Origin of the sequence: Litoreibacter albidus (assembly GCF_900107015.1) — a bacterium.
Lineage (GTDB): Bacteria > Pseudomonadota > Alphaproteobacteria > Rhodobacterales > Rhodobacteraceae > Litoreibacter > Litoreibacter albidus.
Genome location: NZ_FNOI01000001.1, coordinates 398815 through 629500, shown reverse-complemented (window position 1 = coordinate 629500; position 230686 = coordinate 398815). Strand labels below are relative to the sequence as shown.

Sequence of the window (230686 nt, the reverse complement as noted above, 5' to 3'; positions counted from 1 at the left end):
GCGAGACGGGAACGATGGACGTAATCATTCTGCAACTACTGAACGGTTTGGACAAAGGCTCCGCGTATGCGTTGATTGCCTTGGGTCTGACCTTGATTTTCGGCACGCTCGGCGTGGTGAACTTTGCCCACGGGGCCTTGTTCATGCTGGGCGCCTTTTGCGCGGTCACACTACAGCGCATCTTGTCGTTGTCCTTCGAGACGATTGACCCAACCAAGACGGACTTCCTTGGCAACCCCGCCAAGGTCAAGACGCCCTACCTCGAAAGCTGGTTCGGCCCTGAGATGGGCAGCTCCATCATCGACTGGTCCGTGCCGTTGGCCATCCTGTTTGCCATCCCGATCATGATCGGCGTCGGCTACATCATGGAGCGCGGGTTGATCAAACACTTCTACAAGCGTCCCCACGCGGACCAGATCCTTGTCACCTTTGGCCTTGCCATCGTGATCCAAGAGGTCATCAAGCAATTCTACGGCGCGAACCCGATCCCGACACCGGCCCCTGACATGTTCAAAGGCTCCTTCGACTTCGGTGTACTTCTGGGCTTTGACCCGAACGCGGTGATCTACCCGTACTGGCGCCTTGTATACTTCTCTTTCGCCGCCGTCATTATCGCTGCCGTCTTCGCCTTCTTGCAGTTCACCACCTTCGGGATGGTCGTGCGCGCCGGCATGGCGGACCGCGAAACGGTGGGGCTGCTGGGCATCAACATCGACAAGCGCTTTACTATCATGTTCGGCATCGCCGCCGCCGTGGCCGGTATTGCGGGGGTCATGTACGCGCCAATCAACTCGCCCAATTACCACATGGGGATGGACTTCCTTGTCCTTAGCTTTGTTGTGGTGGTTGTCGGCGGCATGGGCTCCCTGCCCGGTGCGGTGCTTGCGGGCTTCTTGCTGGGCATCCTCGAGAGCTTCTCCTCGATGAACCAGATCAAGCAAATCCTGCCGGGCATCGACCAAATTATCATCTATCTTGTTGCAATCATCATTCTACTCGTGCGTCCGCGCGGCCTTATGGGTCGCAAGGGTGTGATGGAGGACTAAGAAAATGCTAGGTCTCGAAAAGAAAGACACCTCCCTGCTCATCATCGTTGCGATCTTGACGATGTGCGCTCCCTTCATCCTGAACCCCTTCCCCACGGGCTCGGCCATGGCGCAGTTCAACGCGGGCTATCCCGACTTGATGCAACGCTTCGTGATCTTCGGCATCTTTGCCATCGGGTTCAACATTCTGTTCGGCCTCACCGGCTACCTCAGCTTTGGCCACGCGGCCTTCCTCGGAGTAGGATCATACTCCGCCGTCTGGATGTTTAAGCTCTTGGGCTACAACATTCTGCCAGGCATCGTGCTGTCGGTGATCACCTCGGGCGTCTTCGCGCTGCTTATCGGCTACATCTCGTTGCGCCGCTCCGGCATCTACTTCTCCATCCTGACGCTGGCCTTCGCCCAGATGTCCTTTGCGCTAGCCTATTCGGTGCTAACGCCGCTGACCAATGGTGAAACCGGCTTGCAGGTCTATAACTCCGACCCGCAGTATTTCCACTCCGACGCGTTGCCAAACATCCCGCATCTGTTCGGGCAGGAAATGCAGTCCACCTTCAAGCTGGAGTTGGGCGCGTGGAGCTTTGACTTCAACACCGGCTACTACATTTGCGCGTTGATCATGCTGGTGATGTTTTACCTTGCCATCCGCATCTTCCGCTCCCCGTTCGGGCTGATGCTGAAGGCGATCAAAACCAACCAGACGCGCTTGAACTACACCGGCTTGAACCCACGCCCCTACACGCTGGCGGCGTTCGTCATCTCCGGCATGTATGCTGGTCTGGCGGGCGGCCTCATGGCGTCTATGGACCCGCTGGCTGGCGCGGAGCGCATGCAGTGGACGGCCTCCGGTGAGGTTGTTTTGATGACCATCCTTGGTGGTGCAGGCACGCTCATCGGCCCCGTCTTGGGCGCGGGCTTCATCAAGTACTTCGAGAATATCTTCTCCAAGATCAACGACACCGTGCTGCACCAGTGGTTCGCCTTCCTGCCTGACGGGATGGAGGATTTCCTGATCGTGATAATCCACCCCTTCGTGGGCAAGGGCTGGCACCTGACACTGGGTCTGCTGTTCATGGCCATCGTTATCTTCCTGCCCGGTGGGCTTGTCGAAGGTGGGCAGAAGATCGCGCAGAAGTTCCGTGGCTCGAAGGCCAAGGACGACACCACTGCAACCGACTCAACCCCTGCTGAATAAGGAGCAAATGACATGGGCATCCTAGAGATCAAAAATGTCGGCAAACGCTTCGGCGGGTTGCAGGCACTGGGCGACGTAAACCTAAGCGTCGCAGAAAACACCGTTCACGCGATTATCGGCCCCAACGGGGCTGGTAAGTCCACCCTGCTGAACTGCCTCGTGGGCAAGCTGATCCCCGACACGGGCTCGGTCACGTTCCAAGGCCAATCCTTGCTGGGGCGCTCCCCGCATGAAATCAACCAGATGGGGGTTTCAAGGGTGTTCCAGACGCCGGAGATCTTCGCTGATCTGACCGTGTTCGAGAACGTGATGATCCCCTGCTTCGCGCACCGCGACGGCTCGTTTAAGCTGAACGGCATCTCGGCCATTCGCGGGCAAAACGATATCAAAGAGATGGCGGAAGCCATTTTGATGGACGTCAACATGATCGACAAACGCGACATGACCGCGTCAAGCATGTCGCGCGGGGATAAGCGGCGTTTGGAAATGGCGATGTGTCTGGTCCAGGAACCAAAGCTTCTGCTGCTGGATGAGCCGACCGCTGGCATGGCGCGCGCGGACACCAACAACACCATCGACCTGCTGAAAGAGATCAAGGAAAAGCGCGACATCACCATGGCGATTATCGAGCACGACATGCACGTTGTGTTTTCCATGGCGGAGCGGATCACCGTTCTGGCGCAAGGCACCCCGCTGGTCGAAGACACCCCCGAAAACATCAAAGGCCATCCCAAGGTGCGCGAAGCGTATCTGGGTGAGGCACAGGTTTAGGAGCCGGAAAAATGAATGTGAAACCCGACTTCAACAAGAACGCCAACAACGCGGCGACCGCCCCCGCCTTCCTGTCCGTCTGGGACATTGAGGCGTACTACGGCGAAAGCTACATCGTTCAAGGCGTCAGCTTTAACGTGCATGAGGGCGAAATTCTGGCCCTGCTTGGCCGCAACGGCGCGGGCAAAACTTCTACACTGCGCACGATTGCCCGCATGGGCGATCCGCAGCTCAAGCACGGCGAGATTTGGCTCGACCACCAGCCGTTGCACAACATGGCCGCCTATCAAGCCTCCGCCGCTGGTATCGCGCTGGTGCCGGAAGACCGCTGCATCATTCCCGGCCTGACGGTCGAGGAGAACCTGCAACTGGCCCAAATAGCGCCGCCGATCGGCTGGTCGATTGAGCGTGTCTACGAACTGTTCCCCCGCTTGGGCGAGCGCCGCAAGCAAGAAGGCGTGACCCTATCTGGCGGAGAGCAGCAAATGCTCGCCATCGCACGGGCCCTGTGTCGCGACATCAAAGTGCTGTTACTGGACGAGCCTTACGAGGGTTTGGCGCCGGTGATCGTGCAAGAGATCGCCAAAACGCTACAGATTATCCGCGACCAAGGCATCACAACCATCATCGTGGAGCAGAACGCCGTGGCCGCGCTGAAGCTCGCCGACCGTGCGGTGATCTTGGACACAGGCTCCGTGGTGTTCGATGGCTCCGCGGTGGAAGTGCTAGAGAATGATGCTTTGCGGGCCGAATATCTGGCGATCTAACGTCGTCTAAATACCAACAATTAAAGGCGCAGTTTTCACGAACTGCGCCTTTTGCGCTTTGCCGCGTTAAGGTTCCGTTCAGAGTTGTCGCACATCCTCGGGATTGGGTGGGCTATTCGAAGACGGAAGGCATTGCGATGTCCCTACTTTCTCAACATTTGTCCGGCCTGTCGCCAATTCCGGCGCGGCCAATTTCGCCGCTCGCGGCGATCAAAACCGGTACAGCGATCAGCCCGCTTCTGAGTGCGCAAGCGCGCCAATCCCAGATCAAGCCAGTGGCGCCCGTTGCCGCATCAACGGTAGCCGCCTTCGCGGCAGATCAGCCTCAGCACTCCGCGTTGCGCGACCGTGGGCAGCATGAATTACAGGCCCTGTTGCGCAACATGCAGGGCATCGACCACCCCACCCCGAAGGGGGAGCGCGTCGATCTTCTGGTGCCGCGCCCGACCGACCTTCCACCGCCGTAAATTCGGCCGCCATAATTCACGGCTTTTCACCAAATCAGCCTTGGCCTATAAGCGTTGCAAATATAGCAAAGCCGCATTACCAGACTGCACCTGGCAAGTAAGAACGGCACACGGGTCGAGGACTAGACAAATGGCAAAGAATTCCCATGACGGCGACGTCGCGTTTGTAAAGGCGCTGGCGGAAGTTTTGAAAAGCAACGACCTCACAGAGCTTGAGGTTATGCGCGAATACGGACAGGACGACAGCCTGAATGTGCGCGTCAGCAAGCAAGTTAACGTTGTACAGCAAGCAGTTGCAGCGCCGGTCGCCGCAGCGGCTCCGGCAGCGGCGGCACCTTCGGCAGCAGCGCCCGCCGCAGCCGCAGGCAACGATGACCCGTCACAACATCCCGGCGCGGTGACCTCCCCGATGGTTGGCACCTGCTATCTGCAGGCCGAACCGGGCACCCCGCCCTTCGCCGCAGTCGGCGACAAGGTCACAGAAGGCCAAACGCTTTTGATCATCGAAGCGATGAAAACCATGAACCACATCCCTGCCCCCAAATCCGGCACCGTCAAGCGCGTGTTGGTCGAGGACGGCACGCCTGTGGAATTCGGCGCGCCGCTGATGATCGTGGAGTAACGCTCCATGTTTAAGAAAATCCTCATCGCCAACCGCGGCGAAATCGCCCTGCGCGTCATCCGCGCCGCGCGCGAAATGGGCATCCAGTCGGTTGCTGTGCACTCCACAGCAGACAGCGACGCCATGCATGTGCGTATGGCCGACGAAGCCATCTGCATCGGGCCACCGTCCAGCACGGAAAGCTACCTGTCGATCCCTGCGATCATTTCCGCCTGTGAAATCACCGGTGCGGAAGCGATCCACCCGGGCTACGGCTTCCTGTCGGAAAACGCGGGCTTCGTGCAAATCATCGAAGACCATGGCTTGAAATTCATCGGCCCGACCGCAGACCACATCCGCGTTATGGGCGACAAAATCACCGCCATCGAGACCATGAAGAAGCTGGGCGTGCCCTGCGTTCCTGGCTCCGGCGGCGGCGTTCACTCCCTCGAAGACGCCTACCGCATTGGCGATGAAATCGGCTATCCTGTCATCATCAAGGCGACGGCTGGCGGCGGCGGCAAAGGCATGAAAGTTGCGCAATCGCGCGACGAGATGAAAAGCGCCTTCCAAACTGCGCGCTCCGAGGGCAAAGCCAACTTTGGCAATGACGAAGTCTACATCGAGAAATATCTGACGACCCCGCGCCACATCGAGATTCAGGTGTTCGGTGACGGTAAAGGTCGCGCCGTCCACTTGGGGGAGCGCGACTGCTCCTTGCAGCGCCGCCACCAAAAGGTGTTCGAAGAAGCCCCCGGCCCCGCAATCGACGCGGAAACCCGTGCGCGGATCGGTAAAATTTGTGCCGACGCAGTCGCCGACATCGACTACGCGGGCGCAGGCACCATTGAGTTTCTGTATGAAAACGGCGAGTTCTATTTCATTGAGATGAACACCCGCCTGCAAGTGGAGCATCCGGTCACGGAAGCCGTCTTCGGCGTCGACCTGGTGCGCGAACAGATCAATGTCGCGGCCGGTCTACCGATGTCCTTCCAGCAGGAAGACCTTGTGGTCAACGGCCACGCGATCGAGGTGCGCATCAACGCAGAGAAGCTGCCAAACTTCAGCCCCTGCCCCGGAAAAATCACGCAATATCATGCCCCTGGCGGCCTTGGTGTGCGGATGGATTCGGCGCTGTATGACGGCTACTCAATCCCACCGTACTATGACAGCTTGATCGGGAAACTCATCGTTCACGCGCCAGATCGTCCTGCGGCCTTGGCGCGATTGCACCGCGCTTTGGGCGAATTGATCGTGGATGGCATCGACACCACGACCCCATTGTTCCACGCATTGTTGGCCGAAGAAGCCGTGCAAACCGGCGACTACAACATTCACTGGCTGGAGCATTGGCTCGAGGAAAACACCTAAGGTTGCGCGCATAGCGCAGCCCTGCTTTCCTGCCGCCATGGCCAAAGATGAACCCACACTAGAGTTAACGCCGGAATTGATCCTTAGCGCATATGCGCAAGGGATTTTTCCGATGGCGGAAAGTCGGGATGATGACGGGTTGTTCTGGCTGGACCCTGAGATGCGTGGCGTTATCCCGCTTGACGGGTTTCACATCTCGCGCTCATTACGCAAGGACATCCTGCGGGAGCGGTACCAGATCAAAGTCGACACCGACTTTGCGGGCGTCATCGCAGGCTGCGCCGATCGGGACGAGACATGGATCAACGGTCCGATTTTTAACATCTACATGGACCTTTTCAACGCAGGCTACGCCCATTCGGTTGAAGTCTGGGATGGCTCCGAACTTGTTGGCGGCGCTTACGGTGTGACGTTGATGGGTGCCTTCTTTGGCGAATCCATGTTTTCGCGCCGCCCGAACGCATCCAAAATCGCACTGGCATATCTTGTGTCGCGGTTGAATGAAGGGGGCTTCAAGCTTTTGGACACGCAGTTCATCACCCCGCATCTGGCGTCACTTGGCGGGATCGAAATTCCGCGTGCTAGTTACCGCCGAGTCCTTCAGGACGCATTAACGGTAGAGGCGAACTTTCTCCGGCAACCACTGACGGTGTCCGGTCGTCAAGTTTGCACCTGATCGCCCAGACATCGTAACGCGGGTGATCCATCGCGTGCAGCGCGGGGCTAGAGGCAACCATCCATCCCTCAAACGCTGATTTTCCGGTCTTGCTGTCGGTGATCTCAAGGTTCACGAAGGCGTCGCCACTCGGGTTGCCCTTAGGGTAACGGCAATCCTTCATGGTGATGGTTAACGCGCCGAAGTCGGTGCTTTCGCCAGTCGTCAAGATGATATCTTCACTGGCACCCGCAAGCTTATCAAGCCCACGCATAACGGCCTGCGCCGCACTCGACGCGGAGGCGCGTGTGCGGCTTTCCGCAGTCGGCGCATTGCCCAGACTGATAACGGTGTTGTCCCCCTCAATCACCGTTTGTGCGTTGGCGGAGTGCGCCAGCAGCATAAAGACCGTGACCAGCCGCTTCATTCGTCGCCGTCCCCAGCCACGAATTTCATCAACAACGTGATCAGCGAGACCGAGCTTTGAGTGTCTTCGATTTCCCCACCCGGTTCCAAATTGAACGGGGATCCACCGGGGATGACCTCCACAAAGTTACCGCCCAAAAGTCCCTCGGAGCTGATGGAAATTGCGCTGTCGTCGGGCACTTCGATGCCCTGCTTCATGGTAAACGTCGCGTCGGCGCGGAAGGTTTGCGGGTTCAGGTCCAGCGATGTCACCGTGCCCACTTTGACGCCTGCCATGCGCACATCGGTGCCAACTTTCACGCCCTCTGCAGAGCGAAAACTCGCCGCCAACGGATATGCGTCACCGCCCGTCGCGAAGGATGTCGCCCCCGTGGCGAAAACCAGAAAGCCGATTGCGACGGCCAGCACCCCAGTGCCGACGATTACTTCAGTTGTGTTCTCAGACATATGCGCCCCCGCAAGCTGTGGCCCTACTCGGGCGACCACGCCTCATAGTCTTGGCGCGCTTTGGGCTCTGCCCGACGCATAGAGCCTTTCGGTGCATAGGCCAAAGCCGTTCCCGTCAGGTTCGCGTGATGCGGTTTTTCCCAAGCCTTACGGGCAAGCGGCGCCTTTGTCGGCGGCTCATTCCATGTATGGTGCAGCCAGCCATGCCAGTCGGGGCTCACACGGGAGGCTTCTGCCTCACCGTTGAAAATCACCCAACGACGTTTGCCACCAGCTGTTTGGAAAAAGGTATTTCCGGCCTCGTCTTCGCCAACTTTTTCACCCTTGCGCCACGTAAACAACTGCGTGTTCAGCGTTTGCCCGTTCCACCAAGTGACGGCCCGTAGAAGAGTGTTGAGAATGCCCATGTTGGCCTCCGAGATTGATCTAGCGATATATGGACCATCGCATCGCCACAGTCCAGTGCGCAGGGCGTTGCTAGGGACGTGGTTTATATGCCGTTACTTCTATTTCGATGCGGTACTTTGGATCGATCAAGCCGCATTCGATCATGGTCGCTGCGGGCGGTGCCTCACCGAAAGTGTCTCGCAATATCGGCCAGCACGCTTCGAACTCGGCGGCAGCTGGCAACATGTAAGTAACCCGCACAACGTCAGAAAATTCGGCACCTGCTTCATTTAACGCAGCTTTAATGATCTCAAGGGCAGAGACGCATTGCGCCGCCGCCCCTTCGGGTGGCTCCGCGGTGTCGGGAAGCGGCGCTGCGACGGTTCCAGCGACATGGATCCAATCGCCTGCCACAACTGCGCGACAGTAGCCAATCTTGGCCTCAAACGCGCCACCCGACTTAATCCGGCGAAGGGACATTAGCCGGCTTCTGCCTCGGCTTTTTCTTTCGCCTCGCCGTAGATGATCAGTGGCTTTGCGGTGCGGCCGACCGCATCCTCATTCACCACAACTTCATCTACGTTTTCCAGCGCCGGTAGCTCAAACATCGTGTCGAGCAAGATGTCTTCCAAGATGGAGCGCAAACCGCGCGCGCCAGTCTTACGCTCAATGGCACGTTTGGCGATTGCCAAGAGCGCATCTTCGGTGAAGGTCAGCTTGGCGTCTTCCAGCTCAAACAAGCGTTGGTACTGCTTGATCAGCGCATTTTTCGGCTCGCTCAGGATTGTGACCAGCGCGTCTTCGTCCAGATCTTCCAAAGTCGCGATGACCGGCAAACGGCCCACGAATTCAGGGATGAGGCCGAATTTCAACAGGTCTTCCGGCTCCAGATCTTTAAACAGCTCCCCGACGCCTTTGTCGTTTTCTTCACGCACTTCCGCGCCGAAGCCCATTGCAGAGCCCTTACCGCGCTGCGCGATGATTTTGTCCAGCCCCGCGAACGCCCCGCCACAGACAAACAGAATGTTTGTTGTGTCGACCTGCAGGAATTCCTGCTGCGGATGCTTACGGCCACCTTGCGGCGGCACGGAGGCCACGGTGCCTTCCATGATTTTCAGCAAGGCCTGTTGCACGCCCTCGCCGGATACATCACGGGTGATGGACGGATTGTCGGATTTGCGGGTGATTTTATCAACTTCGTCGATGTAGACGATGCCGCGCTGCGCGCGCTCCACGTTGTATTCGGATGCCTGCAACAGCTTCAGGATGATGTTCTCAACGTCTTCGCCAACGTAGCCTGCTTCTGTCAGGGTCGTCGCATCAGCCATGGTGAACGGCACATCCAAGATGCGCGCCAGAGTTTGCGCCAGCAGCGTTTTACCGCAACCGGTCGGACCAATCAGCATGATGTTGGATTTCGCCAGCTCAATATCGCCGGATTTACCCATGTGGTTCAAACGTTTGTAGTGGTTGTGAACCGCGACGGACAGCACGCGTTTTGCGTGCGCTTGGCCGATCACGTAATCATCCAGAACACCGCAGATTTCTTGCGGGGTTGGGACGCCATCTGCGGCCTTGAGGCCGGCAGTTTTGGTTTCCTCGCGAATGATGTCCATGCACAACTCAACGCATTCATCGCAGATGAACACTGTCGGGCCTGCAATCAGCTTGCGGACTTCATGTTGGGACTTGCCGCAGAACGAGCAATAGAGGGTGTTTTTGCCATCACCAGAACTGTTTGCCATTGCACCACCTATCTTAATTTTCGCCCGCTGCTTATGCCGCGTGGCAATTCGTTTGCGCCTGTCGCCTCAAGTTAGGGCAGCATCAAGGGAGGCACAACGTCAAAAACGTGAAAACTGCGCCCTGCCCCGCTCAAAGAAACAAGGCGCAGTTTCGGATTATTTGTCCTCGTCGCCTTTGACGCGATTCTCGACGATTTCGTCGATGTGACCCCAGTCTTTGGCCTCTTCAGGGGACATGAAGTTGTCACGATCCAGCGCCTTTTCAACGGCTTTCTTGGTCTGGCCGGTGTGCTTCACGTAGATGTCATAAAGACGATCTTTGAGCTTTTGGGTCTCGGCCGCATGAATCATGATGTCAGACGCTTGGCCTTGGTACCCGCCGGAGGGCTGGTGAACCATGATCCGCGAATTCGGGAGGGAGAAACGCATCCCCTTTTCCCCGCCAGCCAACAGCACGGAGCCCATGGACGCCGCTTGACCGATGCACAGCGTGGAAACCTTCGGCTTGATGTACTGCATGGTGTCGTAAATCGACAGGCCAGAGGTCACCACGCCACCAGGCGAATTGATGTAAATGCTGATTTCCTTGGAGGGGTTTTCCGCCTCAAGGTGCAACAGCTGCGCCACGACAAGGTGGGACATTCCGTCGTGGATCGGGCCGTTGATGAAAATGATCCGCTCCTTCAGCAGGCGCGAGAAAATATCATAGGCGCGTTCGCCACGGCTCGTTTGTTCGACCACCATCGGGACGAGATTCATATAGGTTTCGACTGGATCGTACATGCCTGCCTGCCTTCTGCTTTTAAGCGCTTCATAATCGGTAAATATGAATGCGAGGTTAGTTGCGGAGAAAAACGGGTGCAAGCGCATCTCGCCTTGATCCCTTGTCCCGCTAACTTGGGGTGTCGATCTGATACTTCAAGTCGCGCGGCTGCGCCATTCGCTATTACGCACGGGCACCGTATTGACTTAGCCGCGTGCACGCAGCTTCTTAGATGAAACGCCGTTTGCTGCTTGCCCTTGAAGCACCTAAATCCGCGCAAAAATACATTAAAAAAGAAACACAACTAGCTCATTCAAAACATAATTTAGAGAAACATGATGACAAAAATGACCGGCATGCGCGCCGAGGCCACCGCCCTCTTTCAAGCTGCAATCGAGGCGGCCGACCCTGCGCGTGCGGTGACGCGCGCGCTCAAACAGGGACCGCTCCGCGCCGAGGGCACACTTTTTCTTATCGCTGTGGGCAAGGCCGCCGTCCCTATGATGCGTGCGGCCTTGGCACAAGTGGACGCGGAAACGCAGGTGGAGGCGCTGGTCGTCACCAATCCAGAGAACGCAGCACCTGTCGAGGGTGCGCGCGTTTTACAGTCCAGCCACCCCGTCCCTGATGAGGCTGGGGAACGCGCCGCCTTGGCGTTGGAGGCGATGCTGTCGGGCACAACACAACGAGATCGCGTGATCGCGTTAATCTCCGGCGGTGGCTCCGCCTTGTTGCCCGCCCCTGCGAGGGGGATCACCCTCGCTGAAAAAGCGCGGGTTAACAGTGTGTTGCTAGGCTCCGGCCTCGACATCAACGACATGAACCACATCCGCCAACAGATATCGCGCCTGAAAGGTGGCGGCTTGCTGGCGACGGCGGCTCCCGCCCCCGTCACTGCCTATATCCTGTCCGACGTGGTCGGCGACGATCTGCGTGCCATCGCTTCCGGCCCGACCGTCGCGCCAATCGGCACCCGTGCCAGTGCCAAGGCGTTGCTGGAGCGCGCCAATATCTGGGACGACATGCCCGCTAGCGTGCAAGCACATCTGGAACACGACGCCCCCGAAACTCCACGCCCGCCAGCGGAGAACCACTTGGTCGCGTCCAACCGCCAAAGCCTAGACGCCATGCGCGCCGCCTGCCCTGAGGCGCAAATCATCAACGACAGGCTGGAAGGCAATGTGGCCGACGTCGCACCAAATCTGGCCGAGATCTTTCGCGCACTTCCAGAAGATGCGCCCGCCGTTCTGTTATTTGGTGGCGAAACCACCGTGACGCTGACAGGAGACGGGAAAGGCGGCCGCAACCAAGATCTTGCCCTGCGCATCAGTCAGGAAAAGATCGCAGGCGAATGGGTATTTTTATCTGGCGGCACGGACGGCCGCGATGGCCCCACCGACGCGGCAGGTGGCCTTGTGGACACGAACAGCGCGGCCCGCATGACGGCGGCGGGAATCGACGCTAAGGCCCGATTGGACAACAACGACGCCTACGCGGCGCTAGAGGCCTCCGGTGATCTTTTGATGACGGGGGGCACCGGCACCAATGTGGCCGATGTCCAGATATTTATCAGGCGTTAACGGCTGGCCTTACGGCTCGCGGAAAGCCTCACGGGATTTATAGAGCGGCTTGGTCAGATACTGCAAAATCGTTTTCTCGCCAGTGTGCAGTTCTACTTGCGCCAACATGCCCGGTCTAATTTCTACCGACTTCTGACGCGGCGACAAATTTGCCATATCGACCGACAACAGCACCTTGTAATGCGGGTCACCGTCCGCCACACGCTCGTCCTTGAACGTGTCGGCAGAGATCACCTGCACCTTACCCGCCAACGTGCCGTAGATCGTGTAGTCATAGGCCGACAGCTTCACGGTGGCGTCCTGCCCCGCCCGTAGGCTGGCGATGTCTTTCGGTTTCACCTTTGCCTCCACGAACAATTCTTCGCCCATGGGAATGATCTGAAATATCTCCTCCCCCGGACGGACGACCCCGCCGATGGTGGAGATTGCCACGTTGTTCACGATGCCCTTCATCGGGGAGCGGATTACGGTGCGTGCCAGCTGGTCTTGGCTCAGCTTCATGTTTTGGCGCAAGGTTGCCAATTCCTTGAGAGTATCGGAGTAAGCCGACGCACGTTCCAACTCTGCCTTCGAGACGATCTCTTTGTATTTCACTTCGGCGTCGGTGTTGGCCTTGCGGGCGCGTGTCGCCTCGACGAGTGACACGATCTTTTGTTGCAGCAAATCTTCCATCAACGCGGCCTCGCGGCGCGTTTCTTTCAAAATCGCACGGGCGCCGTCGGTGCGCCCTTCGAAGTCGGTTTGGCGGGCGTTCAACAACGCACGCTCAGATGCCACAATCTCTGGCTGGCGGGCTTCCAACGCGCTGTCCACGAAGAAATCGAACTGCCCCGCAAGCTCCGCCTCCAGCCGCATGCGGCGGATTTCCAATGCGTCGATCTGGTCTTGGAGATCATCTACAGAGGTTTTGAAATTGGTCACCGACAGGCGCGCCAGTACGTCGCCGGGGTTCACGGTATCGCCCTCGGCCACCAAAAGCTCCGACAGGATGCCGCCCTCAAAGTTCTGGATAATCTGCGGGCGCGAGGAGGACACGAACTCCCCCTCCGAGCGCACGATCTCATCAACCCACGCGAAGGAGGCCCAAACGATAAACGCCAAAACCGTTAACCCGATAATCCGGATAACCCAAGACGGGCCGCGCAGATCATCGTCAAATGCTGCATCAATCGTGGCCATTACTTGCCCCCTTTCGGCGGGTTAATCTGAACGCCGCCTTGCGCGCTTGCTTTGGTCTTCTTCAGGTGATCCAGAACCTGCTCACGCGGGCCATCCACGGACAGCTTACCGCCCTTCAGGATCATCACGCGTTCAGTCAGCGCAAGGATAGGCATGCGGTGCGTTGCGATCACGGCAGTACGCCCTTTCAACCAACCTTGCAGGTGGCCTACCAGCGCAGTTTCCAGCGATTGATCCAGCGATGCAGTAGGCTCGTCCAACAGTACAACCGACGGGTCTTGCAGCCACAACCGCGCCCAGCCGATGGACTGGCGCTGACCGATAGAAAGCCCCGCGCCGCCATCGTGAATTGGCAAATCCAGCCCTTTGGCGTGTTCGCGCACATAGCGACCCAAACCCGCAAAATCGAGTGCTGCAAGAAGCCGTGCATCATCGCGTTCCAGACCGGAGAGGTTCAAGTTTTCGCGCAGCGAGCCCGCGAACAAGCGCACCTCTTGGCTCAGGTATCCAACACCGCGGCGCAGGTCTTTGGGGTGAATTTGCCCCATGTCGATGCCGTCGATCAGCACACGGCCTTTGTCGGGCGCGTATAGGCCCGACAACAGCTTGATCAGCGTTGATTTGCCAGAGCCGTTCGCCCCCAGAATTGCCACATGCTGCCCCGCTGGAATGGCGAAGCCGCCAAGGTCCAGCACAGGTGCCGCGTCTTCGTCGTAGCGGTGAATAACATCGCGCAACTCGAACCGTCCGGTGATGCGTTCGCGGCGCAAGTAGCTGCGTTCAGGGTCATAATCCTGCGGGCTTTCAACAACTGCATCAAGGCCCACCAGTGCGGTTTTCACATTCGACCACCGCGCCATAGTGCCCGCCAGTTGGGTCAGCGGCGCAAGGGTGCGTGACGTCAGAATGCCCACCGCGATGATGGAGCCCACGGTGAATTCCCCCGCAAAAACAAGGAACGTCCCCAGTACGACCGCGCCCACATAGGTGGCCTGCTGCACACCCTGCGACCAGAACGTCAGAGCGGAGGCCAAGCGGCGTTGCTCCGATGATTTCAACGCGGACAATGCGTTGAGCTCGCTCCACAAACGCGCAAACCGCTCCTCGCCGCGATGCGATTTGACGGTGTCGGCCTCGTAGATGGCCTCATGCAGCAAGCGGTTCGCTTTGACCGATGCGCCTTGAGTTTCTTCCGTCAGTTTCATCATGCGCTTTTGCAAGAAGAACCCCGGCAACAGCATCAAGATGCCGCCCAAAACCAAGACCCACACCAGATTGCCCGCGATGGAGCCAACAAGCAGCAAAAACAAGAAGATAAACGGCACATCTGTTAGGGAGCCTATGGTGGAGGCGGTGAAAAACTCGCGGATTGAAGAGAATTCGCGCATGGCAGAAAACGTACCGGAAGGCGTCGCACCGGGGGTGCCCGCGCGCATGCCCAACAGGCGGCTCATCAGGGTTTGTTGCACGGCCAGTTCGATCTTGCGGCCCGCGCCGTCCATCATCCGCGCGCGCGCGATCTTCAAGAAGGCCTCCAACGTCAATGCGCCCATGGCGCCGATGGCCAGCACCCAAAGCGTGGCGTGCGACTGATGCGGGATCACGCGGTCATAGACCTGCAAGGAAAACAGTGCCACGGCCACGGCCAAGATGTTGGCCACGAAGGAGCCTGCGGTGATCTCAACCAAGTGGCGTTTGTACTTTGGAAATTCACCCCAGAACCAATGGGTCGGCTTGGCGGCAAGGCGGTGCTTTTCCTCCACCTGACGCATGGAGCTTTCCGCCTTCAGCACCTTTCCGGAAAACACTTTCGCGAATTCGGGCAGCGGCACTTCGGTACGCCGGTCACCTATGGTATCGTCAAAGATCGTCAGCGTCTGCTCGTGCTGCTCCAGCACCAGAACCAGCTGTCCGGTCTTCATCTCAACCAGCGCGGGCCACAGATCGGCCCGCAGTTGCACTGTGCGAACGGAGCACACTAGGCCCAGCGTCTTCATAGCGCGGGCCAGCAACTCCGGCGAGATACCACCTTGATCAAGCGGCATTTCAACCGCCGCGTCCAACACGTCGGACGGTTGCAAATCGACGCCCAGAAGCCCCGCGTAGACCGACACCAACTCGGCGCGGTTGCGCAATTTCTTGGAGAAACGGCCCGCCTTTTCCGGCGCTTGCGGCATGGGCACGCGCAGCCCCGGGTCATTGGCGACAGCGGTTGGCGTCTCGACAGGTTTCAGCTTTGCGGTGTTCGATGCTTGGGCCGCCTTGGCCCGCGCCATGTCAAAGGCGATGACAGGCGTGCTCATATATCCTCACCATCAACCAAGGCGCCCATCAGATGCGCAATCTGCAATTCCACCAATGCGATTTGATAGGTCAGGCCGATTTGGTCCCGTTCCGTCGCGACCTTGGTTTCATAGACGCGCACGACGTCCATAACCGGCCGTTGCCCCGCCTGATACTGGCGGTCGAACAGCGACAGGTTGTCATTTGCGGAGGCCAAAAGCCCCTGCCCCTGCTTTTGCTGGCGCTTCAGCGAAATCAGGTTCTGCTCCAAACGGCGCATCTTGCGCGATTGGTCTTCAGAGGCCTGCGCCACACGGCGGCCGGCCGCTTCCTTGGTGGCCTCGATTGCTTTCAAGCTGGCTTTGGTACCAAAGCCGAAACCATTCGCGGCCCCTACGTTGATCGACGCGCCGGAGCTACCTTTGCTCACGGTCCCTTGCGCAGAAACACCAGGCAGGAAGCCTGCGCGGTTGATCGTGGCTTCTGCTATATCGCGGTCGCGTTCGGCTTCCGCCTTCAGCACTGACAACGGCTTAACCGCCTTGGGGTTGGCGACAGAGGCCAGCCCACGCACATCGCCAAGCGGTTTCAGCGACATGGCGTTCAGTTCGGCAATCGCGGTGCGTGCTGTTTCCAAATCGGAATTGCGTTGGTTCTCAGCTTCGGCCAGCTTTTGGTTCACCACCTGTAAGTCCGCTGGGTTCGAGACACCGCCCCGCACGCGTTGATCCATGATCCACGCAAATTCGCCCAAACGGCTGGCCGCGCGGCTTCCCGCCTCGGCTTGGGCACGCCCGCGCTCTGCGGTGATGTATAGTTCCAATGCGGAGTAGACGCGGTCGTTGGTATCTTCTGCCAGCGCCACAGCCGCGACTTCAACGTCTGACTTGGCGAAGCTGCGTTCAGCTTTCTTGCGGCCGTTGTCGAACAACACCTGATCAATCACCAAGGAGGCGACGACTTCCCCCAGCGACGACAGCGTCAGCGCAGGGCCAATCGTCGGCAGCCAGTTCTTTGACGCGGCCTCAGCGCGTAGCTTGGCAGAGCGCAGCTCCGCCTCCGCCGCGCGGGAGTTGGCAGCCAAAACAGCGCCCGCCACAGTACCATAAGGCGACCGCGCGTCCAGCACAGCCTCGCGGCGCAGCAGGCTATCGATCAGGGCCGACCCTTCCTTACCGCCAGTTCCTCCAGCCAGTGCAGCTTGGGGTTGCACTGTTGCGCCCGACAGGTTCTCGCCGATCGCAATGCTGGAGGTGTTTCGTGTTACCGCCTCGTCCTTCGGCGCGCGTTTGAGGAAGCCGAATATCGGCGTCGTCTTTTGGTCGTCATCGGCGCGCTCGGTCTGAAAGCGTTCGGCGAAGCGACCCGTTGTCTTGAATTTTCCACCGAGCACGGGCCGTTCGCCGGAGAAAACCCCGCGTGTTGCCTCGTTGCCCATGCAGCCCATCAGTGAAGCTGCGGTAGTGCCTGCCAGCACCATGCGCAAAATTGCGCGGTTACGTGTACCCTGTCCCATGCGGAGCCCCTTCTTGTTTAGTCGAGAGGTTGGAAAGGGCGCATCCTTTGCGGCTGCGCCCCCGCCCGCTTTTAGTAGTTTACTATAATTTGGTTTTCGATAAGCAAGCTGCCGTCGTCGCCCAATGTGTAGACATCGTAATGGCGACCATCGACTTCTTCCGTCAGTGTCGTCTTTTTGGCCCCTGCGATATTCACGGTGTCGGTGTTGTCACCGTGGATCAGAAGCGCGTTGGTGTCATCAGACAGCCCCAGAAGGTCTGCCTCAGAGAGTGTGAGTTCACTTTCAGCCACAATCGACAGGTCAATCGCGCTGACGTTGAAGCTTTGCAGCCCGTTCAGCGACACGTTCACCGTGCCAACCGCATTGTCGTCCAACACCAGCAGCGTCGCGCTTTCGTTGCCAACGCTGTCTTCCGCGTTCACCACAAGGTTCGAGCCGTCTGGGATGCGGTTATTGAAGGAGAACTGAAGCTCGTCGCCGCGCACCACATTGGTGTCGTAGTTTACGTTGCCGACAACACCGGTCTCGCTCACTTGGCTGATTGCCACGATATCGTCCGTCAGTTCTGTGCCAATGCCAGACACGCCTGGATCGCCGCGGAAGTATTCGGTGTAGGAAATCACAACCGGTGCGTCTGGCACTTCTGTGTCCACTGTAACGGGGGTCGAGACGCTGTCGGGGTTGCCGTTGCGGTCGATTGTCGTGACTTTGACCTCGGAGGTGTATTCGCCCTGCGGGATCTCGTTCGGGCCGAAGGTCACAGACCAGCTGCCGTTTGGCTGGATTGTCGCCGCGCGCGCCGGAAGGTTGTGGAACGTCACCATGACGCCCTGCGCACCCGCCTCGGTTGTGCCCGTCAGCGTGAAGCCGGTTGCCGCCTCGCTCGCGTCCACAACGCCGTCGCCTGTGACTTGGTTCACACCAAGGTTGCGCACGATGGTGTCGACCTCAACCGTGCCGTTGGCCACAGCCGTGTTTCCAGCCGCATCCGTGAAGGTTGCGCGAACTGGCACAGTTGTCTCCACGCCTGCTGGCACGTCATTTGGCCCGAAAGCCGCCTGCCAGTTGCCGTTGCTGTCCGTCACGACAGTGCGTGTCGCGCCGCCGAAATCCACCTCAACGCGGGAGTTGGCTTCTGCCGTGCCCGAGATTTGCACCCCGTCGCTGGCTTCCGCGATGTTGATGATGTTGTCGCCCTCAACGTTGACGGTGTTCACGGAAACATCTGCCACAGTATCGACCGCAAAGGTCGAAGTTGTGGAAGCCGTGTTCCCTGCCCCGTCCGTCGCCACTGCGGAGACATTCACGTTATACTCACCGCCCGGCAACGTGTTGGCCGAGAAGTTCGCCGTCCATGTGCCGTTGAAGTTCGCAATGATCGTCTGGCTCCCCAAGGCAACGCCCGCTTCGGTGGTCATGGAGACCACAACGGATGCGCCCGGCTGGGCCGTACCAGTCAGCGCGGTGCCGCTGGCGCTTTCGGCCAAGTTCATGACGTTGTCGGCGCCTGTGTTGTTGCCGGTGATTGCAACATTCGTCAGCGTGTCGATTTGCATCGTGCTGGTTGCTGTATCGGTGTTGCCAGCCTGATCGCGAATGGAAACGGACACATCAACCGCGCGCTCTCCGCTAGGAATTTGCGCAGGTTGGAACGTGACGTTCCACGTGCCGTCCGCGCCGACCACGCCTGTTGCAGTGCCACCGCCCGCAACCGCGACCGTGACGTTGCCGCCCGCCTCGCCTGTGCCGGACATAGTGACGCCATCCGCATGCTCAACCGCGTTGATAACACCTGTGCCCGCCGCGTCGCCATCGATGGTCGTGATCTCCACATGGGTGATCGTGTCCACGGGGATCGTTGCCGATGTTGTCTCGGAGTTGCCGGATGCATCTGTAGCCACGGCCGTAACCGTCACGTCGTACTCACCTGATGGCAGCGTGTTCGAGGGGTATTGAACCGTCCATGTGCCGCCGGATGTCGCTGTTACGGTCTGCGCGCCCAAGGTCTGACCCGTTGGGCCAGCAAGGGTGACCACAACTGTGGAGCCGGCTTGCGCTGTGCCGCTCAACTCTGCGACCGTTGCGGCCTCCGCGTTGTTGTAAACACCGTCGGCGCCTGCGTTGTTACCCGTGATTGCCACGTTGGTAACGGTATCCACTGGGAAGGTAGAGCTGGACGTCGCCGTGTTGCCCGCAGCGTCCGTCGCCACAGCCGTTACGGTCGCATTATACTCACCACCGGGCAGCGTGCCGCCCGCGAATTCAGCGGACCATTCACCTGAGGAAGTCGCCGTAACCGTTTGAGCTCCCAACGTTTGACCGTTCTCACCCGTCAGCGTTACTACAACACTGGAGCCGGGTTGCGCGGTGCCGTTCATCACGGTTGCATTGCCCACTTCCGCACCGTTGTAGATGCCGTCTGCGCCGGAATTGTTGCCCGTGATCGCGACCTCGGTGAAGGTATCAACGACCATCTGCGCAGTTGCGGTTGCCTGATTGCCGTAGGCGTCCGTGCTGGTGACAGTAACTGTTGTCGAGTATTCGCCAGTGGAGACCTGATCCGCCGTGAAGTCAGCCGACCAGTTGCCGTCCGCATCCACAACCGCGTTCGCGGTCGCGCCGTTCTCGGCAATAGTGATGACCACATTGGCCCCAACTTCACCCGTGCCGGTCAGTGTCACGCCATCCGCATGTTCAACCGCGTTGATTACGTCGCCGGAGCCCGTGGCCGCACCGTCAATGGCCACAACGCCAACTGTTGTCACGGTATCAACCCGCACCACATCGGTGATTGTGGTCGCATTGCCAGCCGCGTCTGTCGCGGTGATGGTGACATCCACGTCGTACTCGCCTTCGGGAACTTGTGTGGGGTCAAAGACCACCTGCCAAGTGCCATCTTCGCCCACGACGGTCTCTTGCGTCTCGCCGTTGATATCCACAACGATTGCAACACCAGCCTCGCCAGACCCGCCCACCTCGACGCCGTCCGCATGATCTTCAGCGTCGAACACGTGATCGACCGAGACGACACCGCTATCCAAGGAAACTTCCGGTGCTTCCGTGTCAGCAGCACCGCCACCCCCACCGCCAGCACCACCAATTACCGCAGCGCCACCTACAACAGCGGCAGCCGCGCCAAGACCCGTCGCACCGGCACCACCAAGACCCGCAAGGATCGGGGCCGCCAGCATGGTTGCGGTTTCTTCTTCCGCCGCGCCAGCCGCGATGACCGCGTCGACCTCTGACCCGCCAACATAATAGAGCGCATCGTCAGGGCTCCACTTGCCGAAAATCTGTGCCTCGGCGTACTCAGCATCAACCAAGCCTTCTTGCGCGCCAGCCAAATCGACCTCAGTCAGAATGCCGTCTGCGCTGATGTACAAATCAGCGTCTGCGCCGAAATACCCTTCAAGGCGGATTTTGCGACCATCAGCCAAAGTGACGATCACGGTATCGCCGGACCGCTCATAGCCAGCCACCTGATACCTACGCAGGTTCAGGGAAACATCGTCGCCGCTATTAATGAAAATTGTGTCGGCACTTTCGGATTGCGCCAGCATTCCACGCCTAATATTACCCGCACGATCGCGAACAACGAATTCAATCGCTTCCATCTTTACTACTCCGCCTCTACATTTCGGACGCTTTTGCGCCTCGATTATTATCTAAAACTTAAACCAGAAATGTTCGTTTTGTCCAAGGGGAAAAGCCGACATATTCGACCATTTTCCATATGTTGTGGTTTTCCCTCACCTTACGGCAAGTGGTTCGATGCGCTTTTCCGCAACGCCCGTAAGTTGCTGCTTGCCTGCCCGCGCCATTTGCTACGAAGCTGGGCAAGATCACTTTCATAGGGGCATTCATGATGCAAGCGCTCGTCTATAACGCCGCAAAATCGATGGAGTTCCGCGACATCCCCCGCCCTGCGCCAAGGAATGGCGATGCCCTGATCGAAGTGAAGTCCGTGGGCATTTGCGGATCCGACATGCACGCCTATCTGGGCCACGACGACAGACGCCCCGCCCCGCTGGTTCTGGGTCACGAGGCTGCAGGGGTGGTTGCGTCCGGTACGCATGAGGGTCGCCGCGTCACGGTGAACCCGCTGGTGACATGCGGCAGATGCGCCGCGTGCAGCAGTGGCCGCACCAACCTGTGCCCGACGCGGCAGATCATCTCCATGCCGCCGCGCGCTGGCGCGTTTGCGCAGTGGTTGACGATGCCCGAGAGCAATTTAATCGCGCTCCCAGATACCCTGAGCTTCGATCAAGGCGCACTGGCGGAGCCGCTGGCCGTGTGCTGGCACGCCGTCCGGCTGTGCGCGGCGCACCCCTTTGCGGAGCTGACCGCGCCAACGGTCGTCATCGGCGGCGGCGCAATCGGCTTTGGTTGCGTATTGGCGTTGCGGGCTTTTGGTGCGACGGATGTAACACTGATTGAGGCCAACCCCTTGCGCGCAGCGCACCTGCGCACGCTGGGAGACACACCGGTGCGCGCACCAAGCGAAATTGCGGACGGCCAAGCCGCGCTGGTCGTGGACTGTGTGGGGTACAAAAGCACGCGCGAAGCCGCCTCCAAGCTGGTCGCGCCAGGCGGCACAATCTGCCACGTGGGGCTTGGTGACAGCGATGGCGGACTTGATGTTCGCCGCGCAACCCTACAGGAAATAACGTTTTTCGGCACTTACGCCTATACAGCGCAAGACTTCCGCGACACCGTGAAAGAAATGGCGGACGGACGGTTGGGTACCCTCGACTGGACGGAAGCCCGCCCGCTATCTGAGGGACCAAAAGCCTTCGCGGATATTCTTGGCGGGGCCGTCATGTCGCCCAAGGTGATTTTACATCCCTAAACGAACAATGCATCGCGCAATTTTACGGCCGCTGATTGTAGCGCGGGCAGCATTTCGCGCGCCTGCGCAATGCTCATACGTTGCGCGGGACCATGCACCGCCAAAGAAGAAACATAGCGTCCTTTAAGGTCACAAACCGGCACCGCGATGGCAACCATACCGTCAAGAAACTCTTCGTTGTCCTCTGCAAACCCTTGTTTTGAAATCGTTTTCAACTCTTCCATCAGCGCATCCGGCGTCGTGATGGTTGCGCGGGTGTGGCGCGACATTTCAATCGAACTCACAAACGCACGTCGCGCTTTGGGGGCGAGTGACGCCATGAACACCTTGCCCGACGCGGTGCAGTGAAACGGGACATTCGTGCCAATCGGCAGCTGGATGCGAAACGACCAGCTTGTATCGACACGGTCCAAGTACCGCATGCCCGCTTCCTCCGGCACGACGTAGTTCACGGTTTCCTCCACCGCGCTGGCCACCTGCGACAGCACTTGGTGGCGCGCGATGTTGGCCCACCCCGCATGTAACAAGCCCGAGGCCAACAACCGCGTGCGGCGTGCCGCGCGAAATCCTTTGCCGTCGTCATCGCGCATCAAGAAGCCTTCCGCCTCAAGTGTAGTACACAGCCGGTGCACCGTTTGCTTGGGCAGCCCCACGCTCGCGTTCAACTCGGTTGGGGTCATGGCCTTGTCGCTATGCCCCAAGGCTTCGAGCAGCAAAAGCGTGCGCAGGTTGGTCGGAATACGCGCGTCGTCGGCGCCGGTTTGGGAAGAGGTGTCAGACATATCAGCTCCGCAAAATATGGGGCCACCCGAAAAAACTTGCCTAGATTTCGAATCGCTGTAGGCTCACCATAACAAAAACGAGACCTAAAGTCTCAATTTTTGATGAAAGACAGAATTTTGGAATTTGACTACGTCATTGTGGGTGCAGGCTCTGCCGGATGCGCCATTGCGAACCGCCTCTCGGCCAGCGGCAAATACACCGTGGCCCTGCTTGAGGCCGGTGGCCGCGACAGCAATCCGTGGATCCACATCCCCGTCGGGTATTTCAAAACGATGGATAACCCCAAGACGGACTGGCGCTACAAAGCCGACAGTGATCCGGGGCTAAACGGCCGCTCCATCCCGTGGCCGCGCGGACGGGTGTTGGGCGGCTCCTCCTCAATCAACGGGCTTTTGTATGTGCGGGGACAGGCCCAAGACTACGACCAGTGGGCACAGCAGGGAAACCAAGGTTGGGACTGGGATCAGGTTCTGCCCTACTTCAAGAAAGCCGAAACGTGGTTGGGCGACGACGCAGGGGAAGAGCGTGGCACCGAGGGCCCGCTGAAAGTGTCCCCCACACGGCTAAAGCGCGATGTCGTCGACAAGTGGATCGACGCTGCGGAGGCCGCTGGTTACAAGAAGAACCCAGACTACAACGACGGCGATCAGGAAGGCGTGGGTTACTTTCAACTCACCATGGCCAACGGCCGCAGGTGCTCATCTGCCGTCGCCTACCTGAAGCCCGCCCGCGGACGCCACAACCTGTCCATTATCACTCATGCCCAAGCCAAACGCCTGATCCTCAACGGCAAGCAAGCCGTGGGCGTGGTGGCTGATATCAAAGGCGCGCACACAGAAATCGCCGCGAGGCGCGAGGTTATCCTCTCCGCTGGGGCGATTGGGTCGCCACAAATCCTGATGTTATCGGGCATCGGCGACGCGGACGGGATCAAGACACATGGCATCACGATGGCGCATGAGCTCAAAGGCGTGGGCCGGAACTTGCAAGACCACCTGCAAGCCCGCCCTGTGTTCAAAACCGACCTCTCGACCATCAACGTTGAGGTGTCGAATTTCTTCAAGCAAGGCATGATCGCGCTTGAATACGCACTGAAGCGCAGCGGCCCGATGGCCATGGCCGCCAGCCTCGGGACTGGCTTCCTCAAGACCGAGCCACATATGGATGTCCCCGACATCCAGTTCCATATCCAGCCGTTTTCCGCCACGCATCCTGCGGACGGCCCGCATAAGTTTTCCGCCTTCACCGCGTCGGTGCTGCAACTGCGCCCCGAAAGCACGGGGCATCTGGCGCTCAAATCCGCCAACTGGTGGGATCATCCTGCAATCCACCCGAATTATCTGGCGACCCAAACCGATCAGCGCACCATCGTCAGGGGCATTCAGGTGGCGCGGCGCATCGCCGAATTCAGCCCTTTGAAGGAACATATCCTAGAGGAATTCGCTCCTGGACGGGACGTGGCCTACGACGATTATGACGGCACACTGGAGTGGGCCAGAAACACCGCTGTCACGATTTACCATCCAACCGGAACCTGCAAGATGGGGCAAGACGACATGTCCGTCGTCGACGCGCGCCTGCGGGTGCGTGGAATTACCGGTCTGCGGGTCGCGGACTGCTCCATTATGCCGACCATCGTGAGCGGCAACACCAACGCGCCGGCAATCATGATCGGCGAGAAAGTTTCTGATATGATACTCGAGGACGCCATAGCATGATTGATACCCTTCTGGATTTTGGCAAAATCGTCATCGCCGACCTAATTTTGTCTGGCGACAACGCTTTGATCATCGGCATGGCAGCCGCCGGACTTGCCCCTGATTTGCGTAAAAAGGCCATTCTGTACGGCATGGTGATTGCCGCCTTCTTGCGGATTGCCTTTGCCGTGGTCGCGACCAAGCTGCTGGGCATCCCTGGAATTCTGTTTGTGGGCTCGCTTTTGCTATTCTGGGTGTGCTGGCGACTTTACACCGAAATCCGCGACAACGTGGATGAACAGGCCGAACACGCGCTCGAACTCGCCGAGGACGAGACCCAAGGCTACACTGGCCCGCCGCGGCGCACACTTGCCGCCGCCTTGCTGTCGATCACCATCGCCGATGTGTCGATGTCGCTTGATAACGTGCTGGCCGTTGCCGCGATCGCGGATGGCGACACCAATATGCTTATCTTCGGGTTGGCACTTGCCATCATTTTGATGGCCTTCGCCGCGACAATGATCATGAAACTGCTGACGCGTTATCCTTGGATTAGTTGGTTGGGTCTAATTGTGTTGCTCTATGTTGCCGGAGAGATGCTCTACCGCGGTGTTTTTGACGCCTCTACAGGCATTGGCCCCATGATGGGCTGGTTTGAGGGGTACCAGATGGGCAAGGGGCATTAAGCGCCCTTCGCGCTTTCAACCACCGCATCTTGGAGGAGATATGCGGTAACATGTTGAAGAAAATGCGGTTCGGGACGCCTTCCCCGAACCGCCACGACGTTACCGAAGGCTGAACCCTAAGGGAGGACCCTATGTTGAACTTGAAATCCATCACGGCAGGCGCGCTTGGCTTGTCGATGCTAACCTCGGCGGCTTTCGCCGAAACGGTCATTCGCGTGCAGTCCGTTATTCCATCATCCGCTGACGAAATCGTCATGCTGGCCGACTTCGCCAAAGACGTGCTCGAACTGACCGAAGGCGAAGTGAAAATCGAAATTTTGCCCGCCGGTGCCGTGGTCGGCGTGCAAGAAACGCTTGATGCTGTTGACGCCGGCCTGATCGAGGGCGGTTTCGCTTGGACGCACTATTGGTCCGGCAAACACCCTGCCGCTATGCTCTTCGGCTCCCCTGTTGCCGGCGCGGGCGTCGGCATGGACAACCTTGCCTTCGTATCATGGTTCCTGAACGCGGGCGGCAAGGAGCTCTATGACCAGCTCTGGGACGAGATGGGCGTGAACGTCAAAGGCTTCATGTTGCAGCCAAACGGCCCAGAGGCCTTGGGATGGTTCAAAGAGCCGATTGAAACGATGGCCGACTTCCGCAAGTACCGCTTCCGCACACCTCCGGGCATTCCTGGCCAGACCTATAAGGACATCGGTGTGGCATCCGTGGCCATGGGCGGCGGGGACATCCTGCCTGCCCTGGAAAAGGGCACAATCGACGCGGCCGAATGGTGCTGCCCGAAGCCTGACTCCGTCTTCGGTTTCCAGAAGGTGTTGAAGCACTACTACCTGCAGGGTTTGCACCAAGTCGTTGTGAACGCTGACATTTACTTCAACAAAGATGTCTTCAACTCACTGACACCAATGCAGCAAAAAGCCATCGAAGTGTCCGCCAACGCGTCTTTGATGAAGTCGCTGGCCTACCGTATCAACGAGAACGGCATCGCGCTGGACAAGTTGATCAACGAGGACGGCGTGCAACTGCATGACACCCCTGCCGATTACTTCTCGGAGTACATGGCGGCGGCGGCCAAGGCCTTGGAAACCAACGCCGCAGAGAACGAGTTCTTTGCCGAAGTGTGGCAGTCCCAAAAAGACTTCGCACGGACCGCGATCCCGTTCTGGGCAGGCGCACAGACGTCCAACGCCAACCTTGGCCGCGCCTACGCGGCGCAGCTGGCTGCGGAATAAACTGTCACTGCATATGTGACGCCCCCTGCCCGCACCTCCCTGTGCGGGCAGGATGAATTACCCACTCCAACGCACTGAAGCTAGGGCACTTTAAGTGCTACCTAGGGGGGATCTCTCATGATCAACGAAGATCAAGACAAGATCGATTTCTCGGAATACGAGAACATCGGCGACGAGCTTCTTGCGGACGCAGGTGGTGCCGTTGGCAAACAGCTGCCAGACGACATGCATCCGTTCGCACGCAAGGCTATTTATGCAATCGACAACTTCTCGAATTGGCAGGGCCGGATCGCCTGCGTTCTGGTGGTCCCGATCATCTTTGGGATGTTCTACGAGGTTGTGGCACGCAGCTTCTTCACCGCGCCCACCCTGTGGGCCTACGACCTGTCACGCATTCTATACGGCGTGTCCTTCATGCTGGGCGCGGCCTATGCGCTGATGCGCGGGCTGCATATCCGTGCGGACTTTCTCTACCGTGGCTTTACCGAGCGCACCCAAGGACGCGTCGATTTAGTACTTTATATCGTGCTGTTTATGCCTTCGATGCTGTTCTTCCTCAAAGCCGGTTACGACTTCTCGCTGAAGTCCTTCTTGCAAGGAGAGCGGGCTGGCGACAGCACATGGGCCCCTATCGTGTGGCCCGTCAAAATCGCGCTTACAACGGGGGTGCTGTTTTTGTGCATCCAAGGCATCTCTGAAATACTCAAATCGTGGTACGCCGCGACACGTGGAAAGTGGCCCGTCTGATGGAATTCTCAAATGAAATAATCGGGTTGCTCATGATCGGCGCGATGCTCTTCGCGATCTTCATCGGCTTCCCCATCTCGTTCACGCTGATCTTCCTTGGCGTCGTCTTTGGCGCATGGGGCATCGGGGTAAAACTGACCATCTTCCTGATGACCTTACAGTTCTACAACTCCATGATGGAGCAGACCCTAGCCGCTGTCCCGTTATTCGTCTTCATGGGCTTCATGATGGAGCAAGCCGGCCTGATGGAGCGATTATTCGCGGCCATCCAGATGCTGTTGGCCCGTATGAAAGGGTCACTTTACGTGGCGGTTCTATTTGTGTCGGTGGTCTTTGGCGCGGCAACAGGCATTGTCGGCGCGTCGGTCACCATCCTTGGCATCATGGCTGCAAAAACCATGAACCGCTCCGGCTATGACGTGCGCCTTGCGGCTGGCACAATCACGGCTGGTGGGACGTTGGGCATCCTGATCCCGCCGTCAATCATGCTGGTGGTCATGGGGCCGGTTCTGGAAATCCCAGTGACCGACCTGTTTGCGGCGGCAATCATGCCCGGCATCATGATGGCCGCTTTGTACCTCATCTACGCGGTGGGCCGGTGCTGGATTAACCCACGACTTGGCCCGCCCCTGCCCGAAGACATGATCGAGCCGGACAAAGGTAAGGTTCTGAAAGAGCTGATGTTGGGTTTCGTTCCGCCCACCATCCTCATCGCTTTTGCCTTGGGCTCGATCCTGTTCGGCTTCGCGACCCCGACAGAGGGCGCGGGCATGGGGGCCTTCGGCTCCATCTTGTTGGCCATCGGTTACCGAAAGTTCACGGCCAAAGGCTTCTACGACGCATTGATTAAAACTTTAGAAATATCGGTGCTTATTCTGTTCCTCGTGGCAGCGTCCAACTTCTTTGGCGCGGTGTTTTCGCGGCTGGGCACGCCCACCATGATCACAGAGCTGTTGCTGAACTTGGATGTGTCCTCCTCCATTGTGGTGATCTTGATCCTCGCCTTGGTCTTCGTGCTGGGCTGGCCGCTGGAGTGGGTGCCGATCGTGTTGATCATTCTGCCGATCCTCGCACCTGTCCTGATCGAGTTGGAAGTCGACATGCTGTGGTTCGCCATTCTGGTCGCGGTCTGCCTACAGACAGCATGGCTCAGTCCGCCGGTGGCACTGTCTGCGTACTTCCTCAAAGGCGTGGTGCCGGAGTGGGATTTGAAAGACATCTACCTCGGCATGATGCAATTCATGATGATCCAGATCATCGGCCTTGGCTTGGTCTTCGCCTTCCCCGCGATTGCAACTTGGCTGCCAGTCTACATGTACAGCAACTAGGCCGCAGCACGCATACACCCAAAGAGGGCGCGCCACGTCTTGGTGCGCCCTTTTGTAGTCTCACGCCTTGGCAGTCACCGCGTTGACCAGCGCTTCACTTCTCGCCCCGTTCTTGCAGTAGGCCAGAACCGGCGGCGGCAAAGACTTCAAAAGCTCCGCCATATGCGCCGTGTCCTTCGCAGTTGGCCCGTCGGCTGAAACCGGCAGATAAGCTGTTTTTAAACCAGCATAGGCGCAGGTCTGCGCGATCTCGCTATACAAGCTTTGGTCAATGGCCTCCCCGTCGGGGCGGTTACATACAATGGATTTGAACCCCAACGTGTGCAGCAGCGCGATGTCTTTGACCGAGGGCTGCGCGCACACGCTAATTTCCGGCGTAAATTTCTTGGTTTCGATCATCTGGTCATCCTCCACAAAATACGAAGCGCACTATCACAGCGCGAAAGAGCTGGCCCAAGCATAGCGCCATCGGCGATGCCGGACTTTAATCTAGGTCAAACGTCGCTCTGCTTACGAAAACACGCCAACTCACCCAACCGCGCATCATACCGCCGACTGGGCGGGCCAGATTTGCGCTGCCTCAATACAGGGCGGCCGCGATGTGATAGACTCAGCGTCAAACAGAAACGAGGTATAAGACATGGAAAACTCAACGATCTTGACTGTTATCGGCGCATCTTGTGCCAACAAAACCTTGCAACCAATCGCAGACGTTGCCCGCGCCAAGAACCTGCACCTGGCCTATCTGGCCGTCGGCGCAATTCCGCGCCTGCCAAGCTACGGCGTCGGGATGCTGCCCTATAGCACGCCCGTGGTGCCCGATACATGGCAGGTTGCCGTGACCCAGACCAACAGCGATTTGAAAGCAAAGATTGACCAGATAGAGGACATGCTGTCCGACGAAGGCCTGTCGGGGGACGTTACCTCCGCCTATGCGGAGCCTGCGGGCTTATCCGATCTGGTCGCATGGCGCGCACGTGTTTGCGATTTATCGTTTATCTGCAACAGCCTGCGCGACGACCCTCAAACCTTCAAGAACGTGCTTCAAGGCCTGTTGTTCAACGCTGGCGCCCCCGTTGTTATCAATGATGATGCTGGCCAGAAATCGCTGACTGCACAAAACGTGCTGATCGCGTGGAACACCAGCCTGCCCGCCTCGCGCGCGGTAAGGCAGGCTTTGCCGATCCTGAAAGCCGCAAAATCCGTCACCATCGCATGCTTTGATCCCGACATGAGCGAGATGGCGGACGGCGAGAACCCAGGCTCAGACATCGGGAAGTGGCTAACACACCACGGGTGCAGCGTCACGGTGGAGCAGCACCCAAGTGGCGGCAAAGACGTGGCCACCTGCATTCTTGAACGGGTTGCGGAAGTGGGCGCGGACCTGCTGGTCGCGGGTGCTTACGGCCATTCACGCCTGCGCGAAAGCCTGTTTGGTGGCACCACTGCGAGCCTCGCAGAACAGCGCGACACGCCGGTCTTTATGGCGCACTAACGCCAAATCCGCCGCGCGACCAATTGGCCGCGCGGCGGGCTACTATGGGGCAGTTTATGCCAGATCGAAACGGTCTGCGTTCATCACCTTGGTCCATGCGGCGACAAAGTCGTCCACGAACTTCTGGCCATTGTCATCCTGCGCGTAGACTTCCGCGTAAGACCGCAAGATGGAGTTGGAACCGAACACCAGATCAACCCGTGTCGCTGTCCACTTGGCCTCGCCCGTTTTACGGTCGCGGATTTCGTAGACATCACCCTCTGTCGGTTTCCACGTGTTGTTGATGTCGGTCAGGTTCACGAAGAAGTCCGTTGTCAGCGCCCCGACGCGGTCGGTAAAGACCCCGTGCTGCGTGCCACCGTGGTTGGTGCCGATCACGCGCATGCCGCCGATCAGTACCGTCATCTCATGCGCCGTGAGGCCCATCAGTTGCGTGCGGTCGAGCATCAGCTCCTCCGCGTTTACGGCGAAGTCTTTCTTCAACCAGTTGCGGTACGCATCATGGATTGGCTCCAGCGGCTCGAAGGATGGGCCGTCGGTCATCTCTTCGGTCGCATCGCCGCGACCTGCGGCGAACGGCACCGTGACGTCGTAGCCTGCGGCCTTCGCCGCCTGCTCTACCCCGTGGTTACCCGCCAGCACGATAACGTCAGCAATGCTGGCGCCCGTTTCAGCGGCGATGCCTTCCAGCACGCCCAACACTTTCGCCAGACGGGCAGGCTCGTTGCCGTCCCAATGCTTTTGCGGTGCCAAACGGATACGTGCACCGTTCACCCCGCCGCGCATGTCAGAGCCACGGTAGGTGCGCGCGCTATCCCATGCGGTGGAGACCAACTCGCTGGTTGTCAAACCGCTGGCCGCGATCTTCGCCTTAACGGCGACAACGTCGTAATCCGTGTTGCCAGCCGGAATTGGGTCCTGCCAGATCAGATCCTCTTGCGGTGCTTCCGGTCCGATGTAGCGAGCCTTCGGCCCCATGTCGCGGTGCGTCAGCTTGAACCACGCACGGGCGAACACTTCAGAGAAATAGTCGGGGTTCTTGTAGAACTTCTCGGCAATCTCGCGGTAGATCGGGTCCATCTTCATGGCCATATCAGCGTCGGTCATGATCGGGTTGCGGCGGATCGAAGGGTCGGCGGAATCGACAGGTTTGTCTTCTTCCTTGATGTTGACCGGCTCCCACTGCCACGCGCCTGCGGGGCTTTTGGTCAACTCCCAGTCATAGGTGAACAACAGGTAGAAGTAGCCATTGTCCCACTTTGTCGGGTTCGTCGTCCACGCGCCCTCAAGGCCGCTTGATACCGTGTCCCCGCCGTTGCCGGTGCCATTCGGGTTGATCCAGCCAAGGCCCTGCTCCTCAAAGCCCAGCCCCTCGGGGGAGTCGGTCAATGCGCCCGCATCCCCATTACCGTGGCATTTGCCGACTGTGTGGCCGCCTGCCGCCAGCGCCACGGTTTCTTCGTCGTTCATCGCCATTCGAGCGAAGGTTTCACGAACGTGCAACGCGGTTTTCAACGGGTCAGGGTTGCCGTTCACGCCTTCAGGGTTCACGTAGATGAGCCCCATTTGCACGGCAGCCAGCGGGTTTTCCATGGTCGACGGATCGTCGACATCGTCATAGCGCTCATCGCTTGGGGCAAGCCACTCGTTCTCTGCGCCCCAGTAGATGTCTTTCTCCGGTGCCCAGATGTCGGTGCGACCGTAGGCGAAGCCGTAGGTTTTCAGCCCCATATCTTCATAAGCCACTGTGCCCGCCAGAACCAGAAGGTCGGCCCAGCTCAGCTTGTTGCCGTATTTCTTCTTGATCGGCCACAGCAAGCGACGCGCCTTATCAAGGTTCACGTTATCCGGCCAAGAGTTCAGCGGCGCAAAGCGCTGGTTCCCCGTTGCGCCGCCACCGCGACCGTCTTCCAGACGGTAGGTGCCAGCCGCGTGCCACGACATACGGATCATCAAGCCACCGTAATGGCCCCAGTCCGCAGGCCACCAATCCTGGCTATCGGTCATGAACGCGCGCAGGTCTTTTTTCAGCGCGGCGTGGTCAAGGGTTTTGACCTCTTCGCGGTAATCGAAATCCGCGCCCATCGGGTTCGTTTTCGTGTCGTGCTGGTGCAAAATGTCGAGGTTGAGCGTCTTCGGCCACCAATCCGTCACCGAGGTGTCTGTGGCCGTGTGAGACCCGTGCATCACCGGGCATTTACCCGCACCGCTTGCATTGTTCGCGTTCATAACTTTCTCCGCTTGCTCTATGTGTCCGATGTGTCGCCTCAGGCCCCGCCAGGTGGCTAAGAATCCCAAAGATGCACATATATTCCGAGACCGTTATAGGCAGCGGTTTCGATAGTTAAAATTTGTATTTTCTAATAGTATCTATAATCTGACCCTATGAGTCAGATCACCCTAAAACACCTGCGATATTTCGAGGCGCTCGCGCATCACCAGCACTTTGGCAGGGCCGCAGATGTATGCTTTATCTCGCAGCCCGCACTCTCCGTTCAGATGAAAGAGCTGGAGCGTCTTCTTGGCGCACCGTTGATTGAACGCAGCGCCCGCCAGATCCGCCTGACGCGGTTGGGCGAAGAATTCGCCGCCCGCGCCCGTGAGGTGCTGCGCTCCGTTGATGAATTGGGCGATCTTGCGCGCGCCTCCCGCGATGATCTGTCCGGCCCCTTCCGCATCGGGATCATACCTACGATTGCGCCCTACCTTCTGCCCGCCTTCGTAAAACGGCTGGCCCAACACCACCCCGATCTGGACCCGCACCCGCGCGAAGCTGTCACACAGCGACTGATCCACGATCTGCTGGATGGCCGCCTAGACGCGGCGATTGTTGCCCTGCCCGTGTCAGAACCATCGCTGACAGAGGTGGCCTTATTTGACGAGGATTTCGTGCTGGTGCGCCCGCTTGCTGACGCGGATAAGCCCGTGCCCAGTTCCGACATGCTTCGGGAAATGCGGCTGCTGCTGCTCGAGGAAGGGCACTGCTTTCGCGATCAGGCGATATCTTATTGCAACCTGTCCCCCTCTCGGCCCCGCGATTTGATGGAGGCAAGTTCCCTCTCCACGTTGGTCCAGATGGTTGGCGCAGGGATCGGCGTGACCCTGATCCCTGACATGGCCGTCGGCATTGAGACGCGCTCCGCCGCCGTGTCGGTGTCCCACCTGCCCGCCCCCCAGCCGTCGCGCACAATCGGCATGGTATGGCGCAACACGAACCCTTTGGCGCAGCACCTGACTGGCATCGCCCAACTGTTCAGAGAGGTCGGCACAGCAGCCCGCTAAGCAGCGTCGCGGCGCCTACTGCAATGCCCAGCGGCCCCAGCGTTATCTGCTGCGGGACAAATTGCCCCGCCCCCTATTATTAACACCGTATACCACGGCATACTGTAGACGGCACCTCTCGCATCCGGTAAGACACGGCCAACTCAACTCAAGAGGTTCCCCTATGTCTGATATCATCTACACCAAAGTCGACGAAGCACCCGAGCTGGCCTCCGCGTCCTTCCTGCCTATCATACAGAAGTTTGCCGCCGCCGCTGGCGTGTCCGTGGGGACGAAAGACATCAGCCTTGCAGGCCGCATCCTCGCGACATTCGCGGAGCATCTGAACGAGGACCAGCGCCAGTCCGACGATCTGGCAGAACTGGGCCGTTTGGTGAAAACACCGGACGCCAATGTGATCAAGCTGCCAAACATCTCTGCGTCGGTTCCGCAGTTGGTCGCTGCCGTCAAAGAACTGCAGTCCCAAGGCTACGCGTTGCCCGACTACCCAGAAGCCCCCTCCACTGACGCGGAAAAAGCGATCCGCGCCAAATACGACGGCATCAAAGGCTCCGCCGTGAACCCTGTCCTGCGCGAAGGCAACTCCGACCGCCGCGCCGCCAAAGCCGTCAAAAGCTTTGCGCAAAACAACCCGCACCGCATGGGCGATTGGGCTGCTGACAGCAAAACCCGCGTGGCCTCCATGTCGGGTGGTGATTTCTTCTCGAACGAGGTGTCCGCAACACTGGCCAAAGAAGCTACCGCGAAAATCGTGCTGGAAACCGCCTCTGGCGAAACCGTTTTGAAAGACGGCGTGAGCTATCCCGCAGGCACCGTGGTCGACGCCACCTTCATGAGCGCCGCCGCGCTGGACGCCTTCTTGGCCGATGAGATAGAAAAAACCAAAGCCGACGGCACGTTGTTCTCGCTGCACATGAAGGCCACGATGATGAAGGTCTCCGACCCGATCATCTTTGGTCACGCGGTCAAAATGTTCCTCGCGCCCGTCTTTGAGAAGCACGGCGCGGCCATGGCCGATCTGGGCGTGAACCCGAATTCCGGCCTTGGCGATCTGCTGTCGCGCGTTGAAGGCAACGCCGACATTATGGCCGACATTGACGCCTGCATCGCCGCGCGCCCGCCCATGTATATGGTCGACTCCGACAAAGGCATCACCAACCTGCACGTCCCGTCTGACGTGATCATCGACGCCTCCATGCCCGCGCTGATCCGCGCAGGCGGTAAAGGTTGGGGGCCTGACGGCAAAGAAGCCGACGCCAACTGCGTGATCCCCGACAACTCCTACGCCCCCGTCTATGACGAGAGCATCAAGTTCTTCAAAGAGAACGGCAAGCTGAACCCAGCCACCGCAGGCACCGTGCAAAACGTGGGCCTGATGGCGCAAAAGGCCGAAGAATACGGCTCCCACCCGACCACCTTCGAGATTGCCGAAGCTGGTACCGTGAAGATGATCCTTGAGGACGGCACCGTCCTGCACAGCCATAAGGTAGAGGCTGGCGACATCTGGCGCTCCGCCGCTGCGCGCAAGGCGCCGATTGAAGACTGGGTGAACCTTGCCATCGATCGCCAGAAAGCCGAAGGCTGCCGCGCCATTTTCTGGCTGGATGCGTCACGCGCCCATGATGCGGAGCTGATCGCCTATGTGAAACCGATCCTTGAAGCCAAAGGCGTGGCCGATAAGTTCGAGATCATGGCCCCACGCGAAGCCACCCGCGCCTCGCTGGAGACAATCACCAAGGGCGAAAACACCATCGCCATCACCGGCAACGTGCTGCGCGACTACCTGACCGACCTGTTCCCTATCTTGGAACTGGCAACCTCGGCCAAGATGTTGTCCATCGTGAAGCTGATGAACGGCGGCGGCCTGTTCGAAACTGGCGCCGGCGGCTCTGCACCCAAGCACGTCCAACAGCTGATGGAAGAAAACCACCTGCGTTGGGACAGCTTGGGCGAGTTCTGCGCACTTGGTGAAAGCCTGACGTTCCTTGCCGACGCCAAAGGCAACGCCAAAGCCCGCGTGTTGGGTGAAGCGGTGGACGCTGCGACGCAGGGCATCTTGGACAACGACCACTCCCCATCGCGCAAAGTCGGCGAGCCTGATAATCGCGACAGCCACTACTGGTTCGCGCGCTACTGGGCAGAAGCCTTGGCCGCCCAAACCAGTGACGCGGAACTGGCGGCGCATTTCGCTCCAATCGCCACAGCGCTGGCCGAAAACGAGGCGAAGATCACCGCCGAGCTTGCAGCGGCCCAAGGCAAAGCCGTCGATCTGGGGGGGTACTTCCACGGGGACGCGGCCAAAACCGCTGCCGTTATGCGCCCGTCCGAGACGCTGAACGCGATCATCGGCTAGATCGCCTGAGCCAAGTAAAAAGAAAGGCTGCGCCTCTAAACCGAGGCGCGGCCTTTTTCATTTGCAATACGTAGGACGCGTGAAGGTGGCTACCCTGCGGTCCAGCCGCCGTCGATCAGCATCGACGTGCCCGTGACCATTGCGGATGCGTCGGACGCCAGATAGGCGACGGCCCCCATGATGTCCTCTACCTCTCCGACGCGGCCGAGTTTGATTTTATCCGCGATCCACGCGGCGCGTTCCGGATCGTCAAATGTCCCAGCCGTCAAAGGTGTGCGGATGAATGTCGGGCAGATTGTGTTGATGCGGATGTTCTCGCGCCCCCACTCGATGGCCATGGACTTTACCATGCCTTCCAGCCCGTGTTTGGCCGCGCAGTACACCGCACGGTCAACGCCGCCCACGTGACCCATCTGGCTGGAGATATGAATGATGGAGCCGCCCTTGCCCCGCATTCCCTTGGCTGCGCCCACGGATAGAAAATAGGCCGCACGCAGGTTCAGACCCATCGCCGCGTCAAAATCTTCCGGCGTGGTCTCGAACGCAGGTCCGTGGCGCGCAAGCCCCGCCGAGTTCACCACCACGTCAAAGGGGGCTTGCCCGCCCAGCATGGTTGCCAAGGCGTCCAAGTCACCCATGTCCAAGGCCACGGCCTCTGCCGACCAGCCTTCCCGCGCCACCGCGTCCACCGTGGCTTGCAGCTTTTCCACGCCGCGCGCGGCGCAGACCACATGCGCCCCCGCCTCCGCCAAGGCAACTGCACAGCCCTGCCCGATGCCGGAGGACGCGCCTGTTACAAGCGCGCGTTTGCCGTCAAGACGTTGGGAGGGGGATTTCGGCAGGGTCATGGCAACTCCTTCATAGGAAGCGCGACGCCCTCAAAGACGTCGCGCCTTGGACGGTTTATTCGGCAGCGATGCGGTGGACAGGCGCGCCTTCGCCGTAGGGGACATTCGTGCCGCCGTAGCGGCGCACGCGCACGTTGCATTGCTCCGCGTGGCCCACGAAGCCTTCGAGCATGCACAAGCGCGAGCCGTATTCGCCGATCATCGCCGCAGCCTCGTCCGTCATGACCTTCTGGTAGGAATGGGTCTTCAGGTATTTGCCGACCCATAGCCCGCCCGTGTAGCGCCCCGCCTTCTTGGTCGGCAGTGTGTGGTTCGTTCCGATCACCTTGTCGCCGTTCGCAACGTTGGTGCGCGGGCCAAGGAACAAGGCCCCGTAGCAGGTCATGTTTTCCAAGAACCAGTCGTCGCGGTCGGTCATCACTTGCACGTGCTCGGACGCGTAATCGTCGGCCACGGCAAGCATCTCGTCGTAGGTGTCGCACACGATCACCTCGCCGTAGGTGTCCCAAGATACGCGCGCTGTTGGTTCCGTGGGCAAGATGCCCAGCAAGCGGTCGACCTCGGCCAATGTGTCTTCGGCCAGCGTCAACGAGTTGGTGAGCAACACGCAAGGGCTGTTGTAGCCATGCTCCGCCTGCCCCAGCAAATCTGTTGCGCATAGTTCGGCGTCGGCCGCAGTGTCGTCTGCAATCACCATGGTCTCTGTCGGCCCCGCGAAAAGGTCGATGCCCACGCGACCAAACAACTGGCGCTTGGCTTCTGCGACAAAGGCGTTGCCCGGACCAACCAGCAGGTGAACGGGATCAATGGTCTGCGTTCCGATCGCCATTGCGCCAATCGCCTGAATGCCGCCCATGACATAGATTTCATGGGCGCCGCCCAGATGCATCGCCGCAATCACCGCAGGGTTTGGCGCACCGTTGAACGGCGGCGTGCAGGCGATAATGCGCGGCACACCCGCGACGGAGGCCGTCGCGACCGACATATGCGCGGATGCCACCATCGGGAACTTGCCACCCGGCACGTAGCAGCCGACAGATTGCACGGGGATGTTCTTGTGGCCAAGGATCACGCCCGGAAGGGTTTCGACCTCGATATCCAGCATGGAGTCCCGTTGCGCCTGCGCGAACTTGCGCACTTGTTCTTGTGCGAATTTGATGTCGTGCATTTCTTGCGGGGTAACTTGGGCCATCAAGGCCTCGATCTCGCTCTCGGACAGGCGAAAGGACACGGGCGAATAGCCGTCAAATTTTTCGGACAACTCGCGCACAGCGTCGTCACCACGTGCTTCGATATCCTTCAAAGTGGCCTCTACCACGGCACGGGTCTGGGCATCGTCGTCCGCGCGGTCCGCTTCGGGTTTGCCCCGCTTGAGGTAAGTAATGGTCATTTCAATGTCTCCTTCGCGCTGCGAACTGCGTTAAATTTTTGGGAAAGGCTAAGCCCGCCTGAGGTCATCAGGCTGTGCTCCGAGCCGACAACAAAGAGCGAGCCACCCACCGCCTGTAGCGGCCCAAGCTCCTCCGTCGGGGGGCAGTACAGACCGGTTGCGGTGTCAGTGTTGCCAAGAATTTCGGTGGTCATATCGGCGACTTCAGGGGCGAAGAAATCGCTGTAGCCATGCGACACGGCCAAATCAGCCCGCCCGATGAACAGCGCATCCACGCCGTCAACTGCCGCGATTTCCGCGTGATTGATCACACCGTCGGGATCTTCGATTTGACAGATGAGTGAGACCTCATCGCGGGCACGGGCGAGATGTTCCGCCAGAGGTCGCCGTGCATATTCAGCAGCGCGGGAGGTGCCCGCAAAACCGCGCCCCCCCGGCCCGTAGGTCACGGACTGCGCCAAGGCTTGCGCCTGCGCGGCCGTCTCAACGTGGGGCACCATGATGCCCGCGGCGCCTGCATCCAAGATGTTCAGCACCCAGTCAGGGCTGGAGGTTGGCACCCGCACAATAATCGGACAGCCCTCCGCACGCGCGGCGATCAACATCATGTCGATGGTGGTCCGGTCGAACGGCGCGTGCTCCGCGTCGATCACTAGAAAGTCGAACCCTGCATGGGCCATGATCTCGATAATGATCGGATGCGGGGTTTTGATAAATGTCCCCAGCAACGGCTCTTTGGCGACGAGCTTGGCTTTGAAGTCGGAATTTACAGTCATTCTATGCCTCCTGTTGTGGTGTAGCGATGAACGCTGCGTCGGCGCTGCGTTTGGACAAGACCCAGAACACGGCAACAAGGCAGGCGCCGGTGATGGTCGCGGGCCAATGTGGGAAGAGCAGCAGCACTGCGGGCACGGCCCAGAGTAACGATGTGAACCGCCCGAAGATCGGCTGACCCGCGAAGAAGGCTGCGACGCTCAGGGTGAAACCAACGCCCGCCAGCACGGCCATGGCGATGGACGCGCCGCCGCCTTGCAGCAACAGGCCCGGATAGATCAGCATCAGCATGGGGATCGCGTAAGCCGTCACCCCAAGGCGCAGCGACTGGCTGGCAACGCCCGTCCAGCTTGTTTTTGCTACCGTCGCGGCGACAAACACCGCCACGCAAACCGGTGGCGTGATCACGGAAAGCACCGCGTAATAAAGAACGAAGAGGTGGACAGTGATCGGCTCCAACCCTTGCTGGATCAGCACGGGCGCGAATACCGCCGCGACCAAGACATAGGCCGCAGATGTGGGCAGCCCCATCCCCGCGATCAGACAGACCACCGCCATGATCAGCGCGATAGCGATCAGGTTGCCCTCGGCCAGCGCCAAGATGGAGGATGTGACAGCGACGCCGACACCGGTAAGGTTGACGATGGCCACAAAGACCTGCGCCGCGACCAGCAAGATACCCACGATCACCACGCCTCTGCCGCCGTCTTCGAGCGCACGCAGCAGGGTCAGAACCACTTCGCGGATTGTCCCACCGGAAACGAGCGTGGCGACAGTGTAGGCCCCGATGATCCCGACCATGCCGTAGCACGCGGTCAGCTGGATGGAGTTGCCGTTAAAGATACCAAACGCCAGCCCCGCAACGCCCGCGATGATCGGGCTCATACGGCGCCAGTTCAGCGCCTCACGCCAGTCTGGCAACTCGCTTTGGTCAACCGCGCCAAGGCCAGTTCGCTTGGCGATAAGGTGGACGGTGGTGAACACGCCAAGGTAGAACAAGAACGCGGGCAGTATGGCGACGGCTGCGATGGTCCAGTAGTTCACCCCCACAAGTTCGGCCATCACAAAGGCTGCTGTCCCCATGATGGGCGGGGCCAATTGACCACCAGTCGAGGCAACGGCCTCAACCGCCCCCGCGAAAGGGGCTGGGTAGCGGAGGCTTTTCATCAGCGGGATAGTGAAGTTGCCGGTGGTCGCGATGTTGGCCACCGAGGAGCCGGAGATCGAGCCGAACAGCCCCGACGCGATGGTCGCGATCTTGGCCGCGCCGCCGGGGCTTTTGCCCCCTGCCCGCGCGCTTAGGTCAAAGAAGGTTTGCCCCGCACCCGTGTGCAGCAGCAACGCGCCGAACAAGATAAAGGCCGCCAAGGTCGTCGACGCAATGGACACAAGCATGCCCCACAACCCACGATCCGACAGGAAGATCACCTCCGCCAAGTAGCCTGCGTCGAAGCCACGGTGGCCGAACGATCCGGGGATTTTGTCACCAAGGAAGGCGTAGACGACGACGCCGCCAACGATCAGCGGAAACACGAGAGAGGCGCTGCGGCGGGCCATTTCCAGAATGATCAACAGCGTGCCGAAGCCCAAGATGATGTCGATCTGCTCGGCGAAAGGGAGATCGTTCATGATGCGCTCGAAGTTCATCACGATGTAGCCTGCGGCGACGATCACAAAGCCCGATATCGCGATATCGATCACCGCGCCAAGGGGCCGCCATACGCGGCCTTTGCCAAGCGGGAACAGCAGCACGCTGAGGGGGACAATCATGGCCACAAATACCGCGCGTTGGATCAGTGTCTCGAAGGAGCCGAAGAACGACGTGTAGAACACGAACAATCCGATACCGACCGCAAGCGCCGCGGCAATCCAGTCTAGCCGCGACGATGGCGCGACAACATCTTCCGAAATATGTGACACGTTTACGGTCCTCCCCGAACGGTAGTGCCCGACACCGCGCCAAGCGCGGCATCGGGCAATTGGCTTATTTTAGAGCGTCTGGAACTGTGAGGCCGATTTCCTCAAAGTAACGGATCGCACCCGGATGCAGCTTGGAGGTTGCGTATTGCAGCGTCAGCTCCGCCAGATTTTGGCCCTTCACGGTGGGGAAAGCTGTTGCTTGCTCTACGTCATCTTCCATCACGGCCTTCACGATATCGTAGGCCACATCGTCAGACAGGTCAGGGCGTGCGGAGACGCCGATCATGAAGCCCCACGCTGTGTAGGGTCCGGAGTTCTCCATCTCACCGCCGGGCATTTCGACGACGGATAGCTCTGGCAATTCAGCTTTGATGGTGCTGACTTGATCGTCTGTCAGACCCAGGACTTGCACGGGTGTGAAGGTCGCGATGTCGGTGGTAAGCGCGTCGAATTTGGTACCAACCGCAGATTTGATAAAACCGACGGAGCGGTTGTCTTTAATCGCCGCGGCGAGTTCCCCGTTTGAGCCACGCACCCAGTCCGGCTCCACCCCGAGGGTCGCCATTACGTCAAGCGATGTTGCCTCGGTGGAGCTACCACGTTGCCCCGGACCGAAGCGAACGCCAGCCAGATCTTCGAGCGACGTGATGCCGGAATCCTGACGCACGACCACGTTTTGCGGGGCGAGCGAGTATGCCCACAGCAATTTGGAATCGATCTGGTTGCCTTCAAACGTCTTGATGCCGCTGTTTGCGTGGTACAAGGCGCTGGTGGTGATCAGGCCGATATCCAGCTGACCACGGGCCATGCGCTTCAGGTTGTCGACGGTTGCGCCGGTTTCAACAACGGACGCCTGATAGTCGGGGTAGGCTTGGTTCACGATTTTGGTGATTGCCGCGAAATACGCGTAGTGGGCGCTCTGGGCGTTGGTCGCGCCAAAGGCGAGACGCTCTTGGGCCGCAGCCGCAAATGGCATAACTGCAGTCGCCATGAGCAACGTCGCGGGCTTCAGTAGGTTTGTAAATTTCATGATGCACTCCTCCTTGCATTGATATGGAGGACCGCATGAGTCTCGCGAAACCGTCCACGGCGACAGGAGGTATCAACAGCGCAACAAACTGCAAGATGAATTATTTTTGCATGAAATATTTCACACACGTTTTATCCGCTTGCCCGCTCCACGAGGCCGCAGCGCACCATGCGCAACGCGCCCTCGGTTTCCGGCTCTTGCCACACCTCTTCGATCAAGCCGATGGTGTCAGACACCATCTGCCCGACGCGCTGGCGAAACGTTGTCAGCTGGTACGCCGTCCATGCGGCCATTGGCACATCGTCAAAGCCAAGGATCGCGATATCTTTACCGACGGACATCCCCACGCGACGTGCTGCATCAATCGCAGCTATCGCCATGATATCGTTCGCACAAAATAAGCCATCCGGCAGGTTCCGCCCTTCCAGAAGTGAACTCACGGCCGAGAATGCGACGTTGTAATCGTATTCCCCCGCCCCCTCAAACATCACGCCAGCGCCTTGGCGCTCCAACTCGTCCAGAAAGCCGCGACGACGCTCCAGATGCGTGGAGGTATCGCGCGTTCCGCCAAGAAAACCAATTGCCGCACAATCACGCGACAGCAAGCGACGCGCCGCCAGAAGCCCCCCGTTGTAGTTGTCAGCGCAGACCGCATTGGTGGCCGCGTCCGCTTGGACACGGTTAAACAAAACGACCGGCATACCGCGATTACGGCACTGGTTCGCCAGTTCGGACGACAGATTTGCCGATGCTATGATTGCCGCATCAGAACCGCTGCGCAAAACCTGCGACATGGTGCTGTCGACGGTTTCTCCTTGCGGGACGATATGCACCAGCATGTTGTGATTGCGCGCGCTCAATTCCTTTGCGAACAGCTCCAACGCGTTGGGGTAGAACGGGTTTATGATCCCCCCAACGACGATTGAAATTGTGCGTCTCCCCTGCGTCCGCTGGGGACGTTTCGCTGGCGGCGCATAGCCTAAATCCCGCGCAGCGGCGAGTATCTTGGCACGCAAAGCGGGGTTGATCGTGGCCTGTGCTCTGAACGCGCGCGACACCGCTGCGGTCGAGGTTTCACATCTTTCGGCGACATCTTTGGCTGTAATTTTCATGACGTTCCTGAAATTTTCAGATAAGATTTAGGTCATTGCACGCAACATGACAATAAAATCCTTTCACCAAGCCACCTCGTGATCGTGACGCGCACCCGTGCTACACTCCACCCGCATCGTACCACGCGAGGTTTGATTTGGCCGAAAATACCCCACCTAAAACGCCCACCTACGCGTCCCCGGCCTGCATGGCGCCAGAGGTAGATCAAACGCAAGCCCGCGACGTCGCGGTCTGGCGCAAAGCGAAACGTACCGAGTTAAGGGACGCCAGAAAGACATTGAGCGCCAGCACACACGCCGACCTGTCAGCCCAGATCGCGGCACGGCTGGAGGACATCTTGCATCGCCATTACCACGGCGCAAAAGGGCAGATTTTCTCAATGTACTGGCCCATAAAGGGCGAGCCTGACCTGCGCACCCTGATGGGGAAGTTGCATAAATTTGGGGTCCGAATTGCGCTGCCATCGGTCGAGACCAAAGCCGCCCCGCTGGTTTTCCGCCTGTGGACACCGGACGCCGAAATGACCCGTGGAGACTGGAACATTCCGGTCCTGACCAAAGACGCCGCGCGTGTGACGCCAGACATTACGCTTGCCCCGCTTGTTGGCTGGGATCCTGCTGGCTACCGGTTGGGATATGGTGGCGGCTACTTTGACCGAACGCTGGCGGCGCTGCCCTCGCCCCCGCTCAAGATCGGCGTGGGGTATGACGCGGCCCGCCTGCCCACGATCTACCCGCAAGAACATGATATTGCGATGGATGTCATCGTCACAGAAACTGGCGCTCACGCCGTCTGAGGAAGGCTTCAGGTCGCGGAGTTCTTCGCAGGAACATGGTCCGACAACCGGCGCCCCACCTGCACTAAAGCACTGCCCCTATCTGCCACGGCACGAACTCTACGCCGCCAAACCCTTGGGCTTCACTTTTGCTCGGCTGACCGCTGGCCATCGCGATGAGGGTTTCAAATATCTCCGCCCCCTTCTCTGCCAACGACACACCATCGACGATATCGCCGCAATTGACGTCGACATCGTCGCCCATCCTGTCGAACAGATCAGAGTTAGAGGACAGCTTCATGCAAGGTGACGGCTTGTAGCCCGACACAGACCCCCGCCCCGTTGTGAACGCAATCAACGTGGCCCCCGACGCGACCTGCCCCGTGACGGAGCAAGGATCGTATCCGGGACTGTCCATGAACACCAAGCCCTTTGATGTCAGCGGCGCGCCGTATTCGAAGACGCCCGACAGCGGTGCTTGCCCGCTTTTGGAGACCGCGCCCAACGATTTCTCCAAGATGGTCGTTAACCCGCCGCGCTTGTTTCCCGGGCTTGGGTTGTTGTCCATTTTAGAGCCATGCAGCGCGCAATAGTTCTCCCACCACGACAGCTTGTCGACCAGCGCCTGCCCTATTTCGGGCGTGCGCGCGCGACGTGTCAGGAGGTGTTCGGCACCGTATATTTCTGAGGTTTCAGACAGGATCGACGTTGCCCCGTGCTGCACCAGCATGTCTGACGCCACACCGAGTGCGGGATTGGCCGTGAAGCCCGAATAGCCGTCAGACCCGCCGCACTGCATGCCCAAGGTCAGCTCCGAAATCGGGGCTGGCTTGCGGGTGGCTTGATTGGCAAACTCCGCAAGCGAAGCCACATGTTCCAGACCTTGATCAATTGTCCGTTTGGTGCCGCCGGTTTGCTGAATTGTCATGTACCGCAAGGCGCCATCGGACGTGATTTTGCGCCCCTTTACCAAATCGGCAAGCTGCAACACCTCACAGCCCAGACCGACCATTAAGATACCGCCAAAGTTCGGATGCGCCGCATATCCCCCCAGTGTACGCAGCAAGATATCATATCCGTCCCCGCGATTGGACATGCCACATCCGCTGGAGTGAACGATCGGCACGATGCCATCGACGTTGGGAAAAGCGTCTAGCAGCCCCGTTTTCTCGGCCTCCTCAGCGATAAATCGCGCCACAGAACCGGAGCAATTTACCGTTGTCAGAACCCCGATGTAATTGCGCGTCCCGACCTTGCCGTGCTCGCGGTGATAGCCGTCAAAAGTACGGGGGTCGGTTACAGGCGGCAAAGCGTCAACCGCGGTGGCGAAGGCATAATCAACATCATGGGCGCTCATGTCCATGTTGTGATCATGAACGTGGTTGCCCCTTGCGATATCGCGGGTCGCTTGGCCGATCACCTGCCCATAGCGCAACACAGGGGCACCCTGAGGAATATCGGCCAAGGCAACCTTGTGCGATCTAGGGACGTCACCGCGTGCTATCCCGTCACCGGCAGATAGTTTCGTTAACGCGATGGCAACGTTGTCAGCAGGATGCAGAGTAAGTGTCTTAGCAGACATATTTATTCCCCGAGTTGGATAATCACTTTGATCAGATCAGCGCGATCCTTTGCCAAGTCGCCAAAGGTCTTCACCAGCGTATCCATGGAAATCACGCTGGAACACAGCGCATCAGCATCAATGAGACCATCTCGAAACGCCGACATGACCCAATCAAAATCCGCTTTGAGCGCGTTGCGACTTCCGATCAGGCGCATCTCGCGTTTGTGAAATTCGGGGTCGCTGAAGCTGAGCGTATCTTTGACGACGCTCACCAACGTATAGGTGCCCCCATGGGCCACTGCGGCAAAGCCCGCCTCGATTGCGCCGCCGTGACCGGTTGCGTCATAGACCACATCAAAGCCGTCGCCTTTTGTCGATCCGATAGCGTCATCAATACTAACAAACCCTTGGTCAAACCCGAACCTGTCCGCCGCCATGTTCAAACGCGCAGGGCTGAGATCAAGCAAAGCGACTTCGGCACCTTTCAGGCGCGCGAATAGCGCGGTCCCAATCCCGATAGGCCCCACGCCGGTGACAAGAACGGTATCGCCCTGCCCGACTTCGGAGCGTTGCACCGCGTGGGCTCCAATCGCTAGGAACTCGACCATTGCAGCCTGAAGCGGCGTCAAACCGTCGGCAGGGTACAGATTGCCAGCGGGCACAATCAGCTGCGCCGTGAGACCACCATCGCGGTGCACACCCAGCACTTCAATATTGGAGCAGCAGTTAGGCTTACCGCGGTCACAGGCGCGACATGTGCCGCACGACAGATACGGGTTCACAACCACCAAATCGCCGACCGACCAACCGTTTCCCTGCTTCGCCACACGCCCGCTCAACTCGTGCCCAATGACACGCGGGTAGTTCAAGAACGGGTGTTTGCCCTCTAGGATGTGATAGTCCGTGCCACAAAGCCCCACGGCGCAAATGTCGATCAAAACCCAGCCGTCGGGGATGTCTTGAGGAATGGGACGCGGCTCAAGCGCGAAGTGCCCCGGTTCAACAACCACACCGCTCTGCATCATGGGCGCACTCATGAGGTTTCCCCCCGTGGCGTCCAGTCATCCGGCAAGGTGCCTTTGATGATCAAACTAAGGATGTCATCCTTGTTGACGTCTTCGATCTTGAAAGTACCTACATTGCGCCCCTTGTTCATGACCATCACGCGGTCGCAGAGGTCGAAAACATCATGCATGTCGTGGCTGATCAGGAAGATACCAATACCGTCTTTCTTCAGCCGCAACGTCAGATCTGCGACCATTGCGGTCTCTGACGGGCCAAGCGCGGCGGTGGGCTCGTCCATGATCAAGACCTTGGCCTGAAAATAGATTGCACGGGCGATCGCAATCACTTGGCGCTGCCCGCCAGACAGACGCGACACGGGGTCTTTGAGGTTTTTGAAATTCGGATTCAGCTGAACGAGCGCTGCTTTCGCCTCAGCATGCATGCGGGTTTCATCAAGGTTGCCGAACCTCGTCTTCAGTTCGCGCCCCAAGAACAGGTTGGCAGCGGCGTCCAGATGGTCGGCGAGCGCAAGCGTTTGGTAAATGGTCTCAATCCCAAACGTCTTGGCATCTTGAGGTGTCTTCAGATCGGCCTTCTCGCCATTGACCAAAATCTCACCACTGCTCAGCGACATCGCGCCAGACAGCATCCGCATCAGACAGGATTTGCCCGCGCCATTGTGGCCCAAGACGCCGACAACTTCACCGGGGTACAGGTCAACTGAGACGTCATCTACGGCGACAACACCGCCAAAATTTTTGTGGATGTCGCACATCTGAACCAGAGGCGCATGTGTGGGGGCGGTATCAAACATCTAGGGGCCTTCGTTTGGAAACTGTTGGAGGGCCAGCGCGCATACGCTGGCCCAAATCTTGCTTAGTACAAGACGTTTTGCGCGACAGGCGTATCGATGTTCTCTTTGGTCACCATGACCACACCGGTGTCGATGAAATCCGTCACAGAATTACCCGCAAGGATGTCTGCAATTGCGTTCACGCCAAGCTCACCCATCTGGAATGAGCCTTGAACAGCCGTGGCCAACAACACGCCGCTTTTGACCATGTCTTGCAGATCAACGTTGCCGTCAAAACCGATCGCGGTCAGCTGACCGGCTTTGCCAGCTTGCTCAATCGCGCGGCCCATGCCGATTGCGGTTGGCTCGTTCGCGCCGAAAATACCAATCAGGTCGCCGTTTGCCGCCAGAATGTCGGTGGTCTGGTTCAAGGCTGTTGCCATTTGCGACTGAGAGTAGAACGGACCGACGACTTCGATGTCGGAGTTCTCGCTGAGGTATTCGACAAAGCACCCGACGCGGCCAACTTCAGAGCCAACACCCGCGACGTAGGACATCACGGCCACTTTGCCGGTGGAGCCCGCGTCCTCGATCATCATAGCAGCAGCTTGCTGGCCTGCCGCACAGTTGTCGGTCGACAGGAACGTCTGGTAGTACTGGTCGTTCCCTTCAGCCAACGCGCTGTCGATGATCGCGACAGGAATGCCGGACTCGTAAGCGCGCTTCACGACGGGCGCGAGGGACTCTGGGTCTGACGGGGCCAGAACGATGCCAGCGACGCCACGGTTGATCGCGTTTTCTACCAAGGCCACCTGATCGTTGATGGCGGATTCTGATGCTGGGCCGTTAAAGGTCATCGTGTGTTCGGCATGGCCCTCGATCGCCGCTGTCGCACCTTTGTTGACGTTCTGCCAGAAGCTGGAGTTCGTGGTTTTCACGATTACCGCGATTTCGCCGGCAGAGGCGACAGACGCCGCGGTTGCCAGAACGCCCGCTGTTAGAGCCGTGGTGATAAGTTTCTTCATGGTTTCCTCCCTTTTGAAGATGGTCGTTTCGTTATTTTCGGTTGCGGATCTGGTCGAGATAAACTGCGCCGATCACGACAACGCCGATGATGACTTGTTGGATAAAGGCGGATGTCCCTGCCATGTTCAGACCGTTGCGCAACACACCGATGATGAACGCGCCGATCATGCTGCCAGAGACGCTGCCGACACCGCCCATCAAGGACGCGCCGCCGATCACCGAAGCCGCGATTGCATCAAGCTCATACATGACGCCTTCATTTGGCTGCACGGTCACAAGGCGCGACATCAGAACCATGCCGGACAGACCGGCTAGGGCACCGGATGCCGTGTAGGCCCAGATTTTAGTGCGATCCACGTTGACGCCAGACAGACGGGCCGCCTCCTCGTTGGAGCCTACGGAAAAGATGTGGCGCCCGATCTGGCGGCGCTGCAAAAGATACGCGCCGAAAAGTGCCATGATCAGAAGCAGAATTGCAGGATAAGGGATGCCGGGAAAAATGACCTTCGGAAAGCCATTCGCCTGCATTTCAACCACACGAAACAACGCGCCATTGCCAAGCCAACCAAAGGTTTCGCCAAGTCGGCTAATCGGGGCCGCCCCCGTGAGCTGTAGCGCGACACCACGGGCGATCATCATCATGCCCAACGTCGCCACAAAGGGCGTGATCCGCATCTTGGTGATGACCAGACCGTTCAGAAAGCCGCAAACCCCGCCTGTCACAACGCCCAGTGCCATGGCAGGCATCACAGGCAGCCCCGCCTTCATGAGCAATCCGGTGACCACCCCCGAAAGGGCCAGCACCGACCCGACACTTAAATCGATACCACCGGTGATAATGACCATGGTCATCCCAATCGCCAGCAGTCCGATGACCGATGTTTGCAACAGCACAGTAAGGCCGTTGTTCACTGAAAAGAATGCCGAGCTCATGATCGAGAAGGCCAAGATCAACAGCAGCAACGTGATAAGCGCAGATAATTTGTGGAGGGCCGACCCCGTGGGTAAAAAGCGGAGCTTAGCTTTTAGTTCTGTATCCGACATAGATCCTCCCAGATCAAAACGCCAAAGTGTCTTTAATAATAATAAACTATTCTGAGAAATATCACTGCGTCAATTGTTTTTAATTTATCCATACACTATTAAAAACTGACACTCAGGCTTTGAGCCTTACAGGAGAAACTGTATACATGGCCCGCACGAATACGCGCTTCATTGAAGCCTACAATAAGGCCCTAACCCTTTGCACCAAAGCGACAATCGGGGAACCGGTGCCATCGGAAAACGCATTGGCGTCGCAGTTGGATGTCAGCAGGACCATTGTTCGCAGCGTGCTGACGCGCCTGCATGAAAACCAAATCATCTCAGGAACCGGTCGCAACAAAGTCGTATTGCGCCAACCGACCCCTGATGACCGCCTTGAGGGGCCCACTAGACTGTTGAGCATCGAAGAGCTGGAAAGCCGGTTCCTCGACTGGATTTTGCGTATGGATGTGCCGCCTGGTACGGTTTTAAATGTCGCGCAACTCTCCAAAGAATTTTCCGTTGCGACCCACACGTTGCAAGAGTTCCTGAACGCGCTAAGCCGCTTCAGCATCGTGACACGGCGCCCACGCGGCGGCTGGGAGCTGAACGGGTTTACGGCTGATTTCGCGGTCGAGCTCTCCGATTTTCGCGCAATGCTTGAACTCAACTCCGCACGCCACCTTGCGACCCTGCCCGAGGATCACCCGATCTGGGCAAAGCTTGAGGCGCTGGAGGCGAGCCATCACGATCTATTGGCGCGGATCGACGACGACTACCACGACTTTTCCGTGCTGGACGAAAAGTTTCACGAGACAATAAATAGTGTCGTCAAAAACCGGTTCGTCAAAGACTTTCAGAACATCATTTCACTGGTGTTTCACTACCACTTCCAATGGAACAAATCCGATGAACGCACACGAAACGAGGCCGCGATCCACGAGCACCTTGCCTATATTGATGCGCTGCGGAGTCGTGATACGGACCGCGCAGAACGCGCCGCCCGTACACACCTGATGACCTCGAAGCAGACATTGCTGGACTCCCTCAAGGCGAACGCCCACATGCGCTAAGTTGTCACGAACGATAGCGCCTCATCGGACAATGGGGTCTCCAACGCATCCAAATTTCGCTGCAAAGAACTGACTTTCCCCGTGCCCAACAGAACCGAGCAGGCAGCGGGGTGGTGCATGGCAAATTGCAACGCCGCTTGCGCTAATGTCAGACCGAGCGCCTCTGCTCTCGCCTTCAACTGCCCGACGCGGTCCATAATCTCTTGCGGCGCGGGCCCGTAGTCAAACGTGGCCCCAGGCACTGGGCCGGTGGCCAGAATGCCGGAATTCAGAATCCCCCCCAGCACAAGGGACGTCCCCTGCTCCGCACAAAGCCCAAGCAGTTCCTCTTCGGCTTCACGATCTAGCAGCGTCAAACGACCCGCTAAAAGGATCACATCCAGCGGCGTCTCTTTCATCACGTCAATACAGACTTGGCTTTCATTGACGCCAAGCCCGAAGGCCTGAATCCGCCCCGCCTGTTTTAGATCGCGCAGCGCTTGAATGCCTGAGCCTAGAAAGTCCTCCATGTGGCGCGCGTTGTCCGCCGCCCCGTGGGTGTAAATGCCGATGTCATGGCAAAAAACAATGTCCACGTGGGATGTGCCAAGACGTTCGCAGCTGCTCTCGAAGCTCTCCCGTATTCCGTCGGCGGAGTAGTCGTAGCGCACCGCATTTGGCAGTGGGTTGATGAACCCGTCCACCTCAGCCAGCTGTGGACCGGGTGACAAGACGCGCCCCACTTTCGTGGACAAGACGTAAGTATCACGGGGCTTGGTTTTCAGATACGCCCCCATGCGTTGCTCCGACAGGCCGCGCCCGTAATGCGGCGCTGTGTCGAAGTAGCGAATACCCGCCGCCCATGCGTAGTCCATCACCGCCACAACATCTTCGTCGCTAACCTCACGCGCCATATTGCCTAGGTTGGCACCACCGAGAGACAGATGCGTGACATGGAGATCGGTTTGTCCAACGCGTTTGGCGTCTATGGCCATCAGGTCGTTTCCTTATTACGCGCGACGATATCCGTCAGCACAGGTTTTGGGGATGTGTCGCCCTGCGCAACGGCCCAATCCAGCATAGCTGCGATCCGGCGGGTCACTTTCTGGGCGTGGTTTTGCGCAATATCCGCGATGCGGTGATCCAAATATGGATTGGCAAAGCGATCCAAGGTCGTCGCAACATAGGCGTCGAACTCCGCGCCGAGGCCTGCAGCAACAAAGGCTGGGCGAACCTCGTCGCTCAGGACTGTTTTCAAAGCCGTCAGTGCCGCCTCGTCTTGTACCAGCTGACGCACCAGCACATCCGGCCCGCCTTGCGCCGCCTGCCAATGCTCAACGAGGAACGTGTGCCCGAGGTTCAGCACGAACAACTTAAGCGCTTCTATCTGCTCGAGCGATGCGACGACCTGAACCGAGGGATGTTCGCACGGCACGATCAACTTCGGCTGATCCTCAATCGCCCACAGCGCGTAGGGCTCAGCCACCGCGCCCGCGGGTTCAAGCGGTTGCGACACGATCCGGTCGACCAGCGAATTCACCCAAGTGACATCCTGCTCAAGGTAGCGTTGAAACGCATCTTCGCCCCGCGCCAATTCCATGACGCGGGCCTTCAGCACAGCGCCGTTACCAACGATCAGTTCCATCGGCATGATCTGAATGGGGGCACCGCCCGCCGCGAACCGCGCCCGCAACAGCAGGGTCAGCTTGGCTGGGTATGACATTGATTGATCGAACACCGCGCCCGTATCGCTGGGCTGCGGGGCGAACCCGCTGTCACCCGTGTTGGAGAGGACAATCGCCGTGTCTTGCACGAAAGCACGTACCACCTCGTCCCATTCCGATGCTGTCGACAAGCTGCGTGCGACGCTGCTGACCGTGATCGTCTCGCGCACCTGCGCGCCGTCCAGTATCCCCTCGACGCGCACAGGATAGCCACCGACCAGCCCAGCCAGCCGCGCGGCACGTGCCGTATCGCCTGAACTTTGCACAACCGTGATCGGCCCAACGGCTTGGCCGCCAGCCATGGCTTGCGAGATAAACAAATCGGCATGGGCTTGCAGAAAACGGCTAGTGCCGAATTGTAGGATCGGAAGTGCGGTCACAGCGTGCCCTTTCAAAATAGCCGGAAGATTTTAGGCGCTCACCTATATATGTTTTTAATTATACAAAACAAAATACACGTCAAGCCCATATGACGACGCCCCTCACGCGGATCAGGCGAAGGCACGGTGATAACTGCGGCTTAACACCCAAGATCGCGCGAGACCCCCGACATCACCAAGGCACGGGCCGAGGGCGCAATCGAAATGCTATTATGAACGAATGACTAGGCGCCCGACCCCAAAACAAAGCAAAAGGGCCGCCTAAGGCGACCCAATCAAAGCGACCAAAATGTATGGTGGCGGAGGAACAGGGATTCGAACCCTGGGAGGACTTTCACCCTCGTCGGTTTTCAAGACCGGTGCATTCGACCACTCTGCCACTCCTCCGACAGACACGACTTACCCCCCACAAATCGATTCTGGAACCCCCTCGATTATCCCCTGCGCTCACGCCAATTTTCGCCGACCAAGCAACGGATTGCTTTGCAATAACAAGTTTATTTACTAGTGTGCGCGAAAGACGGTCGCTCAACACTGGGTGGCCGCGGGTAAAGTCGCGCAAAGCGACGGAATATGCGCCCTAAAGGGTGCGGGGGCAGAGGGCAAAATTATGGGTCATCAACCGACTATGACACGCGCATGGCGACTTGCATTTCTACTAAGTGCCACGACCGCTTTGGCGGCATGTGAGGACGGTCAAGGGTTTGATTTTCTGAAGAAAAAGGAAACAACCGAGGTCTCGGCGGACGGTGCGGACGCAACAGGTGACGTTCAAACCATCGAACGAGAAGTCGAAGCGCCCGACGTGTTCCAAGCTAATGAAGATGGTCTGTGGGACGGTCGCCCGTCTTTAGGCGGTGTCTGGGTCGCGTACCCCGGTGTGAAAGCGCCGGAGCGTGTGGTGATCCGCAACTTGGCCAACAATAAAACCGTGATCGGGGCACTTTTCCGCCGTGAGCGCGATAATCCGGGCCCTAAATTGCAGCTGTCGTCCGACGCCGCACAGACATTGGGCCTGATCGCCGGACAACCCACCAAGATGAGCGTTGTTGCCTTGCGGACCGAGGCCGTTCCAGTGGCGCAGCCTGCCGTCTCCGGCCCAAGTGGTGCAGACACCCTGCCCGCGCCCGACGCCATTGAGGCGCAAACCCTCGATCCGATCGACAAGGCGAAAGCCGCGCTCGACAAAGCGGACGCAATGCCAGCGCCGGTGGCCGCAGCCCCCGCGCCAAAACCTGCACCCGCCGCAGCGCCTGCGCGCAAATCGTCGAGCAGCCTATCCAAGCCTTACATCCAGATCGGCATTTTCTCCGTCAAGGCGAACGCCGATAACACCGCCACGTCGCTGCGCGGTATCGGTATCCTGCCCGAAGTGAAGCAGGGAACCAGTCAGGGTAAAAAGTTCTGGCGCGTCGTGGTGGGGCCGTCCGGCTCCTCGTCCGAGCGCGCCACATTGCTGAAGAAGGTCAAAGAATTGGGCTTTAACGACGCCTACTTCGTGACCAACTAACACAAATAGAATCTAAGGAGCCGCCATGAGCATCCGCGCTGCCACGCTTATCGCCGCCCTCACCTCCAGCATTTGCATGAGCGTCGCCGCCCATGCCTTTGAAACATCAGCCAAATCGGCGATCATTCTGGACTTGGGCACAGACCTGACATTGATGGAAAAGAACGCCGACATGGCGCTCCCTCCCGCCTCCATGTCCAAGCTGATGACCTTGAACATGACGTTCGAGGCGCTGGAAGACGGGCGGCTGTCGCTTGACCAACGCCTGCCCGTGTCGGAGCATGCGCAAAGCTACGGCGGCTCCACCATGTTCCTGAACACCCGCGACCGCGTATCAGTGGAAGACCTGATCCGCGGCGTGATTGTTTTGTCCGGCAACGACTCCGCTGCTGTCTTGGCCGAAGCGATCTCCCCCGACGGGACGGAACGCGGCTTTGCCCAGATGATGACGGAACGCGCGTTGGACTTGGGCATGACCAATTCCACCTTCGCGAACTCCAACGGCTGGCCCGCCCCTGCGCAACGCATGTCGATGCGGGATTTGTCGATCTTGGCGAAGCGCCTGATCACCGTCTTCCCGCAGTATTACGGCTACTTTGCGGAAACCGAATTCGCCTATGACAACCGCGCGCCGGACAACCGCTTCAACCGCAACCCGCTGCTCAAGCTGGACATTGGCGCGGACGGTTTGAAAACCGGCCACACCAGCGAAGCGGGCTACGGGCTTGTCGGCTCTGCCAAGCAAGGCACACGGCGCATCGTCTTTGTGCTGTCCGGCCTGAGCACGCCAGAAGAACGCGCCAGCGAAAGCGAACGCATCACAAACTGGGCGTTCCGCCAGTTCGCGGAACAACAACTCGCGGAACAAGGTGTGATCATGGCCGACGCCGAGGTCTGGATGGGCACCGCCGCCAAGGTCGGCATGGCCTCCCCTGAGGACATCAAAGTGCTAGTGCCCGTGCTGAAAAAGGACGGCGTTACCGCGAAAATCAAGTATCAAGGGCCGCTGGAAGCCCCGATCACCGCTGGCGATAAAGTCGCGGAACTGATCGTGAGTGTGCCGGGCATCGGCGACGCAACCCACGATCTGGTGGCGACCGAGACAATCGAGGCGGGCGGCTTCATGGTGCGCGTGCGCACCGCCGCGACAGTGCTGTTTCGCCAGTTGACCGGCCAAGCTGCGACCGTGTTTTGAGCGGGCTCTTTATCACGTTTGAGGGGATCGACGGCTCTGGCAAGTCGACCCAGTCCCGTCTTCTGGCGGGCCATCTTGAGGCCGCAGGCCACGAGGTTGTCCTGACGCGCGAGCCCGGCGGCTCCCCCGGGGCGGAAGACATTCGCCGCCTGTTGGTGGAAGGTGATCCGGGCCGCTGGTCCGCAGAGACAGAAATCCTGCTGTTCACCGCCGCCCGCCGCGACCATGTGGAGCGGTTGATCACCCCTGCCCTAGACGCCGGAAAAATCGTCATCTGCGACCGTTTCGCGGACAGCACGCGGGTGTACCAAGGCGTCACCCGTGGCGACCTGCGCCGCACCGTTGACACGCTTCACACCCAGATGATCGGGCTAGAGCCGGACCTGACCCTGATTATCGACATGGACCCCGACGCCGCGCTGGAGCGCGGCTTGGCACGGGGCACCGGCGAAGACCGGTTCGAGGATTTTGGCGCGGAGTTCCAGCACAAGCTGCGGGCGGGCTTCCTTGGCCTGACCAAAGACTTCCACGACCGCACGAAACTCATCGACGGCACCAAAGGTGCGCAAGACGTGGGGCAGCACGTCTCCGCGGTTGTCGACACCTATCTGGCTAACCGCACATGAGCGACGAAGCCCTTCCGACATCAGACCAGATCGACGGCGCCCCGCACCCACGCGAAACCGCCACACTGGTGGGGCAAACCACGGCTGAGGACAACTTCCTCGAAGCCTTCAACGGGGACCGCCTGCACCACGCTTGGATGATCACCGGCCCGCGCGGAGTCGGCAAAGCCACCTTGGCATGGAAGCTGGCCAAGTTTCTGCTGGCGCATCCACCCGTGGACCCGAACGACATGTTCGGCGCACCGCCACCGCCCGCCACACTAGAGATAGACGCCCACCACCCGATTGCTACGCGCATGACGGCAGGCAGTGAGCCGGGACTGTTTGTTCTCAAACGCCCCTACGATGCCGACAAAAAGAAGTTCAAGCAGCAGATCACCGTGGACGAGGTGCGCAAGCTCAAAGGCTTCTTTTCCCTCTCGGCCACGGAGGGCGGTCGCCGCATCGTGATCGTGGACGCGGCGGACGATATGAACGTCTCTGCCGCCAACGCCTTGCTGAAAGTGCTGGAGGAACCACCTGCCGACGCCTTGCTGTTCTTGATCAGCCACCAGCCGTCGCGCCTGTTGCCGACGATCCGCTCGCGCTGCCGCGAGTTGCGCTGCGTGACGCTGGATGCGGAGCCAATGTCGGCGGCCTTGGCCGCAACGGGCGCAGAAGTTGGATCGCATAGTTCGGCCTTGGCCGAACTGTCCGGCGGGTCTGTCGGGGAAGCCCTTCGGATGCTGAATTTGGGCGGCTTGGACGTCTACGCCGATCTTGTCGCTCTGGCCGCTAGCCTCCCGAAACTGGACCGCACATTGATGGTTCAACTGGGTGAGAAAGCCGCCGCACGCGGCCAAGACGCCCGCTACGAACTCATGCTGCGGTTGGTTGACGTGTTGCTGCTGCGCTTGGCGCGGGCGGGACTTGGCCAGCCGCTTACCGAGGCCGCGCCGGGGGAGTTGGCGATGCTGGCCCGCCTGTCACCAGACGAGAATGCGGCACGCGCGTGGGCCAGCGTTTCGGCAAATATTTCCGCGCGGGCGCAACATGGGCGCGCCGTGAACCTTGACCCTTCGGCGCTGGTCATTGATATGGTTCTGGCAATGAACGAGGTGGCTGCGAAAACCGCGGCCTAACGAGGCCGAGAATGAGCACCCCCCAAATTACCGACAGCCACTGCCACCTTGATTTCCCCGATTTTGACGGCGAACTGCCCGACATCATCGCCCGCGCGCGCGCGGCTGGCGTCACACGCATGGTCAGCATTTGCACGCGGCTAAGGCTGGAGCCACAGGTCCGCGCCATCGCGGAGGCGCATCCTTCGGTCTATTACGCCGCCGGCACCCACCCGATGAGTGCTGCCGACGAGCCTTTGGTGACGGTGGAAGAACTGGTCGCCCTCGCCGACCACCCCAAGTTTGTGGGCATCGGCGAGACGGGGCTGGACTATCACTACACCGCCGAAAGCAACGCCATCCAGCAAGAGAGCCTGCTCATCCATATCGAGGCGGCTCGCCAAACCAAGCTTCCGTTAATCATCCACGCGCGCGGCGCGGACGACGACATGGCGCGCATCCTGTCCGACGAACACGCCAAGGGCGCGTTCACTTGCGTGATGCACTGCTTCTCCTCCTCCAAGGAGCTGGGCCAAGCGGCCCTTGATCTGGGCTTCTACCTGTCGATGTCCGGCATCGCCGCCTTCCCCAAATCCCAAGAGCTGCGCGACATCTTCGCGGCCGCGCCCTTGGACCGCGTCCTTGTCGAAACCGACAGTCCCTATCTTGCCCCGCCGCCCTACCGTGGCAAACGCAACGAGCCAGGATATTCCGCCCATACTGCCAAAGTCGGCGCAGAGGTCTTCGGGCTGGACTACGCCAAGTTCGCCGCCCAAACACAGGCCAACTTCGAGCGCCTGTTCTGGAAAGCCGCATGAAGCGCCGGTTCACCATATTAGGCTGCGGCTCTTCGGGTGGGGTGCCACGCTTGGGCGGGCATTGGGGCGACTGCGATCCCGCCAACCCCAAAAACCGTCGCCGGCGGTGCTCTTTGCTGATTGAGCAAATCGGGCCGGATGGCACCACATCCGTCTTGATCGATACCTCCCCAGATCTGCGCTCACAGCTGCTGGACGCAAACGTCGGGCACTTGGACGGTGTGGTCTACACCCACAGCCACGCGGATCATGTTCACGGCATTGATGACCTGCGCATGATCGTTTTCAACATGAAAGAACGCCTGAAGGTCTACGCGGACGGCGACACGTCCAACAGCCTGATTTCCCGTTTCGGGTATGTGTTCGTGCAGCCCGAAGGCTCCCCCTACCCGCCGATCCTGTCGCTGAAACCGATGACCGACGTGGTGGAGATCAACGGCGCTGGCGGCAAAATCCCCCTAACCCCGTTTCGTGCCAATCACGGCACCATCGACGCGCTTGGCTTTCGCGTGGGTGATCTGGCCTACCTGCCCGATGTCGCCGAATTCTACGACGAAACATGGGCCGCGCTCCAAGGGTTGGACTGCTTCATCATCGACGCCCTGCGCCGCACACCCCACCCCAGCCACTCCCATCTGGAGAACACGCTGGGCTGGATCGAAAAGCTGGCGCCAAAACGCGCGGTCATCACCAACATGCACATCGACTTGGACTATGCGACGCTGGATGCCGAGACGCCCGCGCATATCACCCCTGCCTATGACGGCATGACCATCGAATACGACCTCTAGATGGGGGCACTGCTGGAAGTCATCTTGCCGGTGTTCTTGGTCATCGGCGCGGGATTCCTTGCGGTCAAACGGGGGCTGTTCTCCGACGATGGCGCCGACGCGCTGATGAAATTCACCCAAAGCTTCGCGATCCCCTGTTTGCTGTTTCGTGGCATCGCGGAGCTGGAACTTGGCGCCTACTTTGAGCCACGCCTGCTGACATCTTACTACCTGCCAGCCATCATAGGGTTCACCCTTGGTACGCTAGGTGCGCGGTTCGGGTTCAAACGACCTTGGGAAGACACCATCGCCATCGGGTTTTGCTGCCTGTTCTCCAACGCGGTGCTGCTTGGCCTGCCCATCACGGAGCGCGCCTACGGCCCCGACGCCCTATCCCCGAACTACGCCATCATCGCAGTGAATGCGCCGATCTGCTACGCCATCGGCATCACCGCTATGGAGGTCGTACGCAACAAGGGCGGCGGCATCTGGCGCACGGCCAAATCCGTTTGGCGCGCGATCACTCATAATGCGTTGATCATCGGCATCGCGCTCGGCTTTGTGGTGAACATCACCTCCATGCCCCTGCCCGGTGTATTGACCGACGCGCTTGACCTGATGATCCGCGCCGCCTTGCCTGCGGCAATCTTCGGGTTGGGTGGCGTTTTGGCACGTTACAAGCTGGAGGGCGACACTGGCCCCGTAATCATGGTCTGCGCGTTGATGCTTATTGTGCAACCATCCCTCGCGTGGGTCTTCGCGGGTGGTTTGGGGGTGTCGGTGGACGGCATACGCTCCGCCGTGTTGACGGCCGCTATGGCGCCGGGCGTGAATGCGTATGTCTTTGCCAACATGTACGGCGTCGGCAAACGGGTTGCCGCCTCCGCCGTGCTGGTGTCTACCGGATTGTCGGTGCTTACGCTGTGGGTGTGGCTGGCGCTTTTGCCTTAGTGTAGGACTGTAGCAGCACCTGCGCTTCGTGGCATTGCAGCGGCGGAAATGCCAGTTTTTCGGCCCCCTTCACCTTGGGGGACATCATCGGATCGACTTGCGCACTTTCTACAGGAACCCGCTCCGCAAAGATAATGTGATGCGCGTCAAAGCCCAGATAGCCATAGCGGACCATCCCCCCGACATCACGGGTCACGTCCACGCCGTTCACGAAGTCACGGGCGGCGACCAGCACCTCCCACTCCCCGAACAGCAAGTCAGCCTGCCACCCGGCAAAGCGGATACGGTGCCCTGCGGTGACGCAAAGGTCGTGTTCGTTGTTCAGGGTGCCCGCTTTGAAACGGATCGGGGCTAGGTCGTCCAAGGCCTCGTAGCATTTGACGCCCATCGCACGAATGGGCTGCGCCCCGTGGTCCAGCGTCTCCACCAGATCGCCGACTTTAAGATCCTGGATGAGGCGGTCCCCCATCGGCGTCAGAATGTGGGTTCCCAAAGCAAAGCACGGTTTGTTGCTCCGCACCCTCGACATGTTCAGCGTGGCCGCGTTTAAAAACTGTGCTTGATGATGCGACATGCCCGTCCCCGACTTCGAAATGTTAGGGTTAATTAGCGCGGCATTCTGTCGGAAACCGGACGGCCCACCGCGCAAACATGGCATTCCTATGGCAAATCGCGGATTGGGGGAAAAACTCTGTTTCGACTATGGCATCAACGCAACGGGCGGAGAGTTGCCAATTTCGCACCTATCCGACGGATATTTCTTGCATCCCATAGGCGGAACGCGGGTTTTGAGGTATGCTTGGCCGTCCTTCAAACCAAGGTTATTTTCATGATCAGCACATCCCGCGCACGCCGTACCTCTCTCGTTTTCGCGGCATTGACCGCGCCACTGGTCGCCACAAGCATGGCCGCCGCGCAGAGCATTCCGCCAATAATGCCCCCGACCTACGGGCCCAAAATGGAGTCACCGCGCTCCGAAGCCTTGGGTGTAGAGGCTGGCAACACCTTCGCGATTTACCGCGACGCAATCGCGCAGCGCCGCCGCGCCACGTCGCAACCAGCGGTGCGCCAAGACAGCAGCGAAGCCCCGACGTGGGGCGGTATTTCCTCCGCGTGGATCTCCGCCGACACCAAACGCCTGAACGGCACCTATTCCGGCAACTCGTCAAATCTGGTGTTCGGGGTGGATGCGATGGTTGGCAGCAACCTGATCGTGGGGCTTATCGGCGGCTACAACCGTTCGTCGGTGGACCTGCCATCCGGTCAGCGTGTCAAAGCCGATGGTTTCTCGGTGGGCCCGTATTTCTCCGCGCGGTTGAGCGATAGCCTCAGCCTTGATGGCTTCATTGGCTTCGGCAAGCCGGACTATAACGTCGACGGCGGGCAGTTTTCTGGCGACAAGACATTTGGCAACCTGACCCTAAGCGGCAGTGTCCCGATGCAAAACGCGGAGTTGTCGCCCTTCATCAGCGTCGCCTCCGTACGTGAAAAACTCCCCGCGTTCTCTAGCACAGCGCCCGTTGTCGCCTACGCAGCAACCGAGATCAAAAGCTTCGTCGCAACGCTGGGAACCAACGTGCATTACAATGCCATCGACCGTGGCAACCTGACCTACCTGCCCACCGCTGGGCTGGAAATCGACTACGTGCGCAACGATGACGGCTTCGGCAATGTCGACAGCTTCACCACCCCGCGCATCAGCGGCGGTGTTACGATCATCAGCGACACCGGCGCGCTGAACCTGGGCGCCAACGTCGCGCGCACGTCCGAGGGGACCACGACCGTCGGCGTAAACGCAGGCTACTACTTCCAGTTTTGAGAAACGGTGTGGCGAAGCCTTCGGGCTTCGCCGTGCGGGCCCCCATTCAGCGCGGGAACTTAGTGCTTATCTTTCCGTTTGGTTATGCATGGCGGGAGCGACCAATTGAAGTGTTTGCTCCATCAATCGACGATCTCGGTTCCACAGTTCAAATGACCAATCCCCGAGAACCAACTCGAACTCGTCCTCAAGCCGGTATCCCACGAACATCTGCCCAGCAAAGTTTTGATATCGCAACGGCCATTGCTGATGCGTCCGTCCCTCCAGCCCCATAGCGGGATGATAAACTTTTGCATGAAACGACTGGGCAAAAAGCTTACGCGGTAGGTTAACCCAAAACCCAAACATGACCCCGACTAGCGCAGGGGCGGTGCGAGAGCTTTGAAATGTCGGCTTATCGCGCGATTGAGACAGTATAACTTCACCATCGATCGTATCGTGCCCATACCGAATACTTTCCCGATCTGCTCGTTCAGTTGTATAGCCGAAGTCAACCAATTCAGGTTGCTTTCTCTGCCCCCAAATTGCTGACGAAATAATCTCAAACAGCATAAATACCCCAACTCAACTTCAAAATGCTCTGATAACGTGCAGGAAGTATTCAGTTCTGACAATACAACTCGCAGCCAGGCCTGCTAAAGGCTCTCCGAGGGGCATCATTTTAAGGAAAAATTCAAACCCTATGGTGCGGTCGGAGGGACTCGAACCCTCACTCTTGTTACAGAACAGCGACCTCAACGCTGCGCGTCTACCAATTCCGCCACGACCGCAAAATCATAGGGATGTGGGCGGCGTTCTAGCCTGCGCCTCAGCCCTTGTGAAGCGCTAAATCGCATTCCACGAAAAAGGCCGAGGGCGCGATGCACCTTCGGCCTTAAAACTATGGGGATCGGGGCGTTTATGGCTCCACTTTAAAGATCGGCAACGTGGAGGCTGGCTGCACTTGCGGCAAGGCGGAAGTGTTGCTGGCCAACGAGAAAGATGCTTTGCGCAACAACGCGTTACGCTCCGGCTGGCCCGGCGCAAAGACGGGCGTTGCTCCGTTCTCGATGGCTTTAAGGCCCAAGTCGTACCACGGCAGCGCCAGATCGGTGCGTTTAGAGACACCGAATCCCTGCGCCAAGTGATGGCCCATCAATTCGGAATACACCTGCTCCCCAAGCACTGCCAAAAGCAAGGCGGAGCCGATTGCCACATCCATATTGTCGGTGCGGTAGCCTACTGACAGGCAGATCTTCGCGGTGCCCGCCAGTTGCACCGGCGACATGCCAGTGCCCAGCACAAAGCCCGACACATCTTGCATCACCGCCGTGTGCGGCTTCAGTGACATTGCGGCCACGTGTTCGCGCAACGCGGGGCCAAAACCCTCGCATTGCTGCGCGATCTGAGCCGGTGTGAAGCCTTGTATCTTGGACGCAAGCTGCTCCCCTTCCGCGATGGCGTAGGTCCGCGCGAGGCAGAACTGCTCGTTCAACGCCAAGTTGGTGTCGACCATGGTTTCCGCCGTCATGAAGCCGCCGTTCGTCGACGTCAGCAGGGACACCTGATTACAATGCGACGCCAAGGACACTTCCGTGGTCTGGCCCATAAAGCTTGGGAGCGATCCCGTCTGCGGCGTGCCCAGCGTTGCCGCCCCTGCCCCCGCACCTGCGGTCACGGTTGTTGTGGTGGTCGTCGTGCCGCCCAAAACTTGTGGCTGCGGCGCCAGTGCGACTGTGGTCGTCGGCGCCTGCGGTGCCGCAGTGGCAACGCCAGCGGCCTCGGTGCGGTACCGCGTCAGCAACCCGCGCGGCCCTGTGGGGCTTGCCGCGATTTGTTGCGAGGTTGCCGCGCCCCCCGCGATGGCGCGGTGGTAGCTTTGCAGCAGGAAGTTCTTCTCATAATCGGTCAACTGGCCAGTTGCCGCGTATCCCATATGTGCTTGGTAGTTGGAAATCGCGTTGCGCGAGTTGCGCCCCAACACGCCGTCGGGGGTGCCCGCCGGAAACCCGAAGTAATTTAGCGATGTCTGGATGTCGCGGCGCTCTTGGCGAACATGGGACGGCACGCTTGCCCGTGGCTTCTTCTTTGCGTAGGTTTTCTTGCGCACAACGCGCTTTTGCTTGCCCGCATTGCGCACAATCGCAGAGCCAACGACCCCCGCCACGATGCCAGCGGCAAAATCTCCACTATCCGCAGACGCGCGAGTCGTGGGCACCGACACCAAGGCCGCAGCTGCACAAGCCATTGTAATATTTTTAAAAAACATGCAAATCCTCCAAATACTAAGCACTATCAATTGACCTTGGGTAACACGCGGACTGGCACCCGACCTAGAAAAAAGACCCGCCAATCCCGCGCAATCGTCAACAAATAAAGGCAAATCGAATGGTGGAGTGGATCACAACCGACGGCCTGACCGACTACGCCGAGGCCGTCGCCTTCATGGAAGACCGTGCAAACGCCATCCACCGTGGTGACGCGGCGGAGTGCATCTGGCTCGTCGAGCACCCCCCGTTATACACCGCTGGCACCTCTGCCGATGTGGCCGATCTGGTGTCCCCCGACCGCTTTCCGGTTCATGAGACGCGGCGCGGCGGACAGTACACCTACCACGGTCCGGGGCAGCGCGTGGCCTATGCCATGCTGGACCTGAACACGCGCGGGCGCGACGTGCGCAAATACGTCCAAAATCTTGAGGCATGGGTTATCGCCACCCTCGCGCAGTTTAACGTCACCGGTCACATCCGCGACGGGCGCGTGGGCGTCTGGGTGGAACGCCCCGAGAAGCCGCTCTCCCTCGATGGCACCGTTGCCGAGGACAAAATCGCCGCCATTGGCGTGCGCCTGCGCAAATGGGTCACCTTCCACGGCCTGTCGATCAACGTGGAGCCGGACCTAGAGCATTTCAGCGGCATCGTGCCCTGCGGAATCTCGGAGCACGGGGTGACGTCCTTGGTTGATTTGGGCCTTCCGGTCACTATGGAGGACTTGGACAGCGCGCTGAAAACCAGTTTCGAGCAGGTTTTTGAGGGCCAGGCATAAAAACCTGCCCATAAATGCGACATTTTGCGCCCCTTGATGATGGTTGCAACATTGCCCATTCCGCCTATCGTCTCTAGAACAACAAAATAATTACGGGGCGACTCTGCCTTGTCTTTCGCGCGGGGACCAACTGCCCCGCAAATATATGAGTGGAAACGGGAGAAACGCATGGCCGACGCAGCCATTCAAGGGCACGAGCACGACGAGCGGGGGTTCTTCACCCGCTGGTTCATGTCCACGAACCATAAAGATATCGGGATCTTGTATCTCTTCACCGCCGGCCTGATGGGTTTGGTTTCTGTTTGCTTCACCGTTTACATGCGGTTGGAGCTTATGGAGCCCGGCGTACAATACATGTGCCTTGAAGGCGCACGTCTGACAGCCGCTGCTGTGGCTGATTGCACCCCGAACGGCCACCTGTGGAACGTTCTGATCACAGGCCACGGCATCTTGATGATGTTCTTCGTTGTGATCCCTGCCCTGTTCGGCGGCTTTGGCAACTACCTGATGCCACTGCAAATCGGCGCGCCTGACATGGCGTTCCCACGCATGAACAACCTGTCCTACTGGATGTATGTGGCTGGCTGCTCATTGGCTGTGGCCTCCCTGCTGACACCTGGCGGCAACGACCAGCTGGGGTCCGGCGTGGGCTGGGTGCTCTATGCGCCGCTTTCCACATCCGAGGCCGGTATGTCCATGGACTTCGCCATCTTCGCGGTTCACCTCTCCGGTGCGTCCTCGATCCTTGGCGCGATCAACATGATCACCACCTTCCTGAACATGCGCACACCTGGCATGACGCTGCACAAAGTGCCGCTGTTTGCATGGTCCATCTTCGTGACCGCATGGCTTATCCTTCTGTCCTTGCCAGTTCTGGCGGGCGCGATCACCATGTTGCTGACCGACCGGAACTTCGGCACCACCTTCTTCCAACCTGAAGGCGGCGGCGACCCGATCTTGTACCAACACCTGTTGTGGTTCTTTGGCCACCCAGAAGTTTACATCATCATCGTTCCGGGCTTCGGCATCATCAGCCACATCATCGCAACCTTCTCCAAGAAGCCGGTCTTCGGCTACCTGCCGATGGTTTACGCGATGGTTGCAATCGGCGCGCTTGGCTTTGTTGTGTGGGCACACCACATGTACACAGTCGGCATGAGCCTGTCACAGCAGTCCTACTTCATGATGGCCACTATGGTGATCGCGGTGCCAACCGGCATTAAGATCTTCTCGTGGATCGCCACCATGTGGGGCGGCTCGATCGAGATGAAAACCCCAATGCTCTGGGCCTTCGGCTTCCTGTTCCTCTTCACCGTTGGTGGTGTGACGGGCATCGTATTGTCGCAAGCTGGCATCGACCGCGCGTATCACGACACCTACTACGTTGTGGCACACTTCCACTACGTGATGAGCTTGGGCGCCGTGTTCTGTATCTTCGCAGGCATCTACTTCTACCTGCCGAAGTTCTCGGGCCGTATGTATCCTGAATGGGCTGGTAAGCTGCATTTCTGGGCAATGTTCATCGGGGCCAACCTGACGTTCTTCCCACAGCACTTCCTCGGCCGCCAAGGCATGCCACGTCGCTACATCGACTATCCGGAAGCCTTCGCGTACTGGAACTACGTATCCAGCTGGGGTGCGTTCCTCTCCTTCGCGTCGTTCATCTTCTTCATCGGCGTCATGGTCTACACCCTGACGAAAGGCCGTAAAGTTACAGAGAACAACCCGTGGAACGAATACGCCGACACGCTGGAATGGACCCTACCGTGCCCTCCACCAGAGCACACCTTCGAGATCCTGCCAAAGCAGTCGGAGTGGGATAAAGGCCATAGCCACTAAGCGGCCATGCCTATCCAACGTGTAAATCTTGATGAAAGGGCCTCGGACTATTCCGAGGCCCTTTCGTCGTATAAAGGCAAGGCCCCAAGCTACCGCGTGCTTCTCTACCCGCACCGCTCCCTGCCGCGCGGCGGCTTCGTCATCTTCATCGCGGTAACCTGCGCGATGATGGCCCTGCCCTTGCTGGCGCTGGTCCAGACCTCCGCATTCTGGGGGCTGTTGCCGTTCCTCGTGATCACCGTCGCCGCTGTGTGGATGTTCTTGATGCACAGCTACCGCACCGGCCAGCTGGTGGACGAGCTAAGCCTCTGGCCCGACCGCATAACCGTGGTCCGCCGCAACCCCGACGGCTCTCTGCAAACATGGCAGGCGAACCCCTACTGGGTGGAGGTCATATCCCATGACACCCCCGTCCCCCACTACCTCACCCTGCGCGGCGGCCCGCGAGAGGTGGAACTCGGCGCGTTCCTGTCGCCAGAGGAGCGGGTGGAGCTGAAAGAGGAGCTGGAAACCAAGCTGCGGTTCTTGGCGGTTGGGGGACCCTGAAGCTCGAAATTAAGTGGGACGAAGCCATTTACCCAAGGCTGGGGCTGGGTAAGCTTATTACCGAAAGTCTTAGCCTTCTCTATTGGCCAACGGACAGAATGCGTCGCGCAGCGTGACGGCCATTGCATCAATGGCAGGTGACGTGCCTGCGGGATTGCGGTGCAACACGACCCGCGCGTTGTCTATCATCACAAACCCGTCCTCGACCGTCAATTCACGGCACCCCGCCGGAATGGAACTACGCGCCAACGGGGCGACAGAAATGCCATTCATAACCGCGCTACGCATGCTGGCAGAGGTATCGCATTCAAAGGCCGTGTAGTAACTCATCCCAATCTGTTCCAACGAATGCAAAGCGTAATCGCGACACCAGTCAGAGCTGAAGTAGATGGCTATAGGGAGCGGTCGGCGCAAATGCTGGGCATGGGAGATGGACGTCACCCAAACGGTGGGGTCAACCGCCAGTATATCCGCCTCGTCTTTGCTAGACCCTTCATAGACAACCGCGAGATCAATCTCATCAGCACGCAAGGCAGCCAGTTGCGGTGCGCTGAAATCACAACGGGCGGTCACCTGCGTTTCAGGGTGGCGTTGTGAAAAAGAGGCAAGGGCCGCAGGCAAAATGCTCTGCACATACTCGTCTGGAATGCCGACACGTACGGGGCCTGAAAGTGGTTTCTCCCGCAACGCTGTGGCCGTCTCATCCAACAGGCCAACGACACGGCGCGCATAGGGTAACAGTTGCCTCCCCCTGTCAGTGAGGCTGACACCGCGTGGCTCGCGGACAAAGATACTCTGACCTAGGTTTTCTTCGAGTTTACGTATCTGCATGGACACCGCAGATTGTGTGCGGCCAATTTGGTCTGCCGCACCGGTCACAGAGCCGGCGTCCACGACGGCCAAAAAGCTGCGTATAAGATCGCTATCAAGCGGTGCGTGCATAACGGACACCCATTAGAAATTCACATGACACCTATCAGAACTATGCGTTTGATTGATGTCAACCGCCCGTTGAAGATCGCGTCACATATAGAGAGGTAACAGGCGAATGCTTTGGAAGGCGTGGAAACGGTGGAGAGCTCTGCAAGATCAGAGACAGTCAATGGCATGGATGCTGATGCGTGAAGATGACAAATGGATGGATGACATCGGGCTAACGCGCAACGATCTGCGGAACCTGCTGGAAGAATGGTAGAGGTGACGAAACGCCTTGTAGGCCTCGCCGACAATTGCGTTCAAAGCTCAACCAATCGGCCAAGCATACACACACATATCGCAGGCAAGACCAGCCCGAGAGCAGACCCGGCCCCTACCCCAGCCGCGCCTTAACCATAGGGCCAACGCTGCCGAAATCCATTTGGCCCGTGTATTTGCCTTTCAGCACGCCCATCACCTTGCCCATGTCGCGGATGCTTTCGGCACCGACGTCTGTGATAGCGGCGTCAACCGCCGCCTCGGTTTGGGCTTCGGACAGCTGCGCGGGGAGGAAGTCGCTGATGACTTTCACTTCGGCCAGCTCGCGTTCTGCCAGTTCCAGCCGTCCGCCTTCCTCGTAGGCGCGCGCGCTTTCTTGGCGCTGCTTCACCATTTTTCCGAGAATCGCCAGAATCTCTGCCTCGCTGACGCTTTTCCCGTCCACCCGCAGTGCGATGTCTTGATCTTTGATCGCCGCGTTAATCAGGCGCAAAGTGCCCAAGCGGGCTGCGTCCTTGGCCTTCATGGCCTCTTTCAGATCGTCGGTAATGCGCGTGCGCAAGTCATTGGTCATAAGGTGCCTTCCCTGAAACCTTGTGAAGCGCGTCTTTTAACCAAAAGGCCCAAACAGCACAACCACCGCTTTGCGCGTTGCAAAAAAGGGGCACGGCGTAGGTTGACGCCCCCCACGCCCCCCCGTAGATAGTCCGAAGTTTTGCATTCAGCTTTGTGGGAGAAGCCGCCATGACCGCCAAACCGACAGCCTGTCTTGTTCTGGCCGATGGCACCGTATTTTACGGCCACGGCTTTGGGGCAACCGGCCAAACGACCGCCGAACTTTGCTTCAACACATCCATGACCGGATACCAAGAAATCATGACCGACCCGTCTTACGCGGGCCAGATCGTGACCTTCACCTTCCCCCATATCGGCAACACCGGTGTGACAGCGGAAGACGACGAAACCGCAGACCCGTTTGCGGCCGGTATCGTGGTGAAATGGGATCCCACGCTAGCCTCCAACTGGCGCGCCACCGGCGAGCTGACGGAATGGTTGACCAAAACAGGCCGCATCGGCCTTGGCGGCATCGACACCCGCCGCCTGACCCGCGCCATCCGCGCGCAAGGCGCACCCCATGTGGCAATGGCGCATGACCCTGACGGCAATTTCGACCTTGAAGCGCTGGTCGCCGCCGCGCGCGGCTTCGCGGGGCTTGAGGGGTTGGATCTTGCCAAGGAAGTCACCTGCGCGCAGTCCTACACATGGGACGAACAACGCTGGGCATGGCCCGAAGGCTTCACCAAACGCACTGGCCCCGGACATAAGGTCGTGGCCATCGACTTCGGCGCGAAACGCAACATCCTGCGCTGCCTCGCCTCCGCTGGCTGCGACGTCACCGTTCTGCCCGCCACCGCGACCGCGCAAGAGGTTCTGGCGCATGCGCCCGACGGCGTGTTCCTGTCCAACGGCCCCGGCGATCCGGCGGCCACTGGCGCCTATGCCGTGCCGATGATCAAGGGCGTACTGGAGGCGGATATCCCCGTCTTTGGCATCTGTCTTGGTCACCAGATGCTGGCGCTGGCCGTCGGTGCGAAGACCGTGAAGATGAACCACGGCCACCACGGCGCCAACCACCCTGTGAAGGATCTGGACACTGGCAAGGTCGAAATCACCTCGATGAACCACGGCTTCACCGTGGACAGCCAGTCCCTGCCCGACGGCGTGCTAGAGACGCATGTGTCCCTGTTTGACGGTTCCAACTGTGGCATTCGTCTGGCCGACCGCCCCGTGTTTTCTGTGCAGTACCACCCAGAGGCCTCGCCGGGACCGCAAGACAGCTACTACCTGTTCGAGCGTTTCGCGGAAGCGATGGCCGAGAAGGCCGCCGTCACCGCTTAACACCCCCTTAACGGGAATCGCGTGATCCTCGGGCGTTACGGTTGAACCGGAGGCCCGTGAATGAATGCGCCCTTTAAGGCAAGCGCCCGCCAATCGGCGGCAACCGCGTGTGGCAAGACGCTGCCCCGCGGCGATGCCGCACGGCAATCGTTACTGGGTCAACAACTGGTCGCGCAAGGCACGCTCACGGATCACCAACTGCTCGTGGCCCTCGCCCTGCAAGCCCGTCAGGACGCCGCCTTGGGCGAAATTCTGGTCGGGCAGAATTTTGCGTCAGAGCACGATATCCTTCAGGTTTTGGCCCGCCAACACGACACCTATGTGGTCGATCTGGAAACCTCTCCCGTTGATCCGCGCCTGTTCCCGCTCGTCCCGCCGGAAGACTGCCTGAAGCTTGGCTTCGTCCCGTGGCGCAACCAGGGCAAATACACTGTATTCGCCACAGCGCACCCGGAACGGATCAACGCGATCCGCGTGAAGCTGCCGCCAACGTTGGAGCACATCAAATTCGTGGTCGCGGCAGAACGCGACATCCAAGACGCAATTCACCTGCATTACGGCCCTCAACTGGCCGCCGGTGCCGAATGCCGCACCGCGCCTCAAGACAGTTGCCGCGACTGGTCCACCACCTCGATGCGCCTGTTGATGGCGGCGGTTCTGCTCACATGCGCCCTCGGCCTCGCCTATGCGCCGGTCTGGCTCATCTGGGCGCTGTTCGCGGGCGCGAGCCTTGCCTTGGCGTTAAACGCGATCCTCAAAACAGCGTGCACAGTCATCGCCTTACGCGCGAAACCACAGCCGCGCGAACCAACCGGCCCCTTTCCGATAACCCGCTTGCCAAAGGTGTCGATCCTCGTCCCCCTTTTTCGCGAACGCGACATCGCAGGCGCCTTGGTGAAACGCCTCGCGGAATTGTCCTACCCCCGCGAGCTGCTGGAAATTTGCCTTATTGTGGAGGCCAGTGACAGCGTCACCGAAGAAGCGCTGAGGGCGGGCGGCCTCCCGAACTGGATGCGCGTGGTGCGTGTTCCAAAGGGCGGCGTGCAGACCAAGCCGCGCGCGCTGAACTATGCGCTCGATTTCACCTCAGGATCCCTAATCGGTGTCTTCGATGCGGAGGATGCGCCCGCGGCGGGGCAGCTGCACGAAGTCGCCAAGAGATTTGCCACAGGCGGCGATGATCTGGCCTGCGTGCAAGGCATCCTAAGCTTCTATAACGCCAAGACAAACTGGCTATCGCGTTGTTTTTTCTTCGAATACGCGGGCTGGTTCAGGGTCATGTTGCCGGGTTTGCAAAAGCTGGGCTTCGCCATCCCGCTGGGCGGCACCACATTGTTCTTTCGCCGCGATATCTTAGTAAAAATCGGCGCGTGGGACGCCCACAATGTCACCGAAGACGCCGATCTGGGGATGCGCTTGGCACGGCGCGGCTACCGCTGCGAGATGATGCACTCCGTCACCCAAGAAGAGGCGAATAGCCACGTTTGGCCATGGATCAAACAACGCTCACGCTGGCTCAAAGGCTACGCTGTCACGTGGTGCGTGCACATGCGCCGGCCCCTGCACCTGCTGCGGGAGCTTGGCGCGTGGAAGTTCATCGGTTTCCAAATCCTGTTTCTAAGCACGCTTATGTCGTTCTTTCTGGCTCCGGTCTTATGGTGGGGTTTGCTGACAGTGCTGCTCGGTTGGCCCAACCCCGTCTTCGACCCGATGCCCAAGCCTTGGGTCGCGGCCGCAACAGTGTTCTTTATTGCGGCGGAAATCGTCACCCTAGCGGTGTTCGCCACGGCGACCGCAAACTTGCCCAAACGGCCAAACATCGGTTGGATCATAACCCTGCCCGTCTATTTCATTTTCGGAACGTTGGCCGCCTACAAAGGCTTGGCGGAGCTGTTGTTCAACCCGTTCTATTGGGACAAAACAGAGCACGGCATGTTCGGCGGCGCCACCGACACGTCAATCCGCGCTGATAGCGCCAGCGTCAATCCGCAGACGGGTCTGGAACGCAATAGATAGGTGGTCGCGCAGGGCTTTGGACGCGGCCTTGCCGTCCCGCGCCTCAATCGCCTGCACGATGGCCAGATGCTCCGCCAATGCTACTTCGCCGCGCCCTTCCGCCGATAGCGACGTCGTCGCCAGCAACGCCATAGAGCGGTAAACCAAGTCCAGTTGCTGCACCAGAAACTGGTTGTGCGACGCCAAATGAATTTGGCGGTGAAACCGCCGGTTCGCCTGCGACAGCCGCGCCGGGTTGGACAAAAACGCGTGGTCCTCCTCGACCATTGCGTAAAGAACCTTAACCTCTTCCGTCGCTGCATGTTGCGCCGCCAACTCGGCCGCCAGCCCCTCTAGCGCCGTGCGAACCGTGTATAATTCCGCCATCTGGTTGTGATCCAGTGAAGCCACAATCAATGACCGCCCGTCGCGGCTCAGCATGGATTGAGTTTCCAAACGCTGCAACGCCTCGCGGATCGGTGTGCGCGATACGCCGAAACGGTCCGCCAGCTCGCTCTCCACCAACCGATTTCCGGGTTTGTAGATACCGGTATCAATCGCGTTCAGGATCAACCCGTAGGCATCATTCGCGGCGGGCACATCAATGGACATTATTCTCAACCTTCAAACTCGTCGCCCCACGCTAGCCCCCGCCCCCGCGACACGCAAGTTTCTGGCAGACAAAATACCGTTGCGGCCCCACGCGATACCGCTAAGATCGCCGCCATGCCAGCCAAACATTTCTCGCACGTCCAAACATGGGTCTTTGACCTCGACCACACGCTCTACCCTCCTGAAATGCAGCTTTTCGACCAGATCGAGGTGCGCATGGCAAATTGGGTGATGAAAGAGCTTGGCGTGGATCGCCCAGAGGCCGATCGCTTGCGGGCCAAATACTGGCGCGAGCACGGGACAACCCTCGCCGGTCTCATGCGGGTTCACGGGGTGGAGCCTGATGGCTATCTTCTGGATGTGCACGACATCGACTTTACCGTACTCACCCCCGACCCGATGCTGCGCCGCGCCATCACCGCGCTGCCGGGCCGCAAGATTATCTACACCAACGGCACCGCCCCCTATGCAGAAAACGTGTTGAAAGCCCGTGGGTTATCGGGCCTCTTTGATGCGACCTACGGCGTGGAGCATGCGGATTTCCACCCCAAACCCGACCGTGCCGCCTTCGAGAAGGTCTTTGCAACGGACGGCCTTGATCCGACCACCTCGGCCATGTTCGAGGACGATCCGCGAAACTTGGCCATCCCGCATGCGATGGGGCTTCGCACGGTTCACGTGGCCCCCGCAGCGCTGCCGCAAGATCACATCCACCATCACACCGATGACCTGCGCGGCTTTCTGACCCAGCTGACAGGCTGACCCTTGGCGCGGGTGGCGGCGCGCCCTAAACTATAGGGCATGAACACAGATATTTTCATTTCCGGCGGCGGCGTCGCTGGGCTGACCGCAGCCTGTATCTTTGGCAGCCAGGGGTTTAGCGTCACATGCGTGGACCCCGCCCCGCCCGTCACCGAACGCGATGTCGACGGCGCGGACCTCAGATCCACGGCCTTCCTGCAGCCCGCTATTCCGGTCCTTGAAATGGCAGGCGTTTGGCACAAGTTGAGCCCGCACGCGATGCCCCTGCAGACCATGCGCATCGTCGACGCAGGCGGCACGTCCGCAGAGCCACGCGCAACCCGTGATTTCAACGCCACTGATATCTCCGAACTGCCGTTCGGGTGGAACCTGCCAAACTGGCTGATCCGGCGCGAGCTTGTCGCGCGCCTGAAAGAACTGCCAAACGTCACCTTCCGCACGGGCACCGCCTGCACCAAGATTTTCACCCGCTCCGCCTCCGCGAAGCTATGGCTTAGCGACGGCAGCACTTGCACGGCGCAGATGGTCATCGCGGCGGACGGGCGCAACTCCCTGATCCGCGAGAGCATGGGAATTCGCGTAAAAACAACGCGCTACGGGCAAAAAGCGCTGGCCTTCGCGGTAACGCACCCCGTGCCGCACGGCAATGTCTCCACAGAAATTCACCGCACCGGCGGCCCGTTCACATTGGTGCCGCTGCCGGATCATGACGGCCAGCCCAGCTCCGCCGTCGTGTGGATGGAAAACGGCCCCGAGGCGGCGCGCCTTCACGCCCTCCCCGAGGCGGAGTTCAACACCGAGATGTCGGAGCGGTCATGCCACCTGTTCGGCCCCCTAGCACTCGCCACCAAACGCACCATTTGGCCGATCATATCGCAAGTGGCGGAGCGCTTTAGCGCGGAACGCGTGGCGCTCATCGCGGAGGCCGCGCATGTGGCCCCGCCCATCGGCGCGCAAGGGTTGAACATGTCGCTGACCGACTTGGACGAATTGCTGACCCTCAGCCACCTGCACCCATTGGGCAGCAAGGACATGCTGGACGCCTACGACCAAAAGCGGCGCCTCGCCGTCAAAGCACGGGTGGCAGGGATCGACCTTTTGAACCGCACCTCGATGTCGCAAACAGCGTGGATCAGGGACTTGAGGTCTGCAGGAATTGGGGCGATCCATGACGCCGCCCCAATCCGAAAGTCGCTGATGAAGCTGGGACTTGGCGCCCGCTAGAGCACCTGATCCACAACCTCTTGCAAGGATGCCAATGTGGCATCCACATCATAAAGCTTGTCCAACCCGAACAGCCCCAAACGGAACGTCATAAAATTGTCCGGCTCATCGCATTGCAAGGGCACTCCGGCTGCAATTTGTGTGCCAAGCGCCGCGAATTTGGAGCCGTTTTGTACCGCCGGATCATCGGTGTAGCTGACCACAACGCCTGGCGCGCCGAAGCCTTCCGCCGCAACGGACACAACACCCTTCGCCGCCAGCATATCGCGCACCCCGTTGCCTAGGCGCCACTGCGCGTCGCGCAATGTCTCGAAGCCGTGATCGCGGGTCTCAATCATCGTATCGCGGAACGCACGCAAACCGTCAGTCGGCATGGTGGCATGGTAGGCATGCCCGCCGCCTTCATAAGTCTCCATGATGGTCAGCCATTTTTTCAGATCAATCGCAAAGCTGTCGGAGCTTGTCTCGTCGATCTTCGCCCGCGCCCGCGCCGACATCATGACAAGCCCCGCGCAGGGCGTCGCCGACCAGCCCTTTTGCGGCGCGGAAATCAACACATCCACGCCCGTCGCTTTCATATCAACCCACGCGCAGCCCGACGCGATGCAGTCCAGCACCATCAACGCGCCGACCTCATGGGCAGCGTCGGCCATGGCCGTGATGTAGTCGTCCGGCAGGATAACGCCTGCGGAGGTCTCCACATGAGGGGCGAACACCACGGCGGGTTTTTCCTCAAGAATGCGGGCCACCACATCATCAATCGGGCAAGGGGCAAAGGGCGCACGGGTATCGTTTCCCGTCTGGCGGGCTTTCATGACGGTGGCCTCAGACGGCAAGCCGCCCGCCTCCATGATCTGGCTCCAGCGGTAAGAGAACCAGCCGTTGCGCACGACCAACGCCCGCTCATTACGGGCAAACTGGCGGGCGACGGCCTCCATTGCATAGGTGCCTCCACCTGGAATAATCGCCACGGACTCCGCTTTATAGACATCTTTTAACATGCCGGAGATGTCGGTCATGACCTTCTGGAACGCCTTGGACATGGAGTTGAGGGAGCGGTCGGTGAACACGACCGAGAATTCGCGCAGACCGTCGGGGTCGACGTTGTTTAGCAATGCAGACATGGGGAAACCTCCTGAGTTTGAACCGGAAATTAGGAGGAAACGACGGCGGATGCACGGTCTATTTTCCGTGTGATGCTGCGTGCATTAACTTCGCGCCGCTCAGACTTTCATGGAAAGTCTGAGCCCAAATCCTCCTAGAGGATTTGGCGGATCACAATGGCCCCGCCAAGCGCTCTTCACTCAGCAACACGTTTGCCTCCACATCCCCGACACCTGGAAGCGTCATGATACGGCGTCGCAGCACACGTTCAAAGTCGGATAAGTCGCGCGCGACCACGCGCAGGCGGTAGTCGTAAAGGCCCAGCACATGCTGCACCGTTTGCACCTCTGGGATGGCCGTCACTGCGCGTTCAAAGTCTTCTAGGCTGACACGTCCCTTGGTGGCCAGTTTCACGCCAAGAAACACCGCCACGCCAAAACCCAATGCTTCCGCATCCAGATCAACGCGCCGCCCCGCCAGCACACCCTCGTCCTGCAACCGCTTGATGCGCCGCCACGTCGCGGGCTGGCTTAGCCCCAGCTCGCGCCCCAACGCCCCCGCGCTCATCGTGGCGTCTGCGCTTAACGCACGCAGGATAGCGAAATCTGTTGTATCCCAGCTCATATCGGCAACGTCTCGGTGGTCTTGATTGTGGCGACATGCATCAGCGCTTCGACCTCTGCGATATGCGGCAGCGTCAATATCTGGTTCCGGTAGAGGCTTTGGTAATGCGCCATATCGCGCGCAACAACAGACAGGCGCAGGTCAACGCGGCCAAGGAATGTCTGGATGGCAATCACTTCGGGGATCAGACGCGCCGCGTCTTGAAACTCGTCAAACGCGCGCGCCGCTGTTTTGTCCAATGTGAACCGCAAGGACACTTCAACCGCAAAGCCCAGCTTGGACCAGTCGATGACCGCGTGCTGCCCTTTCAAAATCCCCTTCGCGCCCAGCTTCTCCAAACGGCGCGCGGCGGTCGCGGGTTGCATGGCGCAGCGTTCCGCCAGCTCCGAGATCGGCGCGGTCGGGTCGGACTGCAAATAACGCAACAAACGGCGATCAGTATCATCGAGCATGATTTTTTACTATATGATACATATGACGAATACTAGGCCACAAATATCGGAATAATATCGTCACTTCAACTCTAGCCCCTACCGTTCAAACGGGTATGGTCCCCTCAATCGAAACCAAACATGAGGACGCCCGACATGCGCGTTTACTATGATCGCGATTGCGATGTTAACCTGATCAAAGACAAAAAAGTAGCCATCCTCGGCTACGGCTCCCAAGGCCACGCCCACGCGCTGAACCTGCGCGACAGCGGCGCGAAGAACCTTGTCGTTGCTCTGCGCGAAGGGTCCGCCTCCAAGGCAAAAGCCGAAGGCGAAGGCCTGAAGGTTATGGAAGTCGCTGAAGCCGCCGCTTGGGCCGATGTGATCATGTTCACAATGCCCGACGAATTGCAGGCTGAAACCTACAAGAAATACGTCCACGACAACATTCGTGAAGGCGCGGCCATCGCGTTTGCACACGGCCTAAACGTTCACTTCGGCCTGATCGAGCCTAAAGAAGGCGTCGACGTAATCATGATGGCCCCCAAAGGCCCAGGCCACACCGTGCGCGGCGAATTCACCAAAGGCGGCGGCGTGCCTTGCCTTGTTGCGGTTAGCAACAACGCCTCCGGCAAAGCGCTGGAAATCGGCCTGTCCTACTGCTCCGCCATCGGTGGCGGCCGCTCCGGCATCATCGAGACCGACTTCCGTGAAGAGTGCGAAACCGACCTGTTCGGTGAGCAAGCCGTTCTGTGCGGCGGTATTGTCGAGCTGATCCGCATGGGCTTCGAGACCCTCGTGGAAGCTGGCTACGAGCCTGAGATGGCATACTTCGAGTGCCTGCACGAAACCAAGCTGATCGTGGATCTGATCTATGAAGGCGGCATCGCCAACATGGACTACTCGATCTCCAACACAGCGGAATACGGTCAATACGTCTCCGGCCCGCGCATCCTGCCATACGACGAGACCAAAGCCCGCATGAAAGCCGTGCTGAGCGACATTCAGTCTGGCAAATTCGTGCGTGACTTCATGCTCGAGAACGCTGTTGGCCAGCCAACGATCAAATCGTCCCGCCGTGCAAACGACGAGCACCAGATCGAAGTTGTTGGTGGCAAACTGCGCGACATGATGCCGTGGATCTCCGCTGGCAAAATGGTAGACAAAGCCAAGAACTAAGCATTCACGGTTCGGCAGCCGCCGAACTATGCACTGCAAACGGCAAAGGCGTCTCGCAAGGGGCGCCTTTTTCATTTACCGATGACCGCATGAGCACCCCTACCCCCGAAAATCCCGGCCTGCTGAACTGGCTTTTGATCTGCATCCTTGGTCTGGTGTGGGGCGGCGCGTTCATGTCCGTGCGCCTGTCATTGGACGGGTTCGGGCCATGGACGGTCGCCGCATGGCGCACCGGATTGGGCGGCATCACGCTGGCGCTTGTGGGCGCACTCCTTGGGCAAGGCATCCACAAAATCCCGTCACCACGGGCATGGATGTTTGCGGCCATCATCGGGGCCGGTGCCGTCGCCCTGCCCTTCGCCGTTTTGAGTTGGGGGCAACAATTCGTCCCCTCCGCTTTTGCGGGCGTCGCTATGGGGGCCGTGCCTTTGCTGGTGCTGCCGTTGGTCTATCTCTTCTCAAAGGAGGAAGGCATTGGCCCGCGCCGTATTGTGGGGATGCTTTTGGGCTTTGTCGGCCTGTTTATCTTGGTAGGTCCGGGGGCTGCGGCCTCCACGGGGCACGCGCTGGAGTGGCTGGGCCGCATCGCCTGCCTTGGCGCTGCAGGATGCTACGCGGCAGGCTCTGTCATCACGCGGCGCGCACCCGCCATGCCGCCCATCGCCTTCGCCACGGCAAGCCTGCTGGTTGCAGCTATGATCCTGATCCCGATTGCGGCCATCACGGAAGGCTGGCCCGACAGCTTCCCCACCACGCCTAGCCTTGCGTTGATCTACGCCGCGCTTTTCCCCACGGCCCTCGCGGCTGTCATTCGCGTGCGCGTGATCACCACAGCGGGGTCGCTGTTTATGAGCCTGACAAGCTATCAGGTGCCTATCTGGTCGGTGATCCTAGGGGTGAGCTTCATGGGGGAAACCCTTCCCCCACAATTGTTTTATGCGCTGGCAATCATCTTGGCGGGCATCGGCATCAGCCAATCCCGCGCCCTTATGGCGATGATCAAGCGGTAGCGGATTGCACCGCAGACACCACGCTCCCGACGACCTGCGCCAGCTTCGCCTCATCCTCGCATTCGGCCATAACGCGGATCAAAGGCTCCGTGCCGGATTTGCGGATGAGCAGACGTCCGTTGCCAACAAGTGCGGCTTCCGCATCAGCGATGGCCGCCTTGACGCTTGCATCGTCCAACGGTGTTTGGCCCGCACTATAGCGCACGTTTTCAAGCAGTTGCGGGCAACGTTCAAACTGGCTGACCAAGGCGCTCGCGGGTTTATCGAGCTGCTTCATCGCGACAAGGAACTGCAAGCCCGCAACCAATCCGTCGCCGGTTGTAGCATAATCGGTCATAACGATATGGCCCGACTGTTCCCCGCCCAAATTGTAGCCGCCTTCGCGCATCCGCTCGACAACGTAGCGGTCGCCAACGTTGGTGCGTTCAAGCCGCAGGCCTTTGCTCTCCAAATGCCGCTCCAGCCCGAGGTTGCTCATCACTGTGGCAACCAGCGCGCCGCCTTTCAGGCGCCCTTCCTCGGCCCAGCGTGTGGCCATCAGCGCCATCAGTTGATCACCATCAGCCACGGCACCGGTCTCATCAAGGATCATCACGCGGTCGGCGTCACCATCCAGACAGATGCCAACATCAGCACCATGCGCCACGACCGCCTCAGCCGCTGCACGCACATCGGTGGAGCCGCAGCCTTCGTTGATATTGTACCCGTTTGGCGACACGCCGACGGGGATCACCTCCGCGCCCAGCTCCCAAAGAACCTCCGGCGCGGTGCGGTAGGCCGCGCCATTCGCGCAGTCAATCACGACCTTCAGGCCCTTCAGGGTCATGCCATAAGGCAACGTCGACTTCACCCGCTCCCCATAGCGAAAGCGCCCGTCGTAGATGTGCTTGGCACGGCCAATGTTCTGGGACTGGGCTGGCACGATTTCTTCTTCCAACATGGCCTCAATCGCCATCTCGTCCTCGTCAGACAGCTTGAAACCGTCCGGCCCGAAAAACTTGATGCCGTTGTCGTAATGCGGATTGTGAGAGGCCGAAATCATCACGCCCACGTCAGCGCGCATGGAGGTCGTGAGCATGCCCACCGCAGGCGTCGGCACGGGCGACAACAGTAAAACGTCCATGCCCGTGGAGGTAAAGCCAGCGGTCAGCGCGTTCTCGAACATATAGCCCGACAGGCGCGTGTCCTTGCCGATCACAACGCGGTGGCGGGCTTGGTCCTTGCGAAAGTACCGCCCAGCGGCCGCGCCAAGTTTCAACGCCATCTCTGCCGTCATAGGATATGTGTTTGCGCGACCGCGCACACCGTCGGTGCCGAAAAATTTTCGTGCCATCTGGGGCGTTCCAATACTTGTGTCCGCTAATGCTGTGCGGATCTGGTGGTTAGGTATGTAGGGCGCGCCACAGGGAGAAGGCTTGCCGGTGCGCTTCTATATCATGCGCACGGATAATCTGAACACCCTGTCTAAGTCCTTCCAACGCCACGGAAACGGAGCCGGATGCGCGGTCTTCCGCCTGATCTACCCCTGCAATATTACCGATGAATCGTTTTCGTGAGACGCCCAGAAGGATCGGGCAGCCCAAGGTGTGGAACAGGCTAATGTTGCGGATCAATGCCAGATTATGCGCTTGGGTTTTGCCGAACCCGATACCGGGGTCCAGAATGATCCGGCTCCGCGCGATGCCCGCCGCCTCTGCCGCTGCAACGCGCGCCGCAAGGTGGTCGTAGACGTCCAGCAGCACGTTGTCATAATGCGGGCTGTCTTGCATGGTTTCGGGGGCGCCCTGCGCGTGCATCAAGCAGATCGGCGCGCCAGCGCTTGCGGCGACCCGCGCCATATCCGCGTCAAAGGTCAGCGCGGAGACATCGTTGAGCATTGTCGCCCCCGCCTTCAGCGCAGCCTCCGCCACCGCCGCCTTGCGGGTATCAATCGAGATCGGCACATCAACGCCCGCCTCCCGTAGCGCCGCAATAACCGGTGCCGTGCGGGAAATTTCCTCGGCCTCTGGCACCACCGCCGCGCCGGGACGCGTGCTTTCCCCGCCGATATCAAGAATATCCGCCCCCGTGGCAATCATCGCCTTGGCATGGGCGATTGCGGCGTCGGGGGCGGTGAAGCGCCCGCCATCCGAAAAACTATCCGGTGTGACGTTCAAAACGCCCATGATCGCGGCGCGATCAGCGGGTAAATCGGGCGTTCCCCGCGGGGAACGCAGAATGTCGATCAACGGGCCAGGCAAGTCCAAGGCGGGCATCAGCGCATGGGTGACGCCGCGCTCCAGCGGCTCCACGCGGTCAAACCACAAAGGGCCACCGTTCAAGGACACAGCGCCAGAGGTGCGTTTCGGATCGGTTTGGATGATCGGTCTGAAATAGAGTGACATAGCGGCTGTTTAGCCCAAGATCGGTGCGGCTGCCAACAGGTCGCGCGGTGTCATCACCTGCCCCGCGCCATGCGACATGCCCCCGACGGAGATCACCTGCACAGCCCCAAATTCACCCGCGAGCCATTCGGTCAGCGCGACGGCGTCGCGGGTGTCCGCCTCTGGGCCGTCCGTGGCGTCCAACACCAGTTTCGACGGGGCCCAAACGCTCATCTGGTCGTGCTTCATCGCCCAGTCCAGCTCCGTACGGGTCGACACAACCACGCAACGGCGATCACGCGCGGCCAGCACCCATGCGTTCTGCTCCAGCGCCAGCAGGTCAATACGGCGCTGCGCTGCGGGGTGCTCTGCCTGCGGTGCGTCGCTCTGCGCCATGGGGACGCAAAGGACAACCGGCGCAGCGTTGGATTGCAACGCGTCCAGCACCTTGCCCAAATCAGCGGAGCCGATCACGTCATTGCCCAGATATGCCACCAAAGGTGCCACGTCCGGCGCGTGCTCCGCCACGCGGCGCGCCAGCATCTCGCGGTCGCGCACGACCTCCACCCCAAGGGCACCGGGGCCACGGTCCAGCTTTTCGATACGCACGAACACGCGCGCGGCAAGCGGGTCGGCCAGAATATCCTCTGCGACTTTCGCGGCGAGCGTCTCAAGAAGGTTCAGCCGCTCCGCCTGAAGTTCACGGTCGATGGCTTCGGTGATGGTGTCGTAGGACAGGATTTTATCGACGTCATCGTCGACGCCCCCTGCGCCTGTCAGTTCGGGCAATTGCACCTCGACCACCACGTTGAAGCAGATGCGCTGCAAGGTGCCGCGTTCTTGCTGGAACGCGCCGATTTCTACCTCGCGGATGTGGTCCCGCAGCGAAATGCGGTCGCGCAACTCGCCACGGGCGGTTGCCTCGGCGCGCTCTGACGGGTGCGCGAATGCCAGTCGGATGTCGGAACTCATAAGGCGGGCCTTCCGGTCGCAAGTTGCTGTCGCGCGTTGTCTAACAGGCCAGTGTCCGAAGGAAACAGCTCATTTGCGACCAATTTGCGATTGTCTACGAGACTTAGGACCGCGCGTAAAACAGGTGAACGCCGTGGCGTGCTGTGCGGCGGAACTTGGAGGCCCAACGCGGATTAACAGCCGTTGTATGATAGAACGTCGCCCCACCAGACAAGGAGCGCGGCGCGCCGTTCAGCATCATACGCGCGATCTTGCCGACGCGCACATAAGCGGCGGGTTCGCTGACGTGTTCGGGGCGGCCATCGCAGGTGTAGGTGAACTGGCAGGCGTATTTGCGGCCCGTGCCCTGATTGATCACACCGCACACGGTGTCAGGAAAGCGCGAGGACGCCACGCGGTTCAAGATAACTTCGGCCACCGCGATCTGGCCTTTGACGGTTTCGCCGCGGGCCTCGAAGTACAAGGCTTCCGACAGGCAGCGCCACTGCGGGCCACCAGTGGCGGGCGGCAGTGCTTTAAGCAATTTGGCGTCGGTGATCAGCTTGCCCGCTCCTGCGCCCTTGCGACCAACGGGAGTAGAGATTTTGAGCAACCGTTCAGGTTGCAATCCGGCGATGCCGACTTGATGTGCTTTCTCGGCGCGCAAAATCGCGGAGTTGAAGGCCAAGGATGCCCCCGCCGAAGATGATGTGACCCCATCAGCCGAGGCGCTGCCCACAGACAACGCCACACACACAGCGCCAACAGCGCTAAATGCTGTTCGACAAAAACCCATTACTCACTGCCTTGGGGCATAACCCCTCTACAATGACCCCCAGATGGCCATCAGAGGCTGGATTTAAGCGTTGTTGGTTAAGGAATCCACCCGTGGCCAGATTACCGCGTCAATTCGCCGTAAAATGGGCATATTTGCCCAACATCTGGTGGATTGGCCCTATTGGGGAACAAATCCGGCCTCTTCGGGGAACTCCAGATCGTCGTCCCCTTCCAAAGGTTCGCGAATCGCTAGCTGCGCTGCGGCCAATCTTGCGACGGGCACACGGAACGGCGAGCACGACACGTAGTCCATCCCCAAGGACCGACAAAACGCGATGCTTTCAGGGTCGCCGCCATGCTCCCCGCAGACCGATAGCGTCAGTTTGGAGCGCACCTGCCGCCCCCGCTCGGACGCTATCGCCAGAAGTTCACCGACCCCGTCCTGATCCAACGCCAAAAACGGATCTTCCGCGAACACTCCCTGATTGACATATTCCGACATGAAGCGCCCCGCGTCGTCACGCGACAGCCCGTAGGTCATCTGAGTCATGTCATTGGTCCCGAAACTCAGGAAGCTGGCGTGGGTGGCGATGTCCCCTGCCCGCAATGCGGCACGCGGGGTCTCCACCATTACGCCAAAGCGGTATTCCAGCTTCTGGCCCGTTTCGCTCATCACGTCAGCGGCCACGGCGTCGATACGGGATTTGACGATTTCCACCTCCCGCTTGGCCGAGACCAGCGGGATCATGATTTCGGGCGTGACAACGGCCCCTTCCTTCGACGCCTCAATCGCGGCCTCGAAAATCGCCCGCGCCTGCATCTCGTAGATTTCCGGCACGGTAATCCCCAAGCGCACGCCGCGCATGCCGAGCATCGGGTTCACCTCCCCCAGATCGTCAATCCGTGCTTGCGCCTCGCGGGCGCTCATGTCCATCGCATCCGCCAGTTCCACGATCCCCGCGCGGGTTGTCGGCAGGAACTCGTGCAAGGGGGGATCAAACAGCCGCAAACACACGGGGCGCGGTGCCATGATCAGGAACATGTCGCGAAAGTCGGCGCGTTGCATAGGCAGCAGTCGCGTCAGGGCGGCGGCGCGGTCTTCGGCGTCTTCGGCAAAAATCGCCTCGCGTAGAACCGTCAGGCGGTCTTCGCCGAAAAACATGTGCTCCGTCCGGCAAAGCCCGATGCCTTCTGCATTAAAGAGCATGGACGCCTTCGCGTCCTCCGGCGTATCAGCGTTGGCGCGCACGCCGATATCGCGCATCTCGTCTGCCCATTCCAGCAGCTCGCGGAAGGCGGCGCTCAGGCCGGCCTCTATCAGCGGGACGCTACCCACAAGGATTTGCCCGCGCGTCCCGTCGAGCGTGACCACATCCCCCTCCGCCAAGACGCGGCCATCGGCGGCGGTCACGGTGCGGGCCTTGGAATTGATGTCGAGGTCCGTAGCCCCCGCGACGCAGGGCAAGCCCAACCCCCGAGCGATCACTGCGGCGTGGCCGTTGGCGCCGCCCCGCTCGGTCAGAATACCTTTGGCGGCATGCATGCCGCGCACATCCTCTGGGCTGGTTTCGCGGCGTACCAGAATGCACGCCTCCCCTTGCGCGGCAGAGGTCTGTGCGGCGAAGCTGTCAAACACCAGCTTGCCCGTTGCCGCCCCCGGACTGGCGGCGATCCCTGCGGCCAGCACGTCGCGCTTGGCCTTGGGGGCCACTTGTTGGTGGAGCAATTCGGATATCGCCCGCGGCTCTATGCGCAGCACCGCGTCCTCGCGGGAGATGATCTCGTCATGCGCGAGCTTGGTGACGATCGCGACTTCGGCGCGCGCGGTTCTTGGCGCGCTGACCGCGTCGAGGATGTAGAGGTTACCGCCCTCTAGGGTGAACTCGATCTGCATCTCTTCGCGCAGGCCCGTGCGTCCGACGCGGCCCAAACGGCGCAGCTCGGTGTATATCTCGGGCTGGCTCTCCTCCAAAGACGGGCCGCGCTCGTCTTGGGTCAGGTACATCGTGTCGTCTTGCCCGCCGCTTAGCGCGTCGCGGCCTTGGCTTTGGCGCTTGTAGCGGCCCACCTCTTGCGCGTCGCCGGTGTCGGAGTTGATGAACTGGATCACCCCAGAGCCGCTTTCGCCCTTGCCCATGCCGAACGCCATGCGTTGCACGACCAGCCCCAGCCCCGCGTTCTCAGGCGCGCCTTTGGACATGCGCAGCAGGCGGGCTGATGTGCCCTCCCACGCGCGGGCCATGGACTTCAGGACGTTGAACAGCTGCACTTCGACTTCTTGCGGGAAGGCTTCATCCGTCTCGTCCTCATAGGCGGCAAGCGCCTTTTCGACGGTCAGGTTGGGCATGTCGAACATCTCGTCATCAAGACGGGCCACATCCACGGCGTAGGAGCGGATAAATTTCAGGTGCAAAGCCGCCGCAGCGTCGGAGCCCAAGCGCGAGGCGAAAAACGCCTCGTTGGCGCGGTTCATGCCGATGTTGAGAATGGTCCCCGGCCCGCCCCAATCGGGCATGATCGGCGAGGAGCGCACGGAGATCACCGGCCAGCTGCCGAAGTATTCCAGCAAACGCGCCATTTCGGGCTGCTGCCCCCCTGCAATCGCGCGCACGGTCGCAGAGGAGATCGCGACGGTGTCGGGCACGGGCATATCCAGACGGATAAGGCGCTGCAGGCATTTCGCCCGCGCGCCATGCAGCTTCCGGTGGATAGCAGCGGTGGGCGTAATCAGCTCAAAGTTTAAATGGTCAAGCATACTGCATTGCAGCATAGGGCAGATGGTGCGCCACGCAAGCGTGACGCACGGTTGTGTTAACGATTTATGACGGGTGTTACCCTTCGACCTTGGTCAGATCGGCAACGCCGCCACAGATTGTCCTGATCCGGTGCAACAGGCAGAGCCGGTTGCGCCGCACGATCGGGTTATCGGAGTTCACTTGCGTGGCCTCGAAGAAGGCATCAATCGGGCCGCGCAGCTTGGCCATAGCGGCCATTGCGGTCGCGAAATCGCCCTGTTCCATCGCGGGTTTGATCACGGCCTCGGCGGTGTCGAGCGCCTTGAACAGTGCCTTTTCCTCGTCGTTTTCCGCGAATTTGATATCGGGGTCCAACTCGTAGGAAACGCCGTCTTTTTCTTCCTCTTTCGAGAGGATGTTGTTGGCGCGTTTGAACCCTTGGATCAGGTTTTCACCGTCGTCGGTTTTCAGCGCGTCAGACAGCGCCTCGGCGCGTTTGACTAGAAGGTTCAGATCGTCGCTGCCTTCCATGGCGATGCAAGCGTCGATGATATCGTGGCGCACGCCCTTGTCTTTGAGGAAGACTTTCAGGCGGTCGTGAAGGAACGTTAACAGAGAATGTTTCCGTTTCTCGGCCGTCGCTTGTATTATTAGAAGCTCCTCTTCAACAATGGCCTTCTTTTCGTCGGAGGCTTCTTTCCCGATAACATTCCGTAGCATTTTCGCAGTGACTGCAAGACGTTCATCAAAGCTTCTATGAAGTAATTCGGCGATTGAGACATTGTGATTGTTCTCTGACAGCAGCCGAAACAATCCTAGTGCGGAGCGCCGCAGAGCATAAGGATCCTTTGACCCACTAGGCAATTCATTCATAGCCCAAAACGCCGTGAAAGTGTCGATCTTATCCGCCAATGCCACCGCCACCGAAACCGGTGCAGTCGGCACATCATCTGACGGCCCCAAGGGAGAGTAATGCTCTTCGCAAGCTGCACCAACCTCAGGCGGCATCCCTGCGGCATCCGCATAGTAGCGGCCCATCAAGCCTTGCAGTTCGGGGAATTCGTAGACCATCTCCGACGACAGATCGGCCTTGGCGACCCGCGCCGCCTGCTCTGCCAGATCAGGGTCAGCGCCCACGGCGGGGGCGATCTCACGCGCCAAGGCGGCGATGCGCTCAATGCGTTCTTTCTGGCTGCCCAGCTTGTTGTGGAAGGTCACGTTTTCCAGCGCGTCGATCCACGGCTGCATTTTGTCACCCTTGGCGATGCGCAGATCGTTTTCCCAGAAGAACTTCCCGTCGGCCAGACGCGCGGAGAGAACCCGCCCGTTGCCTGCCAGAATGGTCGCGCCTTGGTCGGAGGTCTCGATATTGGCGACGGTCACATATTGCTCGATCCGGCCGGACTTCGGGTTCTTCACCGAGAAGAATTTTTGGTGCTCTTTCATCGAGGTTTTGAGAACCTCTGGCGGCAGATCAAGAAACTGCTCCTCGATCTTGCCCATCAGGACGACGGGCCATTCGACCAGCCCTGCGACCTCTGCCAAAAGCCCGCGATCCTCGACTACTTCCATGCCCTGCGCAAATGCCTGATTGGTGGCGTCAGCCCAGATGTGATCGGCGCGCTCGGAGGCGTCCAGAACGACCTTCGCGCGCTTTAGCTTTGCCGCGTAATCATCGAAAGATGTTACAGAAAACGCGTCCGGCGCCATGAAGCGGTGGCCGCGCGTGGTGTCGCCCGATTTGATGCCGTCAATGTCCAGATCAACGACCTCGGCCCCCGTCTCGTCGGACAGGATGCACAGGATCGAATGCAACGGGCGCACCCAGCGCAGCGTGCCCGCGCCCCAGCGCATGGACTTGGGCCACGGGAAGGTGCGGATAGTGTGCTCCAGCACCTCCGCCACGATCTCGGCGGCGGGGCGGCCCGGCTTGTCGATCACGGCGAACCAGACTTGGCCCTTCTTATCGTCGCGGGCCTCCAGTTGGTCTTCGCTCAATCCGGTGGAGCGCAAGAAGCCTGCCATCGCCTGCTCCGGCGCGCCGACTTTGGGGCCTTTGCGTTCTTCTTTGACTGCGGGGGATGCGGCCAGCAGGCCATCGACCGACAATGTCAGGCGGCGCGGCGTCGAGAACGCCCCAGCGGAGGCATAGGTCAGCCCTGCCTCTACCAGCCCGTTGGTGACGAGCTTTTTCAGGTCGTCGGCGGCCTTGCCCTGCATACGGGCGGGAATTTCTTCGGAGAAGAGTTCGATCAGAAGATCAGGCATATCAGTTACTTTCTGTCGGTCGTGCTGGGCATTCGGGGCCAACGGCGGTGCCGTCATAGGCACGCTGCCCGCAATCATTGAGCTGCTGCCAGACATAGCCGCGCCCGTCTTCAAAAATGACCACGATGCGGTCTACGCCGTATTCGATGTTCTTGCCGCCCAAAAAGGCCAGCGCGGTGCCGTCCTCGAGGCCTGCGCCAATCTCGGTGGCGTCGAAGCAATCGAACCAGTCGGGCGCGGTCAGGGGTGTTGCGCCATCGGCCAGCTCGTAGGTTTCGGTCAACATGGCGTGCGACATCGGGGTGTCGAAACATGCGCGGTAGCGGATCGGCGACGAAGTGGCATCAATGGCGGTGATATCATCCGCGATGATTTCCTCCGGCTCTCCGGTTACGACGGACACAAGTTCCACCGCGTCGGGGGTCTCCACCTTGGCATAGTAGTGGTAGACTTGCAGGTAGTAGAGGCTTGCGCCCGCGATCAGTGCGATGACCATGATGCCAATCCCAATTACCTTACCGTTCATGCCGCGTTTTCAGGGGAGTAGCCCCCTGCCGCCGTCTGCACGAAGGCATCCGCACAGGCGACCGTCAACGTGCGCACCCGCCCGATGTAGGCTTGGCGTTCGGTGACCGAGATCACGCCGCGTGCGTCGAGCAGGTTAAACAGGTGGGACGCCTTGATGCATTGATCGTAAGCTGGCTGCGCCATGACGATGCGGCGGCCGGTTTTGGGGTCGTCCGCAGGTTCAGCCAAGATACGGGCGCATTCGGCCTCTGCGTCCTTGAAGTGCTGGAGCAGCGTGTCGGTGTCGGCCACGTCGAAGTTCCACCGCGCATATTGCGCCTCGGCCTCGCGGAAGACATCGCCGTAGGTCAACGGGATCGGTGCATCCGGGTCGTTGAACGGCATCTCATTGCCGTCGTCAAAGCCCAGCACATACATAGCGAGGCGCTCCAACCCGTAGGTCAGCTCCCCCGACACGGGCTTGCAGTCATGGCCGCCGACCTGCTGGAAATAGGTGAACTGCGACACTTCCATGCCGTCGCACCAGACTTCCCAACCAAGCCCCCACGCGCCGAGCGTCGGGCTTTCCCAGTCGTCCTCTACAAAGCGGATATCGTGCATCTTCATGTCGATGCCGATGGCCTCCAGCGAGCCGAGGTACAGCGCCTGCAAATCCGGTGGGGACGGTTTGATGATCACTTGGTATTGGTAGTAATGCTGCCAGCGGTTCGGGCTGTCGCCATAGCGCCCGTCCGTGGGGCGGCGCGATGGCTGCACATAGGCCGCAGCCCACGGTGTGGAGCCCAGCGCGCGCAGCGTGGTGGCGGGGTGGAACGTGCCCGCGCCGACTTCCATATCGTAGGGCTGCAGGACCGCGCAGCCTTTGGCCGCCCAGTAGTTTTGCAACCGCATGATGATCTCCTGAAAGGAGCGCGGCTTTTGCGCAGTATCAAGTGTAGTTTCGGCCATGATGCTTGCCCCAATGGTGGTTTGGCTTCTCAATAGGCAACCCGTGTGGAGGGGTCAATCAACTGAACCGCCCTAACACAGCCGTGAACACAAGCTTTTCAGGTGCGTCCGCCGTTCCAAGTGGTAACTTGCGCCAAATTAAGATTCGGGGCGGCACACAGACCGCCCGTCAAACCCATGAGGATTTGAGTATGTCGCGCAGCGTTTTTGCAGCTTTGTTTCTAACCGCCTCTGGCGTTGCGTTCTCCGCTGCCGCACAGACATGGGTACAGGTCGAGGCCCTGCCTGACCTGCGCACCGCACAAGAGCGCGCCCGCGCCTATGGCTCCGCGCTGAAGGATGTGAACGGGTTCCGCCTGAGCTCCGGCTGGTACGCGCTGGCGCTTGGCCCCTACGGCGAGGACGAAGCCCGCGCCAAGCTGCGCGAATTGCGCAGTGCGGGCATTATCCCGTCCGACAGCTACCTGTCGGACGAAGCCCCTTACCGCAAACAATTCTGGCCTGTGGGGGCTGCGGCGGGTACGGCCCCCGCGGCCCCTGTCGAGGCGCCACAAGCAGAGGCCCCCGTGGCACAAGCGCCTGTAGTTGAGCCAGCGGCCCCCGCGCCGGTGGTGGAACTGGAAGAAACCCCGCGCGAAGCCCGTGCAAGCGAGGGGCTGCTGAGCCGCGACCAGAAGAAAGACCTGCAAATCGCGCTCCAGTGGTTTGGCTTCTACAAGTCGTCCATCGACGGATCGTTCGGCAAAGGCACCCGCACCTCCATGGCGAAGTGGCAAGAGGCCAACGGCTATCAGGCAACGGGCATCCTGACCACGAAACAGCGCGCCCAGTTGACCGACAGCTACACCAGCGCTTTGGCGGCCTTGGGGCTTGGGGTGGTGAAGGAAGAAAAGGCCGGCATCGAGATCACCATGCCAATCGGCCTCGTGGAATTCGACAAATACGAATACCCCTTCGTGCAGTACCGCGAAAAAGACGGCAACGGCATGCAGGCCATGCTGATCTCGCAACCGGGCGATGCAGACACGCTGTTTGGCCTTTATGAGATCATGCAAACGCTGGAGATCGTGCCGCTGGAGGGTGAACGTTCCAAGGGCCGCCGCTCCTTCACGCTGACGGGGCAGAACGAGGACATTCATTCCTACACCTACGCCCGCGCCGAAGGGGGCTACGTCAAAGGGTTCTCGCTGGTATATCCGCCCGCCAAGGCCGCCGACATGGCCCGTGTGATCGAGATTATGCAAGACAGCATGACTGTGACCGAGGGCACTCTGACCCCCGATCTATCGGACGCAGCGACGCAAGGCGTGGACCTGCTGTCCGGTCTGGATGTGCGCCAACCGCTGCAATCGCGCTCCGGCTTCTATGTGGACGGGCGCGGGCATGTGTTGACCACCGCCGAGACGGTGGCATCTTGCGGGCGCATTACACTTGATAACACCTATGAGGCCACTGTTACCGCCACAGGCAACGGCTTGGCCCTGCTGGCACCATCGACCAGCCTTGTGCCACTGAACTACGCAGCATTTGCCACCAGCCCAGGACGGCTGCGGAGCGCCGTGGCGGTGGCGGGCTATTCCTATGAGGGCGCGCTGGATGCGCCGACGCTGACCTACGGCACGCTGGAGGATTTGAAGGGTCTGGGCGGCGAGGCCGAACTGGCGCGCTTGGAGCTTGACGCCCTGCCCGGCGACGTGGGGGGGCCAGTACTTAGCGGCTCCGGCGCGGTGTCGGGTATGTTGGTCGACCACGATCTGTCCGGCAAAGCGCTACCAAGCGGTGTGCGATTTGCCCTGAAGGCCAGCGAATTGGCCACGTTTCTGAGCGAGAACGGTGTGACCGCCGTGGCGAACGACAGCGTTAAGACATTGGACGCCGAAGATTTGGCCACCTTGGGCACCGACATGACGGTATTGGTGAACTGCTGGGAATAGCCGCGTGGGAGGTGCTGCCCCGCTCATTTGAAGCTGGATCGAAGATGTCGCATGATGCGGTTTTACAAATGATTATGATTTTGCGGGGCTTTCACCATGACGCTTGAGTTTTTCCTGACATCCCTTGTGGTGGTCCTGCTGCCCGGTACGGGGGTGATCTACACATTGGCTATCGGGCTTGGGCACGGGTTCAAGGCCAGTGTCGCGGCCGCGTTCGGATGCACGCTGGGCATTGTTCCGGCGGCTGTGGCCAGCATTATCGGCTTGGCGGCCCTGCTTCATACCAGCGCCTTGGCGTTTCAAGTGATCAAGTTCCTCGGGGTCGCATATCTGTTCTACATGGCTTGGAAAATCCTGAAGGACGACACAGTGATGGACCTGTCGGAAAGCAAGGAACAGGTTGGCTACACACGCATTGCGACGACGGGCACGTTGCTCAACGTCTTGAACCCTAAGCTGTCGTTGTTCTTCCTCGCGTTTCTGCCGCAGTTCATTTCGCCGTCGGCGACGAATGCCGCCGCCGCTCTGGCGTGGTTGGCGGTGGTCTTCATGGTGATCACCTTCGCCGCTTTCGTGCTTTACGGCGCGTTTGCATCCTATGCGCGGGACTATGTGATCAAGCGGCCTTCGGTGATGAGATGGATCAAGCGGTGCTTCGCAGGAACCTTCGGCTTTCTTGGTGCGAAACTCGCGGCCTCAAGCTGAGGTGCAGCGCCCGAGTGGTCATTGCCCCGCCCAGTTCGAGCGGTTAAGCTTGCCCTATGAAACATGTACCTAAAGAGACCACAGATGACGCCCTTATTCAGGAATTCCTGAATAAAGGCGGCAAAGTCAGCGTCGGCAAGACCAAACCGCTTAAGGCCGAACTGGGCCTGAGCAATAATGTTTGGAACAACAAGCTGACCAAAGAAGAGAAAGCCGCGCGCGACAAGAAGTGATCGCGCGGCCTTCGGTCGTGAAACAGGCCAGTCCTAGCGTCGGCCTTAGGCCTGCGCTGTTTCTGGCGTGATGTGGATAAGCGTTGGACCGTCCGCTGACAGCGCCGCTGTCACCGCCTGCTGAAACGCCGCGATAGAGCGCGGGGCCACCGCATGAGCGCCGTAGGCTTCCGCCAGCCGCAGAAACTCCGGGTTGCGCGCGATGACTGCGTTCGGCGCGATTTGCGCGGCGGTCATGCTATCCTCGATTTCTTTCAGCTTGCCGTTGTCCCACACAATGATCGGCAGGCTCAGCCCCAACTCCACCGCTGTCGCAAGCTCCTGCACATTGTACTGGAATCCGCTGTCGCCGTTGATGGATACGACGGGCTGATCCCCCACCCCGACCTTGCCACCAATCGCAGCGGGCAGCGCGTAGCCGAGCGTGCCGAAGCCCGACGGGTGGTGCCAATGACCGCCACGGTCCATCGGGAAGGTTTCATTGGCCACATAGGCGAACTGCGTCATGTCGGAGAACACCATCGTCTCTGGCGGGAGCACCGCGCGCAGGGCGTCGACCAAAGGCAGGATCCCCGGGCGGTCCATATCCGTCTCGCGCCGCCACTGCGCGCGCAGGCTGGCAACGGTCGCAGGTTTCCAGTCACTGTCTGATGGGGACATCGCGGCCAACAACGCCTCAGAGAAAACCGTGCAATCGGCGAGCACGGGATCCGTGGCGCGGTGGCGGTCAATTAGCACTTCGGGGTCAAGGTCGACGCGGATGAGCGGGCATGTGTGCCCCAACCCGTCGCGCCAGAGGTCACACTCTGACAGCTCGCTGCCCAGCACCAGCACCACGTCGGCCTGCGCCATGATGTCGGCGCTGCCGCCACGCCCCAATGTGCCACCGAAGTTCAGCGGCGCATCCTCTGCGCACAGCCCGCGCCCCGCGTAGGTCGTGAACACCACAGCACCCGCAGCTTCGGCGATTTGCGCCCCCAGATCCTCGCTGCGCACGGCACCGCCGCCCAAAATTACGACGGGGTGGCGCGCGTCTTGCAACACCCTAGCGAAGCGTTCGATCTGCGACGCCTCCGGCGCGTCGAAAGCAATCTGTACCTTATGGTCTGGCGCGTCCTCCGCGTTGCCCTCCAGCAGCGCGATCGGCACGTTCATCACCTTGGGCCTTGGGCGGGAGGTTTGGAATTCCAGCATCGCACGGTCCACCAGATGATAGGCCGCATCAGCGGTGCGCGCGGTCTGCGACCACTGCGCAACGGTCGCACCTGCGCCCTCTTGATCCAGCATCTGATGAAGCTGACCGCGCGTTGCGACGCTTTCATCCAAGCATGACGCGATAACCAGCATGGGCACACTGTCCGAATAGGCCTGCCCGATGGGGTTCATGATGTTACACAGACCCGGCCCAGTGATCACATACGCCACACCCGGCTTGCCGGTGGCGCGAGCATAGCCGTCCGCCATGAAGCCTGCGCCCTGCTCGTTGCGGGCCAGCACGTGGGTTATGCCCGCTTCCTCAATCCCGCGATACATCTCTTGGTTGTGCACACCAGGGATGCCGAAAATCACCTCAACACCACGGTTTTTCAGCATATGCGACAGTTGCGCACCCAAGGGTTTGGTAGACATATCAGGCTCTCCAGAAGCGAATGGTAAAAATTGCGTAGACGGCCAGAAGCTCCAGCCGACCGACAAGCATGCCTGCAGCCAACAGCCACTTGGCCGTGTCATTGAGGTTTGCGAAACTTCCCGCAGGTCCGATCTCACTCCCAAGCCCCGGCCCGATATTGGCCAGCGCCGTGGCGGCCCCAGACAGGGAGGTGATGAAATCCAAGCCTGTCATGCCAAGCAGCACGGCGAAGATGCCGAGCGACACCACGAACATCACGAAAAACGACATCACCGACGACAAGACGTCGTCGCCCACAGGTTTGCCGTCATAGCGGGGCTGGAAAATGCCGTGCGGCGTGTGGATGCGGCGGATTTGGGCTTTGATCGACGCGAACAGCAACTGGTAGCGGAAGATTTTCACCGAACAGGCCGTGGAGCCCGCGCAGCCGCCTATGAGCCCCAAAAAGAAGAACGTCGCGACGGCGAAACTGCCCCAAAGCTGGTAGTCCACACTGGAATAGCCCGTGCCCGAGATGATCGAGACGACGTTAAACAATCCCTCGCGAAACCCCTCTTCGGGGTGGTCACCAAACACGTAGAGGCGAAACAGCGTGAAGATGAGTGTGAACACAAGGATCGTGGCGAGATACGCGCGCAACTGACTGTCGCGCAACAACGGACGGGCAGAACCAGACAGCAACTGCACGTAGCGCACGAAGGGCAGCGACGCCAAAATCATGAAGAACGACGCGACATATTCCGCGATCCCTTGGAACGCGCCGAACGATGCGTCAGAGGTTGAAAACCCGCCCGTCGACATGGTTGTGAGGGCATGGTTCAGGGCCTCAAACGGGGACATGCCGACGATGACGTAGGCTACGCCGCAGGCGACCGTCAGCCCGACGTAAAAGTAGGATATCTGCGCCGCGATTTGCACCGCACGCGGCAGCACTTTTCCCATAGTATCAAAAGCTTCTGAGCGAAAGATCTGCATCCCGCCCACGCGCAGTTCCGGCAAGAACACCATCGCCACAACGATAATGCCGATGCCGCCGAACCACTGCAGCATAGACCGCCAGAGCTTTAGGCCTTCGGGCAGGTCCTCCAGCTGTGTGAACACCGTCGCGCCCGTCGTGGTGAGGCCCGACATGGCCTCAAAGAAGGCATCAACGTAGCGGGCCTCTGTTGCGCCAACATAAAGTGGCAGGGCCCCGAAGATCGGCAGCGCTAGCCACACGCCTGTGGTCAGAAGAAAGGTTTGCTGAATACTCAGCCGGTCGGCCACGCCGTTTGACGTTGCTACCGCCACAAGCGTCCCTGCCCCTGCCGTGATGATCGCGCTTTCTGCGAAGGCGGGCCAATGGCCGTTGCCCACATACATATCAAGCGCCATCGGCAAAAGCATGGAAGCCCCGAGGCAAGCGGTGAGTAGGCCAATCACATAGGCCACTGGGCGCACGTCAAACATGCGCCAAGGCTTGGAGAGGTGCTGGCGAAGTGTCAAGCGGCGGCGTGCGCAAGACGGGGCATCCGGTGCACCGCTGCTAGGGTCACGGGGCGCGAATTTGGCACACGCCCTTTTGTCTTTGCGTGTGCCGCGCCCCCCGCTATACGCACCGTTTATTGCCACTGCGCCCTTATTGGTGCAAGTTTACCCTACCCGCGACAGCACCTATGGCCCGTCGACCCCTTTAAATGAGTGACCAATGACGACGATAAACGCGCCGGCCGAGTTGCCTGCCTTGCAACTTTTGATTGACGCCATGCAGGATGCCGTCGCGATTGTGGCTCCTGATGGCACCATTCTTGCAGTGAACAAAACGTGGCGTCAGTTCAGCGTCGACAACGGCGGCGACCAGTCTTCACACTACATCGGCACAAACTACTTTGGAGCTTGCGAAGGCCCGAATGGCGCAAGCGACGATCTTGCAGGATCCATCGCGCAAGGGCTTCGCGACGTCTTGAACACCGGCACGGATTTCATCACGGAATACCCCTGCCACACCCCCACTGAAAAACGCTGGTTTGAGGTTGTTGCGAACCCCTTTGACATCGACGGCGAGCGCTATGCGCTGGTCGCCCACCGCAACATCACGACCCGTAAGCTGGCGCAGGTCGAAGTCGCCTACGCCGAGCAGAACGCGCAGAATTTGGCGGCCATCGTCACGACCATGCCGGACGCGGTAATTGCCTTTGATCTGGACGGGCAGATCACCAGCTGGAACCCTGCGGCGGAGACGCTCTACGGCTACACCCGCGAGGAGGCGATTGGCCAGTCGATGGAGATGCTCTACCCGCCGGACTGGCCCAAACGCATCACCACCTATATTGCCGAAATCATCGTCAGCGAGCTGAAGAACTTCGACGTCATTCGCAAAACAAAATGGGACGAGCTGCGCACTATCGCCGTCACGGCGGCCCCTATCCGGTCCAGAGACGGGGACATCATCGGCATATCTAACGTGCACCGCGACGTCACCGTCGAGCGCGAGGCCGAGCAGAAACTGCGCAGCGTTTTAGATAATCTATTCGCCTTCGTAGGCATCCTTGATCCGGACGGCACCCTACTGGAGGCCAACAAAGCGCCACTGCAAGCCGCAGGGTTGGAAGCCAAAGACGTCATCGGCAAGAAGTTTTGGGAATGCTATTGGTGGACCTATAACGACGAGGTCGCCCACCAACTACAGTCAGACATCGCGCGGGTGCTGAAGGGCGAAACAGTCCGCTATGACACGCAAGTGCAAGTCGCCAACGGGCGACTTGTCTGGATCGACTTTCAAATGGCGCCGATGCGTGACGCCACTGGGAACATCGTCAATGTCGTGCCCTCGGGCATAGACATATCGGACCGCAAGGCCGCCGTTGAGAAGCTTGAGCAATCCCATGAGACGTTCAAGAACCTTGTCGATCGCTCGCCCTTCGGCGTCTACACCGTCGATGCCGACTTCCGCCTTGCGCACGTCAGTCAGGGGGCGTCGGCGGCCTTCGCGAATGTTAACCCTCTGATCGGCCATGACTTCAGCGACGTGATGCACACGCTCTGGCCCGACGAATTCGCCGAGGAGGCCATCGCCCGTTTTCGCCATACGCTTGCCACCGGCGAGCCTTACCACGCGGAGCCGCTGGTGGAGCAACGCCTAGACGTTGGCGAGGTGGAATCCTATGACTGGATGATAGAGCGTATCGTTATGCCGGACGGCCGGCTGGGTGTGGTGTGCAACTTCTACGACCTCTCCGAACGCGAGAAGTACGAGCAGCACATCCGCCTGCTGATGAGTGAGGTGAACCACCGCTCCAAAAATCTGCTGGCGGTTGTGCTGTCCATGGCGCGTCAAACCGCGCGCAATTCCACGCCGAGCGAGTTTGTAGAGCTGTTTTCGCAGCGCCTTTTGGGGCTGTCGACGTCGCAAAACCTGATCGTTGAGGGCAGCTGGTCGGGCGTCAGCGTCACCAATCTGGCGGAGATGCAGCTTAAACATCTTGGGCCGGAAATCCTTGGGCAGCGGATCAAAATGGACGGTCCCGACATCACCGTGTCACCGACTGCGGCTGAGGGCATTGGGATGGCCTTACATGAACTTTCGACCAATGCGTTGAAATACGGCGCACTTTCCGTGCCGGAGGGCGGCGTGGATTTGGTGTGGAGTATTGACCAAAACAAGGACGCCTTTAAAATCCAGTGGCGCGAGCATGACGGCCCGGAAGTTGTCCCGCCCACGCGAACAGGCTTCGGCCGCACGGTGATTGAACGCATGGCGGCCAATTCTGTCGATGGATCGGTTGATATCAAATACGCGACAAGCGGTCTTGTCTGGCAGCTAAAAGCGCCATTAGAAGACGTCGAGCAGGCCAGAGATTCGTGACACCTTTTAGGGCATAAAGAAAATGACTAAGAAAATTCTGCTGGTCGAAGACGAAACCTTGATCGCGCTCGATATCGAGTTCGCGATCGCGGACGCGAATTGCCACGTGATCGGCACCGCTCAGACCGTGGACGAAGGCCTGAGCATGCTCGACTCCATGCCCTGCGACGGCGTTGTGCTGGATGCAAACCTTGGTGGACATAGCGTGCAACCTATCATTGAGCACCTGCAAGCCAAAGCACTGCCCTATATTGTCGTCTCGGGCTACACCCGCGACCAGCTAGAGTTTTTGCCCGAAGAGGCCGTGCTGATCGGCAAGCCGTTTAGCATGACCGAACTTGTCGATGCCATCCGCCGCCATCTGGGCTGAGCCCACCCCGCCAAAGTCACGATTACCTGAACAGCGCGGATAGGTGCCGACCTGCGACTTGACCCCGTAAACGCAGGGGCGTATCCACGTGCCGTGGCGATTTGTTACCGGATTGCGGGCCACGTTAAATATGCTGCTAAAGAGGATGGATTGCTATGAGCCTCCCCCTTTTTCCGGTGGAGGCTTTTTATTTGGGCGATGCCCAACAGAGGATGACATGACAAAAGACTGGTCCCCCCGCACAAAATCCGTCCACAGCGGCACCCGCCGCTCCCAATACGGCGAGATGTCCGAAGCGATCTTCCTGACGCAAGGCTTCGTTTACGACAGCGCCGAGCAGGCCGAAGCCCGCTTTATCGAAAGCGGCCCAGACGAATTCATCTACGCCCGCTACGGCAACCCCACCGTGCGCATGTTCGAAGACCGCATCGCCGCAATTGAAGGCACCGAAGACGCCTTCGCGACCGCGTCGGGCATGGCGGCTGTCAGCGGCGCGCTGACGTCGATGCTGAAAGCTGGAGACCACGTGGTGTCCGCCAAGGCGCTGTTTGGCTCCTGCCTTTATATCCTTGAGGAAATTCTGACCCGCTTTGGCGTCGACGTGACCTTTGTGGACGGCACTGACTTGGACGCATGGAAAGCCGCAGTACGCGACGACACCAAGGCAGTATTTCTGGAATCCGTGTCCAACCCGACATTGGAGGTCATCGACCTGAAAGGCGTCGCGGAAATTGCCCACGCCAAGGGCGCGACCGTGGTGGTCGACAACGTATTCGCCACACCTGCATTTTCTAAAGCGGCAGAACTTGGCGCCGATGTCATCGTCTATTCCGCCACCAAACATATCGACGGCCAAGGGCGGTGTTTGGGCGGCGTGATCTGCGGCACCAAAGAGTTTATCCGCAAAACGGCGGAGCCTTACCTGAAGCACACAGGCGGCTCCCTCTCGCCGTTCAACGCTTGGGTCATGCTGAAGGGGCTCGAAACGATGCATCTGCGCTGTGCGGCGCAGGCCGAAAGCGCACTGTTCATCGCAGAGGCCTTGGAAGGCCACACCAAGCTGGATCGCACGCTGTACCCTTACCTGGACTCCCACCCGCAACAGGCTGTTGCAAAAGAACAAATGGGCGCTGGCGGGACGGTAATCTCGCTCGATATTAAAGGTGGCAAGGACGCAGCGTTCCGCTTCCTGAACGCGCTGGACATCGTGCTGATCTCCAACAATCTGGGCGACAGCAAAAGCATCGCCACACACCCTGCGACCACGACGCACCAACGCCTCTCGGTGGAGCAACGTGCAGAGCTGGGCATCACAGACGGGCTGATCCGCATGTCGGTGGGCCTTGAAGACAAGGCCGATCTGCTGGACGACATCCGCACGGCGCTGGACGCGGTCTAGTCCGAATTGGTCGGTTTTCCTTTGTAACGCACGGCTGCACCCCCATATACAGGGGGCGCAGTCGCCGCGCCCCAAGGAGGCAAGCCCGATGAACGTACACAGCCCGAAGTCGGACGAGCCGACTCGCGAAGAGGCCGAAGAAGCCCTTGCGCTTCTGCGTCAGTGGGCGGGCAACGCCGATCCTGTGGAGGTGGCCGAGATGGATCCGCTGATCTCGCGGTTGATCCCCGGTGCGGAGCTGGCCAATTACCCTGCCCTTGCCCGCGCCTACCCCGAAGATTTCGCCGTGGATGAGGCTTACAAAGCCTCCATGCCGGACCTGCAAAACGGGCCGTCCTCACTGATCCGCGGGGCGAAACAGCATATACAGCACGTAGGGATTTCCAACTTTCGCCTGCCCATTCGGGTCCACACCCGCGACGGCGACGACCTGACGCTTGAGACCTCGGTGACGGGCACCGTGTCTCTGGAGGCGGAGAAGAAGGGCATCAACATGTCGCGCATTATGCGCAGCTTCTACAGGCACGCGGAGCAGACGTTCAGTTTCGAGGTGATCGAAGAGACGCTGGACGCCTACAAGACCGATCTGGAGAGCTTCGACGCCCGCATCCAGATGCGGTTTTCGTTCCCGATGAAGGTGGACAGCCTGCGCTCCGGCCTGTCCGGATATCAATACTACGACATAGCGTTGGAAGTTGTGGACGTGGCTGGGACGCGTAAGAAGATACTGCACCTTGATTACGTATATTCGTCCACCTGCCCGTGCTCGCTGGAGCTATCTGAGCACGCCCGCCAGTTTCGCGGCCAACTGGCCACGCCACATTCCCAACGTTCCGTCGCGCGGATATCGGTCGAGGTGGACAGCGCGGCAACATGCCTCTGGTTTGAGGATGTGATCGAGCTTTGCCGCGCGGCCGTCCCGACGGAGACCCAAGTGATGGTCAAACGCGAGGACGAGCAGGCCTTCGCGGAGCTGAACGCCGCGAACCCAATTTTCGTTGAGGATGCCGCGCGGTCCTTCTGCGCCCAGTTGCAGGCGGAGCCACGGATCAAGGACTTCCGCGTTATCGCCTCACATCAGGAAAGCCTGCACAGCCACGACGCGGTGTCCGTCATGACGGAAGGCCCGACCTTTGCCGCCGACAGCTTGGACCCCAAGCTGTTCAACACCCTGTTCCACGTCGGATAGCTCCCCCGCCCCGTCTACCGTTCGGGCCCCGTCATATATGCGACCTCGTCCGAGGTCAGCATGACCGCAAGTGCCGCCACTTCACCGAGCCGCTAGGGCCCCGCTCAGGCGTCCTCGTGGGGCTCGTCAGCGTAGCGCTGCAACATGCCCGCTTGCGACATGAAGAACACGAATAATGCGACGGGGAAGCCGAAGGTTTCGATCTTTACCCACGCATCGGTCGACATCAAACGCCAGACCAATTCGTTGGCGATGGCGAGTGCTGCAAACATCGCGGCGAGGCGCTTCGTCAGGATCATCCAGCCCTCTGGTTTCAGGGGCAAAAAGTCATCCATCACATATTCAAGCCAAGAGCGTTTGAGCAACAAACCTATGCCCAACATGCTGGCGAAGAAGCCATAGACGATGGTGGTTTTGATTTTGAAGAACTTCTCATCGTTGAAATAGACCGTCAGCCCGCCGAAGAAGATCACCATAAAGGCGGTCAGCACCTGCATGCGGCTTAGCTTTCCGGTCAGCTTCCACAAGATTGCCATCGACAGAAGGAGCAGCGGCACGAACAGCGCCGTCACGACGATGAAGCCGGAATAGTCAACTCCGCCAAAGGTATAGACCTCTTCCTTCATCTTCACATAGGCTACGAAGAACAGCAGCACAGGGCCCAGTTCCAGCGCCGATTTCAACCCTTGAGAGATTTTCTTCTCAGCCATGCTCTAGCCTCCAACTTCTACAATTACCGCGCCAAGCGCGATGAGCGCCATCAACGTCAGGCGGCGCGGTCCGACCTTCTCGCCCAAAACCACCCAGCCGATCAAGGCTGCAAATACGGTGGAGGTCTCGCGCAGGACGGCGGCCTCCCCCACATTGTCCAAACGTGTCGCCAGCATGATCGAGCCGAAGGAGAAAAACGCGACAAACGCGCCCAGCACGCCGCGCGCCATCAGCGGCCCCAGCGTCGGGCGATCGGTTTTTCGCCACCACATATACGCGGCGACGGGCGGCATGAAAAATAGCCCGTCGATAAAGAAGAACCACGCGAGGAAGGTGAACGGATTGGCCGTCGCGCGGATGCCGTAGGCGTCATAGGTGGTGTAGGCCGCCACGAATAGGCCCGTCGCCACCGCCAGCCACAAAGCAGGCACCAGCGTGTCGCGGTTTACGGTGATGGTGCGCAGGTTATACGCCGCCAAGCCGTAGATCCCCGCCAGCAACGTCGCGACGCCAAGCCATTGCACCGCGTTGAACGTCTCGCCAAACAGGAAATACGCGCCGATAACGGCGAACAGCGGCCCCGTGCCGCGCACCACCGGATAGACGACTGTGTACGCCCCCTTGCTGTAGGTGAAGCCTTGTAACAGCTTGTAAAGGACGTGGATCACATAGGCGGTGGCAAAGATGGGCCACATGTGTGGCTCCGGCCACGGGACGACAAACAAGGCGAATGGTGCCGCGATCAGGCCATAGCTGAAATCAATAGCTCCGCGCGACATCCACGGGTCATGCCGCCCTTTTTGTAGCGCGCCGAACACCGCATGAAGCAGCGCCGCCATCAAGGCCAGCCCCAACGCCAGTTGGTGCCCCGCCTCGGTGCCCTCCAAGGAGGTGAGCCATTCGCTCATAAGATCGTCTTTCTGTGCACGGGCATAATACGCGCGTTACTCGGTGGCGGTGCCTGTAAGGGCTTGCGCGAATTCCTCGGGGTCGAAGGGGGCGAGATCGTCGATCTGTTCCCCCACGCCGATGGCGTGGATGGGCAGGCCGAATTTGTCCGCCAAGGCCACCAGCACGCCGCCTTTTGCGGTGCCGTCCAACTTGGTCATCACAAGGCCGGACACGTCGCTGATCTGGCGGAACACCTCCACCTGGTTCAACGCGTTCTGCCCTGTCGTGGCGTCCAGCACCAACAGTGTGTTGTGCGGCGCGGTTTCGTCTTTCTTGCGAATGACGCGAACGATTTTGGCCAACTCCTCCATCAGGTCCGTACGGTTTTGCAAACGTCCGGCGGTGTCGATCAACAGCAAGTCCGCGCCGTCCGCTTCTGCTTTTTGCATCGCCTCATAGGCCAAAGACGCGGGGTCGGAGCCCTCTGGCGCGGTCAGCACCGGCACGCCCGCGCGCTCCCCCCAGACCTGCAATTGCTCTACGGCAGCGGCGCGGAAGGTATCGCCCGCAGCGATCACCACCTTCTTGCCCGCGTTGGAGAATTGCAGCGCCAGCTTGCCAATGGTTGTGGTTTTGCCAGAGCCGTTGACCCCCACCACCAACACCACCTGCGGGCGTTTTGGATAGATCGGCATGGGCTTGGCCACGGGCTCCATGATCTTCGTGATCTCGGAGGCCAGAAGGTCCTTGATTTCCTGCGTCGAGAGCTTCTTGCCGAAGCGCCCTTCCGCCATGTTCGCGGTCACGCGCAAGGACGTATCAACGCCCATGTCGGACGCGATGAGCAGTTCCTCCAGCGCCTCCAGCATGTCGTCGTCCAACTCGCGGCGCACAACGGTCTTTTGCTCTTTGCGCCCCATGAGACGACCCAGCAACCCAGGGGCTTTCGCCTCTGAGGCGGCCTTCTCGGCGGCTTTCTCAACTTCCAGTTCTTCAAGCGCACGTGCCGCGGCTTTTCGCTCGGCTTCGGCCTCTTGCGCTTGCTTGGCGGCTTCGGCCTGTCGTGCCTGCTCGGCGGCCAGCGCGGCTTCTTCGCGGGCCTGTGCGGCGCGGGCTTCTTCGGCTTGCTGCGCCGCACGTGCCGCGGCGGCTTGTGCTTTCTTGGCTGCCGCTTCATCGGCGTCGGCTTGCGCAGCGGCCTCCGACGCGATCCGCGCGTTCTCGGCCAAGCGGGCAGCGGTTTCAGCCTCTGCTGCTGCGCGCGCGGCGGCCTCAGCCTCGGCTTGGCGCTCCGCCTCAGCTTGGCGTTGCGCCTCTGCGTCAGCCTCAGCTTGGCGTTGCTCCGCTTCCCGCTGTGCCGCGTCATCCACAGGTGCTTCAACCTGCGGTGCCTCGGCGTTCACATCCTCTTCAACGCCGCCGTCTTCGACGATCGCATCCAAGCCCTCCTCCAGTTTGGAGGACGATTTGAACAACTTCGTTTTAAGCTTTTTGAAAAAAGACATGAGGGTCAGCGAGGCCTTAACTGTTGCGACGTTATCCCACCTAACCCCTTGCGCCGTCAGATGGAAGATGTGGCGCTGAATTGCCTGTCAGGGTAGCGTCGCCTTATGAGATGGTTCCTTGCACTTCTGTGGCTGTCTAGCCCCGCCATGGCCGCACCTCCTGATCCTATGTGCACGTCCGGCAAATGGGATCAGGTGCAGTGCATCCGCGCCCAACATTTCGTGTTTGACCTGTGCCAACTGATAGAGAGCACCGCCGCCACCCACGAGCTGGACCCGCACTTCTTCACGCGGTTGATCTGGCAGGAAAGTCGCTTCAACCCGAACGCCCTGTCGCCCGCAAATGCGATGGGCATCGCACAATTCATACGCTCCACCGCGACAAAGCGCGGGTTGGCAGATCCCTATAACCCCGCCGACGCGATTGACCACGCCGCCCAATATTTGGCCGAAATGGTCGCGCGCTACGGCAATGAAGGTATGGCAGCGATCGGCTACAACGGTGGGGAGGCCCGCGCCGAAGGCTTCTTGGCCGGACGGGGATTGGCGTCAGAGACAGAAGCCTACGTACCAATCATCACCGGACTAGACGCGGAGGCGTGGCGCGATGGTCAGCCAAAAACCCATGACATGCGCCTGTCAAAAACGGGTAGCTTTCGCGCCGCTTGTTACGTCCTCGCCCGCGAACGGCAGATGACGCCGCTGCGCACGGTCCCGCGCTTCAAGCCGTGGGGTGTTCAACTGGCGGCGGAGCGTAGCAAGAGCGCCGCACGCGCGCGGTTCAAGTCGCTGACCAAAACCTGCCATGGCCTTGTTGAGGGCGAAAAACTCGACGTGATTTACAAAAAGCATCGCGTGGCGAAGCTGAAGGGGTGGTACATGGCCCGCCTCAGCCGCAACACCCGTGACGCGGCGCATGCTTTATGCGGAAAACTGCGCAAGCAAGGGTGCGCCTGCGCAGTTTATAAGAACAATTAGAACGACTTACACTTCGTCATGGAAGTGCTTTATAACCATGCGGATCGGGTTTGGCGCGGCTTGTCCAAGCCCGCAAATGGAGGCGTCGCCCATCGCGGTGCACAGCTCTTCAAGCAGCGGTTTGTCCCATATCTCAGCCTCCATCAGCTTCACCGCTTTCTCGCAGCCCACACGGCAGGGCGTGCATTGGCCGCAGGACTCGTCCTCGAAGAATCTCAACATATTGAGCGCGGCGGCCTTCGCGGAATCCTGATCCGACAAGACCACCACAGCGGCGGACCCGATGAAGCTGCCGTGCGGCTGCAACGTGTCAAAGTCCAGCGGTATATCGTCCATGCTTGCCGGCAACAGCCCAGAAGACGGCCCGCCCGGTTGGTAGGCTTTGAATTGGTGCCCCGCCAGCATGCCACCCGCAGCCTCGATAATATCTGTGATGGTGGAGCCCGCAGGCAGCAAGTGCACACCCGGATTGGCCACGCGCCCCGAGACGGAGTAACTGCGCAGGCCGGTGCGCCCATTTTTCACGGTCGCGTTCAGCACCTCTGGTCCTTCGCGGCAGATGCGCGCGATCCAGTGCAGGGTTTCGACGTTGTGAACCAGCGTGGGCTGCCCGAACAAGCCGACCTGCGCCACATAGGGCGGGCGATGGCGCGGCAGGCCGCGCTTACCCTCAATGGACTCGATCATCGCGCTTTCTTCGCCGCAAATATATGCGCCAGCGCCACGGCGCAGCTCAATGTAGCCAGCAGGGGCAAGCCCCGCCTCCTCCAAGGCGGCGATCTCGCGGCGCAAGATTTCCAAGACGGCGGGATACTCGTCGCGCATGTAGATGTAGCAGCGGTCCGCCTCGACGGCCCACGCAGCGATCAACATACCCTCTAGGAACAGATGGGGCGTGCGCTCCAGATGGAAGCGGTCTTTGAAGGTGCCAGGCTCGCCTTCGTCGCCGTTGACCGCCAGATAGCGCGGCCCCGCGTTGCCACGCACAAACCCCCATTTGGTGCCGGAAGGGAACCCCGCGCCACCGAGCCCACGCAGACCGCTTTCTTTGATCAGGGACTGGACGTCTTCCCAGTTTCCATCTGCACGCAAGGTAAGAAATGACGCGTACCCACCTGAATTTTGGTAACTTTTATAGTTTTCATAGTCAGGAACATGCGCATGGGTGTCGCCTGCAGAAATTGCGGCTTCGACCCTTTCAACCGTCGCGTGATCAATATGGTTGTGGCCCAGCTCCAAAACGGGGGCCGTGTCGCAGCGGCCCATGCATGGCGCCCGCAGAACTCGCACTTGGGAGGCGTCCAAGCCGTCTTCCAACGCCGACTTCAGGGCTTGTGCACCAGCCAACTCACACGACAGCGAGTCGCAGACGCGGATGGTCAATGCTGGCGGCGGGGTTTCCCCCTCTTTGACGATGTCGAAATGGGCGTAGAAGCTGGCCACCTCGTAAACTTCAGCCATCGACAGGCGCATCTCCTCGGCCAGCGCACGCATATGCGCGGCGGACAGATGGCCGTGCTTGTCTTGTATCAGGTGTAGAAACTCTATCAGCAGGTCGCGGTCGCGTGGTCGCGCGCCAATCAGCGACTGCACCTCGGCCAATGCGGTGTCGTCGTATTGACGGCCCTTGGTGAACTTGCGCCCACGTCCCTTGCCTGATTTCCACACGCCTTTGCGTTCGTCTAGCGCCATGCTGATGCCCTCCCGATCTTGCTTGCGCCAAATCTAGGCGCTGTCCACCTGCGGCGGATACGCAAAAACGACCTCTGCGGACGTTCCTGCGCAGCGATTGGTGCAAATATCTTAAGCGCTTCCATGATTTGGGCACATTCGTATTATTTAGGAAACATCCGACACCCGTTTTCAGGAATTCCTTACCTATGCCCCGCTCCTTTCTGGCCTTCACGCTCGCCACACTCTTCCCGCTGCCATTCTTGGTGGCGGGCGCGATATTTGGTGGTTGGGCCGTGTGGATCGCGCTGTTCTACATAACGCTGTTTGTCGCGGGGGTAGATGAATTCGTCCCCGCCATGGACCGCGACGGCGAAGCCGCCGATGATGAGGACGCCGATCTGTTGTCGCTGGTACTGGTGGGGGTTCACTTCTTCTTGCTGTTCTTGATGGTATGGGCCCTGTCGGGGCACGGCACGCGACTGTTTTCCCTAGACGGCTTGGCGCTTTTTGCGGCGACAGGGTTGTTCTTGGGGCAAGTGAGCAACTCCAACGCACATGAGCTGATCCACCGTGGCGCACGTGGACTGCGGCGGGCTGGCAAATGGGTCTACATCTCTTTGTTGTTCGGCCACCATGCGTCCGCCCACCCGCTGGTGCACCACACCCATGTGGCGACACCGAAGGACCCGAACTCGTCCCGCATGAACGAAAGCTTCTACAGCTTCCTGCGTCGTGCTTGGGTGGGGAGCTTCAGGGCGGGGTTAAGAGCGGAGGAAACGCGGCTGGCGCAGGTCGGTATCGGTCGATGGTCCATGCGCAACCCCTACATCCTATATGTTGGCGGGGCTGCGGCGATGCTTTTTGCCTCCCTGTTAATTGCGGGCTGGCGCGGCGTGGCGGTGCATCTGTTGCTGGCCAGTTTTGCGCAGATACAACTGATGCTGTCCGACTACGTGCAACACTACGGGTTGGAGCGCCGAGAGTTAGAGAACGGCGCATTCGAGCCGGTAGATGCGCGCCATTCATGGAACGCGCCGCATTGGTTGTCGTCTTTGTGGATGCTCAACGCGCCACGCCACTCCGACCACCACGCGCATCCGGCCAAGCGCTACACCGCGCTGGACGTCCCCGAGAGAGGTGCCGCACCTATGTTGCCCCACGCCCTGCCCGTCATGGCCTGCATTGCGCTTTACCCGAAGCTGTGGCGAAAGGTGATGAACCCGCACGCCGAGGCGTGGCGGTCGGTCTAGGGCGGCTCTGACTTGACGTGCCGCAGTGGTGCTATCAGGTTGTGCGCATGATCCGTATTCTCCTTACCGCTTTGCTAGCACTCCCCGCGCAAGCCGAAACCAAAATGACGGCGGCGCAGTTTGATGCTTTCACCAAGAACTCGACCCTTTTGTTCAATCGCCACGGCAAACCCTTCGGGGCGGAGCAGTATTTGGACAACCGAGGCGTGATCTGGAGTTTCTTGGATGGCACCTGCCAGCGCGGATATTGGTTCGACGTGGAAGACGAGATTTGCTTTGTGTATGAGGGACAGGGCGCCCCGCTATGCTGGTATTTCCTTGACGATGGCACCCGTAAGTCCGCCCGTGTTGTGGGCGACCCGCCGCAGGATGATCTGGTTGTCAGCGCCCAAAGCAAGGAGCCGCTGTCCTGCCCGGGACCGGCGGTTGGGGTCAACTACCGGAGCAGCGTTTATTAGGTAGCGCAAGATCCTCGCGCGCTACGGCGGGGGCCAGCCCCCGCACCCCCGAGGTATTTTTGAAGCAATGATGGGGGACGGCGCAGTGTGGGGCTATGTCAGTCGTCGAACAGGCTGGGTTGGCCTGATTTCGGCGCCTTGGGCTTTGCAGCAGGTCTGGCTGTTGCCCCGACGGGGATGCGGGCGTCTTTGAACTGAACCTCCAACTGCGTGGCTTTTTTAGCGGATTTGCTATCTTTGATAACCCTATCGCCGTCCCAAACCACTGCGTAGCCGCGCTGGAGCGTGGCTTGATAGCCGAGGGTTTCACGCACCCTGTCCCGCGCCTCCAGCAACGCGCGCCAATTGGCGACCTGTGCACGCCCCGCATTGCCCGCAGCGCGCGCCGCGCGTGCCAACCGATCTTGTTGGAGTTTTAGATCGCGGTTGAGACCGCTAGGCGTGAGCCCCCCAGCCACGCGGTCGAAGCTGGCGCGTGAGCGCTCGGTCCGACGGTCGAGCGCCGCCCCTAACCTGTCTGACATATGACGCAGCTGCGTGTCCATGCGGTCGGTTTGGCGATTCAAGATAGAGGCCCGCAACGGGGCTGCGGTCTTCTCGAAGTTCAGCCGTTTTGCGGATGTCCCTGCCTGCAACGATGTATCCAAACGCGCGGCAGCCACATCAAGGCGTTGGCGGGCGATCTGCGTCAACTCCTCGCCGCGGGGCAACGCACGGGCAACATCTGCCAAGCGCTGTTTGCGCGCGCCCACGGCGACGCTGAGCGCTTGGCCCATACGGGCACCGTGACTGTCCACCGCCGCGAGCAACTCGAGCCGAACGGGCACAGCGATCTCCGCCGCCGCCGTGGGGGTCGGCGCGCGCACGTCCGAGACGTAATCGATCAAAGTCGTGTCTGTCTCATGGCCCACGGCCGATATTAGCGGGATGTCCGAGGCCGCCGCGGCGCGGGCCACGCTTTCCTCATTAAAGCCCCAAAGATCCTCTATCGAGCCACCGCCGCGCGCGACGATGATCAAATCGGGGCGCGGCAGTGCACCACCCGGCGTCATTGCGTTAAACCCGTTGATTGCGGCTGTTACCTGCGGCGCGCATCCCTCGCCTTGCACCGCAACGGGCCAGATCAGCACCTTGCGCGGAAATCGGTCGCGCAACCTGTGCAGGATGTCTCGGATCACGGCACCTTGCGGCGAGGTCACCACGCCGATGATCTCGGGCAGATAGGGAATACGCTTTTTACGCTCGGGCCGGAAAAGCCCCTCGCGCTCCAGCAGTTTTTTGCGCTTGTCCAGCATGGCCATAAGCGCGCCAACGCCTGCGGGGCGGATTTCCTCGATCACCATCTGGTACTTCGACTGACCGGGGAAGGTGGTCAGCTTGCCGATGGCCACGACCTCCATCCCCTCCTCCGGCTGCACGGCCAGCTTGGCCGCTTGCCCCTTCCAGATGATCGAGGCGAGCACCGCGCGGTCGTCCTTGAGGTCCAGATAAACGTGGCCGGAGCGCGCGACCATGACCCGCCCGCACTCACCCTTGATCCGCACGCGGCCAAACTCACCCTCGATCGTGCGCTTTACCGCGCCTGCGATTTCGGAAACCGTATACTCGGGTTCATTCCGTCCGGGTTGGTCGTCTTCGAGAAGGTCCATGTGTCGCTCTTGTTATGCCTGCCCGCGCAGCTTAGAACGCCCGAAACCGGAGGGGAAGCGACGATGAACATATTGATCCTTGGAAGCGGCGGGCGCGAGCACGCATTGGCATGGGCCGTGATGCAAAACCCCAAGTGCGACAGGCTGATTGTCGCCCCCGGAAACGCGGGAATTGCGGGGGTCGCGGAATGCGCCGCATTGGACATCATGAACCCTGACACTGTCGTCGATTTTGCGCAGGCCCAGTCTATCGACTTCGTGATTGTTGGCCCTGAAGACCCGTTGGCTGCGGGCGTTGCGGACGCCCTGCGCTCCGCCGGTATTTTGTGCTTTGGCCCCTCCGCCGCCGCCGCGCGGCTGGAAGCGTCGAAAAGCTTCACCAAGGAGATCTGCGACGCGGCGAACGCGCCGACCGCGGGCTACGCCCATTTCACCGACCTAGAGGCCGCCAAAGCCTATGTTCGAGAGCAAGGCGCGCCGATTGTGATCAAGGCTGACGGCTTGGCCGCTGGCAAAGGCGTTGTTGTGGCGATGGAGTTGCAAGACGCATTGGACGCGCTTGACGACATGCTCGGCGGTGCCTTCGGCGCGGCTGGCGCGGAGGTCGTGATTGAAGAATTTATGGAGGGTGAAGAGGCATCCTACTTCGTCCTGTCCGACGGCAAAACCGTTTTGCCGATTGGTACCGCGCAAGACCACAAGCGCGCCTACGACGGCGATGAAGGCCCCAACACCGGCGGTATGGGCGCGTATTCCCCTGCACCTGTTTTGTCAGATGACATTGCCGCCAAAGCGATCAAGGAAATCGTGCAGCCCACCATCGACGAGATGGCCAAGCGCGGCACCCCCTACCAAGGCGTGCTTTACGCGGGTTTCATGATTAAGGACGGCCAGCCACGACTTGTCGAATACAACTGCCGCTTCGGGGATCCTGAGTGTCAGGTGTTGATGATGCGGCTGGGGGCACAAGCGCTTGACCTGCTATTGGCCTGCGCCGAGGAGCGTTTGTCGCAGGCGAAAGTCAACTGGGCCGACGACCACGCGATCACGGTTGTGATGGCGTCAAACGGGTATCCGGGAGCCTACGAGAAAGGCTCCGTCATTCGCGGGCTGGAGGCGCTGCCGGAAGACAGCGCAAACATGGTGTTTCATGCGGGCACGAAAGCCAGTGGAGAGCAGATTACTGCGGTGGGCGGGCGCGTCCTGAGCGTTACCGCACGCGGCGCGTCGCTAAAGGAGGCCCGCGCACGAGCTTATGCGATGGTCGACAAAATTGACTGGCCCGAGGGGTTCAACCGCAGCGACATCGGCTGGCGCGCCCTTTAGCGGCAGCGAAGCGCCGCGTCCAAAGAGGCGCGGCCTGTGTGCGGCCCTAGATCGCGAAGGCTGAAACTGCCGTCGCGAAAGCTGGTCGCGATAACACGGGCCCAATCTGCGGAGGCCGTGATCATTTCGGAGTGGCCGTCGCAGGTCCGAATGCCCCCGCCAATATCGGCCTCGCCGATGCGGTGATTGGTCAGCCCAGTTTGATCCGCGACATGGTGTAACGCGCCGTCACGGTAGCGCCAGATGCGCAGGGTTTTCGCCAGATGCGGGCGGTCGATATAGGCCAGTTCCGTGAAGCCGTCGCCGTCAAAATCAGCTATGCCGATGGGTGATAGCCAGCGGTTACTTTGGCCTATGTGCGGCGTCGCCGCGATTTTTCCGGTCTCATCGTAGATGGCAAGCTGCGCGCCGGTACCCAGTTGGCTCTCCACCACGACGACTTCGGGCCTGCCGTCGCCGTCGACATCGGCCAAGCGCGGGGCCACGTCTTCAAAGACGCGGTCTTCGGGCAGCTGTATGCGCAGCGTCGTCCTATGCGCCCAGTCTTCGACGACCAGCTCCAGCGTGCCCCACTCTATAGCATCGCCAAGGATGCCATGGGCATAACGAGTCGTGGGTTCGGCATATTGCGCGTCGACAATTGTGTCGGCCGCGGCAGCCCCGCTCGCAGCCAAGCACGCGGCGAGCCACGCGCGGCGCGCGAAACGGGGCAGATAACGCGACAGAAGACGCCGCGCCACCGTTTAGATCTGCTTCTCTGGCATGCGGACGATCAAGCCGTCCAATGCATCCGTGACTTTTAGCTGGCATGTCAGGCGGGACTTTTCAGCGTCCGGCTCGTAGGCGAAATCCAGCATGTCCTCTTCCATCGCTTCTTTGGCTGGAACCTTCGACACCCATGCATCATCCACATAGACGTGGCAAGTAGAGCAGGCGCAAGCGCCGCCGCAGTCGGCCTCAATACCCGGAATATTGTTATCGCGCGCGCCTTCCATGACGGTCAGCCCGTTGGCCACTTCAACGACGTGCTCGGTGCCGCTGTGCTCGATATATGTAATTTTGGCCATGTGTCATGCGCCCCTGTCTTAGATACCAATCTTAACCGGATGTAGTGCACCCGACGCCGTTTTGCCAGACCCCGTATCACCGTGGCTGCGACCCGAATGCCGCAGTGCCTGCCTGTCCCGCCGCCGGCCGCTTGGCGCGCGCCCCTCTGGTGCGCTACACTTCCTTAAACGCGGCGCTAGACCGCATCACATAGGGCCGAGCATCCATGCCCCAGATGACCAGTTTTCGCGGCCTTGGCGCCGTCGTCTCGCTCGCCGTTCTGGCGGGCTGTGCGCCGTTACCGATGACCCCAGACGTCACCAAGCTGATTTCTCCGACCAATATCACCGCTGTGGATATGGAGCCGCCTGCGGACATGCCCGGCGTGTGCTGGGGGCATATTCCGGGGCCGCAAATCACGCAGATCGTCTCTGACATCGTTCTGGCGACCCCCGCGCAGATAGGCCCGAACGGGGAAGAAATTGCCCCCGCCATTTACCGCGAGGTCACCCGACCGCAGACCTTTAATGAGGGCGACGGGCGCTGGTTTACCCGCACCTGCGACAACGACCTAACGCCTGACTTTGTGATGACGTTGCAGCGCGCGCTTTCGGTGCGCGGCCTCTACCGTGGTGACATCAATGGCGTGATGGACCAGCGCACCCTGCGTGCGGTGCATGCCTATCAAACGCCACAAGGTCTCGACAGTGCGGTGCTGAGCCAAAGCGCCGCCCGCCAGCTTGGGCTTATTGCGGTGGAGTTGGAGCAAAACGCCGCTGAGGGCTAATCCCTGCGCGCATCTCGACTAACGTTGCGCTTTTAAACTGGCGCGCACATATTTTGCCGCCGACCTGAAATGGCTCGGGCCTGCGGCCTCTGCCCAACGGCCAGCCGTCCATGCGTTGTTCGCGCCCTTCATGGGGCCACCGTATAACTCCGCGTCGGAGTGTTCCTCTATGAATGCTAAAAACTGCGCATACCTGTCCTGCAGCATCAGGGCGGCCACCGGCCAGTCCAGATCCGACTGCTGCGCGCGCAGGTCTGCGTTGTAGCGCTTCAAGTCGTTCCATTTGTATCCTTCTGCGGGAAAGAAGACGGGCTTGCCCGCCTGCCCGTCCGCATACCAACCCAGAAACAAGTCGATCCAATGCGCACGGTGCGCGGTGACATCCTTGATCGACGTCCCGTCCTGATCCTTCTCCATCGCAACGCCCGCATCAAGGGGCGCGATAAGCTTGGCTAGCTTGTCGAATTCTTTCCGCGTCACCGCCAGTAGCTCTGCCTTGGTCGTCGCTGCCATGATCGTCCCTTCCCCGTTGTTGACGACCTGTTGCTATCAACCGCACGCATCTCGCGCCTTGTGCCAGATCAATATGCCACAATAGAAAAGGGCGCCCCAAGCGGAGCGCCCTTCCCTAAATCCAAAATGGACGGTTTATTCTTCGAGGCTAAGCGCCACAAAGCGTGGATCGCCCTCGCGGCGGATCAACATCAGGAACGACTTGCGCCCTGCGTCCTTCGCCTCCTCAATGCGTGCTTCCAGATCATCAACCGATGCGATCTTTTGCTGGCCGGCTTCCACAATCAAGTCGCCGGAGCGCAGGCCCTTCTCAAAGGCATCGCTGTCTTCGGCCACGTCCTTTACGACCAAGCCTTCCAGCGCGGTGTCCAAGCCAAGCTGCTCACGCAGTTCATCGTTCAGCACTGCCACGGTCATGCCCATGATAACGCTCTCGTCGACGTCGGCCTTATCGAGCGCCACGGGAACGGCGGAGGATTCTGCCTCCTCACGGCGACCCAAGGTCACTTTCAGCGTTTCGGACTTGCCGTCGCGGATCACAACAACACGCACAGCTTTGCCGACAGTGGTGTTGCCCACAAGGCGAACCAGTTCGCGGGTGTCTTCGACTTCGCTGCCGTCAAATGTGGTGATCACGTCGCCAGCCTTAATGCCAGATTTCTTGCCCGGACCTTCGGGCACATCTGTGACCAACGCGCCCTTGGCGCTTGCCAGTTCCAGTGCTTCGGCCACATCTTCGGTGACGTCCTGAATACGTACGCCAAGCCAGCCGCGACGGGTCTCACCGAACTCTTTCAGTTGATCAACAACCTTTGTGACCACGTTGGACGCCATGGAGAACCCAATCCCGATGGAGCCGCCCGACGGGGACAAAATGGCTGTGTTCACGCCAATCACGTCGCCAGATACGTTGAAAAGGGGACCACCGGAGTTGCCGCGGTTGATCGCGGCATCGGTTTGGATGAAATCGTCATAGGTGCCCGACAGCGCGCGACCGCGCTGTGACACGATACCAGCGGACACGGAAAAGCCCTGCCCCAGTGGGTTACCCACGGCTACAACCCAGTCGCCCACGCGGGCCGCGTCGCTATCCCCGAAGGAAACGAACGGCAGCGGCTTCTCGCTTTCGACCTTCAGCAGCGCAATATCGGTTTTGGGATCTGTGCCAATCAATTTGGCGTCCAGTTTTTCGCCGGAGAAAAACTCGATCTCAATCTCGTCAGCTTTATCGATCACGTGGTTGTTGGTGACGATATAGCCGTCCTCAGACACCACGAAGCCCGAACCAAGCGCGGAGGAGCGGCGTGGACGCTGGCCTTCACCTTGGCGGTCGAGGAAATCCTTGAAGAAGTCTTCTAAGGGGGAGCCTTCAGGAACGATCGGGCGCGGGCCTTGGTCGACGCCGGCCACAGTTGTGGAGGTTGTGATGTTAACGACCGCTGGGCTGACCTTTTCGGCCAAATCGGCGAAGCTGTCGGGCATTTTGGCATTTGCGGTAATGGCTTGTGCCAGAACCAGTGCCAAGCCCAGCATGAGCGCGCTCATCGCGCGCATTGGCCCCGTCTGCCTGTCTGATTGAGTGAGAATGTCTGCTTTCACGTCTCCGCTCCTCTGCGAATTCTGCCATTGAGTGCGCCACCCCACCTAGAACGGACCGGCCGCGCCATGCATACAACTTGTGCTCGGGTCACGAAGTTATCAAGAACCCGTGCTGTTGTAATGCTTCAACTCACTGTGAGAGGTGTGAAACACAAGTACAAGACGGCCGCTTGGATTGCGCAGAAAAGATCGGCGAATTCACGCCTTTGGGCGTAACAAAGGGGCCTTCCGACGGGTGCGAATTATGGAGCAGCGAACGCCCCTTTGGCCAACCAAACAAGGACAACACCAAGCGCAAGCGCGCCCAGCCCCAGCATGCGGCGCGTGTCTGGCGGGATATCGGCCAGCGCCTTCACAATGTCCTCCATACGCGAAGGGGCCAGTGCAAGCACCAGCCCCTCAACCACGAGCACAAGACCTGCGGCCAGTGCAATGTGCATCAACATCAGTTCGCTGCCGAGCCTTGATCCGACTTCAGATAGTCGAAGAACGCGTTGTCAGGGTTGATCACCAACGTCGAGTTACTGCCTTTGATCGCCTTCTCATAAGCGTCCAGCGAGCGGCGGAATTCAAAGAATTCCTCGTCCGCGCCGTAGGCTTCCGCGAAGATCGCGTTGCGCAAAGCGTCTGCTTCACCGCGTGCGACGTCGGCGGTTTTCTGGGCTTCCGAGACCAGCTCCACCACGGTCCGATCGGCTTGCGCACGAACACGCAGCGCAGCCTCCTCACCACGAGCGATTTCGTCCGCAGCTTCACGTTCCCGCTCCGCACGCATACGGCTGAAGGTCGCGTCAAGGTTTTGCTCTGGTAGGTTGGTCTGCTTCAAACGCACATCCACAACTTCGAGACCCAGCGGCAGCGCTTTGGCACGCGCCTGCGCGGTGATGCGCTGCATCAGGGCCGCACGGTCTGCGGACAGGATGGTGTTCGATGTCACACCGTCGGAGCCCAGGACCTCACGAATAACGGGATTCAGGATGCCTTCCAAACGGTCCTCGGCGGCAGCAAGGCCCCCGACACCAACAGCTTGGCGGAATTGAACGATGTCTTTGACGCGGTAGCGCGCGAAGGCGTCCACGACCAAGCGACGGTCATCGGATGGCGTAACTTCGGTTGGGACTGTGTCCAGCGACAGGATGCGGTCGTCATATTTGACCACTTCCTGAACGAACGGCAGTTTAAAGGCGAGGCCCGGATCCTGCTTCACGGATTTGATCTGCCCGAATTGCAGTACCAGCGCTTTTTCACGTTCGTCGACTATGAACACCGACGACAAGATCACGAAGATGATGCCCACGAGGGCCACCAATGAAATGGTTCCTTTGGTCATCAGTTCGACCCTCCAGAGTTAGAGCCAGAGCGGAGCAGCTCATTTAGCGGTAGATATTGAACGACGCCCTGCCCGCCGCCAGAGCCTTCGGAGGCACTGTCGAGGATGATCTTATTGGCACCGCCGTAGACCCGCTCGACTGTTTCGAGCCACAGACGCTTGCGCGTCACTTCAGGGGCTTTGTTGTATTCTTCAAGGATAGCGCTGAACCGGCTGGCTTCACCTTCGGCTTGGTTCACCTGTTGCGCACGGTAAGCTTCGGCTTGCTCCAGAAGCTGCGCAGCCTGACCACGGGCACCAGCCAGTTGGCGGTTGGCGTAGGCGTCAGCTTGACGCTGCAGTGTGTCGCGCTTTTGCTCGGCGGCTTGCACTTCGCGGAAGCTGTCGATGACCTCACGCGGCGGGTCTGCCTTGTCGAGGTTGAGACGCACGATGTTCACGCCCGAATCGTATTGGTCCATGGTATCTTGGATCAGCTGTTGCGTGGTGTCCGCAATGGCCTGACGGTCACGGTTCAGGATAGGTGCCAACTCCGACCGCGCGATGACTTCACGCATCGCAGATTCGGACACCGCGCGGATGGTTTCGCGTGGGGCTGCCAAGTTAAACAGGTACTTCGCCGGATCGTTGATATTCCAAACGACTTGGAAGTCTACGTCGACGATGTTTTCGTCCGTGGTCAGCATCAAGCCACCCGCGCCGCCAACACCGATATCTTCGGTTTGCTCGCGTGTTACGGGCAGCACTTCAGCCGTCACAACAGGCCACGGCGCAAAGTTCAGGCCCGGCCCACCAGTGGAGGAGTATTCGCCGAGGAACAGCTCTACCGACTGTTCTTCCGGCTTCACGGTGTAGAATGACTGGAACACCCAGATCGCCACAGCACCCAGCGCCACAAGGCCAAAGGTCCCTTTCGAGAAACCGCCGCCAGAGCCCATACCGCCGGACCCGTTGTTGGAACCGCCACCGCGACCGCCCATCAGCACGCGCAGCTGTTCTTGGCCTTTTTTCATCAGCTCGTCGATCTCGGGGATCTGAGGGCTGTCACCACCGGTGTTGCGGCCCCCGCCGCCGTTGCCGGATCCGTTAGATCCGTTCCGATCGTCTCCTCCGCCGCGGTTTCCACCGCCGCCCCAAGGTCCGCCATTGTTACCGGCCATGCAGCATCATCCTCTTAATAAGTTCGTCTCATGTATTACTTGGCTCTTAGGTGGGTTTATACCCCCCTAAAATCAAGCACTTCTTACAGGTGTTTTCATCGTCACCAATTCTTCCGACATCGTCGGATGCACGGCGCAAACCTGATCAAATTGCGCCTTAGTGGCTTTCATTTTAATCGCGATGCCCGCCATCTGGATCATCTCGCCCGCCGCTGGAGCCACGATGTGACACCCAAGCACGACGTCGGTGTTCTTGCACACGACAAGTTTCATCAACACGCGGTCCTCGCGCCCGACGAAGGCTTGCTGCATCGGCCTGAACGACGTGGCGTAGATGTCGATCGGGCCAGCCTCGCGGGCTTCCTCCTCGGTCATGCCGATGGTGCCCAGCTCTGGCTGGGTGAAGACGGCATAGGGGATCAACTCGTGATCAACTGGCGTTGGGTTGCCGTTAAACACGGTCTCCACAAATGCCATGCCCTCGCGGATGGCCACAGGCGTCAGGTTCACACGGTTAGTGACGTCGCCAATCGCGTAGATAGAAGGCTGGCCGGTCTGGCTGTATTCATCAACGATGATCTCGCCGCGACGGCCAAGTTCAACATCCACATTGTCCAGCCCCAAGCTTTCGGTGTTGGGGGAGCGACCGGTGGCGTAGAGGACCTTCTCGAATTCGGTCTCCGTCCCGTTGGAGGCTTTGACCATCAGCCCGCCGTCCGATTTCTGCATATCAAGGATGTTCGTGCCCGTGTGGATCGCAATGCCGCGTGCTGCCATCATCTCGGCAATCAGCCCGCGCGCCTCGTCGTCAAAGCCGCGCAAGATTTGCGCGCCGCGGTAGAACAGTGTCACGTCAACGCCGAGCCCGTGCATGATGCAGGCGAACTCGCAAGCGATGAAACCGCCGCCCACGATCAGCATCGACTTCGGCAGCGTATCCATGTGGAAGATGTCGTCGGACACCATCGCCAAGCTTGTGTCGAATTCCTCGTCGGGGCGTACGGGGCGACCGCCCGTTGCCAACAGAATGTGCTTGGCGGTCTTCTCTGAGCCGTCGGCCAGAACGATCGTATGCGCGTCTTTGACCGTCGCGCGGGTCAGGAAGGTTTTCACCCCAGAGTTTTTCAGCATGTTCTGATAGACGCCTTCCAGACGGTCCAATTCAGAGTTCAACCGTTTGGAGAACTTGGGCCACTCGAAGTCCCCCATGGAGACATCCCAGCCGTAATCATCGGCCTCGGCCATTGCGTCGCGATAGCTGGATGCGAACACCATCAGCTTTTTCGGCACGCAGCCACGGATGACGCATGTGCCGCCCAAGCGGCTTTCCTCGGCCAGTGCGACCTTGGCACCGCCACCTGCGGCCACGCGCGCAGCACGCACGCCGCCAGAGCCGCCACCAATAACGAAAAGATCGAAGTCGAATTTCATGCCTGCTGTCCTTACTTAATCTGCGATGTCTACGAACAGGTTGTCCGTTTCCTGAACATCTATCTGCTCATGCTCCACGGTCCCGTTGTTAATGTCGCGGACTTCCACAGACCCGTCGCCATTACCAATCACAACCACGTCACAGATATCAATAAACAGCCCGTTTTCCACCACACCGGGGATCTGGTTCATCACCAAAGACAGCTGGCGCGGGTTGCCGATGCGGCGCAGGTGCAAATCAAGAATGTAGTTGCCCTCATCCGTGATGCAGGGCGTCGCGCCGTTCATGCGCAACGTTGTGTTCCGGCCCAGCACGTCAAGGTTGACCAGTGTTTCCTCAATCAATGCCTTGGTCGTTTGCCACCCGAACGGGATGACCTCCACGGGCAGTGGAAACGCCCCAAGCGTTTCCACCTGCTTGGACAGGTCCGCGATCACAATCATCTGGTCCGACGCGGTCGCCACGATCTTTTCCATCAAAAGCGCGGCCCCGCCGCCTTTGATCAGGTTCAGGTTGTGGTCGTATTCATCGGTGCCGTCGATGGTCAGGTCCAGCCATTTGGCTTCGTCCAAGGTCACGATCGGTACGCCAACTTTTTGCGCCAGCTCTGCGGTGCGGCTGGAGGTGGCCACGCCCGTGATCTTCAACCCGTCGTTGCGCACCATCTCGCCCAAGCACTTCACCATCCACGCGGCGGTGGAGCCCGTGCCAAGGCCGACCTTCATGCCGTCCTCTACATAGTCGACCGCACGCTTGGCTGCGACGAATTTGGCTTTGTCGATGGGGGAAAGCGTGCCTGACATGGTTGCGTCCTCAAGTGGTGTCCGTGGCGCTTATACGCGCTAAGATGGCGCGGGGCGAGACTTAAAGGCGTGAAATTTGCACGGCGCCTGCGCCGAACTTGCGACCGCTGACGTGATCACGCAGACGGGGCCGCTTGAGCACCCTGCCCCACCAGTGCATCCAGCACCGTCTCCACATGCTCTACTGGCAAAAGAACCAGCATCAGCCGCGCTTCCAGACGCAGCTTTACAGGGCCCGTGACTTCATTCGACGTCCCCCCACGTGTGGCAGGTGACATGGTCAGCCCGTCTATAGGGTACATCAGCCCCTCGCTTTCGCCAGAGACCTTCCCCATTGGATAGAGCGAAAAGCGTGTGCCAACGGGCAGATCAATCGCGAAGTCCAGCGGGGCAAGAAAGCACAGGTCTTCCTCCCCCATTAAAATGCAGCGCTGCTCCGGATGGCGCACAAGGGCCGTGCAGGCCGCAAGCTGATGATCCAAACGTCCGCCAGTAAAGCCGTAGGCCAAGATAGCTGGCGTCTGCACGGAGCGTAGGCATTTCTCGAAATCGGTGCTGTCTTGTTCTGCAATATGGTGGATGCGGGCGGGATCCAGTTTTTCCCGCGCTTCGGCACTCAGACTGTCCATATCCCCGATCACGGCTTCGGGCTGCACGTCATGTTCGACCGCCAATTCCGCGCCGCCATCCGCACAAACGAGAATCGGTGCAAGCTTAAGCGCTTGAATTACATGTCTAAAATGTGTCGGAGCCCCACCCAAAAGTGTCATAAATAAGGGGGTGTGTACAATTCCTGCCATAGTGCGTGTATTAATGGACACACTGGAAACAAACGGCAAGATTTCTACGTATAATTCGTCGGAAAACAGTCGATTTCATTTTCGTTCGGGAAATTCCGGATGGTACCTTAACCACGTGGTTGGGGAGAAAGTGAGTTTACCGTGGTTGGTGATAGTAAAATTCTAACAGTCTCATATGGGACGTTTTCATGTACGCTAGAGGGGTTCGACGAACCGTTCTCGACGATGAAAGCAATTGCGGAGTACTTCCGCGATCTGGCGGCTGATGACCGCTACTTTGGCGCGGAGCCTCCGACGCCAGATACAGAAATGCTGCACAAGATTGCAGAAAGCACGATCAAACGCCGCGTTGCTGCCGAGTTGGCAGAGAACGGTGTGATCCTGCGCCAGACTGAAGCGACCCCGCAGGTCGCAGCCGAGGCCCCTGCCTTGGCGGTCGAGATGCCAAACGCAGACGTTCCGGAACAGCAGAGCCAGGAACCGAAAGCCGATGTCATGTCCTCGGTCGCAGATGTGCCAGCGGAACCGCAGCCAACGCCAGTGCGCGCCTCCGCAATACCGACGATCACCTCGTCCGAGGGTCGCGGCGGGGATACCGTCGCCGAGAAACTGCAACGTATCCGTGCCGTTGTGGCCCGCGAAAACGCGGCACCGGTTGCCTTTGACGAGGATCAGCACGCGGACGAATTCGGCCAGACCGCGTATGATGCAGAGGAGATCGCACCAAGCGCCCTGTTCGACACGCCCATCGACACCGGTTTTGAGGATGAAGACGGCGGCACGCTAGACGCCGTGATGGCAGGGCTGAATGACCCTGACGAGATTGAAGAAGAAGCTGCCGTAGCTCCACCCGCTGCGGAAGACCCAGTCGTCGAAGAGCCTGTAGAAGACACCGTCGCAGACGAAGTTGAGGCTGAGGCAGAAACTGCGCCAGAGGAAGACCTCGTTGCCGAGGACGCGCCTGTTGAGGCGACTGAAGAAGACGCACCGTTCGCAGTTGAGACAGAGGCTGAAGACGCCACTGCCGAACCGGAGGCCCAAGACACGGCCCCTGAAGCGCCTGTTGCCGAAGAGGTGGCAACAGACGAAGATGGTGACGAAGAAGCGGCAGCCGAAGAAACTGTTGGTGACGCCACTTCTGACGTGGAAGAGGATAGTGAAGTCGCCGCCTCTGGCGAGGATGTCTCCCCGCTGCGCACAAAACCGCGCCGCCGTATTGTCGTACAAAAGATTTCGCGCGCCGACATGGAGGCCGCCCAAGCCGCAAGAGAAGCCCAACTGCCGCCAGAGATGGAAGCGGAACTGATGGCGGAACTGGCCGAGGTCGAGGCAGAAACCACACCCGTGGCTGAAGCTGAAATCGAAGACACACTTGAGATGTCGTCGGTCAACGACACTGAGGCAGAAGCAGAAGATGTTGCGACCGCGGAAGAAGAACCAGCGCAAGACGATGACTCCGATGACATCTTGTCCCGCCTTAGCTCTTCCCTAGATGCGCCTGTCGAGGAGGCCACGCCCGAAACTGCTGAAGTGCCGGCAAACGATGCGGACGACAGCGACGACATTTTGAAATCGCTGATGGACGACACTGCAGCGGCCCAGACGGACGAGACCGAAGCCGCCGCACAGGTGGAGCGCGCAGAAGAGCGCAAGCGTAAATCTTTGGCCGCTACCGCCGAGGACGACGCGATTGAGCGCCTGATGACGACCACCGGCTCCCGCCTTGAGAACGATGAAAGCTCGGTGCGCCGCGCCTCCATCGCGCACCTCAAAGCAGCCGTTGCCGCCACCAAAGCCGATAGCACGATCGCCGCTGCGGCTGACAAACGCGAAGAAGAAGAGCTAGACCAATACCGTGACGACTTGGCCCGCGTTGTGCGCCCGGGCCGTCCGGTCGCGGGCAGCAGCCGTTCCGACCGCCCGTCACCGTTGGTTTTGATCAGCGAGCAGCGCATCGACCACACAGAGACGCCAAAGGAAGCCGTTGCGGCGACCGCTGGCAGTGTCGATGTGCGTCCGCGCCGCGTGACCCGTGGCAACTTGGCCTTGCAAGAGGAAATGGAAGAAGAGTTCGAAATAGAAGACAACCTGTTCAACGAAGACGATCAGGTAACCTTCGCCGAATACGCCGCCAAGAACGGCGCGTTGGAACTCCCTGACCTGCTTGAAGCCGCCGCTGCGCATTACATCGACATTGAGGGTGCAGAACACTTTACCCGCCCGATGTTGATGCGCAAACTGGCGCAGATTTCCGGCCCCGATGCACCATCGCGCGAAGATGGCCTGCGCGCCTTTGGCACGCTATTGCGCACGGGCAAGATCGTCAAAACGGACAACGGCAAATTCACGCTCTCCAAAAGCTCGCAATTTGCTTAAGAGGCCCGCTGGCCGGATCTGCTTCCGGTCGGGCACCAACCACGGGACGGGGGACGCAGCAATGCGTCCCCCGTTTCGCGTAATACCCCAGGCACTTAACCGGCAACAATTAGCCGAAAGCCCAAATGTGATCTGGTGGGGACAATCAGCGGTATAAAATCCGCCTCAAGGGTGTGATACTCTGGCCGTCGGCCTATATCGTCCGGCATCGGTTCACTTTTTGAGAGACGCCCGCACCTATGAAACGTTACGCCATCGCTGGGCTACTTGCTTTACTTCCCACTGTCGTGGACGCGTTCGAGCTTCGGATTGTCACCAATGGACTGGGATCAGACCTGCGCGACAATTCGCTTTTAACACCGCTTGCTGGTCCCGCCTCCGATGCGACCGCGCAAGACATTATCGCCGCCGCACAAGCCGACTACGTGCGGCTTGTCGGGTTGATGTATGATCGCGGCTTTTTCGCGCCCAAGGTGTCAATCCTCGTCGACGGGCGCGAGGCAGCTTCGCTATCCCCCGTGCAGCCGCCACGCCAGATCGCGAACGTCGAAGTGCGCGTCGATACAGGCATACCGTTTCGCTTCGGCACTGCGCGCTTGACGCCTTTGGCCAACGGAACAGAGCTGCCGGAAGGCTTCACCACAGGCCAACCCGCCTCTACCCGAATTTTGCAAGCCGCCGTGGACAGTGGCATCACTGGATGGCGCAATCAGGGGCATGCCAAGGCAAGCCTATCGTCGCAAACCATCACCGCGCGCCACAACACAGCCAAACTGGACGCCGACATCAAGTTGTCCCCGGGGCCGCAGCTGCGCTTTGGCAACTTGCGGATAAGTGGCACCACAAGGATGCACGAGGACCGTGTGGTCGATATTGCGGGGCTACCAACGGGAAAGATTTTCGACCCCGAAGAGGTTGAGCGCGCCGCGATACGCCTGCGCCGTACAGGCGTCTTTTCCGTGGTATCCCTTGCTGAGGCGGAGGATATTTCCGCAGGCAACACCCTAGATATCGTCACACAGCTGACCGAAACTAAGCCGCGCCGATTTGGCTTTGGTGCGGAGCTGTCGACCCAAGAAGGGTTAGGTTTGAGCGCCTTTTGGCTTCACCGGAACTTATTCGGCGGGGCGGAGCGGTTGCGCATCGGCGGAGAGATTGACGGAATTGGCGGCGACACCGGCGGCGAAGACTACACGCTAACCCTCGCCTTTGGCCGTCCGGCCACCTTTAACGAAGACACAGACTTTTACCTCGACGCGGAAATCTCCAGCCTGAATGAGCCGAATTACTCGTCCGACAATGCGTCTGTTGAGGCGGGCATCCGTCGCTACGCGTCGGAAAAGCGTGAATACACCTTCGGCTTGGGGTTCGAAGGCGCCAAGACCACGGACGCATTTGGCACGCGGTCCTACCGCATCCTGACGTTGCCCGCGTCCGCTGAATTCGACTACCGCGATAACACTTTAGACGCGAAGGACGGCTATTACGCCAAGGCCAGCCTGACGCCGTTCTTAAATCTCAAGGGCACAGCAAACGGCCTTCGCGGCTATCTGGACACGCGCGCCTACCGCACGGTTGGCGACGCAGAACGCGTCACCTTCGCGCTGCGCGGCCAGCTTGGATTTGTCAGCGGGCCATCCTTAGCCGACGCACCCGCCGACTTTTTGTTTTACTCCGGCGGCGGTGGCACGGTTCGTGGGCAAGACTACCAATCCCTTGGGGTTGATCTGGGGGGCGGTGCCACTGTGGGCGGGCGTTCTTTCCTTGGTCTCTCCGGCGAGGTTCGCGTGAAAACCACGGATAAGCTGAGTGTCGTCGGTTTCTACGATGTCGGCTACATCGGCCGCGAAGAATTTCCCGATGGCTCCACCGGACGCTGGCACAGCGGGGCGGGATTGGGCGTGCGCTACAACACGGGCATCGGCCCTGTCCGGCTTGATCTAGGCGTTCCTGTCAGTGGCCCCGATAATTCCAGTGGCCTAAACGTCTACATCGGTATCGGGCAGGCATTCTGATGGCGCGCCTTATGTCTAGACTGGCCCACATCCTGCTGGCCGCGCTTTTGCTTTGCGCGGGGCCAGCGATCGCGCAGGACGATGCACTGGCCGAAGATTTGGCCAGCGAGGACGATCGCGGCTTCATCGTCGGGTTACTGGAGGACGCCTTGGGCGGCGAGGGCCGTACTGTCCGCGTCGAAGGCTTTCGTGGCGCGTTGTCCAGCACCGCTGGCATCGACGCGATTACCGTTGCCGATGCGGATGGCGTCTGGCTTGCGCTTGAGAACGTCGAGATGGTGTGGAACCGGTCCGCCCTACTACGGGGGCGGATCGAAATCGAACGCCTGAGTGCTGCAACCGTGTCGCTCACCCGTCCGCCTGTCGTGCCTGCGGGTGAAACACCTGACGTCCAAGCGGGCGGGTTTGCGCTGCCCAACCTGCCGGTGTCCGTTTCAGTTGCGGAATTCAACCTCGAGACGATCACCCTTGGCGAGGCTATTTTGGGTGAGCCTGCTGAGATGACGCTAGAGGCTTCCGCACAACTTGCCGCAGGCTCCGGCGACGTCGCGCTGACCGCCCGTCGGACCGATGGCCAGCAAGGGCGCTTCATCATCGATGCAAGCTATGACGCTGTGACCCAGCTTGCTGCGATTGCGCTGGACCTGACCGAGGCCGAAAACGGCATCACCGCGCGGCTGCTGAACCTGCCAGGACGCCCGGACCTGCGCCTGCAAGTGTCGGGTGAAGGCAGCATTGACGACCTTGTCACAGACATTTCGCTTGAGACTGACGGCGCGCCACGTCTGGAAGGCCAAGTCGTATTACAAGGAAATTCTGAGGCAGGGCGCGACTTCAGGACCGAGTTGAGCGGCGACTTGACGCCGCTTCTCCCTGCCGAGTACCGCGCGTTTTTCGGCGATAACACGGCCCTTCGCGCGCGCGGCTCGCAAAGCCTCGAAGGCGCACTTAACCTTGATGAATTGACGTTAAAAACAGGCGCTGTCGACCTGCAGGGCGCGGTGGCTCTTGATCCGACTTACTGGCCGACGTTTATCGCGCTGACAGGCCAGATCGCGCCAGAAACGGGCAAGGACGTCGTGTTGCCCTTCAACGACGGCAAAACCCGCATCGACAGCGCGGGCCTGAAGATCAGCTATGACGCCGCCGAAAGTGAAGACATCGAGGCCGTGTTCGATATCGCCAATCTGGTCACAACGGGCGCGGCCGTCGACGCGGTGGAATTGACGGCGCGCGGCGCGCTCAGCAACTCGTTTGCGGGGCAGAGCAAGTTTCAATCCGATGTCAAATTTAGTGCGACGGGTGCCCAGTTCGACGATCCAGCGGTGCAGGACGCCGTGGGGGCCGATTTAGTGGGCTCCGTGCAAGTAGAGTATCAAACCGCTGGGTCATTGCGCCTGAGCGATATCGAGTTTGAAGGCACAGACTACGACCTAACCGGCTCAGCCTTCGTGGCGGGTTTGGAGGATGCGTTTGAAACTGAATTCGATGCCACGTTGCGGGCGGATCACCTGTCGCGGTTTGCCGCGCTAACAGGGACGGACTTAAGGGGCCAAGCCGAATTGACCATTGCCGGCACCGCGGATTTAGGCGGCGCGTTTGATCTGAAAATCGCAGGGAAAACTGTTGAACTTAGCATTGGGATCGACCAAGCCGACAAAGCCTTATCCGGCATAACCGAATTGACGCTTGAAGCTGTGCGAGACGAATCCGGCACGCACATCCCCATGCTGGAGATCACCAACCCGCAGCTAAGCGGCACCGCCAGCGCCAGCCTGCAAGCCGACGCGGCAGTGGTGAATTACGATCTGACCCTTGCCGACAGCGCACGGATCGATCCGCGCCTGAAGGGCGCGGTCACTTTGACGGGCAAAGCCACGCAAGATGACCTTGGCTGGTCGGTCGATACGTCGCTGAACGGACCGTTCGACGCGACCGCGACCCTAAAGGGCCGTGCGACGGGCGAGCAACCGTCGTTGGTGTTTGACTTGGCGCTGCCAAACGTCCAGCCAATCGTGCCCCAGTTCAGCGGCCCCGCGACCGTGAAAGGCACAGCGTCGCGCAATGGCGATGTTTGGAGCGTCGACACCGATTTGACCGGACCATACGGTGTGTCCGGCGATCTCTCGGGCACAGTCACTGGCACGGCCCCTGCCCTGCAATATGCGCTCAACATTCCAAATGTCGCCGCTATCGGCGCACAAATTAACGGCCCATTGGCGCTGCGTGGTACGGCGGCGCAACAGGGATCGGCATGGCGGATTGACACGTCGCTCAGTGGATTAAGCGGCGCGAACGCGGAGCTCAGTGGCCTGATCCGCGAGAACGGCACGCTGGACCTTGCGACGACTGGCACAGCGCCGATGGCACTGGCCAACCCGTTTCTGGCCCCGCGCAACATCCAAGGGCAAGCAAGCTTTGATCTTGCGCTCAACGGCGACCCTGCGTTGTCGTCCCTGTCCGGCACCATCACCACAGCAAACGCCCAGCTTTCCGCCCCGACGTTGCGTATATCGCTGAATGACATCAACGCGCGCATCGGATTGAACCGTGGCCGTGCGCAGGTCGACCTTGCGGCTGGCCTGTCATCCGGTGGGCGCATCAATGTGCAGGGGCCGGTTGTCTTGACGGGCGGTCTCGCGGCCGACTTGGCGATTTCGCTCGACGCCCTCAGGCTTGTCGATCCATCGCTCTACGACGCGACCGTGGACGGCCAAGTTAGCGTCAGGGGGCCACTTTCCGGCGGGGCGGTGATTGCGGGCCAGATCAACGTTGGGGAGACAAATATCCAAGTTCCCGCCTCCCAAGCCTCCGGCTTTGCGATCATCCCGCAAATCACCCACGTTAATGCGTCACCCGCCACGCGCCAGACGTTACGTCGCGCAGGGCTTGATGCTGCGTCGCAAGCGGCCGCATCTGACACAGGCGGCGGCGCGTCTTACGGGCTGGATATCCGCATCAACGCGCCGTCGCGCTTGTTTGTACGTGGGCGCGGTTTGGACGCGGAGTTGGGCGGCTCCCTTAGCCTGCGCGGAAGCACCGATAGGGTAATATCTGCGGGACGGTTCAACCTCATCCGCGGTCGGCTTGATATATTGGGCAAACGTTTCGCGCTTGATGAGGGGAGCGTGGCGCTACAGGGCAGCTTGGACCCTTATTTGCGGTTTGTTGCGACGACGAACACCACCGTTGGCACAGCGAGCATCATCATTGAAGGGCCAGCCTCGCAGCCTGAAGTGACCTTTGCGTCCTCCCCCGCCGCGCCGCAGGACGAGGTTCTTGCGCAAATCTTCTTTGGTCGTGACGCAAGCACCCTGTCAGCCTTCCAAGCCCTGCAACTGGCGAGCGCCGTTACGACGTTGGCTGGCAAAGGCGGGGAAAGCGTCGTGTCGCAGTTGCGGCGCGGGTTTGGGCTGGACGATTTCGACGTGACCACCGACACAGAGGGCAACACCGGCCTGCGTCTTGGCAAATACATCAGCGACAACGTCTACACCGACGTCACCATCGGCAGCGCCAACACGGCCGGCGTGTCGATCAATATTGACCTGACAAAATCCATCACCGCCCGTGGGCAAGTGAAGTCCAACGGCGACAGCTCTGTCGGGGTGTATTTTGAGAAAGATTACTAGCGGGCGCGTATCCATACGCGCCCGCTAAAGCAGTCTAATCTTCGCGATCCGCGTCAGGATCGGCTTGGCCGATACCCTTGAAGATAAACTTGAAGGGCAACGCCCAGACGATGCCAAGCGCCAGATAGATCAGTATCTCTACCACGACATTGGGGCGTTCCAGCGAGCCCGTCAGCCACCAAGCCACCGCAATATAGAGCGGCAGCCCGATGACCAAAATCACCAACGCCCAACGACGGCGCGCTTTATAGCTAAGCGCCATCCGATCAGTCCGAGAACGGGTCGGTGACAAGGATCGTGTCGTCGCGCTCTGGCGAGGTCGACAACAGCGCGACGGGGCAGTCAATCAGCTCTTCGACGCGGCGCACGTATTTGATCGCTTCCGCAGGCAGATCCGCCCAAGAGCGCGCGCCCTCCGTGGACTGCGACCAACCCGGCATTGTCTCGTAGATCGGCTTGCAACGCGCTTGGTGGCTGGAGGCCGTGGGCAGGTAGTCGATCCGTTTGCCGTCAAGCTCATAGCCGACGCAGATTTTCAGTTCCTCAAAGCCGTCGAGCACGTCCAACTTGGTAAACGCGATGCCCGACACACCGGAGGTCGCGCAGGTCTGGCGCACCAGAACCGCGTCGAACCAACCACAGCGGCGCTGGCGGCCTGTGACGGTGCCAAACTCGTGACCCCGCTCGCCCAAGCGTTGCCCGTCGTCGTCGTTCAATTCACACGGGAACGGACCTTCGCCCACGCGGGTGGTGTAGGCTTTTACGATACCCAGCACGAAATCAATCGCCCCCGGCCCCATGCCGGAGCCCGTCGCAGCCTGCCCCGCAATCACGTTGGAGGATGTCACGAACGGGTATGTCCCGAAGTCGATGTCCAGCAGTGCGCCTTGCGCACCTTCGAACAAGATGCGTTTGCCAGCTTTGCGCTTTTCGGCGAGTACCTTCCAGACGGGGGCCGCAAATTGCAGCACGGACGGTGCGATTGCTTCGAGCGAGGCCAACAGCGCGTCACGGTCAACCGGCTCAAGCCCCATGCCGCGACGAAGCGCGTCATGGTGCTCCAGCAAACGGTCAACGCGGGTTTCCAGCGTTTCGCGGTCGGCCAGATCAGCGACGCGAATGGCACGGCGGCCAACTTTATCTTCATACGCAGGCCCGATGCCACGGCCGGTGGTGCCGATCTTGGTTCCGGGATTCGCGGCTTCTTCGCGGGCGCGGTCCAGCTCGCCGTGGACCGGCAGGATCAGAGGCGTGTTTTCCGCGATCATCAAGTTGTCAGGGTTGATCTCGACGCCTTGCCCTTGCAGCAGCGCGATCTCTTTTTCCAAGTGCCAAGGGTCAAGCACGACGCCGTTGCCAATGACAGACAACTTGCCGCCGCGCACAATGCCAGAAGGCAAAAGCGACAGTTTATAGACCTTGCCATCAATGACCAACGTATGGCCTGCGTTGTGACCGCCTTGGAAGCGCGCGATAACGTCTGCGCGCTCTGACAACCAGTCCACGATCTTGCCTTTGCCCTCGTCGCCCCATTGAGCGCCGACAACTACCACATTGGCCATGCTGAATTCCTTGTATCGGAGATTAAACCCGCGCCCGTATACAAGGGCATCTTCGCGGGGGGAAGCCTCAATTGGCGGGTTGCGCCACGACGCCGCCCCTACTACATACCATCGGAACAATTGCGTCATAGGCCCCTGCCCCATGGAAAACATCATTCTTACCGTCCACCTGATCGTTGCCTTGTGCTTGATCGGTATTGTCCTCGTCCAACGCTCTGAAGGTGGCGGCCTAGGCGTGGGTGGCGGTGGCGGTGGTGCTACATCAGGGCGTCCGGCGATTTCGGCGTTGGGCAAGCTGACTTGGGTTTTTGGCATCGCGTTTGTCATCACGTCCATCAGCCTGACGGTTATCGCAGCACGCAACGCCAGCAGCGGCTCCGTATTGGACGGCGCAGTGACATCTGCACCGGCAGGCGATGCGGCCCCATCGGGCGACGCGCTCTTGCCGCCAACCCTGCCGACGACGGGTGATGCACCACTGGCACCGCCACGCATCGACGAATAGACCAAATAATCACTAGTCATGGGCGGTTAAGCTAAACCGCCCACATAATGTTGCGGCGCGCGGTTGCGGGAGCGCCCCGAATCCTCTATGTCTTAAATCCCGTGAGTAAGGGCATCTCGATGCCCTGAAACACCATTCAATTCAGGTAGCACGGGACAGATCCAGCCATGGCAAGATACGTATTCATCACCGGCGGGGTGGTTTCCTCTTTGGGCAAAGGTCTCGCCTCGGCGGCACTTGGCGCCCTGTTGCAGGCCCGTGGGTATTCTGTGCGTTTGCGCAAGCTTGATCCCTACCTCAACGTCGATCCTGGCACGATGAGCCCGTTCGAGCACGGCGAGGTTTTTGTAACAGACGACGGCGCGGAGACCGATCTGGATCTGGGCCACTACGAACGCTTCACGGGTGTCGCGGCGCGCAACACTGATTCCATCTCTTCTGGGCGCGTGTATTCCACCGTTTTGGAAAAAGAACGTCGCGGTGACTATCTTGGAAAAACCATTCAAGTAATCCCGCATGTGACGAATGAGATCAAAGATTTCCTAGCCGTCGGTGATGACGAGGTCGATTTCATGCTCTGCGAAATCGGCGGCACCGTTGGTGACATCGAAGGCCTGCCCTTCTTTGAAGCAATTCGCCAGTTCGCCCATGAACGTCCCCGCGGTGAGTGCCTGTTCATGCACCTGACGCTGCTGCCCTATCTGGCGGCGTCCGGCGAGTTGAAGACCAAGCCGACACAACACTCCGTCAAGGAATTGCAATCCATCGGCATCGCACCCGACATTCTGGTCTGCCGCTCGGAACACCCTATCCCTGAAAAAGAGCGCGAGAAGCTGGCGCTGTTCTGCAACGTGCGCCCTGATAGCGTGATTGCCGCCTACGACTTGCCGTCCATCTATGACGCGCCGCTGGCCTACCATAAGGAAGGTCTGGATACTGCGGTGCTGAACGCCTTTGGCATCTCGCCCGCGCCGCAACCTAAAATGGCCGTGTGGGAAGATGTGTCCGACCGCGTCCACAACTACGAAGGTGAAGTTCGCATCGCCATCGTGGGCAAATACATCCAGCTGGAAGACGCCTATAAATCCATCAAAGAGGCCTTGATGCACGGTGGCATGGCCAACCGCGTGAAGGTTCGGGTGGAATGGGTCGACGCGGAGGTCTTTGACCGTGAAGACGCCGCCCCTCACCTCGAAGGCTTCCACGCCATTTTGGTTCCCGGTGGCTTTGGCGAGCGCGGAACAGAAGGCAAAATCAAAGCGGCGCAATTCGCCCGTGAGAAGAAGATCCCCTACCTTGGAATCTGCCTCGGGATGCAAATGGCCGTCGTGGAAGCCGCCCGTAACCTTGCGGGGATGACGGACGCTGGGTCCGAGGAATTCGACCACGAAGCGGGCAAGAAGCGCTTCACACCCGTTGTCTACCACCTCAAGGAATGGGTGCAGGGCAACCACAAGGTGAAGCGCAAGGAGTCCGATGACAAAGGCGGCACCATGCGTTTGGGCGCCTATAATGCGACGCTGACGAAGGGCTCCAAAGTGGCTGAAGTTTACGGCACCACCGCCATCGAAGAACGCCACCGTCACCGCTACGAAGTCGACACCAAATACAAAGAAGCGCTTGAGAAAAAAGGCCTTATTTTTTCCGGTATGTCGCCTGATGGCAGCTTGCCCGAGATCGTTGAGGTCAAGGACCACCCATGGTTCATCGGCGTCCAGTTCCACCCGGAGCTGAAGTCCAAACCCTTCGCCCCGCACCCGTTGTTCCGTGATTTCGTGCGCGCGGCGAAGGACAATTCGAGGTTGGTGTAATGCCCAAGGCCTATTGGATCGCCCACGCTGAGGTTTCCGACCCAGAGGTGTATGAGAAATACAAAGCCGCCAACGCGGCACCCTTTGCCGAATACGGCGCACGCTTCATCGTGCGCGGTGGCCAGCAGGAGGTGCGCGAGGGGCAAGCGAAATCGCGCACTGTCGTGATCGAATTCCCCTCGCTAGAGGCCGCCCAAGCCTGCTTTGACAGCGGTGCCTATCAGGCCGCGAAAGCCATTCGCGACCCGATCGCCGTTGCCGACCTTGTCATCGTTGAAGGCTACGACGACGCCTAAACCTCTTTCAGGAGCTGATCTTTTCTTATGATTGCTGACTTCTTCAAACGCCTGACCGCAGCCAAAGACACACCCCTTGATGCAGGTGACGCCCGCTTGGCACTTGCGGCGTTGCTGGTTCGCGTGGCCCGCGCCAATGACGACTATACCACCAGCGAAGTCGCAAAGATCGACGTCATTCTCGCGCGCCACTTCAGCGACCTTGACGCGACAGGTGCGGCCGCTTTGCGCGCAGAGGCGGAAGCCATCGAGGACACTGCATACGACACGGTCAAATTCACTCGCTCCATCAAGGACGCCGTTGATCTGGATGACCGCATGGAAGTCGTAGAGGCCCTTTGGGAGCTTGTGCTGGCAGACGGCGAACGCGACCACGAGGAAGAAGGTGCCTTGCGCCTGATTGCGCCCTTGTTGGGGATTAACGACCGCGACAGCGCATTGGCGCGGCAAAGGGTCGAAGCTCGGCTCGGATGATCGCCAGCCTGCCCATGTACGACCGCGCGGAGACCGCGGCGGCGAACGACCGGTTTTGGAAGCTCATCCGCGCGGGATTGCCCGCAGACGCGCCGCAAGCCCTTTGCCGCCACATTCCTGATTTGATGACGCATTGGCAATCGCCCAACTTAATGCTGTCGCAAACCTGTGGCTTCCCCTACCGCGCGGGGCTGTCGGATAAGGTCGCCTTGGTGGCGACACCGGTTCTCAACCTCGATTGTCGGGCAGGGCATTACTACTCCGTCCTCATTGCCCACAAAAACCGTACAGGATCACCGCTTGCCGCCTTTGATGGCGCAACTGCGGCCTATAACGATCCCCTGTCCCAAAGCGGCTGGGCTGCCCTTTATCACCATATGGAAGATGCAGGCCTGCACCTTGGCACCCGTTTGGCAACCGGTGCGCACCTAGCCTCCGCCTTGGCCGTCACCGAAGGCCGCGCCGATATCGCAGCGATTGATGCCCTGACGTGGCAGATGATATCGAAGTGGGACAGCATCGCCGACGCGCTATGCGTCATCGACACCACCGCCCCCACGCCCGCGTTGCCCTACATCTGCTCCAAGTCCGCGCCGCGCGCTGCCATGCTCCGCGCCCTGCAAGACGCCATCCACGATCTGTCCCCCGCCGACAAGGCATGCCTCGGGATTTCAGACATCACCACGCTTTCACCAGAGGCCTATCTGGCAGTCAAAACCCCTCCAGCGCCCCAGCCTTACCCTGCGTAACGGGTCAAATTCCCATTGCAAACGCGCTAAATATCGGTCCTATTGCAGCACTGATACCAATTTGCGAGTTCCCGTGTCTGCCAACACACCTCCCGTTTTAGAAATCCGCGACCTGCACAAAGCCTATGGCTCGCTGGAGGTGCTGAAAGGCGTCTCGGTCTCTGCCAATGCGGGCTGCGTCGTGTCGTTGATCGGCTCTTCCGGCTCCGGTAAATCGACCCTCCTGCGCTGCGCCAACCTGCTGGAAGACAGCCAGCAAGGCGAAATCCTGTTCTCGGGTGAACCCGTCACGTGGAAAGGCCACGCGATGAACCGCCACCCGGCCGATCATCGCCAAGTCACTCGGATCCGCACGAATTTGTCGATGGTGTTCCAGCAATTCAATCTCTGGGCGCATATGACGATCCTGCAAAATGTGATGGAGGCCCCCGTCACGGTACTGGGAGAAGATCCTTCGGTGGTTGAGCCCCGTGCGCGTGCCCTTTTGGAGAAAGTCGGTATTGGTGACAAATGCGACGTCTTCCCTGCCCAGATGTCGGGCGGGCAGCAACAACGTGCAGCCATAGCGCGCGCGCTGTGTATGGAGCCAAAGGCGCTACTCTTTGATGAACCCACATCCGCCCTTGATCCAGAGTTGGAGCAAGAGGTGGTAAAGGTCATCAAAGACCTCGCGGCTGAGGGGCGCACCATGATTATCGTGACCCATGACATGCGCCTTGCGGCAGATGTCAGTGACCACGTGATCTTCCTGCATCAAGGCAAGATCGAAGAAGAAGGCCCGCCAGAAGACCTATTTGGCGCCCCAAAAACGGAACGGCTGCAACAATTCCTCAGCGCAACCGTTCCGGCATAAAAATCAAAATACGACCCATAAACTAGGAGTATCCAACATGAAAAACCTGATCCTTGCCACTACCGCGCTGATCATGACAGCAGGCGCTGCACTGGCCGATGGCCACGGCAAAACAATCCGCATGGGCACCGAAGGCGCCTACCCTCCCTATAATTTCATCAACGACGCTGGCGAAGTTGACGGGTTCGAGCGCGAGTTGGGCGACGAGCTGTGCAAACGCGCGGAGCTGACATGCGAGTGGGTCACCAACGAATGGGACAGCATCATCCCGAACCTCGTGTCCGGCAACTACGACACGATTATCGCTGGTATGTCGATCACCGCAGAGCGTGATGAAGTCATCGACTTCACTGATCCGTACACACAGCCCGACCCGTCCTCCTACATCGCGCTCAGCAGCGATGTAGACGTCGCAAGCGCAGTGGTTGCGGCGCAAGCCTCCACCATCCAAGCAAGCCACATCGCGTCCATGTCCGGCGCAACGCTGGTCGAATTCGCCAACCCTGAAGAAACCGTTGCAGCTGTCAAAAACGGTGAAGCGGACGCGGCTCTGGCCGACAAAGCATTCCTTGAGCCCATCGCAGAAGCTGACGCAGACCTGTCGCTGATCGGCGACGACGTTCTGCTGGGCGGCGGCATCGGTATCGGCGTGCGCGAAAGCGACGGGGAGCTGAAAGAGAAGTTCAACAAAGCCATCCAGTCCATGAAAGCGGACGGTAGCTTGAACGCCTTGATCGCCAAGCACCTGCCTGGCTCCGCCACGTTCTAAGCACTATGGATGAGGTGGGGCACCGTGCTCCACCTCATCACTGCTTCCTAAATACCTAAATTCCGACCGTTCAGCAGGCACTCCCATCTTTAGTTATTGCACCGACCCCACCACCCTTGAGGGCCTGTCTTGGCTTAGCTGCTACCTGACCACAGGTAAGCACATGGGGCTCTATTGGGCCTTCGGCACCGTGCTGACGCTGCTCGCTATCACCGCGCCCGCTGCGTTGCTCTTCGGCTTCGGTGGTGCGATGGCCGCGCGCTCGCACTTCTTGCCGCTGCGCTGGTTCGGCAAGATCTATATCGCGGTTGTTCGCGGCGTACCCGACATCGCGTTTTTCTTGTTCTTTGTCATCGCCCTAGATCAGGGGTTCGAGTGGCTGCGCCATCAATACATGTGCCCCGATTGGGACCAGCCTATCCGCCAAGGCAACGACTTCGTCGTGTGCCAAGCCGCCAAGCTGCCCTTGGGCGACGCGCCACAATGGGTGCATGAGGTTTACGGATTTTTCACCGCCGTTCTGACCTTCGCAATCGTCTTTGGTGCCTTCGCGGCAAATGTGCTTTATGGCGCGATGAATGCTGTGCCCAAGGCGCAGATTGAAACCGCGCAAGCCTACGGCATGACCGCCGCGCAGACTTTCCGCCGCATCACAGTGCCGCAAATGTGGGTTTATGCCTTGCCTGGTCTTAGCAACCTTTGGATGGTGTTGATCAAGGCCACGCCCCTGCTGTTCCTACTGGGCGTTGAAGACATCGTGTATTGGGCCCGCGAATTGGGCGGGACAAAGACCCCGCGCTTCACCGACTACCCGCACGGCGACTGGCGCTTGTGGTACTTCTTGGGACTGCTCGTGTTCTACCTGTCGTTCACCAAACTTTCCGAAGTCGTGTTAGAACGGATCATGGCGCGTCTCACCAACGGACAAGCCACCTTGGGTGGCACCCAATGAGTTGCTGGGACACTGTACAGGCTTACGCCTTCCGCTCCATCGGGTATGGGGAGCGTTTGCTCCCGCGCGATGATTTCACCATCTGCCAACAGGTGACGTTGATCGGCTCCGGCATGATTTGGAACATCTATTTTGGCTTGCTTGCGCTATTAACAGGGTTTGTTTTGGCTACAGCAGTTGCCGTGGCGAAGGCGTCCGATAACCTGTGGCTGCGGCGGCCCGCCAATTGGTTCATCTTGGTGTTCCGCGGCTCACCGCTGTTCATCCAGTTCTTCCTCGCATATTTCCTGTTCCTAACCCTGAAACAAGCAACTGGCGGCTTCAGCTGGCTGACGTCAGCTTGGGCAGGCGCTTTGATCGTGCTGTTTCTCAACACTGCCGCCTACTCCGCCGAGATCTTTTACGGCGCGCTGCGCTCCGTCCCTAAGGGCGAGGTCGAGGCTGCAGAGGCCTACGGCATGACCGGCTGGACGCGGTTTCGCCGCGTGGTCTGGCCGACAATGCTGCGCCTCGCGTGGCCCGCCTACACAAACGAAGCGATCTTTCTGTTTCACGCGACCACGCTTGTGTTCTTCACTGGCTTCCCAGCATTTCAACAGAAGGGCGACGCGCTATACTATGCGAATTACTTCGCCGATAAGACCTTCAACCCCTTCGTCCCCTACCCCATCGTGGCGGGCTATTTTATCTTGCTGACGCTGATCGTTATTGGCGCGTTCGGCCTTGTAAACAAACGGCTCAACCGCCACCTTCCGCAAGAGGCGCGGCGAAAGCTGCGCTATCGTCCTCAAATCATCAGGTAACACATGGACAGCTGGCTCCGCGACAACCCCACCGTGCGCAACATTCGCGCCGCAGTCGCAGATTTAAACGGCCAGGCCCGCGGCAAACGAATGCCCGCCCGCTTCGGACATAAACTAACAACGGACGGGTCTCGCATGCCCATGTCCGTCCTCAACGTAGACATTTGGGGCGACGACATAGAGGACAGCCCGCTGGTCTTTGCCTCTGGCGATCGCGACGGCGTTTTGATGCCAACGGAGCGGGGCTTCGTGCCGATGCCTTGGCTGGTCAACCCGTCCGCGTTGCTGCCGATGTGGATGTTCTTGGAAGACGGCACGCCGTTCCATGGCGACCCGCGGCATGCGCTCAAATCTGTTGTCGACCGTTATGCCGCAAAGGGCCTACGCCCCGTCGTCGCCACAGAGCTGGAATTCTATCTGATCGACGACTCCAGCGACGAATTGCAACCCCCGCCTGCTCCAAGGTCCGGCAAGCGCCGCTTGGGCGGGGAAGTTCTGTCGATGCGTGCGCTTGACATGTTCGATGACTTTTTCACCGAGCTTTACGACGCCTGTGAAGCGATGGATATCCCCGCAGAAACCGCCATTTCCGAGGCGGGTATGGGCCAATACGAGATCAACCTTGTCCACACCGACGACGCCATGAAGGCCGCCGATGATGCTTGGTTGTTCAAAATCCTGACGCGCGGCCTTGCCCGCAAGCACGGGTTCGCCGCGAGCTTCATGGCGAAGCCATATGCAGAACATTCCGGCACGGGGATGCATACGCATTTTTCCGTACTGGACGCCGACGGCAACAACATCTTCGACAACGGCGGCGACGAAGGCACCCCCGCCCTGCGCCACGCTATCGCGGGTTGCATTGAGGCGATGCCAGCCTCCATGTTGATCTTTGCCCCACACGGCAACAGCTACGAACGCTTCACCCCAGGTGCGCATGCCCCAACGGGCATCGCGTGGGCCTATGAGAACCGCACCTCTGCCATCCGTGTGCCCGCAGGCGCCCATCAAGCACGCCGGATAGAGCACCGCGTGGCGGGCGGCGATATCAACCCCTATCTGATGCTTGCCACCGTTCTGGGCGCCGCATTGGTCGGTATGGAGGATGAGATGCAGGCCCCCGCACCAATCACCGGCTCCGCCTATGACGAGGAACTTCCGCAATTGCCGACCACGTGGGAAGGCGCAATTACCGCGTTTGAGACCTCAGAGCTTTTGCACCGCATTTTGCCCCGCCAGTTGATCCGCAATTATCTGATGACTAAGAAGCAAGAAGCGCAATACTATCTTGAGCTGACCGAGGTGGAACGCATCGACCTGTATCTTGATACCGTCTAGACGCACCATATACGGCAACATCTGTTTTAAGAGGCGAGAATGAAAATCGGCATATTGGTCTGCGGACATGCGGCCCCCGAAGTTGCAGATCAGTTCGGCGACTATGCGGATATGTTCCACGCCCTCCTGGCCGGACGCGACTTCACGTTTGAGACCTACGATGTGGAGCACTTACAGTTCCCCACAAATATACGCGACTGCGACGGGTGGCTGCTCACCGGTTCACGCCACGGCGCGTACGAGGATCATGCGTTCATTCCGCTGCTGGAGACCTTCATCCGGCAAGCCTACGCCGCCCATGTGCCCATGGTTGGTATCTGCTTTGGCCACCAGATCATCGCGCAAGCGCTTGGCGGGCATGTGGAGAAGTTCGACGGCGGCTGGGCGATTGGCCTGAATGATTACACCTTTGACGATCTTGGGCCGGTAAAGCTGAACGCATGGCACCAAGACCAAGTGCTGCGCTTGCCGGAAGGCGCACAAACCGTGGCGTCCAACGGCTTTTGCGAGCACGCGGCGCTGGTCTACGACGACCGCGCCTTTACGGTACAGCCACATCCGGAGTTCGAGAGCCGCGTGATCCGCGAGTTCGTGCGCTTGCGCAAAGGCAGCGCGGACTATCCTGACGACATCATGGATTTAGCGGTAGAGAACGCGGCGAAAAGCAACGACAACGCTGTGCTCGCCCAGAAAATCACCGACTTCTTCAAACTGCCCCGTGAGGCTGTCCATGCAGATTAGCCCCTTAGACACCGACTGGATGCAGAACCTGCCCGATGCGGCGCAGGAATACTTGAACGGTCACCGTCTGGACGAGGTAGAATGCGTCGTCTCTGACCTGCCTGGTATTGCGCGCGGCAAGGCTGTGCCCGCCTCCAAATTCGCGCGGCAGTCGCAATTTTTCCTGCCCAACTCCATCTACTTCCAAACCATCACTGGTGGTTGGGGCGAAGCCGCTGGTGAAAATGGTTTCACAGAACCCGACATGATCTTGCGACCGGATATGGAGACAGCCTGCGCCGCGCCGTGGACTGGCGACTGGACGCTGCAAGTGATCCACGACGCCTTCGACCAAAATGGCGAACCGATCCCCTTCTCCCCACGCAACGTTCTAAAACGGGTGGTAGAGCTTTACCGCAAGGAAGGCTGGGAGCCTGTCGTAGCGCCTGAGATGGAATTCTACCTCGTCGCGCGAAACATCAATCCAGCGGAAGCGATCATGCCAATGATGGGCCGATCCGGCCGTCCCGCCGCCGCTCGCCAAGCCTATTCGATGAGCGCTGTGGATGAGTTTGGCCCCGTGATTGATGACATCTACGATTTCGCGGAACACATGGGTTTCGAGATCGACGGCATCACCCAAGAAGGCGGCGCAGGTCAGTTAGAAATCAACTTGCAGCACGGTGACCCTGTGAAGCTCGCTGACGAGATTTTCTACTTCAAACGCCTGATCCGCGAAGCCGCGTTGCGCCACGATTGCTTTGCCACCTTTATGGCCAAGCCTATCGAGGGTGAACCCGGTAGTGCGATGCACATTCACCATTCGGTTCTGGACCGCGAGACCGGTAAGAACATTTTTACCGGCGGACGCGGCGCTGAAACGGACGCGTTCTTTCACTTCATCGCCGGTTTGCAAAACCACCTGCCATCGGTCGTGGCGTTGATTGCGCCCTACGTGAACAGCTACCGGCGCTACGTCAAAGACCACGCCGCCCCCATCAATCTGGAGTGGGGCCGCGATAACCGCACCACAGGTATCCGCGTGCCGATCTCCGACGCGGCGTCACGTCGCGTGGAAAACCGCCTCTCGGGGATGGATTGCAACCCGTACCTGAGCATCGCCGCGTCACTGGCCTGCGGCTACCTTGGCCTGAAGGAGCGCAAACGCCCGACCAAAGAATTCAAGGGTGACGCCTATGAGGGCATCGAAGAAATCCCGCGCGACCTGTTTTCGGCACTCGATTTATTCAAAGATGCCAATAAGATGCACAACGTTCTTCATCCGGAATTTGCACGGGTTTACCAGATCGTTAAAACCGCCGAGTACGATGAATTCCTACAAGTCATCTCTCCGTGGGAGCGTGAGCATCTGCTTTTGAGCGTATGAACCTGCTCGACGCGAACGACCGCCGTGGGTGCTACCCCGACGGGTGGTATGCGGACACCGCCGATAAGCTGCCCGCGTTTGACGCCCTAACCAGTGACCAGCGTGCGGACCTTTGCGTCATTGGCGGCGGCTACACAGGTCTGTCCGCCGCGCTACACGCCGCGCAGGCGGGGTTGGACGTCGTCTTAATCGACGCGCAACGCGTTGGATTTGGCGCGTCGGGGCGTAATGGTGGTCAGGTACAATCTGGCTTTAATACGTCTCAGCAAACCCTTGAAAAACTGTTGGGAAAAGACGACGCGATCAAGCTATGGGCAATGTCACAAGGCGCGATGTCCTTGACCAAAAAACTGTGCGCGACCTACGCGCCTGAGGCCCGCTTTACCAATGGCATCGCCCACGCGAATTGGCACGCTGGCGAGACGGTGACAGATCACGCCAATGCGGCCTACTTGGCGGAGCACTATAGCTATGGCGACTTAGAACCCCTCTCCCAAGAAGCGCTCTATGATATCGTGCGGTCCCCCGTTTATCAGGGCGGCACGCTGGATCATGGCGCGGGGCATTTGCATCCGTTGCGCTACGCCTTGGGCTTGGCCCGCGCCTGTGTCGCGGCGGGCGTACGCATCTTTGAGACGACGCGCGCACTGGGGATCGACGGGACCACCGTACGGTGCGACGGCGGGCGGGTTGTCGCCACGCATGTGATCCAAGCGACCAACGGGTATGGCACCGAACTCAGCCGCGACACCGCAACGCGCGTGATGCCGATCAACAATTTCATTGCCGCGACAGCGCCACTTGGCTCGCGCGCGATAGATGTTTTGCGCCGCGACATCGCCGTGTCTGACAGCAAATTTGTGGTGAATTACTACCGCCTGAGTGAGGATGGCAGGCTGCTGTTTGGCGGCGGGGAAAGCTATGGCTACACGTTCCCGACGGACATCGCAGCCGTCGTGCGAAAACCAATGGCGCAAGTGTTCCCACACTTGAAAGGCGTGGAGATCACCCACGCGTGGGGCGGCACTTTGGCGATCACGCGGTCCCGCCTGCCCTCTATCTCGCGCCCGCAACCCGGCGTTCTGGCCGCCGCTGGGTATTCGGGCCACGGCGTCGCTCTTGCGGGTTTCACGGGGAAAGTGCTTGCCGATGCTGTGCGCGGCGACACGGACGGGTTCGATGCGCTGTCTAAACTACCTTGCGCAAAATTTCCGGGCGGCCCTGCGTTCCGCGCCCCGCTGCTTGCGCTCGCCATGACGTGGTTCGCGACACGCGACAAGCTGGGGTTCTAGAAACCCTTTCCGAAGATCGAAAACTAGGTTACAGCTTTTCCGAAGGTAAAATTTGGAAAAGGCGAAGCTGCGATGCGTGACCTCCCACTCGAAGCCCCGAACACCTATAACGCGGAGCCTATCCCAGATGCGGCCCGTGCCGCGATCGAGGCTCTGATGAGCAGCGGCGATCTGTTCCGCTACACCGCGCCGGAAAACTCCCCCGTTGCATTGCTCGAGCAAGAGTTCGCAGAACTATTGGGCGCGAAATACGCGTTGGCAGTGTCGTCCTGCTCCGCCGCGCTGTTCTTGGCGTTGAAAGCGTTGGACCTACCCCGCGACGCGAAAGTCCTGATCCCAGCATTCACCTTTGCCGCCGTGCCCTCTGCAGTGGTCCACGCCGATTGCCTGCCCGTCCTTGTGGAAGTCGGCGACAATTACCGCGTTGATCTGGCCGATTTAGAGGCCAAAATCACGACAGCCGACGCCGTGTTGATTAGCCACATGCGCGGACACACATCCGATATGGACGCCATTCTGGACATGGCAGCGCACCATGGCCTGCCGGTCATTGAAGACGCTGCACACTCGCTTGGCACCAAGTGGAACGGCAAGAACATCGGCACATTGGGCAAGGTCGGCTGCTTCTCGTTCCAGAGCTACAAAATGATCAACGCTGGCGAGGGTGGCATCATGATCACCGATGACGCCGAATTGGTGGCGCGTGCGGTCATTATGTCCGGTGCCTATGAGCACAACTGGTCCAAGCACGCGATCGTCGGCGAAGAAGCCGCCAAGTGGCAAAACAAACTGCCGCTCTATAACCTGCGGATGCAGAACCTGAGCGCCTGCGTGATCCGCCCGCAACTGCCGGAACTGGCCCGCCGTATAGAGAACGGTCGCGCCAACCACGACTATGTCGCGGCGCGGTTGACCGACAGTGGCTACTTCACCGTTCCGGCGCCATTGGCGCCAGAGTTGCGTGCGCCGGACTCTATCCAATTCAATTTGAACGATTTCACGGCCGAGCAGTCGCAAGCCTATATGGACGCCACGAAAGCACGTGGCGTCAGTACGCAGGTGTTCGGGCAATCCAAAGACAACGCACGTGCGTTTTGGAACTGGCAATTCATCCCAGGCGACCTGCCCGATTTGCCGCAAACCCGTGCGATGCTGGCGAAAGCCTGCGACACGCGGCTTCCGGCGCGGCTCACACGGGATGAGTTGGATTACATCGCGGACGCGCTGATTGAGGCGGCCGCCCAAGTGCGCGGATAAGCCTTAGCTCAGAATACGCATCTTATCTTTGAGCCACGGCATTTTATGGGTGCAGTACTCAACGATATCGCGCTGAAACAGCGGGCGCATTTCGGCGGCGACACGCGCCGGAATGTCCTGTGTGGCCCCCTCGCGGGCCATCAGGGATATGCGGCGCGATATCGGCTCGAACGGCAACTCGAAGATGTCCACGCGGTCGATGAAGCGTTTGGCGCGCATCACGCCCAGCGGGGTGAGGATCGTCCACCCCTCCCCCTTGGCGACCATCGCCATGATCGCATGGTAGCTATCGAGCTCAAACCGGTGGGACGCTTTCAGTTTCACGCGCGACAGGTGCGACGCGATCTGGCGGCCCATCACGTGGCGCGATGTGTAAAGGAGAAGCGGATTGGCCCTTAACGCCGCCATCAGGTCGGAGCCCTCACGCACCATCCGGCGCGGTGTCACGACGACGAACGGGTCCTCCATCAAGGGATGCACCTCATAAGACGGCGGCAAGTCGCCGGGTTCTGCTGCCACGGTCATATCCAGCGCCCGCGCTTCCAGCTGGTCCAGCAAGCGATGAGACGCCCCAGTTTCTAGCAGGAACTGCGCCTTTGGCATCTGCTCCGCCAGTCGCGTCAGCAGCGCGGGGGTCACGTCAGCGTCGAAGTCTTCAATCACGCCGATGCGCAACCGCATGCGTGCGGACAGATCGTTCAGCGTTAGCTCCGAAGTTGCCAAAGCCGCCTCGTGCAAAATGGTTTGGGCACGGCGCAAAAACAACTCCCCCGCTTGGGTCAGGGGCATGGGGCGTTCGGTGCGTGTCAGTAAGCGTGCGCCAAGGGCGGCCTCCAGATTGGACAGCTGTTGGCTAACGGCGGACGGGCTAGATCCCAACCTGCGCGCGGCGGCGGTTATGGATGGCTCCTCCGCTGCGGCCACGAAAATCTCGATCTGCCAAAGCGTTATTTTTCCCGGCGTATCAACCATACCAATCCTCATCGCGCACACGCTGATCTCGATTGCCGAGGTCGCGGACCAAGCGTAAGCTAACCCCAACTCAAACTGGAGACCAGAGACATGCGTGACGATAACCCCAACTCTTGGGAAGCCCGCGCCGATGCCCATTCCTTCTACGGATTTACCGACCTGCCCTCGATTGAGGAGCGCGGAACCGTCGTCCTAACCCACGGTGAAGGCCCCTACGTCGTTGACGTCCACGGGCGGCGTTATCTCGACGCAAACTCCGGTCTTTGGAACATGGTGGCGGGGTTTGACCACAAAGGCATGGCCGCTGCAGCTAAGGCGCAATACGATCGCTTTCCGGGCTATCACGCCTTCTTCGGGCGGATGTCGGATCAAACCGTCATGCTGTCCGAGAAACTGATCGACGTCTCACCGTTCGAGCGCGGCAAGGTGTTCTATACCAACTCCGGTTCGGAGGCGAATGACACGTTGGTTAAAATGCTGTGGTTCTTGGGCAGGTCCGAGGGAAAGCCCGAACGCCGCAAAATCTTAACCCGCAAGAACGGCTACCACGGTGTGACGGCCGTATCTGCGTCGATGACGGGCAAACCCTATAACGAGGTCTTTGGCCTGCCGTTGGACGGGTTCATCCACCTCACCTGCCCGCACTACTGGCGCGAAGGCCGCGACGGCGAGACGGAGGCCGAGTTTACCGCCCGTATGGGCGCGGAGCTGGAAGACGTCATCGCCCGCGAAGGTGCCGACACCATCGCGGCGTTTGTGGCGGAGCCTGTCATGGGCGCAGGCGGGGTCATCCCCCCGTCAAAAGGCTATTTCCAGACGATTGCCCCCATCCTGAAGAAACACGGCATTCCATTGGTCGCGGACGAAGTGATCACCGGCTTCGGACGTACAGGGTTTGACTGGGGGTGTCAGGCGTATGACTTCATGCCTGATGCTATTATTTCCTCCAAGAACCTGACGGCGGGTTACTTCCCCATGGGCGCGGTGATCCTTGGGGCAGAGCTAACCGACCGGATGCAAGCGGCCGCCAACGCTATTGAGGAATTCCCGCATGGCTTTACCGCCTCCGGCCATCCCGTGGGTTGCGCGATCGCGCTCAAGGCGATTGAGGTAATCATGGACGGCTCCGACGGTGCCGCGCCGTTGATCGACAACGTGCGCGCCATCACGCCGAAATTTGAAGCTGAAATGACACGGCTTGCCCAGCACCCCCACATCGGGGAGGCACGCGGTATCGGGCTTATGGGCGCGCTTGAGGCCGTCAAGGACAAGGCGACAAAAACGCCGTTCGACGGGTCGCTAAGCGTGTCCGAGCGGATCGCGAACACCTGCACGGATCACGGCCTGATTTGCCGCCCGCTGGGTCAGGCTGTGGTGCTTTGCCCTGCGTTCATAATGACCGATCCACAGATGGATGAAATGTTCCAAAAGCTAGAAGCGGCCTTGAACAAAGTGTTTGAGGAGGTCGTCTAGGCCGGAAGCCGGCCTAGGGTGCAATATAGATGGGCAGGTCTGGCTACTTGCCCATCTTGGCAACGGCGGCCTGCATGTCAGCGAGCTGCTTTTTGATTGCTTCCAACTCTGACGTGTCTTCTTTCTTAGATGTCGCGTCAGACTCGGTCTTTGCGTAATCGTCAGAGCCCGGCCCCGTCCAGCCGCCCATCATCGACTTCATGAAGGCTTCTTGTTGGGCTTTGATCTGCTCAAACCCGGGTACTGACGAAATTGGGCTGGCGATGCTCTCGACCATCTTGGTCTGCCCCTCGCGCAGCATCTCAAAGCTTGCAGCCAGAAAGTCCGGCACCATGCTTTGCGCGTTCGTCGTGTAGCTGCGCACGAGGTCCGTTAACACATTGATAGGGAGAACGTTTTCACCCTTGCTCTCGTTGTCGGCGATAATCTGCAACAAGTATTGGCGGGTCAGGTCGTCACCTGATTTCAGGTCAATAATTTGCACATCACGGCCGCCTTTGATGAAGCCGGAGATGTCATCGAGCGTTACGTAATCGCTGGTCTCCGTGTTGTAGAGTCGCCGCGAGGCGTAACGTTTGATCAACAACGGTGTCTTTTCAGCTTTGGCCACGAAAACCTCCCAGTATTGCGGTGCAGAAAACGCTAGCGCAGGCGCAGAAAAAAGAAAAGGGGCTGGCGGGCAAGCCTGCTATGCACCCCCGTGCCTTATGCGCACAAAAAAGGGCGGGCCCGAAAGGCCCACCCTATAAACCTGCACGCTATCGGGAGGAAAAGCGGCAGTGTTTTGAAAGCGCTAAAGCTTAGGCAGCTTTAGTTGCTTTTTTCGCATTTGCGGTCAGCTCGTCAGTTGCTTTCTTAACAGCAGCCGATGTGTCTTCCTGAATGTCTTTGCCAGCGGCCATCAGCAGCTCAACAGTTTCCATTTGAACTTTTTTCGCAACTTCAGCGAAAGCAGCCAAGTGCTCAGCGGAAGATTCAGCTTGCGATGTTGCGAAGTCGGAAGCGGATTTCGCGTAGTCAGCAGGCTCTGCTTGGGCTTTGGTCACGCCGGACATTTTGGTCAGCGTTTCTTTTGTCCACTTGGAGGACAGCTCAGCGGAAGTCGCTGCGGCGTCCAGTGCAACTTTGGACATTTTTTCGCCCAGTGCTGCGGAATTTTTCAGTGCTTCGTTGTATGCGGACATATCAACCGGGAATGCAGCTGCCATGTCAGAGAATACTTTGGTGAAGTCTTGTGTTTTGTTAGCCATTGTCTTGATCTCCAAAAAATTTGGGTCATCTGCGACCCGGTAACTTGCTTGCGTCTGCAGAATATATACGTGCTGCATTGCAGCATTGCAAGCTTTTTTCTGCACTGCAGCAAAAACTTCACAAAGCGACCGAAAAACGATCAGGGCGCGAGGCAATTTCTTGCGCCCGCGCCTTGTTTAACAGGTGTAAAAGTTGCTTAGGCCTTGTTAGATTTCATCTGAACATAAGTCCCCGGAGCAGGCGCAAGTATCGGAAATTCCTCACTTCCAAGCGTTCGAGCGGGTACTTTCTTCGCCGACTTCCCAGATAACCAACCATCCCAACGCGGCCACCAAGAGCCCTCATTGAAGGTTGCCCCAGCCCACCACGCGTCCTGCGTGCCAGTCATGTCGGTATTGGTGTAGTGGCCGTATTTTTTCTTCGACGGGGGATTGATAATCCCCGCAACATGGCCCGACTCGGAGACAATGAAGGTTTTATCCTTCGATCCGAACTGAGTGATTCCCGCGTAAGAACCACGCCAAGCTGCGATGTGGTCAGTCTCACAAGCGATGGCGCAGATCGGGACGTCGATATCGGTGAGTGACAGTGTCTCACCGAGCAGCTCCATCTCACCTTTGGCCAGCTTGTTCTGCTGACACAAGTTGCGCAAATACTCGACCACAAAGCGGCCTGGCAGGTTGGTGCTATCACCATTCCAGTAGAGCAAATCGAAGGCTGGAGGCGCCTCCCCCAGCATATAACTGCGGATCGCAGGCCCGTAGACCAGATCATTCGCCCGCAGGTAAGAGAACGTTCGCGACATGAAGAAGGAGTGCAGATAGCCCTTCTCCGCGACCTGCCGCTCTATCCCGTCGACAAAATCGTCCTCCAAGAACACGCCCATTTCACCGGGGTCGTCGAAATCGGACAGCATGGTAAAGAACGTAGCCGCCTTCACTGACGTATCGCCGCGCTTCTTCAGCAAAGCCAAAACAAGGGACAGAGTGGTACCGGCGATGCAGTACCCCACCGCGTTCACCTGCTTCTCACCGGTTATCTTTTTGATCTGCTCGAACGCGGTCAGGTATCCCTCGTCTACATAGGTGTCGATCCCGACGTCTGCATAAGTCTCATCGGGGTTGATCCAAGACACCACGAACAGTGTGTGTCCCTGATCTACCAGCCATTTGATGAGGGAATTCTGCGGCTTCAGGTCCATCACGTAAAACTTGTTGATCCACGGCGGGAAGATCACCAGCGGGGTCGCATTGACCTTTTCCGTGGTGGGCTTGTACTGGATCAGCTCAAACATACGGTTTCGAAACACGACGGAGCCTTCGGTGGCGGCAATGTTTTCCCCGATTTTGAACGCGGTCTCATCGGCGAGGCTGACCAGCAAGTCGCCCTCATTCGCCTCTATATCATGCACAAGGTTCTCAAGCCCCTGCACCAAGGATGCGCCATCCGTCTCCACCGCGCGCGACAAGGCTTCGGGGTTCGTCGCCAAAAAGTTGGTCGGCGCAAACATGTCCACGATCTGCTGCGCAAAGAAGGACACGCGACTTTTCTCGTGATCGGACAACCCGTCGAGGTTCTGCATCGCGTCGGTGATAGCCTCCGACGAATACATGTATTGTTGCTTAATGAAGTTGAAATACGGGTGCGTGTCCCAAAGTTCAGACTTGAAACGGCGATCGCTGGGGCCTTTGTCCTCGGGTGGCGTCAACTTGCCGTGGGCGACCTGCTGCTGCGCATCTACATAATGTTTTAACGACTTGCCCCAGTAATTGACCTGCTGCTCCAAAATTTTAGACGGGTTATTCATCATTTCCGCCATATAAGCGGCGGCAGCTTGAATGTAGACGTCCTGACTTGGGGCCTGAAGACCCGGATCAGCTGACTTTTTCTTACCCATCGCCGCGACCAGACGCTTGGACAACACGTCCATTTTGGCAAGATTTGCATTCAAGCGTTCGAGCTTTTCAGCATTGGCACTATCGTCGGATGGATCAGTTTTGGTTGTCATCTTAAGTTTTCCACAATACCTTAATGCTGCAACTGCGAAGTATCGACGTAATGCTTATGTAGCAAAGCGACGAATTGACGTAGGGCAAAGCTTACGCTCGAAAGGAGCTACCCGTGAAGTATATGGCAACTTACGACCTGATGGAAACGATGCGCGTCACCAACCAGTGGTTAGGTGCAACTGCGCAAGCCATGGGTTCATATCCAGCGGCGGGGATGAGCTCCAATCCTTGGCTCAAAATGCTGGGTGCATGGGGCGAAGTGACGGAGCGCACCTTCGCGCGGATGGTCGCAAAACCTGCTTGGAACATCGCCTCTGTTGTGGGGGAAGACGGCCGCGACCACCTCGTGCAGGTCGAGCATGTGTTGACCAAACCATTCGGTGACCTGATCCACTTCAACGTCGCTGACCGCCCAACGATGGACCGCAAAATTCTGCTGGTTGCCCCTATGTCCGGCCACTACGCCACGCTGCTACGCTCGACCGTCGTGAGCCTGTTGCCAGAGGCGGAAGTCTACATCACCGATTGGCACAATGCCCGTGACATTCCGGTCAGCGAAGGCAAGTTCGACATCGAGGACTACACACTCTACCTCGTTGATTTTATGAAAGAAATGGGACCAGACACCCACGTCATTGCCGTTTGCCAACCCGCACCACTGGCTTTGGCCGCGACGGCCTATCTTGCGGAAGAAAACCCCAAGGCACAGCCCCGCTCTCTGACCCTGATCGGTGGCCCGATTGACCCCGATGCGGCCGCTACGGATGTGACCGATTTTGGCCGTCGCATCACGATGGGGCAACTAGAAGAAACCGCGATCCAGCGCGTCGGCTTCAAGTACAACGGCGTGGGCCGCAAGGTTTATCCCGGCCTGCTACAACTGTCGTCTTTCATGTCGATGAATGCCGAGCGCCATGGCACCGCCTTCAAGGAACACATCATGGCCGTGTCCAAGGACGACGTAAGCGCGCAAGCCAAGCACAACAAATTTTACGACGAGTATCTTGCCGTCATGGATATGACCGCAGAGTTCTACCTGTCTACCGTGGAGCGGATCTTCAAAGGCCGTGAAATCGCAAAGAATCAGTTCACCGTAAATGGCAAGAAAGTCGACATCGGAAAGATCACTTCGGTCGCTGTGAAGTCGGTCGAAGGGTCCGAAGACGACATCTCCGCACCCGGTCAGTGCATCGCAGCATTGGATTTATGCACAGGGTTACCCGACGACAAGAAGGCCTCTCATGTGGAGCCAGGGGCCGGACACTATGGTATTTTTGCCGGTAAAAGCTGGCGCAACAACATCCGCCCACTGGTCCTAGAGTTCATCGACGCCAACGCGGACGCGCCAAAACCCGCAAAAAGCAACGTGTCCAAGCTGAAGAAAAAGACAGCCTAAGCCGAAAGCCACCGCTTGAGTGCGGCATTGACCGCCTCAGGCTGCTCCAACGTTGGCAAATGGCCTGCGTCTGGCACGATGCACAGCTCTGCCCCGTGGATCAAATCCGCCATGAACTGGTGGCGCGACACGGGGCAAAGACGATCATATTCCCCACATAAAATAAGCGTCGGAATTTTCAATTTCCGCAACACGTTTTGCTGGTCAGGACGGCGTTGCAAAGCACGGGATTGGCGCAGATAAACGCCCTCGCCCATCTCCAGCGCCATGTCCATCACCAGATCAAGAACCGCCTGACGCCCTGCCCCAGGGGCCAGATAGTCGGGTTTCATGTCCTCGCGCATCACCTCCACAAGTGACCCAGCCATCACTCGCGCAATCTGAGGCTCCCGTGAGGCGGCATAGGCCGGTGTTTCGCTCAGCGCGTTCGTGTCCATAAGCGCCAACCGCGTCACGCGGGTCGGCGCGCGACGCACAACCTCCATCGCGACGATCCCGCCCATCGACAGGCCCGCCAGTGCGAAGGTCGCTGGTGCATTGGCCAGCACCTCCGTCGCCATAGCCTCCACCGTGTCTTGCGCCTGAATAGGCGCTACGTGAATAGCGCGGTCGCGGCCAAGTGTTTTGATTTGGGGGCCGTAAAGGCGTGCATCGCACATCATGCCTGGCAGGAGGACGAGAGGCTCTGGCATTGGGGATTTCCTTGTAAAATAAAAGGCGCGCAGGCGGTGATCGGTCGCGAACGTCTTAACCTGCGGTCCAGCCGCCGTCGACCAGTATAGACGTGCCCGTCACCAAGGCGGAGGCGTCGGAGGCGAGATAGACTGCCGCGCCCATAATGTCTTCGACCATGCCGACACGCGGCAGCTTTATCTTGTCGTCAATCCACGCGCGCTTCTCAGGGTCCGCGAATGTGGTCTCCGTCAGGGGGGTCAGAATGAACGTCGGACAGATCGAATTGACGCGGATATTGTCGGGGCCCCACTCTATCGCCATCGCTTTGTTAAATCCCTCCACCGCATGCTTGCTCCCGCAATAGACAGCACGCTCCTGCCCGCCGACATGGCCCATCTGGCTGGAAATCTGGATGATGGAGCCACCACCACGCCCCCGCATTTGCGCCGCGGCTTGCTGCGCCATAAAGTACGCGGCCTTCATGTTGATCGAGACCACGGCGTCAAAATCATCGGGCATCGTTTCGCTGGCAGGCGTGTGACGTGCCAACCCCGCCGAGTTGCACAAGATGTCGAACGGGCCGTGATCGTTGAACGCGGCCTCAACTGCGGCCAAGTCCGTCACATCCAGCGATAACCCGCTTGCAGAGAGGCCTACGGCCTGCATCTGCGCCACACTGTCCGCGACCTGATCCGCGCTGCGGGCGGCAATCACGACGTCCGCGCCCGCCTCCGCAAGCGCCACCGCGCAGCCAAGCCCGATACCACGTGACCCGCCAGGGACAAATGCGCGTTTTCCGTCAAGCCGGAAGGAAGGGGTTTTAGGTAGTGCCATTTAGGAGGCTCCTGTCCAGGTTTTGGGCATGGCGGGCTGGGTCAAACCGCGAAAGCGCGGAAAATCCATGTATCTAGCGGCGCGGGTCGCGCGGTCTTCCTCCGGCTCTTGCCCCGCGGCCAATAATTTCCCGCGCGGCGCGATATAGCTGGAGATCGTTCGGCGCGGGTGCGGCTCCCAAGTTAGGTTGAATGCCGCAAGTTTTGGAAAATACCACTGCTCCGAATAAGGTAAATGGTCATGTATCCAATAGGCTAAATCGCGCCAGTCACGGCCTTGCGCGTATTGGTCGGCAAACCACGGGATCACAATGGTCGCGCCCCCAATCGGTGCGTCAACCGAGCGGTCCCAGATATGGCACTCGCCCGGATGATCATTGCGCGCGCAGTTCAATTTGTTCTCATTGCCGTAACGGTTAAGCGCGGCAGAGCGATAGCCGGACCGCACGGTAACGCAGCCGAAAGTTTCGTGCAGCGGATCCAGCAATTCCGTGCAGAACGCGCGACCAACTTTTAATGTCAACTCAACATCGTCGGGAATGTTCTGGCGTGCATGAAAATTGCCGATCTCGGAGTACAGAAATTCCCGCATGAAGAAGTATTTGGACAATCGCTCGCGGCCCAAGGTTTCCAACGACCACATGGAGGTAGGCTTACGGCGCACCGTATCCGTTCCAACGAAACGCCCCGTCCCCATCGCGAAGTGGGGAAAACGGGTTGTGGGCAACCTCGAAAACATGACCATCCAGATCGGCAAAGTACCCGTGGTGTCCGCCCCAGAATACATCCTGCGCTGGCTTCAAAATCTTCCCGCCAAGGGCTTCAACCTTGGCCAACACTTTGGCCACGTCTTCTTTCGCACGCACGTTATGTGCCAGCGCGACGCCGGAAAACCCGCCGATGCTGCTCTCGTCGATGCCCAGTTCTGCAGCAAGGCCAGATTTCGGGTAAAGCCCAAGTGTCTGCCCCACCATATCAAAGGCAATGACCCCATCGGGACTATCAGTGCGGGCCCACCCAAGCCCCTCGTAGAAAGACGCGGCGCGCTCCATATCTTCCACGCCAAGCGTGATCAGCGAAATGCGTTGTTCCATAATCTAAATCTCCTCAATCCAGGCTTTCATCACCGCAACAGTCTCTTCGGTTTGGTTCGGGCTCAGGATATCACCTGCGATAACGTGGTTGAACGGATCATCGCCCTCCGCCAGTTCGCGCGGACTTAGGGTAACCGGTCCGCCCCACTTCGTGGAAACCGCGCGGGTTGTCTCAGCCGAAACGACGCCATCACTATCAGAGAACAAGAACAGCGCGGGTGTCGTCACCTTGGAGTAATCCGCGTCGCGGGCATGCTTGACCAAGGCCGCCATCGGGATGAGTGCGGTGGTCGGGTAAAGCGTGGTCCAGTATTTCCCATGATCGTCGTTTATAGGCGCGAAGCTGCGCTCTGCTCCGGCAACGAGCGCCGTCCAGCTACGGGCCAGCGGCCATTCCAACATCACCGACATCGGGGAGCGGACGCGGAAGTTTGGCGACACCATCACAACGCCTTTTACCCGTTCCATCAGCAACGGATCAGTCGCGGCGATTGCCGCAGCGGTGCCCCCCGTCGATGTAGCAATCACGATCACGTCCTGCCCCAGCCGTCGCCCAATCGCCAAGGCTTCCGCCACGTCCTCCAGCCAGTCGCCAGCAACGGGTTCGGCCATCGCCAACGCCCCGCGCCCGTGCCCTTTGAGGCGTGTGTAGAACAAATTGGCCCCGAGCTGGGCCGCGAGCTTGTCCGGCACTGGTCTGATTTCCTCAGACGTCGCGGAAAACCCGTGCACGTAGACAATGCTAACCGGTGTCTGCGCCCCTACCTCACCGGCCCAGACGATCCGCTTTTCAACGCCCTCGGTGATGTCATCAAACTTCGCCTCGGATTTGGCTAAGTACGCGTCAAGGTCATCACCCAAACTACTTTCTTGAAACGTTATTTCGGTGTCCACAGGTTCTGCGGGGACGAACAAATAGATCGCCACCCCGATGACGAGCAAGCCCAGCAGAATGCGGCCCAACCACTGTCCGAAGCGCTGCATCAGATCGCAGTGAGGACGTCAGAAAGCGCGCCCTCGATCATGCTTAATGCCGGACCGTCGGAGAACCGGTGATCCCCGCCTTTAAGCAACGCCAACCGCATATCGTGCCCCTCAGCATGTGCCAGCAACCGCAGCGCGACGGCCATATCGACGTCAGCATCTGCGGTACCTTGCAAGAAGCGCACGGGAAATGGCAAGCGAAGCGGCGTGCGAAGAACCAGATTGTCCCGCCCGTCCTCTATAAGGCGTTTGGTGATAATGTAGGGGTCCCCGTAGTCAGACGGCAACGCCACCTGCCCTGCCGCTAGCTCTTGCTTTTGTGTCTCACTGAAGCCCGCCCACATGCTGTCCTCGGTGAAATCCGGCGCGGCGGCGATGGTAACCAGTCCGGCGATGCGTTCAGGAATGCGCTTCGCCATCAGCAGCGAAATCCACCCCCCCATGGACGAGCCGACGAGCACTTGTGGGCCTTCCGTCAGCCCCTCGATTGCATCACGCGCATCCTGCGCCCAATCGCTGATCGCCCCGTCGGTGAAAAGCCCTGAAGACTGACCGTGGCCGGAGTAGTCGAAGCGCAAGAACGCGCGCCCCTGCGCTTTCGCCCACGCTTCTAGGTGAATGGCCTTGGTGCCCTTCATGTCCGACTTGAAGCCGCCCAAAAACACGACACCGGGCCCCTCCCCCGCGTTACGGTGATAGGCAATGCGGCGTCCCGTGCTGGTTTCAAGGTAATCGGGCATATCGCCTCCCAAATTGTAATGTCTGGTAAGCTAGCGATTGGTGCGGAAGGTGCAACCATGACACGACATGATCTACCGCCCGAGCGTGGCTCAAAAACCCGCACCCGCTGCTATGAAAGACCGCCCAGTCGCATCCCCGCTTGACCTTCGCGCACGACCCCGCCATTTAAGCCACACACATAACCCGCAACCGGGCGTTCCGTGGGCGCCAAACTGACGAGGAGCCAAACACATGGCCTCAATCTCCCTCACTTTTCCTGACGGCAATTCGCGCGACTATGATGCAGGCGTCACCGCCGCCGAAGTCGCAGCGTCCATCGCGTCATCGCTTGCCAAGAAGGCCATTTCTGCCACTGTGAATGGCGAACACTACGACATGGCTTGGCCGATTGAGGCCGATGCGCAAATCGCCATTAACACCATGAAAGACGAAGCCCCCGCGCTGGAGCTTATCCGCCACGACCTGGCGCACATCATGGCGCGCGCGGTGCAGGCTCTGTGGCCAGACGTCAAAGTGACCATCGGTCCAGTGATCGACAACGGTTGGTACTACGATTTCGACCGCGCGGAGCCGTTCTCATCAGAAGACCTCGGCGCGATCGAAAAGAAGATGAAGGAAATCATCAACCTGCGCGATCCCGTTCGCACTGAAATTTGGGACCGGCCACGCGCGGTGAAGTTTTATGAAGACAACGGTGAGCCGTATAAAGTCGAACTCATCGAAAGCATTCCTGGCGACGAGCCGCTGCGCATGTATTGGCATGGCGACTGGCAGGACTTGTGCCGCGGGCCGCACCTGCAACACACCGGCCAAGTACCAGCCGATGCGTTCAAACTGATGTCCGTCGCCGGCGCCTACTGGCGCGGTGATAGCGACCGTGCGATGTTGCAACGCATCTACGGTGTGGCGTTTCAGAACAAAGAAAAGCTCAAGGAATACCTGCACTTCCTTGAGGAAGCCGAGAAGCGTGACCACCGGAAACTTGGCCGCGAGATGGACCTGTACCACATGCAGGAAGAGGCCCCTGGCCAAGTGTTTTGGCACCCCAACGGTTGGACCATCTACACAGAGCTGCAAGACTACATGCGCCGCATGCAGCGTAAAGGTGGCTATGTAGAGGTAAACACGCCTCAAGTCGTTGACCGCAAGCTCTGGGAAGCCTCCGGTCACTGGGAGAAATACCAAGAGAACATGTTCGTCGTCGAAGTGGACGAAGACCATGCCCGCGAGAAATCCGTCAACGCGCTGAAGCCAATGAACTGCCCATGCCACGTGCAGGTCTACAACCACGGATTGAAATCCTACCGCGACTTGCCCCTTCGTATGGCCGAATTCGGGTCCTGCGCGCGTTATGAGCCATCCGGCGCGTTGCACGGCATCATGCGGGTCCGTGGGTTCACACAGGATGATGGCCACATCTTCTGCCGCGAGGACCAGATCGAAGCGGAAACCGCCGTATTCATCGACTTCCTGTCGACTGTTTACAAAGACCTCGGCTTTGAAAACTTTAGCGTTAAATTTTCTGATCGCCCGGACACCCGCGCGGGGTCGGACGAGGTTTGGGACAAGGCGGAGGCCGCCCTTTTGTCCGCCACACGTGCGGCGGGGATTGAGCCGGAGCTGAACCCCGGTGAGGGTGCCTTCTACGGGCCAAAGCTTGAATTTGTGTTAACAGACGCCATCGGTCGTGACTGGCAGTGCGGCACGCACCAAGTCGACTTCGTGCTGCCTGAGCGCCTTGACGCGACCTACATCGGCGAGGATGGCAACAAGCACCGCCCTGTCATGCTGCACCGCGCAACGCTCGGCTCTTTCGAGCGGTTCATCGGGATTTTGATCGAAGAGCATTCCGGTAAGCTGCCGTTCTGGCTGGCACCGCGTCAGGTGGTTGTGGCGTCTATCATCTCGGACGCAAACGAGTATGTGATTGAAACAGTTGAGAAACTGCGCGCCGCTGGCATCCGTGCGGAGGCTGACACCCGCAACGAGAAGATCAACTACAAGGTGCGCGAGCATTCGGTCGGCAAGGTTCCCGTGATCCTTGCGGTCGGCAAAAAAGAGGTTGAGGACGGCACCGTTACGCTGCGCCGTTTGGGCGAAAAGCACACCTCCGTCGTGGAGACGGAGGCGCTGATCGCGGACCTTAAGGCAGACGCCTGCCCACCTGATCTTAAGTAAATCTTAAGTAAGGGCGGCCTGCACGTCCTTGCCCCAGCCTAGATAAAGCGTCCCGTTGTCGATCACGGGGCGCTTCATCAATGTGGGGTGCGCCAATAGCTGATCCAGCGGGTCGGCGGCGCGCTCCGCCTCCGACATGCCGCGCCATGTGGTGGAGCGGGTGTTGACCAGATCGCTCCCGAATGCGTCCAGAAAACGGGCCAGTTCGGCGCGCTCCAACGGGGTCGCCCGCACGTCGACAAACGCCGCATCCGGCAGGGCTTTCAGCGCCTTGCGGCAGGTGTCACAGGCCTTGATACCATAGAGTTTCATGCGGTTTTCCCTTCTGATTCCTTTCGTTTTATGGGGTTTGTCACAAAAATTGTCCAGAAAACGCCGATGCGAAATGCTTGGGGATCAAGGGCTTACTATACGTAACCCCGCCGAAATCAGGGTGCCTAATTTCTGTCATTGAAGTTTCAAACAGCACGCCTAATCTATTGTTTGTGAGACAGACTTTACGTTTCGGCCTACTTCTACGGATGCACACGCCTAACTTGAAGACACTGCTGCACCACCCCGCCGCATAACGCGGGCGGAGACTAGAAGGAGACACGGAATGGCCACTGGCACCGTAAAATGGTTCAACACCACCAAAGGCTTCGGCTTTATCGCACCTGACGATGGCGGCAAGGACGTCTTCGTCCACATTTCCGCCGTTGAGCGCGCTGGTCTGACCGGCCTGCGCGACGACCAGAAAATCCAGTACGAGATGATCGAAGGCCGCGACGGCCGCGCGTCGGCTGGCGATCTGGTTGCGCTGGATTAAGCCCTAAGCTGTTAAGAAAAGATGAAGGCCCGCCTATTCTGGCGGGCTTTTTTGTTGGATTTTTGCTGTCTGTAAAGCGTACGGTAAGTTTCGGACAAGTGAAGTTCCGAACCTATCAAAACGGCAGCGCCCGACCTGATGGGTGGGAGCGGCACGATCTTTGATCGTGCTTGGTCAGTTACCTACTACGGTTTGCTACCATTCCTCAATGTTTTTGCCAAATTCTTGTATGTATTCATCTTTGATAGCGAATCCGAATTCAGAGTTACCACTGGAACGAATGACACTTACGGCCCCATGTAGTGCTTTCAAACTTTGTTTTAAAAGCGCCTCCAATTGCTTCGATTGCCTTTCAATCTGCTCGCTTAGAAAAAACGCCCTACCTGAGACCTCCTCCTCATTCTCCGGAGATACTTCGATGGCCCAATCGCCAGCTTTGTTTCGCAACAACTTGGCCAACTCGAGAACCCTGGCGCGATCGAGTTGGCTGCGCTCGAATGCATCAAACTCACCGCTAGCTTGCAAATCTAGGTTCCCAATTAAGTTGTACAGCTCTGACTGCCCTTGAGAAATCAAAAAACTCTTTGCTTCGTGAGGAACTCTAGTTCGTTCAAACGTCCCAGCAATCGGCAACACCGCAAAAATCGGAAACGGCACTCCCCTATTCGTGGCGTCCTCTAAGCAAATATTTATATGGTTACGAAGAAATCCCACGTTCGAAACAATTTCTCCCAAGTGCTCAAACAAACTGTACGCGTGAGTCAAATTTTTCAGCCTCTCAAGCCGTTCTATCTCGGCTCGATTGTGCTGGTGCTCTAAAGTAAGCGCTAGCATTGAAAAGGCTCCACCGGACAAGGCACCGATCAAAGCCGCCCAATACTCGTTACCTGAAGGCAAAATACTGGAAAACATCTCCAATAAAAAGAAGACCAAGATGGTACCAAGCACACCTACGGTAATACCAAGCGCTAAATGCCCGCCACGCAACATGTTCAAACCTATTCGATTAAGCGAAGTTCAGAATTCAGTTCAACCACCAACAACCCCCATAAACTCCCGCCATTCGCCTTTGCTCATGCCGGAGGTCTCTTGGGTGACGTCCTCGCCTTTCAGCATGCGGCGCAGGCAGTCGACGCCTTTGCCGGAGAGTTGTGCGCCGCCTAGGCGGTAGTCCTTGAACGCCGCATAGGCCGCGGGGACCCAATCGGCGACGACCTTACAAATCGCATCCGCGTAAACCCTTATTTCATACTGTGCATGGCTATCTGCACGCAGGCGCAAGAAGTGAAACAGATTGTGGAGGTCCACCTTCCAGTACCATTGAGTATAGATATTCGCAGGCAGGTTCATGCGGGCCAGCTCGCGGGCAAGGCCGTCTTGGCCCTCATCGGAGATCATCGCCTCGTAGTTGTCATAGGCGCGGGTGCTGTCAGCCTTGAGGATTTCCAGCACGCGGGCGGCCTCCTCGCCCTCCAGAATTTGGCCACGGCCTTGGTTGTTCACCACGCTTTGCGCGTTGATGTGTTCCGGCGCGGGGATGTAGAACTCACGGTCGAGGATCGAATAGCGGGCGGAGTATTCGTTGACGTTAGCCGTCCGGTGGCGGATCCACTGGCGCGCGACAAAGACGGGCAGCTTCACGTGAAGCTTGATCTCGCACATCTCGAACGGGGTGGAGTGCCAGTGGCGCATCAGGTAGCGGATCAGCCCCTCGTCGTTCTGCACCGACTTGGTGCCCTTGCCGTAGGACACGCGGGCGGCCTGACAGATGGCTGAATCGTCGCCCATATAGTCGATGACGCGGATGAACCCGTGATCCAGCACCTCGTGGGCGGTATAGAGGTGCTGCTCCATCCCTGGCACCGTGGCGCGCATGGTGGTGTTTTGCTGAGACCGCGCGTCGGCGATTTCCTGTGCTTGCTCTGGGGAAATGGGCATCTGCGGCTCTCCGGCGTAAAGGATTCGAGGGTTGAGGCCATATATTGCGTCAAAGGGGGGGCTTTCATCAAGATGATGTTGGGGTTATCCACAAGCTAATCGGAATTGCCTTTGGATGTGGGCGATTGTTTAGCAACACTCCACAAATTCGCCCCCCGACAAGTGGCTGCACCGTTGACTTTTAACCCGCGCCACCGGAGTTTCCCCCCAAAACGCGCCGAGGGCGCACATTCGGGCAGTGAGATATAGATATGAGCATTAATACCGCCGTTAAGGCCTTTGGCATCCTGTCGATTACCGCAATGGTCGCCTGCGGCGGCTCCGGCTCCAACCCGGTGACGGGGGGGGATTCCGATGATGATGTGGTGACAGACCCCGGCACGGATCCGAATGCGAGCCTTACTAACGCCGCGTTTTTGTTCGACCCAAGCAAGAACCTCGTTGCTAATAGGTTTGACTTCACTCCAGGCGCCACCCCCGGCACCGGAACGATCACGATTAACAACCTTCCCTTCGATGGCGTCAGCTCTGAGGGCGGAGCCTACACCCCACGCCCCGGCGTCGTGTTACCGAATGGCGAAGTGTATCAAAACACGCCAAACTCTAGCGCTGAAGATCAATATTATGCAGTGGTTTTGACTTCCCCAACCACGGGGACAGGTGCGTTAGTCGGTGCGGTTGCCACAAATGCCTATCGGGGTTCGGGGTATGGCGGAGCGTATGCCAGTCGCCCAGAAGGTGCGAAGCTGCCACCAACTCAGGCGGCAACATACCAGTATACCGGCACTTACAACGGCATACGGGTGCTAAGGCAGCAAGAAGACATTGGTGCCACAAATGCCATTCAGTTGACCACTGGCAAGGCGGAAATCAACATTGACCTTCAAGACTTTGATCTAACTGGTGCCATTCGTGGACAAATCATTGATCGTCGCCTTTTCGACCTTGACGGAAACGAAATTTCAGTCGCAGGACGTGGGCTTGGCCGGATAGGTCTCGTGATCACCAACCTCAACCCCGATACGTTAATGACTGAAAGTGACAGCACCAATCCCGGAACTACAAATACCCGTAACCTTGACAATTCGTTTGCACAAACAGGCACATGGAATGGCATGGTTTCCGGCCCAAATGGTGAAGAAGTTGCTGGCTTTCTCGTCGTTGAGGGGCAACTGTCTGACTTTGATCCAAACTATGACTCCGACACAACTCGTGACCCCGTTACGGGCCGAGAGACTGGTGGCTTCATCACCTCCCGCCCCTAGCACCAAGGTAAGTTCGTGCCACGACCAGCTTTCCGTCATTTGAATTGCCTTTGCGCCTCAGCCTTTTTGTTTGCACTTTCACCGGTGCCTCACGGTTGGGCGCAAACTCAGATCAATCTCGATGAAGCGCGGGCGCTCACCTACCAGCTGGTTGCCGACGGTCAGTACGACAGCGCTTCAGCGTTGGCCCGCACAGTCCTTCAAAGCGACCCGAATGATCACGCCGCCCTACTGGCGTTGGCTCAAGCCGAACAGGGTGCGGGCCGCATGGCTTCGGCGCTCAGCGCATCTAAAGCTGCGTGGCGCAACTCACACACCGACGCCCAAAAGTATTCGTCTTCAGTGGTTGCCGCACAGGCGCTGAACGCAGACGGGAAGCCGTTGCGCGCCCAGTTTTGGTTGCGCCGCGCCGCTGAGCATGCCCCGAATGACACATTCAGAGCCCGCGCCAAGCAAGGCTTCAAGTATGTGCAAAACAAGAACCCCATGCGCGTTCACTTGCGGCTCTCGGTGGCGCCCTCATCTAACATCAACAATGGGTCGAAATCGGACACGATTGAGATTGCTGGCCTGCCCTTCTCCATTAGCGGTGACGCGCAGGCCTTATCCGGCGTCGAATACAATTTAGGTGCGACCCTATCGTACCGGTTGCCAAAAATCGGTGACTGGGCTCTTACTGCCAGTACATCGTTTGACGCTAAGTCATACAGCTTGTCGTCAGACGCGCAGGCCCTTGCCCCAACGGTTTCCAGCTCCGACTACGCCTTTCAAGAGCTCGACGCGCGGATCAGTGCGCGGCGCATTGACGCCGACGGCAAGGGCGCGACCAACCTCAGCTTCAAGGTCGGTGAAAACTGGTACGGTGGCAGCGCCTTAACCAAGTTTGCCGGCATCAATTTTGGCCGCCAGATAAAGGCCGGCAAGCAATCGACACTCGCCTTCAATCTGGGTGTGGAACGGCAGTGGCGGCAGGACACTGATTTAAGATCAGCCAATGTCGTATCTGCGTCTAGCACGTGGGGTCACCGCTTTGCTGGCGGAAATTCGGTTTGGGTCACAGGTTACGCCAGTGACACGGCATCCGACTCGGCCGCTATTGCGCAACAGACGCTGGGCGCGCGGGTCCGCTATGCGCCAGCCAAGCCGATCTTCGCAAAAACAAGTCTGGAGCTCTCACTGGGCTACCAAAACAAACGCTTTGACCGCGCTCTGCCGCTGTTCGACCGACGCGTGGATGACACTATCAACGCGTCCGCCACTATGACTTTCAACGATCTTGATTACTTCGGCTTTGCGCCAACCGCTGAGCTTAGCGCGAGTAAGACGTCCTCAACAGTCACTCAATATGATGTCGAGGATCTAGGCTTAAAACTAGGCCTTCGCTCGACATTCTAACGCCATGAAACACCAACGCCCTCCCACGACCCGCAGACTAGAGCGTGCTCTTGGGGACTTTGTCCGTACGCGGATGCAAGGTGGGTTTGGCGAGCTGCTTATGTTCTTCCTCAAACAGGGCTGGGCCGCGTTGTTTGGGGTATTGTTCATCATCGCCCTGATTGGCACCAAATTGGTGTGGCAGGACGACTGGCCGCTAGAGCGCTATGATGGTCTGTTTATATTTGCCGTCACGACCCAGATTGCCATGCTCTATTTCAAACTCGAGACTTGGGACGAGGCGCGGGTGATTTTGCTGTTTCACCTGACGGGCACCGCGATGGAGCTGTTCAAAATTCGGATGGGAAGTTGGTCATATCCCGAACCCGGTTACTTCGTGCTGGGCGGTGTGCCGATGTTCTCGGGCTTCATGTATGCCTCGATCGGCAGCTACATCGCGCGGGTGATCCGCATCTTTCAGATGCGCTTTGCCCCCTACCCACCGCTGTGGGTTACTTTTTTGTTTGGCGCGGCGATTTACGTCAATTTCTTCGCGCATCACTATACCGTCGACATTCGCCTTGGGTTGTTTGCCGCGTCGCTGATCCTATTTCTACGGACCCGCATCTGGTTCAACGTCGCAGGCACCCCGCGCTGGATGCCGATGCCAGTTGCGGCGTTCCTGTGCGCCTTCGTCGTCTGGATTGCGGAAAACGTCGGCACCATGACGGGTACTTGGATTTACGCGGGCCAGTCCGACATGCAGATGGTGAGTTTCGCCAAGATGGGATCATGGTACCTGCTGCTCTGGGTGGCATTTGTGACGGTCACCTTGGTGTCACGCAGCGCGTTGTCGCGTACAGCCGTAAATCCCGTGGCTACCCCCTCGCCATCAGCCGCTGAGGTGCTAGATAAGGAGGACACCAAAGAAGGAGCCTCCCACGATGAAAATCGAATTTCTGCACACCATGGTCCGCGTTAAGGATCTGGATAAATCCATCGAGTTCTACAAAATGCTGGGCCTGATCGAGCGTCGCCGTATCGACAATGAAGAGGGCCGGTTTTCCCTGATCTTTATGTGTCCGCCAGAGCAGGCCGACGGTCGCGCTGACGTTGAACTGACCTACAACTGGGACGGTGACGACGGGCTGCCATCCGATGGCCGTCACTTCGGCCACCTCGCCTACCGTGTCGAGAACATCTATGAGATGTGCCAGCAACTTATGGACGCGGGTGTAACGATCAACCGCCCACCACGCGACGGTCACATGGCGTTCGTGCGCTCCCCTGACAATGTGTCGGTTGAGTTGCTGCAAATGGACGAACCTTTGCCCGCACAAGAGCCTTGGGCCTCCATGGAAAACACAGGCCACTGGTAGCAATATGACCCTGCGAGCATCACGTGCGGCGGGGCCAGTTTTCTAAGTTAAACCGGAATGAGGGCCGCGCCGATCCTGCGGCCCTCGGACAACAAGACGTTATAGGTGCGGCAAGCCGTCGGCGTCGCCATCAGCTCCACGCCGATCTCGGCCTCATCCAAGGCCGAGCGCAATGCTTTAGGAATCTGGGTGATCTCGGCCCCTGTGCCGATGAACAACACGTCAAGCAGCTTGGCGCGGCTCAAGATTGTCTCGGTGTCGTCGAACCCACTCCATGCGAACCGCTCCGTGGGCAACAACAGTTGACCGCCATGGATCACCTCACCGCCGATCCGGAAGAAGCCGGGACCATAGCTGTCGATCGGCGGGGCGGTGTCATATGTGATTTCGGTCAAGCGCATGGTTTTAGTCCCAGAATGGCAGGCCCATAAGGATGGCCACCGCGATTATGACATAGGCAACAATGCGGTAAAACACCTCAAAGCGTGGAATAAAGATGGCCTGCCCCACTTTGGCGCCAATGCCGTAGGGCACCAGCAGCAAAAGCCCTAGCATCACGGCCTGCCCGCTGAGCATGCCTTGTAGCGCCATGCTTGGCAGCAACAACAAGCTGCTAACAGTCAGGAACACCAAAGAGTTGGCGCGCACTCTGGCAACGGGTTCCGTGCCGCTGAGTTGAAAGAGCAGCATAACTGGCCCCAACAACCCCGTGGCCCCGCCAACGAAGCCCGTCACAGTCCCCACCGCGGCCTGTGTGCTGCGTAGGGAGGACAGTTTTTGCCGCCAGCCACTCATCAATGCTGCGAGGGTCACCGCCGCAATGACAAGGACCGCCCAGCGGATATGAACCACGTCACTTGTGCGCAGCACATAGATGCCCACAGGCGCACCGAGGACCGAGAAAGCAATCATGGTGAGAACTGAGGGTTTATCCATCTGCCCCCATGCGCGCGGGACCAGCGTGACCAGTGAGGCCAGAGCGGAGACAGAGAAGGAGGCGACGGCCAATTCCGGCACCCAGAATATCGTTGCAACTGGCATGAAGATGAGCGCCGCACCGAACCCCGCAAAGCCGTAAACAATGCCCGCGACAACGGTGATCAGAGCGACCCAGCCCAAGCCCGATTGGGCGAGGGCTGTGGTCAGGATATCAGGCATCAATATTCGCGTATTGGCCGCCCGCGTTCGGGTCTTTCTTGGTCCAATCGCGTTTCACACCGAGGAAAAGCAATATCGTGGAGGCGACGAAGACAGAGCTATACGTCCCGACGATGATGCCCCAGATCATGGCGAATACGAACCCACGGATCACGTCTCCGCCCAGAACGAACAGGGCGATCAGTGCCAGCAGAGTGGTCACCGATGTCATCATCGTCCGCGACAAGGTCTCGTTGATCGACAGGTTCAACACCTCCGACAAGTCCTTGGTCTTGTACTTGCGCAGGTTTTCCCGCACGCGGTCAAACACCACCACGGTATCGTTGATCGAATAACCGACGATGGTCAAAAGCGCCGCGATGATCGCAAGATCAAAGCGGATTTGAAGCTCCGAGAAGATGCCAAGCGTCAGCACAACGTCATGCACCAAGGCGATGACCGCGCCGACAGCGAACTGCCATTCGAACCGCAACCAGATGTAGATCAACACCGCAGTGATCGCCAAGAACACGGCAATAGCGGCAGTTTGGATCAACTCCCCCGACACCTTTGGCCCGACGGATTCGACGGACGGGAAGGTGATTTCAGGATCAATCGTGCGCAGCGCGGTCTCGACGGCGGCGATGGTCTCACCAGTTACGGATTCGTCACCCTCTTGCGCTTCGATACGCACCATGGCGACGTTCTGATCAGCGGCGAATGTCGGGTCGAAGACTTCGGTGATAGAAACGTCACCAAGGCCCGCAGGCTCCAATGCGAGGCGGTAGGCTGCGACATCAACCGGCTGCGTGCTTTCGGTGCGGATCGTGGTGCCACCGCGAAAGTCGATGCCGTAGTTCAGCCCTTGTATCATGAACGACGCCATCCCGACGACGATCATCACCAAGGAGATGCCAAGCCAAACCTTCCATTTGCCGAAGAAGTCCCATGAGGTGACTGTAGGTACGAGTTTCAAACGCATCGTATTATACCTCGATCTGTTTGGGACGGCGGCGTTCAAACCAGAATACCACGATTAGGCGCGTCACATAGATGGCCGTGAACACGGACGTCATGATGCCAAGGCCAAGCGTGACCGAGAAGCCGCGCACAGGGCCGGAGCCCATGACGAAGAGTATAACCGCGACGATGAACGTGGTTACGTTGGCGTCGAGGATGGCCGACAATGCTTTCTCGTAACCAAGCTCAATCGCGCGGGCCGGACCTTTGGAGGTCAGAAGCTCTTCACGGATACGCTCGAACACCAGCACGTTTGCGTCCACCGCCATACCAATGGTCAGCACGATGCCGGCAATACCAGGAAGCGTAAGCGTGGCCCCGATCAGCGACAACAGGCCGAAGATCAGCCCCACGTTGATGATCAGCGCGATGTTGGCGAAAACGCCGAACAACCCGTAGCTGAGAACCATGAAGACCAACACGCCGATAAAGGCCACGATGCAGGCGATTTTGCCCGCGTCGATGCTGTCTTGTCCCAGTTCCGGACCGACTGTGCGCTCCTCTAGGAAGGTCATTTCGGCTGGCAGCGCACCGGCGCGCAGAAGCACAGCAAGGTTCGTCGATTCCTCAACCGAGAAGTTGCCGCTGATCTGGCCGGAGCCGCCAAGGATAGCTTCGCGAATAACCGGAGCGGAGATCACTTCGTTGTCGAGCACGATCGCGAAAGGCGCGCCAACATTTTCGCTGGTAAAGATACCGAACTTGCGCCCGCCAGTAGAGTCGAAGCGGAACGTAACGGACGGCTGGCCGTTCTGGTCAAACGCAGGTTGCGCGTTGGCCAGATCCTCCCCCGTGACCACGGGGGTTTGTTCTAGAACGTAGAACGTGCCCTGCTCTTGCGGGTCGATGGATGGCACCAAAATCTGGCGGCCGGATACACGCTCATTGGGGTTGGATGTGCGCGAAACGACGGGATGGAAGGTGAGTTTCGCGGTCGTGCCGATAAGCTCTTTCAACTCGGTCGCGGAGCCGATGCCTGGCACCTGAATAAGGATACGGCGTTCACCTTGGCGCTGGATTGTTGGCTCACGAGTGCCCGCCTCGTCCACACGACGGCGGATAATTTCAAGCGATTGCTGCATCGTGCGGTCGTCCGTGGCAACGCGCTCCGCTTCGGTCAGGGACACAGTGATCGTATCGCCCTGCCCTGAAACCTGAATGTCAGTGTTGCCCGATCCGGTAAGGCTTACAACGGGCGTGGCCAAGCCGCGCACCAAAGTGATGGCTTCTTGAAGGCCCGCTGGCTCGGAAATCTTGATTTTTAGCTCGCCCGGCGCGGCGTTCTGGCGGCGGATGGTACCGATGGTGTCACGCGCATCACGCAACGTGTCACGGACCTCCGGCCAGAAGCCGTCCATGCGGCTGTCGTAGACGTCTTCCACATTGACCTCGGCCAACAGATGGGCCCCGCCCCGAAGGTCGAGCCCCAAGTTGACTAAGCCAGACGGCAGGAACCCCGGCCAGCTGGCGGCATCGGCCGTAAGCTCCGGCGTGACCGCAGCGCCTGCCTCAAGTGCCGCAGTGGCGTCGTTGTGCTTTTCAACGGTGGGGTAGAAGCCGTTGGGCAATGCCAACGACAACCCCACAAGCACCGTCAGCAGGATCGTGGCCCGCTGCCAGAAAGACATCTGAAGCATGGTTTATTTCGCCGGTTCGGTTTTGCTGACAACGGATGCCAGTGTCGATTTGATCACGCGAACTTTGACGCCTTCAGCGATTTCAACCTCGATTTCGCCGTCTTCTTTGACCTTGGCCACTTTGCCAACAATGCCGCCTTGGGTGATCACTTGGTCACCGCGACGCACAGCGTTCACCATGGCCTGATGATCCTTCAGCTTCTTTTGCTGTGGGCGGATCAACAAGAAATACATGATCGCAAAAATCAGGATCAGGGGAATGAATGAAGTGAAAGCGCTTCCTGCGCCCCCAGCGGCCTGTGCGTAGGCAGGTGTGACGAACATCTGCAGTCCTTTTGTTTGTGGGCCAAAACGGCCTTTGTCAGTTGCGGCGCACCCTATCGCCGCCACGCGTGGGGCGCAACGGGGATAGTAAGACCACGTAGGCATGATATATCGGGATCATATTTCGAGATTTAAAGGACTTCAGAATGGGCAGTTTCTCGTGTGAGGCGATTTACAGATGCGATCGCCGCGACCGCACCGTATTATTCAACGCGAAGACCGCCGACGACGGTATGAATGCGCTCAACCAGATTCACGAAACCGCCAGCCAACGGGTAGAGTTTCGGGGGTGCGAATATGACCATATTCGATATCTTCCGGTCCTAAATGACCTCTTCGCACAGCGTGAGTACCTCGCCTTTGATCAGTATGCTGAACGCCCCATCATTCATTACCGTATCATCAATGCAGTCGACGTTTCCACACAAGCGCAAGCGATCTTGGAGCTAATTGCCCGTTTGAAAGAGAACCCGACCCCAATTATTGAAGTCATCCGCAAAGAAGCCGAACAAATGGTTGCGGCGTATAGAACAGCGATGAAGCGACCAGATAGTAGAGCCTCAATGATGCGGCATTACTCTGAGGGCTTACACACAGCGACAAGTGCGCTTGAACAGTTTTCGTTGAGTGCAACAGATGTCTGCACCCTATTTGAAATTGCAAAAATCGGCGGGTTTTACCCAGGTGACGCCCCAGAGGAACTTGTGGCCATGGCAAACATCCACACGCCCAACTCAAGTGCCTTAACCTCGCTATGCCAATCGTTCGGGTTCCTGAAGTCCATAATCCCTATTTACGAAGAAGCCGCCGACGCGGGGCAATCTATTGTTCACCTGCAAGTATACGGCACTTAAAAACAGCCCCACTTTCCACCCCCACAAAAACCCGTCATAAGCCCCATATTAGCAACCCAATACGAGGACAGACACCGTGCATGACATTCGCATGATCCGCGAGACCCCCGAGGTCTTTGACGCAGCCATGAAGCAGCGCAAATCGGATGTGTCCTCGTCCGACGTGCTGGCCATTGACACAGCTCGTCGCGCCAAGATTGCCGCCGCCGAAGACGCCAAAGCCGCGCAGAACGCCGCCTCCAAGCAAGTGGGCGCCGCAAAAGCCAAGGGCGATGAGGCCGAGTTTGAACGTCTGCGCGCGCTTGTGGTCGACAAGAAAGCCGAAGTTGCGCGTCTCAACGACGAAGCCAAGCTGGAAGACGACAAGCTGACGGACCTGCTGATGGGCCTGCCCAACATCCCGATGGAGGGCGTTCCAGAAGGCGACAGCGAAGACGACAACGTCGAAATCAACCGCTGGGGCACACCGCGCCGTTTCCCGTTCACCCCGAAAGAGCATTTTGACCTGCCGGGCGTCATTCCGGGCATGGACTTTGAAACCGCTGCAAAACTCTCCGGCTCGCGCTTTGTGCTGCTCAAGGGGTCGGTTGCGCGGTTGCACCGTGCCTTGGCCCAATTCATGCTCGACACCCACGTCGAAAACGGGTTGACCGAGATGTGGACCCCCGTTCTGGTCAATGAGGCCATGATGTACGGCACGGGCCAGTTGCCTAAATTCGGCGAAGACAGCTACCAGACGACCAACGGTCAATGGCTGATCCCGACGTCCGAGGTGACGTTGACGAACACCGTCAACGGCGAGACCTTGGACGAGGCCAAACTACCGCTACGCATGTGCGCCCATTCACAGTGCTTCCGCTCCGAGGCGGGATCCGCAGGGCGCGACACATCGGGCATGCTGCGCCAGCACCAATTCGAGAAGGTGGAGATGGTGTCGATCACCAAGCCCGAAGATTCCCGCGCGGAGTTGGACCGCATGACAACCGCCGCAGAAAGCATTCTGGAGACCCTACTCCTGCCGTTCCGTACTGTCGTGCTGTGTACCGGCGACATGGGCTTCGGCGCAGAACGCACCCACGACATCGAAGTCTGGTTGCCCGGTCAACAGATGTACCGTGAAATCAGCTCTGTCTCCGTGATGGGTGCGTTCCAAGCACGCCGCATGAATGCGCGCTATAAACCGGCGGATGGCGGCAAGCCTGAACATGTTCACACGCTGAACGGCTCTGGCCTCGCGGTTGGACGCTGCCTGATTGCGGTGCTGGAGAACGGCCAACAAGCGGATGGCTCTGTGGAGCTTCCGGTGGCCTTGCACCCTTACTTGGGCGGCAAAACAACGCTGGACCCGTTCGGCACGCTTATTTAAGCGGGCCTTTCGCACTTTCTTAGGAACCGAAGCCAGACATCCGGCGTTTAGCCTGCAATGCGCCCTCGTACACATCGCTGTACGGGGGCGTTAAACAGTTACTTAGGATGTAGTGGCATGAAGGCTTGGGCAATATTGGCCGCGACGACGGCGTTTTTGATATCCCCGTTCATAACCGAAGGGTTTGCGGGGTTCAGGCCCGACCAATTCCCCATTCCGCAAGACGACGCGCCGGTTCAGCCGCTGGGCTACGCCTTCTCCATCTGGTCGGTGATTTATCTGTGGCTTCTGGTCTCGGCGGTCATTGGTGTGTGGAAGCACCGCGATGACGCGCATTGGGATGCCGCCCGCGTGCCCCTTTTCCTGTCTCTGGCCGTCGGCGCCTTCTGGATCAAAGTCGCGACGCTGTCGGTGATCTGGGCAAGTGTGCTCATCTGGGTGATGCTAGGCACGGCCGTTTGGGCACTCCTCGCGGGCCGCAACATTCGGCCCGCGTGGCAGTTCGCACTGCCAGCTGGTCTTTATGCAGGTTGGCTGACGGCGGCGTCCTGCGTCTCTATCGGTTTGTTGGGCGCGGGGTACGGCATAGGCGGCGGCGCGGTCATGTGGGCACTGCTGATGGTCAGTGTGGCCATGTTGATCGCCGCGTTGGTTCAGCACCGCGCGCACGGCGTGTGGACCTACGCGCTAGCCGTGGTCTGGGCCTTGGTTGGTATCATTGCACGCAACGGCACTGAGACGCTCTCCGTGACACTGTTTGCAGTGGCGGGAGCTGTGATAATTTCGGGACTGGCGGTTCGACAGATGCAATTCAACCGCTGACCCCGCTTTACCCACCGCCCTATTTTCCCTAAAGCTAGGTTAAAAAACGGGGCGGTCACATCCATGCGCATTCTTATTACCAATGACGACGGCATCAACGCTCCTGGGCTAGAGGTCATTCACGCCATCGCAACCGAAGTCGCCGGACCCGATGGCGAGGTTTGGACCGTTGCACCTGCGTTCGAGAAATCGGGCGTCGCGCATTGCATCAACTACGCCCACCCCACCATGATTGTCGAACTGGCGGAACGCCGTTTTGCAGCCGAGGGCGCGCCCGCCGACTGCGTACTCGCGGGCGTTCATGAGGTCATGGGCTTAGCCAAGCCGGACCTGATTTTGTCGGGCGTGAACAAAGGTAACAACTCCGCAGAGAACACCGTTTATTCGGGCACCATTGGCGCCGCCATGGAAGGCGCACTTCAGGGTGTTAAGTCAATTGCGATGTCCCAATACTTTGGACCGGGCAATTTGCGGCTTGAGAACCAGTTCGAAGCCGCTGCAGCGCATGGTGCGGAACTTGTCAAAAACCTACTTCAGAACGGCATTTGGGGCGGCGAAGGCTACCAAACCTTCTACAATGTCAACTTTCCGCCCGTTGCCGCCGCCGACGTGAAAGGCACACGCGTCGTGCGCCAAGGTCTGAGGCCAACGGGGGGGATGGGCGTCGAAAGTCACATGCCACCGAACGGGCGCAAGTATCTTTGGATCAAGGGCAATCCGCAGAACGTGTGCTCAGGTGAAAACACCGATGCGTCAGTGAATATCGACGGTTGGATTTCCGTTACGCCGATGCGCTGCGATTTGACGGCGCATGACCTGCTGGACGACCTAGAGCGTCGCCTGTCATGACAGAACCTGCGACCTCTGAAGCGGAACGCAAGATGCAGTTCCTCTACGGGCTGCGCTCCAAGGGGATAATGGACCCGCGGGTGCTGACGGCCATGGAGAAAGTGGATCGCGGCGCGTTTATCACTGGAACCTTCGCGGATCGCGCTTACGAGGACATGCCCCTGCCCATTGCGTGCGGGCAAACGATCTCCCAACCATCTGTAGTAGGGTTGATGACCCAAGCTTTGGATGTGCAACCACGCAACAAGGTGTTGGAGGTCGGAACAGGCTCCGGCTACCAAGCCGCCGTTCTGAGCCACCTTGCCAGACGGGTTTACAGCGTGGACCGCCACGCCCGTCTGACGCGCCCTGTGCGTAAATTGTTTCAAGATCTGGACATCACAAATGTGACCATATTGACAGGCGACGGCAGCTACGGCTTGCCCGAGCAAGCCCCCTTTGATCGCATTCTTGTGACCGCAGCGGCTGAAGACCCGCCCGGCCCGCTATTGGCGCAACTGCGCGAGGGCGGTATCATGGTTGTGCCGGTGGGGCAGTCCGACGCGGTGCAAAGCCTGATCAAGGTAACGAAAACCCCGCAAGGGTTTGACTACGAAGAACTAATGCCGGTTCGCTTCGTCCCTCTGCTTGAGGGTCTGGGGCAGGACTAAACCTAAAGGCCCAGACATAAGGGCCACGTGGATTGAGGAAGAAGAATATGCGCAGCAGGCGTTTCAGCAAGTTATTGCCGATGGTGGCTTTGGGATTTGGGCTTTCGGCCTGTGACGGTCAGGTGGGCGAACGCCTTGCCAATCTGGACCTTGACCTGCGCGGCACAGCGGGTGGCTTGGACACCTCCAGCGCCGCGCGCACAGCCACAGGCACGCGACCCCGGCCGGACAGCCGTGGCATCATCTCCTACCCGAATTACCAAGTTGCCGTCGCCCAGCGTGACGACACGGTGACGACTGTCGCCAACCGTATCGGGGTTAGCCCACAGGATTTGGCCAGCTACAACGGCCTGCGCGTTGACGACAAGCTCAACAAGGGCGAAGTCCTCGCACTGCGCGGCACGATCAGCACGACTGGAACCAGCCCAAGCGGCGAGACCAAGCCGCTCGACATCACACAAATCGCGACCACAGCTATTGGCCGCGCGCCGACGTCGAAAACCACAGCGGCAACCAAACGCGTCGACGGGCCGGAGCCGATCCGCCACCAAGTCGGACGCGGCGAAACCGCGTACTCCGTCGCGCGTCTCTACAACGTCTCCGCACGCTCCTTGGCGGAGTGGAACGGTCTGGGTCCGGATTTGGAAGTCCGTGAAGGCCAGTACCTGCTGATCCCTGTCGCCAAAGACGGCTCTGCCACCGTGAAGGCGCCCGTAAAGGAAGCCGCCGTTGTGGCACCGGGCGCAGGCACGCCGACGCCGCAGCCACCATCAGCAACAAAACCGCTTCCGGCTGAAAAGATCGCGCCCAAGGCCACGCCAGTCGCGGCCCCTGCTGCGACGAAGGCCGCGCCAAGTGCCGCCGCACGGCTTCTGACACCCGTGTCTGGACAAGTCTTGCGCCCGTATAAGAAGCGCAAGAACGAGGGCATCGACATATCCGCCAGCACCGGCACGCCGGTTAAGGCGGCAGCTGACGGTGAGGTCGCCGCAATCACACGAGACACAGATCAAGTGCCGATTCTGGTGCTCCGCCACCCTGGCAACCTTTTGACAGTCTACGCAAATATCTCTGATATTGCGGTGAAAAAGGGCGATAAGGTGACCCGTGGCAAGACCATCGCCAAGGTCGGTAAGGGCTCCCCGAGCTTCTTGCACTTTGAGGTCCGTGAGGGCTTTGAAAGCGTCGACCCCGCGCCGTTCCTGAAGTAGGGCCTACGGCAAATCAATTAAGGCAAAAGCGAGGGGAAGTTCGGCAGAACCCCTCGCTTTTTTCTTATTTACGTCATTTAAACAGCCAATTTGAAGATCAATGTATTCGTAGTGTAAACAGTTATCGGGGCCTGTTATGGCCATTTACTACGGATATTCTAACGCCATCTTTGGGTCGCAGAGCACGGTAAACGGCTCTGCGCACAACTATGCGTTTGGCCCCCCAACTGGCGGAACGTGGTCCTTCACTGGTGAAAACACCAGCTTTCACGTGCGCGAGAACGATGCCGCGACCGTTTACAACGGCGACGTCACCAATGAACAAATCGCCGCGCAAGAACGCTTTGGCGGCGTCGGTGAACAAGTCACTCTGATCGACGGAACCTATTACCAGACGATCTGGGACTATACCTTTCAAGTGACCGCTGCGGACGGCACGGTCTACCGCGTCGGCGTGATTGACGTTGACTTGAACAACGACAACGACGTGCAAGACACCGTGGGCGGCGTATCCGAAGACGGGTATTTTCTGGTGTTCCCCGATGGCGTCCCACCGGCGGGTGCGAACTATACTATCGGTGGCATCGTGGAGAATGACGCTCACACCCCGCACACGGGTTTGGGCGCGCAAGTGGTTTGCTTTGCGGCGGGCACGCTAATCGAGACGGACAGCGGCTTGCGAGAGGTGCAGACCCTGCAACCCGGCGACTTGATCATGACGCGCGATGCTGGGCTTCAGCCCTTGGCATGGACGGGCGGTCGCCGCGTGGAGGCGGTGGGCGATCTCGCCCCTATCGTCATCCGCAAAGGTGCGCTCGGCAACACCCGCGACTTGGTCGTGTCGCCCCAGCACCGCATGCTAATAGAGGGCTGGCAAGCGGAACTGTGGTTCGGTGAGCCGGAAGTATTCGTGAGAGCCAAAGACCTTGTGAACGGCAAGACGATCTACGCGCGACAAGGCGGCATGGTGAATTATCACCACATCATGTTCGATACGCATCAGGTCGTCTACGCCGAAGGCGCACCATCTGAGAGCTTCCACCCCGGCCCCCAAGCAATGGATGCGCTGGACCATGGCCCGCGCGACGAACTGCTGCGTCTGTTCCCCGATCTGGCTTACGCGGCATCCCCGGTGATGTCTTCCGCACGTATGAGCCTCAAGGGGTTCGAGGCCAACTGCCTGCTGAATTGAGCAGAAAACACATTCATGTCTAAGCCGAGCTGACATAGACATTCGCCTAATTGATCTTATATGAAGGCAATGCGAGGACGACCTCCCCCATCAGGGTATACATCCGGGACGACCCGGCGATAAGATGGGACACATCATGCGCACGACACGCGACCGCATCCGCCACGCAATCAGCTTCGAAATCATCGGACTCCTTCTAGTGATACCGCTTGGCGCACTGGGTTTTGGCATGCATGCCGCAGACATCGGTGTCGTGGCGGTTATCGCGTCCACGCTCGCGACACTTTGGAACTACGTCTACAATTTGATGTTCGACAAAGCGTTGATACGCTGGCGCGGCCAGGTATCGAAAACCGTGCCGCTACGTGTCCTTCACGCCGTGCTGTTCGAGGCGGGTCTGCTTCTTGCCACGCTGCCATTGTTGGCGTTTTATCTGAACATCAGCTTTGCGCAGGCCTTTATCATGGATGTGGCTTTCGTGGTCTTCTACTTGGTCTACGCCTTCGTTTTCAACTGGGTCTACGACGTCGTGTTCCCAATCCCTGAAACGGCCTAGACCGCCAGACCACACCGGCCCGCGAGATCAGTGAAATACTGCCAAGCCACCCGACCGGAGCGCCCGCCACGGGTTTGCTGCCATTCAATCGCCTCTGCGTGCAGAACGTCGTCATCAATCGCCACGTCATGTGCCGCGCAATATCCACGGATCATGTCGAGGTATTCGTCCTGCGTGCATGGGTGGAAGCCCAGCCATAGTCCGAAGCGATCCGACAGGGAGACCTTCTCCTCGGTCGCCTCGGAGGGGTTGATCGCCCCGCCCCGCTCGTTCTCGATCATGTCGCGCGGCATAAGGTGGCGGCGGTTGGAGGTGGCGTAGAAAATGACGTTCTCTGGCCGCCCCTCAATGCCGCCGTCCAGCACGGCCTTTAAGGATTTGTAGTGTTGGTCGTCATGGCTGAAACTCAGATCATCGCAGTACAGCACGAAGCGGTGCTCCGACGCGCGCAGGAGGTTCAGAAGTCGCCCGATGGAGGGTAGATCCTCGCGCTGCACCTCGACCAACTTCAACCCCAGGCCCGATGCCACGATGTCACTATGGACCGCCTTCACCAGCGATGACTTCCCCATCCCGCGAGAGCCCCAAAGCAATGCGTTATTGGCCGCGAAGCCCTTGGCGAATTGCACGGTGTTGGTGTGCAATGTGTCGCGCGCGCGCTCAATCCCGACAAGCAAGTCCAGCGCCACACCATTGACCTCAGCCACGGGGGCGAGGCGGTCCGGCTCCACATGCCACAAGAAGGCCGACGCGCTGTCGAAGTCAGGCGCGGGGCTTTCCGGCGGTGAAATGCGCTCCAGCGCAAGGGCGATGCGCAGCATCGGGTCGTCCATAACATCACTCATCTTAAGGGCCGCGATCTTCAGGATGGTGCTCACCGAAGTCGTCATCGTCGAGATCACCGGCGTCGTCCTCGTCGTCCCAAAGCCCCTCCTCACGAAGTTTCACTTCGCGGGTCTTCTCGACACGGGCGACAAGGAAAATAGACACTTCATACAAGCCATAGACCACGACGAACAAAATCAACTGGGTGGTCACGTCCGGCGGGGTCACGAGTGCAGCGACGACCAGAATGCCGATGACGGCGTATTTGCGCACGTCGCGCAGGCCTGCGGCCGTTGCCAAACCGGCTTTACCCATCAGCGTCAATAGAACCGGCAACTGAAAACACAGCCCGAAGGCCACGATCATTTTCAGCGTAATATCAAGGCTCTCGTTCACCTTACCATTGAAGACAATGTCGATCCCTGTCTCGCGAGTGGCTTGCGTCACCTCGCCAGAGGCGATCATAGCCGCGAAGAAGGACGGAAGGTCCGCGAAACCTAAGAAGAACTGCATGGCCAACGGCACCACGACGTAGTGGGCGAAGGATGCGCCCAGCAAGAACAGCATCGGAGACGCCACTAGGAAGGGCAAAAACGCGTTCTTTTCGTTCTTATACAAACCCGGCGCCACGAAGCGCCACAGTTGGTAGCCGATAACCGGAAAAGACACGAACAAGCCGCCGACCATGGAGATGCGGATCAACGTGAAAAAGTATTCCTGCGGCGCGGTGTATTGCATCACGGGGTTCGGGTTCCCCAAGGCGCGCATCGTGTTCTCGATCGGGACCAACAGGAAATCCAAGATTGCACTGCCGAAGGTGAAGCAGATGACCATCCCCACGAGGAATGCCAAAGCAGCGCGGATCACACGGGTGCGCAGCTCCGCAAGGTGTTCGATCAGCGGGGCGGAGCTGTCTTCAATATCGCTCTCGGCGCTCATGTATCAGCTTTCTTGGGTTTTGGTTTCGCGGCTGGCTTCACCTTGGGCTTAGCTACGGCTTTCGCCTTAGGGGCTGCCTTGGGTTTTGCGGCAGCTTTCGTCTTGGCAGGCGCTTTAGGCTTCGTAGCCTCCTTAGGAGTGGCCGTTTCAGCGGCTGCAGCCTCTTTGGCGATGCGCGTCTCTGCGGCCTTGTTCGTTGCGGCTTTGATCTTCGCGGCAGCTTCAGCGCGTTCCTTGGCCAGCTTTTTCGTCTCGGAGCCGTCAGGGAATTTATTGAAGTTCGTTGCTTCGCGGATCTTGTCGATCCCCATTTTCTTGGGGTTCGCAGCGGCTTTGACCGTGTTGGCGACATCTTTGACGCCAGCCTCATCGGCGGCGTCTTCCATCGCGCGGCTGAACTCGCGGGCCATGCGCTTGGCCTTGGCCGTGAATTGTCCCAACGTGCGGAACATTCCAGGCAGATCCTTTGGACCCACGACGATCAGGGCGACAAGCCCGATCACCAACAGCTCGGTCATACCGATGTCAAACATGGTGCGTGCCTCCGGCTCGCTTAATCGCCCTACTCACGAAAATCAGGCTTTGTCTTTTTCTTCTTCGGGGGTGACGTCTTTCACTGCAACGTCGGCCTCGTCGAGCTCTTTGGTGCTGTCATCGACGCCCTTTTTGAAAGCAGTGATGCCTTTGCCAACTTCGCCCATCAGGCCGGAAATTTTGCCACGACCGAAAAGCACCAGCACAACAACTGCAATCAGCAGCAGGCCTGGCAATCCAATATTGTTCAACATGAGTTAGTCTCCCTTGGTCGCGCATACGAAAATCGAGCGCGGATGCGTGTATCTATCTTCCTATCTAGGGCCTCGCACGGTTGGGGAAAAGGCGCAAAACGCCGCTGGTGCGGGGAAAACGCCACCAAATGCCGCGATGCTGCGCTTGCGCAAAGACTCCTGACAGGTTTATGTCAGTTGTGGGGTGCCACAAAGCTCATATCGAAACAGAATCATTCAAGGAGCTTCCCCATGACCCAGAACGCCCAACCGCAGGTTGCTGAAATCGTGACCTTCGCATTGAAGGATGGCACGGATGAGGGCGCATTTCTCGCGGTCCTTCGCGCCACCCAAAGCTGGGTCGACGATCTGCCAGGATTTCTAGGGCGGCACGTCACACGCGGACCGGATGGTCGCTGGACCGATCACATTTTGTGGGCGGACGCTGCCAGCGCGAAGAACGCGCAAACGAGCTTTAATCAACAGGATTTCGCGCCAGATATGGGCGAAGCGTTGAACCACGAAACGTTAGAGATGCGCCACGAGACCGTTTTTATGGCAGCCCCATGACCCACCAATGATGCGCCCATGAGAAGAACCGACCGCCTTTTCGATCTGATCCTGCTTCTTAGGGATGGTCGCCTGCACCGCGCCGAGGACTTGGCGCGGCAGCTTGAGGTGTCGGTGCGTACCGTTTATCGCGACATGGAAACGTTGCAGCTTTCCGGCGTACCCGTCGCAGGGGAGCGGGGCATGGGCTACATGATGACCGCCCCGATCACCCTGCCCCCGCTGAATTTGACACTCGTGGAGCTGGAAGCTTTGCACCTTGGCATGGCCATTGTGGGGGAAGTTGCGGATCAAGAGTTGCAACGCGCTGCGCAAAGCCTCTCTGCCAAGATCGACGCCGTGCTGCCTGAGGACCGAACCACCCCGCCCACAGGTTGGGGTTTCGCGGTCTACCCGTTCAAGGACGCAGCTGGGGGCTTCAGGTTCATGCCGCAGTTGCGCACTGCAATCCGGTCGCGCCAGAAGCTATCGATCACCTACGCCACCGCCGACGACACCCCCAGTGAGCGGATCATCCGGCCGCTACAGATGGAGTACTGGGGGCGGGTCTGGACTGTGTCCGCGTGGTGCGAGTTGCGTGGTGACTTCAGAATGTTTCGCGCCGACCGTATTCGCGCTCTCAAGCCTTTGGCAGAGTTGTTCGTTGAGGAGCGCGGAAAATCACTGGCAGACCTACATGCCCGGGAAACCTCCACCTAACCTATCGCCATTACATCCGTTTGTACCTTGATATCATGCGATAATCCTTGGACGGGCCAACAACGCGCCAAACGGCTTCCCACTCCGGCCACGCGGTAAAATCGTAGCTGACATGATAGAAATCGGGATCGCACTGGTGATCATCATCGGGCATAGAGCGGTCAAGCGCGATGACATGAAACGGGCTGCCGTCTTCAAATGCGACGGCAATCTTGGACGCATGCTCCCCCTCAAACCCGCGCCATATGTAGCGACGGGTGGCGATCATGCTGGGCTGTTGCCCGTAGACAAGCTCGCCTTCCTCTTCGTACTGCAACTCCAGCGGCGCACTCGGGGTAAACGTAGCAATCCCTGACAAGCGCCCTTCGACGTCGTTGCGGCGGTCTTTGATGATACGGGTGAGTTGCCACTCACCCTCAAATTGGTTCAATCCCTTGAGCATGCGATCCTCTTACACCTCATGATTGGCGATTTTGTTAATGCCACTGCTGGCATCTCCGGTGACTTCTGCGTGCCTAGCGGCGCGGCGTTACAACTAAGTATAGCACAAAATACGCGGGACGGTCAGCGACGCCCTGTCTCAGGGCACCATCTGCGGTTGTTCCTTGCGCTACGTCAGTTTAAGACCGCCGCACCTGCCACATAAATTTTGAAAGCGCTAGACATGATCCCTCGCTATTCCCGCCCCGAGATGGTTGCCATCTGGTCACCTGAGACCAAGTTCCGCATCTGGTACGAGATCGAGGCCCATGCCTGCGACGCGATGGCCAAAATCGGCGTGATCCCCGCCGAGAATGCCGCCGCCGTCTGGAAAGCCAAAAACGTTGAATTCAACGTCGCGCGCATTGACGAAATCGAAGCAGTCACCAAGCACGACGTCATCGCATTTCTCACGCATCTGGCCGAGATCATTGGCAACGACGAAGCCCGTTTCGTTCATCAGGGCCTCACCTCCTCCGACGTATTAGACACCACGTTCAACGTGCAACTGGTGCGCGCGGCGGATTTGCTGCTGGCGCAAATGGACAAACTCTTGGCCGCACTGAAGACCCGCGCGCTGGAGCACAAGATGACAGTGCGCATCGGCCGCTCCCACGGGATCCACGCGGAGCCAACGACCATGGGCCTGACCTTCGCGCGCTTCTATGCTGAAATGGACCGTAACAAGCGTCGCCTGGAAGTCGCCCGTGAAGAAATCGCGACTGGGGCCATTTCTGGCGCTGTCGGTACCTTTGCCAATATCGATCCGTCCGTGGAAGAGCATGTTTGTGAGCAACTCGGCCTGAAGCCGGAGCCTGTCAGCACCCAAGTCATCCCGCGCGACCGCCACGCCGCATTCTTCGCAGCACTCGGCGTTGTTGGCTCCTCGATTGAAAACATCTCTACCGAGATTCGCCACATGCAGCGCACCGAAGTACTGGAAGCCGAAGAGTTCTTCTCCAAGGGGCAAAAAGGTTCCTCCGCGATGCCACACAAGCGCAACCCTGTGCTGACAGAAAACCTGACTGGCCTCGCCCGTCTGGTCCGCATGGCGGTTGTCCCTGCGATGGAGAACGTAGCCCTGTGGCATGAGCGCGACATCTCCCACTCCTCCGTGGAGCGCAACATCGGGCCGGACACCACCATCACGCTCGACTTCGCACTGGCACGCCTGACAGGTGTGATCGAGAAACTGGTGATCTACCCTGACAACATGTTGGCCAACATGAATAAATTCCGTGGCTTGGTCATGTCGCAACGTGTTTTGCTGGCCCTGACACAAGCGGGCGTGTCGCGCGAAGACAGCTACAAGCTGGTGCAGCGCAACGCGATGAAGGTTTGGGAAGAAGGCAAGGACTTCAAAACCGAACTTTTGGCCGACGCAGACGTGTTGAAAGCCCTGTCGGCAGACGAAATTGAGGAAAAATTCGACCTCGGCTACCACACCAAGCACGTCGATACGATCTTCAAACGCGTCTTCGGCTAAGCCCGCCGAACCTGAAAGACATCGGACAAACGCCCGCCAAATGTGCGGGCGTTTTTGGTTTTAGGCCAACCTGTGCTATCCTTGCGGCGTATTGCTCAACAGGAGGTACGCTCAAATGAAAATCTATCTGACAGCTTTGGCCTTGGCACTATCGCCGACAGTCGCCGCCGCAGAGTGCGTGTATGGCCAACACAAACAGGCCGCAACGTGTCAGGCTGGCGCCACATGGGATGCCGATAAAGGTATCTGCGTCGCACAGCCCACGGGTTAGAGACGCCCAATGATCCAAATTTTGCGTATTTGAATTAATACGCGATCAATCACCGTGGCGACTGTTACCATCCGTTAAGATCACCCGCCTCTATTGGACCTTGCGAAGTGAATAGAGGGATGGGATTGCCATGAACATGGTTGCACAACCGCGTGGGGGCGCGGGCTTTGGAATTGGGGGCAAGATCGCCACGACGGCGTTCGCCTTCGATGGGTCCGACACCCCTATCAAATTGAACGGCGCCCAGAAGGCCGCCGTCATCGTGCAGATGATCCTGCATTCAGGCGGCGCGATACCGCTATCCGTCATGTCGGAAGCCACTCAGGTCCATCTTGCGCGCGTCTACGCCTCCATGGGGCCCATCAATAAAGCCACGGTCGCCAAGGTACTGACCGAATTCGCGGCGCATCTGGACGCGCACGGGCTTAGCTTTCCAGTCGACACGTCGGCGGCACTGGACGCGCTTGAAGGCAACCTGAGCGACAGCTTGCTGGAACGCATGCGCCAAATACATAGCCCGACCCTCCCCAAAAATACGTGGGAACTGATCGCGGACCTCCCACCAGAGGAGCTTGCGCAGCGGGTCGCGGCCGAAAGCCCCCGTGTCGGGGCCATCATCCTTTCAAAACTGCCAGCTTCCGCATCAAGCGATGTGATGGAGATTCTAGAGATTGAAACGGCAAACGCCGTGACATTCGCTATATCTGAGACCAGTGCAGTGACCACCGACACGGTAGACATTGTAGCGCAAACCATTTTGGACAGCGACGGGGCCAACAGCGATGGCGGCGCTTTCACCGCCAAGCCCGTCGCGCGCGCAGCCTCCTTGCTTAACGCCGCCGGATCGGCGCAGCGCGATGCCGTGCTGGACGCTTTGGACGCGCTCGACACCGTCTTTGCCGCACAGGTGCGCAAGGCAATCTTTACCTTCGCCGACATCCTGACCCGTCTCAAACCGACGGACATACCGGCCATCATTCGCGTGTTGCCAGGCGAGGAGCTGAACGCAGCACTGAAGGCCGGCATGGCGGAACATTCCGCTGTTGTGGAGTTCATTCTAGAGAACCTGTCCAAACGTATGGCCGATGCGATCCGCGAGGAGCTTGAGGAATTGCCGACGCCCACCGGCAAGATTGCAGAGACAGCCATGGGCAAGCTTACCGCCGCTATCCGCCAGCTAGAGGAAAGCGGAGACATCATGTTGCTAGTGGTAGAGGAAGAGGATGCCACTTGAAACGCGAAAGGGCGGCCCGACCGGACCGCCCTTCCCTAGTTTTACGTGCAGCGTGGTTTAATGCGCAATCGCGCTCGAAGAGGAGCTGCCTTTAGCCGCGAGTGCTGCTGCGGCGGCTTCTTCAGCTGCCTCATCCCACTCAATCGCTTCAGGTTCTTCGATCAGGGCCAGCTTTAACACCTCCGAGACGTGGCGCACGGGAATGATCTTCAGGCCCGCTTTCACGTTCTCAGGGATATCCGGCAGATCTTTCTCGTTCTCTGCAGGGATCAGCACAGTCTTGATGCCACCACGTAGCGCCGCCAGCAGCTTCTCTTTCAAGCCGCCGATTGGCATTGCGTTCCCGCGCAAGGAGACCTCACCGGTCATGGCGATGTCTTTGCGCACTGGAATTTTAGTCAGCACGGACACGATTGACGTCACCATGGCCAAACCTGCTGACGGGCCGTCCTTCGGGGTTGCCCCGTCCGGGACGTGAACGTGGATGTCGATCTTGTCGAAGGTCGGGGGTTTGACCCCGATCGACGGCGAGATGGAGCGCACGTAAGACGACGCTGCATCAATCGATTCCTTCATCACATCACCCAGCTTACCGGTGGTTTTCATCCGACCCTTGCCCGGCAGGCGCAGCGCTTCGATCGACAGCAGCTCGCCACCGACTGACGTGTAAGCCAGTCCCGTGACAACACCAATCTGGTCGTCCTGCTCAGCCAACCCGTAGCGGTACTTCTTGACGCCAAGGTAGTCGTCGAGATTTTCCGGCGTGATCTTGATGGACGTTTCCGCCTTGCGCACGATCTTTGTGACCGCCTTACGCGCCAACTTGCCGATTTCACGCTCCAAATTTCGAACGCCCGCCTCACGTGTGTACGTGCGGATCATCTCCTGAAGCGCCTCATCAGTCAGCTCGAACTCACCTTTTTTGAGACCGTGGTTTTTGACCTGCTTGGCAATCAAATGCTGCTTCGCAATCTCGGCCTTCTCATCCTCGGTATACCCAGCAAGCGGAATGATCTCCATCCGGTCAAGAAGCGGCCCCGGCATGTTGTAGCTGTTCGCCGTGGTCAGGAACATTACGTTGGACAGGTCGTATTCCACCTCAAGATAGTGGTCGACGAACGTGCCGTTTTGCTCCGGATCAAGCACCTCAAGCATGGCAGACGCGGGGTCGCCACGGAAGTCTTGCCCCATCTTGTCGATCTCATCGAGCAAGATAAGCGGGTTTGTGGTTTTCGCCTTCTTCAACGCCTGAATGATCTTACCCGGCATGGATCCGATGTAGGTCCGACGGTGACCACGGATCTCGGATTCGTCGCGCACACCCCCGAGGGAGATGCGAATGAACTCACGGCCAGTGGCCTTCGCCACGGATTTCCCAAGCGACGTCTTACCCACGCCCGGAGGCCCCACAAGGCACATGATAGGGCCTTTGAGCTTCTTGGACCGTTGCTGAACAGCGAGGTACTCAACGATACGTTCTTTAACCTTTTCAAGGCCGTAGTGATCATCATCCAAGATCGCCTCAGCCTTCGCCAAGTCTTTCTTGACGCGAGACGTGACGCCCCACGGGATACCCAAAATCCAATCCAGGTAGTTGCGCACAACGGTGGCTTCGGCGGACATCGGGCTCATGTTCTTGAGCTTTTTGACCTCGGCGTCGACCTTCTCTTTGGCCTCTTTTGACAGTTTGGTTTTCGCGATTTTCGCTTCAAGCTCAGCGACCTCGTTTTGGCCCTCTTCACCGTCGCCAAGTTCCTTCTGAATGGCTTTCATCTGCTCATTCAGATAGTACTCGCGCTGCGTGCGCTCCATCTGGTTTTTAACGCGGGATTTGATCTTCTTCTCGACCTGCAAAACGGACATCTCGCCCTGCATTAGCCCGTAGACTTTCTCGAGGCGATCAGCCACGGAGAGCGTCTCCAGAAGTTCCTGTTTTTGGTGCACTTCAACACCCAAATGCCCGCCCACCAGATCGGCAAGCTTGTCCGCCGCGTCAGTGTCCGCGACAGAGGCCAACGCCTCTTCAGGAATGTTCTTTTTGACTTTTGCGTAGCGCTCGAACTCTTCGCCGACAGTGCGGGTCAGCGCCTGAACCGTTGCTTCGTCACCCACGGTTTCTTCAAGCTCAACAGCGCGCGCTTCAAAGAAGCTTTCGTTTTCAACGTATTCCACGATTTTCACGCGGGAACGACCTTCGACGAGGACCTTCACAGTCCCGTCAGGCAGTTTCAGAAGCTGCAAGACGTTGGCGAGCACACCGACTTCGTAGATGCCGTCGGCCGACGGATCATCCTCGGAGGGGTCCATCTGGCTCGACAGAAGGATTTGCTTGTCGTCTTTCATCACCTCTTCCAAGGCGCGCACGGATTTGTCTCGGCCCACGAACAGCGGCACGATCATATGCGGAAACACCACAATGTCGCGCAGCGGCAGAACTGGGAAAGAAAGGGTCGTTTGCTCGGTCATCATTTTTTCCTTTTTGGCAAGATCGCCATGGCCCCACATTTGCAGCAACCGTTGGGCAATCTCCGGTATCGGACTCAGAAGTGGGGCCGCCCCACACCTCTTTCAACCTTACACCGTTTTGGTTGACGCCAGTGTGAACGTGCCACGCAACGGATACAAGCGGATCAGCACGTAATTTTGGTTCGTATCACTCAAAAAGTAGCCTTTGGAAACGCAAAATCCAGCCTCACTCATGCCCCAATGCCTCGGCACAAAGGAAAGATAATAAGTGACCCAACTGTTACAGGCCGATCTTGATGCTTGCACTTTTCCTAAGACACTACCGCCGCTTCGCCATGTTTTCCGGCGGCGTCGCTCTCTTTGTCATGACAGAGTTGTCGCTCTCGGGCGCGGGCCTGTCGATGGCGAGCTACGTGGGCGCGTTTGCGGTAACGGCGATGCTCTTGGCACTGCTCGCCGCTGGCGTTTACATAATCGCGCCCCAGTGGCGCGGACTGCTGGAAATTACCGGCATGGCAGCATTGATAACCGCAGCATTTTTGTATTTTAGCGCGCCGACGCTGAGTAGCTTTTGGCTTTGGGCTGTCGGGATAGCGTTCTGGAGCTTGCTATCAATGGCGATTGGCGCGGCTTTAAACGGTAGGGTGTCGCAAAAAATCGGGTCAGAGACGACATGGCGTGATCGCCACTCCGGTCACATCTCCTACCCTGCCCGTTTGGTTTGGCGTCACGTCGTGCCCGGCGCCGCAGAGCCGGGCGACCACTGCACCGGCATGATGGCGCACTACGACGAAGATGACGAAGACCCCGACACCGTGCACGTCACGTTTAAAGGCCGCAAAGACCGCGCGGCACAATACACGCTCACGTTTCTAGAGCGCGATTTCCCATCTTCCTGCCGCTTCTTCTTCCAAGGCACAGAGGCGGACGGCACGGTCGTTGACGGCATATTCTCCCTTCGCTGCACAGTTTTAGACCGCGACAGCTGCTTCATATCCTTCGTGGAAGAACGCGCGGGCCTAAAAATAGGTAGCCTTGTGGAGCGTTGGTTCGACGACGCACTAGGCTATCAATATGACAAGCTGATTGAGATCCTCGATAAGCGTTACAGTGAGACCTACGGCATCCGAAAGCCAAGCTTGGTGGGCGCAGAGTAGCACCGCGCCCAATACCCACTATGGCGCAGCTGGCCCAAATTCTGTATGTCCTCGCGCCATGACAACACTGAACTACCAAATCGACGAAACGGAATTCATGCACGCCGCCCGTGCTTATTGGTCTTACAAGGGCATTGGTGATTTCGGGAATTGGGTGATCGTCGCCCTCCTGCTCATCACCGGTACAAGCATCCTTATTTGGGGCATGGCTATCGGCTGGCTCTGCATCGCAGCGGCGGCGATTTTCGCGGCACTCACAGTTTTGCGAAACATTTTTTGGCGGCGACGCTACCGCAGGATGGTCAAATACAGCGCCCCGATCACGGCAACGTTCTCAGCCGACAACGTCGAGACACGGTCCGCTGAAGGTCAGTCAACTGTGCCGTGGAGCATTTTCACCAAATACGCCGAAACGCCGGATTATTTTTTCCTCATGATGCCGCTGCGTGGCCTGTCGATCATCCCGAAACGCGCGTGTGAGGACGACTTCCAGCTAGAAGCCCTTCGCGAAGTTATCACCGCCAACCTGCCGCGCGCGAAGATGCGCTGGACCTGAATACTAAACCGGTTCTATGTCGCCCAGCGCCCGTGTCTCATGAAATGTCTTCACAAATCCCGCCAGATCAGCGCGTGCGATAGCACCGCGCAAGCCTGCCATCAGCTCTTGATAGTAGTGCAGATTGTGCCAAGTCACCAACATGGATGAGATCATCTCGTGGGACTTGAAGACGTGATGAAGGTAGGCGCGCGAGTACTGCGCACAGCACGGGCATGTGCACGCCTCATCTAGCGGCCGCGGATCGTCGGTGTGCCGCGCGTTCTTAATGTTCACCACGCCGCGCCGTGTGAACGCTTGCCCCGTCCGACCGGACCGCGACGGCAAGACACAATCGAACATGTCGATACCACGCTCCACCGCGCCGACGATGTCATCAGGCTTACCCACCCCCATGAGGTAGCGCGGCTTATCGGTCGGCAGTTGATCCGGCGCGTAGTCCAAGCAAGCGAACATGGACTCCTGCCCCTCGCCCACAGCAAGACCACCGACGGCGTAGCCCTCAAACCCGATGTCTGTCAGCGCCTTGGCGCTCTCTTCGCGGAAGTCCTGCTCCAGCCCGCCTTGCTGAATGCCGAACAACGCATGGCCGGGGCGGTCCCCGAAGGCTTCGCGAGAGCGTGCCGCCCAACGCATGGAAAGCTGCATGCTCTCCTCTATACGCGCGCGGTCGGCAGGCAGTGCGGGGCATTCGTCGAAACACATGACGATGTCCGACCCCAGCAGCTTTTGGATTTCCATCGACCGCTCTGGTGTCAGCACATGCTTGGACCCGTCGATATGGGATTTGAACGTCACACCCTCTTCGGTCAGCTTGCGCAACTCGGCGAGGCTCATCACTTGGAAACCACCGCTGTCCGTCAGGATCGGACGATCCCAGTTCATGAATTTATGCAGACCGCCCAACCGCGCAATGCGCTCGGCCGTCGGACGCAGCATCAGATGATAAGTATTGCCCAGCAAAATGTCGGCACCTGTCGCGCGGACACTTTCGGGCATCATCGCTTTTACGGTCGCGGCTGTTCCGACCGGCATGAAGGCCGGCGTCCGGATTTCGCCGCGCGGGGTGGAAATAACGCCGGTGCGGGCCTTACCGTCTGTGGCATGAAGGTCAAACTGAAATCTTTGTGTCATGCGGTTGGCTTTAGGGGTAAAAGCGAGTTCTGCGCAAGGGAGACAGCGGAAAATGAACATCGATTCCACGCTAAAACTCGGTTGGGAAGAATGGCTGGGGCTGCCGGACCTGTCATTGCCCGCCATCAAGGCCAAGGTCGACACGGGCGCTAAAACATCTGCGCTGCACGCCTTCGACATCGAAGCCTTCGGGTCTGCCGCAAAACCCAACGTCCGTTTTGCCGTGCACCCGATCCCGGGCAATACATCGCTGATCATCACTTGCTCCGCGCCGATCATCGACCGCCGCGACGTTATTTCCTCCAACGGCGAGTCGGAGTTGCGCTACGTCATCGAAACCACGATCGCCGTTGGCGGACAAAGCTGGCCCATTGAGGTGACCCTAACGGATCGCGGGTCGATGGCTTACCGCATGTTGCTGGGGCGCCAAGCCTTGCGCGAAAACGCCGTCGTGGCCCCAGCGGAGCAGTTCTGCCAGCCAGAGCTCAACTATGATGTCTACACTGCATCCAAGCTGCGCACTGTAACCAAGGCCCGCGCGTTGCGCATCGCAGTCTTATCCCGTGAGCAAACCAATTACTCCACCGCCAAGCTCGTGTCCGAAGGCGAGTCCCGTGGTCACGTTGTCGAGGTAATCGATACAACCCGTTGCTACATGGCGATCAACGCCAAAGCCCCTGAGATTTACTACGACGGAAAGCGTTTGCCCCGCTTTGACGCTGTCATCCCGCGCATTGGTGCGTCCATCACCACCTACGGCTGTTCCGTCCTGCGCCAGTTCGAAACCTTGGGCACCTACTGCGTGAACGGGTCGGAGGGCATCGCCGCATCGCGGGACAAATTGCATGCGCATCAGGTTCTGGCTCGCCACCGTATCGGAATGCCAACCACGGCTTTTGCGGCTTCCCCGAAAGACACCAAGAACCTGATGGATCTGGTTGGCACTGCCCCGCTTATCGTGAAGCTTCTGGAATCCACCCAAGGCAAAGGGGTTGTTCTAGCGGAAACCAAGAAGGCCGCCGAAAGCGTAATTGACGCCTTCCGCGGGTTGAAGGCAAACTTTCTGGTGCAGGACTTCGTAAAAGAGGCCGCAGGAGAGGATATTCGCTGTCTGGTGATCGGCGGCAAAGTGGTCGCCGCGATGAAACGGACATCGGACGGGGACGACTTCAGATCGAACCTGCACAGGGGCGGCACCGCAGCTGTCACGCGCATCAGCAAGGAAGAACGCGACGTGGCGACCCGCGCCGCAAAGGCCTTCAAACTGGGCGTCGCGGGCGTGGACCTGCTCCGCTCCTCTGAAGGGCCGAAGGTGCTTGAGGTCAACTCCTCCCCCGGACTTGAGGGCATTGAGAAAGCATCACACAAGAACATTGCCGCGATGCTGTTCGACCAAATTGAAATGCGGGTTCGCCCTGAGCCACTGAAAAAGGTACGTAAGAAACCGAAATGATCCGCCGCGCTTTCATTGCTGCTCTGATGTCTGCCGCCGCCCTCCCCGCGCATGGGCAGTCGGCGCGCTATGAATTGGACAACTCCCTGCGAGAGCGCGCCAAATGGCGCAGTTTCGGCAATAAGGACTGGATCACAGGCGATCCGGTAGAGCGCGCACGCTCCGGCCGCACCCGCGTTACGACGTATGAGTTAACCCATGTTGCCGGCAACACGCCCGTCGCGCGCCTGAAATCGCTGATCGCCTTGGCAGAAGCGGGCCCAAAAGGCTACGACGCGGTACATGTCGGGGCCAGGACGAAAACACCAAAGCCCCCTACCCAGCTCAGCCTTGGACAGATACTGGCATGGATCAAGCGCACCCCTGGACAGCCCCATGCGATTGGGCGCTATCAGTTCATCCCGTCCACACTAAGAGTACTTATCAGACGCGCGGGTCTGCCCGCCAACACGCGCTTCTCTCCCCAGGTACAAGACGTGTTTGCCGATCTGCTGCTCGCGGATGCAGGGCTCCAAAAGTTTCAATCCGGCCACATGTCTCGCAAACGGTTTATGAACAATTTGGCCAAAATTTGGGCCGGCCTGCCGACCTCATCAGGCAAAAGCCACTACGATGGATATGCTGGCAACCGAGCAACGTTGACACGGGCGTATTTTGACGCCCGAATGCGCGAGTTCTTCCCGTCATAATAAAGGCTGCGACCCTATCACCACATAATAAAGGCTGCGACCCTATCACCACAAAATCGTGCATCTGCAGCACTGGACGATGCCGCGGCCAATCCTTATATCTTTACTCAACTATCCCTTATGGATGCTGAGCACGAATATGAACCAGCCAACTGAACACCTCGAAGGCGCGCCGCTGATTAAGCCGTCCTCAACCAATCACCCCCTCTATGACAGCGTCGTAGAGGCGTGTCGGTCAGTCTATGACCCTGAAATACCTGTGAATATCTATGATTTGGGTCTCATTTATACGATCGAGATCACGGACCAAAACGAAGTGTCAATCATCATGACGCTAACGGCCCCAGGCTGCCCTGTTGCCGGTGAGATGCCCGGCTGGTTGGCTGAAGCCGTGGAGCCGCTCGCGGGCGTCAAACAAGTCGACGTTGATATCACGTGGGATCCGCCGTGGGGCATGGAAATGATGTCCGACGAGGCACGTCTGGAATTGGGGTTCATGTAATGTTTTCTATACCCGGCAAACAAGCCGTCTCAATCACCGATAAGGCCGCAAGCCAGATCGCAAAACTGATGGAGCGCGACGGGCATAAGGCATTGAAAATAGGCGTCAAAAAGGGCGGCTGCGCTGGCATGGAATACACCATGGACTACGTGGACGAAGTGGCCCCGAATGACGAGGTGGTAGAGCAGAATGGCGCCCGCGTCATCATCGCGCCTATGGCGCAGATGTTTTTGTTCGGCACGGAAATCGACTACGAAACCAGCCTGCTCGAAAGCGGCTTCAAGTTCAACAACCCGAACGTCTCCGAAGCGTGCGGGTGCGGCGAGTCGATTAAGTTCGACGAAAGCCTGTTTCAAAAGTGAGCGTGAGCGAGGCGGATATCGCCTTCGCTCGCGAACTTTTCGCCGACATCCCAAACGTAACAACTCGCAAAATGATGGGTGGGCTTTGCCTGTATTCCGACGGGCAAATTTTTGCTTTACTCTATTCCGACGGACAGATGTTTATTAAGGCAGTGGGCGAATTTGTTGCTGAAATTGAAGCCCTTGGCGGAACGCGCTGGACCTACACCCGCAAGGACGGCAAAGTGACGTCTATGCCCTACTGGTCGCTTCCCGACCAGTTTCTTGACGACCCATCCGAGGCCAGCGCATTTGCATCACGCGCCTTGGAGCACCTCTAAAGGACAGAAATTTATGCGCCGCAAACTTGCCGCCGGTAACTGGAAAATGAACGGGCTGTCCGCCCAACTGGCCGAAGTCGAGGCCCTTTGCGCGGCCCATCCCACCCCTGGTGTCGACATCTTGATTGCCCCACCGGCCACATTGATCACACCGATGGTCGTGACCGCATCCACGCATCCGTTAGCCGTAGCTGGACAAGACTGCCACGCGGCGCAAAACGGTGCACACACGGGCGACATTTCGGCGGCCATGCTCAAAGACGCAGGCGCGTCGCACGTGATCCTTGGCCATTCGGAACGCCGCGAAGATCACAACGAGAGCGATGACGACGTTCGCGCCAAAGCGCGCGCCGCCTTGGCAGCGGGGTTGAAAGTCGTCATCTGCATTGGTGAGACCTTGGAAGAACGCGAAGCGGCCAACACGTTAGATATCCTCGCGGGTCAACTCGCGGGCTCCCTACCCGACGTTCTGACGGGTGAAAACACGGTTATCGCCTATGAACCAATTTGGGCAATCGGTACCGGAAAGGTTCCAACTCTCGGCCAGATCGGCGAGGTGCATGACTTCATCCGCACCAAGCTGGAAACCCGCTACGGTGAGGGCGTCGCGCGCTCCATGCGCTTGCTTTATGGTGGCTCGGTAAAGCCGTCGAACGCATCCGATATCTTCGCAGTGTCGAATGTCGACGGCGCACTGGTTGGCGGGGCTTCGCTAAAGGCGGAGGATTTTTCCGGCATCATCAAGGCCTTGGAAGACGCCGTATAAAATGCAGCACGTCTCACAGGCGCCGACCGATCCCGCGCTAAACCAAGACCCCTACCCGTTCTACAACCGCATTCGCCCGCTTGGAGATTTGGTCTGGTGGGAAGACTACAACATGCCCGTCGCGGGGTCCCACGCGGTGGTCTCATCGCTGCTGCGGGATCGCCGCTTTGGTCGCGAAAATCCGTTTCCGCCGGAAATTCCTGCACACCAAGCACCTTTCTACGCGGTGGAGGCCCACTCCATGCTGGAACTGGAGCCCCCGCGCCATACCCGTTTGCGTGGCTTAGTGCTGCGTGCGTTTACATCGCGCCGCATCAAAGAACTCGCCCCTGAAATAGAAGCCTTAAGCCATAGCCTTATTGATGATTTTCCGGACGCGCCCTTTGATCTTTTAACCGAGTTTGCGCAAAAGCTACCTGTCATCATCATTGCGCGCCTTCTAGGCGTCCCCGAGGACAAAGCGCCCGATCTGCTGCGTTGGTCGAACGCGATGGTCCGCATGTATATGGCGGCGCGCACCCGTGCGGACGAGGATGCGGCCGCGCTGGCCGCGACCGAATTCTCGGATTACCTACGCAGCTACGTGGAAGCCCGCCGCGCAAAGCCCGCCGACGATTTGATCACCAACCTCATTGCAGCTGAGGAAGACGGTGAACGCCTGTCCACGGAAGAATTGATAACGACCTGCATCTTGTTGCTAAATGCGGGGCATGAGGCCACGGTTCACTCATTGGGCAACGGTGTTAAGACGGCGCTGCTCACCGGTCTGCGCCCTGAGAACCCAGACACCTTTGCGGAGGAAGTACTGCGGTTCGATCCGCCACTGCATATGTTCACCAGATTTGCGACGGACGACATTGAGGCATTTGGCCATCAGTTTAAGAAGGGCGATCAGGTTGGCCTGCTGCTGGGTGCTGCCAACCGTGACCCGCTTGTCTATCCTGCGCCGGACAGTTTCGACCCAGACCGTGCGATGCCAGCACACACCAGCTTTGGCGCGGGGCTGCATTTCTGTGTAGGAGCACCCTTAGCGCGGTTGGAGCTGTCGATCGCGCTGAAGGCACTGTTCGCGCGTTGCCCCAATCTAGCACTCGCGGAGCAACCGGAATATGCGACCAGCTACCATTTCCACGGCCTCACGCGGTTGATGGTTACCCGCTAGGGGGCCTCATGCGGCAAAAAAGTAGCGCCGCGCAGCGGCTCAGTCAGATCAAGCTGGGAAGACGAAGCAACGGTCGCGGCGCATGGTTAGCCATAGAGTTGTGCCCTCTTGAGGCAGGAACACCGCCGGAACCGTGGCCTTCAAGCTAGAGCCGTCGAAGTCCATGCGAAACTCCACCAAACTTTCGCGCCCCATAAACCGCGCGCGTTGAACCGTTGCGCGCGCAGGGGTGCCGTCTTGCGGTGTCGGGTTTGGTCCTTGCCCCTGCCGGTCAAAGTCGATCTTCAGGTGTTGCGGGCGAATAATGATCTCTACATCGCCGCCGTCCGGGTGCCCGGGGGTCAGGAATTGACCGAACGGCGTCTCGGTCAAAGCACCTTTAGATTTACCGCGTATCACATTGATATCACTAAAAAAACCTGCAGCGGCCTTATCTACAGGTGCGTTATAGATGTTGTAAGGATTGCCTTGTTGCACAATCCGCCCGCCCCGCATCAACGCGATTTCATCGGCCATGCGCATCGCCTCATGCGGCTCATGTGTGACCAGCAAAACCGCTGTTCCTTCTTCTTTCAGGACAGACAGGGTTTGATCACGAATACCGTCGCGCAGCCTGTCATCAAGGCCGGAAAACGGCTCGTCCATCAGCATGATTTTGGGGCGCGGTGCCAAGGCTCGCGCCAAAGCCACGCGCTGCTGCTCCCCGCCCGATAACTCGTGCGGATACATGGCATCAAAGCCGCTTAGGCCCACGCGCTCGAGTAACTCCATCACTCGATGGGTCGTCTCTGATTTACTGCCCGTCAGCCCGAACGCCACGTTTTGCGCAACGCTTAAGTGCGGGAACAGCGCGAAATCTTGAAACATCAGGCCGATGGATCGCCCCTCCGGTGGCACGCGGATACCGTCTCCGCAAATCAAGGTGCCGTCGACCCACAACTCGCCGCTGGTTTGGCGCTCTACCCCCGCGACAATCCGCAAGGTCGTAGATTTACCACAACCTGATGGCCCCAAAAGGCAGGTCACTTGCCCCGGTGCGACGCTCAGTGACAGATCAGTGACCACCTGCCGGCCTGCAAAATCTTTGCAGATATTCTTCAACTCAAGTCGTGGGGTCACGTTGTTTGCCGCCTCTTACCCGATCAAAACAATCGGAAAACTAGGTAACAGTCTCCTTGTTAGTCGGCAACCCTACGCGCACCAATCAGGACTGCGGCAAAGCCGACCAACAGAACGAAAACGCAAATTACCAGCAGCTGTTCGTATTTCGGCGCGTCGGGCAAAACCTTCGCCACCATCGCAACCTCGCGCAGGAAGTACGCCGCCGCGCCCAGTATTGCCGCACCAAAAGACGTCAGATAGGCCCACATGGGCACGGACCAGCCGAACACAAACACAGCTACCATGACGGGCGTCAAGAACATCGATGCCGTGCCCGACACGGCAACTGCATCGAACAGCGTCGTATTACCCCACAGGGTCAAGGCACCGCCCAAGATCATGAACACGACCATGACAACGCGCCCCCCCATCAGAGTGCGTGGTGCCAATCGCAACTCTTCAACGCACAAGCGTGCTGCCGAGGACAAAGCCGAGTCCAGCGTAGATAACGCCGACACCAACAAGGACACCAGCAAAGCCACAAACACCCACGACGGGAACATCCCTGCCCAAGTGGTGAGCAACTGGCCCTCATATGCGGCCCCAAGGTTTGCCGCGTGAATTCCGAAAACACCGAACGCCAGAATGCAAAGCGCAGACAGCCAAAACGCGTGCAGGAACGAGTTCCGCGTGGTTTTGCGGTCCGCGATAAAGCCTCGGTCCATCATTACGGGATCGTGTGCGGGGTAGGAGAAAACCTGCAACAAAGCCACGATCAGCAAGACCCAGCCTTGCCGCGCGCCCGATGCGCCTTGCGACGTGGCGATTTCAACGATTGAAAAATCGGGCTGCGTCACGAGGTAGATAAACGCGACCCCGAAGACGGCCAAGAACAACACCATCTGCACCACATCTGTCCTCAGTGCCGCGCTAAGCCCACCCCATGCGGAATAAGCCAATCCCAGCACCGCAACAGCGACGATCGCCAAGGTTCCCGCACTCGCCATCTCTGGCAGCACAGCGCTGAAAATCAAACCGACGACCAACAGGTTCGCGAAGACCTCAGACAACAACCGCAATGCCACAACAACGTTGTAGGCGGATTGTCCAACGGTGCCGAACCGCGCGCCGAGCCAATCTTGAACCGAGGCTGCCCCGCGCAGTCGAAGCTGCCCCACGATGTAACCGCCCGACAGAAAGGATAGGTAATAGGCCGCATAAGCCAGTGTACCCGCCGCCCCGTAGTAATAGCCAAGAATCGCCGAGTTCATCAGCGAGCGGGCAAATATCCAAGTGGTCACTTGGCTAAGCACAAGGGTACATAACCCCGGCGCTCGGCCCGCCACCTGCCCCTGAAAGAACCCTTCGACAGATGCGCGGCGTGGTGCAGTCAGGAACGAGAAAAGGACGACGACCCCAAAAGTGGCAATCACATAAAGGCTAAGCATGGTGGTGTTCCATCTATCAGGGTTCTGTTAGCTGCACATAACAAAGCCCCGCCCATCGGGCGAGGCTTTAGCTATACGCCAACAAAGATGTGATGAAATCAGAGCGTTGCGTTGACGCCGCCGCCATCCAGCAGAATGTTCTGCCCGACAATGAACCCTGCATGCTGGGAGCACAGGAACGCGCAGGTCGCGCCGAATTCCTCGCGGGTTCCATAACGCCGTGCGGGGATTGTTGCCTCACGTGCGGCGCGCGCATCGTCCACGGTGATCCCTTGTTGCTTGCTCACACCCGCGTCCAACGACGCCGCGCGATCGGTCGCGTGAATGCCCGGAAGGATATTGTTCATCGTCACACCCGAAGGGGCAATCTGACGAGAGGTGCCCGCCACGTAGCCCGTAAGGCCCGCCCGCGCCGCATTGGACAGCCCAAGCACAGGTATTGGGGCTTTCACCGACTGCGACGTGATGTTGACCACGCGGCCCCAGCCCCGATCCATCATCGACGGAACCAGCGCCTTAATCAGCGCAATAGGCGTCAGCATGTTTGCATCTAACGCGGCAATAAAGTCGTCACGCTCCCAATCGCTCCACAGCCCCGGAGGCGGTCCACCGGCGTTATTTACCAGAATATCAACCTGCCCTGCGGCCTCTAAAACCTTCGCGCGGCCGTCTTCTGTTGTGATATCTGCAGCAACCGCTACGACATCGACATTGTAGCGCTTGCGGATCGCTTCGGCTGCCTCTTGCAGCGGACCATCAGTGCGCGCGTTCATGACCAAATCAACACCTGCTTCGGCCAATGCCTCTGCGCAGCCCAGACCGAGCCCCTTGCTTGATGCGCAAACCAGTGCGCGCTTACCTTTGATCCCTAGATCCATGTTCAACCCCTTGTCGATGTTCAAGATTAATACTCAGCGGTATGGGTAGCACCCCATTTGCGGCCCGTCGATTCGTGTCTGCATCTAAATCTCAACCGCCTCTTAAGGCCGCCCCATCACCAAAGCCGCAATTATGGCCGCATTGTTTCAAGTCAAATTGGGTTTTGAGCAGTATTTTAACCATTTCCCCTCAAACCGTTGTGCAGGACGGGGCATAAAGGGTAAGGATTACCTTACGAAGACGGTGAGGTTCACCAGAGGACGCAAGCGTGGGGGCGCTGCATTCCATATCTGGTCGAACCACGAAATACTGTTTGATTAGCGAGTGACTGCCACATGCAACACCATCTGCCGTCCGACTTTGTCGCGAACCATGCGTTCTTGGTTTACCAAGCTGCGGAATTCCGTGTCACCAACGGTGTTAACCACGGTGACCCCGTGTCGGGCGTGAATGATGTATGCCTTGGCGACGGCTATAGCCTGCAACGCAGCGCGCAAATCTATTCCATGGATTTGGCCGAAAGCATAGGCGCAGGCCCCCGCCCCGTTTTTGCTGTTTCAGACGGCAGCCAAATCGAAGTGCCCGGCACCCGCACCCGCATTTCTGCCCGCCTGACCTTCATGACGCAAATCGGCGCCTCCGTTGATGCATTGGTGATCACCTGCGACGCCCCGCATTCGCGCGACTATTTGTACCCGCTTGGCCCTATCGAATCCGGTGTTGAGTACACGCTAATTGCAGCAGAAGACGCTCCCCGGGAAATCCCACTCGCCGATCTGACAGGCATGAGCTTTGGACGCGGCACCCGCATCACGATGTCCGACGGCTCACAACGCCCAGTGGAGCAACTGAAAGCCGGCGATCGCGTGTTGACCCGCGACAATGGGATGCAAGAAGTCCGCTGGGTCGGTTCGCGGACCGTTCAAGGTGCGGGCGAGTTTGCGCCGGTGGTCATTTCGCAAGGTGCAATGGGCAACGCCGAAGACATCACAGTGAGCCAGCAGCACCGCATGCTCGTATCCGATTGGCGCGCAGAGGTTATGGTCGGGTCGCGCGATGTGTTGATATCCGCGATTGATCTGATCAACGACGATACGATCTATGTGCGTAAAGGCGGCTTTGTGGAGTACACGCAGTTGGTCTTTGACCAGCACCAGATTTTATACGCAGAGGGTGTGCCGACAGAGAGCCTGCACATGTCACAGCAAATTCTGAACGGCCTGCCTGCGGACGTCGCCTCCGAGGTGTTGCAGCTGTTTCCCGATCTGCCATCCTCCGAGCCGAAGTTCAGCCGCGTCCCGCTGGAAAGCAAGGACGCAGCCAACCTGTTGCGTCAAACGGGCCGACTGTAAGCCTATTCGCCTGTGTAGAAAAATTCCTCGCGCACGATCTTTCCGTTCGCGACATGATAAACGGCGACCTCTTCCATTACGCTGACTTCGCCGGTCTCTTTGTTTTTCGCGTCCATCTTGAATGTCACAGCGAAGCGGTCATCGCCGTGCGGGAACGGCCCGCCAACTGTTCCGCCAAGCATCTCAAACATGCTGTCGAACCAAGCGTGCTTTTCCTTGATCCCCTCTACCCCTACGGTCTCGCGGCCATTTCCCATGTCAGCGGCTTCGACGGATACTGCGTCCGGCGCATACAGCTTATCCAAATTGGCCAGTTCGCGGTTTTCGCGGCACCCCGCGACCAATTCATTCGCAATCTCCATTAAGTTCATAGCAACCACTCCCAATAATTTGTTCACGATACGTTCAAAACCATGCCCGACTTGCCGAAACCGATCAAGACAACATGTCTGACCGATTGCGGAACCCCGCTGACGCCTCTATATCCCAGTCCATGTTAGATCGCGCACATAACCAGCCTGAACTTCCGCCCGAGATTGCTCGGCGTCGGACCTTTGCCATTATCTCTCACCCAGATGCTGGAAAGACCACCTTGACCGAGAAGTTCTTGCTCTATGGTGGCGCGATCCAGATGGCGGGTCAGGTACGTGCCAAAGGCGAAGCGCGCCGGACCCGTTCGGACTTCATGCAGATGGAAAAGGATCGCGGGATTTCCGTGTCCGCGTCGGCAATGTCATTCGACTTTGACAGCTATCGGTTCAATCTCGTCGACACGCCCGGTCACTCCGATTTCTCCGAGGACACCTACCGCACGCTCACCGCTGTTGACGCGGCCGTCATGGTAATCGACGGGGCCAAAGGCGTGGAAAGCCAAACGCAAAAACTGTTTGAAGTCTGCCGCTTACGCGACCTTCCGATCTTGACTTTTTGCAACAAAATGGACCGCGAAAGCCGCGATACCTTCGAGATTATTGACGAAATTCAAGAAAACCTTGCGATTGACGTCACCCCAGCGTCTTGGCCCATTGGCGTGGGCCGTGACTTCCTCGGGTGTTACGATCTGATCAATGACCGCCTTGAGTTGATGGACCGCGCTGATCGAAACAAGGTGTCAGAAAGCATCGAGATCAACGGCTTGGATGACCCCAAGCTGGCAGAGCACGTGCCCGCGGAGCAGTTGAATAAATTCCTTGAAGAGATTGAAATGGCAAAGGAATTAATGCCGCAATTCAATCATCAGGACTTCCTAGACGGCACCATGACACCGATCTGGTTCGGCTCTGCGATCAATTCGTTCGGAGTGCAGGAGTTAATGCAGGGCATCGCCGACTTTGGCCCACAGCCGCAACCCCAAAAGGCCAGCCCACGCGCCATTTCTCCTGATGAACCAAAGGTTTGCGGCTTTGTCTTCAAAGTGCAGGCGAACATGGATCCCAAGCACCGCGACCGCGTGGCTTTCGTGCGCCTTGCGTCGGGTCATTTCAAGCGCGGCATGAAGCTGACGCATGTACGCAGCAAGAAGCCGATGGCGATCTCCAACCCCGTCCTGTTCCTCGCCTCTGATCGTGAGCTGGCGGAGGAAGCGTGGGCGGGCGACATCATGGGCATCCCGAACCACGGCCAGTTGCGCATCGGCGACACGCTGACCGAGGGCGAGATGATCCGCGCCACGGGTATCCCCTCTTTCGCGCCCGAGCTGCTGCAAACCTGCCGCGCGGGCGACCCGCTGAAGTCGAAGCACTTGGAAAAGGCGCTGATGCAATTCGCCGAAGAAGGCGCAGCCAAAGTCTTCAAACCCGCGTTTGGCTCCGGCTTTATTGTGGGCGTGGTGGGTGCGTTGCAATTCGAGGTGCTCGCTTCACGGATTGAGCTGGAGTATGGCCTGCCCGTGCGCTTTGAAGGATCGCAGTTCACCTCTGCCCGTTGGGTAACCGGCGAGAAAGCCGCCGTGGACAAGTTCATTGAGGCGAACAAGCAGCACATCAGCCACGACAACGACGGCGACGTCGTATTCCTGACCCGCTTGCAGTGGGACATAGACCGTGTGGCCCGTGACTACCCCGATGTCACGTTGAGTGCGACAAAGGAAATGATGGTCTAAACGGCCCCATAGCAGAAGTGTCGATTAATCTCGGCGCTTCTGCTATCTTCGCTCTATCGGGGTCATGATCGGCCCAGAATGTAATTATAACAAACGCATAGAGCATCAGCAGTGACACCGCCCCAAACCAAAGAGAAGATGCCCAAAGGGCTTCTGGCCGCCGCCCATTGGGCCGCCGAACGCACCCCGGAGAGCCGCAATCGCGCCGTGGACCTTTACCGCGCGATTGCCATCATGTTCGTGATCTTGGGCCACTGGCTGCTGGTCGCAGCCGTCATGAGAGACGGTGAGCTGAACTTCCTAATACTGCTCTCAGAGCAACGCTGGACCCACTATGCAACGTGGTTGTTCCAAGTTATGCCAGTCTTCTTTTTTGTCGGTGGCTTCTCTAACGGCCTCTCTTGGACTTCTGCCCGCAAAGACCCACTAAAGAAGAAATCATGGGCCGCCGCGCGCCTGTCGCGCTTGCTGAAACCAACGGTTCCGGTGGTACTGGTCTGGGCCTGCGCCGGATTGGTGGCGCACGCATTGGGCGTACCGGTGGATTTGATATCCAGCGCATCACAAGCCGCGTTGGTGCCGGTTTGGTTCTTGGCTGTCTACATCATCATGACGATGGCGGTTCCGCTAACAATGGCGTTTTGGGACAGGTTTGGCATTGCCTCTGTCGCGATACTGGCAATCGCCGCTATCGTCGTTGACGTCATTGCCTTCGGTGCCGATCAAGGCTGGCTCCGCTGGACCAACTACGCCTTCGTCTGGCTGGCCGTCCACCAGTTGGGATACTGGTGGGGCTCTGCAACGCGGCCAAAATCATGGGCGTTGGGCTTTGTCGCCTTGGGTGTTGCGTGGCTCTACATTCTTATCGTCCAGTTCGGGTTTCCTGTGGCAATGGTGAGCGTTCCGGGCGCAGAGATGTCCAACACCCGCCCGCCAACCACCGCAATGCTGGCCGTCGGTAGCGTGCAAATCGGTGTCATCCTACTGCTCACTGACCTCGCCCAACTTTGGCTGCGCCGCGTGCGTGTCTGGGCGTGGGTGATCGTGTTCAACCAAATGATTATGTCGATTTACCTCTGGCACATGACAGCGCTTTTGATCGTCACGGGTGTAGCCGCGTATGCTTTCGGTGGATTTGGCCTGAACGAAGCGCCGGGGACGGCCATGTGGTGGGCGATGCGCCCCATTTGGGTCGTGCTATTCACCATCGTTTTGATCCCATTCGTGTTGATCTTCGTGCGTTTTGAAGCCGGCAGCAAAACCAAACCGGAACAACGGCCAAGCCCGTGGCAAGCCATGGGCGGCGCGTTCATGACCTGTGCGGGGTTGGTTGTGATGGCTATGGTGGGTCTCGGCAAAGATAACGCGATCGGAGTTAACTGGCTTGCGGTCGGCTTCGCGGTGCTCGGGGTTTTGATCGCTACGCGCCGATTCTCACGGCGGTGATAGGACAGCAATCGTGTTAAATCACCGCCACAGCACAGGATTGGGCGAATTTAGCGCAGTCCCAGCTCAGGTTTCCCTGTATTTATTGACCTTCTGATCCACTCAGGCTAAACGCTGCGTACCTGTGGAAAACGTCCGCGGGTCGACGCAGGGACGCGTTGAAACCTGCGTCCCCAGTTTCTGCCGCATATCGCCTCATTCTGAGGCTGCGCAACTTGGATATACATGACAAAATTCTCAGATCTAAAACTACACACGAAAGTCCTTAAGGCTATCGAAGATGTTGGCTACACAGAGCCGACCCCAATTCAGGCGGGCGCCATTCCCCCTGCTTTGGAAGGGCGCGACGTGTTGGGCATCGCCCAAACCGGTACAGGTAAAACCGCGAGTTTTACACTGCCTATGATTACGCTTCTGAACCGTGGACGCGCGCGGGCTCGCATGCCCCGCTCCTTGGTTCTGGCGCCAACCCGCGAATTGGCAGCGCAAGTCGCCGAAAACTTCGACCTATACGCAAAATACACCAAACTGACCAAAGCGCTGCTAATCGGCGGCGTGTCGTTCAAAGAGCAAGACGCCCTGATTGATCGTGGTGTCGACGTGCTCATTGCGACACCGGGTCGCCTGCTTGACCATTTCGAGCGCGGCAAACTGATCCTCACTGACGTGAAGGTCATGGTTGTCGATGAGGCGGACCGGATGCTTGATATGGGGTTCATTCCCGACATCGAGCGTATTTTCCAGATGACGCCGTTCACCCGTCAAACGCTGTTCTTCTCCGCGACGATGGCGCCGGAAATTGAGCGGATCACCAACACGTTCCTGTCAAACCCAGAGCGAATTGAAGTGGCCCGTCAGGCGTCTGCCTCGGCAACCATTACGCAATCCTTGTTCGAGCTTCCGGGCACGCGCCGCGATGCCCAAAGCAAACAAAAACGCGACTTCTTGCGTAAGCTGATCGACCAAGAAGGCGAAAAAGTAACCAACGGCATCATCTTCTGTAACCGGAAGGTCGACGTGGATATCGTTGCGAAGTCGTTGAAAAAATACGGTCATGACGCGGAGCCTATTCACGGTGACCTTGATCAATCGCACCGCACACGCACGCTTGAAGGCTTCCGGAACGGGGAAATTCGCTTCTTGGTCGCGTCCGATGTCGCCGCACGGGGCCTAGACGTGCCAAATGTGAGCCACGTGTTCAACTTCGACGTTCCCAGCCATGCCGAGGACTATGTCCACCGGATCGGGCGTACGGGGCGTGCCGGACGCTTGGGCGCGGCGATGATGATCTCCACACCCAAAGATGAGAAGCTACTGGAGGCAATTGAAAGCCTGATCGGCTCCACGATCCCACGCGGCGATGTGGGCGAGCAACACGCACCAGTCTCCAAAGCATCTGAAGCCGACGTGGCAGCAGATAGCAAGGAAGAGCGCCCAAAGTCCCGCTCTCGGTCCCGTTCGCGCAGCAGCTCCAAATCCAAGGACGCGCCTAAGGTCGATGCACCTGAGGCGGCCAGCGCCGAGGCAGCCCCTGCCCCAGAAGCAAAACCCGCACCAAAGCCTAAAGCTGACGCACCGAAAAAGGCCGCAGCACAAAAGCCAGCGGAAGACCGCAAACCGAAAGACAACAACGAGCAGGACAACCGCTCTAACGCGTCGCGCTCTCGCGGTGGCAAGGGCCGTGGCCGTAACGAAGACCGCGGTCCCCGCGTCGTTGGCCTAGGTGACCACTTGCCGACATTTATCGAGAAAAGCTTCGAGCAGCGCCGCGCCGACTAAGCGACGCTTCATTGAACACGAAAAAGCCCCCGAAGCTGATGAAGCTTCGGGGGCTTTTTGTTGCCTACGTTAAACTGGTGTTACGCAGTTAAACGCGAAATCAACACGACCACTTCCGGCTTTTTGCCAATCTCCTTCTGAGAGGTCTGGCGCACAATTCGCTTGATTTGGTCTTCCAGCTTATCGTCATTCGCAATGGTCTTGGCATCCGCACGCCCAAGGAATTGACCGACATCAGCTTCAAGGATGTCTTGCAGCGGCGCGTTGGAGCGCCCTTGTTCGGGCAGGCCGCGCAGCTCGCACCACGCGTCCGTAAGTGCCTCATCGTCCTCATCAATCAAGATACCGATCACAGCCTGACCGTTCAACGCCATGCGGATACGGTCACGCACGACACCGTCAAGCGCACCAATCTGCACGGAGCCATCCAAGTACAGACGGCCCGTCTCGACAAACTCAACAACCTCTGGGCGGTCCCCAGACAGCGACACCATCGTTCCGTTCGGCGCGACCATGGACGCGATTCCGTTGGCTTCACCGATTTTCGCGTGCTCACGTAGCATGCGGTGCTCGCCGTGGTTGGGGATCAGGATTTGCGGCTTCACCAAGCGGTGCATCTCTTCCAGATCAGGACGGTTGGCGTGACCTGACACGTGTATGTCTGCCATCTTGTCGTCGATCACATCGACTCCCAACTCGCTAAAGTTGTTTACGATTTGGCCAACGGACGTCTCATTCCCCGGAATAGTCTTGGAGGAGAACAACACCGTGTCGCCTTCTCGCAGTGATATGCCAAGGAACTTGCCGCGCGATAGCTGCGCCGTTGCGGCGCGGCGCTCCCCTTGAGAGCCTGTTGCGAGGATCATTAGGTTTTCGCGTGGGACGTCGCGCGCTTCTTCAGGCAAAATGTACGGCGGGAAGTCAGTGACGACGCCGGTCTCGATCCCTGCCTTGACCATCCGTTGCATAGACCGCCCCATCAAGCAGATTGAGCGGCCAGCCTCGCGGCCCGCCTCTGCCAGCGTTTTCACCCGCGCGATGTTGGACGCGAATGTGGTCGCAACGACCATGCCCGTCGCATCACGTACCAGCGGGACGATATTCGGACCAACTGTCGCTTCGGAACGCCCTTCGTGCCGGGAAAACACATTGGTCGAGTCGCAGATCAGCGCCTTGACCGGTGCCAGCGCGGCCCAAGCCTCGCGGTCGAATGCTTCGCCTAAAACCGGTGTTTCATCAATTTTGAAGTCGCCCGAGTGAACGACGCGGCCATCAGGCGTATCAATCACAAGGCCGGAGCTTTCCGGGATCGAGTGCGAGATCGGCATAAAGCCGACCTTGAACTTGCCGACTTGAACTTGCTCGGGCATTGCACCGACCACGTTAATTTCAGAGCCGTCGTAGCCATGCTCGGCCATTTTCAACGCGGCGATATGCGACGTGAATTTTCGTGCATATATCGGCGCTTTCAACCGGCTATACAAATGCCCGACTGCCCCCACATGATCCTCATGTGCGTGGGTGATGAAAATCGCATCAAGCCGCTTGGCGCGGTCCGCGATCCATTCAATGTCGGGGAAAATCAGATCGACACCTGGTGTGCCGTCCATATCGGGGAAGGTCACCCCCATGTCGACCAGAATAAATCGCTCCTTGCCCGGTTTCCCGTAGCCGTAAAGGTACATATTCATGCCAACTTCGCCTGCCCCGCCTAGGGGAAGGTAGACTAGTCTTTCGCCTGCCATCTTAGATATTCTTTCTATTGTGTTCATTGATGACCACCAAGCCGTGCATGGTCAGATCATCGTTGAATTCGTCAAATAGGGCGTCTGCCTGCTGAAACAGCGGCGCCAACCCCCCGGTGGAAATTACTTTCATCTCTCGGCCGTGTTCGGTCTTGATGCGGGCACAGATCTCTTTGATCAGGCCGATATAGCCCCAGAACACGCCCGACTGCATGCACGCAACCGTATTCGTACCAATGACACGCTGCGGTTTCGTAATGTCGACATGGGGCAACGCTGCCGCCGCCTGATGCAATGCCTCTAGGGACAGATTGACGCCTGGCGCGATAACGCCGCCAATATAGGCGCCGTCCCCATCCACAACGTCAAACGTTGTGGCCGTCCCGAAGTCGACAACGATTAAGTCACCACCAAACAGGTTGTAACCTGCAACTGTGTTCACAAGGCGGTCAGGCCCCACGGCGGTCCCTTCGTCGACGCGGACATCAACGGGCAGGATGCAGCCATCCTTTCCGACGACCAGCGGGCGTGTGTGGAAGTAGCGGTCCGCGAAAACCCGAAGGTTAAACACGACGCGCGGCACCGTGGAGGAGATGATCACCTCGGTGATCTCCACGTCGATCTTCTGAAAATGCATGAGCGTAGACAGCCACACATAGTACTGATCCGCCGTGCGCTGCCATTCAGTGGAGGTACGCCAAGTCGCGATAAACTGCTCCCCGTCCCAGATAGAGAACACGGTATTTGTATTGCCGCAATCGATCGCTAGTAGCATGTCGTCGTCCCTATCCGTCGCGCCCTGTGCATATACCCCATTGGGCATAGCGTCAAAGCGCTGGCGAATTGCCTAAAAATACACATCTGCCGCCGCAATAGCCTGTGTCCCCTTGGAGGTCCGCAGGATCAGGTTCCCCGACGCGTCGACACCGTCGAAGCTTCCGGTGTATTCCTCGCGGACCGTGCGTGCGGTGATAACTTCACCGAGACGCGCGGCCTTGGCCAACCAAGCCTCACGGATAGGGCCAAAACCGTAAGTGGTGAATTCAAGTTCGCGGCGCGCGTATGCGGAGGCCAGTTCCAGCGCAAAATCATCGGGTTCTATGGCGACGCCAAGCGTTTGCAAGCTTGTCGGGCCAACTGCGGTGCTTTCCAAGTCGGACGCAGACGGCGTGTCCCTTAGGTTCACGCCGATCCCGATGGCCAAGCTGTCCAATCGGCCACCCTGCCCCGCGCTGGCCAGCAAAATGCCCGCCAGCTTACCGCCATGCAAAAGCACATCATTCGGCCATTTCAGTGAAAACGCATCCGCACGCCCCGTCAGCGCCACGCAGGCATCGAACAGCGCTAATGCCGCAACAAAGGAGCGGAGCGCCACAGTTTCAGGCGCCTCGCGCGGCTGAAGCACCAACGTGCCCGCGAAATTTCCCTTGGGGTTCGCCCACGCGCGCCCGCGGCGTCCGTGGGCTGCGGTTTGGTCTTTCGCGATAATCCACGTCGGGCCAGCCAAAGTCGCGGCCCGACGGTTTGCTTCCAACATGGTGCTGTCCACGCTATCCAGCGTGATCAGCCCGTATCCCTCAGGCCATTTAGTTGACAAGCGCACCTGCTGCGGCCAGTGCCAGCCCCTCAATCCCGAAGAGGTTAATGACCCCGACCAGCATTACAGCCGCGGAACCGACCAAAAACAGCCAGTTAACCATTGGCATGGATCCGTTAAGCGCATCGCGCTCTTCACCGAAGTACATGTAGTAGATCACGCGCAAGTAGTAGAAGGCACCGATAACCGACGCGACAACGCCCGCAATGGCAAGCCATGCCATGTCAGCGTCCACAGCCGCCTTCAGTACATAGAACTTGCCAAAGAAGCCCACCATTGGCGGGATACCCGCCAGCGAGAACAGCAGCACAAGCATTGCCAAGGCGCGCATTGGCTCCTTCTTGGAGTAGTTTTGTAGCGCGTCGATATCAGTCACCGGCTCACCGTCTTTTTCCATCGACAGGATAAAAGCAAACGTCCCGATGTTCATGGTGACGTAAATCGCCATATAGATCAGCATGGCCTGCACGCCCTCGGCAGTGCCTGCAGCCAAGCCCATCAGGGCAAACCCCATATGCGCGATCGACGAATAGGCCATCAGACGTTTGATGTCGCGCTGGCCGATTGCCGCGATAGCGCCGAGGAACATTGAGACCACGGACAGGAATGCCACGATCTGCGACCAGTCGGCGACCGCACCACCGAAAGCGTCATGCACAACGCGGGCGAACAAGCCCATCGCAGCCACTTTCGGGGCTGTCGCGAAGAATGCAGTGATCGGCGTGGGGGAGCCTTCATAAACGTCCGGTGTCCACATGTGGAACGGCGCGGCGGACACTTTGAACGCCAGCCCCGCGATCACAAAAACCAGACCGAACAGCAAGCCGAGAGAGATATCGCCAGCATTAACCGTGGAGAAGATGCCCGCGAACAAGGTGGTACCCGCGTAGCCGTAAACCAGTGATGCGCCGTAAAGCAGCATGCCTGAGGACAGCGCGCCCAGCACGAAGTACTTAAGGCCCGCTTCAGTGGATTTTACCGAGTCGCGGCGCAAGGATGCAACGACGTAGAGTGCCAAGGATTGGAGCTCCAACCCCATGTAAAGCGCCATTAGATCTCCAGCGGAGACCATCATCATCATCCCCACAACCGAAAGGGCGACAAGGATCGGGTACTCGAACCGGAACAAGCCGTGGCGTGTCATGAAGTCCTGGCTCATCACCAGGATCGCCGCTGCGGACAGCAAGATCGTCACCTTGGCAAAGCGCGAGAACCCGTCGTCGACGAAAGCCCCGCCAAACGCCGCATTCGTGCCCTCCCCGTTGAATCCGATCCACGCGGCAAGCAGCACAAACACAAGGCTAGTCGTCCAAAGGATCACCGGCGCGGCTTTGTCCTTGGTCGTATAGACCCCGCCCATCAGCGCCAGCATGGCGAAGATCGCCAGTGAAACTTCGGGCAGAACGATATTCAGGTCAGCTTGGATCATCTTATCCGTCCTTAGTGTCCGGCCACAGCCGTGGTGACGCCGCTATCAAGCAACGCCGTGTCATAATTAGAGACCAGCGCCTCAACGCTCGGCCCGATCAGGTCCAGCACCAATGCTGGGTAAACACCCAACAAGATGGTCATGAAAACCAGTGGCGCGAAAATCGCCCGCTCGCGGGAGGTCATGTCGGTGATCGACCTCAGGCTTTCCTTGATGAGATCGCCCATGACGACGCGGCGGTACAGCCACAAACCGTAGGCTGCTGACAAGATCACACCCGTGGTCGCAAACAGCGCAACCCAAGTGTTGACTTGGAAGACCCCCATAAGCGTCAGGAACTCGCCCACGAAACCGGACGTGCCCGGCAGGCCCACGTTTGCCATGGTGAAGAACATAAAGATCAATGCGTAGGCAGGCATCCTGTTAACCAACCCGCCATAGGCGTCGATTTCGCGGGTGTGCATGCGGTCGTAGATCACGCCAACACATAGGAACAATGCGCCAGAGATGAACCCGTGGGAAATCATCTGGAAGATCGCGCCGTCAACGCCCTGCTGGTTCGCCGCGAATATCCCCATTGTCACATAGCCCATGTGAGCAACCGAAGAGTAGGCAATCAGTTTTTTCATGTCCGACTGCACCAGTGCCACCAGCGAGGTGTAGATGATGGCGATGGCCGACAACCACAATACATAGATGCCAAGAACGTCAGCACCAACAGGGAACATCGGCAGCGAGAAACGCAGGAAGCCATAGCCGCCCATTTTCAGCAGGATCGCCGCCAGCACGACAGAGCCCGCCGTCGGCGCCTGAACGTGCGCATCAGGCAACCAAGTGTGGACGGGCCACATCGGCATTTTCACCGCGAAGCTGGCAAAGAAGGCAAGGAACATCAGTGTCTGCAAACCGCCAACAACGGTGACGCCAGCAACGCTGAAATTCTCAGACGCGAAAGTATGGGTCAGGAGTGTCGGAATGTCTGTGGTGCCTGCGTCCATATACATTGCAATCATCGCCACAAGCATCAGCACAGAGCCAAGCAGTGTGTAGAGGAAGAACTTGAAGGATGCGTAGATGCGGTTCACGCCGCCCCAAATCCCAATAATCAAGAACATCGGGATTAGACCTGCCTCGAAGAACAGGTAGAACAAGATCAGGTCCAATGCACAGAACACGCCGAGCATCAGCGTCTCGAGCAGCAAGAAGGCGATCATATAGTCCTTCACGCGCGTCTTCACGTCCCAGCAGCTGGCGATCACCAGCGGCATCAGGAATGTCGTCAGCAGCACGAAGGTCACTGAAATCCCGTCCACGCCCATCTTGTATTGCAGGCCCATCAGCCAGTCGCGCTCTTCCACGAACTGGAAGCCCGTGTTAGAGGCGTCAAACCCCGTGTAGACGAAAATCGATAACAGGAACGTAACGCCCGTCGCGATAAGCGCGAGCCACTTGGCGTTGCGTTGTGCAGCCTCGTCGTCGCCGCGCAAGAAAAGGGCAAGGATAAGCGCCGCAACCAGCGGCATGAAGGTGATAACAGAAAGCAGGTTGTCCATTATTCGACTCCCCCCACGCTCGGGCCGCCAATGGCGAACCATGTGATAATCAGCACAACACCTATGACCATGGCAAAGGCGTAATGGAACATGAAGCCGGACTGCGCGCGACCGGCAAGGCGGGTCAGAAACGGTACGGCCCCCATCGCCAGCCCGTTGATCGAGCCGTCAATAATTTTGCCGTCGCCACGCGTCCACAGCACATTACCCAGCCACTTTGCAGGGCGCACGAAGATCACATCGTAGAGCTCGTCAAAATACCATTTGTTCAGTAGGAACTGATACAGATGTTTTTGGTTATTGGCCAAACGGCCGGGCAAGCTAGGGTTCTTGATGTAGAACAGCCATGCCATGAACAGGCCTGTCAGCATCGCAATGAACGGCGACACCTTCACCCACTTCGGGGCGTGGTGGGCATTGTCCATCGTGTGGTTGTCGGGGGCCATGTAAATCGCACCCTGCCCTGGAAGGGCGGCATCGCCTTCACCACCCGCAACGTCATCGCCGTGGCTGGCTTGTGTACCGGCCGCAACCGCAGCCATGCTCAGCAGGTCGGGATCGACCAACGCATGTTGCTCGCCTTGCGTGATGCCAAAGAATTTTTCGACATCATGGTGATCGCCGAAGAACGGCTTGAAGAACACCATTCCCGAAAAGATTGCACCAATCGCCAGAACACCAAGCGGCACCAACATAACCATCGGGCTTTCATGAGCGTGCTCATGCGTGTGCTTGTCGCCACGTTCCGTGCCGTAGAACGTCATGAACATCAGACGCCAAGAATAGAAGGACGTGAAAACAGCGGCGATAACCAGAAGCCAGAAAGCATAGCCAGACCCACCGCCCCAAGCGCTCTCGATGATCGCATCTTTGGACAGGAAGCCGGCAAAGCCGATATGCGTCAGCGGAATGCCGACGCCGGTGATCGCCAAAGTACCGATCATCATTGCAGCAAAGGTATAGGGTATCTTTTTGCGCAGGTTGCCATAGTTTCGCATGTCCTGCTCGTGGTGCATCGCGTGGATGACAGAGCCCGCGCCAAGGAACAGCATCGCCTTGAAGAACGCGTGCGTCAGCAGGTGGAACATTGCAACCGAGTAAACCCCAAGCCCAGCCGCCACGAACATGTAGCCAAGTTGAGAGCACGTTGAATACGCGATCACCCGCTTGATGTCGTTTTGGACGAGACCAACCGTTGCAGCGAAGAATGCGGTCGATGCGCCAACGATAACAATGAACGCCTTGGCGTCCGGTGCGAACTCCATGAGCGGCGACATGCGGCACACAAGGAAGACGCCCGCCGTCACCATGGTCGCTGCGTGGATCAAAGCTGACACGGGAGTCGGGCCTTCCATCGCATCAGGCAACCACGTGTGCAGGAACAGTTGCGCAGATTTACCCATCGCGCCGACGAACAGAAGGAAGGCCAACAAATTCGCAGCGTTCCACTCGGTCCAAAGGAAGTGCAATTCCGTCTCCGCAATCTGGGGAACGGCGGCAAAAATGTCGTCAAACCGGATGCTGTCAGCCAAGAGGTAAAGACCGAACATCCCCAGAAGGAACGCGAAGTCACCCACGCGGTTTACAACAAAGGCCTTGATAGCGGCGGCGTTCGCAGACGGTTTTTTGTAATAGAAGCCAATCAGCAGGTAGGATGCGACGCCCACGCCTTCCCAACCAAAGAACATCTGAACAAGGTTGTCAGCGGTAACGAGCATAAGCATGGTGAAGGTAAAGAACGAAAGGTACGCGAAGAAACGGGCCTTATATGCAACGCCCTCTCCGAAATTCTCGTCATGCGCCATGTAGCCGAAGGAGTACAAGTGCACCAAGCTGGAAACCGTGGTGACGACAATCAGCATGATGGCCGTCAGGCGGTCCACCCGAATGCCCCAAGAGGTGTCCAGCGTGCCAGATTGAATCCAGCGCAATATTTCAATCGTTTCGGTCGTTCCGTCGAATGTGAGGAAAACGATCCAGCTCAGCAGCGCCGAGAGGAATAGTAAGCCGGTCGCAATCACACAGCCCGCTTGCTCGCCAATAAACTTCCAACCGAAGCCGCAGATGAGTGCGCCAACGAGTGGCCCAAAGAGGATGATGGTTTCCATGGTGACTTAGCCCTTCATCACGTTGACATCTTCGACGGCGATCGTACCGCGGGTCCGGAAGAAACAGACCAAAATGGCCAGCCCGATTGCGGCCTCGGCCGCGGCAACTGTTAGCACGAACAAGGTGAACACCTGCCCCGCAAGATCGCCGAGGTAGCTCGAGAACGCGACAAAATTGATGTTCACCGCCAGCAGCATCAGCTCGATAGACATCAAGATAATGATGACGTTCTTGCGGTTCACGAAGATGCCGAAAATGCCAATGACGAACAACGCCGCAGCGACAGTTAAATAGTGTTCAAGTCCGATCATTTGGCGTCTTCCTTCGATACGGTGTCAAATTCTCCTAGAGAATTTGCGTCCAATTTTTCCTCGAAAAATTGCATTATAACCCCTGCCCCGGTTTTACGTCTTTAAGCTCCATTTGCTCGCTCGGATCGCGATAAATCTGGCTCAGAACATTTTGGCGTTTGATGTCGGGTCGGTGACGCAGTGTCAGTACAATCGCACCAATCATCGCGACCAACAAAATTAGGCCAGCGGCTTGGAACAGGTAGATGTACTTCGTGTAGATCAACTGCCCCAAAGCCGCAGTATTGTGTGTTTCTTCCAACGCCGGCGCCACAGCGTCACGTAAGGATGCCGCGTTCTCCGCACCCGTCCATGTGCCGAAGACCAAGGCCAGTTCCATCAACAAGATAACCCCGATCAGCCCAGCGAGCGGCACGAACTTGGCCAGCTCCCCCCTCAGTTCCGCGAAATTCACATCAAGCATCATGACCACAAAGAGGAACAACACTGCGACGGCCCCCACATAGACAATGATCATCAGCATTGCCACGAATTCAGCGCCGAGCAGCACGAATAACCCCGCAGAGGACAAGAATGCCAAGATCAGCCACAGAACCGAGTGAACGGGGTTGCGCGACACGACGACAAACAGCCCCGAGGTCACGACCACGAAGGCAAATAGATAGAATGCGAAATCTGCGAAGCCCATTAGCTTGTTCCCTCTTCGTCCAGCACTTCTGTCGCAAGCTCCATAGCTTTGGACATTGCCGGTACTCCGCCAAACATCGCCGCTTGGGCGATTGTTTCGGCAATCTCTTGTTTCGTTGCGCCCGCTTCCACAAGGTGGCGCACGGTAATCCTGATCTGACTTTCCGCCTGCGCGCCCTGAATGGTCAACCCAGTGAGCGTCAACAGCAAACGCGTCTTGGCATCGAGCCCCTCGGGGCTCACGCCCTTGCCCATGAATTGCTCCATCATGTCCGCCGACATTGTTGGCATGATGTTCTCAAACCCCTTCGGCGTGAATGCCTCCAGTGCGGGGTTCATGGTCTTTGCCATGTCCTGGCCCATCTTCATCATGGCCTCGAAAGGGTTGGTCGGGTCGGTCATCTGTACGGCGCATCCATTTCTAGGTTGCGGGCGATCTCGCCTTCCCAGCGGTCGCCGTTCGCAAGCAACTTGTCCTTATCGTAGAACAGCTCTTCACGGGTTTCGGTGGCGAACTCAAAGTTCGGCCCCTCTACGATGGCGTCTACGGGGCAAGCCTCTTGGCAGAAGCCACAGTAGATGCATTTGGTCATATCGATGTCATAGCGCGTGGTCCGACGCGAGCCATCGTCACGCGGTTCCGCATCAATCGTAATCGCCTGCGCAGGGCAAACTGCCTCACACAATTTGCACGCAATGCAGCGCTCTTCCCCGTTGGGGTAGCGACGCAGCGCATGCTCACCCCTGAAGCGTGGCGACAAAGGCCCCTTTTCGTGCGGGTAGTTCAAGGTCGCCTTAGGCGCGAAGAAGTACTTCAGCCCCAGCTGCATGCCTTTGAACATGTCCATCAGCAGGAAGTATTTGGCACGACGGCCGAAACTCACGCTCATTTCATCTCTCCCGTAGGGCGGCGCATCATGCGGTGGCCCATTTCAATTCGTAGTCGCTCTGCAATGCGGATCCCGTCCGCGCCTTTGCAGTCGTCTTTTCAACCTCGTAGTGCAGATACATGCGTCCCTCAGGAATTTTTCCCTTCAAGCGCAACCTGCGGCCGGTTTCGGCGGCGTCCGGAAAGTTCAGCGGTTTCGCCGTACCCGGAATCTTGTGAATGCCCGCGCAGATGTGCACCAAGCACTGACATTTGCGCTTCCAGAAGGTCCAGACCAGCTCTGGCGAAAACTGGTACATGCCGTGACCAACCCAGCCGTTCATCCCGTTGGCGGACACGAAACGACCGCCGGGTTTGAGCATGTTATAGACGTTCTCCAACGCTTGCGGGACGTTGAACACATGCTCAATCGTTCCGCCGTCAAAGATAAACCCGAACTGATTGTGCAAGCTCTTAGGCACCGGTTCGTTCAGATCTTGTTGGATCACGGGCCCCTCGTAGGGGGCATAATCCATCGTCTCTATCTCCCCCAAGCCAAGGTTGCGAAACAGCATCTCGGAATAGCCATCCTCTTGGACGAAGTGGAAACGCTTTTCCTCGATACCTGCGCGACGCAAGGATTTCTCGTATGACTTGGCAAAGGGCGGCTCGATCCGAAACCCCTGACGGCCCAGCATCAACGACCGGCCCGAAGGCCGGAAGCGGGCGGATAAGTCCACCAATTGCTGAAACAGGGTGCAGTCGACGCCCATGGTTAAATTATCCCCCTACTGCCCAGCGGGCATAGGCCCCGCCGAATGCGCCGAACTGTGCGAAGAAAGCAACCAGGACAACCCAGCCCAGAGACAGCGGCAGGAACACTTTCCAGCCAATGCGCATCAACTGGTCGTAGCGGTAGCGCGGCACGATGGCCTTCACCATGGCGAACATAAAGAAGAAGAACGCCATTTTTCCAACCATCCAAAGTGGGCCATCAGGCAAGAACGGGATCGGGGACAACCAGCCGCCGAAGAACAGCAGCGAGATCAGCGCGCACATCAAGAAGATGGCGATGTATTCACCTGCCATGAACAGCAGGAACGGGGTCGAGGAGTATTCAACCTGATAGCCAGCAACCAGTTCCGACTCTGCTTCGGGCAGGTCAAACGGTGGGCGGTTGGTTTCAGCCAAAGCGCTGATGAAGAACAAGAACACCATTGGAAAATGCGGCAGCCAGTACCAGCTGAAGAACCCGTAGCTGCCATCTTGCGCCCGCACGATATCACCAAAGTTCAAAGAGCCGGTGGAGAGCACAACACCGATGATGATCAGGCCGATGGAGACCTCATAAGAGATCATCTGCGCTGCCGACCGCAGGCAACCCAAGAACGGGTATTTGGAGTTGGACGCCCAGCCCCCCATGATCACGCCGTAAACCTCCAGCGAGCCAATGGCGAAGATGTAAAGGATCGCGACGTTCAAATCTGCCAACACCCATGTGTCGTTGAACGGGATCACAGCCCACGAGATAATCGCCAACACGAAGGCGAGCATCGGGGCCAGCATAAATACGAACTTATCAGCGCCCGCTGGGATAACGATTTCTTTGACCACGTATTTCAGCGCATCGGCGACCGATTGGAGCAGCCCGAAGACACCCACAACGTTTGGTCCGCGCCGCATCTGAACGGCCGCCCAGATTTTGCGGTCGCCATAAACCAAGAACAGCAGGGAGATCATCACAAAGGCGATCATTGCCAAGCATTGGGCGACGATGATCAGGGTGATCCCCAGTCCAGATGAAAGAAATTCAGCCATGGTCCCTCAAACTGTTGGTATGCCGGTTTCGGCACATTCTGCGACGGCCACTTCGGCGTCGATTGTTTGCAATCCGTCGGGTAGTGCTGCCGAGATGGTGTAAACCGCATCTCCGGCCCAAAGGCCACCCTCTTCCTGTACGTTTGTGCGCACATGACGCGCAAATCCGAAGCCGCGGATCAATGCGTACTGTGCTGCGGCACATTTTCCATAGTCCGCCACGTCCGCCTTGGTCCGCGCACCTTCCATCCGGACCAGAAAACTGACGAGATCATCGTCGAGTCGTCTGGTCTCGATGCCAAGGTATTCCGGCGCAAAGTAGCTTTGCGACGGGTCCTCGGTCGGGGTGCAAGCCGCTAGCATAGCAGCCCCCAGAAAGGATATGCGCTTACGCATGTCACGTTACTCCGCGGCCATCGGGGTGTTGGCCCGCGCTTTGGCGTTTGCCGACAGCTCCGCCATCAACTCGGACGCACGGGCAATCGGGTTGGTGAGGTAGAAATCCGTCAATGCGTAGCGGAAGTCGGCCTTGCCCATCTTCTTGGCCTTAAGCGGCGTCCATTCGTTCACCGGCACCGTGTCGATTTCAGCAAGGTGCGGCACTTCTCCGACCAGAACCGTGCGCAGTTGCGCCAGTGTGTCGTATGGCAACGTTGCGCCAAGCTCTGCGGACAGGGCGCGCAAAATGGCCCAGTTGTCTTTCGCTTCGCCCGGCGCGAAACCGGCGCGCAGCGCAAGTTGTGGACGCCCTTCTGTGTTCACAAACAGCCCTTGCTCTTCGGTGTAGGCAGCCCCTGGCAGGATGATATCGGCGCGGTGCGCGCCGCGATCCCCATGAGAGCCTTGGTAAATCACGAACGGACCAGCCTCGATATCGACCTCGTCCGCACCAAGGTTGTAGATCACTTCGGCATCTTTGATGCCGTCCATGCCGGCGTCATTGGTACAGCCCGCGTCCATCGCGCCCACACGGCCAGCGGCAGTGTGTAGGACCATTAACTTGGCCCCGCTTGCCTCAACCATCTGCATCGTGGTGCCCAGAACGGCTTCGCCGTCGGCCTCCTGCAATGCGCCTTGGCCGATGATGGTCACCGCAGCTTGCTCGTTGGAATTATCCATATCGGCAACCTTCGCCAGCGCAGCGCGGTCCGTGCCCAAATGCGTGTACTCAAAGCTCAGGTCCAGCTTGGGCCCGATCACCCCGACCGTAGCGCCAGCCAGATACGCTTTGCGAATGCGAGCGTGAAGCACTGGGGCTTCGATCTCTGGGTTGGTACCGATCAGCAGTATCATTTTTGCGGTGTCGATGTCTTCGATGCTGGCCGTGCCAACGTAGCCGGAGCGGTTTCCGGCTGGCAGTTTCGCGCCGTCCGTGCGGCACTCCACAACACCGCCCTGCCCCTCGATCAGTTGCTTCAGGGCGAACGCTGCTTCAACAGGCGCCAAATCGCCCACAAGACCCGCAAGTTTCTTACCAGTCATTGCCGCGCTCGCGGCTTTCAGGGCTTCATCCCAGCCTGCTTTGCGCAGTTTGCCGTTCTCACGAATGTACGGCGTGTCCAGACGTTGACGGCGCAAGCCGTCCCAGACAAAGCGTGTCTTGTCGGAAATCCATTCCTCGTTCACGCCGTCGTGGTTGCGCGGCAGGAAGCGCATGACTTCGCGGCCTTTCGTGTCGACACGAATGCTGGACCCAAGCGCGTCCATCACGTCGATGCTTTCAGTCTTCGTCAGCTCCCACGGACGCGCAGTAAAGGCGTATGGCTTCGAGACGAGAGCACCAACCGGGCAAAGGTCAATAATGTTGCCCTGCATGTTGGAGTTAAGTGTTTCGCCCAAATACGATGTGATCTCCGCATCTTCGCCGCGACCTGTCTGGCCCATTTGGGTGATGCCCGCGACTTCCGTGGTGAAGCGCACGCAGCGCGTGCAAGAAATGCAGCGCGTCATATGAGTCTCGACAAGCGGGCCAAGATCCAGATCATCCGTAGCGCGTTTCGGTTCGCGGTAGCGGGAGAAATCGACGCCGTACGCCATCGCTTGATCTTGCAGATCGCATTCACCGCCTTGGTCGCAAATCGGGCAATCCAGCGGGTGGTTGATCAGCAGAAATTCCATCACGCCTTCACGGGCCTTCTTGACCATCGGCGAGTTGGTTTTCACCACGGGCGGCTGGCCTTCGGGGCCGGGGCGCAAGTCACGCACTTGCATTGCGCAAGATGCAGCGGGCTTCGGTGGGCCACCCACAACTTCCACCAGACACATCCGGCAGTTACCGGCAATCGTCAGGCGCTCATGGTAGCAAAAACGAGGCACTTCTACACCAGCTTGCTCGCAAGCCTGGATCAGGGTCATAGCCCCGTCACACTCGACCTCTTTGCCGTCGATGATAACTTTCTTTAGGTCGCTCATGCGTTACTCCGCAGCCACTTGGCAGCCATGTGTTTTCCACATGGTCGCGTCTTTCAAATAGTCCCAGCCGAAAGCATCGGGGCTTTCGCCCTGCTCTCTCAGCATCTCAAGTCGTTCCAGCGCTTCGGCCAATGTCGGATTACCAACACTCTGCTCTGCAAGGTGATGGTCAATCATTGCGCGACCTCCACCAGCAACGCGCCGATATCAGTTTTTTGCGAGATTTCGGCGCGGCCTGCATCGCAAACCGCCTCGCCCGACGCACCTTCAAGCTGATGCTTGTCCATGAAGGCGGCTTGTGCCTCCGACAGGCGGTCCTCGCCACTTTCCATATCCGCGCTCGGGTCATTCGCATCAAACCCGTCAGCTTCCAGCTGCGACAGTAAAACTTCGGACGCATTCACGACAGCAACAGGGTCAACGCTGATCGTTGGGCATGACAGCGCCAGGGCCTGCGCAGCCGAGGTCGCGACGAGCGCCGAAACAAAGTAGTCAGGCATCGGGCGCGTGTCGGCCATCACAGGCGCGGCCGCCAAAACGGCGGCAGCGGCGAGAGGTCCAAATTTCACTACGCTCGACATGTTCATTTCATCCTACCGCGAAGTACAGCGTGCATTAAACACGAGCTTGTCGCCGTCTTGGGTGAAGGCCCAATCCTTGCTCACGGGGCTAATCTGCCATGCAGCGTCAGAGCCGCCGTAGTTCAGCAGGCAATACTTCGTGGCCTCAAACCGCACACTTTCGCGCACTTCTTCAACACCAGCCCCTTTGTTGACCACCGCGATCGCGATGTTCCGCTTGTCGTCTCCAGACGACAGTTTTGCCTTGAACGGCAAGGCGCGCTCACTACCCGCGTTGCGCGACTTGTCGCGGCTCAGCAGGCCGCAAGATGCCGTCGACAGCACCAAAACACTTATGAGCGCGAAGCGGATCATGTTTTCAACCCCGACCCGTCAACGACTTGGTCGCTTTGGAGGACGGCAACGCAGAAAACTTTGACCGTCAACAAACCATCGGCCCGCGTGCGGGTGTCAGGGATGGCGCTCTCACCCTCTTTGCAGGCGATTTCCATGGCGCGGATCACCGCACGGTTCTCATCAGCGGCAGGAATGGCAGCGCCATCCTTATAGCGCAACACGATGCGCGACGTGTCAGCCGCGCGAACTGCCTCAACGATCTCGATCGGGGGGCCTTTCGGCTTCTCAGCAACCGGACTAGCTGGAACACAGGCTGCCAACAGGGCCGCCGCTGGGATCAGAGCTACAGCGCGCATCATTGGGCTGCCACAGCCGACACGCGGCCAGTCCGTTTGTGTTTGATACGATCTTCGATCTCGTCACGGAAGTGACGTACCAGACCTTGGATCGGCCACGCGGCCGCATCGCCCAAGGCACAAATGGTGTGCCCTTCGACCTGCTTGGTCACGTCGAGTAACATGTCGATCTCCTCAACTTCGGCGTCGCCCGTCACCAGACGATCCATCACGCGCATCATCCAGCCGGTACCTTCGCGGCACGGCGTACATTGCCCGCAGGATTCGTGCTTGTAGAATTTGGACAGCCGCCAGATCGCTTTGATGATGTCGGTGTTCTGATCCATCACGATAACCGCAGCCGTCCCCAGACCGGAACGCTGTTCGCGTAGCCAGTCGAAATCCATGATGCAGTCTTTCTCCATCATCTCCCCCGGCAGCATCGGCACGGACGAACCGCCCGGAATAACGGCCTTCAAGTTGGACCAGCCGCCACGAATACCGCCGCAATGGCGGTCGATCAGCTCTTTGAACGGGATCGACATGGCCTCTTCCACAACACAAGGGTTGTTCACGTGACCGGAGATCGCAAAAAGTTTGGTGCCGGCGTTATTCGGGCGGCCAAAGCTGGAGAACCAGTCCCCGCCACGGCGCAGGATGGTCGGCACAACCGCGATGGATTCCACGTTGTTCACCGTCGTCGGGCAACCATACAAGCCAGCGCCCGCAGGGAACGGTGGTTTCATCCGCGGCATGCCTTTTTTGCCCTCAAGGCTTTCCAGCAGCGCGGTTTCTTCCCCGCAGATATATGCGCCCGCACCGTGGTGCAGGTAGATGTCGAAATCCCAGCCGGATTTGGCGGCGTTCGGGCCAACCAGCCCCGCCTCGTAGCATTCATCAATCGCGGCTTGCAGCGCTTCTTTTTCGCGGATGTATTCGCCGCGAATGTAGATGTAGCAGGCATTGGCGTTCATCGCGAAAGACGCAATCAGGCACCCCTCGATCAGCGTGTGCGGATCGTGGCGCATGATCTCGCGGTCTTTGCAGGTGCCAGGCTCCGACTCGTCCGCATTCACCACCAAATAGCTTGGGCGGCCATCGCTTTCCTTCGGCATGAAAGACCACTTCAGGCCGGTCGGGAAACCCGCCCCGCCCCGCCCACGCAGGCCAGAGGCCTTCATGTCGTCGATGATCTTGTCGCGGCCACGTTTGATAATCGCGGCGGTGCCATCCCAATGCCCACGGGCTTGCGCGCCCTTCAAGGAGCGGTCGTGCATCCCGTAGAGGTTGGTAAAGATGCGGTCTTTATCTGCCAGCATTGCTTCGCGTCCTGTCTGATCTTCGTGTGTTGCGCGGCGCACCTACTGTCGGGCGCGCCACACTCGTAATAATACGACCAACGCCCAAATGAACGCGGCCCCTGCCAGCATGTCCAACAGGAAGGCGTATTTCGGGGCCAAACCAAGTTGCCCCCCAATCACCTGTGCCCCGACCCAGATCAGCATCGTGGCAAAAATCACGATCGCTGCTTGGCGGGCCTGTTTGACCATCTTCGGGTCCTCTTGCGAGGGCCCGCTCATTGTTTAGTCTCGGCTAGGGTCAATAAACCCCGCCCTTTTTCACCTTCTTGGAGAACTCGGTCTGGCCGCCCTTGGCCAAGACCTTGGCTTGCTTCACCCACTCGTCGCGGGAAACGCGGCCTTTTACACCATCCAAGTTGTTATCGGCCCATTCAACTTCTTTCTTACGCCAGCTGGCGACCTGATCGAAGTGGAACACGCCCTGCTTGTGAAGCTCGCTCTCCAGCTTCGGGCCTACGCCTTTGATCTGTTTCAGATCATCTGGCCCACCCTCGCGGGCTTGTGTCAAAAGTTCCGGCTTGCCGTCTGCGGCCACTGGCTTCGCTTTCGCGGGCTTCGCTTTGGCCGCTGGTTTAGCGGCTGTCGCGGCTTTGGTTTTGGGCGCAGCCTTCGGCTTTGCAGTTGCCTTTACGGCAGGCTTCGCGTCAGCTGATTTGGCCTTTGGCGCCGCTTTTGCCTTTGGGGCGGGTTTGGGCTTCGCTGCGGCTTTCGCCTTTGGCTCCGCCTTGGGTGTTGCTACTTTGGATGTGGTCGTGCTGCCGGACTTCGCCGTCTTTGCCGCAGGCTTCTTCGCTTTTGGAGCGGCGGCTTTCTTGGCAGCCGGTTTCTTCTTCGCAACAGGGGCTTCCGCAGCTTCGGGCTCTGCCTCGTATTTCCATTCACCTTTGCGGGCCGCAACATCTGCCTCACCAGCAAGGGCCGCAGTCGGCTTAACTTTAGGCGCGGGATCTTCAACGGGCGAAGCCGCGGCGGCGGCTGGTGCAGGAACGTCCTCAACATTGGTCGACGTCGTGGCGTCGCGGTTCGAGGTCAGAGGCGCAGCAACAGGCGTTGTCTCCTCTTTGGCCGCGGGCGTAGCAGTCGTGGTCGCTGTCTCAGCTTTGGAGTTACCGCAAAACGCCCAGTTCAAAACGAAACCGCCAACGATCAACGTAAGCAGGCCCCAGATTGCCGCAGGCATAAAGCCATAGCCGCGCATCGACATAAGCAGCGCTGCAACCAAAACACCTGCAACTACTGCCACAAGCCAACACACTGTTGTGCAGCTAGAGCCGTTTGTATCGTTCTGTCCCATTTGTAGTACTCCCCGTCTGTTTCAGACTAGTAGACGCCGCCTTTTTTGACGCGGCTTGAAAATTCCGTAGTGCCCCCTTTGGCCAGCACCTTAGCTTGTTTTACCCACTCGTCTCGGGAGACGCGGCCTTTGAACCCCTCAAGGTTCTCATCGGCCCACGCTACTTCTTTTTTGCGCCAACCAGCGATCTGGTCGAAGTGATACACACCCATTTTATGCAGCAATGCTTCCAGCTTCGGACCAACACCTTTGATCATTTTCAAATCGTCCGGACCGCCAGCGCGTGCTTTCTTCAACAGCTCCGGTTTACCATCAGCCGCGACCGGCTTTACGGGCGCCTTCGGTTTTGCAGACGTTTTCTTTTCGGGTGCCACGGTGCCAACTTTTGGACGGGCGATCTTCTTCGCGTCGACTTCTGCCTTGGTCGCGTCGACCTTCGACTTCGCCTTTTTCGCCGTTCCGGTCCTCGCCTTGCCATCGTGCTGCCACGGGGTCAGCAACGGCACTTCCGTGCCATCGATGCGCTTCACGGTGTCGCCGATGTCAGCGGCCAATTGCACCGATGCGTTATATTGCGTTTTGCCGCTGTCGAACTCTGTCAGCGACGTCAGGCCTTTGCGTGGCTCTGCCGCGTAGCGCCCGTTTTGCGAACCGGGCGTGGGAACCTCGCCCTTGTCCAGCATGTCGATGATCTGCGCCATGCTTTTGGCGGTCAGGTCTTCGTAGTAGTCTTTGCCGATCTGGGCCATTGGCGCGTTGGCGCAGGCCCCCAAACACTCAACTTCTTCCCAAGAGAACTTGCCGTCAGCTGACAGCTGATGGGGCTTCTCAGCGATTTTCTCTTTGCAGACACTCATCAGGTCTTCCGCGCCACAGATCATGCAGGACGTCGTGCCGCACACTTGGATATGTGCAACAGAACCAACGGGTTGCAGCTGAAACATAAAGTAGAATGTCGCCACTTCCAGCGCACGAATATACGCCATACCCAGCTTTTCCGCCACATATTCAATGGCGGGGCGGGTCAGCCAGCCCTCCTGCTCTTGCGCACGCCACAACAGCGGTATGATCGCCGAAGCCTGACGCCCCTCAGGGTATTTCGTAATCTGCGCGTCCGCCCATGCAAGGTTTGCTGGGGTGAAGGCGAAGCTGTCAGGCTGGTCTGCGTAAAGTCTGCGAAGCATGGAGGTCTGAGGCCTTATATCTGTGCGGTCGGGGCGCGGCGCTTACGCGCAGGCCCCTACGGTGGAACGGATGCCGCCGCCGGCTTGCTCAATGGCTTGCAGTTGGGCGATGGCCTCTTCCTGCACTTTGTCGAGCTTCATGTCTTTCCAACCGGTAAGATTGCGGATTTCGGCATGTGTGATGCCGTCGAAGTCAATGCAGCCCACTTGCGCCATGGCGGACGCGTAACGCGCCAGATCAATATCGTCGACGCTCAACTCAGGGGCAGGAAGGCAAGCGCTCAAAGTTACAGCGCCAGCTACGGCAAAAGCAGAAAACTTTTTCATCGGTCAATCTCTCCAAAAACTACGTCCATCGTTCCAATAATAGCGGCCACATCAGCAAGCTGGTGGCCTTTGCACATGTAGTCCATAGCCTGCAAATGCAGGAACCCAGGTGCCTTGATTTTGGCGCGGTAAGGTTTGTTCGACCCGTCCGCCACCAGATACACACCGAACTCGCCCTTAGGGGCTTCGATCGCCGCGTAAACCTCACCTTTGGGTACGTGGAACCCTTCGGTGTACAATTTGAAATGATGGATGAGCGCCTCCATGGAGGTTTTCATCTCGCCACGCGATGGCGGGGTCATCTTGCCCCGTGCCATGACGTCGCCTTTTTCCACACGCAGCTTTTCGATGCACTGACGCATGATCGACACCGACTGGCGCATCTCTTCCATGCGGCACAGGTAACGATCAAAACAGTCGCCATTCTTGCCGACAGGAATTTCGAAATCGAACTCGTTATAGCATTCGTAGGGCTGCGAACGGCGCAAGTCCCATGCAAGGCCGGAGCCACGCACCATCACGCCAGAGAAACCGTAAGTGAGGATATCTTCCTCGGTCACGATGCCGATATCCGCGTTGCGTTGCTTGAAGATACGGTTGTCGGACAACAACCCGTCGATATCAGAGAGCACCTGAGGGAAGGTCGTCGTCCATTCCTCGATGTCGTTGATCAGGTCATCCGGCAGGTCTTGGTGAACACCGCCCGGGCGGAAATACGCCGCGTGCAGACGCGCACCGCATGCACGCTCGTAGAACACCATCAGCTTTTCGCGTTCCTCGAAGCCCCAAAGCGGAGGCGTCAACGCACCCACGTCCAAAGCCTGCGTGGTGACGTTCAGCAGGTGGTTCAGGATGCGGCCGATCTCGGAGTAGAGAACGCGGATCAAAGACGCACGGCGCGGCACCTCAGTGCCGGTCAACTTCTCGATGGCCAAGCACCAAGCGTGCTCTTGGTTCATCGGGGAGACGTAATCGAGGCGGTCGAAATACGGCAGGTTTTGCAGGTAGGTCCGGCTCTCCATGAGCTTTTCGGTCCCACGGTGCAGGAGGCCAATATGCGGGTCGCAGCGTTCTACGATCTCGCCATCCAGCTCCAACACCAAGCGCAATACGCCGTGGGCCGCAGGGTGCTGCGGGCCGAAGTTGATATTGAAGTTACGGATCTTCTGCTCGCCCGTCAGGGCGTCATCGAATTTGCCACCGTCCATCAGTTAGACTCCCGAACAGCTGAGACAACTCCAATGTCGACCATTTCGACATCCGCGATTTTTTTAAAAACTGGCATTGCCCCGAACGCCATAAGCGCTGCGGTCAACAAGCCAAGAAGTTCAGTCGCAAATTCCATCAGCCCTTCGCCCCCTCTTCGGCCTTCTCGTCACCCGGCATGATGTACTCGGCACCTTCCCACGGGGACATAAAGTCGAACTGCCGGTATTCCTGCACCAGCTTCACCGGCTCATACACCACACGTTTTTCTGCGTCGTCGTAGCGGACCTCTACATATCCCGTTGTCGGGAAATCCTTGCGCAGCGGGTAGCCGCGGAAACCGTAGTCGGTGAGGATGCGGCGCAGGTCGGGATGGCCCGCGAACATGATGCCGAACATGTCGAAAATCTCGCGCTCGAACCAGTTGGCGGCAGGGTAGACCTCGTGCAGCGACGGCACGATTTCGTCTTCGCGGACCGCGATTTTCACGCGGATGCGGTGGTTCTGATACATAGACAGATACTGGTAGACGACCTCGAAACGCGCATCGCGCGTCGGGTAATCCACAGCCGTGATGTCCACCATCGTCGAGAAGCGGCACGCACGGTCGGTTTTCAGAAACTCTGAAAACGCCTCAAGCGAGCTGGGTGCGATATGCACGGTCAGCTCGCCGAATGCGATCTCGGTTGTCAGCACGCAATCAGGGCGCTTCAGCTCAATGTGGGCTGCGAGTTCTTCAAGTGCAGAATTCATCGAATGATGTTCCCCGTCCGGCGGATTTTGCGTTGCAGCTGAAGGATGCCGTAAAGCAATGCCTCAGCCGTGGGCGGGCACCCTGGCACGTAGAGGTCAACCGGAACGATCCGGTCGCAGCCGCGCACAACGCTGTAAGAATAGTGGTAGTAGCCGCCGCCGTTCGCACAAGACCCCATGGAGATCACGTAACGCGGCTCTGGCATCTGGTCATAAACCTTGCGCAGCGCAGGAGCCATTTTGTTGGTCAACGTACCGGCCACAATCATCAGGTCAGACTGGCGCGGGGACGCACGGGGCGCCGTGCCAAACCGCTCCATATCGTAGCGCGGCATGGCGGTGTGCATCATCTCCACGGCGCAACACGCCAAACCGAACGTCATCCAGTGCAGCGAGCCAGTGCGCGCCCAGTTGATGATGTCCTCGGTCGAGGTGACAAGGAACCCCTTGTCTTGCAGCTCATCGTTCAACTGCGCGGTGGCGACGTCTTTGTCCCAGCCCGCAGTGTTCAATCCGGTTGCTACTCCCATTCGAGTGCTCCCTTTTTCCATTCGTAAGCAAAGCCGATGGTCAGCACCCCAAGGAAGATCATCATCGACCAGAAGCCCAGCAACCCAACGTCCTTAAAGGCGACAGCCCAAGGGAACAGGAACGCAACTTCGAGGTCGAAAATGATAAACAGGATCGACACCAGATAGAACCGCACGTCAAACTTCATCCGCGCATCGTCAAAGGCGTTAAAGCCACATTCGTATGCAGACACTTTTTCGGAGTCGGGATTGCGGACAGCGACCACAGCGGCCGCAAGAATCAGAACCAGTCCAAGACCAATGGCTATTGCCAGAAATATGAGGATTGGCAGGTATTCGCGTAGAAGCTCGTCCACGTAAGTCTCCTTCTCGCCTGTTCGCAGTGACTCACAGGGCTTGCTAGTTGCGGTGATCTTTACGCTTGCGCGTGCAGGGGGTCAACCGATGGACGTCCCCTGTTGTGGCCGCAAAGCCCTAATTTTTCACTCCAAACTGATAGATTTCAGCGGGGTCGTATCCTAGTGTTTTGATAGGATATGACCCCGCGTGCCATCATAGACGTGGCAAATCTTGGCTCAGCGCGCGTCTGCAAAGGCCCATCGCAACGTTCGCTGGCAATCTCTATTCAAGCCGCGCAAGCAATGCTGGCGACGGATTCCCCGTCACCTCCAGCCCGATACTGCGCTGAAAAGCCCCGATCGCAGCCTGTGACTTCGGCCCTAGAACACCGTCCGCACCACCCGTGTCGAAGCCCCGCGCGGTCAGGCGCTGTTGCAGCCGCTTGCGGTCGTTGATTGTCAGCCCGAACTTATCCGGCCCGAACGGTGTTTTCAGCGGCCCGCCCCCCGCCAGACGGTCGGACAAATGCCCAACGCCCAAGGCGTAATTGTCGGAATTGTTGTAGCGCTTGATCGCCTTGAAGTTTTGCCCCACGGCAAAACGCGGACCACCCGGATCGGGCTGCAAGCCGCCGCTCGTGACTTCGCGCCCCCAAGGCTGCGACCGTTGCCAACCGGAGCGCGCAAGATATGCTGCGGTCGATGCCAATGCGTCAGACGGATCGTCGGACCAGATGTCGCGCCGCCCGTCCCCGGTGAAATCCACTGCGAACAGCTGATAGGACGTGGGGATAAACTGCGTGTGTCCCATCGCCCCCGCCCAAGAGCCCACCAAACGGTCCGGCGTGGTGTCCCCCGTCTGCAAAATCTTGAGTGCCGCGATCAACTGCTTCTCAAAGAACGCGCCGCGCCGCCCGTCAAAAGCCAGTGTTGCCGTGGCAGAAATCACGGGGATATCGCCGCGCCGTGTGCCGAAGTTGCTCTCCACGCCCCAGATGGCCGCGACAACATTGGCAGGCACGCCGTACTTGGCCTCAATCGCATTCAGGCGGGATCTTTCACGAGCGAAAGCCGCACGGCCCGCTTTGACCTTCTCCTCCGAGGCGACGATGGCAAGATAGTCCTCGAAGCTGCGTTTGAATTCGGTTTGGTTGCGGTCGCGATCAATCACGTCAGGCAAGAACCCGACGCCGCGCAGGCCCGCGCGCAAAGTGGCGTCCGATATCCCGCTGGAGGACGCGCGGGATTTGAACCGCTCGACCCACGCATCAAAGGCGGCGTTGGGCACCGCGCGCATGCTGGAGCGGGCGACAGGTGCGGTGCTGCCCCCGCTGGCGCTACAGGCCTGTAGGGCGGTGGCACCGGTCAGGGCGATGAAGTGGCGGCGTGTGATCATGGGGCTGCTCCCTCTCATGGGGTTGTTTTGCCATAACCCTAACTGATGATGGCGCCCCATGGAACGGGTCTCTTCACGACCCCTGTGCGGTTATTGCGCGATCCACGCGGCCTTCCGCTTATCAAAGAACGCGGCGATGCCTTCCCTGCTCTCGTCACTTTCCCAGCGTGTCACCAGCGCTTGGATGGAATGTGCCACCTCCGCCTGCCCCGGTGCGCCCCCCAGATGCAGCGCCAGCGCCTTGGCCTCTGCCACCGCGCCCGGAGCGCAGGCCAGATACGGGGTGATTTCCGCCTCAACCGCAGCATCCAGATCATCCGATACACGCGCCACGACGCCAAGGTCACGCGCCTCCTCCGCGCCGAAGACGCGGCTGGACATGAACACGCGGCGCGCGTTGCCTTCGCCCATACGCGCAATCACATAAGGCCCGATGGTTGCGGGGATCAGGCCGAGCTTTGTCTCTGTCAGGCCAAACTTGGCGTCCGTTGCTGCAATCGCCACGTCACACACGCAGGCCAGTCCGACACCACCGCCGAACGCCGCGCCCTCGATCCGGCCAATGACCGGCTTGGGGAGCGCGTTCCATGCGCCCAGCATCGCCGCGAGCTTTCCTGCCTCGCGGCCCCGCGTCGCACCGTCCGCATCAATCTGTGCGCGCATCCAGTTCAGATCACCGCCCGCACAAAACAACGCGCCCGCACCGCGCAAGACCACCGCACGCACCCCACCGTCCGCACCCAATGTGGCTGCACAGGCCGTCAGCTCCGCAATCATCTCACCAGACATAGCGTTGCGCTTTTCGGGGCGGTTCAAGGTAACCGTGGCAACGCCACGCGCGTCTGTCTCAACCAGTAAAGTGTTATACATCTGGACGTTCTCCGTTAGCCGCGCAGGGCTAAGGCCATCTGGCCCGCCCGCGCGATTATATCTGCGTTCAATCCTGTGGCATATCCCGTCCGTTCAACATGCGCCAAAACCGCCTCGGTCGCGACGTTCCCCGCTGCACCGGGCGCATAGGGGCAACCGCCCAGACCACCGACCGCAGCGTCAAACACCCGAACCCCGTGTGACAACGCTACATCAATATTGAGGAGCGCCCGCCCCGACGTGTCGTGAAAATGCCCCGCGAGCTTTTCCGCAGGGCAAACGTCGGTGACCGCCTTCAACATGGCGTCGATCTGCTCCGGCGTCGCCCGCCCGATGGTGTCGCCGAGCGACACTTCGTAGCAGCCCATCGCGACCAGTTCCGCCACGACCTTCGCCACGTCAGCGGGGTCGGTCGCACCATCGTAAGGGCACTCCGCAACGCAAGACACATAGCCACGGACCGGCATGGGGGCCGCGTCCATAATCGGGGCAAAGCGCGCAAGGCTTTCCGTGATGGTTGCGTTCACATTGGCTTTGGAAAACCCCTCCGATGCGCTGGCGAACACTGCCACCTCATCGGCTTGGGCGGCAATCGCCCCCTCTAGCCCGCGCATGTTGGGCGTCAGCGCCGCATAGGACACCCCCGGCGCCCGCATGATGCCCTCCAGCACCTGCGCACTGTCCGCCATTTGCGGCACCCATTTCGGCGAGACAAAACTAGCGACCTCAATACGCTTGAAGCCAGCGGTCGACAGCAGGTCAACCAGCGCGATCTTATCCGAGGTGGCGATTTCGGCCTTCTCGTTTTGCAGCCCGTCACGTGGACCGACTTCGAAAATTTCAACCGTTGTCATGCGGGCACCTCGTAGAAGTCTTCGGGATAAAGCCAGTCGCCCCTGTCGTCAGGTGGCAGTGAGGCCTTAAACGCGGATCTGGCGGTGATACGCGCGTACCACGCAGAAGTTAAAGGAAAGTCGGTCAGCTTCGCAAAGTGCTGGCCGGAGTAAAGCGAATAGCCGCAGGAGATATCGGCCGCCGAGAACCCGCCGTCCAGCAGGTAATCGCGCCCCAGCAACCGCCCCTCAAGTGCCGCGTAGCATTTGCTAAGGCGCGCGGCTTCCAGCTTCATCACAAGAGGGCTGCGCATGTGGTCTTCGTAAAGTGCGATATGCTGCTGCGTAAGGGCGGCGCAATGCTGACTCATGGTTTCGCCGAAATGCACCCACACCAGCCAATCCGCGCGCTCCGCGCTGCCGACGTCACGGCCGAGCCCCGCCTGTGGGAATGTCTCGCACAGGTACTCGGTGATGGCCGTACTCTCGAACAACGTCTGGTCGCCGAGTTGCAACGCGGGGACACGCCCTGATGGATTCAGCGCCAGATAGTCGGGCGCGCGCAGATTCTTGCCGAACGGATGCACCACCGTCTCGAATGGGACGTCTAACTCCTCCAGGAGCCACAAACAGCGCATGGAGCGTGTCTGATGCGCATGGTGCAGCGTGATCTTAGTCATCCGCCGCGTCCATCCGCACCAATGCAGCGCCCGCAGCGACTTGGTCGCCCGCGCTCGCCATAACCTCAGCCACCACGCCGTCAGCCTCCGCGCGCAGGGCGTGCTCCATCTTCATGGCTTCCAGCACCAGCAATCTATCGCCTGCTTGGACGCTTGCCCCAGCAACCACATCAACGACCCGCACAAGCCCCGGCATAGGCGCGCGGGTGAACCCGTCGCCCGCACCTTGGTCGGCGTCCCTCGCCAGCGGGTCGGGCACCGTGAAGGCGTAGGTGTTGCCCCAGAACACGGCCCCCTGCCCGCCTGCGCACCAAACTTTCGCATCCGTTTTGGTGCCGTCCACATTCCACGCCCCTTGCAGGCAAGCCAGCTCATGGGCAGCATCGGGAAGCGTCACTTTGAACCGCCCACGCGAGAGCGTTTCAACCCGCGCGGCCTCTGCATCCCCAAAAGCGAAATGCGCGGTCTGCTCCACTCCACCCCACAGCGACACGCCCGCAAAGTCTGATGCCGTATTGTTGTGCAGCCCAAGTGCCGCAACCGCAGCCAAGGCCCGCGTCTTGGAATATGGCGCGGCTTGCTTGACCAAACTGTCCAGATCGCGTGCAATCAACCCTGTGTCCACATCACCCGCCGCAAAGCCCTGATGTTCAGACAAGGCCGCAAGGAAGCCGATGTTGGTCACCGTGCCGCCGATATGCGTATCTTTAAGGGCGCGGGTAAGCTGCGCCAGCGCTGTGTCGCGGTCGCTGCCGTGTACGGTCAGCTTAGCAATCATCGGATCATAGTGCGGGCTAATCTCGTCTCCCTCTCGCACACCCGTGTCGATGCGCGCACCGTCCGCAAATCGCAGATGCTGCAACGTTCCTGTGGCAGGCAAGAAACCTGCAGGCACGTCCTCTGCATAGATCCGCGCCTCAAACGAATGGCCGTTGATCGAAAGGTCTTCCTGTGCGGCAGGCAGTCCCTCGCCCGATGCGACCCGCAGTTGCCACTCCACAAGGTCCACGCCGGTGATCGCCTCCGTTACCGGATGCTCCACCTGAAGACGTGTGTTCATCTCCATGAAGTAGAACCGGTCAGCCTGAAGCCCGTCCGATGCGTCCACGATAAACTCGACCGTACCGGCCCCAGCGTATCCCACGGCCTCCGCCGCGCGCACAGCAGCTTGGCCCATGGCCTCACGCATTTCAGGCGTCATGCCGGGCGCGGGTGCTTCCTCGATCACCTTCTGATGGCGGCGTTGGAGCGAGCAATCGCGCTCGAACAGATGCACGGCCTTGGTGCCGTCACCGAAAACCTGCACTTCAATGTGGCGGG

General features: G+C 59.0%; 223 protein-coding genes, 2 tRNA genes and 1 riboswitch (1 of these 226 cut by a window edge). Of the genes, 100 read left to right on the top strand and 125 right to left on the bottom strand.

Features of this window, described 5'->3' with window-relative positions; translation table 11 throughout:
• The first annotated feature begins 14 nt into the window (after positions 1–14).
• From BLW66_RS03105 to aat, 8 genes are all read left to right on the top strand, one after another.
• On the top strand, positions 15–1046 hold the full coding sequence (locus tag BLW66_RS03105; RefSeq protein WP_089944867.1) for a branched-chain amino acid ABC transporter permease: 1032 nt from the start codon (positions 15–17) through the stop codon (positions 1044–1046).
• Between the two features lie 4 nt (positions 1047–1050).
• Positions 1051–2241, top strand: a complete 1191-nt coding sequence (locus tag BLW66_RS03100; protein ID WP_089944864.1) for a branched-chain amino acid ABC transporter permease — start codon at positions 1051–1053, stop codon at positions 2239–2241.
• Between the two features lie 12 nt (positions 2242–2253).
• Positions 2254–3012, top strand: coding sequence for an ABC transporter ATP-binding protein (locus tag BLW66_RS03095; RefSeq protein ID WP_089944861.1), 759 nt, complete (start codon positions 2254–2256; stop codon positions 3010–3012).
• Between the two features lie 11 nt (positions 3013–3023).
• Positions 3024–3779 (top strand): ABC transporter ATP-binding protein, encoded by a 756-nt coding sequence (locus tag BLW66_RS03090; RefSeq protein WP_089944859.1) that lies wholly within the window; start codon positions 3024–3026, stop codon positions 3777–3779.
• Between the two features lie 137 nt (positions 3780–3916).
• Positions 3917–4246: a hypothetical protein gene (locus tag BLW66_RS03085; RefSeq protein ID WP_139254514.1), complete on the top strand. Its 330-nt coding sequence runs from the start codon at positions 3917–3919 to the stop codon at positions 4244–4246.
• Between the two features lie 130 nt (positions 4247–4376).
• Positions 4377–4868 (top strand): acetyl-CoA carboxylase biotin carboxyl carrier protein, encoded by a 492-nt coding sequence (gene accB, locus BLW66_RS03080; protein ID WP_089944853.1) that lies wholly within the window; start codon positions 4377–4379, stop codon positions 4866–4868.
• A gap of 6 nt (positions 4869–4874) precedes the next feature.
• A complete protein-coding gene (gene accC / locus BLW66_RS03075; protein WP_089944850.1) occupies positions 4875–6218 on the top strand; it encodes an acetyl-CoA carboxylase biotin carboxylase subunit in 1344 nt (447 codons plus the stop codon).
• A gap of 37 nt (positions 6219–6255) precedes the next feature.
• Complete coding sequence (gene aat, locus BLW66_RS03070; RefSeq protein ID WP_089944847.1) at positions 6256–6894, top strand: leucyl/phenylalanyl-tRNA--protein transferase; 639 nt, start codon at positions 6256–6258, stop codon at positions 6892–6894.
• Here aat and BLW66_RS03065 read toward each other — a convergent pair.
• The 6 genes from BLW66_RS03065 to BLW66_RS03040 form a co-directional block, all read right to left on the bottom strand.
• Positions 6800–7300: a DUF2155 domain-containing protein gene (locus tag BLW66_RS03065; protein ID WP_089944844.1), complete on the bottom strand. Its 501-nt coding sequence runs from the start codon at positions 7298–7300 to the stop codon at positions 6800–6802. The genes aat and BLW66_RS03065 overlap by 95 nt on opposite strands.
• Positions 7297–7746 (bottom strand): outer membrane lipid asymmetry maintenance protein MlaD, encoded by a 450-nt coding sequence (gene mlaD / locus BLW66_RS03060; protein ID WP_089944840.1) that lies wholly within the window; start codon positions 7744–7746, stop codon positions 7297–7299. The genes BLW66_RS03065 and mlaD overlap by 4 nt, the downstream gene beginning before the upstream one ends.
• A 23-nt stretch (positions 7747–7769) precedes the next feature.
• On the bottom strand, positions 7770–8153 hold the full coding sequence (locus tag BLW66_RS03055; RefSeq protein WP_089944837.1) for an NADH:ubiquinone oxidoreductase subunit NDUFA12: 384 nt from the start codon (positions 8151–8153) through the stop codon (positions 7770–7772).
• A gap of 70 nt (positions 8154–8223) precedes the next feature.
• On the bottom strand, positions 8224–8613 hold the full coding sequence (locus tag BLW66_RS03050; RefSeq protein WP_089944833.1) for a RidA family protein: 390 nt from the start codon (positions 8611–8613) through the stop codon (positions 8224–8226).
• Entirely contained in the window at positions 8613–9878 is a 1266-nt protein-coding gene (gene clpX / locus BLW66_RS03045) for an ATP-dependent Clp protease ATP-binding subunit ClpX (protein WP_089944830.1), read from the bottom strand. The genes BLW66_RS03050 and clpX overlap by 1 nt, the downstream gene beginning before the upstream one ends.
• Before the next feature lie 156 nt (positions 9879–10034).
• A complete protein-coding gene (locus tag BLW66_RS03040) occupies positions 10035–10661 on the bottom strand; it encodes an ATP-dependent Clp protease proteolytic subunit (RefSeq protein WP_089945656.1) in 627 nt (208 codons plus the stop codon).
• Positions 10662–10979: 318 nt separating this feature from the next.
• On the opposite strand from BLW66_RS03040, the gene BLW66_RS03035 reads away from it, so the two are divergent.
• Positions 10980–12221, top strand: a complete 1242-nt coding sequence (locus tag BLW66_RS03035; RefSeq protein ID WP_342027810.1) for a glycerate kinase type-2 family protein — start codon at positions 10980–10982, stop codon at positions 12219–12221.
• A 9-nt stretch (positions 12222–12230) separates the two neighbouring features.
• On the opposite strand, the gene BLW66_RS03030 is transcribed toward BLW66_RS03035, so the two are convergent.
• The 4 genes from BLW66_RS03030 to BLW66_RS03015 form a co-directional block, all read right to left on the bottom strand.
• Positions 12231–13400 (bottom strand): beta-barrel domain-containing protein, encoded by a 1170-nt coding sequence (locus tag BLW66_RS03030; RefSeq protein ID WP_089944828.1) that lies wholly within the window; start codon positions 13398–13400, stop codon positions 12231–12233.
• Positions 13400–15703 (bottom strand): ATP-binding cassette domain-containing protein, encoded by a 2304-nt coding sequence (locus BLW66_RS03025; RefSeq protein WP_089944825.1) that lies wholly within the window; start codon positions 15701–15703, stop codon positions 13400–13402. Before BLW66_RS03025 ends, BLW66_RS03030 begins: the two co-directional genes overlap by 1 nt.
• Entirely contained in the window at positions 15700–17199 is a 1500-nt protein-coding gene (locus tag BLW66_RS03020; RefSeq protein WP_089944822.1) for a TolC family protein, read from the bottom strand. The genes BLW66_RS03025 and BLW66_RS03020 overlap by 4 nt, the downstream gene beginning before the upstream one ends.
• Positions 17200–17270: 71 nt before the next feature.
• Positions 17271–20816, bottom strand: coding sequence for an Ig-like domain-containing protein (locus tag BLW66_RS03015; RefSeq protein WP_139254513.1), 3546 nt, complete (start codon positions 20814–20816; stop codon positions 17271–17273).
• 251 nt (positions 20817–21067) lie between these two features.
• Here BLW66_RS03015 and BLW66_RS03010 point away from each other — a divergent pair, with 251 nt between their 5' ends.
• Positions 21068–22051: a zinc-dependent alcohol dehydrogenase gene (locus BLW66_RS03010; RefSeq protein WP_089945653.1), complete on the top strand. Its 984-nt coding sequence runs from the start codon at positions 21068–21070 to the stop codon at positions 22049–22051.
• Here the strand turns inward: BLW66_RS03010 and BLW66_RS03005 are convergent.
• Positions 22048–22833 (bottom strand): IclR family transcriptional regulator, encoded by a 786-nt coding sequence (locus tag BLW66_RS03005; RefSeq protein ID WP_089944816.1) that lies wholly within the window; start codon positions 22831–22833, stop codon positions 22048–22050. The genes BLW66_RS03010 and BLW66_RS03005 overlap by 4 nt on opposite strands.
• A 102-nt stretch (positions 22834–22935) precedes the next feature.
• On the opposite strand from BLW66_RS03005, the gene BLW66_RS03000 reads away from it, so the two are divergent.
• The 5 genes from BLW66_RS03000 to BLW66_RS02980 all read left to right on the top strand — a co-directional run bounded on the left by BLW66_RS03000 (position 22936) and on the right by BLW66_RS02980 (position 28524).
• Positions 22936–24552, top strand: a complete 1617-nt coding sequence (locus tag BLW66_RS03000) for a GMC family oxidoreductase (protein ID WP_244508537.1) — start codon at positions 22936–22938, stop codon at positions 24550–24552.
• The gene (locus BLW66_RS02995; RefSeq protein WP_089944813.1) at positions 24549–25217 is read left to right on the top strand and encodes a TerC family protein; all 669 of its coding nucleotides are present in this window, start codon (positions 24549–24551) and stop codon (positions 25215–25217) included. Before BLW66_RS03000 ends, BLW66_RS02995 begins: the two co-directional genes overlap by 4 nt.
• A gap of 131 nt (positions 25218–25348) precedes the next feature.
• Complete coding sequence (locus BLW66_RS02990; RefSeq protein ID WP_089944810.1) at positions 25349–26449, top strand: TRAP transporter substrate-binding protein; 1101 nt, start codon at positions 25349–25351, stop codon at positions 26447–26449.
• Positions 26450–26566: 117 nt separating this feature from the next.
• The gene (locus BLW66_RS18050) at positions 26567–27196 is read left to right on the top strand and encodes a TRAP transporter small permease subunit (RefSeq protein WP_089944807.1); all 630 of its coding nucleotides are present in this window, start codon (positions 26567–26569) and stop codon (positions 27194–27196) included.
• The gene (locus BLW66_RS02980) at positions 27160–28524 is read left to right on the top strand and encodes a TRAP transporter large permease (protein ID WP_244508536.1); all 1365 of its coding nucleotides are present in this window, start codon (positions 27160–27162) and stop codon (positions 28522–28524) included. The genes BLW66_RS18050 and BLW66_RS02980 overlap by 37 nt, the downstream gene beginning before the upstream one ends.
• 60 nt (positions 28525–28584) lie before the next feature.
• Here BLW66_RS02980 and BLW66_RS02975 read toward each other — a convergent pair whose 3' ends face one another.
• Positions 28585–28923 (bottom strand): protein tyrosine phosphatase family protein, encoded by a 339-nt coding sequence (locus tag BLW66_RS02975; RefSeq protein WP_089944801.1) that lies wholly within the window; start codon positions 28921–28923, stop codon positions 28585–28587.
• A 241-nt stretch (positions 28924–29164) separates the two neighbouring features.
• On the opposite strand from BLW66_RS02975, the gene BLW66_RS02970 reads away from it, so the two are divergent.
• The gene (locus tag BLW66_RS02970; protein ID WP_089944798.1) at positions 29165–30019 is read left to right on the top strand and encodes a universal stress protein; all 855 of its coding nucleotides are present in this window, start codon (positions 29165–29167) and stop codon (positions 30017–30019) included.
• 54 nt (positions 30020–30073) lie between these two features.
• Here the strand turns inward: BLW66_RS02970 and katG are convergent, their stop codons facing one another.
• A complete protein-coding gene (gene katG / locus BLW66_RS02965) occupies positions 30074–32248 on the bottom strand; it encodes a catalase/peroxidase HPI (protein WP_089944794.1) in 2175 nt (724 codons plus the stop codon).
• 156 nt (positions 32249–32404) lie between these two features.
• Between katG and BLW66_RS02960 the strand changes: the two genes are divergently transcribed.
• Together BLW66_RS02960 and BLW66_RS02955 are read left to right on the top strand one after the other, a co-directional pair.
• Positions 32405–33301 (top strand): LysR substrate-binding domain-containing protein, encoded by an 897-nt coding sequence (locus BLW66_RS02960; RefSeq protein ID WP_089944791.1) that lies wholly within the window; start codon positions 32405–32407, stop codon positions 33299–33301.
• 163 nt (positions 33302–33464) lie between these two features.
• Positions 33465–35654, top strand: coding sequence for an NADP-dependent isocitrate dehydrogenase (locus tag BLW66_RS02955; protein WP_089944787.1), 2190 nt, complete (start codon positions 33465–33467; stop codon positions 35652–35654).
• Positions 35655–35743: 89 nt separating this feature from the next.
• Here the strand turns inward: BLW66_RS02955 and BLW66_RS02950 are convergent, their stop codons facing one another.
• The 6 genes from BLW66_RS02950 to BLW66_RS02925 all read right to left on the bottom strand — a co-directional run bounded on the left by BLW66_RS02950 (position 35744) and on the right by BLW66_RS02925 (position 42728).
• Positions 35744–36502, bottom strand: a complete 759-nt coding sequence (locus BLW66_RS02950; RefSeq protein ID WP_089944783.1) for an SDR family NAD(P)-dependent oxidoreductase — start codon at positions 36500–36502, stop codon at positions 35744–35746.
• A 55-nt stretch (positions 36503–36557) separates the two neighbouring features.
• Positions 36558–37892 carry a histidinol dehydrogenase gene (gene hisD, locus BLW66_RS02945; protein WP_089944779.1) on the bottom strand — a complete coding sequence of 445 codons (1335 nt, stop codon included), beginning with the start codon at positions 37890–37892 and terminating at the stop codon, positions 36558–36560.
• Positions 37889–38668 (bottom strand): HpcH/HpaI aldolase family protein, encoded by a 780-nt coding sequence (locus BLW66_RS02940; protein WP_089944777.1) that lies wholly within the window; start codon positions 38666–38668, stop codon positions 37889–37891. Before BLW66_RS02940 ends, hisD begins: the two co-directional genes overlap by 4 nt.
• Position 38669: 1 nt before the next feature.
• Complete coding sequence (locus BLW66_RS02935; protein ID WP_244508535.1) at positions 38670–40586, bottom strand: TRAP transporter permease; 1917 nt, start codon at positions 40584–40586, stop codon at positions 38670–38672.
• A 64-nt stretch (positions 40587–40650) separates the two neighbouring features.
• Positions 40651–41616, bottom strand: a complete 966-nt coding sequence (locus BLW66_RS02930) for a TAXI family TRAP transporter solute-binding subunit (RefSeq protein WP_089944774.1) — start codon at positions 41614–41616, stop codon at positions 40651–40653.
• Positions 41617–41747: 131 nt separating this feature from the next.
• Complete coding sequence (locus tag BLW66_RS02925; RefSeq protein WP_089944771.1) at positions 41748–42728, bottom strand: LacI family DNA-binding transcriptional regulator; 981 nt, start codon at positions 42726–42728, stop codon at positions 41748–41750.
• Positions 42729–42916: 188 nt separating this feature from the next.
• Here BLW66_RS02925 and BLW66_RS02920 point away from each other — a divergent pair, with 188 nt between their 5' ends.
• Complete coding sequence (locus BLW66_RS02920; RefSeq protein WP_089944768.1) at positions 42917–43525, top strand: 5-formyltetrahydrofolate cyclo-ligase; 609 nt, start codon at positions 42917–42919, stop codon at positions 43523–43525.
• Between the two features lie 64 nt (positions 43526–43589).
• Here BLW66_RS02920 and BLW66_RS02915 read toward each other — a convergent pair whose 3' ends face one another.
• The 5 genes from BLW66_RS02915 to BLW66_RS02895 form a co-directional block, all read right to left on the bottom strand.
• On the bottom strand, positions 43590–45086 hold the full coding sequence (locus tag BLW66_RS02915) for a UxaA family hydrolase (protein WP_089944765.1): 1497 nt from the start codon (positions 45084–45086) through the stop codon (positions 43590–43592).
• A 2-nt stretch (positions 45087–45088) separates the two neighbouring features.
• Positions 45089–46105, bottom strand: coding sequence for a zinc-binding alcohol dehydrogenase family protein (locus BLW66_RS02910; RefSeq protein WP_089944762.1), 1017 nt, complete (start codon positions 46103–46105; stop codon positions 45089–45091).
• Complete coding sequence (locus BLW66_RS02905; protein WP_089944758.1) at positions 46102–46887, bottom strand: ATP-binding cassette domain-containing protein; 786 nt, start codon at positions 46885–46887, stop codon at positions 46102–46104. Before BLW66_RS02905 ends, BLW66_RS02910 begins: the two co-directional genes overlap by 4 nt.
• Positions 46888–46949: 62 nt before the next feature.
• Complete coding sequence (locus tag BLW66_RS02900) at positions 46950–47891, bottom strand: substrate-binding domain-containing protein (protein WP_089944755.1); 942 nt, start codon at positions 47889–47891, stop codon at positions 46950–46952.
• A gap of 31 nt (positions 47892–47922) precedes the next feature.
• Entirely contained in the window at positions 47923–48936 is a 1014-nt protein-coding gene (locus BLW66_RS02895) for an ABC transporter permease (protein WP_089944752.1), read from the bottom strand.
• Positions 48937–49082: 146 nt separating this feature from the next.
• Between BLW66_RS02895 and BLW66_RS02890 the strand changes: the two genes are divergently transcribed.
• Entirely contained in the window at positions 49083–49988 is a 906-nt protein-coding gene (locus tag BLW66_RS02890; protein WP_089944750.1) for a GntR family transcriptional regulator, read from the top strand.
• On the opposite strand, the gene BLW66_RS02885 is transcribed toward BLW66_RS02890, so the two are convergent.
• The 3 genes from BLW66_RS02885 to BLW66_RS02875 form a co-directional block, all read right to left on the bottom strand.
• Positions 49985–50962, bottom strand: coding sequence for an aldo/keto reductase (locus tag BLW66_RS02885; RefSeq protein WP_244508534.1), 978 nt, complete (start codon positions 50960–50962; stop codon positions 49985–49987). The genes BLW66_RS02890 and BLW66_RS02885 overlap by 4 nt on opposite strands.
• Complete coding sequence (locus BLW66_RS02880; protein ID WP_089944744.1) at positions 50962–52071, bottom strand: mannitol dehydrogenase family protein; 1110 nt, start codon at positions 52069–52071, stop codon at positions 50962–50964. Before BLW66_RS02880 ends, BLW66_RS02885 begins: the two co-directional genes overlap by 1 nt.
• 297 nt (positions 52072–52368) lie before the next feature.
• A tRNA-Ser gene (locus BLW66_RS02875) sits at positions 52369–52458 on the bottom strand.
• A gap of 241 nt (positions 52459–52699) precedes the next feature.
• Between BLW66_RS02875 and BLW66_RS02870 the strand changes: the two genes are divergently transcribed.
• Genes BLW66_RS02870 through BLW66_RS02840 form a run of 7 tightly spaced genes read left to right on the top strand, consistent with a single transcriptional unit; the run spans position 52700 to position 59041 of the window.
• Positions 52700–53581, top strand: coding sequence for an SPOR domain-containing protein (locus BLW66_RS02870; protein WP_089945647.1), 882 nt, complete (start codon positions 52700–52702; stop codon positions 53579–53581).
• 25 nt (positions 53582–53606) lie between these two features.
• Complete coding sequence (locus BLW66_RS02865) at positions 53607–54776, top strand: D-alanyl-D-alanine carboxypeptidase family protein (RefSeq protein WP_089944741.1); 1170 nt, start codon at positions 53607–53609, stop codon at positions 54774–54776.
• On the top strand, positions 54773–55402 hold the full coding sequence (gene tmk / locus BLW66_RS02860) for a dTMP kinase (RefSeq protein ID WP_089944738.1): 630 nt from the start codon (positions 54773–54775) through the stop codon (positions 55400–55402). The genes BLW66_RS02865 and tmk overlap by 4 nt, the downstream gene beginning before the upstream one ends.
• Entirely contained in the window at positions 55399–56523 is a 1125-nt protein-coding gene (locus BLW66_RS02855) for a DNA polymerase III subunit delta' (protein ID WP_089944735.1), read from the top strand. Before tmk ends, BLW66_RS02855 begins: the two co-directional genes overlap by 4 nt.
• 11 nt (positions 56524–56534) lie before the next feature.
• Positions 56535–57320 carry a TatD family hydrolase gene (locus BLW66_RS02850; RefSeq protein WP_089944733.1) on the top strand — a complete coding sequence of 262 codons (786 nt, stop codon included), beginning with the start codon at positions 56535–56537 and terminating at the stop codon, positions 57318–57320.
• Positions 57317–58111, top strand: coding sequence for an MBL fold metallo-hydrolase (locus BLW66_RS02845; RefSeq protein ID WP_089944730.1), 795 nt, complete (start codon positions 57317–57319; stop codon positions 58109–58111). The genes BLW66_RS02850 and BLW66_RS02845 overlap by 4 nt, the downstream gene beginning before the upstream one ends.
• Positions 58112–59041, top strand: a complete 930-nt coding sequence (locus tag BLW66_RS02840) for an AEC family transporter (RefSeq protein WP_089944727.1) — start codon at positions 58112–58114, stop codon at positions 59039–59041. It abuts the gene before it with no gap.
• Here BLW66_RS02840 and BLW66_RS02835 read toward each other — a convergent pair.
• The gene (locus BLW66_RS02835) at positions 59007–59615 is read right to left on the bottom strand and encodes a Hint domain-containing protein (RefSeq protein WP_170833375.1); all 609 of its coding nucleotides are present in this window, start codon (positions 59613–59615) and stop codon (positions 59007–59009) included. The genes BLW66_RS02840 and BLW66_RS02835 overlap by 35 nt on opposite strands.
• A 255-nt stretch (positions 59616–59870) precedes the next feature.
• On the opposite strand from BLW66_RS02835, the gene BLW66_RS02830 reads away from it, so the two are divergent.
• Positions 59871–60860, top strand: coding sequence for an autotransporter outer membrane beta-barrel domain-containing protein (locus tag BLW66_RS02830; RefSeq protein ID WP_139254512.1), 990 nt, complete (start codon positions 59871–59873; stop codon positions 60858–60860).
• A gap of 66 nt (positions 60861–60926) precedes the next feature.
• Here BLW66_RS02830 and BLW66_RS02825 read toward each other — a convergent pair whose 3' ends face one another.
• The 3 genes from BLW66_RS02825 to BLW66_RS02815 all read right to left on the bottom strand — a co-directional run bounded on the left by BLW66_RS02825 (position 60927) and on the right by BLW66_RS02815 (position 63108).
• Positions 60927–61412 (bottom strand): DUF3859 domain-containing protein, encoded by a 486-nt coding sequence (locus tag BLW66_RS02825; protein ID WP_089944718.1) that lies wholly within the window; start codon positions 61410–61412, stop codon positions 60927–60929.
• A gap of 131 nt (positions 61413–61543) precedes the next feature.
• Positions 61544–61630: transfer RNA gene (locus BLW66_RS02820), tRNA-Leu, on the bottom strand.
• Positions 61631–61758: 128 nt separating this feature from the next.
• Positions 61759–63108 (bottom strand): peptidoglycan-binding domain-containing protein, encoded by a 1350-nt coding sequence (locus BLW66_RS02815; protein WP_089944714.1) that lies wholly within the window; start codon positions 63106–63108, stop codon positions 61759–61761.
• A gap of 104 nt (positions 63109–63212) precedes the next feature.
• Here BLW66_RS02815 and lipB point away from each other — a divergent pair, with 104 nt between their 5' ends.
• The 3 genes from lipB to BLW66_RS02800 all read left to right on the top strand — a co-directional run bounded on the left by lipB (position 63213) and on the right by BLW66_RS02800 (position 66269).
• A complete protein-coding gene (lipB, locus tag BLW66_RS02810) occupies positions 63213–63884 on the top strand; it encodes a lipoyl(octanoyl) transferase LipB (protein WP_280140666.1) in 672 nt (223 codons plus the stop codon).
• Between the two features lie 168 nt (positions 63885–64052).
• Complete coding sequence (gene ctaD, locus BLW66_RS02805; protein WP_089944708.1) at positions 64053–65723, top strand: cytochrome c oxidase subunit I; 1671 nt, start codon at positions 64053–64055, stop codon at positions 65721–65723.
• A gap of 6 nt (positions 65724–65729) precedes the next feature.
• Positions 65730–66269 carry a DUF2244 domain-containing protein gene (locus BLW66_RS02800; protein WP_089944704.1) on the top strand — a complete coding sequence of 180 codons (540 nt, stop codon included), beginning with the start codon at positions 65730–65732 and terminating at the stop codon, positions 66267–66269.
• Positions 66270–66338: 69 nt separating this feature from the next.
• Here BLW66_RS02800 and BLW66_RS02795 read toward each other — a convergent pair whose 3' ends face one another.
• Positions 66339–67211: a LysR family transcriptional regulator gene (locus BLW66_RS02795; RefSeq protein WP_089944701.1), complete on the bottom strand. Its 873-nt coding sequence runs from the start codon at positions 67209–67211 to the stop codon at positions 66339–66341.
• A gap of 367 nt (positions 67212–67578) precedes the next feature.
• A complete protein-coding gene (locus tag BLW66_RS02790) occupies positions 67579–68037 on the bottom strand; it encodes a GatB/YqeY domain-containing protein (protein ID WP_089944699.1) in 459 nt (152 codons plus the stop codon).
• 170 nt (positions 68038–68207) lie between these two features.
• Between BLW66_RS02790 and carA the strand changes: the two genes are divergently transcribed.
• Together carA and BLW66_RS02780 are read left to right on the top strand one after the other, a co-directional pair.
• A complete protein-coding gene (gene carA, locus BLW66_RS02785) occupies positions 68208–69362 on the top strand; it encodes a glutamine-hydrolyzing carbamoyl-phosphate synthase small subunit (RefSeq protein ID WP_089944696.1) in 1155 nt (384 codons plus the stop codon).
• Positions 69363–69422: 60 nt separating this feature from the next.
• Entirely contained in the window at positions 69423–71378 is a 1956-nt protein-coding gene (locus tag BLW66_RS02780; protein ID WP_089944693.1) for a glycosyltransferase, read from the top strand.
• Here BLW66_RS02780 and BLW66_RS02775 read toward each other — a convergent pair.
• The gene (locus BLW66_RS02775; RefSeq protein ID WP_089944689.1) at positions 71319–71969 is read right to left on the bottom strand and encodes a GntR family transcriptional regulator; all 651 of its coding nucleotides are present in this window, start codon (positions 71967–71969) and stop codon (positions 71319–71321) included. The genes BLW66_RS02780 and BLW66_RS02775 overlap by 60 nt on opposite strands.
• 114 nt (positions 71970–72083) lie before the next feature.
• Here BLW66_RS02775 and BLW66_RS02770 point away from each other — a divergent pair, with 114 nt between their 5' ends.
• Positions 72084–72731 carry a pyrimidine 5'-nucleotidase gene (locus BLW66_RS02770; RefSeq protein ID WP_089944686.1) on the top strand — a complete coding sequence of 216 codons (648 nt, stop codon included), beginning with the start codon at positions 72084–72086 and terminating at the stop codon, positions 72729–72731.
• A 39-nt stretch (positions 72732–72770) separates the two neighbouring features.
• On the top strand, positions 72771–73955 hold the full coding sequence (locus BLW66_RS02765; RefSeq protein ID WP_089944683.1) for a UbiH/UbiF family hydroxylase: 1185 nt from the start codon (positions 72771–72773) through the stop codon (positions 73953–73955).
• Here BLW66_RS02765 and BLW66_RS02760 read toward each other — a convergent pair.
• The 3 genes from BLW66_RS02760 to BLW66_RS02750 form a co-directional block, all read right to left on the bottom strand.
• A complete protein-coding gene (locus BLW66_RS02760) occupies positions 73952–75079 on the bottom strand; it encodes an aminotransferase class V-fold PLP-dependent enzyme (protein WP_089944679.1) in 1128 nt (375 codons plus the stop codon). The genes BLW66_RS02765 and BLW66_RS02760 overlap by 4 nt on opposite strands.
• A 151-nt stretch (positions 75080–75230) precedes the next feature.
• Positions 75231–75683 carry an Lrp/AsnC family transcriptional regulator gene (locus BLW66_RS02755; protein ID WP_089944676.1) on the bottom strand — a complete coding sequence of 151 codons (453 nt, stop codon included), beginning with the start codon at positions 75681–75683 and terminating at the stop codon, positions 75231–75233.
• On the bottom strand, positions 75680–76135 hold the full coding sequence (locus BLW66_RS02750) for an Lrp/AsnC family transcriptional regulator (protein WP_089944675.1): 456 nt from the start codon (positions 76133–76135) through the stop codon (positions 75680–75682). The genes BLW66_RS02755 and BLW66_RS02750 overlap by 4 nt, the downstream gene beginning before the upstream one ends.
• A gap of 135 nt (positions 76136–76270) precedes the next feature.
• Between BLW66_RS02750 and ilvC the strand changes: the two genes are divergently transcribed.
• Positions 76271–77293 carry a ketol-acid reductoisomerase gene (ilvC, locus tag BLW66_RS02745; RefSeq protein WP_089944672.1) on the top strand — a complete coding sequence of 341 codons (1023 nt, stop codon included), beginning with the start codon at positions 76271–76273 and terminating at the stop codon, positions 77291–77293.
• A gap of 89 nt (positions 77294–77382) precedes the next feature.
• Positions 77383–78303 carry a DMT family transporter gene (locus tag BLW66_RS02740; RefSeq protein ID WP_089944669.1) on the top strand — a complete coding sequence of 307 codons (921 nt, stop codon included), beginning with the start codon at positions 77383–77385 and terminating at the stop codon, positions 78301–78303.
• On the opposite strand, the gene glmM is transcribed toward BLW66_RS02740, so the two are convergent.
• From glmM to BLW66_RS02700, 8 genes are all read right to left on the bottom strand, one after another.
• Positions 78293–79636, bottom strand: a complete 1344-nt coding sequence (gene glmM / locus BLW66_RS02735; protein WP_089944666.1) for a phosphoglucosamine mutase — start codon at positions 79634–79636, stop codon at positions 78293–78295. The two genes, BLW66_RS02740 and glmM, sit on opposite strands and share 11 nt — an antisense overlap.
• A 49-nt stretch (positions 79637–79685) precedes the next feature.
• Positions 79686–80687 carry a dihydropteroate synthase gene (gene folP / locus BLW66_RS02730; RefSeq protein WP_089944663.1) on the bottom strand — a complete coding sequence of 334 codons (1002 nt, stop codon included), beginning with the start codon at positions 80685–80687 and terminating at the stop codon, positions 79686–79688.
• Positions 80688–80696: 9 nt separating this feature from the next.
• Positions 80697–81638: a dihydroneopterin aldolase gene (locus tag BLW66_RS02725; protein WP_089944660.1), complete on the bottom strand. Its 942-nt coding sequence runs from the start codon at positions 81636–81638 to the stop codon at positions 80697–80699.
• Positions 81639–81741: 103 nt separating this feature from the next.
• Positions 81742–82374 carry a cell wall hydrolase gene (locus BLW66_RS02720; RefSeq protein WP_425283322.1) on the bottom strand — a complete coding sequence of 211 codons (633 nt, stop codon included), beginning with the start codon at positions 82372–82374 and terminating at the stop codon, positions 81742–81744.
• Positions 82375–82572: 198 nt separating this feature from the next.
• Positions 82573–85149 (bottom strand): putative PEP-binding protein, encoded by a 2577-nt coding sequence (locus BLW66_RS02715; protein WP_089945645.1) that lies wholly within the window; start codon positions 85147–85149, stop codon positions 82573–82575.
• Between the two features lie 76 nt (positions 85150–85225).
• Positions 85226–87397 carry a glycine--tRNA ligase subunit beta gene (gene glyS / locus BLW66_RS02710; protein ID WP_089944654.1) on the bottom strand — a complete coding sequence of 724 codons (2172 nt, stop codon included), beginning with the start codon at positions 87395–87397 and terminating at the stop codon, positions 85226–85228.
• A 1-nt stretch (position 87398) separates the two neighbouring features.
• On the bottom strand, positions 87399–87923 hold the full coding sequence (locus tag BLW66_RS02705) for a DUF6446 family protein (protein WP_089944651.1): 525 nt from the start codon (positions 87921–87923) through the stop codon (positions 87399–87401).
• On the bottom strand, positions 87920–88873 hold the full coding sequence (locus BLW66_RS02700; RefSeq protein WP_089944648.1) for a glycine--tRNA ligase subunit alpha: 954 nt from the start codon (positions 88871–88873) through the stop codon (positions 87920–87922). Before BLW66_RS02700 ends, BLW66_RS02705 begins: the two co-directional genes overlap by 4 nt.
• A gap of 191 nt (positions 88874–89064) precedes the next feature.
• Between BLW66_RS02700 and BLW66_RS02695 the strand changes: the two genes are divergently transcribed.
• The 3 genes from BLW66_RS02695 (at position 89065) to BLW66_RS17840 (ending at position 91745) form a co-directional block, all read left to right on the top strand.
• The gene (locus tag BLW66_RS02695; protein WP_089944645.1) at positions 89065–90807 is read left to right on the top strand and encodes a serine protease; all 1743 of its coding nucleotides are present in this window, start codon (positions 89065–89067) and stop codon (positions 90805–90807) included.
• A 96-nt stretch (positions 90808–90903) separates the two neighbouring features.
• On the top strand, positions 90904–91512 hold the full coding sequence (locus BLW66_RS02690; protein WP_089944642.1) for a LysE family translocator: 609 nt from the start codon (positions 90904–90906) through the stop codon (positions 91510–91512).
• Between the two features lie 56 nt (positions 91513–91568).
• Positions 91569–91745 (top strand): hypothetical protein, encoded by a 177-nt coding sequence (locus BLW66_RS17840; protein ID WP_170833374.1) that lies wholly within the window; start codon positions 91569–91571, stop codon positions 91743–91745.
• Between the two features lie 45 nt (positions 91746–91790).
• On the opposite strand, the gene BLW66_RS02685 is transcribed toward BLW66_RS17840, so the two are convergent.
• Positions 91791–93374, bottom strand: a complete 1584-nt coding sequence (locus BLW66_RS02685) for a thiamine pyrophosphate-binding protein (protein ID WP_089944639.1) — start codon at positions 93372–93374, stop codon at positions 91791–91793.
• A gap of 1 nt (position 93375) precedes the next feature.
• Complete coding sequence (locus tag BLW66_RS02680; protein ID WP_089945643.1) at positions 93376–94824, bottom strand: TrkH family potassium uptake protein; 1449 nt, start codon at positions 94822–94824, stop codon at positions 93376–93378.
• 238 nt (positions 94825–95062) lie between these two features.
• Between BLW66_RS02680 and BLW66_RS02675 the strand changes: the two genes are divergently transcribed.
• The 4 genes from BLW66_RS02675 (at position 95063) to folE2 (ending at position 100177) form a co-directional block, all read left to right on the top strand.
• Positions 95063–97219 carry a PAS domain-containing sensor histidine kinase gene (locus BLW66_RS02675; RefSeq protein ID WP_089944636.1) on the top strand — a complete coding sequence of 719 codons (2157 nt, stop codon included), beginning with the start codon at positions 95063–95065 and terminating at the stop codon, positions 97217–97219.
• Between the two features lie 22 nt (positions 97220–97241).
• Positions 97242–97589, top strand: coding sequence for a response regulator (locus BLW66_RS02670; protein ID WP_089944631.1), 348 nt, complete (start codon positions 97242–97244; stop codon positions 97587–97589).
• Between the two features lie 83 nt (positions 97590–97672).
• A riboswitch (SAM riboswitch) is annotated at positions 97673–97750 on the top strand.
• A 56-nt stretch (positions 97751–97806) separates the two neighbouring features.
• Entirely contained in the window at positions 97807–98988 is a 1182-nt protein-coding gene (gene metZ, locus BLW66_RS02665; RefSeq protein ID WP_089944628.1) for an O-succinylhomoserine sulfhydrylase, read from the top strand.
• A gap of 88 nt (positions 98989–99076) precedes the next feature.
• The gene (gene folE2 / locus BLW66_RS02660) at positions 99077–100177 is read left to right on the top strand and encodes a GTP cyclohydrolase FolE2 (protein ID WP_170833373.1); all 1101 of its coding nucleotides are present in this window, start codon (positions 99077–99079) and stop codon (positions 100175–100177) included.
• Between the two features lie 104 nt (positions 100178–100281).
• Here the strand turns inward: folE2 and BLW66_RS02655 are convergent, their stop codons facing one another.
• Genes BLW66_RS02655 through ftsY form a run of 3 tightly spaced genes read right to left on the bottom strand, consistent with a single transcriptional unit; the run spans position 100282 to position 103284 of the window.
• A complete protein-coding gene (locus tag BLW66_RS02655; protein WP_089944624.1) occupies positions 100282–100887 on the bottom strand; it encodes an inner membrane-spanning protein YciB in 606 nt (201 codons plus the stop codon).
• Positions 100888–100890: 3 nt separating this feature from the next.
• Positions 100891–101796, bottom strand: coding sequence for an EamA family transporter (locus BLW66_RS02650; RefSeq protein ID WP_089944621.1), 906 nt, complete (start codon positions 101794–101796; stop codon positions 100891–100893).
• A 36-nt stretch (positions 101797–101832) separates the two neighbouring features.
• The gene (ftsY, locus tag BLW66_RS02645) at positions 101833–103284 is read right to left on the bottom strand and encodes a signal recognition particle-docking protein FtsY (RefSeq protein WP_089944618.1); all 1452 of its coding nucleotides are present in this window, start codon (positions 103282–103284) and stop codon (positions 101833–101835) included.
• A 147-nt stretch (positions 103285–103431) separates the two neighbouring features.
• Here ftsY and BLW66_RS02640 point away from each other — a divergent pair, with 147 nt between their 5' ends.
• Positions 103432–104262 carry a lytic transglycosylase domain-containing protein gene (locus tag BLW66_RS02640; RefSeq protein ID WP_244508532.1) on the top strand — a complete coding sequence of 277 codons (831 nt, stop codon included), beginning with the start codon at positions 103432–103434 and terminating at the stop codon, positions 104260–104262.
• Between the two features lie 6 nt (positions 104263–104268).
• Here BLW66_RS02640 and BLW66_RS02635 read toward each other — a convergent pair whose 3' ends face one another.
• A complete protein-coding gene (locus tag BLW66_RS02635; RefSeq protein WP_089944612.1) occupies positions 104269–105954 on the bottom strand; it encodes an NAD(P)H-dependent oxidoreductase subunit E in 1686 nt (561 codons plus the stop codon).
• A 188-nt stretch (positions 105955–106142) separates the two neighbouring features.
• Here BLW66_RS02635 and BLW66_RS02630 point away from each other — a divergent pair, with 188 nt between their 5' ends.
• Positions 106143–107186 carry an alkane 1-monooxygenase gene (locus BLW66_RS02630; RefSeq protein WP_089944609.1) on the top strand — a complete coding sequence of 348 codons (1044 nt, stop codon included), beginning with the start codon at positions 106143–106145 and terminating at the stop codon, positions 107184–107186.
• A 47-nt stretch (positions 107187–107233) separates the two neighbouring features.
• Positions 107234–107644 (top strand): hypothetical protein, encoded by a 411-nt coding sequence (locus tag BLW66_RS02625; protein WP_089944604.1) that lies wholly within the window; start codon positions 107234–107236, stop codon positions 107642–107644.
• 98 nt (positions 107645–107742) lie between these two features.
• On the opposite strand, the gene xseA is transcribed toward BLW66_RS02625, so the two are convergent.
• On the bottom strand, positions 107743–109293 hold the full coding sequence (gene xseA, locus BLW66_RS02620; protein ID WP_089944600.1) for an exodeoxyribonuclease VII large subunit: 1551 nt from the start codon (positions 109291–109293) through the stop codon (positions 107743–107745).
• 63 nt (positions 109294–109356) lie between these two features.
• On the opposite strand from xseA, the gene purD reads away from it, so the two are divergent.
• Positions 109357–110619, top strand: a complete 1263-nt coding sequence (purD, locus tag BLW66_RS02615) for a phosphoribosylamine--glycine ligase (RefSeq protein WP_089944597.1) — start codon at positions 109357–109359, stop codon at positions 110617–110619.
• On the opposite strand, the gene BLW66_RS02610 is transcribed toward purD, so the two are convergent.
• Entirely contained in the window at positions 110616–111359 is a 744-nt protein-coding gene (locus BLW66_RS02610; protein WP_244508531.1) for an FG-GAP repeat domain-containing protein, read from the bottom strand. The genes purD and BLW66_RS02610 overlap by 4 nt on opposite strands.
• Positions 111360–111362: 3 nt before the next feature.
• Complete coding sequence (locus tag BLW66_RS02605) at positions 111363–111686, bottom strand: 2Fe-2S iron-sulfur cluster-binding protein (RefSeq protein WP_089944593.1); 324 nt, start codon at positions 111684–111686, stop codon at positions 111363–111365.
• A gap of 206 nt (positions 111687–111892) precedes the next feature.
• Here BLW66_RS02605 and BLW66_RS02600 point away from each other — a divergent pair, with 206 nt between their 5' ends.
• The gene (locus BLW66_RS02600; protein ID WP_089944590.1) at positions 111893–112453 is read left to right on the top strand and encodes a peptidoglycan-binding domain-containing protein; all 561 of its coding nucleotides are present in this window, start codon (positions 111893–111895) and stop codon (positions 112451–112453) included.
• An 18-nt stretch (positions 112454–112471) separates the two neighbouring features.
• Here the strand turns inward: BLW66_RS02600 and BLW66_RS02595 are convergent, their stop codons facing one another.
• The 8 genes from BLW66_RS02595 to BLW66_RS02560 all read right to left on the bottom strand — a co-directional run bounded on the left by BLW66_RS02595 (position 112472) and on the right by BLW66_RS02560 (position 120060).
• Entirely contained in the window at positions 112472–112966 is a 495-nt protein-coding gene (locus tag BLW66_RS02595; protein ID WP_089944587.1) for a ClbS/DfsB family four-helix bundle protein, read from the bottom strand.
• A 135-nt stretch (positions 112967–113101) separates the two neighbouring features.
• Positions 113102–114520, bottom strand: a complete 1419-nt coding sequence (locus tag BLW66_RS02590; RefSeq protein WP_089944584.1) for a DegQ family serine endoprotease — start codon at positions 114518–114520, stop codon at positions 113102–113104.
• A gap of 287 nt (positions 114521–114807) precedes the next feature.
• Positions 114808–115011 carry a DUF2065 family protein gene (locus BLW66_RS02585; protein ID WP_394196407.1) on the bottom strand — a complete coding sequence of 68 codons (204 nt, stop codon included), beginning with the start codon at positions 115009–115011 and terminating at the stop codon, positions 114808–114810.
• The gene (gene hflC, locus BLW66_RS02580; RefSeq protein ID WP_089944581.1) at positions 115011–115895 is read right to left on the bottom strand and encodes a protease modulator HflC; all 885 of its coding nucleotides are present in this window, start codon (positions 115893–115895) and stop codon (positions 115011–115013) included. The genes BLW66_RS02585 and hflC overlap by 1 nt, the downstream gene beginning before the upstream one ends.
• Positions 115895–117055 (bottom strand): FtsH protease activity modulator HflK, encoded by a 1161-nt coding sequence (hflK, locus tag BLW66_RS02575; protein WP_089944578.1) that lies wholly within the window; start codon positions 117053–117055, stop codon positions 115895–115897. The genes hflC and hflK overlap by 1 nt, the downstream gene beginning before the upstream one ends.
• A gap of 72 nt (positions 117056–117127) precedes the next feature.
• Positions 117128–118486 (bottom strand): glutathione-disulfide reductase, encoded by a 1359-nt coding sequence (gene gorA, locus BLW66_RS02570; RefSeq protein WP_089944573.1) that lies wholly within the window; start codon positions 118484–118486, stop codon positions 117128–117130.
• 15 nt (positions 118487–118501) lie between these two features.
• A complete protein-coding gene (gene rpiA / locus BLW66_RS02565; RefSeq protein ID WP_089944569.1) occupies positions 118502–119290 on the bottom strand; it encodes a ribose-5-phosphate isomerase RpiA in 789 nt (262 codons plus the stop codon).
• Positions 119291–119406: 116 nt separating this feature from the next.
• Positions 119407–120060 carry a thiamine diphosphokinase gene (locus BLW66_RS02560; RefSeq protein WP_244508530.1) on the bottom strand — a complete coding sequence of 218 codons (654 nt, stop codon included), beginning with the start codon at positions 120058–120060 and terminating at the stop codon, positions 119407–119409.
• Positions 120061–120231: 171 nt separating this feature from the next.
• On the opposite strand from BLW66_RS02560, the gene BLW66_RS02555 reads away from it, so the two are divergent.
• From BLW66_RS02555 to BLW66_RS02545, 3 genes are all read left to right on the top strand, one after another.
• Positions 120232–122466, top strand: coding sequence for a hypothetical protein (locus BLW66_RS02555; RefSeq protein WP_139254511.1), 2235 nt, complete (start codon positions 120232–120234; stop codon positions 122464–122466).
• Between the two features lie 239 nt (positions 122467–122705).
• Positions 122706–124481, top strand: coding sequence for an autotransporter assembly complex protein TamA (locus tag BLW66_RS02550; RefSeq protein ID WP_089944559.1), 1776 nt, complete (start codon positions 122706–122708; stop codon positions 124479–124481).
• 11 nt (positions 124482–124492) lie between these two features.
• Complete coding sequence (locus BLW66_RS02545; RefSeq protein ID WP_170833372.1) at positions 124493–128113, top strand: translocation/assembly module TamB domain-containing protein; 3621 nt, start codon at positions 124493–124495, stop codon at positions 128111–128113.
• Between the two features lie 34 nt (positions 128114–128147).
• Here BLW66_RS02545 and BLW66_RS02540 read toward each other — a convergent pair whose 3' ends face one another.
• Both BLW66_RS02540 and BLW66_RS02535 read right to left on the bottom strand, forming a co-directional pair.
• The gene (locus BLW66_RS02540) at positions 128148–128375 is read right to left on the bottom strand and encodes a DUF2842 domain-containing protein (protein ID WP_089944553.1); all 228 of its coding nucleotides are present in this window, start codon (positions 128373–128375) and stop codon (positions 128148–128150) included.
• Positions 128376–128379: 4 nt separating this feature from the next.
• On the bottom strand, positions 128380–129675 hold the full coding sequence (locus BLW66_RS02535; RefSeq protein WP_089944550.1) for an adenylosuccinate synthase: 1296 nt from the start codon (positions 129673–129675) through the stop codon (positions 128380–128382).
• A gap of 142 nt (positions 129676–129817) precedes the next feature.
• Here BLW66_RS02535 and secG point away from each other — a divergent pair, with 142 nt between their 5' ends.
• From secG to BLW66_RS02465, 14 genes are all read left to right on the top strand, one after another.
• Positions 129818–130180 (top strand): preprotein translocase subunit SecG, encoded by a 363-nt coding sequence (gene secG / locus BLW66_RS02530; RefSeq protein WP_089944547.1) that lies wholly within the window; start codon positions 129818–129820, stop codon positions 130178–130180.
• A gap of 167 nt (positions 130181–130347) precedes the next feature.
• Positions 130348–131991 (top strand): CTP synthase, encoded by a 1644-nt coding sequence (locus tag BLW66_RS02525; protein WP_089944544.1) that lies wholly within the window; start codon positions 130348–130350, stop codon positions 131989–131991.
• Entirely contained in the window at positions 131991–132287 is a 297-nt protein-coding gene (locus tag BLW66_RS02520; RefSeq protein WP_089944539.1) for a DUF1330 domain-containing protein, read from the top strand. The genes BLW66_RS02525 and BLW66_RS02520 overlap by 1 nt, the downstream gene beginning before the upstream one ends.
• 27 nt (positions 132288–132314) lie before the next feature.
• Positions 132315–132761 carry a tellurite resistance TerB family protein gene (locus tag BLW66_RS02515; RefSeq protein ID WP_089944536.1) on the top strand — a complete coding sequence of 149 codons (447 nt, stop codon included), beginning with the start codon at positions 132315–132317 and terminating at the stop codon, positions 132759–132761.
• Positions 132758–133510, top strand: a complete 753-nt coding sequence (locus BLW66_RS02510) for a phosphate/phosphite/phosphonate ABC transporter substrate-binding protein (RefSeq protein WP_089944532.1) — start codon at positions 132758–132760, stop codon at positions 133508–133510. The genes BLW66_RS02515 and BLW66_RS02510 overlap by 4 nt, the downstream gene beginning before the upstream one ends.
• A 73-nt stretch (positions 133511–133583) precedes the next feature.
• A complete protein-coding gene (locus tag BLW66_RS02505; RefSeq protein ID WP_089944529.1) occupies positions 133584–134363 on the top strand; it encodes an ABC transporter ATP-binding protein in 780 nt (259 codons plus the stop codon).
• Between the two features lie 37 nt (positions 134364–134400).
• Positions 134401–135132, top strand: a complete 732-nt coding sequence (locus BLW66_RS02500) for a transporter substrate-binding domain-containing protein (protein WP_089944526.1) — start codon at positions 134401–134403, stop codon at positions 135130–135132.
• A gap of 85 nt (positions 135133–135217) precedes the next feature.
• Complete coding sequence (locus BLW66_RS02495) at positions 135218–136084, top strand: ABC transporter permease (RefSeq protein ID WP_089944524.1); 867 nt, start codon at positions 135218–135220, stop codon at positions 136082–136084.
• Entirely contained in the window at positions 136081–136887 is an 807-nt protein-coding gene (locus BLW66_RS02490) for an ABC transporter permease (RefSeq protein ID WP_089944521.1), read from the top strand. Before BLW66_RS02495 ends, BLW66_RS02490 begins: the two co-directional genes overlap by 4 nt.
• 3 nt (positions 136888–136890) lie before the next feature.
• Positions 136891–138225, top strand: a complete 1335-nt coding sequence (locus BLW66_RS02485) for a glutamine synthetase family protein (RefSeq protein WP_089944518.1) — start codon at positions 136891–136893, stop codon at positions 138223–138225.
• Positions 138226–138264: 39 nt separating this feature from the next.
• Positions 138265–138966, top strand: coding sequence for a type 1 glutamine amidotransferase (locus tag BLW66_RS02480; protein WP_089944516.1), 702 nt, complete (start codon positions 138265–138267; stop codon positions 138964–138966).
• The gene (locus BLW66_RS02475) at positions 138956–140332 is read left to right on the top strand and encodes a glutamine synthetase family protein (RefSeq protein WP_089944513.1); all 1377 of its coding nucleotides are present in this window, start codon (positions 138956–138958) and stop codon (positions 140330–140332) included. The genes BLW66_RS02480 and BLW66_RS02475 overlap by 11 nt, the downstream gene beginning before the upstream one ends.
• The gene (locus tag BLW66_RS02470) at positions 140329–141624 is read left to right on the top strand and encodes an NAD(P)/FAD-dependent oxidoreductase (protein WP_089944510.1); all 1296 of its coding nucleotides are present in this window, start codon (positions 140329–140331) and stop codon (positions 141622–141624) included. Before BLW66_RS02475 ends, BLW66_RS02470 begins: the two co-directional genes overlap by 4 nt.
• Before the next feature lie 72 nt (positions 141625–141696).
• The gene (locus BLW66_RS02465) at positions 141697–142881 is read left to right on the top strand and encodes a DegT/DnrJ/EryC1/StrS family aminotransferase (protein WP_089944507.1); all 1185 of its coding nucleotides are present in this window, start codon (positions 141697–141699) and stop codon (positions 142879–142881) included.
• Positions 142882–142884: 3 nt separating this feature from the next.
• On the opposite strand, the gene BLW66_RS02460 is transcribed toward BLW66_RS02465, so the two are convergent.
• Entirely contained in the window at positions 142885–143853 is a 969-nt protein-coding gene (locus BLW66_RS02460) for a LysR family transcriptional regulator (protein ID WP_089944503.1), read from the bottom strand.
• 90 nt (positions 143854–143943) lie between these two features.
• Between BLW66_RS02460 and BLW66_RS02455 the strand changes: the two genes are divergently transcribed.
• On the top strand, positions 143944–145326 hold the full coding sequence (locus BLW66_RS02455) for an aminotransferase (protein ID WP_089944500.1): 1383 nt from the start codon (positions 143944–143946) through the stop codon (positions 145324–145326).
• 43 nt (positions 145327–145369) lie between these two features.
• Here BLW66_RS02455 and phaR read toward each other — a convergent pair whose 3' ends face one another.
• The 3 genes from phaR to BLW66_RS02440 all read right to left on the bottom strand — a co-directional run bounded on the left by phaR (position 145370) and on the right by BLW66_RS02440 (position 148585).
• Complete coding sequence (gene phaR / locus BLW66_RS02450) at positions 145370–145936, bottom strand: polyhydroxyalkanoate synthesis repressor PhaR (RefSeq protein ID WP_089944497.1); 567 nt, start codon at positions 145934–145936, stop codon at positions 145370–145372.
• A 190-nt stretch (positions 145937–146126) separates the two neighbouring features.
• Positions 146127–146576, bottom strand: a complete 450-nt coding sequence (locus tag BLW66_RS02445; RefSeq protein WP_089945635.1) for a phasin, PhaP — start codon at positions 146574–146576, stop codon at positions 146127–146129.
• 197 nt (positions 146577–146773) lie between these two features.
• Entirely contained in the window at positions 146774–148585 is a 1812-nt protein-coding gene (locus BLW66_RS02440; RefSeq protein ID WP_089944494.1) for a PHA/PHB synthase family protein, read from the bottom strand.
• 113 nt (positions 148586–148698) lie between these two features.
• On the opposite strand from BLW66_RS02440, the gene phaZ reads away from it, so the two are divergent.
• A complete protein-coding gene (phaZ, locus tag BLW66_RS02435; protein WP_089944492.1) occupies positions 148699–149982 on the top strand; it encodes a polyhydroxyalkanoate depolymerase in 1284 nt (427 codons plus the stop codon).
• Here the strand turns inward: phaZ and BLW66_RS02430 are convergent.
• Genes BLW66_RS02430 through BLW66_RS02405 form a run of 6 tightly spaced genes read right to left on the bottom strand, consistent with a single transcriptional unit; the run spans position 149979 to position 154308 of the window.
• Positions 149979–150674: an alpha/beta fold hydrolase gene (locus BLW66_RS02430; RefSeq protein WP_089944489.1), complete on the bottom strand. Its 696-nt coding sequence runs from the start codon at positions 150672–150674 to the stop codon at positions 149979–149981. The two genes, phaZ and BLW66_RS02430, sit on opposite strands and share 4 nt — an antisense overlap.
• A 55-nt stretch (positions 150675–150729) precedes the next feature.
• Positions 150730–151491 (bottom strand): SDR family NAD(P)-dependent oxidoreductase, encoded by a 762-nt coding sequence (locus BLW66_RS02425; RefSeq protein WP_089944486.1) that lies wholly within the window; start codon positions 151489–151491, stop codon positions 150730–150732.
• Positions 151492–152133: a hypothetical protein gene (locus BLW66_RS02420; RefSeq protein WP_089944484.1), complete on the bottom strand. Its 642-nt coding sequence runs from the start codon at positions 152131–152133 to the stop codon at positions 151492–151494.
• Between the two features lie 10 nt (positions 152134–152143).
• Complete coding sequence (locus tag BLW66_RS02415) at positions 152144–152584, bottom strand: VOC family protein (protein ID WP_089944481.1); 441 nt, start codon at positions 152582–152584, stop codon at positions 152144–152146.
• Positions 152585–152587: 3 nt separating this feature from the next.
• Positions 152588–153568, bottom strand: a complete 981-nt coding sequence (locus tag BLW66_RS02410) for an alpha/beta hydrolase (RefSeq protein ID WP_089944479.1) — start codon at positions 153566–153568, stop codon at positions 152588–152590.
• Entirely contained in the window at positions 153568–154308 is a 741-nt protein-coding gene (locus BLW66_RS02405; RefSeq protein ID WP_089944476.1) for an alpha/beta fold hydrolase, read from the bottom strand. The genes BLW66_RS02410 and BLW66_RS02405 overlap by 1 nt, the downstream gene beginning before the upstream one ends.
• Positions 154309–154540: 232 nt before the next feature.
• On the opposite strand from BLW66_RS02405, the gene thrS reads away from it, so the two are divergent.
• The gene (thrS, locus tag BLW66_RS02400; protein ID WP_089944473.1) at positions 154541–156487 is read left to right on the top strand and encodes a threonine--tRNA ligase; all 1947 of its coding nucleotides are present in this window, start codon (positions 154541–154543) and stop codon (positions 156485–156487) included.
• A 3-nt stretch (positions 156488–156490) separates the two neighbouring features.
• Here thrS and BLW66_RS02395 read toward each other — a convergent pair whose 3' ends face one another.
• The gene (locus tag BLW66_RS02395; RefSeq protein ID WP_089944471.1) at positions 156491–156799 is read right to left on the bottom strand and encodes an arsenate reductase family protein; all 309 of its coding nucleotides are present in this window, start codon (positions 156797–156799) and stop codon (positions 156491–156493) included.
• A gap of 286 nt (positions 156800–157085) precedes the next feature.
• Here BLW66_RS02395 and BLW66_RS02390 point away from each other — a divergent pair, with 286 nt between their 5' ends.
• Positions 157086–157295: a cold-shock protein gene (locus BLW66_RS02390; protein WP_021099906.1), complete on the top strand. Its 210-nt coding sequence runs from the start codon at positions 157086–157088 to the stop codon at positions 157293–157295.
• A gap of 195 nt (positions 157296–157490) precedes the next feature.
• Here the strand turns inward: BLW66_RS02390 and BLW66_RS02385 are convergent, their stop codons facing one another.
• Both BLW66_RS02385 and thyX read right to left on the bottom strand, forming a co-directional pair.
• Positions 157491–158291, bottom strand: coding sequence for a hypothetical protein (locus BLW66_RS02385; RefSeq protein WP_170833371.1), 801 nt, complete (start codon positions 158289–158291; stop codon positions 157491–157493).
• A gap of 33 nt (positions 158292–158324) precedes the next feature.
• Positions 158325–159233 (bottom strand): FAD-dependent thymidylate synthase, encoded by a 909-nt coding sequence (gene thyX, locus BLW66_RS02380; RefSeq protein ID WP_089944465.1) that lies wholly within the window; start codon positions 159231–159233, stop codon positions 158325–158327.
• Positions 159234–159484: 251 nt separating this feature from the next.
• On the opposite strand from thyX, the gene BLW66_RS02375 reads away from it, so the two are divergent.
• The 4 genes from BLW66_RS02375 (at position 159485) to BLW66_RS02360 (ending at position 163251) form a co-directional block, all read left to right on the top strand.
• Positions 159485–160498 (top strand): hypothetical protein, encoded by a 1014-nt coding sequence (locus BLW66_RS02375; protein WP_089944462.1) that lies wholly within the window; start codon positions 159485–159487, stop codon positions 160496–160498.
• 66 nt (positions 160499–160564) lie between these two features.
• Positions 160565–161893, top strand: coding sequence for a surface lipoprotein assembly modifier (locus BLW66_RS02370; protein WP_170833370.1), 1329 nt, complete (start codon positions 160565–160567; stop codon positions 161891–161893).
• A 4-nt stretch (positions 161894–161897) separates the two neighbouring features.
• Complete coding sequence (locus BLW66_RS02365; protein WP_089944456.1) at positions 161898–162854, top strand: DUF817 domain-containing protein; 957 nt, start codon at positions 161898–161900, stop codon at positions 162852–162854.
• Positions 162817–163251 carry a VOC family protein gene (locus BLW66_RS02360; protein ID WP_089944453.1) on the top strand — a complete coding sequence of 145 codons (435 nt, stop codon included), beginning with the start codon at positions 162817–162819 and terminating at the stop codon, positions 163249–163251. Before BLW66_RS02365 ends, BLW66_RS02360 begins: the two co-directional genes overlap by 38 nt.
• Positions 163252–163298: 47 nt before the next feature.
• Here BLW66_RS02360 and BLW66_RS02355 read toward each other — a convergent pair whose 3' ends face one another.
• From BLW66_RS02355 to yajC, 5 genes are read right to left on the bottom strand one after another with little or no spacing between them, the layout of a single operon-like run.
• Positions 163299–163652, bottom strand: a complete 354-nt coding sequence (locus tag BLW66_RS02355; protein ID WP_089944450.1) for an Mth938-like domain-containing protein — start codon at positions 163650–163652, stop codon at positions 163299–163301.
• Between the two features lie 4 nt (positions 163653–163656).
• Positions 163657–164409, bottom strand: a complete 753-nt coding sequence (locus BLW66_RS02350; RefSeq protein ID WP_089944446.1) for a sulfite exporter TauE/SafE family protein — start codon at positions 164407–164409, stop codon at positions 163657–163659.
• Complete coding sequence (secF, locus tag BLW66_RS02345; RefSeq protein ID WP_089944443.1) at positions 164402–165370, bottom strand: protein translocase subunit SecF; 969 nt, start codon at positions 165368–165370, stop codon at positions 164402–164404. The genes BLW66_RS02350 and secF overlap by 8 nt, the downstream gene beginning before the upstream one ends.
• Before the next feature lie 4 nt (positions 165371–165374).
• Positions 165375–167045 carry a protein translocase subunit SecD gene (gene secD, locus BLW66_RS02340; protein WP_089944439.1) on the bottom strand — a complete coding sequence of 557 codons (1671 nt, stop codon included), beginning with the start codon at positions 167043–167045 and terminating at the stop codon, positions 165375–165377.
• Positions 167046–167048: 3 nt separating this feature from the next.
• Positions 167049–167369: a preprotein translocase subunit YajC gene (yajC, locus tag BLW66_RS02335; RefSeq protein ID WP_089944438.1), complete on the bottom strand. Its 321-nt coding sequence runs from the start codon at positions 167367–167369 to the stop codon at positions 167049–167051.
• Positions 167370–167515: 146 nt separating this feature from the next.
• Between yajC and BLW66_RS02330 the strand changes: the two genes are divergently transcribed.
• From BLW66_RS02330 to BLW66_RS02295, 8 genes are all read left to right on the top strand, one after another.
• Positions 167516–168223: a hypothetical protein gene (locus tag BLW66_RS02330; RefSeq protein ID WP_089944435.1), complete on the top strand. Its 708-nt coding sequence runs from the start codon at positions 167516–167518 to the stop codon at positions 168221–168223.
• Positions 168224–168299: 76 nt separating this feature from the next.
• Positions 168300–169589 (top strand): serine--tRNA ligase, encoded by a 1290-nt coding sequence (gene serS / locus BLW66_RS02325; RefSeq protein ID WP_089944432.1) that lies wholly within the window; start codon positions 168300–168302, stop codon positions 169587–169589.
• Positions 169590–169706: 117 nt separating this feature from the next.
• Positions 169707–170411 carry a hypothetical protein gene (locus tag BLW66_RS02320; RefSeq protein ID WP_089944429.1) on the top strand — a complete coding sequence of 235 codons (705 nt, stop codon included), beginning with the start codon at positions 169707–169709 and terminating at the stop codon, positions 170409–170411.
• Between the two features lie 63 nt (positions 170412–170474).
• The gene (surE, locus tag BLW66_RS02315) at positions 170475–171260 is read left to right on the top strand and encodes a 5'/3'-nucleotidase SurE (protein WP_089944428.1); all 786 of its coding nucleotides are present in this window, start codon (positions 170475–170477) and stop codon (positions 171258–171260) included.
• Complete coding sequence (locus BLW66_RS02310; RefSeq protein WP_089944425.1) at positions 171257–171910, top strand: protein-L-isoaspartate(D-aspartate) O-methyltransferase; 654 nt, start codon at positions 171257–171259, stop codon at positions 171908–171910. The genes surE and BLW66_RS02310 overlap by 4 nt, the downstream gene beginning before the upstream one ends.
• Positions 171911–171957: 47 nt before the next feature.
• Complete coding sequence (locus BLW66_RS02305; RefSeq protein WP_089944422.1) at positions 171958–173121, top strand: M23 family metallopeptidase; 1164 nt, start codon at positions 171958–171960, stop codon at positions 173119–173121.
• A gap of 136 nt (positions 173122–173257) precedes the next feature.
• Positions 173258–174313 carry a Hint domain-containing protein gene (locus tag BLW66_RS02300; RefSeq protein ID WP_089944419.1) on the top strand — a complete coding sequence of 352 codons (1056 nt, stop codon included), beginning with the start codon at positions 173258–173260 and terminating at the stop codon, positions 174311–174313.
• A 136-nt stretch (positions 174314–174449) separates the two neighbouring features.
• Positions 174450–174869: a PACE efflux transporter gene (locus tag BLW66_RS02295; RefSeq protein ID WP_089944416.1), complete on the top strand. Its 420-nt coding sequence runs from the start codon at positions 174450–174452 to the stop codon at positions 174867–174869.
• Here BLW66_RS02295 and BLW66_RS02290 read toward each other — a convergent pair.
• Genes BLW66_RS02290 through BLW66_RS02275 form a run of 4 tightly spaced genes read right to left on the bottom strand, consistent with a single transcriptional unit; the run spans position 174866 to position 177421 of the window.
• Positions 174866–175702, bottom strand: coding sequence for an ATP-binding protein (locus BLW66_RS02290; protein ID WP_089945633.1), 837 nt, complete (start codon positions 175700–175702; stop codon positions 174866–174868). The two genes, BLW66_RS02295 and BLW66_RS02290, sit on opposite strands and share 4 nt — an antisense overlap.
• A 13-nt stretch (positions 175703–175715) precedes the next feature.
• Positions 175716–176633, bottom strand: a complete 918-nt coding sequence (gene tatC, locus BLW66_RS02285; RefSeq protein WP_089944413.1) for a twin-arginine translocase subunit TatC — start codon at positions 176631–176633, stop codon at positions 175716–175718.
• A complete protein-coding gene (tatB, locus tag BLW66_RS02280) occupies positions 176630–177166 on the bottom strand; it encodes a Sec-independent protein translocase protein TatB (protein ID WP_089944410.1) in 537 nt (178 codons plus the stop codon). Before tatB ends, tatC begins: the two co-directional genes overlap by 4 nt.
• A gap of 42 nt (positions 177167–177208) precedes the next feature.
• Entirely contained in the window at positions 177209–177421 is a 213-nt protein-coding gene (locus tag BLW66_RS02275) for a twin-arginine translocase TatA/TatE family subunit (RefSeq protein ID WP_089944407.1), read from the bottom strand.
• Positions 177422–177652: 231 nt separating this feature from the next.
• Here BLW66_RS02275 and BLW66_RS02270 point away from each other — a divergent pair, with 231 nt between their 5' ends.
• Complete coding sequence (locus BLW66_RS02270; RefSeq protein ID WP_089944404.1) at positions 177653–177970, top strand: antibiotic biosynthesis monooxygenase family protein; 318 nt, start codon at positions 177653–177655, stop codon at positions 177968–177970.
• 18 nt (positions 177971–177988) lie between these two features.
• The gene (locus BLW66_RS02265; RefSeq protein ID WP_089944401.1) at positions 177989–178669 is read left to right on the top strand and encodes a helix-turn-helix transcriptional regulator; all 681 of its coding nucleotides are present in this window, start codon (positions 177989–177991) and stop codon (positions 178667–178669) included.
• A 10-nt stretch (positions 178670–178679) separates the two neighbouring features.
• Here the strand turns inward: BLW66_RS02265 and BLW66_RS02260 are convergent, their stop codons facing one another.
• On the bottom strand, positions 178680–179111 hold the full coding sequence (locus BLW66_RS02260) for a DUF6314 family protein (protein ID WP_089944396.1): 432 nt from the start codon (positions 179109–179111) through the stop codon (positions 178680–178682).
• A 222-nt stretch (positions 179112–179333) separates the two neighbouring features.
• On the opposite strand from BLW66_RS02260, the gene purB reads away from it, so the two are divergent.
• From purB to BLW66_RS02250, 3 genes are all read left to right on the top strand, one after another.
• A complete protein-coding gene (purB, locus tag BLW66_RS02255) occupies positions 179334–180635 on the top strand; it encodes an adenylosuccinate lyase (protein WP_089944393.1) in 1302 nt (433 codons plus the stop codon).
• A gap of 115 nt (positions 180636–180750) precedes the next feature.
• Positions 180751–180906: a hypothetical protein gene (locus BLW66_RS17835; protein ID WP_170833369.1), complete on the top strand. Its 156-nt coding sequence runs from the start codon at positions 180751–180753 to the stop codon at positions 180904–180906.
• Between the two features lie 136 nt (positions 180907–181042).
• A complete protein-coding gene (locus BLW66_RS02250) occupies positions 181043–182140 on the top strand; it encodes a FliG C-terminal domain-containing protein (protein ID WP_170833368.1) in 1098 nt (365 codons plus the stop codon).
• 57 nt (positions 182141–182197) lie between these two features.
• Here the strand turns inward: BLW66_RS02250 and lon are convergent, their stop codons facing one another.
• Positions 182198–184609, bottom strand: a complete 2412-nt coding sequence (gene lon, locus BLW66_RS02245) for an endopeptidase La (RefSeq protein ID WP_170833367.1) — start codon at positions 184607–184609, stop codon at positions 182198–182200.
• Between the two features lie 293 nt (positions 184610–184902).
• Here lon and BLW66_RS02240 point away from each other — a divergent pair, with 293 nt between their 5' ends.
• On the top strand, positions 184903–185763 hold the full coding sequence (locus BLW66_RS02240) for a hypothetical protein (protein WP_089944386.1): 861 nt from the start codon (positions 184903–184905) through the stop codon (positions 185761–185763).
• Between the two features lie 58 nt (positions 185764–185821).
• On the top strand, positions 185822–186319 hold the full coding sequence (locus BLW66_RS02235; protein ID WP_089944383.1) for a YcxB family protein: 498 nt from the start codon (positions 185822–185824) through the stop codon (positions 186317–186319).
• A 3-nt stretch (positions 186320–186322) separates the two neighbouring features.
• Here the strand turns inward: BLW66_RS02235 and tgt are convergent, their stop codons facing one another.
• Positions 186323–187453, bottom strand: coding sequence for a tRNA guanosine(34) transglycosylase Tgt (gene tgt, locus BLW66_RS02230; RefSeq protein WP_089944380.1), 1131 nt, complete (start codon positions 187451–187453; stop codon positions 186323–186325).
• 52 nt (positions 187454–187505) lie between these two features.
• Between tgt and rimK the strand changes: the two genes are divergently transcribed.
• The 7 genes from rimK to BLW66_RS02195 all read left to right on the top strand — a co-directional run bounded on the left by rimK (position 187506) and on the right by BLW66_RS02195 (position 192707).
• Positions 187506–188906 carry a 30S ribosomal protein S6--L-glutamate ligase gene (rimK, locus tag BLW66_RS02225; protein WP_089944377.1) on the top strand — a complete coding sequence of 467 codons (1401 nt, stop codon included), beginning with the start codon at positions 187506–187508 and terminating at the stop codon, positions 188904–188906.
• The gene (locus BLW66_RS02220) at positions 188903–189595 is read left to right on the top strand and encodes a lysozyme family protein (RefSeq protein WP_089944372.1); all 693 of its coding nucleotides are present in this window, start codon (positions 188903–188905) and stop codon (positions 189593–189595) included. Before rimK ends, BLW66_RS02220 begins: the two co-directional genes overlap by 4 nt.
• A gap of 139 nt (positions 189596–189734) precedes the next feature.
• Positions 189735–190097, top strand: a complete 363-nt coding sequence (locus tag BLW66_RS02215; RefSeq protein WP_089944368.1) for an SUF system Fe-S cluster assembly protein — start codon at positions 189735–189737, stop codon at positions 190095–190097.
• Positions 190097–190459, top strand: a complete 363-nt coding sequence (locus tag BLW66_RS02210; protein WP_089944365.1) for a HesB/IscA family protein — start codon at positions 190097–190099, stop codon at positions 190457–190459. The genes BLW66_RS02215 and BLW66_RS02210 overlap by 1 nt, the downstream gene beginning before the upstream one ends.
• 2 nt (positions 190460–190461) lie before the next feature.
• Entirely contained in the window at positions 190462–190779 is a 318-nt protein-coding gene (locus tag BLW66_RS02205) for a TfoX/Sxy family protein (protein ID WP_342027809.1), read from the top strand.
• 13 nt (positions 190780–190792) lie between these two features.
• The gene (gene tpiA / locus BLW66_RS02200; protein ID WP_089944359.1) at positions 190793–191545 is read left to right on the top strand and encodes a triose-phosphate isomerase; all 753 of its coding nucleotides are present in this window, start codon (positions 190793–190795) and stop codon (positions 191543–191545) included.
• 1 nt (position 191546) lies between these two features.
• Entirely contained in the window at positions 191547–192707 is a 1161-nt protein-coding gene (locus BLW66_RS02195; protein WP_089944330.1) for a cytochrome P450, read from the top strand.
• A 48-nt stretch (positions 192708–192755) separates the two neighbouring features.
• On the opposite strand, the gene BLW66_RS02190 is transcribed toward BLW66_RS02195, so the two are convergent.
• From BLW66_RS02190 to BLW66_RS02180, 3 genes are all read right to left on the bottom strand, one after another.
• Positions 192756–193826 carry an ABC transporter ATP-binding protein gene (locus BLW66_RS02190; protein ID WP_089944327.1) on the bottom strand — a complete coding sequence of 357 codons (1071 nt, stop codon included), beginning with the start codon at positions 193824–193826 and terminating at the stop codon, positions 192756–192758.
• Positions 193827–193885: 59 nt separating this feature from the next.
• Positions 193886–195256, bottom strand: coding sequence for an SLC5/6 family protein (locus BLW66_RS02185; protein ID WP_089944323.1), 1371 nt, complete (start codon positions 195254–195256; stop codon positions 193886–193888).
• 98 nt (positions 195257–195354) lie between these two features.
• Positions 195355–196134, bottom strand: a complete 780-nt coding sequence (locus tag BLW66_RS02180) for an SDR family oxidoreductase (protein ID WP_089944321.1) — start codon at positions 196132–196134, stop codon at positions 195355–195357.
• Positions 196135–196470: 336 nt separating this feature from the next.
• Between BLW66_RS02180 and BLW66_RS02175 the strand changes: the two genes are divergently transcribed.
• Positions 196471–197487 carry a Hint domain-containing protein gene (locus BLW66_RS02175; protein ID WP_089944318.1) on the top strand — a complete coding sequence of 339 codons (1017 nt, stop codon included), beginning with the start codon at positions 196471–196473 and terminating at the stop codon, positions 197485–197487.
• Positions 197488–197489: 2 nt separating this feature from the next.
• Here the strand turns inward: BLW66_RS02175 and BLW66_RS02170 are convergent, their stop codons facing one another.
• Positions 197490–197858 (bottom strand): nuclear transport factor 2 family protein, encoded by a 369-nt coding sequence (locus tag BLW66_RS02170; RefSeq protein WP_089944314.1) that lies wholly within the window; start codon positions 197856–197858, stop codon positions 197490–197492.
• Between the two features lie 122 nt (positions 197859–197980).
• Here BLW66_RS02170 and BLW66_RS02165 point away from each other — a divergent pair, with 122 nt between their 5' ends.
• From BLW66_RS02165 to BLW66_RS02155, 3 genes are all read left to right on the top strand, one after another.
• Positions 197981–199588: a peptide chain release factor 3 gene (locus tag BLW66_RS02165; RefSeq protein WP_089944311.1), complete on the top strand. Its 1608-nt coding sequence runs from the start codon at positions 197981–197983 to the stop codon at positions 199586–199588.
• A 111-nt stretch (positions 199589–199699) separates the two neighbouring features.
• Positions 199700–201034 (top strand): acyltransferase family protein, encoded by a 1335-nt coding sequence (locus BLW66_RS02160; protein WP_089944307.1) that lies wholly within the window; start codon positions 199700–199702, stop codon positions 201032–201034.
• 225 nt (positions 201035–201259) lie between these two features.
• Positions 201260–202813 (top strand): DEAD/DEAH box helicase, encoded by a 1554-nt coding sequence (locus BLW66_RS02155; protein ID WP_089944304.1) that lies wholly within the window; start codon positions 201260–201262, stop codon positions 202811–202813.
• Positions 202814–202893: 80 nt separating this feature from the next.
• On the opposite strand, the gene BLW66_RS02150 is transcribed toward BLW66_RS02155, so the two are convergent.
• The 32 genes from BLW66_RS02150 to BLW66_RS01995 all read right to left on the bottom strand — a co-directional run.
• Complete coding sequence (locus tag BLW66_RS02150) at positions 202894–204558, bottom strand: ribonuclease J (protein WP_089944301.1); 1665 nt, start codon at positions 204556–204558, stop codon at positions 202894–202896.
• Between the two features lies 1 nt (position 204559).
• On the bottom strand, positions 204560–205333 hold the full coding sequence (locus BLW66_RS02145; RefSeq protein ID WP_089944299.1) for a type III pantothenate kinase: 774 nt from the start codon (positions 205331–205333) through the stop codon (positions 204560–204562).
• A gap of 72 nt (positions 205334–205405) precedes the next feature.
• Positions 205406–206161 (bottom strand): biotin--[acetyl-CoA-carboxylase] ligase, encoded by a 756-nt coding sequence (locus BLW66_RS02140; protein WP_089944297.1) that lies wholly within the window; start codon positions 206159–206161, stop codon positions 205406–205408.
• Positions 206145–207584: an NADH-quinone oxidoreductase subunit NuoN gene (nuoN, locus tag BLW66_RS02135; protein ID WP_089944294.1), complete on the bottom strand. Its 1440-nt coding sequence runs from the start codon at positions 207582–207584 to the stop codon at positions 206145–206147. Before nuoN ends, BLW66_RS02140 begins: the two co-directional genes overlap by 17 nt.
• Before the next feature lie 11 nt (positions 207585–207595).
• Entirely contained in the window at positions 207596–209137 is a 1542-nt protein-coding gene (locus tag BLW66_RS02130; protein ID WP_089944291.1) for an NADH-quinone oxidoreductase subunit M, read from the bottom strand.
• Positions 209137–211245, bottom strand: coding sequence for an NADH-quinone oxidoreductase subunit L (gene nuoL / locus BLW66_RS02125; protein ID WP_089944288.1), 2109 nt, complete (start codon positions 211243–211245; stop codon positions 209137–209139). Before nuoL ends, BLW66_RS02130 begins: the two co-directional genes overlap by 1 nt.
• A gap of 6 nt (positions 211246–211251) precedes the next feature.
• Positions 211252–211557 carry an NADH-quinone oxidoreductase subunit NuoK gene (nuoK, locus tag BLW66_RS02120; RefSeq protein WP_089944285.1) on the bottom strand — a complete coding sequence of 102 codons (306 nt, stop codon included), beginning with the start codon at positions 211555–211557 and terminating at the stop codon, positions 211252–211254.
• Positions 211558–211630: 73 nt separating this feature from the next.
• Entirely contained in the window at positions 211631–212245 is a 615-nt protein-coding gene (locus BLW66_RS02115) for an NADH-quinone oxidoreductase subunit J (RefSeq protein WP_089944280.1), read from the bottom strand.
• The gene (locus tag BLW66_RS02110; RefSeq protein ID WP_089944277.1) at positions 212245–212646 is read right to left on the bottom strand and encodes a carboxymuconolactone decarboxylase family protein; all 402 of its coding nucleotides are present in this window, start codon (positions 212644–212646) and stop codon (positions 212245–212247) included. The genes BLW66_RS02115 and BLW66_RS02110 overlap by 1 nt, the downstream gene beginning before the upstream one ends.
• On the bottom strand, positions 212643–213134 hold the full coding sequence (nuoI, locus tag BLW66_RS02105; protein WP_089944274.1) for an NADH-quinone oxidoreductase subunit NuoI: 492 nt from the start codon (positions 213132–213134) through the stop codon (positions 212643–212645). Before nuoI ends, BLW66_RS02110 begins: the two co-directional genes overlap by 4 nt.
• 25 nt (positions 213135–213159) lie before the next feature.
• Entirely contained in the window at positions 213160–213885 is a 726-nt protein-coding gene (locus BLW66_RS02100; RefSeq protein ID WP_089944271.1) for a methyltransferase domain-containing protein, read from the bottom strand.
• Between the two features lie 7 nt (positions 213886–213892).
• Complete coding sequence (gene nuoH, locus BLW66_RS02095) at positions 213893–214930, bottom strand: NADH-quinone oxidoreductase subunit NuoH (protein ID WP_089944268.1); 1038 nt, start codon at positions 214928–214930, stop codon at positions 213893–213895.
• 6 nt (positions 214931–214936) lie between these two features.
• Positions 214937–215326, bottom strand: coding sequence for a hypothetical protein (locus BLW66_RS02090; RefSeq protein WP_089944265.1), 390 nt, complete (start codon positions 215324–215326; stop codon positions 214937–214939).
• Between the two features lie 6 nt (positions 215327–215332).
• On the bottom strand, positions 215333–217342 hold the full coding sequence (nuoG, locus tag BLW66_RS02085; RefSeq protein ID WP_089944262.1) for an NADH-quinone oxidoreductase subunit NuoG: 2010 nt from the start codon (positions 217340–217342) through the stop codon (positions 215333–215335).
• 3 nt (positions 217343–217345) lie between these two features.
• On the bottom strand, positions 217346–217519 hold the full coding sequence (locus BLW66_RS02080) for a DUF3291 domain-containing protein (RefSeq protein ID WP_089944258.1): 174 nt from the start codon (positions 217517–217519) through the stop codon (positions 217346–217348).
• Positions 217516–217911, bottom strand: a complete 396-nt coding sequence (locus BLW66_RS02075) for a DUF5333 family protein (RefSeq protein WP_170833366.1) — start codon at positions 217909–217911, stop codon at positions 217516–217518. The genes BLW66_RS02080 and BLW66_RS02075 overlap by 4 nt, the downstream gene beginning before the upstream one ends.
• A gap of 24 nt (positions 217912–217935) precedes the next feature.
• On the bottom strand, positions 217936–218277 hold the full coding sequence (locus BLW66_RS02070) for a hypothetical protein (protein WP_089944252.1): 342 nt from the start codon (positions 218275–218277) through the stop codon (positions 217936–217938).
• Entirely contained in the window at positions 218274–218615 is a 342-nt protein-coding gene (locus BLW66_RS02065; protein ID WP_139254508.1) for a hypothetical protein, read from the bottom strand. The genes BLW66_RS02070 and BLW66_RS02065 overlap by 4 nt, the downstream gene beginning before the upstream one ends.
• Complete coding sequence (nuoF, locus tag BLW66_RS02060; RefSeq protein ID WP_089944245.1) at positions 218615–219913, bottom strand: NADH-quinone oxidoreductase subunit NuoF; 1299 nt, start codon at positions 219911–219913, stop codon at positions 218615–218617. Before nuoF ends, BLW66_RS02065 begins: the two co-directional genes overlap by 1 nt.
• A gap of 42 nt (positions 219914–219955) precedes the next feature.
• Positions 219956–220174, bottom strand: a complete 219-nt coding sequence (locus BLW66_RS02055; protein WP_089944241.1) for a DUF5337 domain-containing protein — start codon at positions 220172–220174, stop codon at positions 219956–219958.
• 19 nt (positions 220175–220193) lie between these two features.
• The gene (locus BLW66_RS18165) at positions 220194–221249 is read right to left on the bottom strand and encodes an NADH-quinone oxidoreductase subunit E (RefSeq protein WP_139254507.1); all 1056 of its coding nucleotides are present in this window, start codon (positions 221247–221249) and stop codon (positions 220194–220196) included.
• A gap of 26 nt (positions 221250–221275) precedes the next feature.
• Complete coding sequence (locus BLW66_RS02045) at positions 221276–222433, bottom strand: NADH-quinone oxidoreductase subunit E (RefSeq protein ID WP_089944237.1); 1158 nt, start codon at positions 222431–222433, stop codon at positions 221276–221278.
• 42 nt (positions 222434–222475) lie between these two features.
• Complete coding sequence (locus BLW66_RS02040; protein WP_089944234.1) at positions 222476–222760, bottom strand: hypothetical protein; 285 nt, start codon at positions 222758–222760, stop codon at positions 222476–222478.
• Entirely contained in the window at positions 222757–223968 is a 1212-nt protein-coding gene (locus tag BLW66_RS02035; RefSeq protein ID WP_089944231.1) for an NADH-quinone oxidoreductase subunit D, read from the bottom strand. Before BLW66_RS02035 ends, BLW66_RS02040 begins: the two co-directional genes overlap by 4 nt.
• 136 nt (positions 223969–224104) lie before the next feature.
• On the bottom strand, positions 224105–224719 hold the full coding sequence (locus BLW66_RS02030; RefSeq protein ID WP_089944228.1) for an NADH-quinone oxidoreductase subunit C: 615 nt from the start codon (positions 224717–224719) through the stop codon (positions 224105–224107).
• Positions 224716–225249 (bottom strand): NuoB/complex I 20 kDa subunit family protein, encoded by a 534-nt coding sequence (locus BLW66_RS02025; protein ID WP_089944224.1) that lies wholly within the window; start codon positions 225247–225249, stop codon positions 224716–224718. The genes BLW66_RS02030 and BLW66_RS02025 overlap by 4 nt, the downstream gene beginning before the upstream one ends.
• Positions 225240–225605 carry an NADH-quinone oxidoreductase subunit A gene (locus BLW66_RS02020; protein ID WP_089944221.1) on the bottom strand — a complete coding sequence of 122 codons (366 nt, stop codon included), beginning with the start codon at positions 225603–225605 and terminating at the stop codon, positions 225240–225242. The genes BLW66_RS02025 and BLW66_RS02020 overlap by 10 nt, the downstream gene beginning before the upstream one ends.
• Positions 225606–225870: 265 nt before the next feature.
• A complete protein-coding gene (locus BLW66_RS02015) occupies positions 225871–226983 on the bottom strand; it encodes a lytic murein transglycosylase (protein WP_425283319.1) in 1113 nt (370 codons plus the stop codon).
• Positions 226984–227073: 90 nt separating this feature from the next.
• Positions 227074–227853, bottom strand: coding sequence for a crotonase/enoyl-CoA hydratase family protein (locus tag BLW66_RS02010; protein WP_089944216.1), 780 nt, complete (start codon positions 227851–227853; stop codon positions 227074–227076).
• Positions 227854–227867: 14 nt separating this feature from the next.
• Positions 227868–228707: a hydroxymethylglutaryl-CoA lyase gene (locus BLW66_RS02005; RefSeq protein ID WP_089944213.1), complete on the bottom strand. Its 840-nt coding sequence runs from the start codon at positions 228705–228707 to the stop codon at positions 227868–227870.
• The gene (locus tag BLW66_RS02000) at positions 228704–229366 is read right to left on the bottom strand and encodes a glutathione S-transferase family protein (RefSeq protein ID WP_089944210.1); all 663 of its coding nucleotides are present in this window, start codon (positions 229364–229366) and stop codon (positions 228704–228706) included. The genes BLW66_RS02005 and BLW66_RS02000 overlap by 4 nt, the downstream gene beginning before the upstream one ends.
• A protein-coding gene (locus tag BLW66_RS01995; RefSeq protein WP_089945628.1) for an acetyl-CoA carboxylase biotin carboxylase subunit crosses the window boundary here: on the bottom strand, positions 229359–230686 show its 3' portion. Its footprint extends 610 nt past the window's final position; only the last 1328 of its 1938 coding nucleotides appear in the window; its start codon lies off the right edge, out of view; the stop codon is at positions 229359–229361. Before BLW66_RS01995 ends, BLW66_RS02000 begins: the two co-directional genes overlap by 8 nt.

Coding starts and splice junctions, on each gene's coding strand:
- BLW66_RS02705 (WP_089944651.1), bottom strand. CDS start 87,923: ATGAACGGTAAGGTAATTGGGATTGGCATCATGGTCATCGCACTGATC.
- BLW66_RS03010 (WP_089945653.1), top strand. CDS start 21,068: ATGCAAGCGCTCGTCTATAACGCCGCAAAATCGATGGAGTTCCGCGAC.
- BLW66_RS02055 (WP_089944241.1), bottom strand. CDS start 220,174: ATGAGCGGGCCCTCGCAAGAGGACCCGAAGATGGTCAAACAGGCCCGC.
- BLW66_RS02510 (WP_089944532.1), top strand. CDS start 132,758: ATGATCGCCAGCCTGCCCATGTACGACCGCGCGGAGACCGCGGCGGCG.
- mlaD (WP_089944840.1), bottom strand. CDS start 7,746: ATGTCTGAGAACACAACTGAAGTAATCGTCGGCACTGGGGTGCTGGCC.
- BLW66_RS02040 (WP_089944234.1), bottom strand. CDS start 222,760: ATGAAAAAGTTTTCTGCTTTTGCCGTAGCTGGCGCTGTAACTTTGAGC.
- BLW66_RS02405 (WP_089944476.1), bottom strand. CDS start 154,308: ATGCCCGATTACCTTGAAACCAGCACGGGACGCCGCATTGCCTATCAC.
- BLW66_RS02775 (WP_089944689.1), bottom strand. CDS start 71,969: ATGTCCATTGATGTGCCCGCCGCGAATGATGCCTACGGGTTGATCCTG.
- BLW66_RS02630 (WP_089944609.1), top strand. CDS start 106,143: ATGCCCCGCTCCTTTCTGGCCTTCACGCTCGCCACACTCTTCCCGCTG.
- BLW66_RS02920 (WP_089944768.1), top strand. CDS start 42,917: ATGGCGCCAGAGGTAGATCAAACGCAAGCCCGCGACGTCGCGGTCTGG.
- BLW66_RS02595 (WP_089944587.1), bottom strand. CDS start 112,966: ATGGCAGCGACGACCAAGGCAGAGCTACTGGCGGTGACGCGGAAAGAA.
- BLW66_RS02815 (WP_089944714.1), bottom strand. CDS start 63,108: ATGTTTTTTAAAAATATTACAATGGCTTGTGCAGCTGCGGCCTTGGTG.
- accC (WP_089944850.1), top strand. CDS start 4,875: ATGTTTAAGAAAATCCTCATCGCCAACCGCGGCGAAATCGCCCTGCGC.
- gorA (WP_089944573.1), bottom strand. CDS start 118,486: ATGAAATTCGACTTCGATCTTTTCGTTATTGGTGGCGGCTCTGGCGGC.
- BLW66_RS02585 (WP_394196407.1), bottom strand. CDS start 115,011: ATGTTGATGCACATTGCACTGGCCGCAGGTCTTGTGCTCGTGGTTGAG.
- BLW66_RS02800 (WP_089944704.1), top strand. CDS start 65,730: ATGCCTATCCAACGTGTAAATCTTGATGAAAGGGCCTCGGACTATTCC.
- BLW66_RS02320 (WP_089944429.1), top strand. CDS start 169,707: ATGAAGGCTTGGGCAATATTGGCCGCGACGACGGCGTTTTTGATATCC.
- BLW66_RS02930 (WP_089944774.1), bottom strand. CDS start 41,616: ATGAAATTTACAAACCTACTGAAGCCCGCGACGTTGCTCATGGCGACT.
- BLW66_RS02845 (WP_089944730.1), top strand. CDS start 57,317: ATGAAGCGCCGGTTCACCATATTAGGCTGCGGCTCTTCGGGTGGGGTG.
- BLW66_RS02485 (WP_089944518.1), top strand. CDS start 136,891: ATGGACAGCTGGCTCCGCGACAACCCCACCGTGCGCAACATTCGCGCC.
- BLW66_RS02960 (WP_089944791.1), top strand. CDS start 32,405: ATGAGTCAGATCACCCTAAAACACCTGCGATATTTCGAGGCGCTCGCG.
- BLW66_RS02750 (WP_089944675.1), bottom strand. CDS start 76,135: ATGCTCGATGATACTGATCGCCGTTTGTTGCGTTATTTGCAGTCCGAC.
- BLW66_RS02035 (WP_089944231.1), bottom strand. CDS start 223,968: ATGGACGGTGGCAAATTCGATGACGCCCTGACGGGCGAGCAGAAGATC.
- nuoF (WP_089944245.1), bottom strand. CDS start 219,913: ATGCTGGCAGATAAAGACCGCATCTTTACCAACCTCTACGGGATGCAC.
- BLW66_RS02700 (WP_089944648.1), bottom strand. CDS start 88,873: ATGGCCGAAACTACACTTGATACTGCGCAAAAGCCGCGCTCCTTTCAG.
- BLW66_RS17835 (WP_170833369.1), top strand. CDS start 180,751: ATGAAAATCTATCTGACAGCTTTGGCCTTGGCACTATCGCCGACAGTC.
- BLW66_RS02445 (WP_089945635.1), bottom strand. CDS start 146,576: ATGGCTAACAAAACACAAGACTTCACCAAAGTATTCTCTGACATGGCA.
- BLW66_RS02990 (WP_089944810.1), top strand. CDS start 25,349: ATGTTGAACTTGAAATCCATCACGGCAGGCGCGCTTGGCTTGTCGATG.
- BLW66_RS02855 (WP_089944735.1), top strand. CDS start 55,399: ATGAGCGACGAAGCCCTTCCGACATCAGACCAGATCGACGGCGCCCCG.
- BLW66_RS02950 (WP_089944783.1), bottom strand. CDS start 36,502: ATGACCCTGCCGAAATCCCCCTCCCAACGTCTTGACGGCAAACGCGCG.
- BLW66_RS18165 (WP_139254507.1), bottom strand. CDS start 221,249: ATGGGACAGAACGATACAAACGGCTCTAGCTGCACAACAGTGTGTTGG.
- metZ (WP_089944628.1), top strand. CDS start 97,807: ATGACAAAAGACTGGTCCCCCCGCACAAAATCCGTCCACAGCGGCACC.
- BLW66_RS02030 (WP_089944228.1), bottom strand. CDS start 224,719: ATGAATTCTGCACTTGAAGAACTCGCAGCCCACATTGAGCTGAAGCGC.
- BLW66_RS02675 (WP_089944636.1), top strand. CDS start 95,063: ATGACGACGATAAACGCGCCGGCCGAGTTGCCTGCCTTGCAACTTTTG.
- BLW66_RS02770 (WP_089944686.1), top strand. CDS start 72,084: ATGCCAGCCAAACATTTCTCGCACGTCCAAACATGGGTCTTTGACCTC.
- BLW66_RS02070 (WP_089944252.1), bottom strand. CDS start 218,277: ATGATCCGCTTCGCGCTCATAAGTGTTTTGGTGCTGTCGACGGCATCT.
- BLW66_RS02410 (WP_089944479.1), bottom strand. CDS start 153,568: ATGCAGCGCTTCGGACAGTGGTTGGGCCGCATTCTGCTGGGCTTGCTC.
- surE (WP_089944428.1), top strand. CDS start 170,475: ATGCGCATTCTTATTACCAATGACGACGGCATCAACGCTCCTGGGCTA.
- BLW66_RS02550 (WP_089944559.1), top strand. CDS start 122,706: ATGAAACGTTACGCCATCGCTGGGCTACTTGCTTTACTTCCCACTGTC.
- clpX (WP_089944830.1), bottom strand. CDS start 9,878: ATGGCAAACAGTTCTGGTGATGGCAAAAACACCCTCTATTGCTCGTTC.
- BLW66_RS02180 (WP_089944321.1), bottom strand. CDS start 196,134: ATGGATCTAGGGATCAAAGGTAAGCGCGCACTGGTTTGCGCATCAAGC.
- BLW66_RS02490 (WP_089944521.1), top strand. CDS start 136,081: ATGAGTTGCTGGGACACTGTACAGGCTTACGCCTTCCGCTCCATCGGG.
- BLW66_RS02590 (WP_089944584.1), bottom strand. CDS start 114,520: ATGCGCGCGATGAGCGCGCTCATGCTGGGCTTGGCACTGGTTCTGGCA.
- ftsY (WP_089944618.1), bottom strand. CDS start 103,284: ATGTCTTTTTTCAAAAAGCTTAAAACGAAGTTGTTCAAATCGTCCTCC.
- purB (WP_089944393.1), top strand. CDS start 179,334: ATGATCCCTCGCTATTCCCGCCCCGAGATGGTTGCCATCTGGTCACCT.
- BLW66_RS02500 (WP_089944526.1), top strand. CDS start 134,401: ATGAAAAACCTGATCCTTGCCACTACCGCGCTGATCATGACAGCAGGC.
- BLW66_RS02765 (WP_089944683.1), top strand. CDS start 72,771: ATGAACACAGATATTTTCATTTCCGGCGGCGGCGTCGCTGGGCTGACC.
- thyX (WP_089944465.1), bottom strand. CDS start 159,233: ATGCCCATTTCCCCAGAGCAAGCACAGGAAATCGCCGACGCGCGGTCT.
- BLW66_RS03105 (WP_089944867.1), top strand. CDS start 15: ATGGACGTAATCATTCTGCAACTACTGAACGGTTTGGACAAAGGCTCC.
- BLW66_RS02270 (WP_089944404.1), top strand. CDS start 177,653: ATGACCCAGAACGCCCAACCGCAGGTTGCTGAAATCGTGACCTTCGCA.
- BLW66_RS02015 (WP_425283319.1), bottom strand. CDS start 226,983: ATGATCACACGCCGCCACTTCATCGCCCTGACCGGTGCCACCGCCCTA.
- BLW66_RS02790 (WP_089944699.1), bottom strand. CDS start 68,037: ATGACCAATGACTTGCGCACGCGCATTACCGACGATCTGAAAGAGGCC.
- BLW66_RS02900 (WP_089944755.1), bottom strand. CDS start 47,891: ATGAAGAAACTTATCACCACGGCTCTAACAGCGGGCGTTCTGGCAACC.
- BLW66_RS18050 (WP_089944807.1), top strand. CDS start 26,567: ATGATCAACGAAGATCAAGACAAGATCGATTTCTCGGAATACGAGAAC.
- nuoH (WP_089944268.1), bottom strand. CDS start 214,930: ATGGCTGAATTTCTTTCATCTGGACTGGGGATCACCCTGATCATCGTC.
- BLW66_RS02685 (WP_089944639.1), bottom strand. CDS start 93,374: ATGTCTACCAAACCCTTGGGTGCGCAACTGTCGCATATGCTGAAAAAC.
- BLW66_RS02520 (WP_089944539.1), top strand. CDS start 131,991: ATGCCCAAGGCCTATTGGATCGCCCACGCTGAGGTTTCCGACCCAGAG.
- hflC (WP_089944581.1), bottom strand. CDS start 115,895: ATGACCAAAGGAACCATTTCATTGGTGGCCCTCGTGGGCATCATCTTC.
- purD (WP_089944597.1), top strand. CDS start 109,357: ATGAACATATTGATCCTTGGAAGCGGCGGGCGCGAGCACGCATTGGCA.
- BLW66_RS02360 (WP_089944453.1), top strand. CDS start 162,817: ATGAAAATCGAATTTCTGCACACCATGGTCCGCGTTAAGGATCTGGAT.
- BLW66_RS02650 (WP_089944621.1), bottom strand. CDS start 101,796: ATGAGCGAATGGCTCACCTCCTTGGAGGGCACCGAGGCGGGGCACCAA.
- BLW66_RS02440 (WP_089944494.1), bottom strand. CDS start 148,585: ATGACAACCAAAACTGATCCATCCGACGATAGTGCCAATGCTGAAAAG.
- aat (WP_089944847.1), top strand. CDS start 6,256: ATGGCCAAAGATGAACCCACACTAGAGTTAACGCCGGAATTGATCCTT.
- BLW66_RS02310 (WP_089944425.1), top strand. CDS start 171,257: ATGACAGAACCTGCGACCTCTGAAGCGGAACGCAAGATGCAGTTCCTC.
- BLW66_RS02425 (WP_089944486.1), bottom strand. CDS start 151,491: ATGGCACTACCTAAAACCCCTTCCTTCCGGCTTGACGGAAAACGCGCA.
- BLW66_RS02995 (WP_089944813.1), top strand. CDS start 24,549: ATGATTGATACCCTTCTGGATTTTGGCAAAATCGTCATCGCCGACCTA.
- BLW66_RS03095 (WP_089944861.1), top strand. CDS start 2,254: ATGGGCATCCTAGAGATCAAAAATGTCGGCAAACGCTTCGGCGGGTTG.
- rpiA (WP_089944569.1), bottom strand. CDS start 119,290: ATGTCAGGCACGCTTTCCCCCATCGACAAAGCCAAATTCGTCGCAGCC.
- BLW66_RS02010 (WP_089944216.1), bottom strand. CDS start 227,853: ATGTATAACACTTTACTGGTTGAGACAGACGCGCGTGGCGTTGCCACG.
- BLW66_RS02220 (WP_089944372.1), top strand. CDS start 188,903: ATGATCCGCCGCGCTTTCATTGCTGCTCTGATGTCTGCCGCCGCCCTC.
- BLW66_RS02835 (WP_170833375.1), bottom strand. CDS start 59,615: ATGTCGCATCATCAAGCACAGTTTTTAAACGCGGCCACGCTGAACATG.
- BLW66_RS02465 (WP_089944507.1), top strand. CDS start 141,697: ATGCGTGACCTCCCACTCGAAGCCCCGAACACCTATAACGCGGAGCCT.
- BLW66_RS02480 (WP_089944516.1), top strand. CDS start 138,265: ATGAAAATCGGCATATTGGTCTGCGGACATGCGGCCCCCGAAGTTGCA.
- BLW66_RS02975 (WP_089944801.1), bottom strand. CDS start 28,923: ATGATCGAAACCAAGAAATTTACGCCGGAAATTAGCGTGTGCGCGCAG.
- BLW66_RS02670 (WP_089944631.1), top strand. CDS start 97,242: ATGACTAAGAAAATTCTGCTGGTCGAAGACGAAACCTTGATCGCGCTC.
- BLW66_RS02130 (WP_089944291.1), bottom strand. CDS start 209,137: ATGGACAACCTGCTTTCTGTTATCACCTTCATGCCGCTGGTTGCGGCG.
- BLW66_RS03085 (WP_139254514.1), top strand. CDS start 3,917: ATGTCCCTACTTTCTCAACATTTGTCCGGCCTGTCGCCAATTCCGGCG.
- BLW66_RS03000 (WP_244508537.1), top strand. CDS start 22,936: ATGAAAGACAGAATTTTGGAATTTGACTACGTCATTGTGGGTGCAGGC.
- BLW66_RS03055 (WP_089944837.1), bottom strand. CDS start 8,153: ATGGGCATTCTCAACACTCTTCTACGGGCCGTCACTTGGTGGAACGGG.
- BLW66_RS02240 (WP_089944386.1), top strand. CDS start 184,903: ATGCTTGCACTTTTCCTAAGACACTACCGCCGCTTCGCCATGTTTTCC.
- BLW66_RS02305 (WP_089944422.1), top strand. CDS start 171,958: ATGCGCAGCAGGCGTTTCAGCAAGTTATTGCCGATGGTGGCTTTGGGA.
- BLW66_RS02355 (WP_089944450.1), bottom strand. CDS start 163,652: ATGCGCTTGACCGAAATCACATATGACACCGCCCCGCCGATCGACAGC.
- BLW66_RS02155 (WP_089944304.1), top strand. CDS start 201,260: ATGACAAAATTCTCAGATCTAAAACTACACACGAAAGTCCTTAAGGCT.
- carA (WP_089944696.1), top strand. CDS start 68,208: ATGACCGCCAAACCGACAGCCTGTCTTGTTCTGGCCGATGGCACCGTA.
- BLW66_RS02475 (WP_089944513.1), top strand. CDS start 138,956: ATGCAGATTAGCCCCTTAGACACCGACTGGATGCAGAACCTGCCCGAT.
- BLW66_RS02755 (WP_089944676.1), bottom strand. CDS start 75,683: ATGAGCTGGGATACAACAGATTTCGCTATCCTGCGTGCGTTAAGCGCA.
- BLW66_RS02740 (WP_089944669.1), top strand. CDS start 77,383: ATGAGCACCCCTACCCCCGAAAATCCCGGCCTGCTGAACTGGCTTTTG.
- BLW66_RS02795 (WP_089944701.1), bottom strand. CDS start 67,211: ATGCACGCACCGCTTGATAGCGATCTTATACGCAGCTTTTTGGCCGTC.
- BLW66_RS02840 (WP_089944727.1), top strand. CDS start 58,112: ATGGGGGCACTGCTGGAAGTCATCTTGCCGGTGTTCTTGGTCATCGGC.
- BLW66_RS02635 (WP_089944612.1), bottom strand. CDS start 105,954: ATGGCGCTAGACGAACGCAAAGGCGTGTGGAAATCAGGCAAGGGACGT.
- tatB (WP_089944410.1), bottom strand. CDS start 177,166: ATGTTTGACATCGGTATGACCGAGCTGTTGGTGATCGGGCTTGTCGCC.
- accB (WP_089944853.1), top strand. CDS start 4,377: ATGGCAAAGAATTCCCATGACGGCGACGTCGCGTTTGTAAAGGCGCTG.
- secG (WP_089944547.1), top strand. CDS start 129,818: ATGGAAAACATCATTCTTACCGTCCACCTGATCGTTGCCTTGTGCTTG.
- BLW66_RS02865 (WP_089944741.1), top strand. CDS start 53,607: ATGAGCATCCGCGCTGCCACGCTTATCGCCGCCCTCACCTCCAGCATT.
- BLW66_RS02955 (WP_089944787.1), top strand. CDS start 33,465: ATGTCTGATATCATCTACACCAAAGTCGACGAAGCACCCGAGCTGGCC.
- BLW66_RS02535 (WP_089944550.1), bottom strand. CDS start 129,675: ATGGCCAATGTGGTAGTTGTCGGCGCTCAATGGGGCGACGAGGGCAAA.
- BLW66_RS02600 (WP_089944590.1), top strand. CDS start 111,893: ATGCCCCAGATGACCAGTTTTCGCGGCCTTGGCGCCGTCGTCTCGCTC.
- nuoL (WP_089944288.1), bottom strand. CDS start 211,245: ATGGAAACCATCATCCTCTTTGGGCCACTCGTTGGCGCACTCATCTGC.
- BLW66_RS02625 (WP_089944604.1), top strand. CDS start 107,234: ATGATCCGTATTCTCCTTACCGCTTTGCTAGCACTCCCCGCGCAAGCC.
- katG (WP_089944794.1), bottom strand. CDS start 32,248: ATGAACGCGAACAATGCAAGCGGTGCGGGTAAATGCCCGGTGATGCAC.
- hisD (WP_089944779.1), bottom strand. CDS start 37,892: ATGACCATTACTTACCTCAAGCGGGGCAAACCCGAAGCGGACCGCGCG.
- BLW66_RS02605 (WP_089944593.1), bottom strand. CDS start 111,686: ATGGCCAAAATTACATATATCGAGCACAGCGGCACCGAGCACGTCGTT.
- BLW66_RS02250 (WP_170833368.1), top strand. CDS start 181,043: ATGGTTGCACAACCGCGTGGGGGCGCGGGCTTTGGAATTGGGGGCAAG.
- BLW66_RS17840 (WP_170833374.1), top strand. CDS start 91,569: ATGAAACATGTACCTAAAGAGACCACAGATGACGCCCTTATTCAGGAA.
- ilvC (WP_089944672.1), top strand. CDS start 76,271: ATGCGCGTTTACTATGATCGCGATTGCGATGTTAACCTGATCAAAGAC.
- glyS (WP_089944654.1), bottom strand. CDS start 87,397: ATGCCTGATCTTCTGATCGAACTCTTCTCCGAAGAAATTCCCGCCCGT.
- BLW66_RS03030 (WP_089944828.1), bottom strand. CDS start 13,400: ATGGCCACGATTGATGCAGCATTTGACGATGATCTGCGCGGCCCGTCT.
- BLW66_RS02525 (WP_089944544.1), top strand. CDS start 130,348: ATGGCAAGATACGTATTCATCACCGGCGGGGTGGTTTCCTCTTTGGGC.
- nuoI (WP_089944274.1), bottom strand. CDS start 213,134: ATGAGCGTGAGTTTCGGCCGTCGTGCCAAATACTTCCTGCTGATGGAC.
- BLW66_RS02195 (WP_089944330.1), top strand. CDS start 191,547: ATGCAGCACGTCTCACAGGCGCCGACCGATCCCGCGCTAAACCAAGAC.
- tpiA (WP_089944359.1), top strand. CDS start 190,793: ATGCGCCGCAAACTTGCCGCCGGTAACTGGAAAATGAACGGGCTGTCC.
- BLW66_RS02290 (WP_089945633.1), bottom strand. CDS start 175,702: ATGGACGACCCGATGCTGCGCATCGCCCTTGCGCTGGAGCGCATTTCA.
- glmM (WP_089944666.1), bottom strand. CDS start 79,636: ATGGCACGAAAATTTTTCGGCACCGACGGTGTGCGCGGTCGCGCAAAC.
- tgt (WP_089944380.1), bottom strand. CDS start 187,453: ATGACACAAAGATTTCAGTTTGACCTTCATGCCACAGACGGTAAGGCC.
- BLW66_RS02390 (WP_021099906.1), top strand. CDS start 157,086: ATGGCCACTGGCACCGTAAAATGGTTCAACACCACCAAAGGCTTCGGC.
- BLW66_RS02905 (WP_089944758.1), bottom strand. CDS start 46,887: ATGTTTGATACCGCCCCCACACATGCGCCTCTGGTTCAGATGTGCGAC.
- rimK (WP_089944377.1), top strand. CDS start 187,506: ATGAACATCGATTCCACGCTAAAACTCGGTTGGGAAGAATGGCTGGGG.
- BLW66_RS02560 (WP_244508530.1), bottom strand. CDS start 120,060: ATGACACTTTTGGGTGGGGCTCCGACACATTTTAGACATGTAATTCAA.
- BLW66_RS02275 (WP_089944407.1), bottom strand. CDS start 177,421: ATGTTGAACAATATTGGATTGCCAGGCCTGCTGCTGATTGCAGTTGTT.
- BLW66_RS02090 (WP_089944265.1), bottom strand. CDS start 215,326: ATGCGTAAGCGCATATCCTTTCTGGGGGCTGCTATGCTAGCGGCTTGC.
- yajC (WP_089944438.1), bottom strand. CDS start 167,369: ATGTTCGTCACACCTGCCTACGCACAGGCCGCTGGGGGCGCAGGAAGC.
- BLW66_RS02640 (WP_244508532.1), top strand. CDS start 103,432: ATGGCCGCACCTCCTGATCCTATGTGCACGTCCGGCAAATGGGATCAG.
- xseA (WP_089944600.1), bottom strand. CDS start 109,293: ATGGACCTTCTCGAAGACGACCAACCCGGACGGAATGAACCCGAGTAT.
- secF (WP_089944443.1), bottom strand. CDS start 165,370: ATGCGTTTGAAACTCGTACCTACAGTCACCTCATGGGACTTCTTCGGC.
- BLW66_RS02430 (WP_089944489.1), bottom strand. CDS start 150,674: ATGCCAGAGCCTCTCGTCCTCCTGCCAGGCATGATGTGCGATGCACGC.
- BLW66_RS02890 (WP_089944750.1), top strand. CDS start 49,083: ATGGCCCGCACGAATACGCGCTTCATTGAAGCCTACAATAAGGCCCTA.
- BLW66_RS02210 (WP_089944365.1), top strand. CDS start 190,097: ATGTTTTCTATACCCGGCAAACAAGCCGTCTCAATCACCGATAAGGCC.
- BLW66_RS03040 (WP_089945656.1), bottom strand. CDS start 10,661: ATGTACGATCCAGTCGAAACCTATATGAATCTCGTCCCGATGGTGGTC.
- BLW66_RS03090 (WP_089944859.1), top strand. CDS start 3,024: ATGAATGTGAAACCCGACTTCAACAAGAACGCCAACAACGCGGCGACC.
- BLW66_RS03035 (WP_342027810.1), top strand. CDS start 10,980: ATGACAAAAATGACCGGCATGCGCGCCGAGGCCACCGCCCTCTTTCAA.
- BLW66_RS02540 (WP_089944553.1), bottom strand. CDS start 128,375: ATGGCGCTTAGCTATAAAGCGCGCCGTCGTTGGGCGTTGGTGATTTTG.
- BLW66_RS02460 (WP_089944503.1), bottom strand. CDS start 143,853: ATGGTTGATACGCCGGGAAAAATAACGCTTTGGCAGATCGAGATTTTC.
- secD (WP_089944439.1), bottom strand. CDS start 167,045: ATGCTTCAGATGTCTTTCTGGCAGCGGGCCACGATCCTGCTGACGGTG.
- BLW66_RS02885 (WP_244508534.1), bottom strand. CDS start 50,962: ATGGCCATAGACGCCAAACGCGTTGGACAAACCGATCTCCATGTCACG.
- nuoK (WP_089944285.1), bottom strand. CDS start 211,557: ATGATCGGACTTGAACACTATTTAACTGTCGCTGCGGCGTTGTTCGTC.
- BLW66_RS02825 (WP_089944718.1), bottom strand. CDS start 61,412: ATGCTGTTTGAGATTATTTCGTCAGCAATTTGGGGGCAGAGAAAGCAA.
- BLW66_RS02265 (WP_089944401.1), top strand. CDS start 177,989: ATGAGAAGAACCGACCGCCTTTTCGATCTGATCCTGCTTCTTAGGGAT.
- BLW66_RS02005 (WP_089944213.1), bottom strand. CDS start 228,707: ATGACAACGGTTGAAATTTTCGAAGTCGGTCCACGTGACGGGCTGCAA.
- BLW66_RS02185 (WP_089944323.1), bottom strand. CDS start 195,256: ATGCTTAGCCTTTATGTGATTGCCACTTTTGGGGTCGTCGTCCTTTTC.
- BLW66_RS02895 (WP_089944752.1), bottom strand. CDS start 48,936: ATGTCGGATACAGAACTAAAAGCTAAGCTCCGCTTTTTACCCACGGGG.
- BLW66_RS02470 (WP_089944510.1), top strand. CDS start 140,329: ATGAACCTGCTCGACGCGAACGACCGCCGTGGGTGCTACCCCGACGGG.
- BLW66_RS02830 (WP_139254512.1), top strand. CDS start 59,871: ATGATCAGCACATCCCGCGCACGCCGTACCTCTCTCGTTTTCGCGGCA.
- ctaD (WP_089944708.1), top strand. CDS start 64,053: ATGGCCGACGCAGCCATTCAAGGGCACGAGCACGACGAGCGGGGGTTC.
- BLW66_RS02175 (WP_089944318.1), top strand. CDS start 196,471: ATGCAACACCATCTGCCGTCCGACTTTGTCGCGAACCATGCGTTCTTG.
- BLW66_RS02780 (WP_089944693.1), top strand. CDS start 69,423: ATGAATGCGCCCTTTAAGGCAAGCGCCCGCCAATCGGCGGCAACCGCG.
- BLW66_RS02165 (WP_089944311.1), top strand. CDS start 197,981: ATGTTAGATCGCGCACATAACCAGCCTGAACTTCCGCCCGAGATTGCT.
- thrS (WP_089944473.1), top strand. CDS start 154,541: ATGGCCTCAATCTCCCTCACTTTTCCTGACGGCAATTCGCGCGACTAT.
- BLW66_RS02100 (WP_089944271.1), bottom strand. CDS start 213,885: ATGGGCGTCGACTGCACCCTGTTTCAGCAATTGGTGGACTTATCCGCC.
- BLW66_RS02680 (WP_089945643.1), bottom strand. CDS start 94,824: ATGTTTGACGTGCGCCCAGTGGCCTATGTGATTGGCCTACTCACCGCT.
- BLW66_RS02150 (WP_089944301.1), bottom strand. CDS start 204,558: ATGGCAGGCGAAAGACTAGTCTACCTTCCCCTAGGCGGGGCAGGCGAA.
- BLW66_RS02000 (WP_089944210.1), bottom strand. CDS start 229,366: ATGACTAAGATCACGCTGCACCATGCGCATCAGACACGCTCCATGCGC.
- nuoN (WP_089944294.1), bottom strand. CDS start 207,584: ATGATCCAAGCTGACCTGAATATCGTTCTGCCCGAAGTTTCACTGGCG.
- BLW66_RS02690 (WP_089944642.1), top strand. CDS start 90,904: ATGACGCTTGAGTTTTTCCTGACATCCCTTGTGGTGGTCCTGCTGCCC.
- tatC (WP_089944413.1), bottom strand. CDS start 176,633: ATGAGCGCCGAGAGCGATATTGAAGACAGCTCCGCCCCGCTGATCGAA.
- BLW66_RS02235 (WP_089944383.1), top strand. CDS start 185,822: ATGACAACACTGAACTACCAAATCGACGAAACGGAATTCATGCACGCC.
- folE2 (WP_170833373.1), top strand. CDS start 99,077: ATGAACGTACACAGCCCGAAGTCGGACGAGCCGACTCGCGAAGAGGCC.
- lon (WP_170833367.1), bottom strand. CDS start 184,609: ATGATGACCGAGCAAACGACCCTTTCTTTCCCAGTTCTGCCGCTGCGC.
- BLW66_RS02215 (WP_089944368.1), top strand. CDS start 189,735: ATGAACCAGCCAACTGAACACCTCGAAGGCGCGCCGCTGATTAAGCCG.
- folP (WP_089944663.1), bottom strand. CDS start 80,687: ATGTCACTCTATTTCAGACCGATCATCCAAACCGATCCGAAACGCACC.
- BLW66_RS02260 (WP_089944396.1), bottom strand. CDS start 179,111: ATGCTCAAGGGATTGAACCAATTTGAGGGTGAGTGGCAACTCACCCGT.
- BLW66_RS03100 (WP_089944864.1), top strand. CDS start 1,051: ATGCTAGGTCTCGAAAAGAAAGACACCTCCCTGCTCATCATCGTTGCG.
- BLW66_RS02420 (WP_089944484.1), bottom strand. CDS start 152,133: ATGTGGTCGTTGGAAACCTTGGGCCGCGAGCGATTGTCCAAATACTTC.
- BLW66_RS02045 (WP_089944237.1), bottom strand. CDS start 222,433: ATGCTTCGCAGACTTTACGCAGACCAGCCTGACAGCTTCGCCTTCACC.
- BLW66_RS02760 (WP_089944679.1), bottom strand. CDS start 75,079: ATGTCTGCATTGCTAAACAACGTCGACCCCGACGGTCTGCGCGAATTC.
- BLW66_RS02395 (WP_089944471.1), bottom strand. CDS start 156,799: ATGAAACTCTATGGTATCAAGGCCTGTGACACCTGCCGCAAGGCGCTG.
- BLW66_RS02300 (WP_089944419.1), top strand. CDS start 173,258: ATGGCCATTTACTACGGATATTCTAACGCCATCTTTGGGTCGCAGAGC.
- BLW66_RS02910 (WP_089944762.1), bottom strand. CDS start 46,105: ATGAGTGCGCCCATGATGCAGAGCGGTGTGGTTGTTGAACCGGGGCAC.
- BLW66_RS02415 (WP_089944481.1), bottom strand. CDS start 152,584: ATGGAACAACGCATTTCGCTGATCACGCTTGGCGTGGAAGATATGGAG.
- BLW66_RS02870 (WP_089945647.1), top strand. CDS start 52,700: ATGACACGCGCATGGCGACTTGCATTTCTACTAAGTGCCACGACCGCT.
- BLW66_RS02655 (WP_089944624.1), bottom strand. CDS start 100,887: ATGGCTGAGAAGAAAATCTCTCAAGGGTTGAAATCGGCGCTGGAACTG.
- BLW66_RS02515 (WP_089944536.1), top strand. CDS start 132,315: ATGATTGCTGACTTCTTCAAACGCCTGACCGCAGCCAAAGACACACCC.
- BLW66_RS02455 (WP_089944500.1), top strand. CDS start 143,944: ATGCGTGACGATAACCCCAACTCTTGGGAAGCCCGCGCCGATGCCCAT.
- BLW66_RS02065 (WP_139254508.1), bottom strand. CDS start 218,615: ATGCGCGCTGTAGCTCTGATCCCAGCGGCGGCCCTGTTGGCAGCCTGT.
- BLW66_RS02170 (WP_089944314.1), bottom strand. CDS start 197,858: ATGAACTTAATGGAGATTGCGAATGAATTGGTCGCGGGGTGCCGCGAA.
- BLW66_RS02915 (WP_089944765.1), bottom strand. CDS start 45,086: ATGTCTGCTAAGACACTTACTCTGCATCCTGCTGACAACGTTGCCATC.
- BLW66_RS02725 (WP_089944660.1), bottom strand. CDS start 81,638: ATGAGTTCCGACATCCGACTGGCATTCGCGCACCCGTCAGAGCGCGCC.
- BLW66_RS02330 (WP_089944435.1), top strand. CDS start 167,516: ATGGGCAGTTTCTCGTGTGAGGCGATTTACAGATGCGATCGCCGCGAC.
- BLW66_RS02715 (WP_089945645.1), bottom strand. CDS start 85,149: ATGCTTGACCATTTAAACTTTGAGCTGATTACGCCCACCGCTGCTATC.
- BLW66_RS02940 (WP_089944777.1), bottom strand. CDS start 38,668: ATGACTGTAAATTCCGACTTCAAAGCCAAGCTCGTCGCCAAAGAGCCG.
- BLW66_RS02695 (WP_089944645.1), top strand. CDS start 89,065: ATGTCGCGCAGCGTTTTTGCAGCTTTGTTTCTAACCGCCTCTGGCGTT.
- BLW66_RS03005 (WP_089944816.1), bottom strand. CDS start 22,833: ATGTCTGACACCTCTTCCCAAACCGGCGCCGACGACGCGCGTATTCCG.
- BLW66_RS02110 (WP_089944277.1), bottom strand. CDS start 212,646: ATGACCGACCCGACCAACCCTTTCGAGGCCATGATGAAGATGGGCCAG.
- BLW66_RS02145 (WP_089944299.1), bottom strand. CDS start 205,333: ATGCTACTAGCGATCGATTGCGGCAATACAAATACCGTGTTCTCTATC.
- BLW66_RS02080 (WP_089944258.1), bottom strand. CDS start 217,519: ATGATTGACCATCACCTTGCAGAGCAGAGTGTTGGTAATCCGACATTG.
- BLW66_RS03025 (WP_089944825.1), bottom strand. CDS start 15,703: ATGAGCACGCCTGTCATCGCCTTTGACATGGCGCGGGCCAAGGCGGCC.
- BLW66_RS02115 (WP_089944280.1), bottom strand. CDS start 212,245: ATGGGCTTCGCAGATTTCGCATTCTATCTATTTGCCTTCGTGGTCGTG.
- BLW66_RS02025 (WP_089944224.1), bottom strand. CDS start 225,249: ATGGGAGTAGCAACCGGATTGAACACTGCGGGCTGGGACAAAGACGTC.
- BLW66_RS03065 (WP_089944844.1), bottom strand. CDS start 7,300: ATGAAGCGGCTGGTCACGGTCTTTATGCTGCTGGCGCACTCCGCCAAC.
- BLW66_RS02350 (WP_089944446.1), bottom strand. CDS start 164,409: ATGCCTGATATCCTGACCACAGCCCTCGCCCAATCGGGCTTGGGCTGG.
- nuoG (WP_089944262.1), bottom strand. CDS start 217,342: ATGAGCGACCTAAAGAAAGTTATCATCGACGGCAAAGAGGTCGAGTGT.
- BLW66_RS02970 (WP_089944798.1), top strand. CDS start 29,165: ATGGAAAACTCAACGATCTTGACTGTTATCGGCGCATCTTGTGCCAAC.
- BLW66_RS03050 (WP_089944833.1), bottom strand. CDS start 8,613: ATGTCCCTTCGCCGGATTAAGTCGGGTGGCGCGTTTGAGGCCAAGATT.
- BLW66_RS03020 (WP_089944822.1), bottom strand. CDS start 17,199: ATGGGACAGGGTACACGTAACCGCGCAATTTTGCGCATGGTGCTGGCA.
- BLW66_RS02925 (WP_089944771.1), bottom strand. CDS start 42,728: ATGAAAATTACAGCCAAAGATGTCGCCGAAAGATGTGAAACCTCGACC.
- hflK (WP_089944578.1), bottom strand. CDS start 117,055: ATGGCCGGTAACAATGGCGGACCTTGGGGCGGCGGTGGAAACCGCGGC.
- BLW66_RS02295 (WP_089944416.1), top strand. CDS start 174,450: ATGCGCACGACACGCGACCGCATCCGCCACGCAATCAGCTTCGAAATC.
- BLW66_RS02850 (WP_089944733.1), top strand. CDS start 56,535: ATGAGCACCCCCCAAATTACCGACAGCCACTGCCACCTTGATTTCCCC.
- BLW66_RS02375 (WP_089944462.1), top strand. CDS start 159,485: ATGAGCATTAATACCGCCGTTAAGGCCTTTGGCATCCTGTCGATTACC.
- BLW66_RS02365 (WP_089944456.1), top strand. CDS start 161,898: ATGAAACACCAACGCCCTCCCACGACCCGCAGACTAGAGCGTGCTCTT.
- BLW66_RS02545 (WP_170833372.1), top strand. CDS start 124,493: ATGTCTAGACTGGCCCACATCCTGCTGGCCGCGCTTTTGCTTTGCGCG.
- BLW66_RS03015 (WP_139254513.1), bottom strand. CDS start 20,816: ATGGAAGCGATTGAATTCGTTGTTCGCGATCGTGCGGGTAATATTAGG.